At 45.2% G+C, this 230,686-nt stretch carries 186 protein-coding genes, 6 tRNA genes, 3 rRNA genes and 2 other annotated features (2 of these 197 only partly in view); of the genes, 137 read left to right on the forward strand and 58 right to left on the reverse strand.

The window, feature by feature from the left end; genetic code table 11:
- A protein-coding gene (locus ACXAFJ_RS01430) for an AI-2E family transporter (RefSeq protein WP_475320918.1) crosses the window boundary here: on the reverse strand, positions 1-884 show its 5' portion. 190 nt of this gene lie to the left of the window's left edge; the window shows 884 of its 1,074 coding nt (coding positions 1-884); it begins with the start codon at positions 882-884; the stop codon falls past the left edge of the window.
- Between the two features lie 193 nt (positions 885-1,077).
- Positions 1,078-2,373 carry a glutamate-1-semialdehyde 2,1-aminomutase gene (hemL, locus tag ACXAFJ_RS01435; protein WP_475320919.1) on the reverse strand — a complete coding sequence of 432 codons (1,296 nt, stop codon included), beginning with the start codon at positions 2,371-2,373 and terminating at the stop codon, positions 1,078-1,080.
- Between the two features lie 264 nt (positions 2,374-2,637).
- Here hemL and erpA point away from each other — a divergent pair, with 264 nt between their 5' ends.
- From erpA to ACXAFJ_RS01450, 3 genes are all read left to right on the forward strand, one after another.
- A complete protein-coding gene (erpA, locus tag ACXAFJ_RS01440) occupies positions 2,638-2,979 on the forward strand; it encodes an iron-sulfur cluster insertion protein ErpA (protein ID WP_475320920.1) in 342 nt (113 codons plus the stop codon).
- 170 nt (positions 2,980-3,149) lie between these two features.
- A complete protein-coding gene (locus tag ACXAFJ_RS01445; RefSeq protein WP_475320922.1) occupies positions 3,150-4,247 on the forward strand; it encodes an efflux RND transporter periplasmic adaptor subunit in 1,098 nt (365 codons plus the stop codon).
- An 8-nt stretch (positions 4,248-4,255) separates the two neighbouring features.
- Positions 4,256-7,408 carry an efflux RND transporter permease subunit gene (locus ACXAFJ_RS01450; protein ID WP_475320923.1) on the forward strand — a complete coding sequence of 1,051 codons (3,153 nt, stop codon included), beginning with the start codon at positions 4,256-4,258 and terminating at the stop codon, positions 7,406-7,408.
- Between the two features lie 338 nt (positions 7,409-7,746).
- Here the strand turns inward: ACXAFJ_RS01450 and ACXAFJ_RS01455 are convergent, their stop codons facing one another.
- Positions 7,747-9,042 (reverse strand): peptidoglycan DD-metalloendopeptidase family protein, encoded by a 1,296-nt coding sequence (locus tag ACXAFJ_RS01455; protein ID WP_475324037.1) that lies wholly within the window; start codon positions 9,040-9,042, stop codon positions 7,747-7,749.
- Positions 9,043-9,168: 126 nt separating this feature from the next.
- Between ACXAFJ_RS01455 and tyrS the strand changes: the two genes are divergently transcribed.
- Positions 9,169-10,356: a tyrosine--tRNA ligase gene (gene tyrS, locus ACXAFJ_RS01460; protein WP_475320924.1), complete on the forward strand. Its 1,188-nt coding sequence runs from the start codon at positions 9,169-9,171 to the stop codon at positions 10,354-10,356.
- 60 nt (positions 10,357-10,416) lie between these two features.
- On the opposite strand, the gene ACXAFJ_RS01465 is transcribed toward tyrS, so the two are convergent.
- The 3 genes from ACXAFJ_RS01465 to ACXAFJ_RS01475 form a co-directional block, all read right to left on the reverse strand.
- Entirely contained in the window at positions 10,417-10,827 is a 411-nt protein-coding gene (locus ACXAFJ_RS01465; RefSeq protein WP_475320926.1) for a YbaN family protein, read from the reverse strand.
- A 57-nt stretch (positions 10,828-10,884) separates the two neighbouring features.
- The gene (gene dacB, locus ACXAFJ_RS01470; RefSeq protein ID WP_475320927.1) at positions 10,885-12,294 is read right to left on the reverse strand and encodes a D-alanyl-D-alanine carboxypeptidase/D-alanyl-D-alanine endopeptidase; all 1,410 of its coding nucleotides are present in this window, start codon (positions 12,292-12,294) and stop codon (positions 10,885-10,887) included.
- A gap of 189 nt (positions 12,295-12,483) precedes the next feature.
- Positions 12,484-13,491, reverse strand: a complete 1,008-nt coding sequence (locus ACXAFJ_RS01475; RefSeq protein ID WP_475320928.1) for a porin — start codon at positions 13,489-13,491, stop codon at positions 12,484-12,486.
- A gap of 262 nt (positions 13,492-13,753) precedes the next feature.
- Between ACXAFJ_RS01475 and greA the strand changes: the two genes are divergently transcribed.
- A complete protein-coding gene (gene greA, locus ACXAFJ_RS01480; protein WP_475320929.1) occupies positions 13,754-14,227 on the forward strand; it encodes a transcription elongation factor GreA in 474 nt (157 codons plus the stop codon).
- Positions 14,228-14,299: 72 nt separating this feature from the next.
- Here greA and yhbY read toward each other — a convergent pair whose 3' ends face one another.
- On the reverse strand, positions 14,300-14,596 hold the full coding sequence (gene yhbY, locus ACXAFJ_RS01485) for a ribosome assembly RNA-binding protein YhbY (RefSeq protein WP_475320931.1): 297 nt from the start codon (positions 14,594-14,596) through the stop codon (positions 14,300-14,302).
- A gap of 111 nt (positions 14,597-14,707) precedes the next feature.
- Here yhbY and rlmE point away from each other — a divergent pair, with 111 nt between their 5' ends.
- From rlmE to truB, 12 genes are all read left to right on the forward strand, one after another.
- Positions 14,708-15,337, forward strand: coding sequence for a 23S rRNA (uridine(2552)-2'-O)-methyltransferase RlmE (gene rlmE, locus ACXAFJ_RS01490; RefSeq protein ID WP_475320932.1), 630 nt, complete (start codon positions 14,708-14,710; stop codon positions 15,335-15,337).
- Positions 15,338-15,436: 99 nt separating this feature from the next.
- Entirely contained in the window at positions 15,437-17,416 is a 1,980-nt protein-coding gene (gene ftsH / locus ACXAFJ_RS01495; protein ID WP_475320933.1) for an ATP-dependent zinc metalloprotease FtsH, read from the forward strand.
- A gap of 128 nt (positions 17,417-17,544) precedes the next feature.
- Positions 17,545-18,375, forward strand: a complete 831-nt coding sequence (gene folP, locus ACXAFJ_RS01500) for a dihydropteroate synthase (protein WP_475320935.1) — start codon at positions 17,545-17,547, stop codon at positions 18,373-18,375.
- A gap of 73 nt (positions 18,376-18,448) precedes the next feature.
- Positions 18,449-19,789 (forward strand): phosphoglucosamine mutase, encoded by a 1,341-nt coding sequence (gene glmM, locus ACXAFJ_RS01505; RefSeq protein ID WP_475320936.1) that lies wholly within the window; start codon positions 18,449-18,451, stop codon positions 19,787-19,789.
- 221 nt (positions 19,790-20,010) lie between these two features.
- Positions 20,011-20,343 (forward strand): preprotein translocase subunit SecG, encoded by a 333-nt coding sequence (secG, locus tag ACXAFJ_RS01510; protein WP_475320937.1) that lies wholly within the window; start codon positions 20,011-20,013, stop codon positions 20,341-20,343.
- A gap of 9 nt (positions 20,344-20,352) precedes the next feature.
- Positions 20,353-20,436, forward strand: a tRNA-Leu gene (locus tag ACXAFJ_RS01515).
- Positions 20,437-20,491: 55 nt separating this feature from the next.
- Positions 20,492-20,568, forward strand: a tRNA-Met gene (locus tag ACXAFJ_RS01520).
- Between the two features lie 193 nt (positions 20,569-20,761).
- Complete coding sequence (rimP, locus tag ACXAFJ_RS01525; protein ID WP_475320939.1) at positions 20,762-21,217, forward strand: ribosome maturation factor RimP; 456 nt, start codon at positions 20,762-20,764, stop codon at positions 21,215-21,217.
- Between the two features lie 19 nt (positions 21,218-21,236).
- A complete protein-coding gene (gene nusA, locus ACXAFJ_RS01530) occupies positions 21,237-22,724 on the forward strand; it encodes a transcription termination factor NusA (protein WP_475320940.1) in 1,488 nt (495 codons plus the stop codon).
- Positions 22,725-22,743: 19 nt separating this feature from the next.
- The gene (infB, locus tag ACXAFJ_RS01535; protein WP_475320942.1) at positions 22,744-25,437 is read left to right on the forward strand and encodes a translation initiation factor IF-2; all 2,694 of its coding nucleotides are present in this window, start codon (positions 22,744-22,746) and stop codon (positions 25,435-25,437) included.
- A 137-nt stretch (positions 25,438-25,574) separates the two neighbouring features.
- On the forward strand, positions 25,575-25,970 hold the full coding sequence (rbfA, locus tag ACXAFJ_RS01540) for a 30S ribosome-binding factor RbfA (protein ID WP_475320944.1): 396 nt from the start codon (positions 25,575-25,577) through the stop codon (positions 25,968-25,970).
- The gene (gene truB / locus ACXAFJ_RS01545) at positions 25,970-26,917 is read left to right on the forward strand and encodes a tRNA pseudouridine(55) synthase TruB (protein WP_475320946.1); all 948 of its coding nucleotides are present in this window, start codon (positions 25,970-25,972) and stop codon (positions 26,915-26,917) included. Before rbfA ends, truB begins: the two co-directional genes overlap by 1 nt.
- A gap of 66 nt (positions 26,918-26,983) precedes the next feature.
- Here the strand turns inward: truB and ACXAFJ_RS01550 are convergent, their stop codons facing one another.
- From ACXAFJ_RS01550 to gltB, 5 genes are all read right to left on the reverse strand, one after another.
- Positions 26,984-28,750, reverse strand: a complete 1,767-nt coding sequence (locus ACXAFJ_RS01550; RefSeq protein WP_475320948.1) for a diflavin oxidoreductase — start codon at positions 28,748-28,750, stop codon at positions 26,984-26,986.
- 30 nt (positions 28,751-28,780) lie between these two features.
- Entirely contained in the window at positions 28,781-34,243 is a 5,463-nt protein-coding gene (locus tag ACXAFJ_RS01555; RefSeq protein WP_475320949.1) for a glutamate synthase-related protein, read from the reverse strand.
- 578 nt (positions 34,244-34,821) lie between these two features.
- On the reverse strand, positions 34,822-35,253 hold the full coding sequence (locus tag ACXAFJ_RS01560) for a DUF1499 domain-containing protein (protein WP_475320950.1): 432 nt from the start codon (positions 35,251-35,253) through the stop codon (positions 34,822-34,824).
- Positions 35,254-35,413: 160 nt separating this feature from the next.
- Complete coding sequence (locus ACXAFJ_RS01565; RefSeq protein WP_475320951.1) at positions 35,414-36,883, reverse strand: glutamate synthase subunit beta; 1,470 nt, start codon at positions 36,881-36,883, stop codon at positions 35,414-35,416.
- Positions 36,883-41,424 carry a glutamate synthase large subunit gene (gltB, locus tag ACXAFJ_RS01570; RefSeq protein ID WP_475320953.1) on the reverse strand — a complete coding sequence of 1,514 codons (4,542 nt, stop codon included), beginning with the start codon at positions 41,422-41,424 and terminating at the stop codon, positions 36,883-36,885. Before gltB ends, ACXAFJ_RS01565 begins: the two co-directional genes overlap by 1 nt.
- A 516-nt stretch (positions 41,425-41,940) precedes the next feature.
- On the opposite strand from gltB, the gene mnmL reads away from it, so the two are divergent.
- Positions 41,941-42,888, forward strand: a complete 948-nt coding sequence (gene mnmL / locus ACXAFJ_RS01575; RefSeq protein WP_475320954.1) for a tRNA modification radical SAM protein MnmL/YtqA — start codon at positions 41,941-41,943, stop codon at positions 42,886-42,888.
- Here the strand turns inward: mnmL and ACXAFJ_RS01580 are convergent.
- The 3 genes from ACXAFJ_RS01580 to ACXAFJ_RS01590 all read right to left on the reverse strand — a co-directional run bounded on the left by ACXAFJ_RS01580 (position 42,858) and on the right by ACXAFJ_RS01590 (position 46,512).
- Positions 42,858-43,937, reverse strand: coding sequence for a glycoside hydrolase family 18 protein (locus tag ACXAFJ_RS01580; RefSeq protein ID WP_475320955.1), 1,080 nt, complete (start codon positions 43,935-43,937; stop codon positions 42,858-42,860). The genes mnmL and ACXAFJ_RS01580 overlap by 31 nt on opposite strands.
- 136 nt (positions 43,938-44,073) lie before the next feature.
- Positions 44,074-45,159, reverse strand: coding sequence for an acyltransferase (locus ACXAFJ_RS01585; protein ID WP_475320956.1), 1,086 nt, complete (start codon positions 45,157-45,159; stop codon positions 44,074-44,076).
- Positions 45,160-45,168: 9 nt separating this feature from the next.
- The gene (locus ACXAFJ_RS01590) at positions 45,169-46,512 is read right to left on the reverse strand and encodes a glycosyltransferase family 2 protein (RefSeq protein WP_475320958.1); all 1,344 of its coding nucleotides are present in this window, start codon (positions 46,510-46,512) and stop codon (positions 45,169-45,171) included.
- 483 nt (positions 46,513-46,995) lie between these two features.
- Between ACXAFJ_RS01590 and ACXAFJ_RS01595 the strand changes: the two genes are divergently transcribed.
- The 3 genes from ACXAFJ_RS01595 (at position 46,996) to ACXAFJ_RS01605 (ending at position 51,623) form a co-directional block, all read left to right on the forward strand.
- Positions 46,996-48,741 (forward strand): sensor domain-containing diguanylate cyclase, encoded by a 1,746-nt coding sequence (locus ACXAFJ_RS01595; RefSeq protein ID WP_475320959.1) that lies wholly within the window; start codon positions 46,996-46,998, stop codon positions 48,739-48,741.
- Positions 48,742-48,820: 79 nt separating this feature from the next.
- Positions 48,821-51,151 (forward strand): aerobic respiration two-component sensor histidine kinase ArcB, encoded by a 2,331-nt coding sequence (gene arcB / locus ACXAFJ_RS01600; protein ID WP_475320960.1) that lies wholly within the window; start codon positions 48,821-48,823, stop codon positions 51,149-51,151.
- A 1-nt stretch (position 51,152) separates the two neighbouring features.
- Positions 51,153-51,623 carry a hypothetical protein gene (locus ACXAFJ_RS01605; RefSeq protein WP_475320961.1) on the forward strand — a complete coding sequence of 157 codons (471 nt, stop codon included), beginning with the start codon at positions 51,153-51,155 and terminating at the stop codon, positions 51,621-51,623.
- Positions 51,624-51,697: 74 nt separating this feature from the next.
- On the opposite strand, the gene arcA is transcribed toward ACXAFJ_RS01605, so the two are convergent.
- Positions 51,698-52,414 (reverse strand): two-component system response regulator ArcA, encoded by a 717-nt coding sequence (gene arcA, locus ACXAFJ_RS01610; RefSeq protein ID WP_475320963.1) that lies wholly within the window; start codon positions 52,412-52,414, stop codon positions 51,698-51,700.
- A gap of 317 nt (positions 52,415-52,731) precedes the next feature.
- Here arcA and ACXAFJ_RS01615 point away from each other — a divergent pair, with 317 nt between their 5' ends.
- Positions 52,732-53,127 (forward strand): DUF3293 domain-containing protein, encoded by a 396-nt coding sequence (locus ACXAFJ_RS01615; protein WP_475320964.1) that lies wholly within the window; start codon positions 52,732-52,734, stop codon positions 53,125-53,127.
- Between the two features lie 27 nt (positions 53,128-53,154).
- Entirely contained in the window at positions 53,155-53,640 is a 486-nt protein-coding gene (locus tag ACXAFJ_RS01620) for a putative 4-hydroxy-4-methyl-2-oxoglutarate aldolase (protein WP_475320965.1), read from the forward strand.
- A gap of 17 nt (positions 53,641-53,657) precedes the next feature.
- On the opposite strand, the gene ACXAFJ_RS01625 is transcribed toward ACXAFJ_RS01620, so the two are convergent.
- On the reverse strand, positions 53,658-54,152 hold the full coding sequence (locus ACXAFJ_RS01625) for a hypothetical protein (RefSeq protein WP_475320966.1): 495 nt from the start codon (positions 54,150-54,152) through the stop codon (positions 53,658-53,660).
- A 249-nt stretch (positions 54,153-54,401) separates the two neighbouring features.
- Positions 54,402-54,521, forward strand: a sequence feature (Thr leader region).
- 31 nt (positions 54,522-54,552) lie between these two features.
- Here ACXAFJ_RS01625 and thrA point away from each other — a divergent pair.
- Genes thrA through thrC form a run of 3 tightly spaced genes read left to right on the forward strand, consistent with a single transcriptional unit; the run spans position 54,553 to position 59,281 of the window.
- Complete coding sequence (thrA, locus tag ACXAFJ_RS01630; RefSeq protein ID WP_475320968.1) at positions 54,553-57,012, forward strand: bifunctional aspartate kinase/homoserine dehydrogenase I; 2,460 nt, start codon at positions 54,553-54,555, stop codon at positions 57,010-57,012.
- Between the two features lie 2 nt (positions 57,013-57,014).
- Entirely contained in the window at positions 57,015-58,004 is a 990-nt protein-coding gene (thrB, locus tag ACXAFJ_RS01635) for a homoserine kinase (protein ID WP_475320969.1), read from the forward strand.
- Positions 58,001-59,281 carry a threonine synthase gene (thrC, locus tag ACXAFJ_RS01640; RefSeq protein WP_475320970.1) on the forward strand — a complete coding sequence of 427 codons (1,281 nt, stop codon included), beginning with the start codon at positions 58,001-58,003 and terminating at the stop codon, positions 59,279-59,281. The genes thrB and thrC overlap by 4 nt, the downstream gene beginning before the upstream one ends.
- Before the next feature lie 54 nt (positions 59,282-59,335).
- Here thrC and ACXAFJ_RS01645 read toward each other — a convergent pair whose 3' ends face one another.
- The 4 genes from ACXAFJ_RS01645 to mtnN form a co-directional block, all read right to left on the reverse strand.
- Complete coding sequence (locus tag ACXAFJ_RS01645; protein ID WP_475320971.1) at positions 59,336-59,962, reverse strand: TRIC cation channel family protein; 627 nt, start codon at positions 59,960-59,962, stop codon at positions 59,336-59,338.
- A gap of 89 nt (positions 59,963-60,051) precedes the next feature.
- Complete coding sequence (locus ACXAFJ_RS01650) at positions 60,052-60,876, reverse strand: cobalamin-binding protein (RefSeq protein ID WP_475320973.1); 825 nt, start codon at positions 60,874-60,876, stop codon at positions 60,052-60,054.
- A complete protein-coding gene (locus ACXAFJ_RS01655; RefSeq protein WP_475320975.1) occupies positions 60,877-61,839 on the reverse strand; it encodes a cobalamin biosynthesis family protein in 963 nt (320 codons plus the stop codon).
- Between the two features lie 23 nt (positions 61,840-61,862).
- Positions 61,863-62,555, reverse strand: a complete 693-nt coding sequence (gene mtnN, locus ACXAFJ_RS01660) for a 5'-methylthioadenosine/S-adenosylhomocysteine nucleosidase (RefSeq protein WP_475320976.1) — start codon at positions 62,553-62,555, stop codon at positions 61,863-61,865.
- Between the two features lie 193 nt (positions 62,556-62,748).
- Between mtnN and rpsO the strand changes: the two genes are divergently transcribed.
- From rpsO to nlpI, 3 genes are all read left to right on the forward strand, one after another.
- A complete protein-coding gene (gene rpsO / locus ACXAFJ_RS01665) occupies positions 62,749-63,018 on the forward strand; it encodes a 30S ribosomal protein S15 (protein WP_475320977.1) in 270 nt (89 codons plus the stop codon).
- 290 nt (positions 63,019-63,308) lie between these two features.
- The gene (gene pnp, locus ACXAFJ_RS01670) at positions 63,309-65,435 is read left to right on the forward strand and encodes a polyribonucleotide nucleotidyltransferase (RefSeq protein WP_475320979.1); all 2,127 of its coding nucleotides are present in this window, start codon (positions 63,309-63,311) and stop codon (positions 65,433-65,435) included.
- Between the two features lie 107 nt (positions 65,436-65,542).
- Positions 65,543-66,448 carry a lipoprotein NlpI gene (gene nlpI, locus ACXAFJ_RS01675; protein ID WP_475320980.1) on the forward strand — a complete coding sequence of 302 codons (906 nt, stop codon included), beginning with the start codon at positions 65,543-65,545 and terminating at the stop codon, positions 66,446-66,448.
- Positions 66,449-66,558: 110 nt separating this feature from the next.
- Here nlpI and ACXAFJ_RS01680 read toward each other — a convergent pair whose 3' ends face one another.
- From ACXAFJ_RS01680 to ACXAFJ_RS01690, 3 genes are all read right to left on the reverse strand, one after another.
- Positions 66,559-67,446, reverse strand: a complete 888-nt coding sequence (locus tag ACXAFJ_RS01680) for a U32 family peptidase (protein WP_475320981.1) — start codon at positions 67,444-67,446, stop codon at positions 66,559-66,561.
- 9 nt (positions 67,447-67,455) lie between these two features.
- Positions 67,456-68,469, reverse strand: coding sequence for a ubiquinone anaerobic biosynthesis protein UbiU (gene ubiU / locus ACXAFJ_RS01685; RefSeq protein WP_475320982.1), 1,014 nt, complete (start codon positions 68,467-68,469; stop codon positions 67,456-67,458).
- A 125-nt stretch (positions 68,470-68,594) separates the two neighbouring features.
- Complete coding sequence (locus ACXAFJ_RS01690) at positions 68,595-70,631, reverse strand: sensor domain-containing protein (protein ID WP_475320984.1); 2,037 nt, start codon at positions 70,629-70,631, stop codon at positions 68,595-68,597.
- Positions 70,632-70,822: 191 nt separating this feature from the next.
- On the opposite strand from ACXAFJ_RS01690, the gene ubiT reads away from it, so the two are divergent.
- The 4 genes from ubiT to rimI are packed head-to-tail and all read left to right on the forward strand — an operon-like array spanning position 70,823 to position 72,822.
- On the forward strand, positions 70,823-71,320 hold the full coding sequence (ubiT, locus tag ACXAFJ_RS01695) for a ubiquinone anaerobic biosynthesis accessory factor UbiT (protein WP_475320985.1): 498 nt from the start codon (positions 70,823-70,825) through the stop codon (positions 71,318-71,320).
- Between the two features lie 20 nt (positions 71,321-71,340).
- A complete protein-coding gene (locus ACXAFJ_RS01700) occupies positions 71,341-71,841 on the forward strand; it encodes a GNAT family N-acetyltransferase (RefSeq protein WP_475320986.1) in 501 nt (166 codons plus the stop codon).
- A 60-nt stretch (positions 71,842-71,901) separates the two neighbouring features.
- A complete protein-coding gene (locus ACXAFJ_RS01705) occupies positions 71,902-72,372 on the forward strand; it encodes a DNA polymerase III subunit psi (protein WP_475320988.1) in 471 nt (156 codons plus the stop codon).
- Positions 72,373-72,822, forward strand: coding sequence for a ribosomal protein S18-alanine N-acetyltransferase (rimI, locus tag ACXAFJ_RS01710; RefSeq protein WP_475320989.1), 450 nt, complete (start codon positions 72,373-72,375; stop codon positions 72,820-72,822).
- Between the two features lie 72 nt (positions 72,823-72,894).
- Here rimI and prfC read toward each other — a convergent pair whose 3' ends face one another.
- Complete coding sequence (prfC, locus tag ACXAFJ_RS01715; protein WP_475320990.1) at positions 72,895-74,484, reverse strand: peptide chain release factor 3; 1,590 nt, start codon at positions 74,482-74,484, stop codon at positions 72,895-72,897.
- 465 nt (positions 74,485-74,949) lie between these two features.
- Between prfC and ACXAFJ_RS01720 the strand changes: the two genes are divergently transcribed.
- The 7 genes from ACXAFJ_RS01720 (at position 74,950) to ACXAFJ_RS01750 (ending at position 99,245) form a co-directional block, all read left to right on the forward strand.
- Positions 74,950-89,394: an Ig-like domain-containing protein gene (locus tag ACXAFJ_RS01720; RefSeq protein WP_475320992.1), complete on the forward strand. Its 14,445-nt coding sequence runs from the start codon at positions 74,950-74,952 to the stop codon at positions 89,392-89,394.
- Between the two features lie 25 nt (positions 89,395-89,419).
- Complete coding sequence (locus ACXAFJ_RS01725; protein WP_475320993.1) at positions 89,420-91,612, forward strand: type I secretion system permease/ATPase; 2,193 nt, start codon at positions 89,420-89,422, stop codon at positions 91,610-91,612.
- Positions 91,605-92,987, forward strand: a complete 1,383-nt coding sequence (locus ACXAFJ_RS01730) for an HlyD family type I secretion periplasmic adaptor subunit (protein ID WP_475320994.1) — start codon at positions 91,605-91,607, stop codon at positions 92,985-92,987. Before ACXAFJ_RS01725 ends, ACXAFJ_RS01730 begins: the two co-directional genes overlap by 8 nt.
- 23 nt (positions 92,988-93,010) lie before the next feature.
- Complete coding sequence (locus ACXAFJ_RS01735; RefSeq protein ID WP_475320995.1) at positions 93,011-94,414, forward strand: TolC family outer membrane protein; 1,404 nt, start codon at positions 93,011-93,013, stop codon at positions 94,412-94,414.
- On the forward strand, positions 94,411-95,010 hold the full coding sequence (locus tag ACXAFJ_RS01740; protein WP_475320997.1) for an OmpA family protein: 600 nt from the start codon (positions 94,411-94,413) through the stop codon (positions 95,008-95,010). The genes ACXAFJ_RS01735 and ACXAFJ_RS01740 overlap by 4 nt, the downstream gene beginning before the upstream one ends.
- Positions 95,011-95,072: 62 nt before the next feature.
- Complete coding sequence (locus tag ACXAFJ_RS01745; protein ID WP_475320998.1) at positions 95,073-96,971, forward strand: EAL domain-containing protein; 1,899 nt, start codon at positions 95,073-95,075, stop codon at positions 96,969-96,971.
- Positions 96,972-97,178: 207 nt separating this feature from the next.
- A complete protein-coding gene (locus tag ACXAFJ_RS01750; protein WP_475320999.1) occupies positions 97,179-99,245 on the forward strand; it encodes a putative bifunctional diguanylate cyclase/phosphodiesterase in 2,067 nt (688 codons plus the stop codon).
- A 67-nt stretch (positions 99,246-99,312) separates the two neighbouring features.
- Here ACXAFJ_RS01750 and srmB read toward each other — a convergent pair whose 3' ends face one another.
- Positions 99,313-100,578 (reverse strand): ATP-dependent RNA helicase SrmB, encoded by a 1,266-nt coding sequence (gene srmB / locus ACXAFJ_RS01755; RefSeq protein ID WP_475321001.1) that lies wholly within the window; start codon positions 100,576-100,578, stop codon positions 99,313-99,315.
- Between the two features lie 90 nt (positions 100,579-100,668).
- Complete coding sequence (locus tag ACXAFJ_RS01760; RefSeq protein ID WP_475321003.1) at positions 100,669-101,403, reverse strand: tRNA1(Val) (adenine(37)-N6)-methyltransferase; 735 nt, start codon at positions 101,401-101,403, stop codon at positions 100,669-100,671.
- Between the two features lie 298 nt (positions 101,404-101,701).
- Between ACXAFJ_RS01760 and brnQ the strand changes: the two genes are divergently transcribed.
- From brnQ to ACXAFJ_RS01785, 5 genes are all read left to right on the forward strand, one after another.
- Positions 101,702-103,012: a branched-chain amino acid transport system II carrier protein gene (gene brnQ / locus ACXAFJ_RS01765; RefSeq protein ID WP_475321004.1), complete on the forward strand. Its 1,311-nt coding sequence runs from the start codon at positions 101,702-101,704 to the stop codon at positions 103,010-103,012.
- A 153-nt stretch (positions 103,013-103,165) separates the two neighbouring features.
- Positions 103,166-104,264, forward strand: a protein-coding gene (gene prfB / locus ACXAFJ_RS01770; RefSeq protein ID WP_475321005.1) for a peptide chain release factor 2 whose coding sequence is annotated in 2 segments (ribosomal slippage) — positions 103,166-103,240 and positions 103,242-104,264 — 1,098 coding nt in all. Because the reading frame shifts where the segments join, the coding sequence is not laid out codon by codon here.
- Positions 104,265-104,296: 32 nt separating this feature from the next.
- Positions 104,297-105,811 carry a lysine--tRNA ligase gene (gene lysS, locus ACXAFJ_RS01775; RefSeq protein ID WP_475321006.1) on the forward strand — a complete coding sequence of 505 codons (1,515 nt, stop codon included), beginning with the start codon at positions 104,297-104,299 and terminating at the stop codon, positions 105,809-105,811.
- 237 nt (positions 105,812-106,048) lie between these two features.
- Entirely contained in the window at positions 106,049-107,383 is a 1,335-nt protein-coding gene (gene vpsR, locus ACXAFJ_RS01780; protein WP_475321008.1) for a cyclic-di-GMP-binding transcriptional regulator VpsR, read from the forward strand.
- 476 nt (positions 107,384-107,859) lie between these two features.
- The gene (locus ACXAFJ_RS01785; protein WP_475321009.1) at positions 107,860-108,111 is read left to right on the forward strand and encodes a DUF1127 domain-containing protein; all 252 of its coding nucleotides are present in this window, start codon (positions 107,860-107,862) and stop codon (positions 108,109-108,111) included.
- Positions 108,112-108,166: 55 nt separating this feature from the next.
- On the opposite strand, the gene ACXAFJ_RS01790 is transcribed toward ACXAFJ_RS01785, so the two are convergent.
- On the reverse strand, positions 108,167-109,201 hold the full coding sequence (locus tag ACXAFJ_RS01790) for an NADP(H)-dependent aldo-keto reductase (protein ID WP_475321010.1): 1,035 nt from the start codon (positions 109,199-109,201) through the stop codon (positions 108,167-108,169).
- A gap of 183 nt (positions 109,202-109,384) precedes the next feature.
- On the opposite strand from ACXAFJ_RS01790, the gene ACXAFJ_RS01795 reads away from it, so the two are divergent.
- The gene (locus ACXAFJ_RS01795) at positions 109,385-109,693 is read left to right on the forward strand and encodes a DUF6482 family protein (RefSeq protein ID WP_475321012.1); all 309 of its coding nucleotides are present in this window, start codon (positions 109,385-109,387) and stop codon (positions 109,691-109,693) included.
- Positions 109,694-109,740: 47 nt separating this feature from the next.
- Here ACXAFJ_RS01795 and mutH read toward each other — a convergent pair whose 3' ends face one another.
- Entirely contained in the window at positions 109,741-110,406 is a 666-nt protein-coding gene (gene mutH / locus ACXAFJ_RS01800; protein ID WP_475321013.1) for a DNA mismatch repair endonuclease MutH, read from the reverse strand.
- A gap of 637 nt (positions 110,407-111,043) precedes the next feature.
- On the opposite strand from mutH, the gene rppH reads away from it, so the two are divergent.
- From rppH to ACXAFJ_RS01825, 5 genes are read left to right on the forward strand one after another with little or no spacing between them, the layout of a single operon-like run.
- Positions 111,044-111,562: an RNA pyrophosphohydrolase gene (rppH, locus tag ACXAFJ_RS01805; protein ID WP_475321014.1), complete on the forward strand. Its 519-nt coding sequence runs from the start codon at positions 111,044-111,046 to the stop codon at positions 111,560-111,562.
- Positions 111,563-111,564: 2 nt separating this feature from the next.
- Positions 111,565-113,811 carry a phosphoenolpyruvate--protein phosphotransferase gene (gene ptsP, locus ACXAFJ_RS01810; RefSeq protein ID WP_475321016.1) on the forward strand — a complete coding sequence of 749 codons (2,247 nt, stop codon included), beginning with the start codon at positions 111,565-111,567 and terminating at the stop codon, positions 113,809-113,811.
- Between the two features lie 3 nt (positions 113,812-113,814).
- Positions 113,815-114,612, forward strand: coding sequence for a sulfite exporter TauE/SafE family protein (locus tag ACXAFJ_RS01815; protein WP_475321017.1), 798 nt, complete (start codon positions 113,815-113,817; stop codon positions 114,610-114,612).
- A 43-nt stretch (positions 114,613-114,655) separates the two neighbouring features.
- Positions 114,656-115,477 (forward strand): prolipoprotein diacylglyceryl transferase, encoded by an 822-nt coding sequence (lgt, locus tag ACXAFJ_RS01820; RefSeq protein WP_475321018.1) that lies wholly within the window; start codon positions 114,656-114,658, stop codon positions 115,475-115,477.
- Positions 115,478-115,486: 9 nt separating this feature from the next.
- Entirely contained in the window at positions 115,487-116,338 is an 852-nt protein-coding gene (locus ACXAFJ_RS01825; protein WP_475321019.1) for a thymidylate synthase, read from the forward strand.
- Between the two features lie 46 nt (positions 116,339-116,384).
- Here ACXAFJ_RS01825 and ACXAFJ_RS01830 read toward each other — a convergent pair whose 3' ends face one another.
- Entirely contained in the window at positions 116,385-116,906 is a 522-nt protein-coding gene (locus ACXAFJ_RS01830; RefSeq protein WP_475321021.1) for a hypothetical protein, read from the reverse strand.
- Between the two features lie 181 nt (positions 116,907-117,087).
- Positions 117,088-118,233, reverse strand: coding sequence for a Na/Pi symporter (locus ACXAFJ_RS01835; protein WP_475324038.1), 1,146 nt, complete (start codon positions 118,231-118,233; stop codon positions 117,088-117,090).
- Positions 118,234-118,611: 378 nt separating this feature from the next.
- Here ACXAFJ_RS01835 and nhaR point away from each other — a divergent pair, with 378 nt between their 5' ends.
- Positions 118,612-119,508 carry a transcriptional activator NhaR gene (nhaR, locus tag ACXAFJ_RS01840; protein ID WP_475321022.1) on the forward strand — a complete coding sequence of 299 codons (897 nt, stop codon included), beginning with the start codon at positions 118,612-118,614 and terminating at the stop codon, positions 119,506-119,508.
- Between the two features lie 139 nt (positions 119,509-119,647).
- Positions 119,648-119,944 (forward strand): ArsR/SmtB family transcription factor, encoded by a 297-nt coding sequence (locus tag ACXAFJ_RS01845; protein WP_475321023.1) that lies wholly within the window; start codon positions 119,648-119,650, stop codon positions 119,942-119,944.
- A gap of 77 nt (positions 119,945-120,021) precedes the next feature.
- Here ACXAFJ_RS01845 and rpsT read toward each other — a convergent pair whose 3' ends face one another.
- Positions 120,022-120,282 carry a 30S ribosomal protein S20 gene (gene rpsT, locus ACXAFJ_RS01850; protein WP_475321024.1) on the reverse strand — a complete coding sequence of 87 codons (261 nt, stop codon included), beginning with the start codon at positions 120,280-120,282 and terminating at the stop codon, positions 120,022-120,024.
- Positions 120,283-120,581: 299 nt separating this feature from the next.
- On the opposite strand from rpsT, the gene murJ reads away from it, so the two are divergent.
- The 6 genes from murJ to ACXAFJ_RS01880 all read left to right on the forward strand — a co-directional run bounded on the left by murJ (position 120,582) and on the right by ACXAFJ_RS01880 (position 126,105).
- On the forward strand, positions 120,582-122,138 hold the full coding sequence (gene murJ, locus ACXAFJ_RS01855; RefSeq protein WP_475321026.1) for a murein biosynthesis integral membrane protein MurJ: 1,557 nt from the start codon (positions 120,582-120,584) through the stop codon (positions 122,136-122,138).
- 161 nt (positions 122,139-122,299) lie between these two features.
- Positions 122,300-123,232 (forward strand): bifunctional riboflavin kinase/FAD synthetase, encoded by a 933-nt coding sequence (gene ribF, locus ACXAFJ_RS01860; RefSeq protein WP_475321027.1) that lies wholly within the window; start codon positions 122,300-122,302, stop codon positions 123,230-123,232.
- Positions 123,233-123,278: 46 nt separating this feature from the next.
- Positions 123,279-123,779, forward strand: coding sequence for a signal peptidase II (lspA, locus tag ACXAFJ_RS01865; RefSeq protein ID WP_475321028.1), 501 nt, complete (start codon positions 123,279-123,281; stop codon positions 123,777-123,779).
- 144 nt (positions 123,780-123,923) lie between these two features.
- Entirely contained in the window at positions 123,924-124,355 is a 432-nt protein-coding gene (fkpB, locus tag ACXAFJ_RS01870) for an FKBP-type peptidyl-prolyl cis-trans isomerase (protein ID WP_475321030.1), read from the forward strand.
- 21 nt (positions 124,356-124,376) lie between these two features.
- Positions 124,377-125,339: a 4-hydroxy-3-methylbut-2-enyl diphosphate reductase gene (ispH, locus tag ACXAFJ_RS01875; RefSeq protein ID WP_475321031.1), complete on the forward strand. Its 963-nt coding sequence runs from the start codon at positions 124,377-124,379 to the stop codon at positions 125,337-125,339.
- Positions 125,340-125,760: 421 nt separating this feature from the next.
- Positions 125,761-126,105, forward strand: a complete 345-nt coding sequence (locus ACXAFJ_RS01880; RefSeq protein ID WP_475321032.1) for a DUF2799 domain-containing protein — start codon at positions 125,761-125,763, stop codon at positions 126,103-126,105.
- A 55-nt stretch (positions 126,106-126,160) separates the two neighbouring features.
- On the opposite strand, the gene ACXAFJ_RS01885 is transcribed toward ACXAFJ_RS01880, so the two are convergent.
- Positions 126,161-127,267 carry an anhydro-N-acetylmuramic acid kinase gene (locus tag ACXAFJ_RS01885; protein ID WP_475321034.1) on the reverse strand — a complete coding sequence of 369 codons (1,107 nt, stop codon included), beginning with the start codon at positions 127,265-127,267 and terminating at the stop codon, positions 126,161-126,163.
- Positions 127,268-127,364: 97 nt separating this feature from the next.
- Here ACXAFJ_RS01885 and nagZ point away from each other — a divergent pair, with 97 nt between their 5' ends.
- From nagZ to tyrA, 3 genes are all read left to right on the forward strand, one after another.
- Positions 127,365-128,351, forward strand: a complete 987-nt coding sequence (gene nagZ, locus ACXAFJ_RS01890; RefSeq protein WP_475321035.1) for a beta-N-acetylhexosaminidase — start codon at positions 127,365-127,367, stop codon at positions 128,349-128,351.
- 114 nt (positions 128,352-128,465) lie between these two features.
- A complete protein-coding gene (locus ACXAFJ_RS01895) occupies positions 128,466-129,536 on the forward strand; it encodes a 3-deoxy-7-phosphoheptulonate synthase (RefSeq protein ID WP_475321036.1) in 1,071 nt (356 codons plus the stop codon).
- A gap of 11 nt (positions 129,537-129,547) precedes the next feature.
- Positions 129,548-130,675 carry a bifunctional chorismate mutase/prephenate dehydrogenase gene (gene tyrA / locus ACXAFJ_RS01900; protein WP_475321037.1) on the forward strand — a complete coding sequence of 376 codons (1,128 nt, stop codon included), beginning with the start codon at positions 129,548-129,550 and terminating at the stop codon, positions 130,673-130,675.
- 100 nt (positions 130,676-130,775) lie between these two features.
- Here tyrA and ACXAFJ_RS01905 read toward each other — a convergent pair whose 3' ends face one another.
- Both ACXAFJ_RS01905 and ettA read right to left on the reverse strand, forming a co-directional pair.
- Positions 130,776-131,150, reverse strand: coding sequence for a PilZ domain-containing protein (locus ACXAFJ_RS01905; protein WP_475321039.1), 375 nt, complete (start codon positions 131,148-131,150; stop codon positions 130,776-130,778).
- Positions 131,151-131,283: 133 nt separating this feature from the next.
- The gene (ettA, locus tag ACXAFJ_RS01910; RefSeq protein WP_475321040.1) at positions 131,284-132,954 is read right to left on the reverse strand and encodes an energy-dependent translational throttle protein EttA; all 1,671 of its coding nucleotides are present in this window, start codon (positions 132,952-132,954) and stop codon (positions 131,284-131,286) included.
- A 661-nt stretch (positions 132,955-133,615) separates the two neighbouring features.
- Here ettA and sltY point away from each other — a divergent pair.
- The gene (gene sltY / locus ACXAFJ_RS01915; protein ID WP_475321041.1) at positions 133,616-135,550 is read left to right on the forward strand and encodes a murein transglycosylase; all 1,935 of its coding nucleotides are present in this window, start codon (positions 133,616-133,618) and stop codon (positions 135,548-135,550) included.
- 16 nt (positions 135,551-135,566) lie between these two features.
- Entirely contained in the window at positions 135,567-135,869 is a 303-nt protein-coding gene (trpR, locus tag ACXAFJ_RS01920; RefSeq protein WP_475321042.1) for a trp operon repressor, read from the forward strand.
- A gap of 68 nt (positions 135,870-135,937) precedes the next feature.
- Here the strand turns inward: trpR and yjjX are convergent, their stop codons facing one another.
- From yjjX to bamD, 4 genes are all read right to left on the reverse strand, one after another.
- Entirely contained in the window at positions 135,938-136,453 is a 516-nt protein-coding gene (gene yjjX / locus ACXAFJ_RS01925; protein ID WP_475321044.1) for an inosine/xanthosine triphosphatase, read from the reverse strand.
- Positions 136,453-137,634 carry a prephenate dehydratase gene (gene pheA, locus ACXAFJ_RS01930; protein WP_475321045.1) on the reverse strand — a complete coding sequence of 394 codons (1,182 nt, stop codon included), beginning with the start codon at positions 137,632-137,634 and terminating at the stop codon, positions 136,453-136,455. The genes yjjX and pheA overlap by 1 nt, the downstream gene beginning before the upstream one ends.
- Positions 137,635-137,650: 16 nt before the next feature.
- Positions 137,651-137,771: a sequence feature (Phe leader region), on the reverse strand.
- Positions 137,772-137,883: 112 nt separating this feature from the next.
- A complete protein-coding gene (hpf, locus tag ACXAFJ_RS01935; RefSeq protein WP_475321046.1) occupies positions 137,884-138,201 on the reverse strand; it encodes a ribosome hibernation-promoting factor, HPF/YfiA family in 318 nt (105 codons plus the stop codon).
- Positions 138,202-138,560: 359 nt separating this feature from the next.
- Positions 138,561-139,289, reverse strand: coding sequence for an outer membrane protein assembly factor BamD (gene bamD / locus ACXAFJ_RS01940; RefSeq protein WP_475321048.1), 729 nt, complete (start codon positions 139,287-139,289; stop codon positions 138,561-138,563).
- Between the two features lie 134 nt (positions 139,290-139,423).
- Between bamD and rluD the strand changes: the two genes are divergently transcribed.
- The 10 genes from rluD (at position 139,424) to ACXAFJ_RS01990 (ending at position 149,849) form a co-directional block, all read left to right on the forward strand.
- Positions 139,424-140,401, forward strand: a complete 978-nt coding sequence (gene rluD / locus ACXAFJ_RS01945; RefSeq protein ID WP_475321049.1) for a 23S rRNA pseudouridine(1911/1915/1917) synthase RluD — start codon at positions 139,424-139,426, stop codon at positions 140,399-140,401.
- A complete protein-coding gene (gene pgeF, locus ACXAFJ_RS01950) occupies positions 140,402-141,148 on the forward strand; it encodes a peptidoglycan editing factor PgeF (RefSeq protein WP_475321050.1) in 747 nt (248 codons plus the stop codon).
- A gap of 195 nt (positions 141,149-141,343) precedes the next feature.
- Complete coding sequence (gene clpB, locus ACXAFJ_RS01955; protein WP_475321051.1) at positions 141,344-143,917, forward strand: ATP-dependent chaperone ClpB; 2,574 nt, start codon at positions 141,344-141,346, stop codon at positions 143,915-143,917.
- A 436-nt stretch (positions 143,918-144,353) separates the two neighbouring features.
- Positions 144,354-145,905 (forward strand): 16S ribosomal RNA (locus ACXAFJ_RS01960).
- Positions 145,906-145,969: 64 nt separating this feature from the next.
- A tRNA-Ile gene (locus ACXAFJ_RS01965) sits at positions 145,970-146,046 on the forward strand.
- 41 nt (positions 146,047-146,087) lie between these two features.
- Positions 146,088-146,163, forward strand: a tRNA-Ala gene (locus ACXAFJ_RS01970).
- 336 nt (positions 146,164-146,499) lie between these two features.
- Positions 146,500-149,385, forward strand: a 23S ribosomal RNA gene (locus tag ACXAFJ_RS01975).
- A gap of 91 nt (positions 149,386-149,476) precedes the next feature.
- Positions 149,477-149,592 (forward strand): 5S ribosomal RNA (gene rrf / locus ACXAFJ_RS01980).
- The 16S, 23S and 5S rRNA genes sit together here with 4 tRNA genes alongside, the layout of an rRNA operon.
- A 69-nt stretch (positions 149,593-149,661) precedes the next feature.
- Positions 149,662-149,738: transfer RNA gene (locus ACXAFJ_RS01985), tRNA-Asp, on the forward strand.
- 34 nt (positions 149,739-149,772) lie between these two features.
- Positions 149,773-149,849 (forward strand) — tRNA-Trp (locus tag ACXAFJ_RS01990).
- A 669-nt stretch (positions 149,850-150,518) separates the two neighbouring features.
- Here the strand turns inward: ACXAFJ_RS01990 and suhB are convergent.
- Positions 150,519-151,322: an inositol-1-monophosphatase gene (gene suhB / locus ACXAFJ_RS01995; protein WP_475321053.1), complete on the reverse strand. Its 804-nt coding sequence runs from the start codon at positions 151,320-151,322 to the stop codon at positions 150,519-150,521.
- Positions 151,323-151,466: 144 nt separating this feature from the next.
- Here suhB and trmJ point away from each other — a divergent pair, with 144 nt between their 5' ends.
- The 11 genes from trmJ (at position 151,467) to ndk (ending at position 159,808) form a co-directional block, all read left to right on the forward strand.
- Positions 151,467-152,195, forward strand: a complete 729-nt coding sequence (gene trmJ, locus ACXAFJ_RS02000; RefSeq protein WP_475321054.1) for a tRNA (cytosine(32)/uridine(32)-2'-O)-methyltransferase TrmJ — start codon at positions 151,467-151,469, stop codon at positions 152,193-152,195.
- A gap of 104 nt (positions 152,196-152,299) precedes the next feature.
- The gene (gene iscR, locus ACXAFJ_RS02005) at positions 152,300-152,806 is read left to right on the forward strand and encodes a Fe-S cluster assembly transcriptional regulator IscR (RefSeq protein WP_475321055.1); all 507 of its coding nucleotides are present in this window, start codon (positions 152,300-152,302) and stop codon (positions 152,804-152,806) included.
- Positions 152,807-152,837: 31 nt separating this feature from the next.
- Positions 152,838-154,052, forward strand: a complete 1,215-nt coding sequence (locus ACXAFJ_RS02010; protein WP_475321057.1) for an IscS subfamily cysteine desulfurase — start codon at positions 152,838-152,840, stop codon at positions 154,050-154,052.
- A 41-nt stretch (positions 154,053-154,093) separates the two neighbouring features.
- On the forward strand, positions 154,094-154,474 hold the full coding sequence (iscU, locus tag ACXAFJ_RS02015) for a Fe-S cluster assembly scaffold IscU (protein ID WP_475321058.1): 381 nt from the start codon (positions 154,094-154,096) through the stop codon (positions 154,472-154,474).
- A 60-nt stretch (positions 154,475-154,534) separates the two neighbouring features.
- Positions 154,535-154,861, forward strand: a complete 327-nt coding sequence (iscA, locus tag ACXAFJ_RS02020) for an iron-sulfur cluster assembly protein IscA (RefSeq protein WP_475321059.1) — start codon at positions 154,535-154,537, stop codon at positions 154,859-154,861.
- Between the two features lie 49 nt (positions 154,862-154,910).
- On the forward strand, positions 154,911-155,426 hold the full coding sequence (hscB, locus tag ACXAFJ_RS02025) for a co-chaperone HscB (RefSeq protein WP_475321061.1): 516 nt from the start codon (positions 154,911-154,913) through the stop codon (positions 155,424-155,426).
- A 12-nt stretch (positions 155,427-155,438) separates the two neighbouring features.
- Positions 155,439-157,289, forward strand: coding sequence for a Fe-S protein assembly chaperone HscA (gene hscA, locus ACXAFJ_RS02030; RefSeq protein WP_475321062.1), 1,851 nt, complete (start codon positions 155,439-155,441; stop codon positions 157,287-157,289).
- 15 nt (positions 157,290-157,304) lie between these two features.
- The gene (gene fdx / locus ACXAFJ_RS02035) at positions 157,305-157,643 is read left to right on the forward strand and encodes an ISC system 2Fe-2S type ferredoxin (protein ID WP_475321063.1); all 339 of its coding nucleotides are present in this window, start codon (positions 157,305-157,307) and stop codon (positions 157,641-157,643) included.
- A gap of 41 nt (positions 157,644-157,684) precedes the next feature.
- Positions 157,685-157,879, forward strand: coding sequence for a Fe-S cluster assembly protein IscX (iscX, locus tag ACXAFJ_RS02040; protein ID WP_475321064.1), 195 nt, complete (start codon positions 157,685-157,687; stop codon positions 157,877-157,879).
- Positions 157,880-158,037: 158 nt separating this feature from the next.
- Complete coding sequence (pepB, locus tag ACXAFJ_RS02045; protein ID WP_475321066.1) at positions 158,038-159,330, forward strand: aminopeptidase PepB; 1,293 nt, start codon at positions 158,038-158,040, stop codon at positions 159,328-159,330.
- 52 nt (positions 159,331-159,382) lie between these two features.
- Positions 159,383-159,808: a nucleoside-diphosphate kinase gene (gene ndk / locus ACXAFJ_RS02050; RefSeq protein WP_475321067.1), complete on the forward strand. Its 426-nt coding sequence runs from the start codon at positions 159,383-159,385 to the stop codon at positions 159,806-159,808.
- Positions 159,809-159,904: 96 nt separating this feature from the next.
- Here ndk and ACXAFJ_RS02055 read toward each other — a convergent pair whose 3' ends face one another.
- Together ACXAFJ_RS02055 and ACXAFJ_RS02060 are read right to left on the reverse strand one after the other, a co-directional pair.
- Positions 159,905-160,510, reverse strand: coding sequence for a DJ-1 family glyoxalase III (locus ACXAFJ_RS02055; RefSeq protein ID WP_475321068.1), 606 nt, complete (start codon positions 160,508-160,510; stop codon positions 159,905-159,907).
- Positions 160,507-161,403, reverse strand: coding sequence for a 2-dehydropantoate 2-reductase (locus ACXAFJ_RS02060; protein ID WP_475321070.1), 897 nt, complete (start codon positions 161,401-161,403; stop codon positions 160,507-160,509). The genes ACXAFJ_RS02055 and ACXAFJ_RS02060 overlap by 4 nt, the downstream gene beginning before the upstream one ends.
- Before the next feature lie 113 nt (positions 161,404-161,516).
- On the opposite strand from ACXAFJ_RS02060, the gene ACXAFJ_RS02065 reads away from it, so the two are divergent.
- The 3 genes from ACXAFJ_RS02065 to ACXAFJ_RS02075 all read left to right on the forward strand — a co-directional run bounded on the left by ACXAFJ_RS02065 (position 161,517) and on the right by ACXAFJ_RS02075 (position 163,430).
- A complete protein-coding gene (locus ACXAFJ_RS02065) occupies positions 161,517-162,098 on the forward strand; it encodes an LON peptidase substrate-binding domain-containing protein (RefSeq protein ID WP_475321071.1) in 582 nt (193 codons plus the stop codon).
- 67 nt (positions 162,099-162,165) lie between these two features.
- Positions 162,166-162,747 (forward strand): RNA polymerase sigma factor, encoded by a 582-nt coding sequence (locus tag ACXAFJ_RS02070; RefSeq protein WP_475321072.1) that lies wholly within the window; start codon positions 162,166-162,168, stop codon positions 162,745-162,747.
- Positions 162,747-163,430: a ChrR family anti-sigma-E factor gene (locus tag ACXAFJ_RS02075; RefSeq protein ID WP_475324040.1), complete on the forward strand. Its 684-nt coding sequence runs from the start codon at positions 162,747-162,749 to the stop codon at positions 163,428-163,430. The genes ACXAFJ_RS02070 and ACXAFJ_RS02075 overlap by 1 nt, the downstream gene beginning before the upstream one ends.
- An 83-nt stretch (positions 163,431-163,513) precedes the next feature.
- Here ACXAFJ_RS02075 and ACXAFJ_RS02080 read toward each other — a convergent pair whose 3' ends face one another.
- From ACXAFJ_RS02080 to ACXAFJ_RS02095, 4 genes are read right to left on the reverse strand one after another with little or no spacing between them, the layout of a single operon-like run.
- Positions 163,514-164,887, reverse strand: coding sequence for an AmpG family muropeptide MFS transporter (locus ACXAFJ_RS02080; RefSeq protein WP_475321074.1), 1,374 nt, complete (start codon positions 164,885-164,887; stop codon positions 163,514-163,516).
- A 58-nt stretch (positions 164,888-164,945) separates the two neighbouring features.
- Entirely contained in the window at positions 164,946-165,500 is a 555-nt protein-coding gene (locus ACXAFJ_RS02085) for a peptidylprolyl isomerase (protein WP_475321076.1), read from the reverse strand.
- Positions 165,500-166,069 carry a YajG family lipoprotein gene (locus tag ACXAFJ_RS02090; protein ID WP_475321077.1) on the reverse strand — a complete coding sequence of 190 codons (570 nt, stop codon included), beginning with the start codon at positions 166,067-166,069 and terminating at the stop codon, positions 165,500-165,502. The genes ACXAFJ_RS02085 and ACXAFJ_RS02090 overlap by 1 nt, the downstream gene beginning before the upstream one ends.
- Positions 166,070-166,113: 44 nt before the next feature.
- The gene (locus tag ACXAFJ_RS02095; RefSeq protein WP_475321078.1) at positions 166,114-167,244 is read right to left on the reverse strand and encodes a methyltransferase; all 1,131 of its coding nucleotides are present in this window, start codon (positions 167,242-167,244) and stop codon (positions 166,114-166,116) included.
- Positions 167,245-167,494: 250 nt separating this feature from the next.
- Between ACXAFJ_RS02095 and ACXAFJ_RS02100 the strand changes: the two genes are divergently transcribed.
- The 9 genes from ACXAFJ_RS02100 to nqrM all read left to right on the forward strand — a co-directional run bounded on the left by ACXAFJ_RS02100 (position 167,495) and on the right by nqrM (position 175,449).
- Complete coding sequence (locus ACXAFJ_RS02100) at positions 167,495-167,809, forward strand: BolA family protein (RefSeq protein ID WP_475324041.1); 315 nt, start codon at positions 167,495-167,497, stop codon at positions 167,807-167,809.
- 389 nt (positions 167,810-168,198) lie between these two features.
- Positions 168,199-169,539 carry a Na(+)-translocating NADH-quinone reductase subunit A gene (locus ACXAFJ_RS02105; protein WP_475321079.1) on the forward strand — a complete coding sequence of 447 codons (1,341 nt, stop codon included), beginning with the start codon at positions 168,199-168,201 and terminating at the stop codon, positions 169,537-169,539.
- Positions 169,540-169,544: 5 nt separating this feature from the next.
- The gene (locus tag ACXAFJ_RS02110; protein ID WP_475321081.1) at positions 169,545-170,789 is read left to right on the forward strand and encodes an NADH:ubiquinone reductase (Na(+)-transporting) subunit B; all 1,245 of its coding nucleotides are present in this window, start codon (positions 169,545-169,547) and stop codon (positions 170,787-170,789) included.
- On the forward strand, positions 170,779-171,546 hold the full coding sequence (locus ACXAFJ_RS02115; protein WP_475321082.1) for a Na(+)-translocating NADH-quinone reductase subunit C: 768 nt from the start codon (positions 170,779-170,781) through the stop codon (positions 171,544-171,546). Before ACXAFJ_RS02110 ends, ACXAFJ_RS02115 begins: the two co-directional genes overlap by 11 nt.
- Positions 171,546-172,178, forward strand: a complete 633-nt coding sequence (locus ACXAFJ_RS02120; protein WP_475321083.1) for an NADH:ubiquinone reductase (Na(+)-transporting) subunit D — start codon at positions 171,546-171,548, stop codon at positions 172,176-172,178. The genes ACXAFJ_RS02115 and ACXAFJ_RS02120 overlap by 1 nt, the downstream gene beginning before the upstream one ends.
- A gap of 7 nt (positions 172,179-172,185) precedes the next feature.
- Positions 172,186-172,782 (forward strand): NADH:ubiquinone reductase (Na(+)-transporting) subunit E, encoded by a 597-nt coding sequence (nqrE, locus tag ACXAFJ_RS02125; protein WP_475321085.1) that lies wholly within the window; start codon positions 172,186-172,188, stop codon positions 172,780-172,782.
- A gap of 34 nt (positions 172,783-172,816) precedes the next feature.
- A complete protein-coding gene (gene nqrF, locus ACXAFJ_RS02130) occupies positions 172,817-174,040 on the forward strand; it encodes an NADH:ubiquinone reductase (Na(+)-transporting) subunit F (RefSeq protein WP_475321086.1) in 1,224 nt (407 codons plus the stop codon).
- A 153-nt stretch (positions 174,041-174,193) separates the two neighbouring features.
- Positions 174,194-175,195, forward strand: coding sequence for an FAD:protein FMN transferase (locus tag ACXAFJ_RS02135; RefSeq protein ID WP_475321087.1), 1,002 nt, complete (start codon positions 174,194-174,196; stop codon positions 175,193-175,195).
- Positions 175,196-175,215: 20 nt separating this feature from the next.
- Entirely contained in the window at positions 175,216-175,449 is a 234-nt protein-coding gene (nqrM, locus tag ACXAFJ_RS02140) for a (Na+)-NQR maturation NqrM (protein ID WP_475321088.1), read from the forward strand.
- A 46-nt stretch (positions 175,450-175,495) separates the two neighbouring features.
- Here nqrM and ACXAFJ_RS02145 read toward each other — a convergent pair whose 3' ends face one another.
- Positions 175,496-176,707: a GGDEF domain-containing response regulator gene (locus tag ACXAFJ_RS02145; protein WP_475321090.1), complete on the reverse strand. Its 1,212-nt coding sequence runs from the start codon at positions 176,705-176,707 to the stop codon at positions 175,496-175,498.
- A gap of 145 nt (positions 176,708-176,852) precedes the next feature.
- On the opposite strand from ACXAFJ_RS02145, the gene dinB reads away from it, so the two are divergent.
- From dinB to ACXAFJ_RS02160, 3 genes are all read left to right on the forward strand, one after another.
- Positions 176,853-177,905: a DNA polymerase IV gene (gene dinB / locus ACXAFJ_RS02150; RefSeq protein WP_475321091.1), complete on the forward strand. Its 1,053-nt coding sequence runs from the start codon at positions 176,853-176,855 to the stop codon at positions 177,903-177,905.
- Positions 177,906-177,917: 12 nt separating this feature from the next.
- Positions 177,918-178,655: a DUF2884 family protein gene (locus tag ACXAFJ_RS02155; protein WP_475321092.1), complete on the forward strand. Its 738-nt coding sequence runs from the start codon at positions 177,918-177,920 to the stop codon at positions 178,653-178,655.
- Between the two features lie 149 nt (positions 178,656-178,804).
- The gene (locus ACXAFJ_RS02160) at positions 178,805-180,154 is read left to right on the forward strand and encodes a sodium-dependent transporter (RefSeq protein ID WP_475321094.1); all 1,350 of its coding nucleotides are present in this window, start codon (positions 178,805-178,807) and stop codon (positions 180,152-180,154) included.
- 69 nt (positions 180,155-180,223) lie between these two features.
- Here ACXAFJ_RS02160 and ACXAFJ_RS02165 read toward each other — a convergent pair whose 3' ends face one another.
- The 3 genes from ACXAFJ_RS02165 to ACXAFJ_RS02175 form a co-directional block, all read right to left on the reverse strand.
- Positions 180,224-181,696, reverse strand: coding sequence for an aminoacyl-histidine dipeptidase (locus ACXAFJ_RS02165; protein WP_475321095.1), 1,473 nt, complete (start codon positions 181,694-181,696; stop codon positions 180,224-180,226).
- A 632-nt stretch (positions 181,697-182,328) separates the two neighbouring features.
- Positions 182,329-183,021, reverse strand: a complete 693-nt coding sequence (locus tag ACXAFJ_RS02170) for a response regulator (RefSeq protein ID WP_475321096.1) — start codon at positions 183,019-183,021, stop codon at positions 182,329-182,331.
- Complete coding sequence (locus tag ACXAFJ_RS02175) at positions 183,018-184,466, reverse strand: ATP-binding protein (RefSeq protein WP_475321098.1); 1,449 nt, start codon at positions 184,464-184,466, stop codon at positions 183,018-183,020. Before ACXAFJ_RS02175 ends, ACXAFJ_RS02170 begins: the two co-directional genes overlap by 4 nt.
- A 221-nt stretch (positions 184,467-184,687) precedes the next feature.
- Here ACXAFJ_RS02175 and ACXAFJ_RS02180 point away from each other — a divergent pair, with 221 nt between their 5' ends.
- The 13 genes from ACXAFJ_RS02180 to nusB all read left to right on the forward strand — a co-directional run bounded on the left by ACXAFJ_RS02180 (position 184,688) and on the right by nusB (position 197,247).
- Positions 184,688-186,250 carry a cytochrome-c peroxidase gene (locus tag ACXAFJ_RS02180; RefSeq protein ID WP_475321099.1) on the forward strand — a complete coding sequence of 521 codons (1,563 nt, stop codon included), beginning with the start codon at positions 184,688-184,690 and terminating at the stop codon, positions 186,248-186,250.
- Positions 186,251-186,429: 179 nt separating this feature from the next.
- A complete protein-coding gene (locus ACXAFJ_RS02185) occupies positions 186,430-187,719 on the forward strand; it encodes an NCS2 family permease (RefSeq protein ID WP_475321100.1) in 1,290 nt (429 codons plus the stop codon).
- Positions 187,720-187,776: 57 nt separating this feature from the next.
- Entirely contained in the window at positions 187,777-188,241 is a 465-nt protein-coding gene (gpt, locus tag ACXAFJ_RS02190; protein ID WP_475321101.1) for a xanthine phosphoribosyltransferase, read from the forward strand.
- An 87-nt stretch (positions 188,242-188,328) separates the two neighbouring features.
- Positions 188,329-189,576, forward strand: a complete 1,248-nt coding sequence (frsA, locus tag ACXAFJ_RS02195; protein WP_475321103.1) for an esterase FrsA — start codon at positions 188,329-188,331, stop codon at positions 189,574-189,576.
- Between the two features lie 97 nt (positions 189,577-189,673).
- Complete coding sequence (gene crl, locus ACXAFJ_RS02200; RefSeq protein WP_475321104.1) at positions 189,674-190,063, forward strand: sigma factor-binding protein Crl; 390 nt, start codon at positions 189,674-189,676, stop codon at positions 190,061-190,063.
- A gap of 133 nt (positions 190,064-190,196) precedes the next feature.
- Positions 190,197-191,330 (forward strand): glutamate 5-kinase, encoded by a 1,134-nt coding sequence (gene proB, locus ACXAFJ_RS02205; protein ID WP_475321105.1) that lies wholly within the window; start codon positions 190,197-190,199, stop codon positions 191,328-191,330.
- 27 nt (positions 191,331-191,357) lie between these two features.
- Positions 191,358-192,608, forward strand: coding sequence for a glutamate-5-semialdehyde dehydrogenase (locus tag ACXAFJ_RS02210; protein ID WP_475324042.1), 1,251 nt, complete (start codon positions 191,358-191,360; stop codon positions 192,606-192,608).
- 116 nt (positions 192,609-192,724) lie between these two features.
- Positions 192,725-193,174 (forward strand): transcriptional regulator NrdR, encoded by a 450-nt coding sequence (gene nrdR, locus ACXAFJ_RS02215; protein WP_475321106.1) that lies wholly within the window; start codon positions 192,725-192,727, stop codon positions 193,172-193,174.
- Between the two features lie 26 nt (positions 193,175-193,200).
- Positions 193,201-194,298 (forward strand): bifunctional diaminohydroxyphosphoribosylaminopyrimidine deaminase/5-amino-6-(5-phosphoribosylamino)uracil reductase RibD, encoded by a 1,098-nt coding sequence (gene ribD / locus ACXAFJ_RS02220; RefSeq protein WP_475321108.1) that lies wholly within the window; start codon positions 193,201-193,203, stop codon positions 194,296-194,298.
- A 29-nt stretch (positions 194,299-194,327) separates the two neighbouring features.
- Positions 194,328-194,987, forward strand: coding sequence for a riboflavin synthase (locus ACXAFJ_RS02225; RefSeq protein ID WP_475321109.1), 660 nt, complete (start codon positions 194,328-194,330; stop codon positions 194,985-194,987).
- A 30-nt stretch (positions 194,988-195,017) separates the two neighbouring features.
- Positions 195,018-196,130, forward strand: a complete 1,113-nt coding sequence (gene ribBA / locus ACXAFJ_RS02230) for a bifunctional 3,4-dihydroxy-2-butanone-4-phosphate synthase/GTP cyclohydrolase II (RefSeq protein ID WP_475321111.1) — start codon at positions 195,018-195,020, stop codon at positions 196,128-196,130.
- 179 nt (positions 196,131-196,309) lie between these two features.
- Complete coding sequence (gene ribH / locus ACXAFJ_RS02235) at positions 196,310-196,780, forward strand: 6,7-dimethyl-8-ribityllumazine synthase (protein WP_475321113.1); 471 nt, start codon at positions 196,310-196,312, stop codon at positions 196,778-196,780.
- Positions 196,780-197,247, forward strand: a complete 468-nt coding sequence (nusB, locus tag ACXAFJ_RS02240; protein WP_475321115.1) for a transcription antitermination factor NusB — start codon at positions 196,780-196,782, stop codon at positions 197,245-197,247. The genes ribH and nusB overlap by 1 nt, the downstream gene beginning before the upstream one ends.
- 67 nt (positions 197,248-197,314) lie before the next feature.
- Here nusB and ACXAFJ_RS02245 read toward each other — a convergent pair whose 3' ends face one another.
- Positions 197,315-198,028: a hypothetical protein gene (locus ACXAFJ_RS02245; protein WP_475321117.1), complete on the reverse strand. Its 714-nt coding sequence runs from the start codon at positions 198,026-198,028 to the stop codon at positions 197,315-197,317.
- Between the two features lie 244 nt (positions 198,029-198,272).
- On the opposite strand from ACXAFJ_RS02245, the gene ACXAFJ_RS02250 reads away from it, so the two are divergent.
- From ACXAFJ_RS02250 to pgpA, 3 genes are all read left to right on the forward strand, one after another.
- Complete coding sequence (locus ACXAFJ_RS02250; protein ID WP_475321118.1) at positions 198,273-198,827, forward strand: hypothetical protein; 555 nt, start codon at positions 198,273-198,275, stop codon at positions 198,825-198,827.
- Between the two features lie 75 nt (positions 198,828-198,902).
- Positions 198,903-199,877 (forward strand): thiamine-phosphate kinase, encoded by a 975-nt coding sequence (thiL, locus tag ACXAFJ_RS02255; protein WP_475321120.1) that lies wholly within the window; start codon positions 198,903-198,905, stop codon positions 199,875-199,877.
- Entirely contained in the window at positions 199,874-200,386 is a 513-nt protein-coding gene (gene pgpA / locus ACXAFJ_RS02260; protein ID WP_475321122.1) for a phosphatidylglycerophosphatase A, read from the forward strand. Before thiL ends, pgpA begins: the two co-directional genes overlap by 4 nt.
- On the opposite strand, the gene ACXAFJ_RS02265 is transcribed toward pgpA, so the two are convergent.
- The 7 genes from ACXAFJ_RS02265 to map all read right to left on the reverse strand — a co-directional run bounded on the left by ACXAFJ_RS02265 (position 200,381) and on the right by map (position 208,378).
- Positions 200,381-200,761 carry a DUF3461 family protein gene (locus tag ACXAFJ_RS02265; RefSeq protein WP_475321123.1) on the reverse strand — a complete coding sequence of 127 codons (381 nt, stop codon included), beginning with the start codon at positions 200,759-200,761 and terminating at the stop codon, positions 200,381-200,383. The two genes, pgpA and ACXAFJ_RS02265, sit on opposite strands and share 6 nt — an antisense overlap.
- Before the next feature lie 136 nt (positions 200,762-200,897).
- Positions 200,898-203,525, reverse strand: a complete 2,628-nt coding sequence (gene glnD, locus ACXAFJ_RS02270) for a bifunctional uridylyltransferase/uridylyl-removing protein GlnD (RefSeq protein WP_475321125.1) — start codon at positions 203,523-203,525, stop codon at positions 200,898-200,900.
- A gap of 96 nt (positions 203,526-203,621) precedes the next feature.
- On the reverse strand, positions 203,622-204,593 hold the full coding sequence (locus tag ACXAFJ_RS02275; protein WP_475321127.1) for a FecCD family ABC transporter permease: 972 nt from the start codon (positions 204,591-204,593) through the stop codon (positions 203,622-203,624).
- Entirely contained in the window at positions 204,590-205,579 is a 990-nt protein-coding gene (locus tag ACXAFJ_RS02280; RefSeq protein WP_475321129.1) for a FecCD family ABC transporter permease, read from the reverse strand. The genes ACXAFJ_RS02275 and ACXAFJ_RS02280 overlap by 4 nt, the downstream gene beginning before the upstream one ends.
- A 3-nt stretch (positions 205,580-205,582) precedes the next feature.
- Positions 205,583-206,482, reverse strand: coding sequence for an ABC transporter substrate-binding protein (locus ACXAFJ_RS02285; RefSeq protein ID WP_475321130.1), 900 nt, complete (start codon positions 206,480-206,482; stop codon positions 205,583-205,585).
- A gap of 57 nt (positions 206,483-206,539) precedes the next feature.
- A complete protein-coding gene (locus ACXAFJ_RS02290; RefSeq protein ID WP_475321132.1) occupies positions 206,540-207,364 on the reverse strand; it encodes an ABC transporter ATP-binding protein in 825 nt (274 codons plus the stop codon).
- A gap of 135 nt (positions 207,365-207,499) precedes the next feature.
- Positions 207,500-208,378 carry a type I methionyl aminopeptidase gene (gene map, locus ACXAFJ_RS02295; RefSeq protein WP_475321133.1) on the reverse strand — a complete coding sequence of 293 codons (879 nt, stop codon included), beginning with the start codon at positions 208,376-208,378 and terminating at the stop codon, positions 207,500-207,502.
- 353 nt (positions 208,379-208,731) lie between these two features.
- Here map and rpsB point away from each other — a divergent pair, with 353 nt between their 5' ends.
- From rpsB to ACXAFJ_RS02400, 21 genes are all read left to right on the forward strand, one after another.
- Positions 208,732-209,460 (forward strand): 30S ribosomal protein S2, encoded by a 729-nt coding sequence (rpsB, locus tag ACXAFJ_RS02300; protein WP_475321135.1) that lies wholly within the window; start codon positions 208,732-208,734, stop codon positions 209,458-209,460.
- Between the two features lie 133 nt (positions 209,461-209,593).
- A complete protein-coding gene (gene tsf, locus ACXAFJ_RS02305) occupies positions 209,594-210,436 on the forward strand; it encodes a translation elongation factor Ts (protein WP_475321136.1) in 843 nt (280 codons plus the stop codon).
- Positions 210,437-210,595: 159 nt separating this feature from the next.
- The gene (gene pyrH, locus ACXAFJ_RS02310) at positions 210,596-211,318 is read left to right on the forward strand and encodes a UMP kinase (protein ID WP_475321137.1); all 723 of its coding nucleotides are present in this window, start codon (positions 210,596-210,598) and stop codon (positions 211,316-211,318) included.
- A 73-nt stretch (positions 211,319-211,391) separates the two neighbouring features.
- A complete protein-coding gene (gene frr, locus ACXAFJ_RS02315) occupies positions 211,392-211,949 on the forward strand; it encodes a ribosome recycling factor (RefSeq protein WP_475321139.1) in 558 nt (185 codons plus the stop codon).
- A gap of 104 nt (positions 211,950-212,053) precedes the next feature.
- Positions 212,054-212,809, forward strand: a complete 756-nt coding sequence (locus ACXAFJ_RS02320; protein ID WP_475321140.1) for an isoprenyl transferase — start codon at positions 212,054-212,056, stop codon at positions 212,807-212,809.
- Positions 212,810-212,817: 8 nt separating this feature from the next.
- Positions 212,818-213,666 (forward strand): phosphatidate cytidylyltransferase, encoded by an 849-nt coding sequence (locus ACXAFJ_RS02325; protein WP_475321141.1) that lies wholly within the window; start codon positions 212,818-212,820, stop codon positions 213,664-213,666.
- Between the two features lie 23 nt (positions 213,667-213,689).
- Entirely contained in the window at positions 213,690-214,901 is a 1,212-nt protein-coding gene (gene ispC / locus ACXAFJ_RS02330; protein ID WP_475321142.1) for a 1-deoxy-D-xylulose-5-phosphate reductoisomerase, read from the forward strand.
- A complete protein-coding gene (rseP, locus tag ACXAFJ_RS02335; RefSeq protein ID WP_475321144.1) occupies positions 214,898-216,256 on the forward strand; it encodes a sigma E protease regulator RseP in 1,359 nt (452 codons plus the stop codon). Before ispC ends, rseP begins: the two co-directional genes overlap by 4 nt.
- Before the next feature lie 45 nt (positions 216,257-216,301).
- Complete coding sequence (bamA, locus tag ACXAFJ_RS02340; protein ID WP_475321145.1) at positions 216,302-218,686, forward strand: outer membrane protein assembly factor BamA; 2,385 nt, start codon at positions 216,302-216,304, stop codon at positions 218,684-218,686.
- A gap of 15 nt (positions 218,687-218,701) precedes the next feature.
- Entirely contained in the window at positions 218,702-219,211 is a 510-nt protein-coding gene (locus ACXAFJ_RS02345) for an OmpH/Skp family outer membrane protein (protein ID WP_475321146.1), read from the forward strand.
- 7 nt (positions 219,212-219,218) lie between these two features.
- Positions 219,219-220,256, forward strand: coding sequence for a UDP-3-O-(3-hydroxymyristoyl)glucosamine N-acyltransferase (gene lpxD, locus ACXAFJ_RS02350; RefSeq protein ID WP_475321148.1), 1,038 nt, complete (start codon positions 219,219-219,221; stop codon positions 220,254-220,256).
- A gap of 96 nt (positions 220,257-220,352) precedes the next feature.
- The gene (gene fabZ / locus ACXAFJ_RS02355) at positions 220,353-220,805 is read left to right on the forward strand and encodes a 3-hydroxyacyl-ACP dehydratase FabZ (protein WP_475321149.1); all 453 of its coding nucleotides are present in this window, start codon (positions 220,353-220,355) and stop codon (positions 220,803-220,805) included.
- Position 220,806: 1 nt separating this feature from the next.
- The gene (gene lpxA, locus ACXAFJ_RS02360) at positions 220,807-221,595 is read left to right on the forward strand and encodes an acyl-ACP--UDP-N-acetylglucosamine O-acyltransferase (RefSeq protein WP_475321150.1); all 789 of its coding nucleotides are present in this window, start codon (positions 220,807-220,809) and stop codon (positions 221,593-221,595) included.
- Positions 221,596-221,660: 65 nt separating this feature from the next.
- Positions 221,661-222,812: a lipid-A-disaccharide synthase gene (gene lpxB, locus ACXAFJ_RS02365; protein ID WP_475321152.1), complete on the forward strand. Its 1,152-nt coding sequence runs from the start codon at positions 221,661-221,663 to the stop codon at positions 222,810-222,812.
- Between the two features lie 11 nt (positions 222,813-222,823).
- Positions 222,824-223,444 carry a ribonuclease HII gene (gene rnhB, locus ACXAFJ_RS02370; RefSeq protein ID WP_475321153.1) on the forward strand — a complete coding sequence of 207 codons (621 nt, stop codon included), beginning with the start codon at positions 222,824-222,826 and terminating at the stop codon, positions 223,442-223,444.
- A 72-nt stretch (positions 223,445-223,516) separates the two neighbouring features.
- Positions 223,517-226,996 carry a DNA polymerase III subunit alpha gene (dnaE, locus tag ACXAFJ_RS02375; protein WP_475321154.1) on the forward strand — a complete coding sequence of 1,160 codons (3,480 nt, stop codon included), beginning with the start codon at positions 223,517-223,519 and terminating at the stop codon, positions 226,994-226,996.
- A 41-nt stretch (positions 226,997-227,037) separates the two neighbouring features.
- Entirely contained in the window at positions 227,038-227,997 is a 960-nt protein-coding gene (gene accA / locus ACXAFJ_RS02380) for an acetyl-CoA carboxylase carboxyl transferase subunit alpha (protein ID WP_475321156.1), read from the forward strand.
- Between the two features lie 102 nt (positions 227,998-228,099).
- On the forward strand, positions 228,100-229,431 hold the full coding sequence (gene tilS, locus ACXAFJ_RS02385; protein WP_475321157.1) for a tRNA lysidine(34) synthetase TilS: 1,332 nt from the start codon (positions 228,100-228,102) through the stop codon (positions 229,429-229,431).
- Between the two features lie 14 nt (positions 229,432-229,445).
- Positions 229,446-229,760 (forward strand): c-type cytochrome, encoded by a 315-nt coding sequence (locus ACXAFJ_RS02390; RefSeq protein ID WP_475321158.1) that lies wholly within the window; start codon positions 229,446-229,448, stop codon positions 229,758-229,760.
- Positions 229,761-229,875: 115 nt separating this feature from the next.
- On the forward strand, positions 229,876-230,214 hold the full coding sequence (gene glnB / locus ACXAFJ_RS02395) for a nitrogen regulatory protein P-II (protein ID WP_475321160.1): 339 nt from the start codon (positions 229,876-229,878) through the stop codon (positions 230,212-230,214).
- A gap of 43 nt (positions 230,215-230,257) precedes the next feature.
- Positions 230,258-230,686: the start of an endonuclease/exonuclease/phosphatase family protein gene (locus ACXAFJ_RS02400; RefSeq protein WP_475321161.1), read on the forward strand. It continues 471 nt past the right edge of the window; the window shows 429 of its 900 coding nt (coding positions 1-429); it begins with the start codon at positions 230,258-230,260; its stop codon lies off the right edge, out of view.

The raw sequence follows: 230,686 nt of genomic DNA on the forward strand, positions 1-230,686 counted from the left end.
CTCAGCAAATTATCAATAGAACCGACAACAACGACACTCCATATCGCCAGTGCTACTGCCCACATCACATCTCCGACCACTAACAAGTACAAGGTGGCAGGAATCCAAATTAATGCGGTACCAACGACAGGGATAAATGAGGCAAAACCCATCATAGTGCCCCAAAATAAACCTGAAAAGCCGGCCACAGCCATCCCGACACCGCCCGCGACACCTTGCGCTAACGCGGTTAAAAACGATCCCATCACAGCAGACTTAGAAACCGCCTCGATTTCGTCGAGCAGTCGGTCTTCTTGTGTTCTGGACAACGGGACTATGTGTCGAATCGCAGCAATGATTTTGTCGTGATCCCTCAATAAGAAAAACAACACAAACAGCATTAAGAAAAAGTCTAAAACGATGTTTGTAGCGTCACCCAGTACTTTGGTACTCACGCCAACCAAGTTAGAACCATAGCTGGTGACCAATTTCGCTAGGCTCTGTGCAATGCTTTCTGGATTAAGGTCTTCGATAGGCAACAAGTCGTTTGCTAAGCCAATGGCTGATACCACAAGGGGCAACTCAAACAGTTCTTGTACACCACCAGAGCTTACCCACTGATAAAAGTTCTGTGAGAAAGTCACGCCTTGCTGCGCAATTGCCGACAGTACTAGTGTGATCGGCAAGATAATAATAAAGGTTAAGATCAGACAGGATAAAAACGCGACCAGATTTGGAGTTTTGGGCAGCCGCTTTTCAATGGCCTCGTGTATTGGGAACATCAACAGAGACAAGATAAACGCCAATACAATGGAGTTGATATAGGGTTCGACTAACAAGTAGCAAGCAAACGCCGCGATGATTAAAGCGCCAAATAGCACCCAGTGACTTGATGTTAGCTTCATTGTTGTTGGTTACCTAATCCGTTTTGTCGTCGTTTAGCTTTCCATCTTGTCGTGAATATTGTCGATAATCAACGAGTTTGATTGATAGCCACTATTTGGTCGCAAAAAAATCGTCGCAAAAAAGAAAGGACGCCGAAGCGTCCCTTTGAGTTCAATTGGCAATTGCTATTAACTGGCAAAAGGCCTAAGTCAGTTAAGCTGATTCTTGCGCAAGAATAGCAAAACAGCGATCGGCGGCTTCTAGTGTTGCTTCGATTTCTTTGCTGCTATGAGCCAGAGAGGTAAAGCTGGCTTCAAAGGCTGACGGCGCTAGGTAGACACCATGTTCTAGCATTAAGTGGAAGAATCGTTTGAACCTTTCGATGTCGCACTTAGCGACGTCTTCGTAACAACGTACTTGCTGTTGTTCGGTGAAGAAGAAACCGAACATGCCACCTACTTGATGAACCAGTAGTGGAATCCCGTGTTGTTTAGCGAGTTCGCTAAAGCCATCGGCAATTTGTTTGGTTGTCGCATTGAGTTGCGCTTCATTTCCAGCCTCTCGAAGTGTATTCAAGCAAGCTAGGCCAGCTGCCATTGCCACAGGGTTACCGGATAGAGTACCCGCCTGATAAACAGGACCTGTTGGGGCGATGTATTGCATGATTTCTTTCTTACCACCAAATGCGCCCACTGGCATACCGCCACCAATAACTTTACCAAGGGTAGTCAGGTCAGGTTGGACTTGGTAGTAACCCTGAGCGCAGCCTAGTGCGACGCGAAAACCCGTCATCACCTCATCAAAGATAAGTACAGATTTGAACTCGTCACAGATGTCGCGCAGACCTTGTAAAAAACCATCGACTGGAGGAATACAGTTCATATTGCCAGCTACTGGTTCGACAATGATACAAGCGATGTTGCCCTGATGTTCTTCAAACAATTGGCGAACAGAATCTAAATCATTGAAACGCGCGGTGAGCGTGTGTTTGGCAAAATCGGCTGGAACACCTGGAGAACTTGGTTGACCTAGCGTCAGTGCACCTGAGCCTGCTTTGACTAAAAGGCTGTCCGCGTGGCCGTGATAACAACCTTCGAATTTGATGATCTTGTCGTGACCGGTATAACCACGAGCAAGGCGAATCGCACTCATTGTTGCTTCAGTACCAGAGCTGACCATGCGAACTTGTTCCATTGATGGAACCAATTCACTCACTAACTCGGCCATGTTGATTTCAGTTTCAGTTGGCGCGCCAAAGCTTAGTCCACGCTGAGCCGCGCTAATTACAGCATCTCTAACTACTGAGTGATTGTGTCCCAGAATCATAGGCCCCCAAGAGCCTACGTAATCAATATAAGCTTTACCATCCGCGTCAAAGATAAGTGGTCCATCAGCTCGTTCAATAAATAGTGGAGAGCCACCTACACCATTAAAGGCTCGCACGGGAGAGTTCACTCCACCGGGAATTGTATTTTGAGCTTTTTGGTACAGTTCTGATGACTTAGTCATGATGTATGTCCTCTGTGACACATTTTACTTAAGCAATTGGGGCGCATTGTACCCACTCACTTCGTGGATAAAAATGCTTTATTGCTCAGCAGTTGATGATTGTCGAAGTTTGTCTAATGTCGGTGAATACTTGAACGTTTTGGTAGGGTATTACATAATCCTCAACAGATTGGTGCGGTTTGATCGAATGAAGAGTTATCCAAGTACTGTATTTCATGGATATACTGCTGACGAGCCGTTCCCCGAATAATAAGAGAGGTTGTTGTGAGCGAAGTAGCTATTCCCTTAACGTTTTCCGATGCGGCGGCAAGCCGAGTGCAAACGCTAATTGCCGAAGAGGAGAATCCTGAGCTGAAATTGCGTGTCTACATCACGGGAGGTGGATGCAGCGGTTTCCAATACGGCTTCACCTTTGATGAAAGTGTTAATGAGGGTGACACTACGATAGAAAATAGTGGCGTTACGTTGGTTGTTGACCCAATGAGCCTGCAATATCTAATTGGTGGTGTTGTTGACTATACCGAAGGGTTAGAAGGTGCGAGATTCTTTATCAATAACCCCAACGCAACAACGACTTGTGGTTGCGGTGCTTCGTTTAGTGTTTAGAACCAAAAAATAGGACGTTTGTCCAAAACTGTCACAAACTATTTGCGTGATCCAGCGCATACTGGTGTTCCTTTTGTGAGCAAAAACTCTATAATTTGCTTTGCTCACAACCTAAATCGGATTTACACCGTATATAGCAACGTCAAAATTACTGCTAGCGAAGGATCACCATGTCAAAATCTTCCATTTCTGGGTTTTTTGCCCAACGGCCCTACATAGTCTCCATTGTCTTGGCTGGCGCACTTGCGTCTTGGTTGGGAATGGGCTCACCTAACGCGCAAGAAGCTCCTGACAATAAAGTCCAACAAGAAATACCTTTGGCTAAGGTTGTCTTTAAAAACTTCCAAGCGATTGAAACGCACAAAACGGTAGATTTGTACGGACGGACCGCGCCGAATAAAGAAGCGCGTGTTGGCGCTGAGCGCCCGGGACGAATCATCAAGTTGGCAGTAGATAAGGGTGACCGTGTCAAAGCGGGACAATTGATTGCCTCGATTGACCAAGGCGACCTGGCTATGCAGCTAGAGCGCGCGGAAGCAAATCTACGCGTGCGTGAGAAAGAATTCAAAGCAGCAAAATCATTAAAAAACCGCGGTCTGCAAGGCGAAGTGGCATACTCCAGTGCAGAAGCTTCATTGATTGATGCTAAAGCACAAGTCTCCAACGCAAAGCTAGCTATTAAAAATTCATCCGTAGTCGCGCCTTTCTCTGGAATTATCCAAAATCTACACATAGAAAAAGGTGATTACGTTGGTATCGGTGACCCAGTTGCTCAACTAATTGACCTTAGCAAAATTGTGGTGGAAGCCGACGTCAGTGAACGACATATTGGTGATGTGGCTCAAGATCAAATCGCTCACGTACGTCTGTTGTCAGGTGAAGAGCTTCAAGGGCGAGTTCGCTTTATCTCTAGTATTTCTTCAACGACGACCAATACATTTCCAATTGAAGTGGAGCTCACAAACCCGGAGCAACGAATTCCAGCTGGTGTTAGTGCGGAAGTAAAATTGGACCTAAAAGACAAATTGGCGATCAAAGTGACGCCAGCGATGTTGGCGCTAGATGAGAGCGGCAATATGGGTGTGAAAACTCTGGAAGGCGATATGGTTAAGTTTATCCCGATTCAGTTAGTGAAAGCTGAACAAGATGGTGTGTGGTTGTCTGGTCTGGGTCGTTCCGTAGATATCATCACTGTTGGACAGGGTTTTGTTCGTGATGGTGACAAGGTCATCGCAACGGAACAATCGCAAGATTCAATTCTTAACTAGGAGCTGTCATGTACGCACTTATCGAAGCAGCGATGTCTCGTACTCGTACGATGATGACGTTGCTAATCTTGATTCTGATTGCGGGTATGGGAACGTATTTAACGATTCCTAAGGAAGCAAGCCCAGATATCACCATCCCAATTATGTATGTCTCAGTTGGACACCAAGGTATATCTCCAGACGACGCGGAGCGCTTGTTAGTTCGACCAATTGAACAAGAACTTCAGTCTATTGAAGGCGTGAAAGAAATGACTTCAGTAGCGTCTGAAGGCCATGGTTCTGTGACATTGGAATTTACAGTTGGTGTCGACCTTGATGCCGCTATGGCAGATGTTCGAGCGGCGGTTGATCAGGCGGCACCAAAACTGCCAGCTGGAAGCGATGAACCCGTGGTGCACGAGATTACCTTGGCATCTGAAGAGTCTGCCCTTTCTATGGTTCTGTACGGAACGGTTCCTGAAAGAACGGCTATTCAGATTGCACGCAAACTGCAAGATAAGCTGGAGTCGTTTAAACAGGTTCTTGAAGTAGAAATCGCAGGTGATCGAGACGATATCGTTGAAATCATCGTCGATCCACTGTTGATGGAAAGCTACAACCTAGACCAAGCAGATATCTACAACCTGATTGCTCAAAATAACAAGGTTGTCGCGGCGGGTTTCTTGGATACTGGTCACGGACGATTTTCAGTTAAAGTTCCTTCAGTTTTTGACTCTTTAAAGGATCTATTAGAGCTACCCGTTAAAGTCGACGGCAAGCAAGTGATCACATTTGGTGATATTGCGACTGTTCGACGTGCTTTCCGAGATCCAGAATCGTTTGCTCGCCTAGATGGCCGATCGGCAATAGTACTTGATGTTAAAAAGCGTGCCGGTGAAAACATCATTGAAACCGTTGAAATTGTTAAAGCCGTACTTGCCGAAGCTCAAGCGCAGGATGAATGGCCGAACAATTTACTGGTCAAATATACCTGGGATCAGTCTAAAGACGTGAAGATCATGCTTAACGATCTTCAGAACAATATCTTGTCTGCCATTATCCTCGTGGTCATTGTCATAATCGCGATCCTTGGCGTTCGTACCGCGTTGATGGTGGGAATCTCAATTCCGGGCTCATTCCTGACTGGTTTGTTGGTTCTTTCAGTGTTTGGCTTGACCATAAACATCGTTGTCTTGTTTGCACTCATTATGGCCGTTGGCATGCTGGTGGATGGTGCCATTGTTGTCACAGAGTTTGCAGATCGACGTATGCAAGAGGGCATGCATCGTAAACAAGCTTATCTGGATGCGGCAAAACGCATGGCATGGCCGATTACCGCATCTACGGCAACAACGTTGGCGGCGTTTGCACCTCTATTATTTTGGCCTGATATCACTGGCGAGTTCATGAAATACCTGCCATTAACCTTGATTGCAACCTTAACGGCATCTTTGGTTATGGCATTACTGTTTGTACCTGTTCTAGGTGGTATTTTTGGTCGACCTCAGAATGTCTCTCCGCAAAATCGCGCCAAAATGGTTGCGCTGCACGAAGGTGATTTCAGTAAGTCAACCGGGATAACCAAGGTCTACTACCACACCTTAGCCTTGGCCATTAAACGACCGCTAGTCGTGTTACTACTTTCTATCGCGACTGCTTTCGGTGTGGTTTACAGCTATGGTAAAGCTGGGTTGGGCGCTGAGTTTTTCCCTGAAGTTGACCCAGCTATGTTCAATGTAAAAGTTCGTTCTCACGGTGATCTGTCTATCTACGAGAAAGATGAGATCATGAAAGAAATCGAGCAAGTCATGGTTGGACACCCTGAATTAGACAGTGTGTACACCAAGACAGGCGGAAAAGACGAAATCGGTGTTATTCAGATCACTCCGGTAGATTGGCAGTACCGTCGCAAAGTTAAAGAAATTATCGAGGAGCTAAAGCTCTCGACGGATAAATTTTCTGGTGTCGAAATTGAGTACAAATTCCCTGATGCAGGGCCACCAGTTGAAAATGACCTTGTTATCGAGATTTCTTCAAGAATTCCTGAAAACCTAGATCAAGCATCACTCATTATCCGTAAGTGGGCTGATAGCCAAGAAACATTGATGAATGTTAACGATACCTCGAGCAAAGATGGTATTGATTGGCAAATTGATATTCGTCGTGATGATGCATCTCGATTTGGTGCCGACGCAACGACGGTAGGTAATACGGTTCAATTTGTAACTAACGGATTGAAGATTGGTGACTACTTACCTGATGATGCTGACGAAGAAGTTGACATCTTGGTTCGCTATCCTGAATCACATCGCGATATTGGTCGCTTTGACGAGCTAAAAGTCAAAACGCCAGCAGGACAAGTACCTCTTACAAACTTTGCCGAAATTGTCCCTGAGCACAAACAAGACACCATTAACCGCCTTGATGGTCATCGTATCATTAACGTTAAAGCGGATATGGTAGACGGTTACAACTTAGCCGTTGAGTTACCTCGTTTCCAAGCAGAGTTAGCGGATCTTCAATTGCCTAGTGGTGTTGAGTTCATCATCAAGGGTCAAAACGAAGAACAAGCAAACTCGATGGCCTTCTTGATGAATGCCTTCATTATTGCCTTGGCAGTGATGGCGCTGATCTTGATTACTCAGTTCAATAGCTTCTACCAAGCTTTCTTGATTCTGAGTGCGGTATTGTTCTCTACCGTGGGTGTATTCGGTGGCTTGTTGATTGCTCAGAAGCCATTTGGCATCGTCATGTCAGGTATCGGGGTAATTTCGCTTGCAGGTATCGTGGTTAACAACAATATCGTATTGATCGATACGTATAACCAGCTGTTGCGTCGTGGTCTGGATAAGCGAGAAGCTGTTCTAAGAACCGGTGTACAGCGTTTGCGACCTGTCTTGTTGACCACGGTAACAACAATCCTCGGTTTGATGCCAATGGTACTTGAGATGAATATCGACCTTATCAACCAGAAGATTGAATTTGGTGCACCGAGTACTCAGTGGTGGTCTCAATTAGCAACAGCGGTATCTGGTGGTTTGGCATTTGCTACAATTCTTACCTTGGTTCTAACGCCTTGTTTATTGATGATGGGACGCAACCCGTATAAGAAACAAGCCGAAAAATTTGAACAAAAGGCCAAAGCTGAGCAAAGTGAAGAGTTAGTCGAAGAAACCGTATAACTCTGTGCTCAGCTTAAAAAAACAAGCGCCCATAGTTTTATGGGCGCTTTTTCGTTTAGCTGGAAAGAAAACTACCACGAAAGCTTTAAATACAATTATCTCCAGGACAGTTGGTTAGCTTCCAGGTTGTCTGCCCCCAAATCCGATCGCGCTTGCTTGAATACACTTCCTGCCAAGTACTTGGGGATGATTACTTGCTAGATAGTCGCACCTAACAGGGAGTACCTAAAAGAGAGTACCTAAAAGAGAGGCGCTGAAGGATTTTTCTGATTGAATGGGTAAAAAGCGACGAGACAAACGGTGTTGTCTAGTCGCTTTTCCACTTAAGAACAATGACTTTATGACTCATTACTCGCGAAAAGCAGCTTACTATATCTTTCCAGCTGTTTGAGTTGCTTATCAGCGTGAGCAACAAATTTGGTCTTCGCGCTTCCCTGTAATGACTTTGATTGAGGCAATGAAACCGTTCTTGGGTTTTTGTGTACGCCATTCACCAAAAATTCATAGTGCAGATGAGGCCCAGTAACTCGTCCGGTACCGCCCAAAGTACCGACTGTTTGCCCCTGTTTAACTCGTTGCCCTGTTTTCACTTTACGACGCTGCAAATGCAAATACTTAGTGATGTATTTACTACTATGTCTGATGAAAACATAGTGACCATTGAATTGATTGTATGCAGATTTCATGACCACGCCGTCACCAGCAGCCCAGATTGGCGTACCGACCGGCGCAACGTAATCGGTACCTCGGTGCGGTCGAACCCGTCCGGTGACGGGGTGCAAGCGACGCGGATTGAAGTTAGAGCTTACGCGACGGAAATCAAGCGGTGCACGTAAGAATGCCTTCTTCATAGCTCGCCCTGTTTCGTCGTAATAATCACCAGTGACAGGATCTAGAACGGCTGTAAACGTATCCCCTTGGTTTTGGAATATGGCAGCAACAATTTTGCCACGACCGATAATTTCGCCTTCGACAATTTGTTCTTGATAGAGAACTCGAAAGTTATCGCCTTTGCGTATATCTAAAGCAAAGTCGATATCCCAACCAAACATATGAGCGACTTCCATAATCTGGTTGGCGGTGAGTCCTGCAGAAACTGCAGCATTCCAAAAATTCGATTCAATCTGCGCTTCTGCGTAGTTAAACTGGTGATAGACCTCTTTTTTGTCGATGTGAGACAAAAAGCCTTTATCGCTTCGAGATATTACAAAAGTTTCGTAAGCATTGAGTGGTCGGCGAATTTGCAACAACTCGCGCTTTTCATCAAAACCAAATTCAAGTACATCTCCTGGTCTTAAGCGGGTTAATTGCCTCTCAATGTCTTTACTGGTGGTGGTTAGGTTATAGAGAAGACGAGAAGACAAACCTAAACGCTTAAATAGTAATGCTGCACTTTCTCCGGAACCAATAGTGTGCTTTTCCCATTTCATCACTACTTGCGGTTTTTCTAAAACTGGGCTTAACGAATTTTCTAGGTTGAGAGGTAGAGGGTAGCTTTTGCCCACTTCATACAAAGGCTTTTCCGGACGCAATGACTGAGGGTCGGGCAGGAGGAATGCGCCAAAAATTAGCACGCTACTTAACGCGATGAGTGATTTATGTAAAAAGGGTAGGTGAGATAATCTCGACAACATGAACCCAGCACTCTCTTTCTTCAATATTTTCACCAACCAAAGAGTCTAACTGGTTTCAAAATGCATCGCTATTCAAGTAATATGTCGATTCGTTAAATTTTGCCAAAACTGCGGGAGTAAACAAGAATGGCGACAATTGAAGCAGCGTTAGCCGAAATAAAACGCGGTGTTGAAGAACTTATCCCTGAAGACGAGCTGATTGCCAAGTTAAAAGAAGGGCGTCCACTGCGTATCAAGCTAGGTGCTGATCCAACGGCCCCTGATATTCATTTAGGCCACACCGTCATTCTGAACAAGCTTCGCGCATTTCAAGAACTAGGTCATGATGTGACGTTTTTGATTGGTGATTTTACCGGCATGGTTGGTGATCCGACGGGCAAAAACAATACTCGCCCACCACTAACGCGTGATGATGTATTGCGAAATGCTGAAACATACAAAGAGCAAGTATTTAAGATTCTTGATCCAGCGAAAACCAAAATTCAGTTTAACTCTGAATGGTTAGAAGAGTTGGGCGCAGCTGGCGTGATTCGTTTGGCTGCTAATCAAACCGTTGCTCGTATGCTAGAACGTGATGATTTTAAAAAGCGTTACGCGGGTGGTCAGCCAATTGCCATTCACGAGTTCATGTACCCGCTTCTACAAGGTTACGATTCTGTAGCAATGGAAACCGATGTAGAGCTTGGTGGTACCGATCAAAAGTTCAACTTGCTAATGGGACGTGAGCTGCAAAAGGCAAACGGTCAAAAACCGCAAGTAGTACTTATGATGCCATTGTTAGTTGGTTTGGACGGCGAGAAGAAAATGTCTAAATCTGCTAATAACTACATCGGTGTGAGTGAAGCACCAAGTGAGATGTTTGGCAAAATCATGTCTATTTCAGATAACTTGATGTGGGACTACTACAATCTTCTGTCATTCCGCCCTCTAGAAGAAGTTGAAGGCTTTAAAGCTGCGGTAGCCGATGGTAAAAACCCTCGTGACGTTAAGATTCTGCTAGCGAAAGAAATTATTGCCCGTTTCCACACCGAAGCAGATGCTGATGCAGCAGAGCAAGAATTCATCAATCGTTTCCAAAAAGGCGCCATCCCAGATGAGATGCCGGAATTTACGCTGTCAGCTGACTTACCGCTAAGCAATATTCTGAAAGAAGCCGGCTTGTGCTCGTCAACTTCAGATGCTATGCGCATGGTTAAACAAGGCGCGGCGAAAATTGACGGTGAAAAAGCCGCAGATGCACGTGCTAATTTAGATGCTGGAATGTATGTTCTTCAGGTCGGTAAACGCAAGTTTGCTCGAGTAACTATCGCGTAACGTAACTGTCGCGTAATTAGCTCTATCTAAGTAATGCTTGGTTTTTTAAAGCGTCTCTGTCTATGATTGAGGCGCTTTTTTAATGCAGGTTTTCATTCTCATGATAAACCAAGTCTCAAAGATTAAGAGACTGGCAATGGCATATTGCCAGTGTGTCCCATAAGCCACGAAATACCACACCGCCCCCATTGATAGCCAAATAAGAGCTAATGATTGTAGTTTTTCCGTTTTAGTCAGGCCTTGATTGTCTTTTAAACGCCGTGCCAGTGGCCCAAGCTTTGGGTGATTGAGTAGCCAATGTTGGAGTTTAGGCGAGCTTTTGCTGAAGCAATAAAGTGCCAATAACAGAAAAGGAACAGTTGGTAGCAAAGGAACGGTGACGCCAATTGAACCCAAAATGACACAGGTCCAACCCACACAGCTGTAACCTTTGCGTCTAATGTAGTCTTTTCGGTCACTTTGATTATTCATAGTTATCCTTTGTTCAGCTAACTAGTTAATTATGGACATTGTTTGCTTGAACGCCAGTTACTTGTTTCCATCGACGTGCTTCACCATGGAATGATAAAACTGTTTCTCAAATAGCGTGATAGGTGCTGGCTTTGATGCGTCTTCGTTTTTAGCCGGGTGGTAGTCAGCAATGAGTTGAATAAAGGCGAGACGAGGGGTTTGGTTTTTATCTAACACATACCCCACCATGTTGCTTGAGCCAAATACTGAGCCACTTTTCGCCGTGATGCGGCCTTTCAACTTTTCATCACGCATACTGCGACGATATTTCAATGTTCCCGACAGACCTGATTTAGGCAGCATGTCCAGCACCTTAAATTGTCGGTTTGAGCGCCACACAATATGAAGTAACTCAATCAGTTGCGCTGGCCGTACTCGGTTGTTGCGAGAAAGACCTGAACCATCTGCTAGCGGCAGGCTAGTGATGTCGATACTGTGTTTACTGAACATCACTTGTTTCAAGGCCGCGATACCATTTTGGTAGCTACCGGATTGAATAAAAAAGTGGCGCCCAAGTTGTTTCAATACACTGTCTGCAATCAAATTATTGGATTTGACCAGCATGGTCTCAGACAGATCTGCAAGTGGGAGTGAGCGATGACTCGACAAAAGAGTGGCGTCCGCGGTGTACTGGTTTGACACAAGGACATTGCCATTGAAGCTAAGCGAGCTATCTTCAATTAGTTTTTTGATGACCTCAGCTAAATAGAGTTCTGGGCTTTGTATAGCAAATTTTAATGGGAGAGGTTTTTTGCGATTTACCAAGCAACCAGAGAGATGGTAACTATTACTATTGGTTGTGTTGAGTTCGATATCGCAGCGCTGCTGTTTCTGCTGTTCTTTAGACACACTTCTAACTGAACTGGTCACTTCAACGGGCTGATGACGAGGAACAAATACACGTGTAGTGCCATCTTCTAAGGTCGAAATAGACGCTTGCACACAGTTGTTCTCAATTATGACACTTGAGGCGGGGGCACTGTAACAAACCCCAGTAATGTCCCATGGCCAGCCGACACCTTTGTCGTAGCCAGTGAAAATCGAGTTATCGATATAGATGTTCTTGATGGTTTTGTTCTGGCTGCGCTTTGCCGCGAGTGCTAACAGGCTTTTGAGATCGTCGATCATCAAAGTTGGGTCACCGGAGAATTTAATGATCCAACTGTCCTTGTGTTCCAGTATCTGAGTTTCAAACCGAAAATCCTTACCCAGCTCGCTGAGCGAAGCCAATGCAGTAAATACTTTTAATGTACTAGCTGGCGGAATGAGCTCGTTTAGGTTGGCGGACGAATACAGTACTTCACCAGAGCGAAGGTCCTTGACCCAAATCGACTGGCGACTGTCGAGCGGCAGGTGCTTTTTGGCTTGTTCAATACTGTCACTTAGTGAGCCTGACGATTGCGCTAGCGCTAAGGTGGGTACAAACATCAGCAGTGGTATCAGTTGCTTCCATCGCGAGCGGAGAATTGATAATGGATACAGCAGTATTGTTTTTGAGGGAGTTAGCACGAAGGAAGGCTCGCTATCGTTTGTTAAGAAAGAGCTTCAAAGTATAGCGAGCGCAATCATGATTATTCAACCAAGCTCTGTTAACTTGGCTAAGTGGTCTCAAGTTTTCTAAAAGAACAAATGCATACCAACAATCGTTTCACTTTCTGCGTCTAGGGCAGAAATTTGCTTATTTGCATCTTGATCTAACAAATTGTGGTTGTAAGACACATAGCCTCTAAAGTTAGGTTTGAAATAGTAGGCTAAATCCATGGCAACACTGTGAACCTTGTCAATTTCTAAAGTAGCCGTATCGAAAACTAAATGATTGTACGATGCTGAGACTACAGTCTTATCCACTGTGACCTGCGCTGCGACTTCGTAACCTGTCTTGTCCGTTTTCGTTCCGCTGTCGCTTAACTCTCCGCGAACAATAGTCGTGGCGAACTGCCATTGGTCAAATTGATATGCACCCGCGAGGATCGTTTGAAACTCAGACTGGTTGGCACCGTTGTGTTGTTTGGCATAACCTGTCCCCAGCTTTAATCCATAATCACTGAGATTGTATATACCGGAAAAAGAATAGCCATCAACATCGTTGTCGCCAATTCCGGCCGAAGACTCTACTCTGTCTGCAAAGCGATAATTTGCTTGAAAATCAACGTTTACATAGCTGCCTTGGTAGCCGAGCAGATTGTCTACACGTCCAGCAGTGGTCAATCGGTATGCGGCGTTATTGCCGTGATAGGCCATTAGGTCAGTAAATGACGCAATGTTTTCTATCGCCGCATCGTTTTTTCCGTAAGTTACTTTGCCAAAGTTGCCGTCAAGTCCAACAAATACGTACCTGTGGTCTGTGTCATCGTCAGGTTCTCCTGGTGCATGATCGGCTGTCGTGTATTCGCCTTGGTATCGCCCCAAAGCAGTAAGTGATTCTGAAATTTCAACTTGTCCTAACAAGCCCAATCGAGCACGCGACTTGTCTTTGACTTTGCTATTGATGATGGATGCGATGCCTTCAACTCGCCCATCAATATCAACTTGATAACCTTCTTCTTGATAAAGCTCAAATGATAAAACGGGAGTGGCGACAGCGACTATCGCCAGCGCTAACGGGAGTTGAGTGATTTTGAACATGCGACGTCCTATTCAACTGATTGACCAAATATCAGATGTCATTGTATCGACTAAGTTTAGGTTTAAAAAGGCGATTTTGGATCTTCGATGATTTGTAATGAAAACTTAGAACGCGACTCGAGCCTAGGTTTTACCAGTTGACCTACACAAAAGTAAGATTCAATGGTAACTTTATGGCAACTGATAAGTTTGATTTCGCTACCTGGTCTGACGGCCGGGTGGTTTTGTTTTGTCCAAAGAGAACTTTGGCGAGAGGTAATATATGGAAAAGGTTCCAATGACAGTAAGGGGTGAATCCTTACTGCGTGAAGAGTTAGAGCGCCTGTTGAAACTTCGCCCGAAAATTTCAGAAGCCATTGCGGAAGCTCGTGAGCTGGGCGACTTAAAAGAGAATGCTGAATATCACGCGGCTCGAGAAGAGCAAGGCATTTGTGAAGCACAGATTCGCGACATTGAATACAAGTTGTCGGTTGCGCAAGTTATTGATGTAACCAAAATGGATAACAGCGGCAAGATCATCTTTGGCTCAACGGTAACCCTGATCGATATTGATACGGACGAAGAAAAGACGTATCAAATCGTTGGTGATGATGAAGCAGATATCAAAGAAGGCCGTATTTCTGTGAGCTCTCCTATGGCGAGAGGCCTGATTGGTAAAGAAGAGGGTGATGAAGTGAGTATTCAAACCCCTGGTGGCGCCAAAGAGTATGAGATTGACAAGGTTGAGTACGTATAAATTCAGCTTTGTTTAAGGCATACAAAAAAAGGTCGTGATATCACGACCTTTTTTACTATCAGTAACTACCGTTTACTTACGAGGTAGTTCGATTTTTTTGTCTTCCGTTTGGCGGTAAAGCACCAGTGTTTTACCAATCACTTGTACTTTTTCTGCGCCAGTTTCGCGAACAATGGCGTCAACGATAAGGTTCTTTGTTTCGCGATCTTCTGAAGCCACCTTCACTTTAATCAGCTCATGGTGGTTTAAAGCAATTTCGATTTCAGCCAACACCGCTTCAGTCAATCCATTGGCGCCCAGAAGAACGACAGGTTTTAGGGCGTGAGCCAGTCCTTTTAGGTGCTGCTTTTGTTTTGTGCTTAGATTCATTTTGCGGTCAATTTTTTGGTTATGAGGGTTGAAAAGCGGTATTTTACCGCCATCTATTAGCAAAGACTATACTTAATTCTGTGCAAATGCGCAGGTTGATTCAGGAACAGAATGAGTAAAAATAAACACTCTGCCAGTTCAGGCCGTTGGCTTAAAGAACACTTTGACGACAAATACGCAAACGAAGCGAGACGAAAAGGTTATCGCTCCCGCGCTTATTTTAAAATTGATGAAGTTCAGGAAAAAGACAAGTTATTGAAGCCGGGTATGACGGTGGTGGATTTAGGTGCAGCACCGGGTGGCTGGTCTCAATACGCGGCAAAAATTGTCGGTGAGTCAGGGCAAATCATAGCTTGTGATTTGTTACCAATGGACTCGATTGCTGGAGTTTCCTTCTTACAAGGCGATTTCAGAGAAGAGTCGGTACTGAACGCACTGTTAGAAAAAATTCACCCAAATCGAGTTGATGTTGTAATGTCTGACATGGCTCCGAACATGGCTGGAAATTTATCTGTCGATCAACCTCGTGCAATGTATCTTGTTGAACTAGCATTAGATATGTGTAGAGAAGTCTTGGCACCGAATGGAAGCTTCTTCGTGAAAGTTTTTCAGGGCGAAGGTTTTGACCAATACGTGAAAGATGTACGTAGTATGTTTAAAACCGTTAAGATTCGAAAACCAGATTCATCTCGGGCACGCTCTCGAGAAGTTTATATTGTAGCCACTGGTTACAAAGGTTAACTATTTGCGTATTTACGCCAAAGTTAACATTCTAGCTACAGTGTATAATCTGTAGTACCCTACCTTTAAATTACAATTAGTTATCGCGAGGCTGACACCTTGAGTGACATGGCAAAAAATCTAATTCTGTGGCTGGTGATCGCCGTTGTTCTTATGTCGGTTTTCCAGAGCTTTGGCCCTGGAGAAAGTAATGGCAGAGCAGTAGATTACACCACATTTGTTAAGGAAGTTGGTCAAGGCCAAATCCAAGAAGCGACTTTTAACAGCGGCGAAATCACCTTTACTCGTCGTGGCGGTAGTGGCCGTTATGTCACTTACATGCCGGTGTACGATCAAAAGCTTCTAGATGACTTAATCAACCAAAACGTGAAAGTCCAAGGTACGCCACCAGAAGAGCAAAGCTTACTGGGCACTATCTTTATCTCTTGGTTCCCGATGATCCTGCTTATTGGTGTGTGGATATTCTTCATGCGTCAAATGCAAGGTGGCGGCGGCAAAGGCGCGATGTCCTTTGGTAAGAGCAAAGCTCGTATGATGAGCGAAGAGCAGATTAAAACGACTTTTGCTGATGTTGCTGGCTGTGACGAGGCAAAAGAAGATGTGAAAGAGCTGGTTGATTACCTTCGTGATCCAAGTCGCTTCCAAAAACTAGGTGGTAAGATCCCAACTGGTGTCTTGATGGTTGGTCCTCCTGGTACGGGTAAAACACTTCTCGCAAAAGCGATTGCTGGTGAAGCGAAAGTACCTTTCTTCACGATTTCTGGTTCTGACTTCGTTGAAATGTTTGTCGGTGTTGGTGCATCTCGTGTACGTGACATGTTCGAACAAGCCAAGAAGGCAGCACCTTGTATCATCTTCATTGATGAAATCGATGCGGTAGGCCGTCAGCGTGGTGCTGGTGTAGGTGGTGGTCACGATGAACGTGAGCAAACGCTTAACCAAATGCTAGTAGAGATGGATGGCTTCGAAGGTAACGAAGGCATCATCGTTATTGCCGCGACTAACCGTCCAGACGTACTCGACCCTGCATTGTTGCGTCCAGGCCGTTTCGATCGTCAAGTAGTGGTTGGATTGCCTGATGTTCGCGGTCGTGAACAGATCCTGAAAGTACATATGCGCAAAGTACCATTGGCTGGCGACGTAGAGCCATCTTTGATTGCTCGCGGAACACCAGGTTTCTCAGGTGCTGACCTAGCTAACTTAGTCAATGAAGCAGCATTATTTGCTGCACGCGGCAACAAACGCAATGTTTCTATGGTTGAGTTTGAGCTTGCCAAAGACAAAATTATGATGGGTGCGGAACGCCGTTCAATGGTGATGTCAGAAGATGTGAAAGAATCAACTGCTTATCATGAAGCTGGTCATGCGATTGTTGGTCGCTTGGTACCTGAACACGATCCTGTGTACAAGGTATCTATTATCCCACGCGGGCGTGCGCTGGGTGTCACCATGTACTTACCTGAGCAAGACCGTGTCAGCATGTCTAAGCAGCACCTCGAGTCTATGGTTTCAAGCTTATACGGTGGTCGATTGGCGGAAGACATCATTTACGGTGCTGAACACGTTTCAACAGGCGCATCGAATGATATTGAACGTGCAACTGACATCGCTCGTAAGATGGTCACTCAGTGGGGCTTCTCGGAAAAACTAGGTCCTCTTTTGTACGCAGAAGATGAAGGCGAAGTATTCCTAGGCCGTAGCGTGACTCAAACCAAGCACGTGTCTGACGAAACAGCTCGCCTCATTGATGACGAAATTCGTGCCATCATCGACCGTAACTACGCTAGAGCGAAGGAAATCCTGGAAGCAAATATGGATATTCTTCATGCAATGAAAGACGCGTTGATGAAGTATGAAACTATCGACGCGGGTCAGATTGATGATCTAATGGATCGTAAAGAAGTGATTCGCGAGCCAGCTGGTTGGTCTGATAAAGATGGCGGTTCATCTAATTCTTCTTCAAATGACTCTTCTCCTAAGAGCGAGTCGAAGCCTGAAGCAAAAGAGACTAAATCAGAAAACGTATCTGACTCCGATTTACCATCAGGCGATTTGGCGAATAAAAAAGACGCTGAATAATCTTTGAAAAACAAGTCAAACCCCGGCCAATGTCGGGGTTTGTTGTTTTTGTTTTCGACGTTTGTTAATAGACCGCTTTCTCTTAGTATTATTTTTCCAAAAAACCATTTCTTGCTCGGACTGCCAATATGATTTTAATTTCAGGTACTAAAACACTGGACTTATCAAAACCCCACGTTATGGGAATCTTAAACGTTACTCCAGACTCCTTTTCTGATGGCGGGCGTTATACCGAGTTATCGGCAGCGGTCGCGCAAGCACAACAAATGATAGAAGCTGGTGCAACAATTATTGATATTGGTGGTGAATCGACTCGACCGGGGGCCCCTGATGTAGAGTTGCAAGATGAGTTACAACGCGTGATTCCAGTGATTAAAGCGATTCGTGAGCACTCAGACGTGTGGATTTCCATCGACACGAGCAAAGCTGAAGTGATGAAGCAAGCCGTTGAAGCGGGTGCAGACCTAATTAATGACGTTCGAGCATTACGGGAGCCAAATGCACTAGAGACGGCGGCTAAGCTGAATGTGCCTATTTGCTTGATGCACATGCAAGGTCAACCAAGAACCATGCAGGCTGCCCCCCATTACCAAGACGTAATTGAAGATGTGGGTACCTTTTTACAAGAACGTATTGAAGCTTGTGAGAAAGCTGGAATTTCAAAAACTCAGCTGATTTTGGACCCAGGCTTTGGATTCGGTAAAACCATCGAACATAACTATTCCATGCTGAAACACTTGGACAAATTTCACCAATTTGGCTTACCTATCTTGGCAGGAATATCGCGTAAGTCTATGATCTTTAAATTGCTGAATAAAGAACCTAAGCAGTGTGTCGCTGCAAGTGTTGCCTGTGCCACCTTGGCTGCTGATAAAGGTGCACAAATTATTCGTGTTCACGATGTAGCAGAAACCTACGATGCGATTCAAATGGTTGTAGCCACACACGCGGCACCCTAGTTCTTATAGTATTTTACGCTTGTTGAATTTAGCTTCGCATGTATAGACGAAGTGATAATAAAAGGATAACGATATGTCAGTTGAAAGACGCTATTTTGGGACCGATGGTGTTCGTGGCAAAGTGGGTCAATACCCGATCACACCAGACTTTGTGTTAAAGCTCGGTTGGGCTGCAGGGCGAGTGCTTGCAAAACAAGGCACAAAAAAAGTCATCATAGGTAAAGATACTCGTATTTCTGGTTATATGCTGGAATCGGCATTGGAAGCGGGCTTATCGGCTGCTGGTCTTCAGGCTACATTCACAGGGCCAATGCCAACACCCGCTGTTGCCTACCTCACGCAAACGTTCCGCGCAGAAGCTGGTATCGTTATTTCCGCTTCACACAATCCTTATTATGACAACGGTATCAAATTCTTTTCATCGGAAGGGACCAAGTTGCCTGACGATATTGAGCTAGCGATTGAAGCAGAGCTAGATAAAGACATCGAATGTGTTGAATCTTCATTGCTCGGTAAGGCAACACGTCTAGATGATGCTGCCGGACGCTACATTGAATTTTGTAAGGGAACATTCCCTTCTAACCTAAGCCTTGCGGGTCTCAAAATTGTTGTCGATTGTGCACATGGCGCGACCTACCATATCGCGCCAAATGTGTTTTCAGAGCTAGGTGCGACTGTGGTTCCAATGGGGATTGAACCAAATGGAACCAATATAAACGATGAGGTTGGTGCGACAGATGTGAACGCTCTGCAAAAGCGAGTTGTTGATGAGCAAGCTGACTTAGGGCTCGCCTTTGATGGCGATGGCGACCGCATCATCATGGTCGATCACACAGGCGCTAAGATTGACGGAGACCAGATAGCATACATTCTTGCACGGGATGCTTTGCGTCGCGGTGAATTGCAAGGTGGTGTAGTCGGAACACTAATGACTAACCTAGGTATGGAAAATGGGCTTAAGCAGCTTGGTATCCCATTTATACGTGCCAATGTCGGTGACCGTTATGTGATGGAAAAGCTGATCGAAAAAGGTTGGAAAATTGGTGCTGAAAACTCAGGGCACGTTATTCTTTTAGATAAAGTGACAACTGGCGACGCCATTGTTGCTGCCCTTCAAGTTCTCGCTTCTGTGGTAGATAGTCATATGTCTCTACACGATTTGTCGCAAGGTATGACTTTATACCCTCAAGTGTTGATTAATGTTCGTTTTCAAAGTGAGGGTAATCCATTAGAGTCAAGCAGCGTTATTGACGCTGTCAAAAAAGCGGAAAATCAATTAGCAGACAAAGGGCGAGTATTACTCAGAAAGTCGGGCACCGAACCACTTATTCGAGTTATGGTTGAAGGTGAAGACGGCGACTTAGTGCAGCAGTGCGCTAAAGCTATAGCAACTGTTGTAGAAACCGAATGTTAACCCAATAGTCTTTTTCAAATTAAAACGTCTCGCAATGAAGGCTTGGATAACTATCAACTGAGAGTTTTTTGAGCGTTTGACAGTGTAGAGACGTTTTTTTATGATTTTCTCCTTGTCAGCGTAATAGGCATTCGCTAGTATTGCTCCGCCTTCATTGAGGAGGCTGCTAGCCTTGTTATAAAAACCTCGCTGGCTCAACAATTTGGAACATAGGTGGATGTATGACAATTCTACTTGTTGTTTACCTGTTGGCAGCGCTTGCTGTAATTGGTTTGGTGTTGATTCAACAAGGTAAAGGCGCGGACATGGGTGCTTCTTTTGGCGCTGGTGCATCAAATACTGTTTTTGGTGCTAGCGGTGCGGGAAATACTCTGACACGTTTAACTGCATTATTTGCAACAGTATTCTTTGTCATCAGTCTGTTACTAGGCAACCTTTACTCTGGTAAAGAAGAGTCTCAGTGGGTAGATCCTACTCAGGGACAAGTGCTTGAACAAACTGCTGACACACTTAGCGAAATTCCCGCTCCAAAAGGCGACGAAATTCCTAAGTAACAATTTGATGCCGAGATGGTGAAATTGGTAGACACGCTAGCATGAGGTGCTAGTGCCTTAGGTGTGAGGGTTCGAGTCCCTCTCTCGGCACCATAATTTACAAGCTTGTAAATCATTGATGTGAGCGTATAATGCTCAATCAGTCGGACGCGGGGTGGAGCAGCCTGGTAGCTCGTCGGGCTCATAACCCGAAGGTCGTCGGTTCAAATCCGGCCCCCGCAACCAAACTTCCAAGTTTGGCAAGCTTGAAGCATTCATGATGAATGCGAGTTATTGGCTAATATTGTCGATAGCGAATCAGGGTCCAGCAACAAAAAACCCCGACTTTCGGGGTTTTTTGTTATCTGAGTTTTTCTCAGGTTTTGCTTGGAATTTAAATTGGGCTATAAGCCCTTTTTTTGTTTCTGGAGTGGTTGAAATGACTGGTTTAGAAAGACAACTTACTGAAATGCTTGAAGCTCCTGTTGCGGCAGCTGGCTACGAGTTAGTGGGTTTGGAATTTATCCGTGCAGGCGAGCATTCGACACTGCGTATTTTTATTGATCACGAAAACGGCATCAATGTTGATGACTGCGCAGAAGTAAGCCACCAGGTGAGCGCAGTAATGGACGTAGAAGACCCGATTTCTGTGGCTTATAACCTAGAAGTGTCTTCTCCAGGTTTAGAGCGACCACTCTTTAAAGCAGCACATTACGAACAATTTGTTGGTCACGAGGTCAATCTCGTTCTGAAGATGGCCATTGGCAATCGTCGTAAATGGAAAGGTGAAATTCAAGGTGTTGAAGGCGAGACGGTAGCACTTCTCGTTGAAGGTAACACTGAAGAGTTTGTACTGAGCAACATCTCCAAAGCGAATTTGATCCCCAAGTTTTAAGTCTTAGAGGCTAAATAAAATGAGTAAAGAAATTTTAGCAGTAGCAGAGGCGGTATCGAACGAGAAAGCGGTACCTCGTGAGCGAATTTTTGAAGCATTGGAAACAGCGCTAGCTACTTCTACAAAGAAAAAATACGAGATTGAAATTGACGTTCGTGTTGAGATCGACCGTCGTACTGGTGAGTTTGATACTTTCCGCCGCTGGGAAGTGGTAGAAGAAGTTGAAAACCCAACGAAAGAAATTTCATTGGAAGCAGCTAAATTTGATGATGAAAATATCGAGCTAGGTGACTTCGTTGAAGATCAGATCGAATCGGTCAAATTTGACCGCATTACAACTCAAACTGCAAAGCAAGTTATCGTACAGAAAGTACGCGAAGCTGAACGTGCCCAAATTGTTGAACAATTTATCGACAATGAAGGTGAGCTTGTTACTGGTGTGGTTAAGAAAGTTAACCGTGACACTGTGGTTTTAGACCTTGGTAACAACGCTGAATCGGTCATTCTACGTGATGACCAGCTTCCTCGTGAAAACTTCCGTCCAGGTGATCGTGTTCGCGGTCTGTTATACCGAGTTGCTCCTGAAGCACGTGGCTTCCAGTTATTTGTAACTCGTTCTAAGCCAGAAATGTTGGAAGAGCTGTTCCGCGTAGAAGTACCGGAAATTGCTGAAGAGATCATTGAGCTTAAAGGTGCGGCACGCGATCCAGGCTCTCGTGCAAAAATCGCAGTAAAAACCAACGACCGTCGCATTGACCCAGTAGGTGCTTGTGTGGGTATGCGTGGTGCACGTGTTCAAGCGGTTTCTGGCGAGCTAGGCGGCGAGCGTATCGATATTGTTTTGTTTGACGATAACCCAGCGCAATTTGTTATCAATGCGATGGCTCCTGCAGATGTTGCGTCAATCATTGTTGATGAAGATGCTCACGCAATGGATATCGCGGTTGAAGCCGATAACCTAGCGCAGGCGATTGGTCGAAATGGTCAAAACGTTCGTTTGGCTTCTCAGCTAACTGGTTGGGATCTAAACGTTATGACGGTTGAAGACCTTGAGAAGAAACACGCAGAAGAATCTCAAGCTTCTATCGAAAGCTTCATGAAGCACTTAGATATTGAAGAAGATTTTGCAGAGCTATTGGTTGAGGAAGGCTTCTCTACTCTAGAAGAAGTGGCGTATGTACCAGTAGCAGAACTATTAGAAGTTGACGGTCTTGATGAAGACTTAGTCGAAGAGCTACGTAGCCGTGCAAAAGATGCATTGACAACTTTGGCACTCGCGCAAGAAGAGTCATTCGAAGGGCTGGAACCTGCAGAAGATCTTCTAGGACTTGAAGGTCTAGAGCGTGAGATGGCATTCAAGCTTGCTGCGAAAGGCGTAGTAACATTAGAAGATTTAGCTGATCAAGGTATTGATGACCTTGAAGGCATCGAAGGTCTAACTGACGAACGTGCGGGTGAGCTAATTATGGCTGCACGTAACATTTGTTGGTTCAGCGACGAAGAATAATTCAGCAAGGAGGAAGCGGATGACACAACTGACTGTTAAAGCACTAAGTGAAGAGATTGGTACGCCAGTAGATCGCTTGGTGGAGCAACTTGCTGACGCCGGTATGCAAAAAACCAGTAAAGACTTAGTTTCAGATGAAGAAAAGCAAAAGCTATTGACTCACCTGAAAAAAGAACATGGTGACACTACAGGTGATGCTGAACCAACTCGTCTAACACTGCAGCGTAAAAAGCGCAGTACCTTGACGGTAGGTGCCGGTAGCAAAAGTAAAAACGTGCAAGTCGAAGTACGTAAAAAGCGCACTTATGTAAAACGTAGTGCAGTCGAAGAAGATGCAAAGCGCGAAGCTGAAGAAGCCGCAGCACGTGAAGCCGAAGCAAAAGCGGCACGTGAAGCAGAAGAAAAAGCGAAACGTGAAGCAGAAGAAAAGGCAAAACGTGAAGCGGAAGCGAAACGTCAAGCTGAAGAAAAAGCGAAGCGCGAAGCTGAAGCCAAGGCTAGACGTGAGGCGGAAGCGCCAAGCGAAGAAGAGCTGAAGCGTCGTGAAGATGAAAAATTAAAGCAAGAAACCGCGCGAAAAGAAGCCGAAGAATTGAAGCGTCGTCAGGAAGAAGAAGCAAGACGTAAAGCTGAAGAGGAAAGTCAGCGCAAGCTCGAAGAGGCTCGCGAATTGGCTGCAAAAAACCAAGAGCGTTGGTCTGCTGAAGAAAAAAGTGCAAGTAAGATGGAAGAAGCAGATTACCACGTGACGACTTCTAAATATGCGCAAGAGGCTGAAGACGAGGCAGATCGCCGCGAAGAAGCTCCTGCTAAGCGTCGTAAGAAGAAAAAAGCGTCAACTGACGATCGTAATGATCGCAATTCAAACACACGAGGCCGTGGCCGTAAGGGCAAGCTAGCTAAACCAGCTAAACCGACCTCAATGCAGCATGGCTTTGATAAGACGGCTACCGTTGCAAAACAAGATGTCGTCATCGGTGAAACGATTGTGGTTTCTGAACTGGCACAGAAGATGTCAGTGAAGGGCACAGAAGTTATCAAAGTGATGATGAAGATGGGGGCAATGGCAACCATCAACCAAGTTATTGACCAAGAGACCGCACAGCTTGTAGCTGAAGAAATGGGTCATAAAGTTGTTATTCGCAAAGAAAACGAGCTTGAAGAAGCCGTATTGAGCGATCGTGACAACGACTCTGTAGCGGTTCCACGTGCTCCTGTTGTAACTATTATGGGCCACGTTGACCACGGTAAAACGTCAACACTTGACTACATCCGTAAAGCTCACGTTGCTTCTGGCGAAGCTGGTGGTATTACTCAGCATATTGGTGCTTACCACGTTGAGACTGACAACGGTATGATTACTTTCCTTGATACTCCTGGACACGCAGCGTTTACTGCAATGCGTGCTCGTGGTGCTCAAGCGACGGATATCGTTGTACTGGTTGTAGCAGCAGACGATGGCGTTATGCCACAAACTATCGAAGCAATTCAGCACGCAAAAGCGGCGGAAGTACCTTTGATTGTTGCGGTTAACAAGATCGATAAAGAAGATGCGAATCCAGACAACGTTAAGAATGAGCTAGCTCAATACGACGTTATCCCTGAAGAGTGGGGCGGCGAGAACATGTTTGTTCACATCTCTGCGAAGCAGGGTACAAACATTGAAAACTTGCTAGAAACTATCCTTCTTCAGTCTGAAGTACTTGAGCTTACCGCTGTAGAAGAAGGCATGGCTTCAGGCGTGGTTGTTGAATCTCGTCTTGATAAAGGTCGTGGTCCAGTTGCTACTGTTCTAGTTCAGTCTGGTACGCTACGCAAAGGTGATATCGTACTGTGTGGTCAAGAATACGGCCGTGTACGTGCTATGCGTGATGAACTTGGTAAAGAAATTGAATCAGCTGGTCCATCAATCCCAGTTGAGATCTTAGGTCTATCAGGTGTGCCATCTTCAGGTGATGAAGCGACTGTTGTTCGCGACGAGCGTAAAGCACGTGAAGTAGCGAACTACCGTCAAGGTAAATTCCGTGAAGTTAAACTAGCGCGTCAGCAGAAAGCTAAGCTAGAGAATATGTTCTCTAACATGGCTGCAGGTGATGTAGCAGAACTGAACATCGTTCTAAAAGCGGATGTACAAGGTTCGGTTGAAGCAATTTCTGACTCGCTACTGAAACTGTCTACTGACGAAGTAAAAGTGAACATCGTTGGTTCTGGTGTTGGTGGTATTACTGAGACAGATGCAGTTCTTGCTGCAGCTTCAAACGCTATCATTCTTGGCTTTAACGTTCGTGCTGATGCAACTGCGCGTCGTACTGTCGAGAATGAAAACCTAGACCTGCGTTACTACTCAATCATTTACCAATTGATTGATGAAGTTAAGCAAGCGATGAGCGGTATGCTTGCACCAGAATTCAAGCAAGAAATCATTGGTCTTGCTGAAGTACGTGACGTGTTTAAGTCACCAAAACTGGGTGCAATCGCTGGTTGTATGGTTACTGAAGGCCTAATTAAGCGCAATAACCCAATCCGTGTTCTTCGTGAAAACGTAGTTATTTATGAAGGTGAGCTAGAATCTCTACGCCGCTTCAAAGATGACGTTGCCGAAGTTAAGAACGGCTACGAATGTGGTATCGGCGTTAAGAACTACAACGATGTACGTGTAGGCGACCAGATCGAAGTATTCGAGACGGTAGAAATTAAACGTACCATCGATTAATTGACTAACCTTTGTCTTAGCTACCCTAAAGTAAGCAAGGCAAAAATAGGTTGTTGAATACACCATGGGGGGCTGGCTTGACCATCCCCCCATTCTTTCGATTTCAGCTTAGTAAAGTTGAATAAGTGAGCAAAGATATGTCAAAAGAATTTAGTCGCACCCAAAGGGTTGCACAGCAATTACAAAAAGAACTCGCGATGATCCTTCAGCGTGAAGTTCGCGATTCCCGTCTGGGTATGGTTACCATTTCAGACGTGGAAGTGTCCCGTGATCTTGCTTATGCCAAGGTTTTTGTCACTTTCCTATGTGTCGGTGAGCAAACTCCAGAATCAAGTCTTGAGGCATTGCGTGAACACGAAGCTCATATTCGCATGATGTTAGGTAAGCGTATCCGTCTGCGCCTAACACCAGAGGTTCGTTTCTTCTACGACAGTACACTAGTTGAAGGTATGCGAATGTCTAACCTAGTCAGTGAAGTGGTTAGCAAAGACAAGCAAAAGCAAGCCGATTCTGATCGTGAAGGTGAAGAGTAATGGCTCGCCGTCGTAAAGGTCGTCCAATTGACGGAATAGTACTGCTTGATAAGCCAACTGGGATTTCTTCCAACGACGCGCTACAGAAAGTAAAACGTATTTACTTTGCTGAAAAAGCAGGACATACCGGCGCACTTGACCCACTTGCTACGGGTATGTTGCCAATCTGTCTTGGTGAAGCTACCAAGTTCTCTCAGTTTCTTTTGGATTCAGATAAGCGCTACAAAGTTATCGCAAAGCTAGGTGAGCGAACCAACACGTCAGACTCTGATGGTGAAGTCGTAGAGACTAGACCGGTGAATGTCGTACGTGAAGATTTGTTGAAACACATCGAATCATTTCGAGGTGAGACCGACCAAATCCCTTCAATGTTCTCTGCATTGAAGTATCAAGGCCGCCCGTTATACGAGTATGCGCGTGAAGGTATTGAGGTCCCGCGAGAGTCTCGCAAGATTACTGTTTATGACATAGAATTGCTTCGTTTTGAAAACGATGAAGTCGAGATGGAGGTACACTGCTCAAAAGGTACCTACATTCGCACCATTGTGGATGATCTCGGTGAGCTTCTAGGCTGTGGTGCACACGTAATTGATTTGCGACGTACAGAAGTTGCGAATTATCCTTATGAGCGCATGCTGACGCTTGAGCAATTAGAAGAGCTTCTTAACCAAGCAAAACTACAAGACATTGCTCCAAGAGAACTGTTAGATCCACTATTGTTACCAATGGATACCGCAGTTCAGGATCTTATTGAAGTCAATGTCATCCCTGATCTAGCAGATATGATCTTACATGGACAACCCGTACAAGTATTTGGTGCACCTTCTGAAGGTACTGTAAGAATCACTGTTGGTGAAGAAAAACGCTTTATCGGAGTCGGTGAAATCGACAATGACGGTCGAATTGCACCAAAGCGTTTAGTCGTTCAGCGTGAGCCTCAAGAATAAGATTTATCAAAATACCAAAAAGCCACAGCATTTGCTGTGGCTTTTTTATAACAGGTGGAACTCGCTTTAATAAACGTCGCGCACGTAACGCTTCTGTTTCTTCAAGGCGTTGATATAGTCCTTAGCGCCTTGCTCATCTAACCCTCCGTGTTCAGCAACAATGTCGTGTAGCGCTTTGTCTACGTCTTTCGCCATGTAGTAAGCATCTCCACAAACAAAGAAGTAACCGCCGCGTTCTAGCCACGCAAATAGCTCAGCGCCACTTTCACGCATCTTGTCTTGAACGTAGATCTTCTCTTCTTGATCACGAGAGAAGGCGAGGTCGAGCTTATTAATGACGCCTTTACGTTGCAGTTCTTCGATTTCTTCTTGGTAGATGTAATCGGTGCTGCTGTTGCGATCACCAAAGATCAACCAGTTATCACCTTGTGCTGCGATGACTTCACGCTCTTCAAGGAAGGCGCGGAATGGAGCAATTCCGGTACCAGGACCGACCATGATCATCGGAGCGTTGTCGTCTTCTGGAATAGCAAAGCTCTTGTTTGGTGCAAAGTAAACAGGAACCTTTTCACCTTCCGGTACCAAGTCCGCAAGCCAAGTTGAACAAGTACCATTGTATGAACGCTCACCATTTTGATAACGAACGCTACCGATGGTTAGATGCACTTCATCGTTGTGCTTGTTTAAGCTTGATGAAATCGAGTATGCACGTGGAGCGATAGGCTTCATCAGTTGTAATAATTCCGCCAGAGACAAGGTGACATTTGGGTAAGCCTTAAGCAAATCAATGACATCTTTGCCCCAAAGGAAATCACCCAGAGCTTTATGATCTTCATCTGCAATCATGCTTAACAGCTTGTGATCGCTAGCACCTTCCGCCAGTGCTTTAACAAAATCTTTTGATGGTGTACGAATATCTAGGTGCTCAGTGAAAATCTCACGCAAGCTGAAGTTTTCACCATTCCAAGATGGTTTTTCATCACCTGTAAAGTTGAAGTGCGCCAAAAATGCATCCACAAGTTCAGGTTGATTTTGTGGAATAACATTAAGTGCATCACCCGCTTTGTAAAACTCGCCAGAGCCTTCAAGAGAGAATTCATAGTGGACAATCTCTTTACTTGAACCTTCTTTGTTTAGCACTCGTTTATGGGTCAGAGTGGCCATTAAAGGATTCTTGCGATTGAACTTTGACTTAACCTTAGTACTCGAATTTGATGAAGTATTGGCAACCGGAGCAGCCGCATCTTCACCTTTATCGGCAATAACAGGTAACGTGGCGATCATCCACTCTTCAGCAGGCTGTTCAAAATCGATATCACAATCAACTCGAGGTGTTACACGCGATGCGCCTAGCTCTTCAAGTCTGCTATCCCATTCTTTCCCTGCTAAACAAAATTCGTCGTAGCTGGTGTCGCCAAGTGCCAATACGGAGAAGTATGTTCCGTCTAGCTGTGGCGCAGCATCGGAGTTCATGATTTCCCAGAGTGACTCGGCATTGTCTGGGTGTTCACCTTCACCATAGGTACTGGTGACGATAAGAACTCGTGATGACTTCACAAAGATCTGCGGGTCTACGTCATCCATATCGTAAACAGATGCAGTAAGGCCGTATTCTTTAGCTTTCTCAGCGGTGTCATTGGCAACGGCTTCTGCATTACCCGTTTGAGTTCCGTAAAGGATTGTTAGGCCTTTTACTTGTGGAGCGGATTCCGCGTGCACGACAGATTCTTCTTTCACAAGAAGTCTTGAATGCAAGCCAGAGAAAAAACCAGCGAGCCAAGTTTGCTGCTCGTCGTTAAAAGGTAAATCTTGTGGCAAATGAGGTACTTTCATTGTTCTTCCTATCTCAACAATTTCGCCAACTTAGGCTGTTTGGGCTACTGACTCAGCATCATTAGATGCTTGACGTTGTTGTTCGATGTCGGCTCGAATGACATCAGCAAATGCGTAACAGTACACAGTTGCTAAGCGCTGATTTAGCGGTTCGATAGCCTTCATTTGGTCTCGGATATCGGATTCTCGAGCTAAGATCCACACAGTCGTTCCTCGAGAGTGTGTATCCCAAACATCACGTCTAGACAGCGAAGACTTATAGTCTTCTACTCGTTTGTGTGCCAATAGCACAGACAATTCATCGTCTTTGTAGTTGGAGATGGCTTCTTTGACATCTTTTGTAATGGCATCAAGAAGCTTTTTATCTTTCAACTCAAACATTCTTTTCACCAACGCGTCTTGCTCTAGTTCAGAGTTAGCCTGAGCTTTGGCAAGTTGGTGAGCTCTGTGGAGTACACCACTTTGCGTTAATAAATCACAAATTAAAGGAGAGTCCATATCTCCGTATTTTGGACTTTCGCCGCGAGATAGATCTTGTCCATCGCGGTAAGCAAAATGAATATTTTCCATCAGACGGCTTGCTTCGCCATGAATCAGTTCTTCCAGCATTTTCTTTCTTGAATGCGTTTCAAGAATACTTTCTGGATGCTGGCTCTGAGTCAGCGCAAGCGGTAACACTAATGTGAAGAGAGTACGGCTGGTCGCCCAATCAGCTAAAATCGCAGCTGCTTTCTTAGAACCCGTAAATCGTACGTGTTGCTCTAAGTGCCACTTAAGTGCTTCTTCATAGCCGGAATTGTGTTCAATTAGAGGCAGGGCCAACACTGAGTCGCGGCTGCAACTCGAAGCGAACTGACCTTGCTTATCGTATTGATAAGCAACACCGCCAGACATACCATTACCAAAGCCCTTGCCGTAGCCACCAAGGTTGATAACAGAACCATTGGTCATGTACTCACAACAGAAGTCGCCAACGCCTTCTACGACTGCCACCGCGCCAGAGTTACGAACAGCAAATCGGTCACCCGCTTCACCTTGTATAAAGGTTTGGCCACCTGTCGCACCAAATAATGCAAAGTTACCAATAAGTACATTGTTACCTGAAGACAGTTCTTTATCAGACGGAGAACGAACCACAATGTGGCCGCCGCTTGAACCTTTACCAACACCATCATTACAGGTGCCAGTATGTTCCATGATCAAGCCGCTATTGTTAAACGCGGCGTAACTTTGACCAGCACTTCCTCGGCTTTGAACTAGAATGGACTCAGCGTCAACAAAGCGTCTGCCGTTTGAAGATGTCAGTACTGCTGGGTGCTTAAGACCTTTTTCTTGATAGTTAAGCGCGCGCTCTATATCAATAGACAGCTGTCCACCTGTCGACTTGTTTCTGTTGTTTAGTTTGCCAGCATCAAGAACAATGTGACGTTGCTCAGACTCAAAGTAGTCTCCAAGTAAGCTTTCGATAAGCTTATCATCAGGCGTAAAGTCAGCTTCAAGGTAAACTGGCTTAGCAATTTTTACTTCGTCTACGTAGCGGAGTAATCCGGTTACATCTAAGCGGCCAACAATACTGTGGTGATTCGCTAAGTGCAGTAGCTCTGTCTTACCACGAATGTCACGTAAGCTCTTGTAACCTAGTTTAGCTAGGATTTGGCGCACTTCGTGAGCAACGTTCAGGAAGTATTGAGCAAGTGCTCGTGGATCACCTTGGTAGAGTTCAGGGTTAGTCGTTAAGCCCGCTGGACATTTGATGTTACAGTTCTTGGCCATTACACACTTAAGCATCATAAGTGCAGTAGTACCAAACTCGAACGAATCACCACCCATAATGGCTGATTTGATTACATCGACACCAGTTTGGTGAGCGTTGGAACAGCGCAACAATACTTTGTCACGCAGACCATTCTCGCTGAGTGCTTGATGAACTTCAGCAATACCAATCTCAGCAGCTCGACCTGTGTTTTTCAAACTAGTTACAGCTGCGGCACCCGTACCACCAGTGTTACCAGCAACGTTGATTATGTCAGCACCCGCTTTAGCCACGCCAACGGCAATGGTGCCGATACCTTCCGATGATACTAGTTTGACGATCACTCGAACTCGCGCCGCTTTAGCGTCGTGAATAAGTTGTCCCAAGTCTTCTATCGAGTATGTATCGTGGTGAGGTGGTGGGGAAACCAGTTCAACACCAGGTGTACCACCACGTGCTGCGGCAATCTCAACCGTAACTTTAGGTGATGGTAACTGACCACCTTCACCGGGTTTTGCACCTTGGGCAATTTTAATCTCAATTTCTTGGAGCTGAGGATCAGCCAAGTAACCAACCCAGACACCAAATCGACCTGATGCAAACTGCTTAATTTTACTCGACTTAATGCCGTTAAATCGACTCGAGTGCTCACCACCTTCACCTGAGTTACTCATGGCGCCAGCAATGTTGGTACCTTGTGCAACCGCCATATGCGCGTTTGCGTTAAGGGCACCGTGACTCATCGCACCTGATGCAAAAGTAGGTGTGATCAAATGTGCAGCATCGACTTCATCAATTGAGATTGGCTTGCGAGCGGCTTGTACACGAGTTAAGAAGTTAACCAGTGACTCTTTTGCTTGGACTTTTAGTTTATTGTCGTTGATTTGTGCGCTGACAATATGATCTTTCCAAGTTTGCTCTAATGCGGCTGCAAATTCGGATAAGTCACTTTGATTAGCCAAGCTAAATGCAAAAACGTTGCTTTCTACGGTTTCAACATCTAACCCAGCCCACAGGTAATTGACGTTTCCATCAAAGTGGAAACGATCAAGAAGATGACTGAACTCTGATTGTGTACTTGCCTGAGAGAAATCCAATGGAAGCAGTAAGATATCACGCAACGCCGCAGGGCGTGATTCGCGTTCCTGATACAGGTTATCGATAAATGCTTGATAAGCAGGTGTTATCTTAAATGAATCTATTTCTTCAGGAGTTAAACGCTCATAACCACGTTCTTTGTAAGCCACATCTTCAGTCTGTACAACCGTAGCTTCTAATGCTTGTTCCGCTTGATCTTGGTCGACGTATTTCACGTCTTCCTGAGTCATATTTATGTATTCGCGGACCGCGGTATTACCAAAGCTGTGACCAGCACCGTCTTGTCTTTCTTTAAACAAGCCTAGCAGTGGAATTTGGTTTTCTTCGTTGATAGCAAGAGCTTTGAAATGCCACTTTGCAGAACTCCATGCGAGATCTTCGAAGCGAGCACCACCGACCGGTGCGCTGATATTAGGGAAGTAATCCTTTAAGCACTCAGAATCAGAATCTAAGAAGTTTGATTCGAAGAATTCACCACCAATGTAACTTTCTACTGTACAAAGACCAAACTTACCCATGGTCTTCATTAGTGATTTTTCACAAGCTTTCTTAAAGTTTGCTAACCCTTTTTCAACCGTTTGATTGTTAGCAAGAGTTTGAGCTCGGTAGTAAACAGACATCGGACAAACAGCTGATACACCAAAGCCGAGAATACAGGCAATGTCGTGACTACTTGCAACCTGACCCGTTAAGAAAACTAAGCTCGTGTTAAAACGCAATCCTTTTTGGATTAGGCGTTGGTTTACCGCAGCAGAAACTAATATTGCTGGCAAGGCCGCGTGATCGTTGTTGATGTCTTTATCGGACAAGACAACAATTCCTACTCGGCGAGTTGCAGCATCTTCCACTTGATCACACAACGCTGTGAGTGCGTTTCGAACACGTTCAGCGTTATCTGCACGGCTATTTAATGTCGGTGAATAAAGCGTACTAAATGTCTCTACTTCGATCTGAGATTGCGCAAAAATCTGTTCTATTTGGTTTGGCGCCAAAATAGGAGATTCTAGTACTAATTGCTTTGTCCCTGCTGGGCTGAAATTAGGTTTTGCACCAAGTGCCACGCGAAGTGTCATACCATCAGATTCACGTAGTGAATCCAGAGGTGGGTTGGTAACTTGTGCGAAACGTTGGCTGAAGTACTTAGACATTCCGCCTTCTTCATCAGTCAACACGTTCGGTGCCAGACCGTAGCCCATTGCTGAGATTTTCTCTGCCCCAGCTTCGATCATTGGGTCGAGGAAAAACTTAAAACTTTCTTGGTTTAGTGAGTAAGCTACATGGCGACTATAAGGACTGAACGTGTTGTTTTCCGTTGTGTCGTCAAGTGACTTAGACTCTAAATCATCGAGCGTAATACGGGCTTCGTCGAGCAGGGCCTGATAGTCTTTTTCTGCGGCCAGCATTTCAAGAACTTCATTGGTTTCGTAGCTCTTTCCTGTGCCGTGGTCGAAATAAATCATCCCGCCAGCTTGAATACGACCAAGGCGGATTACGTCTTCTGCCGGGAAGTCGATCTGACCAGCTTCACTCATTACTCCAAGGTAACGTTCGGTTTCAACACTGCGAAGTGGACGAAGACCTAGTCGGTCAAGTCTTGCGCCGACCTTGTCACCATCAGAGAAGATCAAAGCAGCCGGGCCATCATTTTTTTCTTCAGATAGACTAAAGTATTCCAGCATGGCACGGACGTCGGGAGATAGAGACTCGTCGTTTTCCCACGCTGGTGGCATCATGGCCAGTACTGCGGTAACGATGTCCATTTCATCTTCAACAACGCGTCTTGCCAAAGTTTGGTCTAGACGAGCAGAATCTGATTGCCCTTTAGGGAAGATCACGCGTTTTTGTTGCTGTCGAGCAATTGCATCTTCGCTAAGACGATTCTTTTTATCCGTGTTTAGCTCACCATTGTGGGCCATGCGACGGAAAGGCTGTGCCATCATCGTTGCTGGCGCAGTATTGGTAGAGAAACGCGTATGGAAAAACAGCGTAGTAATCGCGTGCTCTGGGTGAGTCAAATCTTTGAAGTAAGGGACGACTTCCCAAGAATTCAAACGGCCTTTATAAACCTGAGTTTTTGAACTCATTGAAAGCGGGTAGAAGCCTTCTAGATCATCATTGGTAAAGCCGACAGATTCTATTTCGGCAAGCGCTAAGTTAATGTCTTGCTCAAAGCGTTCCGCACTTTCACAATCCGGTGAACGCAAGAAAACAACCTGTTGAATAGTTTGTTGAACTAGTTGAGATGCATCATTTACTGCTGAAGGATCAACAGGAACTTCTCTCCACTTGGCGATCTCAAGTTTGTATTGAGCCATGGTCTTTTCGATTAAAGACTTGGCATCGCCATGCTGACTAGGATCAAATGGAAAGAAGAAATTTGCCACGCCAAAGTTACCTTTTTCCAAGGTATCTTTATTCACGAGGTGACGATAAAAATTGACTGATAAGTCGATGTTAACGCCTGCACCATCTCCAATGCCTTCTGCATTCATACCACCGCGATGCGGGATGGTACATAGAGCTTGGTGAGCTATTGATAATAGCTTGTGGGTTTGTTCACCCGTTTTATCGGTGATGAACCCCACTCCACAGCTAGAGTGTTCATGCTCGCGATCATACAGCGAGCGAAATTCCTGATTCATTCGATCATTTCCTTGATTGCTAGCAGTGTTAACTGCAAGTTCCTTTGGCATGTATCACTACGGTGCCGCAGCAAAGGTTTATTGCTTATAAATTATGAGCTTAGCTTAGTTGTGTTTTTCTAAAGTATTGTGGTTTTAGCGAGGATAGATCAGAGGGAGATTTACGTTGTGCAAACTCACACAAAACTCGACGTTTTGCTTTGTTATCCATTCACTATTTGCCAAACTCATCATCAAAAACATCCTGTTCTTGATGTATAAATTCGTGAAATTTTCCAATTCATTCACAAAAATAGGCTCAATAATTATCACGACCGTATCCAGTTAGCAAGCATTCTGTGATTGAGATCGCGCTAACCAGTCGAAATGCTAACTCTTTGTGATTGAATTGTTTTTCATTTTTTATGAATTTATTTTCACTTAAACATAGCATAGATTATTCAGCGAAATCTAGCTCTAAGTGATATTGGTTATCAGTTGGCAAGAGTAAAATGAAACCGAGGGCAAATCAACCATTGTGAATAAGAATTATTCACAATGGTTGATGGGAAAGGTAGAAAACAACAGTTTCCCCACGGTTATTTTTGGATAAGTCCTTGTTCAAAAAGTACGCGCCTCAACTGCTCTGTCCGTTCACGGTTTACTCCAAAATCTGAATAACCGGTTCTCGATTGCGATCGAACAATCAATTTTTTCCCGTCTAGGCGAATTTCCAAATCATCGACAAATTTAAAAAAACGGCTAGTGCATTCGATGCGTGCGTAGTTTTCTCGTTGATCCGCAATTTCGGCTCCGGGCAAATTCGCCGCAATCTCGACTATCGCCTCAAAACGCGTGTCTTGGGTGACTAGAAATTCTGGAATCTGGTATTCATCGCGACTTTCCATCGTTGAGACACAGTTGGGTTTTTCGTCACACAGCTCAGTAGAGCTATCTGTAATGGTAGAGGAGGGCTGAGAACATCCAGCTAAAGCCATAACCAATCCAAAAGCAATAAGTTGTTTTGCCATTATTCAGTTTCACTCCCGTGTGGTATTAAAGCTATTATTCGAACTATCAATTGATAAGTGTACGTCAATGAAACAAAAAAAGACCAGCACAAGGCTGGTCAATAAGTAACGGAAGGACCGTTTTTGAGGCACTGAGCATGGCCTCGTTGAAATGGTTGTCTTAGACGGAAAGCATGAGCGAGTCTGCTTTCGCTTCCAAGTTGGTGTTACCCATTAGATATTCATCGATAGATCGAGCACTTTCCCTACCTTCGTTGATACAACGTACAACAAGAGATTGTCCGGTTCTCATATCACCAGCGGCAAAAACACCTGGTTGATTGGTTTGGAAATCTTGAGTTGCCACATTGCCGCGATCATCTAGTGCAATATCCAACTGAGCTAACACACCTGTTGGCTCTGGATGTAAGAAACCCATTGCCAAAAATGCCATATCGCATGGTATTACACGTTCGCTGCCTTCAACTTCATTGAAGGTAGGGCGTTCACCCGGTTTAGCGTCTTGCCAAACGATATCTGCAACTCGCAATCCGGTAACTTGACCTTGTTCGTTGCCAACAAATTCCTTAGTTAGGATATTCCAATGACGATCAACACCTTCTTCGTGAGAGGTGGAAGTACGCAAAATCATTGGGTACTGAGGCCAAGGCATATTAGCTGGGCGCTTTTCAGGTGGAATCGGCATGATTTCGACTTGTGTAACGCTCGCCGCACCATGACGGTTTGACGTTCCCACACAGTCTGACCCAGTATCACCACCACCGATCACAACAACGTGTTTACCAGCAGCGTGGATTTCTTCACCTTTTAAGTCCATGTCATTGGCACGGCGGTTGTTTTGAGATAGAAATTGCATCGCAAAGTAGACACCATCCAGTTCACGACCAGGTACTGGAAGATCACGGGGAACGGTTGAACCGCCGGTTAGCAATACAACATCGTATTCTTGACGAAGCTGCTGTGCGTTGACATCGACACCAATGTGTTGATTGACTTTAAATTCAACACCAGCTTCTGCCATCAAGTTGATTTTACGTTCAATGATATCCATGCCTAGCTTAAAGTCAGGGATACCAAAACGCAGAAGACCACCTACTTTCTCGTCTCGTTCAAATACGGTTACGCTATGACCTGCGCTGTTTAGCTGCTCAGCGGCTGCTAGACCTGCGGGGCCAGAACCGATAATCGCGACCGTTTTACCCGTGCGAGAACGAGGTGTTTTAGGTTTTGCATAACCCTCGCGGTAAGCAGTCTCAACAATCGTCTTTTCAATATTACAGATCGTAATTGGATCTTGGTTGATGCCAAGAACACACGAACTCTCACATGGTGCAGGACAAACGCGCCCAGTGAATTCAGGGAAGTTATTGGTGGAACTTAAGATGTTCCACGCCTCTTCCCAACTGTCGCGGTAAACCGCATCATTAAATTCAGGAATGATGTTACCGATTGGGCAACCGTTGTGACAAAACGGTACGCCACAATCCATACAACGCGATGCTTGAGTATTGATTTTGCTACCAAATTCGTCGTTTAGAACAAACTCTTTGTTGTTCTTGATACGCTCTGCAGGGTCGATCTTCTGTGGAAGTTCACGACCATGTTCTAAAAATCCAGTCGGCTTACCCATTACACTGCCTCCACTTCTTGTTGCTGTGTTGCTTTTGCCTTGCGCTTTTGAAGAACTGCTTTGTAATCGCGAGGCATGACTTTCACCAAGCTTTGCAAGCTAGTTTCAAAATTGTCTAAGAAGGTTTTAGCAACGTCACTTCCTGTGAACTCGACATGTTTGGTCAACATATCCAGTAGTAGATCTTTGTCTTCTTGCTCGATAGGGTCGAGGTCAACCAATTCAGGGTTGAGTTTAGATTCAAAATCGTTGTTTTTGTCCCAAACGTAAGCCACACCACCACTCATACCTGCCGCAAAGTTACGACCTGTCGAGCCAAGGATTAAGGCAACACCACCCGTCATGTATTCACAACCGTGGTCACCCACGCCTTCAACCACGACTTTCGCGCCGGAATTACGAACACAGAAGCGTTCACCAGCCATACCACGAATAAAAGACTCACCAGAAGTTGCACCGTAGAAACACACGTTACCTACTACGATGTTATCTTCCGCAACAATGCTGGATTTTGCATCTGGGTAAAGTACTAGCGTACCGCCAGAAAGGCCTTTACCCCAGTAGTCGTTTGCGTCACCTTCTACTTCGAATTTCACGCCTTTCGCTAGGAAAGCACCGAAAGACTGACCAGCAGAGCCATTGAATTTAACGTTCATTGGCTTAGGTAGACCGGCATCTTTGTAGACTTTTGAGATCTCATTCGACAACATGGTACCTGCAGAGCGGTCCGTATTGATGATAGGGAACACGGCATCCACAGCTTCGCCGTTTTCAAGTGCTGGAATCGCAGCTTGAATCAACTTGCGGTCTAGAACGTCCTCAAGGTTGTGGTTTTGTTGTGTTTGGTTGTAAACGCCATCTTCTTCACGAGCTTGCTCAATGTGCAGTACAGGAGAAAGATCTAGGTTTTTGTATTTCCAGTGTTTGATGACTTCGCGAACTTTTAGTTTGTGCGACTGACCAACCATCTCATCGATAGTGCGGTAGCCTAGTTCTGCCATCACTTCACGCAGACCCTCAGCCATGTACTGGAAGAAGGTTACGACGTCTTCTACGCGGCCATCAAAGCGCTCACGTAGCGTCTTATTCTGAGTTGCGATACCAACAGGACAGGTGTTCTTATGACACTTACGCATCATGATACAACCCTCAACCACTAGAGCTGCTGTTGCAACACCCCATTCCTCAGCTCCGAGTAATGTTGCGACTGCTAGGTCACGCGGTGTTTTCATCTGACCATCAGACTGAACAACGATACGGTTACGTAGGCCGTTCTTTAGAAGCGTTTGGTGCGTTTCCGCTAGACCAAGCTCCCAAGGTAAACCTGTGTGACGGATAGATGACATAGGAGAAGCACCTGTTCCGCCATCAAAACCTGCGATAAGGACAACGTCCGCTTTCGCTTTCGCTACACCAGAGGCGATAGTACCGACGCCCGCTTCCGATACCAGCTTCACGTTGACGCGGCCAGCACGGTTTGCGTTCTTCAAGTCGTAGATTAGCTGAGCCAAATCTTCGATTGAGTAGATATCGTGGTGCGGCGGCGGTGAGATTAGACCCACGCCTGGAGTCGAGTGACGCGTTGCACCGATCCAGTCATCAACCTTATCACCGGGTAGCTGGCCACCTTCACCTGGTTTTGCACCTTGAGCCATCTTTATCTGAAGCTCATCAGCGTTGGTTAGGTAGTAAGACGTTACACCAAAGCGACCTGAAGCGACCTGCTTGATTGCAGAGCGTTCCCAATCACCGTTTTCTTTACGCTCGAAACGAGTTGGGTCTTCACCGCCTTCACCCGAGTTTGATTTCGCGCCGATGCGGTTCATGGCAACAGCTAGCGTTGAGTGGGCTTCGTAAGAGATTGAACCGAATGACATCGCACCTGTAGCGAAACGCTTAAGGATGTTTTCGATTGGTTCAACTTCTTCTAGCGGGATAGAACCTGCAGGGTTCTTAACAAAGTCTAGCTGGCTACGTAGCGTTGCTGCGTTATCGCCTTGGTCATCCACGGCTTTTGCGTACTTCTTAAACTGAGCGTAGTCTTTGTTACGAGTTGACTCTTGTAGAAGTGAGATAGTTTCAGGGTTAAACAGGTGTTTTTCACCACGCTGTTTCCACTGGTAAACACCGCCCACATCTAGAACTTGTACTGGGATTTCACGAGTAGGGAAGCCAATGCGATGACGGACTAACACTTCCTTCGCGATATCGTCGATCGTTAGGCCTTGAATACGTGAAACGGTACCTGTGAAGTACTTATCAACCACAGATTTACTGATACCCAGCGCTTCAAAGATCTGCGCGCCGTGGTAAGACTGTAGTGTTGAAATACCCATCTTAGAGAAGATCTTCAACAGACCACCGTTGATCGACTTGCGGTAGTTCTCAAAGAGATCGCGAATATTGGTTTCAGGATCAAGCTTCTTAGTGCGCTGTAGGTCAACCATAGTTTCGATTACTAGGTATGGGTTGACCGCGTTTGCACCGTAACCGATTAGCGTTGCGAAGTGGTGTGTCTCACGAGCATCACCCGTTTCAACCACAATGTCACATTTCGCACGCAGACCTTTGCGGATTAGGTGATGGTGTACTGCACCTACCGCCAACATTGCTGGAATAGCCGCATGGTTAGAGTTAACCGCTCGGTCAGTAAGAAGAATGATAGAGTAGCCATCGATGACGGCATCTTCTGCATACTGACAGATGCGCTTCAGTGCACGCTCTAGCTTGCCTTCGTCTTCACTCGCTCGGAAAACGATGTCTAGCGTTTTTGCCTGAAGGTGCTCATTATCGATAGCACGTAGTTTCTCAAGCTCAGAGTTAGATAGAACTGGAGATTCAAGCTCAACTTTTTGACAGTGCTCTGGTGACTCAGCAAGAAGGTTCTGATCCTTACCTAAGTAAGTGTTCAGAGACATCACCATACGCTCACGAATCGGGTCGATTGGTGGGTTAGTTACCTGAGCAAACAACTGCTTAAAGTAGTTCGATAGATGTTGCGACTGGTGCGAAAGAATCGCTAAAGGCCAGTCGGCACCCATTGCAGAAAGTGGCTCTTTGCCCTCTTTTGCCATAGGTACGATAATTTCATTCACCTCTTCAGAGCTGACACCGAATGCTTGCTGCTTGTGCAATAGCTTTTCTGGTGAAGGCTGGCTGAATTCGTTGCTCGCATCTGGCAATTTCTTCAGGCTCAGTAGGTTTTCATCCACCCACTTTTCGTAAGGTTGCGCCGAAGCAATGCCATCTTTTACTTCTTCGTCAGAAATAATGCGGCCTTGCTCTAGGTCAGCAACGAAGATACGACCTGGTTGTAGACGACCACGGAACTCAACGTTCTCTGGTTCGATTTCTACAACACCAGACTCTGAAGCCATTACTAGGAAGTCATCTTTGGTTACTGTGTAGCGAGAAGGGCGCAGACCGTTACGGTCAAGGGTTGCACCGACTTGAACACCGTCAGTGAAACATACAGATGCCGGGCCATCCCACGGTTCCATTACATTCGCGTGGTACTGGTAGAACGCACGACGAGTAGGATCCATGTTTTTGTTTTCTTGCCACGCTTCCGGAATCATCATCATCAACGCATGTGGCAGGCTACGACCAGATAGAACTAGGAGCTCAAGTGCCATGTCGAAGTTTGATGAATCTGAGCTGCCTTCCTGACAGATAGGCAGTAGCATATCGATCTCGGCCTGAGTGAACAGGTCAGACTCAATGATGGCTTCACGGGCTTTCATCCAGTTTAGGTTGCCGCGAACGGTATTGATTTCACCGTTGTGTGCAATGTAACGGAAAGGTTGAGCCAGACGCCACTTAGGGAAGGTATTAGTTGAGAATCGAGAGTGAACCAATGCCAAAGCCGTAACCATGGTTGGGTTTTGCAGATCTAAGAAGTACTGAGGTACTTGCTCAGTCGTCAACTGACCCTTGTAAACCAAGGTTTTGTATGACATTGAGTTGATGTAAAAATCATCGCCAATGTTGGACACACTTTCTAGACAAACTCGAACCGTGTAATTACGCAAAACGTACAGTTTACGCTCGAGCTCTTCTGGTGTGGTACTTGGGCCACCAGAGATAAAAACATGTTCAAACTGAGGTTCAGTACTCAATGGATCGTCACCGATCATTGAGTTGTCAGTTGGTAATACTCGATAACCGATGACATTTAGTTCTAAACGTTGGGCATTGCGCTCAAGAATCTCACGGCATTGCTCACGTTTGTGTTCATCTTTTGGAAACAGTACAACGCCAACACCATACTTTTCGAAAGAGGGGAGTTTGATGCCTAGTTTAACGGCTTCTTCTAATAGAAACTCATGTGGCTTTTGCAGCAAGATACCTGCGCCGTCACCACTACATGGATCACAACCTTGACCGCCTCGGTGCTCCATACGAGCTAGCATATCGAGAGCTTGGGTTACGACTTGATGTGATTTGCGATTTTTTAGGTGGGCAACAAAGCCAATACCACAAGCGTCATGTTCTAGCTCTGGTGTATATAAACCTTGTGCGCTCGGTGTATTCTCAACCATAGTACTTCCTTCCAGTGTATAGCAGGCACACAAACCCCGGGTTAAACCCAAGGCAATCTGTCTGCTTTCCTTACCAGTGTTGATCTGAGTTTCCCTGAGCTGGGGAAACTGAGTCCTTTCCGTTTCCTGCAGGAAAAGTAGTGCAGGAAAAACATTCCATGGTGAATATCGCAATTAGTTATAGCTTTAATAGCGTTTTATATTGGTAGAGCGCGATATTACCGAGATTTTGCTCGATTCAATTCCTAACAAAATGACAGCAATTAGAACAAAATCTGTAACTATCCTACATTTTTATCTGCCGCCATGGCAATTAAAAAAATAGTATTGATCTTAGTATTTTGCATTAACAATCGTTTAACATGAATGAAACCTGACTAAAATGCTTGCTTTTGTTGATAAAATGCAAAAAAGCCTTTCTCCAAAGTCAGTATCTTCTTCTGAAATTTTTATTGTCATTATGTAATAAAATTACTTAATTGAGATTGATAGTCATTATCATTTGTGGGGTTTTGGGTGCGATTGAATGAGTTAGTTAACACCTTGGGGTATGATTTAAAAACGCGCTATGGAGAGAAAGTCCACAAGCTAACCTTACATGGTGGATTCAGTTGCCCTAACCGAGATGGCACTCTGGGGCGTTCCGGCTGTACGTTTTGCAATGTCGCGTCGTTTGTCGACGAAACCAACCAGCAACACAGTATTCAACACCAGCTTAACGCTCGTCGATCAGAAGTGGTTAGAGCCAAAAAGTACTTGGCGTATTTTCAGGCGTATACGTCTACCCATGCAGAGGTAGACAAACTGGCTGCTATGTACAAACAAGCCACTCAGTCAGAGGACATTGTTGGTTTATGTGTAGGCACACGTCCCGATTGTGTTCCACCAGCAGTGGTCAAGCTACTTAGCCAATACCGAGAACAAGGTTACGAGGTGTGGTTGGAGTTGGGGTTGCAGTCGGTTCATTCTAAGACTTTACGTAGAATTAATCGCGGCCATGATGCTGAGTGCTATCACCGCTTGGTCAAGCAAGTGCGAGATCTCGGAATCAAGGTTTGTACTCATCTTATTTCGGGATTACCGGGTGAAGATTACGCCATGCAAAAAGCGACACTGGATTCTGTTTTGGAAACTGGGGTTGATGGTATCAAACTTCATAATCTTCATATTGTTGAAGGCAGCACCATGGCAAAATCTTGGCGTGCAGGCAGAATGGAGATCCAATCTTTACAGCAATATGTCGATATTGCGTGCCAACTGATTCAACATACGCCGGGCGATGTGGTTTATCATCGCGTGTCGTCTTCTGCTAGACAACCTGAGTTGTTGGCACCCGATTGGTGTGCTAATCGCTGGCTGGCTATGACCCAGATTTCAAAACAGTTGGAGCGGGAAGGTGGCCAAGGCAGTGCTATTGGCCTTCCTTTTGTGCCTCATTCTGACTTTAATGCTGATGAAAGGTGATTGAGCAGTTCGGAGTCGTGATCTTGGGTTAACTCCCAAACCATTGCACCAGCCAGCTTGTGTTGATGAATGTACTGTGCTTTTTTGCCAATCGCTTGTTGATCTTCATAACTAATTAAAGTCTTCCCATCATAGAGAAAAGCCGATTGTGCCTGTTTGTCCCAGATCCTTTTAAACGCAGGGTTAGACAAATAGCGATCACGAACTTCTTTATACTCAAGAGTTTTGGCCTGACGTGGGATGACGGTTTGATAAGCAGTAGGTTTGGTAGTTTTCGACTTCTCAATACTGTATTCAGTGGACTCCCATATATAGGCATAAAATGGAAGCCCTAGAACCAATTTAGAAGCTGGAGCACCTAGAGATAGATAGCGCGCAACTGCATCGTCAAGGCTAAGGGTTCTGGATATAGGGTTATATTTGCTGGCATATAAATTGGCGTGGTGGCCCGACGTCTCCGACCAGTCGCCGAAGAAGTCATAACCCATCAAATTGATGTAATCGACGTATTCGCTGGCTTTTGGTATGTCGGTATTGGCGTGACTCCATATCATTGCTCCGGCGGCGTAGGAAAGCTCATAATATTGATTGGTTTGAGCACCAAGGGCATCTAATCTCGCCCTGAGTTCGGCAAGTAAGTAGATGAAGTTCGTCTTATCTTCTGGTCTCGCGGTGACCTTTCCCCAACCATCGTGTCCCGGATATTCCCAATCGATATCAACACCATCGAGCTGAAGTTCAGCAATATGCTGGAGAATACTGCTGATAAATATTTCTCTGGTTTCTGGCGATGTAGCCATATCAGAAAATCCGTCGGCTCCACCGCCGCCGATAGATAAAATAATTTTTAAATCTGGATAGCGCTCGCTTAGCTTTTTTGCTTCATTGAGTTGGTTGTTGTATCTAGGGTGGTCTTTTATCTGAATCGTGTGCTGTTTGGATATTGAAGCAAATGAAAGCTTTACATGAGTTAGTTGATCACCTGGAATTGAATCAGCAGTCCAATGTTTCCAAAGCGGTAAGTAGGCACTCAGTATCTTTGTTTGCAAAGGGTTCACCGAATCAGAAGGAGTTTTTTCCATACTGAATGAAATTGGAGCGAAGCTGCAAATACAAATAGCAAAAAAAGCGGCCAAACCATGTTTGGCGCACTTCTTTATCGTCAGAAAGCGAAATTGCACAGAATCACGCTCCGACGAGTTTTGCTAGACGGTCATCAAGGTTGAATAGTTTTATGATGACAAAGCTAACCGCAAGCACGAGCAATCCATTAATCAACAAAAAGCTCAACATAGTTGCTTCTTGTCCGAATTGCATACTTCTCTCCACCCAATCTTGAATGATCATATGGATAAAGTAGATCCCAAATGTTGCCCCGCTGATGGCTGAGATTAACACCCTAAGGCGAGGTGGAACTTTATCCCAAGAAAAACGTTGTGCAAAAACAAACAAGGCATTGGCCATGAAAGCACTGGTTAATGCATAGGGTGAATAGAAGGTTTCGTTTAAAACCGCATGTCCCTGTGTCATGCCAAACACTAACATTGGCGTAACCACGACACTCAATAGCCCTAAACGATAGCTGATGGTTCGCCATTTTTCAGAGATTGGAAAACGCTGTAAGTAATAACCCAATATGACATAGCCGCTATAGTGAGCTGCGAGCGGAATATCCAACTCGGTTACCACTAACGATTGACCTTGGCTGAAGAAACTATAGAGCTTGGTGAGATTGAACCAGCACAAGGTGCCGACAAACCAAATCATTAGCAAGTAACGAATTTCTTTTTCCTGCGCGCCGTGTACTGCTCTATGAATAAATGGTGCAACCAAATAAATCGCGATAATGACGTACATAAACCAGAGGTGTGGGTAGATATTACCGGCTAACAGCTCGGCCCAGCCAATCTTGATAACGCTCCAAATCTCGGCATTGCTCTGATTGATCACGTACTGTTTGTAGAACTCGTATAAAGCAGACCAAAACAAAAACGGGATCACCAATCTAAACAATCTACGCTGAGCCACTTGCCATGGGTTTTGGTCAAGATCGCGGTCAAACAGTAATGCGCCAGTTAACATCAAAAAGATGGGAATACTTACGCGTGATGCTGAATTGAGAATATTTGCAATCCACCAATCCTGTGTTCCCAATTGTTCCAAGTGAATCAAATGACGGCCACTTAGATGAATCGTAATCACACCAAAAATGGCAAGGACTCGCAGAACGTCCAAGTAGAAAATACGTTGAGTAGTATCTTGAAATTTCATAGTTCCTCCTTAAGCAATAGATGCTGAGCCGCTGCGTTTGGGTTTACCCCATTGGCTCTTACCAAAGAAGTAAGAAAGTGTGCCTCCAATGACAAACAAACTACCAACGAGTCGGTAATAGAGTATGTCGATAGGGAAGAATGCGATTATCTTGGCGTAATCTAGCCAACTGTACTTGAATCCTAGCTGGTGGCTTTTGTACAGCGCAATTACGTTCTGTGTTATGGCAAAGAAAATAGTACTGCCCAGCATGAAAAATAATAGGTTTAGTGAATCGGCAGTACCGTTGATGGCTAAATTGGCAATCACAAGTACGTTTACAAACGCGATCAGTGTGCCAAGTAGCAGGGAGTCTAAAAGAAAGTAGGCGGCAACGCGTTTACTAAACGTATTGAGTAAGCCATCCCAGTAAACTAATGCGCAGTCGATAAAGGCTTTTTGCCACCTTAGTCTTTGTGTCAATAGGTTGCTGAAATCTTCAGGGCATTCGGTGTAGCAACACGCCTCTGGGATATAGACCATTCTTGCAGTCTCGCCTTTAGTTTGACGATCTTTGATGTATTGTTGCGCTTTCAGTGTGATATCCATATCTTCGCCAACGGTACTTCTGTAGCCGTTGATTTCGAATAACACACTGCGTTTGAATACACCAAACGCACCGGCAATTACCAGCATTGATCCCAATTTAGACTGCGCGGTTTTTTGTACGAAGAACCCATAAAGGTATTGAAGAATCTGATAACGAATTAGGCCTCGAACCGCAAAGTTCGGCTTTAAACTATCGCCTTGTTTACTCACCCCTTGAACGATGTGAACAGTGCCTCCAGCCGCGATCAAGCTTGGATCTTCAAAACTCTCGTTGATGAAGTTGAGTGAGTTTTTCTCCAACATACTGTCAGCGTCGATGGTGACAACTAATTCATGGCTGGCACAGTCAATTCCAGCATTGAGCGCATCTGCTTTACCACCATTTTCCTTATCTATGACTCGAATGTTGGGGTAAGTCTTGGATTGGTAGACGGCTTTCACTCGATTGTATTGCAGCTTACCTGCGAAATTTACTTCAATAAGTTCAAGATCCAATAAGTCAGTGAGCAATGGAATTGAATTGTCTGTTGAGCCGTCATTGATGATTAAAGTTTCATGGTTTGTATATTCCAAAGCATGAATGGCGGCTAAGCAGTTCTCTAGGACAAGCTCTTCGTTATAAGCGGGAACGAGGATCGTGAACCCTTTCTCTTCAAACAGCTTTGCTGGAGTTGGTCTCATCTTAGGACCAAATAACGACAGGATTATGTATAGCGATTGAAAACCAAAAAATAGAGCGAAAAACACAAGTGTAAAAAACAGCATGGCATTTCCTTATGCGTTGAACACGAGTAATAAGAACAATTTCTAACTAGTGAGTAACGTTTTCTTGCTAGCGAACAACGTATACCCACTCCTCCGAGTTGTTGTAAAAAAACAACAAAAAAGTATGAGTTGAGTGTCTCTATGTGCGACAAGGTTCATACTTATTTATATATTGACCATAAATTTACAGAAAAACAACACTTAAGCCGTAAGTTTTTTTAATTAATTTTTCACTAAACCCTTTTGATATAAAGCTCTATATCTAATTGATAATTTTGACTAAAAAATTACATTTTGGTTGTATATTTTCATTTTTGGCGATGCAGTTGGTCTTAAGTAGCGGCGAAATGAGCAATAACAGAATTTGTTCAAAAAGATTCAATAAATTCTTAGAAAAACGTTTGGTAGCGGAATATAGGTTGGTGGGGCATATCATTTACATGGGTATATACTAAAACTATCAACCTTAAGACTATGTGATTTATGGAGTTATGGCAGGAAACGTTTTGGCGGCTAATATCTGACTATGGCCTACTGTTCTTAGTCGTATTGGTGTGCTTTGCTTGCTGTTTACTCGTTTATTTTTTTAGTCAAAAGCTTATTCACAATACTCTGTCGGATGCGCCAACGGCATTACTCCAAGTCTCATCTAAAACCGGCAAGGTACTTTTCGCCAATTCCCATGCCCAACAAATTTTGGGTATACGCCTCGTAGGCAGTGAATATTACCTACCCAGACACGTCGATAAGAAACTTATTCGTTCATTCTTCGATGGCATAGTTGGATCGGCATTTCACGGGTTAGAGGTCATATGGCCTGTCTCCAGCAATCGGGTGACGTCGCTTATTGTTTCCGGAAGACGTTCGTTTCCACGTGCCCGCGGTCAATGGATTCTTTCGCTAAAAAGCGCAGAGCCTTTAATCAATCAATCCGATTCTCAAGGCTCACTGGAGGTATTGCAAAGTGCGTTCGATAGCCTTTCTGAATTGGTTTACATCAAAAATCAAGACGATGAGCTGTTGTGGTCAAATAGAGCCTACAACCACTTCTGGTTAGGCCGGGCAGAGCAAGGTGTACCAGAGTTTACCGATTTGGCTAAAGGTAGGCAGAGTAAGCGGCGCTGGACAACAAGCCCAGATGGTGATGGCTGTTTAATCGAAACTTTTCAAAGCGAACTCAGAAACTCAGAAGGCAAACGTATTGGTGTATTGGGGATCAGCCACGATGTAACGGACTGGTTCACCACACAGCAAAAACTTAAAGAAGAGATTGATAAACGGAAAAATACCGAAGTCGCTCTAGCCCAGAGAGACTCCATTTTGCAGAACATTTTGCAGTCTAGCCCGGACTGCATCGGAATCTTTGATGAGCACATGGTGTATCTGGCTTGCAATCTACCTTTTGTGAAAGCACTTGGTATTGCCAAAGTTGAGGACCTTGTAGGCAAACGACTACAGGATGTGTTACCGGGGGAAACGTACCAAAGAATGTCTGAGTCTGACCGTCAAGTTTTACACGAGGGCAGATCCTTAAGATTTATAGATCAAGTACAAAACTCAGATGGCCAGTACTCCTGGTTTGATGTAGTGAAGTCACCGTTGAGTGACCCTAGTACGGGAAAAAACGGCGTATTGATTTTGGCAAGAGACGTAACGGAACGATATCGAGCTGCTCAAGACCTACGAGAAGCAAATCAGGAGCTTGAACGACTGAGTTTCATTGACAGCTTGACGCAAATTGCGAATCGAAGACGTTTTGATACACAGCTCTCGACGTTTTGGCGAGCCCATACTCGGGAGGCTAAGCCTTTGTCAGTGATGTTATGTGACATCGACTACTACAAACAGTTTAACGATATTTATGGCCATCAAGCTGGCGACAACGCCCTGAAATTATTGGCTGAAGCATTCGAATCAGCGTTATTTAGGTCAACTGACTTAGTGGCGCGCTATGGAGGTGAAGAGTTTGCTTTCATCATGCCTTACACCCCGCTAGATGGTGGAATATTACTCGCTGAAAAAGTGCACCATGCAGTTAAAAAGCTTGTTATCGAGCATACCGGGTCTTTAGTCTCTAAGCAGGTAACTGTGAGCATTGGACTGGTCTGTATTGTTCCTAAACCGAGTGATGAGCAAGAAATGATACTCGCTCTAGCAGACAGTGCTTTGTATCAAGCCAAATCAAACGGTCGCAATCAAACCTGTGTGCATCACACATCAGAACATTAACCGTTTATAAAACAAGGTCTAGTCTTAAGTGTCTGCGTCAAACGCAGTAAACTGGAGTGGTTCACATTTGGAATCGCACATGAAAACACTTAAGAACCTCGCCCAGTACTACGTGGATTTGCTAGTACGTTTGGGTATTGTGAAATTTTCCTTTCTACTCGCGATGGCGTTGATTGCTTTGGCTGTCGTAGTCCAAGTCAGTATTACTTTGGTGATCAATGGTCGTGTAGACGATATTGATATTGTTCGATCGGTATTTTTTGGTCTGGTGATTACACCCTGGGCGGTGTATTTCCTTTCAGTCGTGGTTGATCAACTTGAAGACTCAAGACAGCGCTTGAGTAAACTGGTTTCAAAGCTAAAAGATATGCGCTCTCGTGACCAAGAGCTAAATTACAAACTTCATCAGAACATCACCAAGCTCAATCTAGAAATTGAAGAGCGCATTAAAGCTGAAGAAGCGCGTGAAAACGCGATGAAAGATTTGGAAAACGAGGTTCGTCAACGAGAAAAAACGCAAGTGGAGCTGGCTGAACGGACCGCTTTACTAAGATCTTTCATCGATGCCTCTCCCGACCTTATCTATTATCGCAATGCAGAGGGAGTCTTCTCAGGCTGTAACCGAGCCATGGAAGAATTGACCGGTAAAAAAGAGAAAGAACTGGTCGGTCTAACACCGTGGGATGTATATTCCAAAGAAGTAGCACAGCCTATTGTTGAAACCGATCAACAAGTATTTGCTAACAATACCGCTTTGACGTATGAACAGTGGTTGGAATATCCCGACGGGCATCGCAATTATTTTGAACTCCGCAAAGTACCCTTCTACAGCAAGGAAGGTCGACATTTAGGTTTGGTGGGTTTTGGTCGAGATATTACTGAAAGAAAACGCCATGAAGAGTCTCTTGAAAAAGCCAGTCGCGACAAAACGACGTTCATTTCCACCATTAGTCACGAATTGAGAACCCCTCTAAACGGTATCGTTGGGTTGAGCCGTATGTTAATGGATTCGCCATTAACCGACGAGCAACGCTCTCACCTGCAAACTATCAATGTTAGTGCGGTGACTCTAGGCAATATATTCAATGACATCATTGATATGGACAAATTTGATCGCCGCAAACTTGAATTGTTCCCAGACACCCTAAATTTTGAAGATTTTGTGGCTGAAATGGAGAGCTTGTCAGCACTGATGGCTCAGCAAAAAGGCCTTCGATTTGATTTAGAACGATTAAGCGAACTGCCTAAGTCGGTCTCGGTAGATGCTACTCGCCTAAGACAGGTACTTTGGAATCTGATTAGCAATGCAATGAAGTTCACCAAAGAAGGTGGTGTGGTTTTAACCGTAGGGTGTGAGATTGAAGAAGATACCGCTCATATCACCATGGAAGTGGAAGACACGGGCGTTGGCATTCCTGAGAAGGAACTAGAAAAGATATTTGCCATGTACTACCAGGTGAAATCAGGAAAAGACAATTTGCATGCTGTGGGAACGGGTATTGGTCTCGCTGTGTCCAAACAGCTGATCAATATGATGAACGGGGATATTCACGTTTCCAGTGAAGAAGGCTTTGGCAGTACTTTTACGGTTGAGATTAGCGTGCCAATCGTTGAGCCTGTGATTCAAGCATCGTCTTTGCCTGATGTGCGTTCACTGAATATTTTTATGGTGGAAGACATCGAATTGAACATAACAGTTGCCCGTTCGCTGTTAGAGAGCCTTGGTCATACCGTTACCGTCGCCATGAGCGGTCAAGAAGCACTAGATAAGTTTGAAGCTGGTGTTTACGATTTGGCCCTGCTGGACATTCAATTGCCTGATATGACAGGTTTTGATGTTGCTCAAACCTTACGCAAGCAATATCAAACTTTACCGCCACTAGTTGCGCTTACAGCTAATGTGTTAAAAAACAAGCGCGATTACTTGTCTCAAGGTATGGATGATGCGGTGAGTAAGCCGTTATCGGTGGCAGCCATACAAGAAGTATTGGTAAATGCTGCTATGCTGCCAAAACAAGATCAGGTTGTTTATGAACCTCAAAGCCAATATACGGAAACCAATACGTCTGTATTGGACTTAGCGATGCTTGATTCTTATGTGGGAATCGTGGGCACTCAACCAGTTTATGAAAGCATAGAGCTGTTTGAAAAAATGATGCCTGACTACCTGCAAGTTTTGGAATCGAACCGTGTCGCTAAACATCAATCTGGTATTGTTTCGGAAGCACACAAAATAAAGGGAGCCGCGGGTTCGATAGGGTTACAGAGAATTCAAGCAGTTGCTCAAAAAGCCCAGTCACCAGATTTGCCCGCTTGGTGGGACAACATTGACGACTGGATTGAAGAGATAAACAAAGAATACGCCAATGACATAACTATATTAAAAGATTGGCTGAGTCAGCGAGATTAAGATGAAAAAACTAATACTATTGTTTCCAGCGCTGCTGTTGTCAGCGTGTGCGACAACTACCAACAGTAATATACAGCCAGATGAAGAGCCATCCTCTCTGGCCTTTCCAGAACTGACGGCCAGCAAACACGCATCCATAGCCTTGCCAGATCTCTACGTCAATTTAATGCCAACTATTGGTGAGTCTAAGACAACAGTGGTAGGAGAAGTTCTAATTGACTTCACTTTATCTGGTGTAGCGATTGAGCAAGCCAGTGTTTACATCCAGCAAAATTCGCAAGTTTGGCTGTTGAACCAAGAAAAAGTCTCTGTAAAGAAAATGGGCTTGAATACTTTGAAAGTGTCGATTGAAGGAACGGAAACAATGGGGTTAGACGTGAACAAGCCAGTAAACCTAGCGATCTCATTGCAAGAAGTAGCGACGACACATTGGGTGTATTCGGACAATTTGGCTTTACAACCTGTCTATTAAGCGCCTAAAGATTAGAGCTTATCTTCAATAAAAAACACGCTGACAAGCAGCGTGTTTTTTTGTGTAAGTCGAGCTTATTCCTCGATATCGCCACAGAAACGGTAGCCTTCACCGTGAATGGTGGCAATGATTTCAGGTGTACCAGACACCGATTCGAAATGTTTACGAATACGACGAATGGTAACGTCAACCGTTCTGTCGTGTGGTTTTAGCTCACGACCTGTCATTTTCTTCAACAAATCTGCGCGAGTTTGGATTTTTCCAGGATTTTCACAGAAGTGGAGCAGGGCTCTAAATTCTGAACGAGGCAACTTATAGCTTTCATCGCTTGGGCTAACCAGTGCACGACTGTTGATATCTAGTACCCAACCATTGAAACGGTATTCTTCAACAGCGCGTTTGTCTGTCGCGACACCACTTTCGTTTAGTGTACGGTTTAGCAGGTTTCGCGCACGAATGGTCAATTCTCTCGGGTTAAACGGTTTAGTGATGTAATCATCGGCCCCGATCTCAAGACCCAAGATTTTATCTACTTCGTTGTCACGACCAGTCAGAAACATCAGTGCAACGTTAGCTTGCTCTCTCAATTCACGAGCGAGCAAAAGGCCATTTTTACCTGGTAGGTTAATGTCCATGATCACCAGGTTAACGGTATTATCGGAAAGGACATGGTGCATTTCATCACCGTCACTAGCTTCGAAAACAGTGTATCCCTCTGCTTCAAAGATGCTTTTCAACGTATTGCGAGTTACTTGCTCATCTTCAACTATGAGGATTTGCGGGGTCTGCATGGGCGGTACCTAAACTTGTGAATAAACTGTACTAAAAATAAAAATTCTGGGCATATAACGTAACATATAGGCAATTCGGCTTTATTCTTTGATCCAAATCCAGTTTTAGGTTTTTGGGATATGCCTTCCAGTGGCGGCTTTACGCCTGAGTCTATTCTTGCCGTGCCTCGACGATATAGGGTTATGAGGCGGATTCTATAATGTTAACAGCATGCTAACAACGGAGGATTTTTAATTCCCCGCACTTTGTTGATTTACATCAAGAGTTAAAATGTAACAACTATTAATAGTATTCAACACCATAGAAACGTAAAGAAATGAAGATTCAGGATGAGTTGTGGCACGCATATCTCGCGCCATTTTTTAGATTTAGATCGGATTGGTTGGCGCAGCAATACTGGATTATTACAGCATACAATCCGTTAAGTCAGCCATTACCAGCTGCCGAAAACAAACTTAGGTTGCAACACTTAATGAATGATTTGGGTGATTTAGACTGTGCGTTGGTAGAGGTTGGCGATAAGACTTTTTCTTGGGTGGAGACCAGTATTGCTACAGTGTGTTCAGAAGCTTTGGTGAAAGAGCTGGCTAACAAATATCAGCAGAACGCTGTTTATTCAGTGCAAGATGGGAGCTTATTTCTTGTTTCATGCGTGGATGACAGACGAGAACAAATAGGAAACATGTCAGACAGACAATTCTCGCCTCAATAAAGATTTAACTCGGTTCAAGGAGGATCTATGAGTGACATAACACCAGACCTATATGACAAGTACGGCGATTCTTTACAATTGTTGAATACACCATTGCAGAATTTTGGTGGACGTCATGCATTCTGGGGGCAGATAGTAACGGTTCGCTGCTATCACGATAATTCTAAGGTAAGAGAAGTATTATCGACACCGGGCCAAGGCAAAGTTTTAGTTGTGGATGGAAATGGAAGCTTAAACCAGGCCTTGCTTGGTGACCAACTTGCAATTTTAGCTATCGAAAATGGTTGGGAAGGTATTCTAGTCTATGGCGCTATTCGAGATGTGTTTGCTATGGCACAGATGGATCTAGGAGTTAAAGCTCTGGGGAGTTCGCCTATAAAAACGTTAAAACGGGATAAGGGGGAAACAGACGTCTCTGTTAGTCTTGCTGGTCAAAGAGTTTACCCGGGAGACTACATCTATAGTGACTGGAATGGTATTTTTATTTCTAAGCAAGAGCTCGAGGTGTCTTGAAGGTGCAAACAAGCACGTTAAAAACTGAAGCCTAAACCAACTTCAATGCCTTGCTGCCATTCTTGGTAATCGTAAGTGGCTTTGATGTCTAGATTGTCGGTAAGCTTGAAACGGCTAGTAACTTCGGCTGAGACCTTTGTAGTCTCTTGTTTCAAGCCCTCCGTGGTTTCTTCAATTTCTGAGTGGGAAGTCAACGCGCTTTGCATGAGAACACGAGGTGTTAATTGATAACTCACCCCACCAATGATGCCACGTTGGGTATTGATTTCGCTTTCATAAACGCGAGTGCCCAGATACAGCTCCATTTTAGTATCGAAAGAGTAGGCGTAACCGCTATCGATTTTCCAACTATCGAAACCGAGATTGTGTGAATCAGAGTTTAGAAAAAAACTGTGGGAAGAAGGCGTTTCCCAAGTGGGCTGATAGTTGAGTTCTAGGTTATCTGAGGCGAGAGTCTGACCACTTATCAACAGGCACATAGTAGCGAGCAGCTTAAAACCGACAGGTCTCATAGATGTCTCCTTGTATGTGCTTGGCCAATTGCATGCATAATTAAAGCACAAATTATCCACAATGAGTTAAATTTTATATAGCGATTGGTTATAAAATGGTAAATAGACCCCAAAAACGCCTTGTTAAAGTTTATTTACACTTAAGAAATATGAGTGAAAAAGAAACTTTTCATTGACTCTAGTGGGGGAAATAGGGTAAATCTTAACTTAAGCAAACACACGAACATCGCTTAGAGAATGTCTTTAGTACGTCTAACAACAGCTACCACAACGATTATTATTACCGACACATCGCATGTTGGGGCAGGCTGCTAAGCGAAAAAAATTCAAAAAAAGGCCTGTAACCCAAGCGGTACAGGCCTTTTTTTATACCGATTTTTAATCTTTCGGGGAGGAAGGGATGCGAGTACTTAAATTTGGTGGTTCCTCATTGGCAGATGCCGAGCGCTTCTTGCGTGCAGCGGACATCATTGCCAATAATGCGCGACAAGAGGATGTTGCCGTGGTGCTATCTGCACCGGGAAAAACCACAAACAAATTAGTTGCGGTGATCGAACACGCACTGCGACACGGAGAGGCCGACCTACAGATCGCGGAGTTGGAAGATTCATTTCGCGATTTGTTTCAAGATATAAAGGTCGTTCTGCCTGAAATCGATGGTACGGGCTACGACCATCAGATCAAAGATTCACTCACTCAACTCAAACAATTTGTACATGGAATCAATCTGCTTGGAATGTGCCCATCGAATGTGAATGCTCGCATTATTAGTAAAGGTGAGCGTATTTCGATTCAACTGATGAAAGCAGTACTTGAAGCTAAAGGTCAGGCCGCGCACCTTATTGACCCGGTTAAGTATTTAGTAGCAACCGGCGATTACCTAGAAGCTATGGTTGATGTGGAGTTGTCGACTGAAAACTTCCGTTGTAATCCTCTTCCGTCAGGTCACGTAAGCATCATGCCTGGTTTCACAGCGGGTAATGAAGATGGCGAGTTAGTGACTTTGGGACGCAATGGTTCGGACTATTCTGCTGCAATATTGGCTGCATGCTTACGAGCTGATTGTTGTGAGATCTGGACTGATGTCGATGGAGTCTACAACTGTGACCCACGCTTAGTGGATGACGCGAGATTGCTTAAGTCATTGAGCTACCAAGAAGCAATGGAATTGTCATATTTTGGTGCCTCAGTACTTCATCCAAAAACGATTGCACCTATTGCTCGTTTCCACATTCCATGCCTGATTAAAAATAGCTTTAATCCCCAAGGCGCAGGCACGTTAATCGGTCAAGATACCGGAGAAGATAATCTTGCCATCAAAGGCATTACCACGCTAAGCAACCTAACCATGGTTAACGTCTCTGGCCCAGGGATGAAAGGTATGGTTGGAATGGCCAGCAGAGTTTTTGGTGCGATGTCCGCATCAGGTGTATCCATAGTATTGATCACACAGTCCTCATCTGAATACAGCATCAGTTTCTGTATTGAATCGGAAGACAAGCAAAAAGCAGAGCTAGCTCTGTCGGAGAGCTTTGAACTTGAGCTAAAAGATGGACTGCTTGAACCTGTTGAGTTCATTGATGACGTTGCTATTGTGACGCTTGTCGGTGACGGTATGCGTACCTCGAAAGGGGTTGCATCCCAATTCTTTGCATCACTGGCAGAAGTGAATGTTAATATTGTTGCGATTGCTCAAGGTTCATCGGAGCGCGCGATTTCAGCTGTGATTCCAGAAAATCGAATTTCAGAAGCAATTAAAGCCTGTCACGAAAATCTGTTCAACTCTAAGCACTTCTTGGATGTGTTTGTTGTCGGTGTTGGTGGCGTTGGTGGTGAACTGGTGGAGCAAATTCGTCGTCAGCAAGCAAAATTGGCCGAAAAAGGTATTGTGATTCGCGTTTGCGGTTTAGCAAATAGCAAGGGTGTTCTGCTCGATAGCCAAGGTCTTCCTCTTGAAAATTGGCGCGACAAAATGGCTAACGCCTCTGAGCCACTGACTCTGGCAAGTTTGATTGCTCTGGTTCAGCGCAACCACATTATCAACCCTGTGCTGGTGGATTGTACGTCCAGCGAAACCATTTCTGAACAATATGCGGACTTCTTAGCTGCAGGCTTCCACGTCGTTACGCCTAACAAGAAGGCGAACACTGCGAGCTCAGCGTATTATCATCAACTGCGAGATGTCGCACGTAGCTCTCGTCGTAAGTTCCTGTATGAGACTACCGTTGGTGCCGGTCTACCTGTGATTGAAAACCTGCAAAACCTAATTTCTGCAGGTGATGAACTAGAACGGTTTACCGGAATTCTGTCGGGCTCATTGTCCTTTATCTTCGGCAAGCTAGATGAAGGTATGACACTGAGTGAAGCAACAAATATTGCTAAGCAAAACGGTTTTACTGAACCAGATCCTCGTGATGATTTGTCTGGTATGGATGTCGCGCGCAAATTGCTAATTCTGGCTCGTGAAGCGGGAATGTCTCTCGAGCTAGAAGACGTTGAAGTTGACCAAGCTTTACCGCCGGGCTTTGATGATTCTGGCAGTATTGATGAGTTTATGGCTCGCTTGCCAGAAGCCGATGCGTACTTTAAACAGCTTGTTGACGATGCGGCGAGCCAAGGCAAAGTGCTCCGTTATGTGGGTGAAATCGTGGATGGCAAGTGCCGAGTAAGTATTGCAGCCGTAGACGAAAATGACCCTATGTTCAAAATCAAAGACGGTGAAAACGCTCTGGCTTTCTACAGTCGTTACTACCAGCCAATCCCACTAGTACTTCGTGGTTACGGTGCAGGAACAGAAGTTACGGCAGCCGGTGTGTTTGCTGACGTGATGCGTACTTTAGGTTGGAAGTTAGGGGTGTAACAATGTCTGATGGATCTCAATCAAGTAATCGGGGTGAACCAGTTGTTGTTTACGCACCAGCTTCTATTGGTAATGTCAGCGTTGGTTTTGATGTCTTGGGTGCAGCGGTATCGCCTGTAGACGGTTCTTTGTTAGGGGATTGTGTACAAGTCAAATTCGGAGAGTCAGATTTTACTCTGAGCAATCGCGGTTCATTTGTTGATAAATTGCCCAGCGACCCAAAAGAAAACATCGTCTACGACTGTTGGCAAGTTTTCTGTCGGGAACTGCTGAAGAAAGGCCAACAACCGTTAGCGGTAGACGTGACATTAGAAAAAAACATGCCAATTGGCTCAGGCCTTGGATCTAGTGCTTGTTCTATTGTCGCGGCGTTAGACGCTTACAACCGCTTTCACGGCCAGCCGCTTGATGAAACTGAACTTCTTGCCCTAATGGGAGAAATGGAAGGTAAAATCTCAGGTGGCGTGCACTACGACAACGTGGCACCTTGTTATCTTGGCGGCGTGCAACTGATGCTGGAAGAGCTTGGAATCATTAGCCAATCGGTACCGAGTTTTGATGACTGGTATTGGGTTATGGCCTATCCGGGCATCAAAGTTTCAACGGCAGAAGCAAGAGAAATTTTACCTTCTCAATATCGAAGACAAGATATTATTGCTCATGGTCGCCATTTGGCCGGGTTTATCCACGCTTGTCATTCTGGTCAACCAGAATTGGCCGCTAAAATGATCAAGGATGTAGTGGCTGAGCCGTACCGCGAGAAGCTATTACCAGGCTTTTCGGATGCTCGCCAATATGCCGCCACTGCAGGAGCGTTGGCCACAGGTATTTCAGGCAGTGGTCCAACATTATTTAGTATTTGCAAAGAAAAAGATGTCGCTGAACGGGTAGCTCGTTGGCTCGAGCAAAATTACGTTCAAAATGAGGAAGGATTTGTCCATGTTTGTCGCTTGGATAAGCAGGGTTCAAAAGTAACAGGAAGTGAGCTATGAAGCTTTACAACATCAAAGAAAATCAAGAACAAGTCGACTTTGGCCAAGCTGTTCGCCAAGGTTTAGGAAAAAATCAGGGGCTATTTTTCCCTGCAGAACTACCAACGTTTGATGATGTCGATGCATTGTTAGAACAAGATTTTGTGTCGCGCAGCGCTAAAATTCTGTCAGCACTTATTGGTGATGAGCTTGCAAAAGAGCAAGTCTCTCAAATGGTTGGTGATGCGTTTCAATTCCCGGCTCCAGTTGCCCAAGTGAAAGACGGCGTATACGCGTTAGAGCTATTCCATGGTCCAACGTTAGCATTTAAGGACTTTGGCGGCCGTTTTATGGCTCAGTCTTTGGCGGCGGTATCTGATGGTGGGAAAATCACTATTCTAACCGCAACCTCTGGTGATACCGGTGCTGCAGTAGCTCATGCCTTTTACGGCATGGAAGATATCAACGTTGTTATCTTGTATCCAAAAGGCAAAATTAGCCCACTGCAGGAAAAGCTATTCTGTACGCTTGGCAACAATATCCACACAGTGGCCATTGAAGGTGATTTTGACGCTTGTCAGGCTTTGGTAAAACAAGCTTTTGACGATCAAGCATTGCGTGAAGAGATTGGTTTGAACTCTGCAAACTCGATCAACATTAGCCGTTTGATGGCGCAGATCTGCTACTACTTTGAAGCCGTTTCACAGTTATCTAAAGAACAGCGTGAGAATTTGGTTATCTCAGTACCAAGCGGTAACTTTGGTAACCTTACAGCGGGTATGTTAGCAAAAGCGATGGGCTTACCTGTTAAGCGCTTTATCGCAGCTACTAATGCCAACGACACGGTTCCTCGTTACTTGGAGACTGGCAAATGGGATCCAAAACCAACCGTCGCCACTACATCCAATGCTATGGATGTAAGTCAGCCTAACAACTGGCCACGAATCGAAGAGCTGTGTCGCGTTAAAGACTGGGGATTGGAAACCTTAGGCAAAGGCGCACTATCGGATCAACAAAGTGCCGAGGCGGTCCAAAAGCTTCACGAGCTTGGTTACCTTTGTGAACCACATGGTGCAATTGCTTACCGCAGCTTAGAACAGCAATTACAAGAAGGCGAAACGGGGTTGTTCTTATGTACCGCTCATCCAGCCAAATTCAAAGAAGTGGTGGATGACATCCTTGATTCAGATATCGAGCTTCCTGGCCCGTTAGCGAAGCATGCGGCAATGGAATTGCTTTCAGAAGATTTGTCTAATGACTTTGAAGCATTAAAAGAAGTATTGAGACGCGTGCAATAGCAGGTGAGAAACTAAAAAGGTCGCAGCAGCGACCTTTTTTAATTGCGTTGATTTTTACTTGGGACTATTAATCGCAAACGTTGGTAGTGACAAATGCCAACGAATTGCACCTAAGCGAATCAACAATGTAGTAAACACCCCTGCCATAAATGCGGTTGAGCTTTCGAAACCCATTGCGAGCGCTGTGGTGTGGAATACGCCGCCAATAATACAAGCTGTGGCGTACACTTCACTTCGCAGTACCATCGGGATTTCTCGCGCTAACACGTCTCGAATAATACCGCCAAAGCAGCCCGTGATAACGCCCATAATGACGGCAACGAGCGCTGAATCTTGATATTGAAGTGCTTTCTCGACGCCTATCCCAACAAATACTGCCAGACCGATGGCATCACACACGGGCAGTACCCACCATGCCAAGCGTTTAGGATGGCGAACAATCAACATGGTCAGCAAGCAGGTGATCAAAATAACCCAAAGGTAATAAGTATCTGTCACCCAAAATACGGGAGTTGCGCCTAATGCCATATCTCTGATGGTGCCACCACCAATGGCTGTGACACTACCCAATACCGCCACTCCGAATGGATCCATTTTTAAGCGACCGGCGAGTAGTACCCCTGAAATGGCAAAAATGGCCGTGCCAAACAGGTCAACGATATAAAGTAAATTCTGATCCACTTTTTTCTCTTAGGCTATGTACCAAAAGGCGCTAGATTGTAGCGCCAATTTTTGAATTTACGAGTGCTATTTTGACCTCAATTTCTGAGCTATTGGTTTTGATTCAGTCTGACCTGCTCGAGGTATTCGCACACTTCTTCAATCGCATATAAGGTTCTTGGCGTTGAACGATTAATCCAATCTGTTGTAAGCGACCAGACATGCTGGTGTTTCACGGCGTCAACTTCATCTTTCCAATTATTCCATTTAACACCATCAGAAACGGCATGGCCGGAATGAAAGATAACTTGTGGGTTCGCCAATACAATTTGTTCTAGACCGACTTGCGGGTAGGGCGCTTCCGCTCCCTCAAAGACGTTTACCCCACCGCAAAAGGCAAATACTTCAGATGGCCAACGATCTTGGCTAACCGTGACAATGGGCTTTTCACTAAGTTGATAAAAATAACGTACCGGTTGCTCAGTGGTGAATTTTTGTTTGAGCTCAGCCAGTGATAGTTCAAACTGGTTGGCTGCTGCTAAACCAACATTAGGGTCATCAGTAAACTGACTAAGGTAGCGAATCGTCTCTGGAATTGCATCCAAGGACATAGCCTTGGATTGATACACATTAATACCAAGATCAATTAGCTGCTGAATTTCTCGTGATGCTTTCCCTGTCGGCCAAGCAATCACCAAATCAGGTTCCAACTCAATAATACGCTCTAACTTGACGCTTCTAAAACTCGCGACTTGTTCTAGCGATTTTGCTTGTTCTGGGTAGTCGCTCCACTTACTGACCGCAATTATTTTGTCTCCCAAACCTGCTGCAAAAGCGAGTTCGGTAGTGTGCGGCGCTAAGCTAATGATGCGCTCGACCGGTTGGGCTAGGGTGGGAGTGGTTAACAACAGACATAGACTGACGAGGTATCTCATTTAAAATCCTTGAGAAATAACAATTTGAATTGCTGAAAAAACAGCAGTCCAGATTATTAATCTTTGCGTCAGTATGCTTTGAATTTGATCAATGTGTATTGCTGAGGGAGCAATTCGCCCACCTAACTTGGTGCGAATTTTCTTACGGCCTTGATAAATAGCAGGTCCACCCAAAGAGAGCGACAGTTTAGAACCTATCGCAATCAAACATTTTGCATGGGTTGGATTGGGCCAGGTTTTGGCTTGTTGCTGAATATTATTGATACTCAAGCTAGCTTGTCTGCCGACAATAACAAACCAAGAAAAAATCGAAGTGGGAATGTAGTCTAAAACAAATAGGATACCCGCGGCGGGTTTACCAAAATGTATATTCTGTTGATGATTGGGCGTCCATGCGCGAGCCAGTTCAGACGCGAGTCGATAAAGCAATGCCAAAGTGGCACCACCAATCACATACCAAAAAATCACAATGGCAATATGTCGTACTGAACCAATAATCAATGTTTCTGCGGCTGCTTTGCCGATACCAACCGCCGACAAAGATTGAGTTTCACGGTTTTGCCATTCGTTCAGATGGAGTCTTGCCTTGGCTCTGTCGTCTTTTGACAAAAGTTCAGTCGCTTGAATAGCAAAGTGACGTAGGTTTTTCCAATCTAGCGCCAGTAATAAAATCGCCAACTCAAACATAAGTGGTTGCCAGATAAGCGGTTTGATCGCCCAAAGTAACAACCAGGTTGGTAATATCATCACAGCCCAAGCCAAGCTGCCAGAAATAGTCGCTTGGCTTACAGAATCTGAAGTATTGACCTTATCGGCTAATTGAGTTGCAAACTTATGCCATAAACGGACTGGGTGGGCATCCCTTGGGATGGGGAGTACAAGGTTGATAGCCAAAGCTAACCACAAAACAATAACTTCTCCCAAGCCAAATGACTCGATCCATTGCCACTCAGTCCATTCCATAGTTTTCTCTTAAGTTGGTAGCTTTATAAAGCTCGAAGTAGATGAGTCACCATTTCCGAGGAACTTTGCGCTGCCAGTGGCAAAAACTCTTCAAAGCTCATTGGCGATTCTTTATCAGCGACATCAGAAATAGCACGAACCACAACAAAAGGTGTTGCGAATTGATGGCAGGTTTGGGCGATGGCAGAGGCTTCCATCTCAACGGCAATCACATTAGGGAAATGTTGACGGATGAAAGCTTGTCTGTCTGCAGAACATACAAAAGCATCACCTGTACAAATCAAACCTTTCACTGCGTGCTTGTCAGTGTTTTCGGTCAAAACCTTTTCTGTCAGTTCAATGAGTTTTTGGTCGGCGGCGAAAGCGGCGGGTTGTCCGGCCATTTGTCCCATCTCGTAACCGAAGGCCGTCACGTCTGCATCGTGGTGGCGAACTTCAGTAGAAATTACCACATCACCAAGGTTGAGGCTGGAATCAAATCCGCCAGCAGAACCTGTGTTGATTACAAAATCTGGCTGATGTTCAGAAAGCAAAATAGTAGTGCCGACCGCTGCGGCCACTTTACCGATACCAGATTGCAGTAACACCACCTCTTTGCCTTCTAATTGCCCTGAGAAGAAGGTACAACCGCCTTTTTGTTCTTCTTTTAAATTTGTCATGGCGGCTTTTAGGATGGCTACTTCTTGCTCCATTGCGCCGATAATTCCGACTTTCATAATGAAATCCTGATGTTATAAAACGTATAGCTTCATTCTATCACTGATTTTTCCATGCGTAGAAATAAGTTATGGGCAAAGCGCTTACGTGTTGCACAGTTTGGAGCTTTCCCCTATAATTCGCGCTCCTCGTGTCGGCTGAATCAGAGATTGGCTGGCACAGTTATTAACCTACTCTTATTAGGAGAGATTTATGTCTCTGAATGCAGAAACTAAAGCAGCAATCGTTGCTGAATACGCACAATCTGAAGGCGACACTGGTTCACCAGAAGTTCAAGTAGCTCTGCTGACTGCTTCTATCAACCACCTACAAGGTCACTTCAAAGCTCACAAAGGCGATCACCACAGCCGTCGTGGTCTACTACGTATGGTATCACGTCGTCGTAAGCTTCTAGATTACCTAAAAGGTAAAGATCTAGGTCGCTACCAAGAGCTAATCAAACGTCTAGGTCTACGTCGCTAATTAGTGACTGTATAGAACAGTTTGTTAAAAAGGGGCTTTTAGCCCCTTTTTTTGTGCCCATTAAGGGATAAATTTAGCGAATATCGCTAATTGCCGTTATACTACGCACGGCAAAGGCCTATGGTCTTAATCAACCGCTCTGTGTATTGCAGTCAACCCGAGTCGGCCATGTGGTCGCGGCTACTCCAAATAGACTTTAAACGTGAACAGTCTGTTTTGAATAGTCGCGATTGGTAATACTCAGAGCATTCATTTACTCATTCTAAGTTTACTTAGAACAAGGATATTCAATGTTCGAAAAACCAGTAGTTAAAACGTTCCAGTACGGTAACCACACGGTTACTCTTGAAACTGGTGTTATTGCACGTCAAGCAACCGCCGCTGTAATGGTTACCATGGACGATACCGCGGTATTCGTTTCTGTTGTTGGTAAAAAAGAAGCGGTACCAGGCCAAGACTTTTTCCCACTAACCGTAAACTACCAAGAGCGTACTTACGCAGCAGGTAAAATCCCAGGTGGTTTCTTTAAGCGCGAAGGCCGTCCTTCTGAAGGCGAAACGCTAACAGCACGTCTAATTGACCGCCCAATTCGTCCGCTTTTCCCAGATGCGTTCAAAAACGAAGTTCAAGTTATCGCAACAGTGGTTTCTGTAAACCCAGACGTTCAACCTGATATCCCAACCATGATTGGTACTTCAGCAGCTCTAGCGATTTCTGGCATCCCATTCAATGGTCCTATCGGTGCAGCGCGTGTTGGTCATGTTGATGGTCAGCTTGTACTGAACCCAAGCAACGCTGAACTTGAAACGTCTAAGCTTGATCTAGTTGTCGCGGGTACAGAAGGCGCGGTTCTTATGGTTGAGTCAGAAGCCGATAACTTAACTGAAGAAGAAATGCTTTCTGCAGTAGTATTCGGTCACGATCAACAGCAAGTTGTTATCTCTGCAATCAATGAGTTTAAAGCTGAAGTTGCTACTCCAGCTTGGGAGTGGGAAGCACCTGCTGAAAACACGGAATTGAAAGCAAAAGTCGCTGAGCTTGCGGAAGCTCGTCTGACAGAAGCGTACCAAATCACTGAAAAAATGGCGCGTTACGAGCAAGTTGGCGCAATCAAATCTGACGTTGTAGCAGCAATTCTTGCTGAAGACGAAGAGCAAGATGATGCTGAAATCAAGAAGATGCTTGGCTCTCTAGAGAAGAACGTAGTTCGCAGCCGAATCATTGCGGGTAACCCACGTATCGACGGTCGTGAAAAAGACATGGTTCGTGCGCTAGACGTACGTACCGGCGTTCTTCCACGTACTCACGGTTCTTCACTATTTACTCGTGGCGAAACTCAGGCTCTAGTTACTGCTACTCTAGGTACGCAGCGCGATGCTCAAATTATTGACGAGCTAACCGGTGAGAAGAAAGATCACTTCCTACTACACTACAACTTCCCTCCGTACTGTGTAGGTGAAACAGGCTTTGTAGGTTCTCCTAAGCGTCGTGAAATTGGCCACGGTAAACTAGCTAAGCGTGGTATTGCAGCAGTAATGCCATCTGTAGATGAGTTCCCATACACAGTACGTGTGGTATCAGAAATCACTGAATCTAATGGTTCTTCTTCAATGGCTTCTGTATGTGGTACTTCTCTTGCTCTTATGGACGCAGGTGTGCCAATCAAGTCTTCTGTTGCAGGTATCGCAATGGGTCTTGTTAAAGAAGGCGACGACTTTGTTGTTCTTTCTGACATCCTTGGCGACGAAGATCACCTAGGTGACATGGACTTTAAAGTAGCAGGTACTAACACGGGTATTACTGCTCTTCAAATGGACATCAAGATCGAAGGTATCACTAAAGAAATCATGCAAATTGCGCTTAACCAAGCTCAAGGTGCACGTAAGCACATCCTATCTGTAATGGATGAAGCGATTTCTGATGCTCGTGAAGATATCTCTGAGTTCGCTCCGCGTATTCACACTATGAAAATCAGCGCAGAGAAGATCAAAGATGTTATCGGTAAAGGTGGCGCGGTTATCCGTCAGCTTACAGAAGAAACCGGTACTACGATTGAAATCGAAGACGACGGTACTATCAAGATTGCATCTGCTGAAGGCGCTGCGGCAAAAGAAGCGATTCGCCGTATTGAAGAAATCACAGCAGAAGTTGAAGTGGGCCGTATCTACACAGGTAAAGTTGCTCGTCTAGCTGACTTCGGTGCTTTCGTTACTGTACTTCCAGGAAAAGATGGCTTGGTACATATTTCTCAAATCGCCAACGAGCGTGTTGAGAAAGTGTCTGATTACCTAAAAGAAGGCCAAGAAGTGCAAGTTAAGGTTCTTGAAATCGACCGTCAAGGTCGTGTTCGTTTGAGCATGAAAGAAGCGGTAGAAAACAAAGAAGCGAACAACGCACCAGCATCAGAAGCAGAGTAAGCCTCTCGCAACTGATATTTAAAGCTGATATAAAGGAGCCTTGTGGCTCCTTTTTCTTTGCCTTGTATTTTGGGGCGAGTTAGCCAATCAATCACAGGAGATAACGAGTGAAGTTGAAAACAGTAGGGATTCTAACTGCGATAGTGTTTGGGGTATCTGGATGTGCCACTACGCAGAATACATCTGGTCAACAATATCACTTCCCTCCCATGGCAATTCCACTCCAGCCTTCATTACAAGATGAAGTGCAGATCGCTCGTTTATCTCAAGTCTTGCAACGCGAAGAATTAGGGAATGAAGTGAAAGCCAAGCTTCATTTTGAGCGCGGCTACGCCTACGACAATGTTGGATTAAGAGAACTGGCCAGATTCGATTACAATCAATCACTTAGCTTTGATCCCGCTCAGCCGGATGTTTATAACATTCTTGGTGTCTCACTAACCGAGGTTGGTGAATATGATGCCGCCTACGACGCGTTTGATTCCGCCATCGAGCTCGATTCTGAACACGACTTTGCCTATCGTAATCGGGCGATTGCACTCTACTACGGCAGTCGTTTCTCCCTAGCTGAAGAGAACATCACTCAACATGTGGACTCTGATCCGCAAGACCCATTCCGTCTATTATGGCGCTACATCATAGTCCACGAACGAGACAGCGAATTGGCTCGTCATCAATTATTGTCTGCCTATGCTGAACGAGACGAAAAATGGAGCTGGGTCTTGGTTGCTGCTATGCTGGATTTAGTGACAGAAGAGCAAGCGTTTGAACTGATTCGCGAAGGTGTGAAAGACAACCGAATGTTGGCACAGCGTCTCACTGAACTGTATTTCTATCTGGGCAAGCGCTATCAATTGACGAGCGACTATGCTTTAGCGACATCCCTCTACAAATTGGCCATCTCGTTTAACGTTTATGAGTACATCGAACATAGATACGCTCAGTTAGAGCTTTCCAACATCTATGTGAAGTTGAAGAAAGAAAGTGAAGAGCAAGTTAGCGCTTCAAACTGAACGTCCAAGTCGCAATTCAAATTTGCACTGAAATAGCCATATTAATTCGTGGCTATTTCATTCGAATTACTTTCCTTTGCTCAATTTTGTTTTTCAAAATTGCTAGTCCACTAACTTGTTTCAAACTTTAGGCCGGGTAGCTGGTGCCAATACCCATTGCATTGATGAAGTCTTGAAGTGCTAGGATCTGGGTTTTTGTCAATAACATCACCGTGCTTACTTGTATTGATTAGATCGAGTGTTTCTATCCCTAATGGACTGAACCGTACAACATCGACTAAACCCTGCATGCTCTCCAAGTCGTTGAGTAGGTTGTAGCAATACCCAGACTGGGTTTGTATCCCATTCAAGTTAAATACTTGCTGACCTTCTTGGCTTTCGACAATCAAACCCTGAGGATACTCAATACAGCATGTTTGGCACTCGTCTTTTGGTTTGTCTTTGGCGCGAGCGGTAAAGCATCGAGCTGAATAAGCAAGTGGTAGATATCCATAGGAAAAAACTTCCACTTCGAATTTGCCATCAATGCTCAGTTCTTGGCATTGCTGGCGAGTGTTTATTAACCAGTCTCGCGACAGTTCAACCGGCATACACCAACGGATCATTCCCTGTTTTAAAAAGAGCTTGAGCGTATGAGCGTTGTAGGCATTGATTGCCGGACCAACCGTAAAAGGAACCTTATTTTGTGAAGCTAAATGAATCGCAGAGACATCGTTGGCCTCAATGCAAAAATCGCCGTTATCAATGTATTTCTTCATAACATTGACTTCGCTTGGAGCTTCTAGCAGCGCCATAGTGGATAACACGACTTGCTTACCGCTATGTGCCAGTTCTTTGGCTAAGTTCAGCCAGTTTGCTGCCTTAAGTTCGCGACGCTTCGAGCACACCGTCTCGCCAAGGTAGATAATCTCTGCTTCACAGCTCTGTGTTTGGCGATAAAAGGCTTCAACTTGCTGTTTGTGCCAAAAGTATAAAATCGGACCTATCGAATATTTCATCTTACTGTTTTACTGCCATTTTCTGTGGTAGGCACCAAGGGTGGTTTGTGTACCTTCTGATACATTGCTCAAGGTTTGATTCCAGTTGTCTGCTACTTGATACCCTTCAGGGTGTTTTAGATAAGCATCAATGGCTTGCCGCCAAGTTCGAGTAACTTGCTCAACATAAGCAGGACTGCGTTGGCGACCTTCAATTTTCACGGATGCCACGTTCGCAGCAAACAGATCAGGTAAAAGGGATAGCGTATTCAAGCTAGTAGGCTCTTCTAGCGCGTGGTACAAGCGTTTTTCACCATCGATATTGGCTTCGAAACGTCCCTTACATAAAGTTGGATATCCGGCATTTTCTCCGGCTTGGTAGCGATCGATCAAAATGTCATTGAGACGAGATTCCAATCCATTTTCAGTTTCTTTCCAACGCACAAACTTAGCGGGTGAACATGCGCCAACTGTATTCGGAGATTCCCCTGTCATGTAGGAAGAGAGGTAACAGCGTCCTTCTGACATGATGCATAAGCTACCAAAAGCAAATACCTCTAAATCAACCGGTTGGGTTAGATTTCTGGAGAGCTGTTTCACTTGGTGTATCGAAAGTACCCGTGGTAGAACCACCCGCTTGATATTGAAATTTTGATGATAAAACTCAATGGCAGGAACATTGGTCGCCGATGCTTGAACGGATAAATGAAGCTCTAGGTTGGGATATTTGTTGGCTGCGTATTCCAAGACGGCAATATCGGCAACAATCAGGGCGTCGATCCCTAACTGAGCGGCGTTATCGACAGCATCAGTCCAGCGAGAAAATCCGTCAGGGTGGGCAAAGGTGTTGAGCGCTACGTGGATCTTTTTTCCTTTGCTATGAACATAGTCCACGGCTTTCTGCAGCTTTTTTCCAGTGAAATTTAGCCCAGCAAAGTGCCGTGCATTAGTGTCATCTTTGAAACCTATGTAAACTGCATCGGCTCCACAATCTATGGCCGTTTTTAGAGCTGGTAGATTTCCAGCCGGGCAAAGTAATTCCATGTTTGCTCTCGGCAAATTAACAAACACACAATGGTAATTTGCAAAAAGCACTTGGCGTTGACCTAAGGCAGGTTTACATCAATATTTCCGCGAGAGAGACGTGTTTTGTGATATTGAAAGTGGGTTTAGTTTTTGTGTCTTCGGTTTTGAGCAAACAGCTCTTCCACTTCTTGTTTAGGCTGCGGGCGGTGGAAATGGAAGCCTTGTATGGCATGACAGTTCAAATTGGAAAGCAGCATAGCCTGTTGCTGAGTTTCTACCCCTTCAGCAACCACACTTAGGTTTAATGATTTACCAAGATTGATGATGTTCTCTATCACAGTGATTTGCTTGGGCAACACATCCATATCCGAGATGAAAGCTCGGTCAATTTTAAGCTCATCAATTGGGAAGCGGGCTAGATAAGCGAGGGAAGAGTAGCCAGTACCAAAGTCATCAATTGAAAGAGTAAATCCAAGTTTTTTAATGGCGTTAAGCATTTGAACCGTGTGTTCACTGTCGCTCATTACTGCGCTTTCTGTTAGCTCAAACGTAATACAGCTTGGGTCGAGCTCAGTGGTCCGCAGCAGTTTTTCCATGTAATCGATTAACTTAGGGTTGCCAAACTGCTCCGGAGAGAGGTTGATGGCAACTCGACCGGGCAAAATACCTTGCTGTTTCCAGCGTTTGACAGTGCCAAACACTTCTCGCATGACCACGCGACCTAAGTGTTCAATCAATCCAGCTCTTTCTGCCACAGGAATGAAAGCGCCTGGACTGATATACCCTTCCACTGGATGCTTCCATCGAATGAGGGCTTCAGCGCCATTAATGCTAAAATCACGAGCATTGACTTTAGGCTGATACCAGACTTCTAGCCCGTTTTGTTGCAGTGCTTTTTGTAACTCAATTTCCAACCAAAGGCGCATACGCGCTTCTTTGTTCATTTGGTCATTGAATTTGATCAGTCGGTTTCGGCCGCGGTCTTTGGCCTCGTACATGGCCGTGTCGGCATTTTGCAACAGAACTCGTGCGTCATTGCCATCGCCGGGGTAGGCGACACTGCCGATAGAACACGCCAGCCGTTTACTAAAATGGTGTAAGTCGAAAGGTTGGTTTATCAAAGAAATAATGCGCTCTGATAACATTTCGGCCATACGATTGTGTTCAGGCTCTGGCAGAATCAAACCAAATTCATCGCCGCCAAGATGACCTAAAACCGCTTGCTGAGGGAGTAGACGCTTTAATCGAGACGAAACTTCGCGGATCACTTTGTCGCCAATATGGTGACCAAGCGAATCATTGATGTTCTTAAAATTATCGATATCGAGATACAGAGCAATCAGCGGGGTTTCATTGGCAATGAACTGTTCGAGTCGTTTAGTGAAGCCAAAACGGTTATACAGTCCAGTCAGGGAGTCAATGTGGCTGTCTTCACCACTGTTTTGTATATCCGACACACTAACATTGTCAGAATCTTGAATCAGAATAAGCTGAGTACGTTGGCCCAGTAATGTAGTTGGTTCACTGGTTAACAGCAGCTTGCGTTCCAGTCCGCAGCGCGGTCCAGACAAACAAGTAATTGGCTCCTTTAACAGCAGTTGGGCTAGATTTTTACCAAAGGCAATTTTGGATTGGCTGTCGATAAATAAGCGTCCGAACTCTTCACCAAGCAGTTCAGATGAAGTGTCGAATCCCAGTAGACGAATAGCGGCAGGGTTGGCCGAGATAATGGTGTCGTCTTCGACTAATAACAAACCATTGGGCAATAGTTTACTTAAGGTTGAAAACTTGCCTTCAGATTCTTCCAGCGAGCGCACTAAGATCTGTTTTTCGGAACTGTCTATCGCATGGAAGGCGATGTGTTTGACTGAATCTCCTGAGTCGATTGGAGAAAGACTAAAATGGAGGCTGGTTTCTATATCTTGCGCAAATGTGATTTCCGCTTCGAGTGTTTCACCCGCAAATGCACGTTGGTAATAAGGCTGCAGCTGTTTGTAGTAGTTTTCGCCCAATACCTGCTGATCAGACATGCCGACCAAATCAGATTGAGATAAGCCAGCAATATCGCTATAGCGTTCGTTTACCATGACGTAGTTGTGGTTTACGTCGAGAATAGCAAAGAAAAACGGGCTATTAGCTGTCAGCTTTGAAAACCAGTGCTGTAATTCGTTCGCAGCCATTAACGCTATTCTAGACCCCCGGAATGCCAACCAAACTATTAAACAGAATACAGGACAACTTTTGCAATTACTGTGACCTTCGCTGATGAAAAGCCCTGGTTTTTTCTCAACGAGTTTTGATAAATCACAGTTTTCTAGGTGCTAAGTTTGAGTAGCATACTGCCACAGTCTAAAACTAACGGATTATTCACGTGATTAACAAGATTCGTTCCCACTTAGTTAGTAACGCAGAATCAATTTTGCGATCTCCAATCCACTTCTTGCCCAAATCTGTTCAAAATAAAACCGTAGTAACCGTGCTGAATAAGGTGTTCGAAGAGTCTATCGAAGACGGCGAGCTCGACTTTCTTGAGGGTAACTGGTTGCATATCAAGGTGTTAGGCCTTGGGGTGACGATACCGGTGAGTTTTGATGGCGCAAAACTGATCACTCAGGAATTCACAACACAAGCCGATGTTACCTTTTCGGCTAATCTAAATGACTTGGTATTAATTGCTGGACGTAAAGAAGATCCCGACACGCTCTTTTTCCAACGCCGATTACTAATTCAAGGTGATACCGAATTAGGTTTAGAACTAAAAAATCTGCTGGATGGCTTTGATTTTGATACATTACCTAAACCCGTTTCGACCCCAGCGCTTTGGTTGGCTGAATTCGTCGAAAAAGGTATGAAAGTGGCACATCCTTAACCCATTTTATTTGGAACTTTATGTATATTCGAACCGAAGTACCGGCTGACATTCTTCCCATTGCTGAGTTGTTGAAGTCTTGTTTTGAAACTGATGCAGAGAGCCGTCTTGTGTCCAAGTTACGGGAAAATGGCAAAATCACTTTATCTCTGGTGGCGTGTGACGACGAAACCGGTGAATTGATCGGCCATGTGTTGTTTTCCCCTATGACGATTCAAGGTCAGGAAACCTTGTGGCAAGGTTTAGCGCCAGTTGCAACCGTCGAGCAGCATCGTGGCAAGGGGGTAGCGTCAGCATTAATTGAAGAAGGTATTCAGACCCTGAAAGAGCTTGGTTACCAAGGTTCAGTAGTACTGGGAGATCCAAAGTTTTATGGCAGATTGGGTTACCTTGATGCAGAATCTTTGGGTATCAAATGTCAGTGGCCTGAGTACCAATCAGCCTTTCAAGCCATGCCATTTTCACAAGAAAATCGCGTGACGGGAGAGGTTTTTTATAGCGACGAGTTCTTAGATTTGTAGCGTTTCTGTTAATATTAAATTCGGAATTCTCACGACAATACTCGATATCAACAGAGCCTAATGACTAACTCACACCTTTCTCACAACGCAGTGTCTTCTGAGTTCGATACGCAAACTGCTTTGCTACAAGAGATGGGAATCGAATCCTATCAACTAACTAAGCCGGATGCCTTGCAAGGAAAGAAGGTCGAGCGTTTATCGCTACCCTCTGATTGCCAATTGTTGATCATTGGCTCTCAGCAAGATATTCAAGATGAAAGTGCGTTGGTGAACAAAATTGTCAGCAGTATGAAGCTGCATTCGAATCTCGTATTTTGTATTAAAGAAGCAGATCTTGCTCGTTTGCACCCCGACGCTGTTGCAGAGTGGGTGTGGTCATGCGGAATTGATGAATCAAAGCTTACCGAAAAATTGCGCCAAGCAAAGTTTCTCAGATCATCGCGGTTAAAAGAACTGAGCGTTAGCCCAGTTGCTAAAAAGCAGTTGTGGTTATCTATCTGTGAACACGCACCTGAATTGAGTAAGCGATAAATGACATACCAATTCGTGCCGTTATCTTTTCATCATTTACCTCAAATTCAACAAATTGAAAACCAAGCTCACCGAAACCCCTGGTCGGAAAAATCACTCACGCCTAGCAGTTCTAAAGGAGCCCTCAATTATGTATTACTGCAAGGCGACCTAGTCGTAGGCTATTTTTACGCGCGTGACGTCGTTAGGGAAATCAGCTTATTAAACATCGCGGTAGAGCCAGCACAACAGGGCAAAGGTTTGGGAAAGCTGCTATTGGATAAATTGGTTGAATTGGCTGAATCGAATAACGTGGAGAGCATTTGGCTAGAAGTAAGACAATCTAATCAAGCCGCAATAAGCCTTTATCAAAAAGTGGGCTTTCAAGAAGTGTGTGTGCGCAAAGACTATTATCCAAATGGTGATCAGCGAGAAGATGCCATTGTGATGTCACTTCCACTGCGATTCTAAACGGATTTCACTGAGAGCAATAAAAAGGGGCGAATGATTCGCCCCTTAGTGTTTTGTTTTTCGAGCTGTTACTTAGTGCTCACGTGTTGCGCGGAACTGAATATCAGGGAAGCGTTCTTGCGCCAAGTTTAGATTCACCATAGTCGGGGCAACGTAGCTGAGGTTGTCACCACCATCTAGCGCGAGGTTAGCTTGGTTCTTACGCTTAAACTCTTCTAACGTTTTTGCATCCTCACACTCAACCCAACGCGCAGTCGCAACATTGACGCTCTCATAGATGGCTTCAACGTTGTATTCTGATTTCAAGCGGGCCACAACCACATCAAACTGCAGGACACCGACTGCGCCAACAATTAGATCATTGTTTTGCAAAGGGCGGAAAACCTGTACCGCACCTTCTTCAGATAACTGGACTAAGCCTTTTAGCAATTGCTTTTGCTTTAGTGGATCTTTTAGTCGAATACGACGGAAAAGTTCAGGAGCAAAGTTTGGAATTCCCGAGAACTTAAGTGCTTCACCTTGAGTAAAGGTATCACCAATTTGAATTGTACCGTGATTGTGTAAGCCGATGATATCACCGGCGTAGGCGTGTTCCGCGCGAGAGCGATCACCGGCCATAAAAGTCACGGCATCTGAAATGTTAATCTGCTTACCCAGTCGAACATGATTCATCTTCATGCCTTGCTTGTATGTACCAGATACAATTCTCATAAATGCAATACGGTCGCGGTGTTTCGGGTCCATATTGGCTTGGATTTTGAAAACGAAACCGGAGAACTTATCTTCATTCGCTTCTACTTCACGCTCGTTAGCTTGGCGAGGCATTGGAGCGGGAGCCCATTTGGTTAAGCCATCAAGCATGTGGTCAACACCAAAGTTACCGAGTGCGGTACCGAAGAATACCGGAGTCAACTCACCGGCCAAGAAAAGCTCTTGATCAAACTCAGGACAGGCGCCAATAACCAATTCCAGCTCTTCACGCAGTTGCTCTGCGAGTTCAGGACCGACTTCTTGATCAAGTTCAGGGTTGTCTAGCCCTTTAATGATTTTCGAATCTTGAATGGTGTGGCCTTGGCCTGTGTTGTAGACAATGGTTTCATCTCTGTGGATGTGATAAACACCTTTGAACTCTTTACCACAACCAATAGGCCAAGAAATTGGTGCACACGAGATGTTTAGTTCACTTTCGACTTCATCAAGTAGCTCCATTGGATCGCGAATGTCACGGTCCAATTTGTTCATGAAGGTAACAATTGGCGTGTCGCGAAGACGAGTAACTTCCATAAGTTTACGAGTTCGGTCTTCGACACCTTTTGCGGCATCAATTACCATCAAGCAGGAGTCGACAGCGGTTAATGTGCGGTAGGTATCTTCAGAAAAGTCTTCGTGTCCTGGAGTATCAAGCAAATTCACCAACGAATCGTTGTAAGGAAACTGCATCACAGAGGTGGTTACCGAAATTCCACGTTCCTTTTCCATCTCCATCCAGTCTGACTTGGCGTGTTGAGCTGAACCACGCCCTTTAACTGTACCAGCTGTTTGAATCGCACGTCCAAACAACAAGACTTTTTCTGTAATGGTGGTTTTACCCGCATCTGGGTGAGAAATGATGGCGAAGGTGCGTCGTTTCGACACCTCTTGCACAAATGGAGACTCTGACATGACTTGTTTCCAGCTGACAAATTTGGTGATAGCGCAAAATGGCTAAAAATTGTCGCGTATTATGTCTGAAGCCGTTGTTTGACTCAATGCTTAAGCTCGAATCGCACACAACAAACTGTACATGACTTACCTAATAACAATAGGCCGTGACCCATACGGCAAAAACCAAACAAGTTAATACTTTCTAATGAAATTCGAATGATCTTTCTACTGATGAGCGTATTATCGGTACATTAAGATAGTTGAACTAAGATCACATTTTGTTGCAGATTTAGATGGTTTTCCGACTTCTCTGAAAAATCATTGATCTAAGGTGACAAATTAATCAGTTAATCAACGAATTATCTAAAAGTCTCAAAAACGACACATATCAAGTTTGTCTGATGATAGTAATGCTCAGACAATGAAACACTACGCACAGTTTTATGCACTATTCATCATCGGACTATTGAAGGGCCTTCGACAATGAACACAATTGGAAACAGCACAGCACAAGTTACCACACAGCTAAATTCCATTAACTTAACGCAACCTGCCACCGTGAGCTTCTTATTCGGTGATGTGTACACCATAGTCAATGGTGTACAAGTCCCAATTACTTCAAGCTCAGAGCTTGCACCTGGGATGCAAATTTTTGCAGGAAACAATAGTGTCGTTGTGTTGTCGCTGTCAGATGGCAGTGTGTCTTCCGTTTTGTCCGAGAACTTTGATGAAGAGGCCCTTCAAACTGCTTCAACAGAGATCTTGTTGACTACAGAACTAGACCCAACCTTAATCTTAGACGCTACAGCCGCTGGTGGTAACTCAGCTGGAGCAGGCTTCTCAACCTTAGACGCGTTAGCCCGTGATGGTAGTGAGACTCTTGCGGAATCAGGTTTTGATACTGAAATCACTGCTCCCGAATCTACAAATAGAGTTTTTGAAGAAACATCTCCTATCTTTCAAGATACCACTCCGCCTAGCGCACCTACTGTAGAAATCCTTGATGACCTAAATAATGACGCAGTACTTAATCAACAAGAACTCGACGGCAAACAAACTGTTCGCGTTCGCGTAACGCCACCAGATGATGCAGTTGTTGGAGATACACTAAACGTAACAGGTCAACCTCCAAGGATTTTAACTCAGGAAGATTTAGATAATGGTGTGATTTATGAGTTTGCGCGTCCGCCAGAAGGTGAAGATTTAGACGTTACAGCAACAGTTACAGATGTTTCAGGTAATACTTCCGCAGAAGGTAGTGATAGTGCAGAAGTTGATACGACAGCTGACAATGATGGTGATGGTTTTACTGTAAGTATCACAGGTATCACCGAAGATACTGGCATTAAGCAAGATGATTTTATAACGAAAGACAATCAATTAATAATATTTGGTGCTATTGATATAGGTGACAATAATACGTTAACCGTTAAGTTCAACGGCAAGACTTACACCACGGCTGACAATGAGCTGAGCATCACCAATGGCGTGTGGACGCTGGACGTGACGGGCACCACTTTGCCTGACGCGACGTACCCAGTAGAAGCGACGGTTACGGACGTGGCGGGCAATACAGAGACCGCGACGCAAGATATCGTGGTTGATACCCAAATTGGTACGGATGACGACGACACCACCCCAGCGGTCACGGTCGACAGCATCACCGAAGATACGGGCGCGAAGAGTGACGACTTCATCACCAAAGACAACACCTTGAGCATCAGTGGTAAGGTTGATTTGGCGGCGACGGACACGTTAACCGTTAAGTTCAACGGCAAGACTTACACCACGGCTGACAATGAGCTGAGCATCACCAACGGCGTGTGGACGCTGGACGTGACGGGCACCACTTTGCCTGACGCGACGTACCCAGTAGAAGCGACGGTTACGGACGTGGCGGGCAATACAGAGACCGCGACGCAAGATATCGTGGTTGATACCCAAATTGGTACGGATGACGACGACACCACCCCAGCGGTCACGGTCGACAGCATCACCGAAGATACGGGCGCGAAGAGTGACGACTTCATCACCAAAGACAACACCTTGAGCATCAGTGGTAAGGTTGATTTGGCGGCGACGGACACGTTAACCGTTAAGTTCAACGGCAAGACTTACACCACGGCTGACAATGAGCTGAGCATCACCAATGGCGTGTGGACGCTGGACGTGACGGGCACCACTTTGCCTGACGCGACGTACCCAGTAGAAGCGACGGTTACGGACGTGGCGGGCAATACAGAGACCGCGACGCAAGATATCGTGGTTGATACCCAAATTGGTACGGATGACGACGACACCACCCCAGCGGTCACGGTCGACAGCATCACCGAAGATACGGGCGCGAAGAGTGACGACTTCATCACCAAAGACAACACCTTGAGCATCAGTGGTAAGGTTGATTTGGCGGCGACGGACACGTTAACCGTTAAGTTCAACGGCAAGACTTACACCACGGCTGACAATGAGCTGAGCATCACCAACGGCGTGTGGACGCTGGACGTGACGGGCACCACTTTGCCTGACGCGACGTACCCAGTAGAAGCGACGGTTACGGACGTGGCGGGCAATACAGAGACCGCGACGCAAGATATCGTGGTTGATACCCAAATTGGTACGGATGACGACGACACCACCCCAGCGGTCACGGTCGACAGCATCACCGAAGATACGGGCGCGAAGAGTGACGACTTCATCACCAAAGACAACACCTTGAGCATCAGTGGTAAGGTTGATTTGGCGGCGACGGACACGTTAACCGTTAAGTTCAACGGCAAGACTTACACCACGGCTGACAATGAGCTGAGCATCACCAACGGCGTGTGGACGCTGGACGTGACGGGCACCACTTTGCCTGACGCGACGTACCCAGTAGAAGCGACGGTTACGGACGTGGCGGGCAATACAGAGACCGCGACGCAAGATATCGTGGTTGATACCCAAATTGGTACGGATGACGACGACACCACCCCAGCGGTCACGGTCGACAGCATCACCGAAGACACGGGCGCGAAGAGCGACGACTTCATCACCAAAGACAACACCTTGAGCATCAGTGGTAAGGTTGATTTGGCGGCGACGGACACGTTAACCGTTAAGTTCAACGGCAAGACTTACACCACGGCTGACAATGAGCTGAGCATCACCAATGGCGTGTGGACGCTGGACGTGACGGGCACCACTTTGCCTGACGCGACGTACCCAGTAGAAGCGACGGTTACGGACGTGGCGGGCAATACAGAGACCGCGACGCAAGATATCGTGGTTGATACCCAAATTGGTACGGATGACGACGACACCACCCCAGCGGTCACGGTCGACAGCATCACCGAAGATACGGGCGCGAAGAGTGACGACTTCATCACCAAAGACAACACCTTGAGCATCAGTGGTAAGGTTGATTTGGCGGCGACGGACACGTTAACCGTTAAGTTCAACGGCAAGACTTACACCACGGCTGACAATGAGCTGAGCATCACCAACGGCGTGTGGACGCTGGACGTGACGGGCACCACTTTGCCTGACGCGACGTACCCAGTAGAAGCGACGGTTACGGACGTGGCGGGCAATACAGAGACCGCGACGCAAGATATCGTGGTTGATACCCAAATTGGTACGGATGACGACGACACCACCCCAGCGGTCACGGTCGACAGCATCACCGAAGATACGGGCGCGAAGAGCGACGACTTCATCACCAAAGACAACACCTTGAGCATCAGTGGTAAGGTTGATTTGGCGGCGACGGACACGTTAACCGTTAAGTTCAACGGCAAGACTTACACCACGGCTGACAATGAGCTGAGCATCACCAATGGCGTGTGGACGCTGGACGTGACGGGCACCACTTTGCCTGACGCGACGTACCCAGTAGAAGCGACGGTTACGGACGTGGCGGGCAATACAGAGACCGCGACGCAAGATATCGTGGTTGATACCCAAATTGGTACGGATGACGACGACACCACCCCAGCGGTCACGGTCGACAGCATCACCGAAGACACGGGCGCGAAGAGTGACGACTTCATCACCAAAGACAACACCTTGAGCATCAGTGGTAAGGTTGATTTGGCGGCGACGGACACGTTAACCGTTAAGTTCAACGGCAAGACTTACACCACGGCTGACAATGAGCTGAGCATCACCAACGGCGTGTGGACGCTGGACGTGACGGGCACCACTTTGCCTGACGCGACGTACCCAGTAGAAGCGACGGTTACGGACGTGGCGGGCAATACAGAGACCGCGACGCAAGATATCGTGGTTGATACCCAAATTGGTACGGATGACGACGACACCACCCCAGCGGTCACGGTCGACAGCATCACCGAAGATACGGGCGCGAAGAGTGACGACTTCATCACCAAAGACAACACCTTGAGCATCAGTGGTAAGGTTGATTTGGCGGCGACGGACACGTTAACCGTTAAGTTCAACGGCAAGACTTACACCACGGCTGACAATGAGCTGAGCATCACCAATGGCGTGTGGACGCTGGACGTGACGGGCACCACTTTGCCTGACGCGACGTACCCAGTAGAAGCGACGGTTACGGACGTGGCGGGCAATACAGAGACCGCGACGCAAGATATCGTGGTTGATACCCAAATTGGTACGGATGACGACGACACCACCCCAGCGGTCACGGTCGACAGCATCACCGAAGATACGGGCGCGAAGAGTGACGACTTCATCACCAAAGACAACACCTTGAGCATCAGTGGTAAGGTTGATTTGGCGGCGACGGACACGTTAACCGTTAAGTTCAACGGCAAGACTTACACCACGGCTGACAATGAGCTGAGCATCACCAACGGCGTGTGGACGCTGGACGTGACGGGCACCACTTTGCCTGACGCGACGTACCCAGTAGAAGCGACGGTTACGGACGTGGCGGGCAATACAGAGACCGCGACGCAAGATATCGTGGTTGATACCCAAATTGGTACGGATGACGACGACACCACCCCAGCGGTCACGGTCGACAGCATCACCGAAGATACGGGCGCGAAGAGTGACGACTTCATCACCAAAGACAACACCTTGAGCATCAGTGGTAAGGTTGATTTGGCGGCGACGGACACGTTAACCGTTAAGTTCAACGGCAAGACTTACACCACGGCTGACAATGAGCTGAGCATCACCAACGGCGTGTGGACGCTGGACGTGACGGGCACCACTTTGCCTGACGCGACGTACCCAGTAGAAGCGACGGTTACGGACGTGGCGGGCAATACAGAGACCGCGACGCAAGATATCGTGGTTGATACCCAAATTGGTACGGATGACGACGACACCACCCCAGCGGTCACGGTCGACAGCATCACCGAAGACACGGGCGCGAAGAGCGACGACTTCATCACCAAAGACAACACCTTGAGCATCAGTGGTAAGGTTGATTTGGCGGCGACGGACACGTTAACCGTTAAGTTCAACGGCAAGACTTACACCACGGCTGACAATGAGCTGAGCATCACCAACGGCGTGTGGACGCTGGACGTGACGGGCACCACTTTGCCTGACGCGACGTACCCAGTAGAAGCGACGGTTACGGACGTGGCGGGCAATACAGAGACCGCGACGCAAGATATCGTGGTTGATACCCAAATTGGTACGGATGACGACGACACCACCCCAGCGGTCACGGTCGACAGCATCACCGAAGATACGGGCGCGAAGAGCGACGACTTCATCACCAAAGACAACACCTTGAGCATCAGTGGTAAGGTTGATTTGGCGGCGACGGACACGTTAACCGTTAAGTTCAACGGCAAGACTTACACCACGGCTGACAATGAGCTGAGCATCACCAATGGCGTGTGGACGCTGGACGTGACGGGCACCACTTTGCCTGACGCGACGTACCCAGTAGAAGCGACGGTTACGGACGTGGCGGGCAATACAGAGACCGCGACGCAAGATATCGTGGTTGATACTACTTACGGTTCTGATGAGAATTCGCTTCCTGCTATTGTTATCTATGATGATAATGAAAGAAGTCCAGAACGAGATGTTATTACTGGTCAAGAAAAGGCTGATATTGGCCTGACACTTGGCACAGGAACTACAAATGGGCTATCTGGTGTCGGTATCATTAAAATTGAAGATGTGAAAGGTGGCTCTGTTACCTTAGAAATCCGTCAAAAGAACGGTAACTGGGTAGCTGTTTCAGGTGATGGGCAAGAATATCAAATCACTCAGCCTGATCTTAGTGATAATCACTTTTACAAAATTCAGAGCGTGGATGTAGCAACTCTCGAAGATGGTAAGTTGACAGCCAGTACGACCTTTACAGACCAGGATGGGAACAAAGCGACCAATGGTAATAAAGGTAATGTATTTGACGATGATGTAACCAAAGAAACCACTCCTCCAACGCTTGATATCGACATTACCGGTACCACCGTCACCTTCACGTTCAGTGAAAAAGTGAAAGGATTTGAAGCGGGCGACGTTGGCGTGACCAACGGCAGCATCAGCAACCTGACGCAAGATTCAAACGACCCAACCAAGTGGACGGCAACACTGACGCCAAACGATGACCATGAAGGCAGTGTGACCGTGACCGTGGCGGACAACACTTACACCGACGAAGCGGGTAACGATGGTAAAGGCGATACAGCCAGCACCACGGTGGACACCAAAGCGCCAACGCTTGATATCGACATTACCGGTACCACCGTCACCTTCACGTTCAGTGAAAAAGTGAAAGGATTTGAAGCGAGCGATGTTGGCGTGACCAACGGCAGCATCAGCAACCTGACGCAAGATTCAAACGACCCAACCAAGTGGACGGCAACACTGACGCCAAACGATGACCATGAAGGCAGTGTGACCGTGACCGTGGCGGACAACACTTACACCGACGAAGCGGGTAACGATGGTAAAGGCGATACAGCCAGCACCACGGTGGACACCAAAGCGCCAACGCTTGATATCGACATTACCGGTACCACCGTCACCTTCACGTTCAGTGAAAAAGTGAAAGGATTTGAAGCGGGCGATGTTGGCGTGACCAACGGCAGCATCAGCAACCTGACGCAAGATTCAAACGACCCAACCAAGTGGACGGCAACACTGACGCCAAACGATGACCATGAAGGCAGTGTGACCGTGACCGTGGCGGACAACACTTACACCGACGAAGCGGGTAACGATGGTAAAGGCGATACAGCCAGCACCACGGTGGACACCAAAGCGCCAACGCTTGATATCGACATTACCGGTACCACCGTCACCTTCACGTTCAGTGAAAAAGTGAAAGGATTTGAAGCGGGCGATGTTGGCGTGACCAACGGCAGCATCAGCAACCTGACGCAAGATTCAAACGACCCAACCAAGTGGACGGCAACACTGACGCCAAACGATGACCATGAAGGCAGTGTGACCGTGACCGTGGCGGACAACACTTACACCGACGAAGCGGGTAACGATGGTAAAGGCGATACAGCCAGCACCACGGTGGACACCAAAGCGCCAACGCTTGATATCGACATTACCGGTACCACCGTCACCTTCACGTTCAGTGAAAAAGTGAAAGGATTTGAAGCGGGCGACGTTGGCGTGACCAACGGCAGCATCAGCAACCTGACGCAAGATCCAAGTGACCCAACCAAGTGGACGGCAACACTGACGCCAAACGATGACCATGAAGGCAGTGTGACCGTGACCGTGGCGGACAACACTTACACCGACGAAGCGGGTAACGATGGTAAAGGCGATACAGCCAGCACCACGGTGGACACCAAAGCGCCAACGCTTGATATCGACATTACCGGTACCACCGTCACCTTCACGTTCAGTGAAAAAGTGAAAGGATTTGAAGCGGGCGACGTTGGCGTGACCAACGGCAGCATCAGCAACCTGACGCAAGATTCAAACGACCCAACCAAGTGGACGGCAACACTGACGCCAAACGATGGTCATGAAGGCAGTGTGACGGTGACCGTGGCGGACAACACTTACACCGATGAAGCGGGTAACGATGGTAAAGGCGATTCAGCCAGCACCACGGTGGACACCAAAGCGCCAACGCTTGATATCGACATTACCGGTACCACCGTCACCTTCACGTTCAGTGAAAAAGTGAAAGGATTTGAAGCGAGCGATGTTGGCGTGACCAACGGCAGCATCAGCAACCTGACGCAAGATTCAAACGACCCAACCAAGTGGACGGCAACACTGACGCCAAACGATGACCATGAAGGCAGTGTGACCGTGACCGTGGCGGACAACACTTACACCGACGAAGCGGGTAACGATGGTAAAGGCGATACAGCCAGCACCACGGTGGACACCAAAGCGCCAACGCTTGATATCGACATTACCGGTACCACCGTCACCTTCACGTTCAGTGAAAAAGTGAAAGGATTTGAAGCGGGCGATGTTGGCGTGACCAACGGCAGCATCAGCAACCTGACGCAAGATTCAAACGACCCAACCAAGTGGACGGCAACACTGACGCCAAACGATGACCATGAAGGCAGTGTGACCGTGACCGTGGCGGACAACACTTACACCGACGAAGCGGGTAACGATGGTAAAGGCGATACAGCCAGCACCACGGTGGACACCAAAGCGCCAACGCTTGATATCGACATTACCGGTACCACCGTCACCTTCACGTTCAGTGAAAAAGTGAAAGGATTTGAAGCGGGCGACGTTGGCGTGACCAACGGCAGCATCAGCAACCTGACGCAAGATCCAAGTGACCCAACCAAGTGGACGGCAACACTGACGCCAAACGATGACCATGAAGGCAGTGTGACCGTGACCGTGGCGGACAACACTTACACCGACGAAGCGGGTAACGATGGTAAAGGCGATACAGCCAGCACCACGGTGGACACCAAAGCGCCAACGCTTGATATCGACATTACCGGTACCACCGTCACCTTCACGTTCAGTGAAAAAGTGAAAGGATTTGAAGCGGGCGACGTTGGCGTGACCAACGGCAGCATCAGCAACCTGACGCAAGATTCAAACGACCCAACCAAGTGGACGGCAACACTGACGCCAAACGATGGTCATGAAGGCAGTGTGACGGTGACCGTGGCGGACAACACTTACACCGATGAAGCGGGTAACGATGGTAAAGGCGATTCAGCCAGCACCACGGTGGACACCAAAGCGCCAACGCTTGATATCGACATTACCGGTACCACCGTCACCTTCACGTTCAGTGAAAAAGTGAAAGGATTTGAAGCGGGCGACGTTGGCGTGACCAACGGCAGCATCAGCAACCTGACGCAAGATTCAAACGACCCAACCAAGTGGACGGCAACACTGACGCCAAACGATGACCATGAAGGCAGTGTGACCGTGACCGTGGCGGACAACACTTACACCGACGAAGCGGGTAACGATGGTAAAGGCGATACAGCCAGCACCACGGTGGACACCAAAGCGCCAACGCTTGATATCGACATTACCGGTACCACCGTCACCTTCACGTTCAGTGAAAAAGTGAAAGGATTTGAAGCGAGCGATGTTGGCGTGACCAACGGCAGCATCAGCAACCTGACGCAAGATTCAAACGACCCAACCAAGTGGACGGCAACACTGACGCCAAACGATGACCATGAAGGCAGTGTGACCGTGACCGTGGCGGACAACACTTACACCGACGAAGCGGGTAACGATGGTAAAGGCGATACAGCCAGCACCACGGTGGACACCAAAGCGCCAACGCTTGATATCGACATTACCGGTACCACCGTCACCTTCACGTTCAGTGAAAAAGTGAAAGGATTTGAAGCGGGCGATGTTGGCGTGACCAACGGCAGCATCAGCAACCTGACGCAAGATTCAAACGACCCAACCAAGTGGACGGCAACACTGACGCCAAACGATGGTCATGAAGGCAGTGTGACGGTGACCGTGGCGGACAACACTTACACCGATGAAGCGGGTAACGATGGTAAAGGCGATTCAGCCAGCACCACGGTGGACACCAAAGCGCCAACGCTTGATATCGACATTACCGGTACCACCGTCACCTTCACGTTCAGTGAAAAAGTGAAAGGATTTGAAGCGAGCGATGTTGGCGTGACCAACGGCAGCATCAGCAACCTGACGCAAGATTCAAACGACCCAACCAAGTGGACGGCAACACTGACGCCAAACGATGACCATGAAGGCAGTGTGACCGTGACCGTGGCGGACAACACTTACACCGACGAAGCGGGTAACGATGGTAAAGGCGATACAGCCAGCACCACGGTGGACACCAAAGCGCCAACGCTTGATATCGACATTACCGGTACCACCGTCACCTTCACGTTCAGTGAAAAAGTGAAAGGATTTGAAGCGGGCGATGTTGGCGTGACCAACGGCAGCATCAGCAACCTGACGCAAGATTCAAACGACCCAACCAAGTGGACGGCAACACTGACGCCAAACGATGACCATGAAGGCAGTGTGACCGTGACCGTGGCGGACAACACTTACACCGACGAAGCGGGTAACGATGGTAAAGGCGATACAGCCAGCACCACGGTGGACACCAAAGCGCCAACGCTTGATATCGACATTACCGGTACCACCGTCACCTTCACGTTCAGTGAAAAAGTGAAAGGATTTGAAGCGGGCGATGTTGGCGTGACCAACGGCAGCATCAGCAACCTGACGCAAGATTCAAACGACCCAACCAAGTGGACGGCAACACTGACGCCAAACGATGGTCATGAAGGCAGTGTGACGGTGACCGTGGCGGACAACACTTACACCGATGAAGCGGGTAACGATGGTAAAGGCGATTCAGCCAGCACCACGGTGGACACCAAAGCGCCAACGCTTGATATCGACATTACCGGTACCACCGTCACCTTCACGTTCAGTGAAAAAGTGAAAGGATTTGAAGCGAGCGATGTTGGCGTGACCAACGGCAGCATCAGCAACCTGACGCAAGATTCAAACGACCCAACCAAGTGGACGGCAACACTGACGCCAAACGATGACCATGAAGGCAGTGTGACCGTGACCGTGGCGGACAACACTTACACCGACGAAGCGGGTAACGATGGTAAAGGCGATACAGCCAGCACCACGGTGGACACCAAAGCGCCAACGCTTGATATCGACATTACCGGCACCACCGTCACCTTCACGTTCAGTGAAAAAGTGAAAGGATTTGAAGCGGGCGACGTTGGCGTGACCAACGGCAGCATCAGCAACCTGACGCAAGATCCAAGTGACCCAACCAAGTGGACGGCAACACTGACGCCAAACGATGGTCATGAAGGCAGTGTGACGGTGACCGTGGCGGACAACACTTACACCGATGAAGCGGGTAACGATGGTAAAGGCGATTCAGCCAGCACCACGGTGGACACCAAAGCGCCAACGCTTGATATCGACATTACCGGCACCACCGTCACCTTCACATTCAGTGAAAAAGTGAAAGGATTTGAAGCGGGCGACGTTGGCGTGACCAACGGCAGCATCAGCAACCTGACGCAAGATTCAAACGACCCAACCAAGTGGACGGCAACACTGACGCCAAACGATGACCATGAAGGCAGTGTGACGGTGACCGTGGCGGACAACACTTACACCGATGAAGCGGGTAACGATGGTAAAGGCGATTCAGCCAGCACCACGGTGGACACCAAAGCGCCAACGCTTGATATCGACATTACCGGCACCACCGTCACCTTCACGTTCAGTGAAAAAGTGAAAGGATTTGAAGCGGGCGACGTTGGCGTGACCAACGGCAGCATCAGCAACCTGACGCAAGATCCAAGTGACCCAACCAAGTGGACGGCAACACTGACGCCAAACGATGGTCATGAAGGCAGTGTGACGGTGACCGTGGCGGACAACACTTACACCGATGAAGCGGGTAACGATGGTAAAGGCGATTCAGCCAGCACCACGGTGGACACCAAAGCGCCAACGCTTGATATCGACATTACCGGCACCACCGTCACCTTCACATTCAGTGAAAAAGTGAAAGGATTTGAAGCGGGCGACGTTGGCGTGACCAACGGCAGCATCAGCAACCTGACGCAAGATCCAAGTGACCCAACCAAGTGGACGGCAACACTGACGCCAAACGATGGTCATGAAGGCAGTGTGACGGTGACCGTGGCGGACAACACTTACACCGATGAAGCGGGTAACGATGGTAAAGGCGATACAGCCAGCACCACGGTGGACACCAAAGCGCCAGACACACCAATTGTCACTATTGTAGATGACAACACCCCTGACGATGGCACCTTAACTAAAGCTGAGATTGGCAACGATAATGTGCAGTTAGAAGTGAATGTTAATCACGATGATCTAGTTGTAGGTGGTACAGTAAATCTAACCATTAATAATGGTGGTGTAGTGTCTAATATTGAACTGACACTACAAAATGGTACTTTGAACAACAATAACTTCAACTACGACAACGGCAAAATCACTTGGACGGAGACAACCCCTGAAAACGGTAAGAGCATTTCGGTTTCAGCCACACAAACGGACAAGGCGGGTAACACCTCTCAGTCTGGTTCTGATACTGCAAAAGTAGATTTGTCAGTTGCCCCTGTTTTTGGAGGAGTAACTCAAGTTGCAACTGTATCTGATGAGGGTTTGGCGAACGCGAACAAAGAAGTCGATTCAAAAGACTCTATAGGTTCAGGCAAGTTCGTTGTCACAGATGAAAATACTTCAGATACGATTACTGCTACTTTCGAAGTAGACAGCAGTGGTAAACCTGTATTTGAAGGCGGAACGCCTGCATTTACTTCAGAAGGTTCTCCGATTGAATGGTCGTTGGTAAACAATTTACTTGTCGGTAAAGCAGGCGGTGAAACTGTACTAGAAGTATCAATCGGATCGTCTACCCAAGTAGATGACTCGAGGGAGTTCACGTATACAGTTAAACAGTTGAAACCAATCGATCACCCGGATAAAACCACTGAGGATTCTGTTTCCTTTAAACCTAAGTTGAAAATCTCTGATGGTAATAGCTCTATATCTGGAGCTATAGATGTAGCTGTTGAAGATGACAGTCCTTCAGCAGACAAACAATCAAATGATGGTTCTGTAATTAAGACCTCAACTAATCTACAGTTTATTATCGATACATCAGGATCGATCGATAATGACAAAGAGCTTACAGCTATAAAGGATGCTGCATACGCGTTGATTGATTCGCTAGATGCTTCTAACGAAGCGCTTAAGATCCAAATAGTTTCATTTGGTGGTAGCGCAAGTAAAACTCAATGGTTTGATTCTGTAGACGCAGCTAAAGCTCATATTAATAGTCTGCAAGCGTCTGGTTCAACACACTACGGGAATGCAATAGATGAAGCCACAAATGGATGGGATGATTCAGCACTGTTAACCAATGCAAATAATGTATCTTACTTCTTAAGTGATGGTCGTCCGTCAAGTAGTGACAACCTCGATACGTATATATCAGATTGGCACAATACGTTAGATTCAAAAGATGTTGTAGCGCACGCTGTTGCTGTAGATGGTGATACAGATAACGATGATAACCCTACCAATGAAGGGTTAGAAGCAATAAACAAAATTGCGTATGACGGTCTAACAGGTAAAAACCTTGATGGGAGAGTAATTAACTTTGATGAAGACAAATACAGTAAAACAAACAACCCGGTAGAACTCTTCTTTAAAGATTCAGTAACACAGTACCAAATTATTTCTGGTCAACTAACACTGGCTGCGGGTGCTGATGGACTTAAGTCGTTTAGTGTCACTATAGGTAGCGATACGTTCACTTATGATGTGAGTAAAGAGTATTTCTATAAAGGAACAGACGATACCACGTCATTAGGTAAGACTATTACTGCTTTAACTAGCGATGGGAAAATACTCACAATAGATAAGGATGGTAATTACAGTCTGAAATTCAGGTCGCAAACCGAAACGGATCAAAATGTATCTATTGACTATACGATAACAGATAAAGATGGTGACAATGCGTCGAATTCTTTAGAAGTGACTATACCCAAAATTGAATTCGGTACGAAGATCATTTCTAAACCTTCTGATGGTGAAGGCATAGATGCTGTTTATATGCTGCGCGGTAGCGGTACAGTTAGCTATGGAGATAATTCAGTGTACCCATATGTCACTGTTTATGATGGGACAGACCAAAATGGAGTGAAATATGGATTTGGTGGCTACAAAGTTACTGATGGAAACAATTACATAGATGTCGGGTTACACAATGATCATGTAGACGCTGGAGCCGGACACGACGTCGTATATCTAGGAGACTCTGGTAACAACAATCCAGCTGAAGGATTTGATTTTGTAAATGCTTCAACAGAGCAAGAACTTAAGAAATTTTTCACCGCTGGAGAAGATTCAGGGTTAAATGGGAGGATAGCTAGTCGAGCAGGTGCTGATGTGGCTAGTGCTGGTTCAGGAAATGACACTGTATATGGTCAATCTGGTACTGATATTATTGCCGGCGGCTCTGGTAATGACACGCTCGATGGCGGTATAGGAATTGACTTCATTCGTGGTGGAAGTGGCTCAGACGCTATAATTGGTGGTGCAGGTAATGATTACTTAAGAGGTGGTTCTGGATCCGATAATTTCATTTGGGGTAGCTCTGCATTAAGTCAGGCACATCAGAAAGACGCAATTGTCGATTTTAACCTTGATGACGATACATTAACTTTTAACTCATTAATTAAAACGACTAATGACAATATCATTGCTAACCGGTTCTCGGAAGATGTTGGTGGTGAACAGCTGTCCGGTGTAAAACTAACTATCACTGATAGTTCAAATCAGCAACAAGAGATTTTGTTAAACAATATTGATGTAGTTGGAAGTAACGGGGTCATTATAAACACTTTAATTGATGGGAAAATGAAACAAATCGTAGTTTCAGACACAACAGCTGGCACACAGGCTGATGAATCTTTGAAAATTGAAATCAAAGATATCGATGTGTAATCCTGAATTAAGCTAAGGAAATGTAGTGACTAACCCCGCTGTAGCTAAAGCGAGTCCACCGCAGTGGAGCATATCTGCTTCCACTTCTGCGGTGGAAGATCCGCTTTTAGATTGTTTGGTGCTCCTCACGGAGCACTATGGTTCTCCTTGTTCTGGTGATGCATTAACTGCCGGTCTTCCGATGACCAATGCGTTACTGACACCAGATATGTTTCCTCAAGCCGCCGCACGAGCTGGTTTATCGGCAAAGCTTTCACGCAAGCAACTAACGTCAATTCCAAAGCTGTTGTTGCCTTGTGTGTTGTTATTGGCGGATAAGCGCTCTTGTATTCTTCGCGAATTGGATGAGAGCAGTGGCACGGCTCTGATTCAATTGCCAGAATCGGGTGGTGAGGAGGAAATCGCACTTGCAGAGCTCGAATCTTTGTATGTGGGCTATGCGTTTTTGGTCAAACGACAGTATCGCGGTGATACCAGTGTTGACCTGCACCTACACGATTCAAAGATTCATTGGTTCTGGCAAACAGTAAAAGATTCTGCACCTATTTATCGAGATGCAATTATTGCTTCGATTCTGATAAACCTTTTTGTCATTGTGTCCCCACTATTTGTAATGAACGTTTATGACAAAGTGGTGCCGAATCTTGCCTTTGAATCGCTTTGGGTTCTCGCCTCTGGTGCGTTGATCGCTTATACGTTCGATTTCATTATGAAGAAGATGCGATCCTATTTGATCGATGTGGCAGGCAAGAAGGTCGATATTATTGTGTCGTCGCGCCTGTTTGCACGTTTGATGGGGATTCCGCTCGAGAAGCGTTCAAAAAGCGTCGGGGGTATGGCCAAACAACTCGGTGAGTTTGATGGTATTCGCGATATGCTAACCTCAGCAACGCTAACCACTTTGGTAGACCTGCCGTTTGCGATCTTCTTTGTATTCATTATCTATCTGGTAGCTGGCGATTTAGCGGTAATACCAGTTGTTTCTGGCGTTTTGATTTTGGGGTACGCACTATTAGTGCAGGGTAAGCTCAAAGCCGCGATCGAAGAGAGTAATAAGTACGCCAGCGAAAAACACGGCCACTTAATTGAAACGCTTTCAGCACTGGAAGGCATCAAGGCCAATGTCGCTGAAGGGATTGTGCAAAAAAGCTGGCAGCAAATGACGGCGCATACCGCTAACTGGAACCTCAAGGTTAAGCAAATTACCAATAGCATCTCGTATTTTGCTGCATTTATTGTGCAACTTACGTCGGTGGCTGTAGTAATAATGGGCGTGTACCGAGTCTCTGATGCTGCCATTACGATGGGCGGAATCATTGCTGCGGTCATGCTTTCTGGCCGAGCTGTCTCACCAATGGCGCAACTTGCTGGCTTAATGAGCCGCTGGAATCAAACTCAATCTGGTATGCGTCAGCTAAATTCCATGATGGATCAAGAAGATGAATTTGCAGACAAAGGGCACTTAGTGAGTCGTAAACGTCTGCGTGGCGAACTGAATGCCGACAACATTACTTTCTCGTTCCCAGAATCTGAAAAGCCAACCTTGTACCCATTGAACTTCCAAATCCGTGAAGGTGAAAAAGTCGCGATTCTGGGAAAAAATGGCACAGGCAAAAGTACGCTGATTCGTTTGATGGCGGGTTTATATCAGCCCACTCAGGGAAGCTTACGCTTCGATGGTGTAGACAGCAAACAGATTCACCCAGCTGACTTACGACGCAATATTGGTTATCTCGCTCAAGATGTCACATTGTTCCACGGCACAATTCGCGAGAATATAATGTTTGGTACTCGACAGGTTACCGAGCATCAGCTAATTCGCGCCACTCAGTTGTCAGGTGTTGGTTTGTTTACCTCGCAAGATAGTGAAGGATTAGACAAGCAAGTTGGTGAGCGTGGCGAGGCTTTGTCACGTGGTCAACGTCAGTCGGTAGCTCTGGCAAGAGCACTATTGAACGATCCGCCAATTTTGATAATGGATGAACCCACCGCTAGTCTCGATGCAAATGCTGAAAATCAGTTCATCAAAACTATGCAGTTTGCTGCTAAAGAGCGAACCCTAGTGATGATCACACACAACATGTCTCTATTGACCTTAGTTGATCGAATCATTGTGATGGATAAGGGCCGAATTGTTATGGACGGTCCAAAAGAGAAAGTACTGGCACGGTTAGGTGGAAATGGTGGTCAAACGCAAGGGGGCGGTCAACATGGCTAAGAACCTCAAGCGTGAAGACATCGAAATGACCGATGATCTGTATGGCGCGATGCTCACCGATGCACCCGCAAAGTATAGACTGGTGATTTATGGCATTTTTGCGTTTATCGCCTCTATGTTGGTTTGGGCGCACTATGCATCACTTGATCGTATGACTCGTGGTGAAGGCAAAGTCATCCCTTCTTCTCAAGTTCAGCTCATTCAGAGCTTAGATGGCGGTATTTTACAAGCGCTGTATGTCAAAGAAGGTCAGTTGGTAAAACAGGGTGAGCCGTTGGCGCGTATCGATGACACTCGTTTTCGTTCCGATCTTGCCCAGCAAGAGGAAGAAGAAGCGAGTTTATTGGCTAATATTTTGCGAATGCGTCATGAACTTGACAGTATCAATATCAATACAGACCAGAAGCTGTGGTCCAAGCAAATTGCGATTGATTTGACCAGCATTGATTTTCCAGAAAGCTTGACAAATGATGCACCAGAGCTGGTTCAGCGCCAAGAGCAAGAATACACCGGGCGTCTACAAGACTTACGAAATAAACTCGAAATTTTCGCGCGTCAGATTTTGCAAAAGCAACAAGAAAGTCGCGAAATTGAGTCTAAGATAAAAAACTTGTCAGAAAGCTATGCATTGATTTCTCGCGAGCTCAAAATAACAGTTCCTTTAGCCAAACGCGGCATCGTTTCAGAAATTGATTTGTTGAAACTGGAACGTCAAGTTAATGAGGTTAAAGGACAAATTGAATCGCTGAAACTCAGTCAACCAAAGATAAAAGCGTCGGTTGATGAGGCGATTTTGAAGCGTCGAGAAGCAGTTTTGAGTTTCACAAATGAGACTCGAGCTAAATTAAGTGAGTTGGAAACTCGCTTGTCTCGTCTTACTCAAGCGCAGGTTGGGGCACAAGATAAAGTCGATAAGGCTGTGATCGTCTCCCCAGTTTCGGGAACCATTAAAACTATACATGTCAATACCTTAGGTGGGGTTGTTCAACCTGGTGTGGACTTGGTAGAAATTGTTCCAGCAGAAGATCAACTGCTCATTGAGGCGAAAATTGCGCCCAAAGACATCGCATTTCTTCATCCCGGATTAAGTGCAGTCGTCAAAATTACGGCGTATGATTTTACTCGCTATGGTGGGCTTGAAGGGATTGTCGAGCACATCGGTGCTGATACTACTCAGGATGAAGAAGGCAACAGCTACTATTTGGTCCGCATTCGAACGGAAAAGTCTCACCTTTCGAAGAAAGACGGAACAGAAATGCCAATTATACCAGGCATGTTGACCTCGGTTGATATCATCACTGGAAAAAGGACTGTGTTGGAGTATCTGCTCAACCCTATTCTAAGAGCTCGAGAATCCGCATTGCGCGAGCGATAATAATTCCAATTAAGGAGAATACAATGAAACGCATGTTCAGCCTGTCGCTGAGAAAAAGTGTGGCCGCGTTGTCAGTGGCAGCTGCATTGATACCAACGACAACTTATGCTCAAACACTAGAGCAAGCTGTTGCCGCTGCATTAGATACTAACCCACAAATTCGCACCGCCTTTAATCGTTTCAAGGCGAAAGAAGAGCAAGTGAATCAGGCTTCATCTGGATATTTGCCAACCATTGATTTCAATGCAGGCATTGGTCAAGAATGGACAGATAGCCCTTCAACTCGTCGTGATAATCTAAATTACACTGATGTTACGGATGACACTGTTGATTTAACTCGTCGCGAAATTGGAATTAGTTTGCGTCAAATGCTTTTCGACGGTTTCCGTACCAGTAACGAGGTTGACCGCACCGAATTTGAAGCCAGTGCTGAGCAATGGGCACTGTATGCCTCAGCGCAAGATACTGCGCTGGAAGTTTCACAAGTTTACTTGGCTTATTTACGTGCGAAACAAGTGACCGAGCTGGCAGAAAGCAACTTGGAAAGTCACCAAACTATCTACGACGCAATTAAAGAAAAAACCGACTCTGGTTTTGGCACGTCAGCGGATTTGGCGCAAATTTCTGGCCGTTTGGCTCGAGCGCAATCAAACCTTATTTCTGCCCGCAATAATTTAGCGGATACAATCAGTACTTATCGAAAGCTAGTAAACGTCGCGCCGCAAGATACTCGTTTGCCTGTACCTGATGCGGATATGCTACCAACTAGTATTGAACAAGCATTGCAATTGGCGTTGGATAGCCATCCAACTCTGAAAGCCGCTGCGAATGATATTGAAGCCGCTGATGCGCAAATTGACTCGAGCAATGCTAACTATTTCCCACAAGTCACTTTTGAATTGTCGGCTAACTGGAACGATAACTTGGATGGTTCTGACGGTAAACGTCCGACCGATGTCGGTGGTAATGTCGATGACATTCTTGCCATGGTTCGTGTTAACTACAATCTGTTTAATGGTGGCGCGGATAACGCGCGTAAACGCGAAGCCGCATACAGCTATAACGAAGCCAAAAGCATTCAGCAGGTCGCTTACCGCGATGTGGTTGAAGGCACAACGTTGGCTTGGAACGCGAATGATTACTTGCAACAGCAGCTTGAGTTTTTAAAGCAACATGTTGAAGCTGCTGCACAAACACGTGACGCTTATGCAGAGCAATTTCAAGTCGGTGGCCGTACGCTAATTGATATGCTGGACTCAGAAAATGAATTGTTCCAAGCGCGTCGTGAATACGTTACTGCTGAGTTTGATCATATTGCCGCTCAATACCGCTTACTAAATGCGACTGGCCAGTTACTTGCTTCGTTGCGAGTGACGACGCCTTCTGTTTGGCAGGGTGAAGAAAATTATCCTGGAGGTGTTCGATGAAGCTACCACTAATTGGCTTAATTACGATCATTGCACTCACAGGTTGTGCGAGTAAAAACGATGCTATTGTGATGAGTGATTCATCACCGCAACAATATGATTTGCGTGATTATGACTACGATGGTGTTATCGAAGCTCGTGAACAGTGCGCTGAAACAACACTAGGTGCTCAAATCAACAACTACGGTTGTCCTTCTGAAGAAACTGAATATCGTTCGGTTCGTTTGGATGTGAAGTTTGCTAACGATTCGGCAGACATCCTTCCCAGCGCTTACTCTCGAATTGAACGTTTGGCTGACTTTATGGAAGAGTTTTCTGATATCTCAGTCACCATTGAAGGGCATGCGAGTCGAACGGGGACGTCTGAGCGTAACCTAGAGTTATCACAACTTCGTTCCCAAGCAATTGTTGATGCGTTGGTTGGAATCTATGGAATCGAAGCTTCTCGTTTGCAAGCAATAGGTTATGGTGATACACAACCACTTGTCGATGGCGATACGGAAGATGCACACCAGCAAAATCGCCGTGTTATGGCAACCATGTCACGAAGTTTCACACAAACTCAGATGAAGTGGACCATATTTAACTTCTACTAATTGAAACAATAAGAGAGGCTGTTAGCCTCTCTTCTATTTGAAGGTCAAATGGCAGTCTTATCATGTCTTCAAACCGCTCCTACATACTTTTACTCGGTGTAATACTGCTCTCGCTATTGTTGGCTTGGTTTTATGCCGTCAAGCAGATTGTTCCTTATCACCAACAGCAACTTGAACTGCAAAGTGAACACTTGGTTTCAAAGTTATCGACTGTTTTACCACCAGCCCTAGAAATTAATGATAAACAGGCGCTGGGCTACCTGATTGATTCAGAACTCACATCAGTAATGGCCAGTGTCACTTTACAAGATTCAATTGCTGGCACTCGTGAACAGTGGCAAAGTGCTCAACAATCTACTCAGTCCAAGAGTTTACTGGGAATGGAGCTGACTTCCATCGAGCAGTCGGTGCTCTTGAGCAGAAATGGTATTGAATTAGCGACCTTAACTGTCAATACAGATGCTAACGATCAGCAACAGCGATTAAATCAAGAAATCCAGCGCCTACTTGTTATTTTGCAGACCAGTATGGCGCTACTTACGCTCTTGGTTGTCTGGTTGATTCGACAAAACAGCAAAACGCAGCGCTTGCTGATTGATGAGATTGGTGCAATTAGAGCACAGACTCGCACTACAGATAAATCAGATGTCCCAGGACAATTTGAAGAAGTTTTTGCCGCACTTTCCGCATTGCGGGAAACATTTAATAAAATTGTCGATGGACGTGATAAAGAATTAAACAGCTTGCGCAGAAACATGATGTATGACGATGTTTCTGGCCTGCCTAATCGACAGTTTTTTAATCACCAATTGAAGAGTTGGTTTCATAAAGACGAGTCATCGGTTGGTGCAATTTTATTGGTTAGACTGGAATGGCTTAATCATTTGCACGCGAGTTTGGGTTATGAAGTTCGCGATCAAACCTGGAAGATCTTAGCTTCCCGTTTGACCTCTGACGATGAAGAAATATGTATTGCTCGCATGAGTCATGACGAGATTGCTATCTTACTTCCCGAAGTGAGTGAGGAATCTGCGCGTCACTATTTACATGGATTGCTTCGTTTATTGAACCAAGAAATGACGCAAGCGGGATTCCAGCCCAATGAGAATATACATATAGGCGCCGCTTACGGTTATGGTGGAGACACGCAAGACCTTTTGTCATGTGCTGATCAAGCGTTACAAACCGCAATCAAAACTCACGCTGTTTTCATTTTTGAATCAATGCAGCAAGACCAGTTAGACCAGAGCTGGAATGATACATTGCAAGATGCGTTGAATTCGCCTGAATTCAACATTCTTCAGCAACCTGTTGTTAAGCTTAATGCGCAAACCTCAACGCCTTACCACAGCGAAATTTACTCTCAGTTGAGAGTTAACGGCGAATGGCTGTCTGCTGGTAAGATCATGCCCTATTTAGCTGCGTTTGGGTTGGGAGCGGACTTTGACAAAGCGTCGATCAAGTCATTGTTTACTCATCTGCGAACAAATCCGCTTAAAGAGAATGAATCATTAGCCATCAATTTGACAGAACAGAGTATTGCTGATGAGAGTTTTGTACAATGGCTTTCTAGCGAGATCAAGGGTATCAACTACGCGAGCCAAATAACTTTTGAGCTGAGTGAAGCTGCGGTCAGAAGCCAATTAGCTTCTTGCTTGTACCTAGCCGAAAAAGTGCGCTCAACAGGTGCAAGTATCGGTGTGGATCACTTTGGTCGTTACTTACAAAGTGTCGATTACTTAACTAAGTTGAGACCTTGCTATGTCAAACTTGACCAAGCCTTTGGTCAAAATGATGGTCTTAACAGAATATTCATCGAAACTTTGGCGAGCAATGCTGAATCATTGGATGTGTTTGTTATTGCAACGGGTATCGAAGACGCTTATGCCATCGAAAAACTAGACAGTTCGTATATCTTTGCGTTCCAAGGATTTATCAATCCGCCTAAAGCGCTGAATTGAAAAGCCTTTAATTGTCAAAATTGACAGAAAACTCAAGCCGAATGAAGTATGATCCTCATTCGGCTTTTTTCGTTGCATTTTTGTCTTTCAACATCGAATTTGTAGATTTGAACCAAGATAAACTTTTGAACTATTCCTGCATCTTTTAATAAAAATATCATTAGAAATGTTCTATAAATACTAAAGGAAATTCCAACTATCGCATTTATGTCAGCAACCAAACAAACACAATCATTGGCCTTTAGACAAGCACGCACCGTGTTTGTTATTTCAGTGACACTAGGGCTACTATTCAGTGCGTATATCATGCTGACGGATATACATACCGAAAAGCAGCGCCTGTTAGAGCTCTACGAATACAAACTTCAGCAGCATTATCCTAACGCCAGTCAGGCGGCGTATCATCTCAATCAGTTGCAAGCACAGCAAATAGCAGCAGGTCTGCTCAAAGATCCCGCAATTTATCAAGTCACCATAATCGATGATTTTGGTGATGTTTTAGCTTTTGACGAAAAACCCATCGCTTTACAAAGCGAATTGGCCTTGGCATTAGCAGACGTTCTAATTCCTCGATCACCGGTTTTTGAGACGGTGTTACATCAGCCCAATTCAGATACTGTGGTGGGTTCTTTCTCGTTCAAAGTTGATAACACTAAACTAACGGCTGATTTTCTGAAGAGGATAAGCCAATTTTTCATCTTCGAGGTGTTCCGCGATGCTCTGATGGCGGTTATCCTCCTGGTGGTCTTTTACTACAAATTATCTAAACCACTCGATTCGTTAATCAGCTGGGTTCGTTCGCTTCAAGACAACAATCAATTGACTGAGCCACCTGAAATTAAGCAGGAAGATGAAATAGGTAAGCTTGCCAAAACCTTCCACACCTTATGGCGTGAACGTGAAGAAGCGGAAGAAAAGCTTCAACAGTTAGCTTATTACGATACGTTAACCGGTTTGGCTAATCGCAGTAAGCTGCTCAATGAGTTGGGCAAACACATTAATGAAGCTCAGTTCAGTGATGAACACGGCGCGTTGTTTTATCTGGATTTGGACCGTTTTAAAACCATTAATGATTCACTTGGTCACACCATCGGCGACAGAATGTTGAGTGCAGTAAGTAAACGCTTACTTAATTGGTCAGAAGGAAAACATTTAGTTGCGAGAGTAGGAGGGGATGAATTTGCACTCTTGATGAAGGTGACCGCACACGCTCAAGTCAATGAATGGGCCAAGCAAATCAACATGCTTTTCAACAAGCCGTTTTTTATCGACGGGCATCAGCTGTTTTGCACAGTTAGTATTGGTATTGCTGAGTTTCCGAATTCAGGTGACAACCATATCGATGTTTTGCGGCAGGCTGACACCGCACTTTACCGAGCTAAGTCGGTGGGTAAAAACAACTTCAAGCTGTATAAGCCAGAGATGCAAGCGCAAATTGAATCCTTCCTAGAGGTAGAAAAGGGTCTGCACCGTGCGCTTAAAAATGGTGAATTCGAGCTTTACTTCCAGCCACAGGTTAATCAATCGAACCGTATAGTAGGAGCTGAAGCGCTGATTCGCTGGAACCACCCAGAGAAAGGGGTGATGCCACCGGGCTACTTTATGCCAATAGCGGAAGAGACCGGACAGATTTTGGCAATTGGTAACTGGGTGCTTGAGCAGTCGTGCTATCACGTTGCTAAGTGGAAAGCTCAGGGGATGTTGCCCAGTACTTTTAAACGCTTGGCACTCAATATCAGTCCGCTACAATTCTCGCAGAAAAACTTTGTTGATCAGGTTAAATCGGCTCTCGACAATGCCAGTGTTCACGGTGAGTTACTTGAGCTTGAATTGACAGAAAGCTTACTGCTAGAGAACGTAGAGAATGCCATTGATACGATGCATCAATTGAAGGAGCTTGGGTTGAGATTGTCCATTGATGACTTTGGCACTGGGTATTCCTCTCTCAAATATTTAAAACACTTGAATGTGGATGAGCTCAAGATCGACCGGTCTTTTGTCACTGAACTACACCTTGACCAGAATGATCAAGCTATTGTTGATACGATAATCATGATCGCCAAGCGCTTGAACTTAGATGTAATTGCAGAAGGGGTCGAGGATCAAAGCGAACTGAGAACCTTGCTTGATCTCGGCTGTCATCGTTTTCAAGGCTACTTGTTTGATATGCCACTGAAAGAAGCCACCTTACTGAAGCGGTTTTCAAAGAACTTGTATCAGCTCGACAATGTGATTGCATTGCAGCAAGAGCGAAGCTCAAGTAGCACCGATTAAACTTGAGCACTAAAAAAGAGCACCTAGGTGCTCTTTTTTGAGGTAACTGTGAAGGAAACTAAGCTCACTATTTTTTAGTGTTAGACTTAACTTTCTTATTCGGCTTTGAAGGCTTGGCACTTTTGGCGGCTTTTTTCTTATCGCCTTTTTTCTTTTCCGTCTTCTTCTTTTTCTTGAACGTCGGCTTTTTGTGTTTCGGACGAAGCTCTTTGACGTAGCGCTCTTTGATCTCTTCTTTAGTGTAGCGCTCAATGCGCTCCATCATAGATTGATCGTGGGCTTCGACAATAGAAAGCGCAGAACCCTTTTTACCAGCGCGAGCTGTACGACCAATGCGGTGTAAGTAAACATCAGCGGTACGCGGTAAATCGTAATTGATCACGTGAGTGACATCAGGCAGATCGATACCACGAGCGGCAACATCGGTTGCTAACAACACATTCACTTCACCATTTTTGAATTTATTTATGGCGTTGTTGCGCCTGTCTTGCGGCATTTCACCTTGAATCCATGCACAAGAGATAGAGACGCTATCCATGTAATCTCTTAGTTCGGCTAAACGCTCCCGAGTTTTAATAAACACAATACTGCGCTCGGCTTGCTCTTTTAAGATGTGAGTAAGCAACTGGCGTTTGTGATCGAGTGAATCTGCTCTGTGATACCACTGGGTGATTTTCTTACGCTCGCGGCGTGAAGGCTCAGCATCTACTTTAGCGGGATCTTTTAATAGTCCTTCACTGAAACCTTCAACTCCTTTGCCTTCGAGTGTTGCTGAAAAGAGCAGAGTTTGCTTTCTCCAACGACACTCATTGGATAGGCGATCAACGACAGGACCAAAGCCCATATCAAGCATACGGTCGGCTTCATCTAGGACAAGCCATTCAATAGCACGACAATCAAAACGTTCAGCTTCAATGTACTCCATCAAACGTCCTGGCGTAGCAATAACAATATCTTGCGTTGCCGCAAGCATGTCCGCATGTTCTTGGTACTGTACCCCACCTGTAATACTGGCAACGTTCAAGTTGGTGTGCTTTGCAAGCGCTTTAGCTTGCTCAGTAATTTGTAAAGCAAGCTCTCGGGTCGGAGTTAACACCAAAATTCTGGCAGGTCCCGGCTTTCGACGCGGAAAATCCAACAGATATTGAAAACTCGGCAGCAGAAAAGCGGCCGTTTTGCCAGTACCTGTTGGTGCTGAAGCCATCACATCTCGACCATCCAAAGCCTCGGGTATTGCTAAACTTTGTACATGGGTTGGTCGCTCATAACCTTGTTCTTTAATGGCTTCCAGTAAAGGGAAGTCCAAATCAAGTTCTTCGAAAGTACGGATCACTAGTGATGGTCTCAAAATACATATAGGGAGTTGGCAAGGATTATAGACCTAAGCGGCATGATACCCAAGCCAATTGACAACTGGGACGAACTACATCTTCAAATAGAAAGTCTGTGTTAAGGCGACAAAACCAGCACTATAACGGCCATGTTCTCTTATCGTTAACACACCAGAGTCTAGCTCATCAGGCTGATTGTTAGCATTTTTTCGGATTTCAAATAGTAGACGATTCACAGGTTTGTTCTCAGTGGGTTTGACTTGCCAACATCGGGTCAGCTGCCAGCCAGAATTTTGCGCTAGGTTGAGAAAAGTTTGTCCCTCAACTACCGGCATTACCAAACTTGCCGCTCCGTTTTCTGACAGGAGCATACACAGCGCGTCAAGAAGCTCTTGCTGATTGAGGTCAACAGTATGGCGAGCTCGCGCTCGACATGCCTCTTGAGCAGACTGACCCGAAACAAAGTAGGGTGGGTTACAGATGATATGGTCAAAGGACAAGTCATCGAATTGCTGTTTCACTAATTCATTGTCGCGTACATCACCCGCGACGACAGTGATTCGGTCAGGCCAAGGGGAGCTGTTGATGTTGCTCTGCGCCGTCTCTATTGCAGACGGAGCAATATCCATAGCTCTAATTCGACAGCTTGTATTTCGTTGTGCGCACATTAACGCCAACAAGCCAGTACCCGTTCCTAAATCCAAGATATCTTGACTTCTTTCAACCGCAGCCCAAGCCCCTAACAAAACACCATCGGTACTGACTGCCATACCAGCATCGCCATTGCGAATTTTAAATTGTTTGAATTCAAAATATTTGTCTGACATATACCGCTTACCTATTGATGTTTGGTCTCGAAGAACGCCAGTGTTGGTTATAGCTTTCTTTCGTTTTTATGGCGACTCATTCTTTGTGTGGTGAAGTTTAGGGTTTATTGAAATTATAAACTGACAAAGTGGCTGATTTTTAGATTTACTGATAACAAAATTAACTAATTATTGATAAATAATTTGGATTTGTTCATTATTTGCCACCTTATTGTCTGGGGCGTTATTTGTTGTAGGACAAACAATCTCAGCGAATAAGAACACAACATCGTAAAATCAATAACATAAGGGTTTGGCTGTGAAGCAAACTTTAAAAAAATCAGACATTATTGCACTGGGCTTTATGCTCTTTGCTTTTTTCTTGGGTGCTGGAAACATCATTTTTCCGCCTATTGCAGGACAAGCAGCAGGTGAAAACTTACTACCCGCGATGAGTGGATTCTTGTTGACGGCGGTCGGTCTTCCACTGGCGACAATTGTTGCCATCGCAATTGCAGGTGGTAGCTGGCAGCATTTGTCTAAAGACATGCCAAAAGCCGTTGCAACATTAATGGCGGTACTGATTTTCATCATTATTGGCCCAGCATTTGCGGCGCCGAGAACGGGACTCGTAGCGTATGAAATGGCAGTCAGCCCATTTCTATCTGAACCCGGTCAGCTGCAACTTACCATTTTTTCAATCCTTTTCTTTGTGGTAGCTATTGGTTTCTCTTTATCACAAGGCAACTTAGTGGATGTAATAGGCAAAATACTAACCCCTGTTTTATTTATAGGTTTAGTTGTTCTGTCTTTGGCCGTTTTTATCAATCCACAAGATGGTTTGCAGGTGGCATCTGAAAACTATCAAACTCAGCCATTAGTAACGGGTTTCCTAGAAGGTTATAACACCATGGACACGTTCGGCGCGTTGATGTTTGGTATCTTGATGGTGGATGCGCTTAAGAACAAAGGGATTACCGAATCTAAAGCGACAACTAAATATTTGATCATTGCAGCTTGTATCGCAGCTTTGGGTTTGGCCTTTGTTTATGTGTCGCTGTTTGTTTTAGGCGCGACCAGTTCTTCAGTTGCACCAAATGCCGACAACGGCGGCGTTGTGTTGAGTTTATATGTTCAAGCGTTATTTGGTAGCAAAGGCCAGTTTGTGTTGTCGACGATTGTCTTGCTAGCTTGTTTGACAACCGCGATCGGCCTCATCTCCGCGTGTTCAGATTTCTTTAGTTCATTGACCAAAATTTCTTACCGATCTTGGGTAGTTATCAATGGTATTGCTTGCGCAGTTGTCGCTAATGTTGGACTTGCTCAACTGATCGCGTTGTCGGTTCCAGTATTGTTCGCCTTGTATCCCATTGCGATTGCTCTAGTGGTCTTGAACTTTGTTCGACACAAATTCCATAACCCAGCATTTATGGTTCGTGTCATCTTACTGGTTGCCTTGGTATTCTCGCTATTAGATGCCGCAAAAGTCATAGGCCTAGATGTCTCTGCGTTTAGTGGTTTACCGTTATTTAGTGTTGGAATGAGTTGGTTACCACCAACATTGGCGCTAACTTTGCTGGCGGTAATCATTGGTAAAATTCGCAAGCCTGTTACCGCGATTCAGTCGTAACATAACACGCTTCGATATTACTCGCAGCCCGACTTGATAAAGTTGGGCTGTGTTGTTTTTACGCTCAAAATTACTCTGATAATTTTCTGTATATTGGTCACATTTTTGAGTAGAATTCCTCGGTTAAATTCTACGCGAACGCAATGAGTAAAAATGTTTGAAATCAACCCGATTAAAAATCGCCTGCAGGACGTGACTGAGCGCACGAATGTCCTGAGGGGGTACCTTTGACTACGACGCTAAGAAAGAGCGTTTAGAAGAAGTTAATGCAGAATTAGAGCAGCCTGACGTTTGGAATGAACCAGAACGTGCACAAGCCCTCGGTAAAGAGCGGGCATCATTAGAAGCGATTGTTGAAACTATCGACTTGCTTGAGCAAGGTGTCGACGATGTGGATGGCCTGCTAGAGTTGGCGGTTGAAGCAGAAGACCAAGAGACGTTTGATGAAATTGAACCTGAGCTAAAAGACTTAGAAGAGAAATTGGCTAAGTTAGAGTTCCGTCGTATGTTCTCTGGTGATCACGATGAGTCCGATTGCTACATCGACTTGCAAGCGGGATCTGGTGGTACCGAAGCTCAAGACTGGACCAATATGATGCTTCGCATGTATTTGCGTTGGGCAGAATCTAAAGGTTTCAAAGCCGAGGTCATCGAAGTTTCAGAAGGTGAAGTAGCAGGATTAAAGTCTGCAACGGTTCGTATCTCAGGTGAATACGCTTATGGTTGGTTGAGAACGGAAACTGGCGTTCACCGTCTGGTGCGTAAATCTCCATTTGATTCTGGCGGTCGTCGCCATACGTCGTTTGCTTCAGCTTTTGTGTATCCGGAAATTGACGAAAATATCGACATCGATATCAATCCGGCCGATTTGCGTATTGATGTTTACCGCGCTTCTGGTGCTGGTGGTCAGCACGTAAACACAACTGAATCAGCGGTGCGTATCACGCACATTCCAACCAACACGGTTGTACAGTGTCAAAATGACCGCTCGCAGCACAAGAACAAAGATCAGGCGATGAAGCAGTTACGTGCTAAGTTGTTTGAGTTAGAGCTGCAAAAGCAAAATGCTGAAAAGCAAGCCAATGAAGACGCAAAATCGGATATTGGTTGGGGAAGTCAGATCCGCTCCTACGTACTGGACGACTCTCGAATCAAAGATTTGCGCACTGGCGTAGAAAATCGCAATACACAAGCTGTGTTGGACGGCGATTTAGACAAATTCATCGAAGCCAGCTTAAAGTCTGGTTTATAACGCTTTCACCGATAGGACAGGGTACTTCAATAATGACGGATGAAACTCAACAGAATATCCAAGAAGAAAACAAACTCATTGCTGAGCGTCGTGCAAAATTAGACGCAATTCGTGAAGGTTGTAAAGCGAACGGTCATCCAAATGATTTTCGTCGCGACAGCCTAGCGGGAGATTTACAGGCAGAATTCGGTGAAAAGACCAAAGAAGAACTCGCAGAGCTAAACCATGTGGTCGCCATTGCTGGTCGAATCATGGCGAAACGTGGTCCATTTTTGGTTGTTCAAGAAACATCAGGTCGAATCCAAGCGTATGCTGCGAAAGACGTGCAGAAAGATCTGAAAGAAAAATACCAAGGTTTGGATATTGGCGACATTGTTGGCGTTAAGGGAGCTTTGCAAAAATCGGGTAAAGGCGACCTTTATGTCAACATGGAAGAGTACGAATTGCTGACAAAAGCGCTTCGTCCATTACCTGAAAAATTCCATGGCTTAACAGATCAAGAAATGCGCTACCGCCAACGTTATGTTGATTTGATCGTGAACGAAGATTCTCGCCGTGCGTTTATTATTCGTTCAAAGCTGGTTTCATCAATTCGCAACTTCATGATTGCCAAGGGTTACCTTGAAGTTGAGACTCCAATGATGCACGTGATTCCAGGTGGTGCAACGGCTCGCCCGTTCATCACTCACCATAATGCGTTAGACATTGATATGTACTTGCGTGTTGCACCTGAGCTTTACTTGAAGCGTCTAGTTGTGGGTGGTTTTGATCGTGTGTTTGAGATTAACCGAAACTTCCGGAATGAAGGTTTGTCTCCACGTCATAACCCAGAATTCACCATGATGGAATTCTACCAAGCGTATTCTGATTACAAAGATCTTATGGATCTCACCGAGGAAATGTTAAGTACGGTTGCTTTTGAAGTGTTGGGCTCGACATCTATGCCTTATGGTGATGAAACGGTAGAGTTTGGTGGCAGCTACGCTCGAATGAGTATGTTTGAAGCGATTAAACATTACAACCCAGATCATGATGCAATCCAAAAGCTGACAGAAACGGATTTGCAAGATCGTGAGTTGATGGTGTCAATTGCCAAATCTGTTCACGTAGAAGTAGAAGACTTCTGGACATGTGGCCAGTTGTTAGAAGAGATCTTTGGCGAGACGGCTGAACCTAAACTGATTCAACCTACCTTCATCACAGGTTATCCAGCGGATATTTCTCCATTGGCTCGTCGTAGCGATGACAATCCATTCTTCACAGACCGATTTGAATTCTTCATCGGTGGCCGTGAGGTCGCAAATGGGTTCTCTGAGCTTAATGACGCAGAAGACCAAGATGCGCGCTTCAAAGCGCAAGTTGATGCTAAAGATGCCGGTGATGATGAAGCTATGTATTACGATGCGGACTACATTAACGCATTGGAACACGGTCTACCACCAACGGCTGGACAAGGCATTGGTATTGATCGCTTAGCAATGCTGTTTACTAATACTCATACGATTCGCGACGTGATTTTGTTCCCAGCAATGAGACCACAAAACTAATTATTTGGTTTTAGGTAAAAAAAGCTGCCTTTTGGCAGCTTTTTTTATTTATGCATCGTGTATCTTATTGTGGCATGTGAAAAAAGTGACATCTGTAGATAGAATTTGTTCTATTTGCAGTCTAGTCTAATTAATGAGACAGACGAAGTTGATTAGAACAGATACTGTATCGACTTGATTTAGCAAGATAATCCACCGCCTAAGTGGTCAAATTATAACTAAAAGGAAACTCGTGGAATGAGATCTCAATTTCGTATGGATTCTGCGCCAGGTTCTTTAATCGTGGTCGGGGGTACTTATGAACCTTGGCTATCCGTATTAGAGAACGCAGGTTGGCGTTGTAGTCTGTGTGCGGATCTTCGCAAAGCCGATAGCATGTTCGCTGATACTGGACCGTGTATTGGAATTGTAGACTTGAGCCATGATGAATTCAGTTTAAATGGGATTGCTAACTTGGTTAGTAATCATAAACAAGTCCGTTGGCTGGCATTTATACGCGAATCTCAACTCGCCTCAGATACAATCTGTCAGTTTATCGTTAACTTCTGTATTGATTTCTTTACTGCTCCGATTCCTGATGCGCAATTGATGAGCACAATCGGCCATCAACTTGGCATGTTGAAGTTAGAAAAGAAAGTGTGGCCTCACTACGGCAACCAAAATGATATGGGGCTCATCGGTGAATCGGTACCGATGAAACGACTGCGCGATCAGATAAAACGCATTGGTCCAACGGATGTCAGTATCTTGATATACGGTGAAAGTGGCACTGGTAAGGAAACCGTTGCAAAAGCGGTACACAAAACGTCATCGCGTGCGCAGAAAGAGTTTATTTCGGTTAATTGTCGCGCTATGTCAGAGCGTCGTTTGGAATGCGATTTGTTTGGTATTAACCGTGAAGATGACAGCCAGATTTCAATGTTGGAACGAGCAGACGGCGGTACTATTCTGCTCAATGACATCCTTACACTACCCAAAAGCCAACAACTTAATTTGTTGAGGTTCTTGCAAGAGGGCACCGTCGATACTCCAAGTGGCCGTAAAGAAGTGGATGTACGTATCTTGGCCGCCAATACGGGTGATATCGAGAAAGCCCTGATTGATGGCAATTTCAACGAAGAGCTTTACCACTATATCAATGTGCTACGAATTAATGTGCCAAGCCTAAAAGAGCGCGCCGGTGATATTCCAATTTTGGCCAGACACTTCCTTCAGGTGTACTCAAAAGAGTTCAACGCTCAAGCTCGCAGTTTTACCGAAGACGCGCAAAAAGCGATGACTCGATATCACTGGCCCGGTAATGTACGAGAATTGATGAATCAGCTTAAACGAGTTGTGTTGATGTCGGATACCGTCATGCTCGATGAGCAGAATATGGATTTGCCTCAATTGGCAGATGGCAAAAGAAGTTTAAAGAGTATTCGCGAGCGCAGTGAACGAGATGCTTTACTGTTAGTGCTGGAATCACATGGTGGTCAGGTTTCAATGGCTGCCAAAGAGCTGGGTGTTTCACGAGCCACTATGTATAGATTGCTGAATAAGCACAATCTGATCAGTGGTGAACTAGTTTAGCGCTTGAATGGAATCCTAAAAAATCTGAGCCACGTTTATTGCGTGGCTTTTTTGTATTCAAATTACATATTTCACAGTGGAATATTTTATTTCTTTTGGTTATTTATTGTTCTAGCTAGACGAATCGTATTTATTTATGCGCGAGATCAATAACCTATTGATGTTTGTTCTTATTGATATAAACTTTTCGTGTGAAATCAATTTCACTTCCACTTCTTTTACGGATTTTATGCAGGAGGCACACAAGATGACCGTACTCAACGCCAATCAAATCAATCGTGTGTCTCGTATTGTTACTGCGTCTGCTTTTAAGCTCGATGGTGATATGCATAAGCTTTCTAAGCCTGCATAACTAGTAGTCCGTACCTGACACACTGGCTGCTACTCTAGCGGCTAGTAGATGTAAAGCACATTTCTCTAGTACGTTAGATTCCAGCCAGACTCTATTAATTTTTCATATAGTTTGGAGAATCATTGTGAATCAATCACTACTTTTAAAATTAGCCACTGTTCTTGTATTAGCCGATTTAAAACGCGAAGAGCGAGAATGGAAACGTCGTGTTAAACGCAGTCAAACTAATATTCCGTGGACAAATAACCACATGCTACGCGATATCGGTTTGGATTTTGACCGTCGTGCAATAGAAAGTGACGTTCCTGATGCTGTTAAAGCAGAACGCAGAGTTCGTCACATTCGTCGAGTGTTAAATGCGCGAATACCGACGTAATAAAATGGGCTAGGGAAGCTCTCTAGCCCGACAATTCTTTATGTTCTAACCGTAATTATGGACAGGGGTTGGAGTAAGTTTTCGAGATAGCTTCAATCCCCGTCAATACTTCTTGACCCAAAGTCACATCGACTGAATCGATATTTTCTTTTAATTGTTCTAGCGTTGTTGCACCAATAATATTGGAGGCAACAAAGGGTTGTTGATTAATAAAGGCAAGTGCCATCTGTGTAGGTGACAGCCCATGTTCTCTTGCCAGTTCGACATAAGCTTTGGTTGCTAATTCTCCGTTTGGTGTAAAGTAGCGCACAAAACGTTCAAACAGTGTACACCGTGCATTTTGGGGTCTGGTTCCACCCAAATATTTACCTGATAGTACTCCAAATGCTAGTGGTGAATAGGCTAGTAATTGCGTGCCCTCAAAATGTGCGATCTCAGATAATCCAACTTCAAAACTTCGATTTAGTAAACTGTATGGGTTTTGGATGGATACAATCCTCGGCAGATTATGTTTTTCTGCCAATTTCAAAAGAGTCATTAAACCCCAAGGTGTTTCGTTAGAGACGCCAATGTACCGAACTTTGCCTTGATTCACTAAATCACCCAGTGCTTCTAGAGTTTCGACTAGGTTAACTTCAGCTTCAGAATCTGGTTTGGTGTAGTTGAGTTGGCCAAAACAATTGGTTTGACGTTGTGGCCAGTGTATCTGATACAAATCGATGTAATCGGTGTTGAGTCGTTCCAAGCTATCATGCAAAGCCTGATGCACATTACGCCAATCAAGGCTCATGTTTTCGCGAATATAGGGAACATTTCTAGGCCCCGCGACTTTGGTCGCAATGATTGCTTTGTCACGAGAGCCTGTCTTTTTTAGCCAATTGCCTATGATGGTTTCGGTAGCGCCTTGAGTGCCTTGTTTTGGTGGAACCGGATACATTTCTGCCGTATCAATAAAATTGACACCACGTTCTTTAGCATAATCCAACTGTTCAAATGCTTGTGGTTGAGTGTTTTGTTCACCAAAGGTCATGGTACCCAAACAAATCTTACTGATCTCAAGTTGAGAATGAGGAAGTAAATGGTATTGCACTCTAATTTCCTTTTGTTGAATTTCCCTGTTACAGTTAAGTTAACAACTTTATAACATTTCAGTGTGCCACCTATTAGAATCGAGGGCACGCTTGTGTGACTACACACTTATTGGCAGTAACATTGAGCAATGTAACGCTAACTAACCAGCGTTTTCAATAGGTAAGGGGTGAAGGAGAGAGCGATGCAGAAATACCAGTTAGATAAATGGATTCATGGACCGCACAAAGAGTCGTATCAACCGCCTAAAGTGTTTGTTATTGGTTGCTCTGATCTATCTCAGTACTTGCTGGCCGTAGAATACAAGCACAAACTCGAACCAATTAAAGAAGACAATGAGCCTGTTCATTACGGCTCGCTGGAATTGGTAAAAGAAGAATTGACGCGTTTGGGTGTTGAACGCGCTTACTTGCGTTTACACAATGCCTATGATGAATGTGGTTCTGAAGGGCCGGGTTATTGCGACATTGAGCTGTCGTTGGCTCACCACTGAGTTTGACCATCAAGCCCCATCATTACGAATAGCTTATGGTCGGAAACTTAAGCGTAGTGAGACCGTAAAATATTCCCAGTGAACTGTGTTCGTAAGTAAAAGCCACGAGGTTTGGTTTTGATTGGCTTTCCCGATGCTCCATAGGCATCCGTTAGAACTTTGCTGTTCGCCGCCTTTGGACGCAACTGCATGACTTCGCCTTGTTTAGCCGTTATTTGTTCAACCTGACCAAGAACGATAAGCTCCATCAGCTCTTCCCAATCCTGCTGCAATTGCGTTTCTTGCTCTTGACTCGGCGCCCAAATCAATGGCGAGCTGACCAAGCGATCGGCAAGCGGAATTTCGCGTTCGCCTTGAACTGGTACCCAAAGAACCTTAGACAATTTGTTGCGAACATGGCTCGTTTCCCACTTTAGGCCATGCACTCCGGTCAAAGGCGCGACACAGACAAATGTGGTTTCGAGTGGTTGCCCTGTGTAACTAATGGGAATGGTTTTTAACTCGATACCTAAGGATTCAAAGTCTTGTTGTGGACGACTTCCTGCTTGCGCTCCAAGGTGCCATTCGATGAGTTGACCTACCCAGCCTTTGTCTCGTCGCAGATCTTTTGGGACGGAAATAGAAGCGATCTCTGCCAATTCACCAAAGCTCATTCCTGCCATTGCGGAAGCTCGTTGAAGTAGCTCTTGCTCGGTTTTAGGTTCTGGTCGCATTAGGTGTATTTAGGTTATCAAACGAAGAATCAATCTTAACAAAGATCTATGATTATTTTTATCCACATGCCGCATGATAAATCCGAAATACGGTCGAACTGTATTAATAAACAGTACTTTAAGTGTGTTGGCTGGATGGGTTTTTTCCAGTTTGTATCTCTCGGTGGCTTCTTATTGTGGATAAAGACGGTTTTGGTGGATCTTTAAACAATTGCGGTGAGTCAGTGATCTTCTTTGAAATCCCCTCTAAGTGAAATAGGACTAAATGATTAAGTTATTGTTTTTATGAGGCTAAATTTTTTCTCCTTACGAGCGGTTTGGATTGGAAACCAAGAGGAAATTCGTTTTACTTGGCTTTTATTGGGCTTCTTCACAAACTTATACACAGAAAACGTGAATAAATGTGACCTTGGTCGAGCTGTTGTGTTGATAAGTGCTTAGTGAACGCATTTTTATACACTGAATGTGATTCACAAGCAGCAGCGTTTGATCGAAAAGAAACCAGAAGGAGTGCGGTGGGTGCTAGGAGTTAACACTTTACTTCAAACTTCGACTCCTTAATTAAAGAGCGAGTTTGCTACCGTAGAGGATCTGTGGAAAAATCAATTCAAATAAAGATTTTAGTTGAGGTTAGCCAGTGATAGATGGCGATGGTTACCGACTGAATGTTGGTATCGTTATTTGTAACAACCATGGTCAGGTCTTCTGGGCTAAACGATACGGTCAACACTCTTGGCAATTTCCCCAAGGCGGAATGGACGACGGGGAAAATCCAGAGCAAGCCATGTATCGAGAATTATACGAAGAGGTAGGGCTTACCAAGAAAGACGTCAAAATTGTGGCAACAAGCCGTCATTGGCTGAGATATAAGTTGCCCAAACGTTTAGTAAGGTGGGACTCAAAACCGGTTTGTATTGGCCAAAAACAGAAATGGTTTCTTCTTAAATTGGTTTGTGATGAATCACGAATTGATATGAATAAGGGAAGCTCTCCTGAATTTGATGGTTGGCGTTGGGTCAGCTATTGGTACCCGGTAAGACAAGTAGTTTCGTTTAAGCGTGACGTTTATCGTCGTGCAATGAAAGAATTTGCATCAGCGGCCATGCCTTTTAAAGAAAAGCGGCAAAAAGGAAAACGCAAACACCGCAGAGGATAATTATGCTTTCTCAGTTGCGAGAGATAGTAGAACACGTAGCGCGCGTAGAAGATGTTCATCAAGCCTTGGAAGTTCTGGTTTCTCAGACATGCCGGGCAATGGATACTGAGTGCTGTTCGGTCTATCTGGCAAATGAAGAAAGCAATCGTTTGGAGTTAATGGCCACCCAAGGGCTCACCTTCAAGGGCGATAAAATTCACATTGGTTTCAATGAAGGTTTGGTTGGGTTGGTAAAGCGCTCAGCTGAACCTCTTAATCTCGCTAATGCTTCAGCTCACCCCAATTTTAAGTACTTCTCTCAACTGGGAGAAGATGTCTACCACAGCTTTCTCGGCACGCCTATTATCTATCGAAAAGAAGTGTTGGGGGTGCTGGTAGTCCAAGAAAAAACGTCTCGTTTGTTCAATGAAATGGAAGAGTCGTTTTTGGTCACACTTGCCGCTCAGCTAGCGGTGATTATTGCTCATGCCAGAACTCAAGGTCACTGGCAGTTAAACCAACATCAGTCGGCAATTGTCGGTGTTCCTGCCTCTTCTGGCGTCGCGATTGGAGAGTTTTGGTGGGATAACACCCAGCCCGAACTTTCTGATATTCATCCAGCCTCAAGTTTAGATACGCAACGTGAACAAGAGTTAATGCTATTGGCCATTGAACAGGCATTGGCAGACTTCAAACGTATGCGTCGTAAACTCGATGGTGAGATCAGTAAAGATACTTTGGCCATATTCGATCTCTTTACCCACTTGCTCAATGACCCAATGTTACGCAAAGACTTACGGACTCAGATTGAGCAAGGGGACCGCGCTGACTGGGCATTGCGACAAGTGGTCGAGTCTTATTCAAATCGATTTGCCAAAATGACTGATGTCTACATGCGTGAACGAGCACAAGACATCAAAGAGCTGGGACAGCGTTTACTATTCTTTTTGCACAACAGCGAAATACAGCATCAAGAGTTTGAAACCCCAATTATCTTGGTGGTGAATGAGTTAACGGCATCGGTATTGGCCTCAATTCCTAAAGAGAAACTGCTTGCCGTGGTATCAATTGGCGGTGCGGCCAACTCCCACGCGGCAATTTTGTCTAGGGCGCTTGGTATACCAGCAGTTATGGGGGTACCGATTACCCCCGCTTTATTGAATGGTAAGTTAGGGGTGGTAGACGGCTATAGTGGGAAGATCCTACCAGAACCCACTAAGACCATACTTAAAGAATACGAAAAGCTGGTTCGTGAGGAGCAAGAACTGGCCACTATGGTCAGTGAACGAATTGATAAACGGGCACAAACGCAAGATGGCGTTGAGATTGAAATACTGCTTAACGCGGGTCTAAGTGCCGATGCCAGTATTGCCATTAACCAAGGTGTAGATGGGGTCGGTCTATACCGAACGGAAATATCTTTTTTATTGCAACATCGCTTTCCTTCAGAAGAAGAGCAAACTCAACAATACCAAGCGGTGATGGAGGCTTACCCAAATAAAACCGTGGTAATGAGGACACTGGATGTTGGTGGTGATAAGGCACTTCCTTATTTACCCATTGAGGAAGAAAATCCGTTTTTGGGTTGGCGAGGAATACGTTTCACCCTTGATCATCCCGACATTTTCTTAATGCAGTTACGAGCTATGATGCGAGCAAGTCTGAAGCATCAGAATTTAAGTATTTTGTTACCTATGGTTTCGGGCGCACAAGAGCTTGATGATGCAATTGCGTTAATAGAGAGAGCGTATCAAGAAATTAAGCTGATAGATCCAAGTTTGGTGAAACCAGAAATAGGGGTCATGATTGAAGTACCTTCAATGTTGTATTTGTTACCCCATTTTGCTGAAAAAATTGATTTTGTTTCAGTGGGGACGAATGACCTGACGCAGTATCTACTCGCTGTGGATCGCAACAATGCGCGAGTCTCCGACGTTTATGAGTCTATGCACCCGTCGGTTATATTGGCGCTTGCCCATATCCAAAAGACGTGTGAATCACACAACTTACCTGTGTGTATATGCGGTGAATTGGCTGGTGACCCAATTGGTGCACTGTTACTGGTGGGCCTTGGGTACCGTACTTTGAGTATGAACACGTCGAATGTGGCTAAGGTCAAATATTTGCTTCGCCATAGTCACTTACAAGATTTAAACCAACTGGCACTGGCTGCTCTATCCCAGCCATATGGCAAAGAAATCTATGCTATGATGCGCGACTTCTTTATCAAAAAAGGATTTGCCGGCTTTATTCGAGCAGGTAAAGCGTAGACTGTGGCAATCGAACTTTTCTTATTGTTGGCGGGGCTTGGAGCCTTAGTTGGTATTTTGGCTGGTATGCTCGGCATCGGTGGCGGCTTGGTTATCGTCCCGAGTTTATTACTTATTCTTCCATACGCAGGTGTTCAGCCAGAGCTTGTAATGTATGTGGCCTTGGCAACCAGTCTTGCCACTATCATTATCACTTCAGCGTCATCCTCACTCAATCACTTCAAGCTCGGTAATGTGAATTTTTTTGTGGTGAAATGGCTAATGCCTGGCGTGATTGTCGGTGCTTATGCTGGGGCGAATATTGCCGAGTGGCTTCCAGCGGAGTGGTTACCGAGTTTGTTTGCAGTCATCATGGTCGGATTGTCTTTGCAAATGCTGCTTTCGATTAAGTCTGCATCAAATAAGCCGCTACCCGTGTACTGGATGATGTCGCTGTACGGAGTCCTCATCGGTATTGTGTCTAGCTTGGCAGGTATCGCTGGCGGTTCGCTTTCCGTTCCATTTTTGAGTAAACATGGTGTAGAGATGAAACGCGCTGTTGGCTCTTCTTCAGTGTGTGGCTTTTTTATTGCTATTTCCGGTATGCTCGGATTCATCATTAACGGTGTCGAACAAACCAATCTTCCCGATTACAGTCTTGGCTATGTGTATATTCCCGCATTGATTGCGATTTCGATGACCTCGATGTTCACAACTCGAATTGGTGCTAAGTTGGCAACAAGCCTTCCTACCGCTCAGCTCAAGAAAATCTTTGCCGTTTTCTTATTTTGCGTCGCTGGAACCATGATTATTAGCCAGTAAACCCGATGGGTTTTCACGCCCATGATTAGCGAGATAGTTTTTTATGTCACAAGGTTATTTAGATTTTCCCAATATAGACCCGGTTTTGTTCTCATTAGGGCCGATATCCGTGCGTTGGTACGGTTTAATGTATCTGGTTGGTTTTGTGTTTGCGCTTTGGCTCGCTAACCGACGTGCCGACCGGAAGAATAGTGGTTGGAACAGAGACCAAGTTTCCGATTTACTGTTTGCGGGTTTTGTTGGCGTGATTGCTGGTGGCCGAATTGGCTACGTACTTTTCTACAATTTTGGCGAATTCATTAATAATCCTTTGTATCTTTTCCAGATCTGGACTGGAGGCATGTCTTTCCACGGTGGATTGTTAGGTGTTATCACCGCGATGTTCTGGTATGCAAAGCGCAATCAGCGCACCTTCTTTTCAGTCGCTGACTTTATCGCTCCACTCGTGCCATTTGGTCTTGGGGTGGGTCGCTTGGGTAACTTTATGAACAGTGAGCTTTGGGGACGTGTCACGGATGTACCTTGGGCGTTCGTATTCCCTAATGGTGGTCCATTGCCTAGACACCCGTCCCAACTCTATGAAATGGTGTTGGAAGGCATCATATTGTTCTTCATTCTGAACTGGTTTATTAAGAAGCCTCGTCCACTGGGCGCTGTATCAGGTTTATTCTTGGCAGGATATGGAACATTTCGATTTATCGTTGAATACTTCCGTGAACCAGACGCGCATCTAGGACTATTTGCCGAGTTTATCTCGATGGGACAAATTCTCTCTTTACCTATGATCATTGTCGGAATCGCCATGGTGGTTTGGGCGTACAAGCGCGGTCTATACCAAGATACGAAACAAGACGCCAAAGCTTAAGGAGTTCACATGAATCAATATTTGCAATTATGTCAGCGCATTGTGGACCAAGGTCATTGGATTGAAAATGAACGCACTGGAAAGCGTTGTTTAACGGTGATTAATGCAGACTTAACTTACGATGTCGAAAACAACCAGTTTCCATTGGTGACGACTCGTAAAAGTTTCTGGAAGGCAGCGGTTGCTGAGTTAATTGGCTATATCCGCGGCTATGACAATGCTGAAGACTTTCGAAAGTTGGGTACAAAAACTTGGGATGCCAATGCAAACGAGAACCTTGCTTGGCTAAACAACCCTCATCGTAAAGGTGACGATGACATGGGGCGAGTCTATGGGGTTCAGGGTAGAGCTTGGTCTAAACCTGATGGCGGACACATCGATCAGTTGCGCAAGATTGTTGATGATTTAAGCCGAGGTGTTGATGACCGCGGTGAGATTTTGAGCTTTTACAATCCGGGCGAATTTCATATGGGATGTTTAAGGCCCTGTATGTATAGTCATCACTTTTCGCTACTGGGAGATACCTTGTATTTGAACAGTACGCAGCGATCGTGTGATGTTCCCCTTGGTTTGAATTTCAATATGGTGCAAGTTTATGTTTTCTTGGCGTTAATGGCTCAGATTACCGGCAAGAAACCAGGACAGGCGTATCACAAGATAGTGAATGCTCACATTTATGAAGACCAGCTGGAGTTGATGCGAGATGTTCAATTGAAACGAACGCCGTTCCCGGCGCCAACATTTAGTATTAATCCAGATATCAAAACGCTTCAAGATTTGGAAACTTGGGTCACGTTAGACGACTTTGAAGTCAACGGTTATCAGTTTCATGACCCGATTCAATATCCATTTTCGGTGTAATAAAAAACGCGCTTCGGCGCGTTTTTTATTACGTTCTGGTATTAGTTTACTGAATTTGCTCAAATGAACCACTTTGGATTGTATCTGCGTCATAGATAGAGCTAGCGAAAAACGCACCACTTTGCTCACTATTAAACACCAAATAAAAGCTACCTTGACTCATCACAGAATCGTGTACCGAGATAATCGCCTGCTTGTCATTATGACGATAGGTATAGGTACCTTCTGAATCCACCACATGGCGACCGTCACCAATCACATGATACTTTTTCGCCAGATAATCAAAGCTAACTGTGAACTCCCCTTGGCGCGCGAAGGCACCTGTGGCTGATTCAACAGTCATTCTAAACGTTTTACCTCTTATTGTTGAAGGAGGTGCTACAAGTCGAAAACCATTATCGATAGCTTCAATCGTATTAGTCTCTTTATCTTGCGTGACATAGGTATCTTCAGATTTCTCATTCGCTAGCTGTTCAACGGCTCGCGATTCAGAAAGACTGATATGCAGAGTGTACCCAGTAAACAAAACAGCGTAGAGAATCACTAAAGTAATTAAAATTCGATTCATTTAGTCACTCAATTCAATTTGGTAGAAATATAACTTAGGTAGATTTGAGTATTGTGGCATAAGGGTGGTTGTGATTATTGAAAAAAATCAAAGAATAGAGTGAGTTGGTTAATTAGAACGAAAAAGACCGCGCAGATGCGCGGCCTTGAAATAGGTTTGCTTTAATCCAGTAGTTGCTAGATTAAGTGGTCATGTAAAGAATAGACCCTGGCATGATGATGAAGATTAGTAGTAGGTAACCTATTACCGTACCTTTGTTTTTCACTGCCATATCGGAGATTAAGTCGGCACCCTTAACTGGTAGTTCACGTAGGAATGGAATACCAAAGATAAACGCTGTCGCCATCACATTAAACACTAAGTGAACCAGCGCAATCTGTAAGGCGAATACTGCAAACTCACCAGATACTGCGGTTGCTGCCAATAGCGCAGTGATACAAGTACCGATGTTAGCACCCAATGTGAATGGATAAATATCACGAACCTTTAGCACACCTGAGCCAACTAGTGGAACCATCAAGCTAGTCGTAGTTGACGATGATTGAACAAGGATCGTCACAATTGAGCCTGAGAAAATACCGTGTAGCGGTCCACGACCAATTGCATTTTTCAAGATTTCACGAGCACGACCAACCATCAATTTCTTCATCAGCTTACCCATTACAGTGATAGCCACAAAGATAGTTGCGATACCTAGAACAATCAGAGCTACACCGCCCATAGTGTCACCGAGCGTTGACAAAGGTTCTTTGACTGCACTTACCACGGGTTTAGTGATTGGCTTGATAAAGTTGAGGCCTTTAATGCTCATGTCACCAGTTGCAAGGAAAGGAGACACTAACCAATGAGAGATCTTTTCAAGAATGCCAAACATCATTTCCAATGGTAGGAAAATGACAACGGCAAGTAAGTTGAAAAAGTCGTGAATGGTCGCGCTAGCAAAAGCTCGTTTGAACTCTTCTTTACAACGAACGTGGCCCAAACTCACTAGTGTATTGGTTACTGTTGTGCCGATGTTGGCACCCATAACCATAGGAATTGCAGTTTCGACCGGAAGACCGCCAGCTACCAAGCCAACGATAATTGAAGTTACGGTACTGGATGATTGAATTAACGCCGTGGCGGTTAAACCAATCATTAGGCCGGCAATAGGGTGCGCGGCGAACTCAAACAGAACTTTGGCTTGATCACCTGTCGCCCATTTAAAACCACTACCTACCATAGAGACAGCAAGAAGTAGCAAATACAACATGAACGCCAAGTTAATCCAGCGCAGCATTCGACTTCTATTTGAGGTCGTTACTGCTGAAGTAGCGGCTTGGTTCATCATAGTTTTTCTCCGTTGACCCGAACAGCATATATAGGGGGTCGATTGTTGAAACTGAGGGCGATGTTAGAGAGGAAATATTTCACTAATATTACAGTTGTGTGTAATTGACTGTAATATTAGTGACATTGCCAAATTGGACTTGATATTGATTCTCAATAAGAGGTTAAGCTTTTGATTTTAAATGCTTAATTTCAATATTTTTAGCCAAGTAGATTCTGTGCGTTGTATCGAAAAATTGTCGATTTTTTTCGTTTCAAGTGAAGTAATGTCACATTCAAAAGTGAAATATTACACCTATGAAACTCGATTGATTTTGTGTTTTTTGTGGTTTATATTCGGAATTTCCGAAGTGTTGTGCAGTTCTAGGCTATTGGTATGTCACATCTAAACTACAACCACCTTTATTATTTTTGGATGATTTGCAAACAAGGTTCGGTGACTAAAGCTGCTGATGCGCTTTTTTTAACACCACAAACCGTGACCGGACAGATTCGTGCACTAGAAGAGAGGTTGGAGGGGAAGCTGACTAAGCGCAATGGTCGCAGTATCGAACCAACTGAGCTAGGCCAGTTGGTATTCAAATATGCGGACCGAATGTTTGGCCTCAGTTACGAAATGCTGGATATCGTGAATTACAGCCAGCGCTCCAATATTTTGTTCGATGTGGGAGTTGCCGATGCGCTATCAAAACGTTTGGTGAGCAAAATTCTGCTGACAACGGTGCCTGACGATAACAGTATCCACTTGCGATGTTTTGAATCGACTCACGAAATGCTGCTCGAACGACTGGCTCAGCATAAGCTGGACATGATTTTGTCTGATTGCCCAGTAGATTCAAGTCAAAGCCCGGGTTTGTACAGTAAAAAGCTGGGTGAGAGTGGTATGAGCTTCTACAGTTCAGGCGTGATTGAAAACTTCAATTTCCCTGAGATCCTTGAGAAGCGAAAGTTGTTAATTCCCGGTAGCCGAACCTCCATGGGAAGAAAAGTGTTTCAGTGGTTTGATGAGCAGGGTATCAAACCCAACATATTAGGCGAGTTTGATGATGTCGCGCTAATGAAAGCTTTTGCTCGCTATCACGATGATGTGATTTTTTTAGCGCCTTCTATGTATATCACCGAAGCTCCCGAAGATCGCCCATTACAATTGCTGGGTGAAGTTGAAGCGCTCAAAGAAGAGTACTACGTCATTTTTGCTGAGAGAATGATCCAGCACCCTGCGGTAAAAAATGTATGCGATGCAAACTTTAGAAGTTTATTTTCGAACTATTAAGTAGAACTGACCACAAAGCGATTACTTAGCACATTTTTATCTTTATAATGTATAGGATTGTTTAGTAAGCGTTAATCGTTGTGAAACTGAAGTGTTTTCACTGTGTTTTACTATGATTACAGTAATGAGGTATGCGCTGATGAATTTACAGGATATGGAGAAAAACTCTGCTCAAGCCGTTGTGTTGCTAAAAGCGATGGCTAATGAAAGACGACTTCAGATACTGTGCATACTTCACGGTAAAGAACTGTCTGTCGGTGAACTGGGTAAGCAGCTTGGTTTGAGTCAATCGGCATTATCCCAACACCTCGCTTGGTTGAGACGCGATGGGCTGGTACATACGAGAAAAGAAGCACAAACTGTTTACTACACATTGAGTAGTGAAGAAGTACAGCAAATGATCAAGCTGCTGTATTCCATGTATTGCGAGAGCTAAATCGGCTAAACGCCGTTTTTCAGATATAAAAAAACCGGCCTGAGCCGGTTTTTCTTTTCTCATGAAATCAGAGTCTATTAAAGAGCTTTGATTTGTGCAGAGAAACGAGACTTATGACGCGCTGCTTTATTCTTGTGAATAAGGCCTTTAGTTGCCATACGGTCTAGTAGTGGTGTAACTGCAGCAAACGCAGCAGTTGCAGCTTCTTTGTCGCCAGCTTCGATAGCAGCAACAGTTTTCTTCATGTAAGTGCGCATCATAGAACGACGGCTAGCGTTGTGCTGACGACGTTTTTCAGCTTGGATAGCGCGCTTCTTAGCAGATTTACTATTTGCCAAGGGTCTAACTCCCAAAAACTTTAGTTCGGTGACAATTTAAGGGCGAGGAATATCCCTCATTTGAGCCCCAATGTCAAATGGTTTGTGCAAAAACTCATCTAAACCAAACTTAGTTTGGATTGAATTTGTCTTCACGGTTAAGATGGCGGGGATTCTAACAGTATTTTTTTTGCATTGCTAATACTTATACTCGTTGTCGACGCTTTATCCTCGTTAATCTTACCGTTTTCTTTAAGTTTGATGACGTTAGCGTTGAATGTGACACTATATTGTAGCTTTGCGTTTACTCAGAGGTTGGTGTGAGCCGTCGATTATTAAAATCGGGGATGATTGTCAGTAGCATGACGCTAGTTTCCCGAGTCTTAGGGTTAGTCCGCGATATTGTGGTAGCAAATTTGATGGGTGCAGGCGCTAATGCGGATGTCTTTTTCTTTGCCAACAAAATTCCCAATTTTCTGCGCAGATTATTTGCTGAAGGGGCTTTTTCTCAAGCCTTTGTACCTGTACTAACAGAAGTCCAAGCTGAAAATGATCCGAACAAAACGCGAGATTTGATTGCCAAGACCTCGGGCACACTTGGTGTTATTGTGAGTATTGTTACCTTACTCGGTGTGATTGGATCGGGTGTTGTCACTGCGATGTTTGGCTTTGGTTGGTTTTTAGATTGGCTAAATGATGGACCTTCCTCTTCCAAGTTTGAGCTTGCGAGCTTCCTTCTCAAAATCACATTTCCTTATCTCTGGTTTATTACTTTTGTCGCTCTTTCTGGTGCAGTACTTAACACGTTAGGACAATTTGCCGTCTCTTCGTTCACACCCGTGTTTCTCAACGTGATGATCATACTGTCGGCGTCTTTGATTGCTCCAAACTTATCTCAACCAGAAATAGGGCTTGCCATAGGGGTGTTCTTAGGCGGGCTGGTTCAGTTCTTATTTCAACTGCCATTTCTCTATAAAGCCGGGGTGTTAGTCAGACCTAAATGGGGCTGGAAAGATCCGGGCGTTGTTAAAATTCGAACTTTAATGATTCCTGCCTTATTCGGCGTATCTGTTAGTCAAATCAACTTATTGTTGGATACCTTTATCGCCAGTTTTTTACAAACCGGCTCGATAAGTTGGCTGTATTACTCCGATAGACTTTTGGAGTTTCCTTTAGGGCTTTTTGGTATCGCCATTGCCACGGTTATTCTACCAGCGTTGTCTAGAAAACATGTTGATTCTCAACCTGAGGCCTTTGCTCAGACTATGGATTGGGGCGTCAAAATGGTGTTGGTGTTAGGGATACCCGCCATGTTGGGATTGATCGTGTTGGCTGAACCTATGTTAATGGTGCTGTTTATGCGTGGCGAGTTTTCACCAGCAGATGTACAAGCGGCGGGATTATCTCTAATTGCTTATGCGGCTGGCTTGGTCAATTTTATGCTTATTAAAGTTTTGGCTCCCGGTTATTACTCGCGACAAGACACAAAAACCCCCGTTAAGTATGGAATTATTGCCATGGTCTCCAATATGATGTTTAACGGGATCTTTGCCTGGTTTTACGGCTACGTGGGATTGGCTATCGCTACCGCTTTGTCGGCATTCGTTAATATGGCATTGCTTTATAGAGGCTTACACCTTGCTGAGGTTTACCAGCTTTCGCGTTCAACCATTGGTTTTGCATTAAAGGTTATGCTTTCAGGCGTCGCGATGGCGACAGTGATAACGTGGCAAATACCCGATTTTAATGCGTGGTTAGAAAAGGACTTGTTAGAACGAAGTGCTTGGCTATTTGGAATGATCGCATTAGGGGGGATCTCATATTTGGCGAGCTTATTGGTGACGGGTATTCGTGTTAAAGATTTCAAGGCAGTGTGATAAATCGCCCATGGCTATTCAGTTTGTTATGACTAAAGATGAATCGGCTGTGGAGTAATGCTGAAGTCGCCTTTCATCTTAGGTTGACTTGGGTATAATTCCTGACCTTAACGTTTGCTAATCGCAATGTTGTCTTAAATCTCAGAAGTGTATTCAAAACTATGGAATTAGTCCGAGGCATCCACAATCTCAAAGCGCATCATCAAGGATGCGTGTTAACCATCGGCAATTTCGACGGTGTTCACTTGGGGCACCAGAACGTTCTTGAAAAGCTTCTGATTCAGGCCAAATCCATGAACCTACCTGCGGTAGTGATGATTTTTGAGCCTCAACCTCTTGAGTTGTTTGCTGGCGAAAATGCACCAGCTCGTCTCACTCGCTTACGAGATAAGTATCAGTATTTACGTAACCTGGGTATCGATCGCTTGGTCTGTGTCAACTTCAACAAAAGCTTTGCCAGTTTGGAAGCGAAGACCTTTATTGAGTCTCTGTTAGTCGAAAAGCTAGATGTAAAATATCTAGTGGTAGGCGACGACTTTTGTTTTGGTAAAAAGCGCTTGGGTAACTTTTCTATGTTGCAACAAGCCGGCGAACAGTTTGGTTTTGATGTTGTCAGTACTGAAAGTTTTTGTGTAGAAAAACACCGAGTAAGCAGTACCGCGATACGACAAGCCTTAGCCACGGATGATTTGTCCAGTGCAAAACGCATGTTGGGGCGCCCTTATAGCATAACTGGACGAGTCTCTCATGGTCGAAAGCTAGGGCGTACCATAGGATTTCCTACCGCAAATCTGCCTTTAAAGCGTTGTGTTTCTCCAGTTTCTGGAGTTTATGTAGTGGAGGTCCTTGGTTTAGGGAATACACCAGCTGGTGGCGTGGCCAATATCGGCAACCGGCCCACGGTTAACGGCGTCAGACAGCAACTGGAAGTGCATTTGTTTGATTTTGTCGGCAATCTCTACGGCAAGCAGCTGGAAGTAAGGCTGCTTGAAAAACTGAGAGATGAAAAAAAGTTTGAGTCTTTTGATGCTCTAAAAACTCAGATAGACCGCGATGCTACCGAAGCCCGTGAATACCTAGCCAATAGATGCTAGAGAGTTAACGGATAGCGAATAAGAATAATCTAAATTAGAGGTTTTAATGTCAGTCCCTTCTATTAAACAAAGCGGTGTACGTTGGCTGTGGTTAGCGATTGTGGTGTTCTTAGCGGATATTGCAATTAAACATCTAGTGGTTGCCAACATGGGCTACGGCTGGGAACATCGCATTGAAGTCACTTCGTTTTTCAATTTGCTGTACGTGCATAATTACGGAGCCGCATTCAGTTTTTTGAGTGATCAATCTGGTTGGCAACGTTGGTTTTTTGTCTCAATCGCCGTGGCGGTATGTGGCACACTTATCTATTGGATGAGTAAATTGCCTTACACTGAGAAATGGAACAATCTAGCCTATGCTCTGATTATTGGCGGGGCAATCGGCAACAATATGTATGACAGATTGTTGTATGGCTACGTGGTCGACTATTTGGATTTTTATTGGGGTGATTACCATTGGCCAGCCTTTAACCTCGCTGATGCGGCTATAGTGATTGGCGCCGCTATGATCATTCTCGATGGGTTCAGAAGTCAAAAAAAAAGCTAGTCACTGATAAATAACCACAAGCGTCGTCCGTTGATCGAGATGGCGCTTTTTAGTATATGAATAGTCGTGTCGCGAGTTTCTCGCGTTCAAACCGCGTTAACTTAAAACAAAACGATAATCGTCGCTTCAACAAAGGAATTACTCGTGACTGTAATCAGCAATAACTCTGCCGTAACGTTACACTTCACTATTAAGCTCTCCGATGGTTCGGTAGCAGACAGTACTGAAAATATGGGCAAACCCGCTAAGTTCGTAATGGGTGATGGTAGCCTTAGCGAAAATTTCGAAAAATGTTTGTTGGGTTTAACCGCGGGTGAATCACGAGCGATCGAATTAAAAGCGGAAGATGCGTTTGGATTGCCGAACCCAGACAACATTCATCATATGGATCGCACCCGTTTTATGGGACAAGACAATGTTGAAGTTGGAACGATCATGTCATTCAGTGGGCAGGGCGGTATGGAAATTCCAGGTATCATTACCGATATAGCCGGAGATTCCGTGACCGTTGATTTTAACCACCCACTAGCCGGTCAAGATGTCACTTTTGATGTGCAAATCTTGTCAGTAGAATAACGATAAAACACGATTACAATCATGAGCAATGAGATGAAAATTCTAATGGCAAACCCCAGAGGGTTTTGCGCTGGTGTGGATCGAGCGATCAGCATCGTTGAGCGAGCGCTTGAAATGTACCAGCCGCCTATCTACGTTCGACATGAAGTGGTTCACAATCGCTTTGTTGTTGAAGGTTTAAAGCAGCGCGGTGCGATCTTTGTTGAAGAACTCAATGAAGTGCCCGATGACAACATCGTGATTTTTTCCGCTCATGGCGTATCTCAAGCTGTCCGTCAGGAAGCCAAAGCACGTGATCTAACCGTGTTTGATGCAACTTGTCCTTTGGTGACCAAAGTACATATGGAAGTGGCCAGAGCGAGCCGCAGAAACATGGAAGTTGTTTTGATCGGCCATGCCGGACACCCAGAAGTAGAAGGTACCATGGGTCAGTATGCTAGCGAGACTGGTGGTATGTATTTGGTTGAAACACCAAGTGATGTTGAAGGTCTAAAAAGCATTGTTAAAGACACCTCTCACTTACACTATGTCAGTCAAACCACATTATCTGTCGATGAAACGGCGGATGTGATTGAAGAGCTGCGCCGAGTGTTTCCTGATATTCAAGGACCTCGCAAGGACGACATCTGCTACGCGACTCAGAACCGTCAAGATGCGGTTAGAGAGCTCGCGACCATGGTTGATGTTATGGTTGTGGTAGGTTCAAAAAATTCATCTAACTCTACGCGCCTGAAAGAGCTGGCTGAAAAGTTGGGCACACCAGGCCATTTAATCGACTGCCCTGAAGACATTGTTTCAGACTGGTTTACCGACAAAAAGCTCGTTGGCGTGACGGCTGGTGCATCCGCTCCTGAAGAGTTGGTGAATCAGATCGTGGATCGCATCAAAGAGTTAGGCGCGACTTCTGTTGAGAATGTGTTGGGTCGAGAAGAAAACATGTTTTTTGAAGTCCCGAAAGAGCTGCAGATAAAGCAAGTTGAGTAGGGCGTGTAGACCTTTCGAGGTTAAATTTTGTTCGAGATAAAAGCGTTTTAATCGCGGCGAGAGGTTTGTAGCTTAGTATTCTAAGCAAAACACCTCTCAACAAAGAGTAAAACGCTTTTAGTCGAACCCTGCGGGCAGCGTTTGTGGCTCCTTTCTACAGCGTTATCGGCTTATTGAGTAGAAACACTACACTTCAAAGCCTCTGTCTTGTATAAAAAATCCACAAACTGCTGCAAAAATTAGCTCGAAAGGTCAACACGTCCTAATTGTTCTAAAGCCGACAAATGTCGGCTTTTTTGATCTTAAACGCGGTCAGGCTCAATATTTTGTGGCTTTTTAAAGCAAGTACATAGCGAACTTTTGTTTGATGTTGCATAGTGAGATTGCTTAGGTATGAGTAACTAATTGATTGGAATAAATAATGCGTAGTTTCTTGCTAATGGTTGTTGTGTTCACTTTATCGGGCTGTGTCGCTTCAGTGGAGGACCTCGCTGAAGAGGGCAACTGGTATCAAATTGGCTATCAAGATGGAGTAGCAGGGCATCGACAGCGCTCTCAACGAGATTTAGCTGAACTGGGTAAGCCAAGAGTTCATGATTACGATGAAGGTTATCTGGTCGGTATTGATGAATTCTGTAACCCCAATTTTGCTTATCAAATAGGGGTATCGGGACAGTACTATGAAGGCGTATGTGAGAATACACCGGATGGTCAACGTTTCCGCATGGAATGGCAACGTGGCTGGGACGAGTACAAGAACCAGTAAGTATCTCTACAGCAAATTGTTTAATTTTAAGGCCTCTACTCAGAGGCCTTTGTCGTTAGACAACTTTAGGGTATAAAACACCAAGCGGAACACTTCTACTCGCGCCGGTAACTTCAGGTAGATTACTCGGCATATTATGCACAAATCGTTCTGCTAACCATGCAAAGGCGAGGGCTTCCATGTAATCGGTATTGATGCCTTTTTCTGAGGTAGGAGCAACATGCCAATCCGGAAGCTTATCTTGTAGCCCTTTCATCAACATAGCGTTGTGAACGCCGCCACCACATACCAGTAGCTCTGGTTTAGAGCCTTGCTTATAGCGTGTAACTTGATCGGTAATGGTGATGATGGTGAGTTCATTGAGTGTTCGCAAAACATCAACTGCGCTATATTCTGGCCTTATAAATTGAGCCAACCATTGTTGGTTGAACAATTCTCTTCCCGTACTCTTTGGATACGCTTTGGCAAAGTAACTATCGTTTAACATGGCATCCAACATTTTAGGGATAATATTCCCTTGAGATGCCAGTTTGCCATTCGAGTCGTATTTTTGGTCAAACTGCTCTGCTACCCAAATATCCATCAAGGTATTACCCGGTCCAGTATCGTAACCAATAACAGGTGAATCCAAGCTCAATACCGAAATATTAGCGATACCACCGATGTTTAATACCACAACACTGGAGTCTTGAGGTGCAAAAATGGTGTTGTGAAAAGCAGGTACTAAGGGAGCACCTTGCCCACCTAACGCCACGTCTTTGCGTCTAAAATCGGCAATAGTATCAATGCCCGTTCGTGCAGCAATGATATTGGCATCACCAATTTGCATGGTAAAGGGATTGGGTTGTTCAGGACTGTGAAAGACGGTTTGACCATGGTTGCCAATGGCTCGTATATCTGACGGTGCAAGATTTTGTTTCGCCAAAAATGCGTTAATAGCATTCGCATACAAGTGCCCGAGTAAATGATCAAGTTCGCCGACTTCTGCAAGGCTGGTGGGTTGACCTAAGCAAATAGCCTGAAGGCGATCTTTGAGCGCGAAGGGCATTGGGTGTGCGTAAAACTCGAGTAGTTTGGGATAGTGGTGAGTAAACTCTACTAACGCACAGTCGACGCCATCCATACTAGTACCAGACATTACTCCAATATACAGCTCTCGCATCGGTCATCCCCTCAGATATTTGGATATTCATTGTATTTAATATCAAATGCCCCTAACCTCGACCAGCAAGTAGGTTTAGTTTTGGAGAGTAGGGCACATGGGACCACTTTGGGTTGATGTTCAAGGGTATGAGTTAGACGCAGAAGACAGAGAGATTTTGCAGCACCCAACAGTTGGTGGGTTGATCTTATTTGCGCGTAACTTCCATGATTCTATGCAGTTACGCGAGTTGACTCGAACTATTCGCAGCGCGGCAAAGCGCCCCATTTTGATTGGTGTTGACCAAGAGGGGGGTAGAGTGCAGCGCTTTAGACAAGAGTTTAGCTTACTGCCTCCTGCTAAGCACTATCTCAATGCCAAGCAGCCAGAATTCGCCGCTAAGCAGGGGGGCTGGCTGATGGCTTCGGAACTGCTCGCACATGGTATTGACTTGAGCTTTGCTCCCGTTCTGGATGTTGGACACCAAAGTAAAGCCATCGGCGACCGCGCTTTTTCTGATCAAGTTGATCAGGTTTACCAACAAGCGAAAGCCTTTATTCACGGTATGAAAGCTGCTGGAATGAAAGTGACGGGAAAACATTTTCCCGGTCATGGCGCAGTAGAAGCCGACTCTCACCTCGAAACCCCTATCGACCCAAGAGACGAGGTTCATAGTAAAGACATATCAGTGTTTAAGAGATTGATCGATGACAATTTGTTAGATGCCATGATGCCAGCGCACATTATCTATTCTCATTACGACGACCAACCTGCCAGCGGCTCTAAATACTGGTTACAGTCGGTACTAAGAGAGCAATTAGGTTTCGATGGATTGGTTTTCTCAGACGATCTAAGTATGGAGGGCGCCAGCGTAATGGGCGGAGCGGCAGAACGGGCCCAACAAGCATTAGAAGCCGGCTGCGATATGTTACTCATGTGCAATAAGCGTGCATCTCAGGTTCAAGTACTCGATAACTTGCCTATTACTGTCTGTCAAAAGGCAAGTTTGATGCAAGCAGGTCAGCACTACGATTGGAAAACACTTCGCGCATCAACTCGTTGGTCAGAGGCAAAATCCGAGTTAGATAAAATTCTCAACATGTAAAAATAATTTTACATATGTGTTTTTTATAATTTACGGTTGACTGTTTTTTGGCTTTTGATAAATTGAATCTAAAGGTTTCTTATTTTGTAAAATATTTTGTACGGGTTGGTCGCCATGAAAAAAAGTGAACTGAGTAATGTCAACATTAGTGAAGAGCAGGTTCTGATAACTCCGGAAGAACTAAAAGCCAAACTACCGCTGAGTGAAAAAGCACGCAGAAGTATTCAAGAGTCTCGCCAGACTATTGCCAATATCATTCATAAAAAGGATCACCGCCTTTTGGTGGTGTGTGGTCCTTGTTCAATTCACGATGTCGATGCTGCAAAAGAGTACGCTAGAAAGCTAAAAGCGTTATCGGCCGAGCTATCGGATCAACTGTACATCGTGATGCGTGTTTACTTTGAAAAGCCAAGAACAACGGTAGGCTGGAAAGGTTTGATTAATGATCCAAATCTGGATGGTTCGTTTGATATTGAACACGGGTTACATGTAGGGCGCCAGTTGCTAACGGATCTGGCCGAGATGGACATCCCACTTGCGACAGAAGCGTTAGACCCAATTAGCCCACAATATTTAGCGGATACATTTAGCTGGGCTGCGATTGGTGCTCGTACAACCGAATCGCAAACCCACCGCGAGATGGCCAGTGGTTTGTCTATGCCAATTGGCTTCAAAAATGGTACTGATGGCAGTCTCGCAACGGCAATCAATGCTATGCAGGCTGCAGCCTCTGGTCACCGTTTCATGGGTATTAACCGCGAAGGTCAAGTTGCGTTACTTACCACGCAAGGCAACCCAGATGGCCATGTCATTTTACGTGGCGGTAAGCAGACGAATTATGATTCAGTGTCAGTGACCGAATGTGAACAAGAAATGGACAAGGCGGGATTGGAAGCTTCGCTAATGGTCGACTGCAGTCACGCTAACTCTCGCAAAGACTTCCGCAGACAGCCTTTAGTTGCAGAAGATGTGATCCATCAAATTCGTGAAGGCAATCGCTCGATCACCGGATTGATGATTGAGAGTCATATCAATGAAGGTAATCAGTCCTCGGATTTGTCTCCTTCAGAAATGAAGTATGGTGTATCTATCACTGATGCGTGTATCAGTTGGGAAAGCACTGAGACGCTACTGCGTCATGCGCACAAAGAACTGGTTCCTTTTCTAGAGAACAGAATTAAGTAGTTGAGGTAAATATGGCCGCTGAGTTGGCAGATCTTCGCGATGATATCGATGCCGTCGATAAGCAAATACTATCGTTGCTTAAGCAGCGTTTGTCTTTGGTAGAAAAAGTAGGTCAGGTTAAGAGTCAGCACGGTTTACCTATTTATGCGCCAGATCGAGAGGCAGCTATGTTGGCATCTCGACGCGAAGAAGCGGAAAAAATGGGCGTGCCGCCTCAACTTATTGAAGATATTTTGCGTCGTACCATGCGTGAATCCTATGCCAGCGAGAAAGATTCGGGCTTTAAATGTTTAAAACCTGAATTAGGCAAAGTTGTCGTTATCGGTGGTCGTGGACAGCTAGGTAGGTTGTTTGCCAAGATGTTCACGTTGTCTGGTTATGACGTTGAAATTGTGGGGCGCGATGACTGGGAAAAAGCAAACGACGTATTCGACCAAGCAGGTCTAGTTGTGGTCACGGTACCGATTCATTTAACCGAAGCCGTCATTGATAAACTAACCAACCTCTCTGAAAACTGTATTCTCTGCGATTTAACTTCGATTAAGAATAAGCCACTGCAGGCAATGATGAAGGTACACGCTGGACCAGTAGTAGGATTGCACCCAATGTTTGGTCCGGATGTTCCTAGCTTAGCAAAACAAGTCATTGTTCATTGTGAAGGACGTGGTGCTGAAAATTATCAGTGGCTGTTAGAGCAGTTCAAGATTTGGGGAGCGAGTCTTTGTGCTATGGATGCTGAAAAGCACGACAATGGCATGACATTGATCCAAGCATTACGTCACTTCACGTCTTTTGCGTATGGATTACACTTGAGTCAGGAAAACCCGGATATTGATGATCTTCTGGCTTTGAGCTCACCGATCTATCGTCTTGAGCTAGCCATGGTAGGCCGCTTATTTGCACAAGATTCGTCATTGTACGGAGACATCATTTTGTCTTCAGACGATAACATTGCGATGATTCGCCGCTTTCATCAGTGCTTCGGGGATGCACTTGAAATTCTCGATGCAAAAGACAAAGGCAGATTTGTCGAGGAGTTTTCTAAAGTATCAGATTGGTTTGGTGACTATTCGCAGTCCTTTATGGCAGAAAGCCAGAAGTTGTTGAAGCAAGCCAATGACTCGATTCACAGACAGTAACCACGGAAGACGAGTGGAAAGTCGAGTTACACTTTAAACCAATGAAACCAAAAAAGTGGCATTTTAAAGCCACTTTTCGTTTTTTAACCATGCCATTTATTTAGTGTTCTTCGCCTAAGTCTGACAGGTGTTCGATTTCTCGATGCAGTAAATCATCATTACCCACATTGAGCTCAACCAATCTTTTTAAATGACCAATGCTGTCAATATCGATATTGACAATACTCAGCCTTAACTGGGAAATATGGTTTTCCAATACTTCGGCTGTTGCTTCAATACAAACATCACTGTCTGGTAGCGTAAATGATATTGCTACATTTTGAGTCGCATCGATCCAATCGGTATCTTCAGCACTAATCAATAACAATCCGTGCAGTGATAAATCACGAATTTGAACAGTAACCACTCTCCCGGCTTGGGTTAACTCAGCGGGGGCATGATAGATAATTCTGGAAAAACGACGTCGTTCTGTCATGTGAAGTTCCTAAGTACACCTGCAGTAAGCCTAGCAGAGAATTTGGTTATTCTATAGTCATATGAACAAAGATACCTAGGGCGTGTCGACAAAAAAGCCGCTCTTGAGAGCGGCTAGTAAAGTATGAGTTAACTTATTGCTTGGCAATACGTTTGTATTTAATACGATGAGGTTCAGCTGCTTCAGGACCCAGTGTCTTCTTCAACCACTCCATGTACTCGGTGTAGTTACCCTCGTAGAAGTTAACCTGTCCTTCATCGCGGTAGTCGATAATATGGGTTGCGATGCGGTCTAAGAACCAACGGTCGTGCGAGATCACCATGGCACAGCCTGGGAATTCAAGTAAGGCTTCTTCCAGTGCTCGTAGCGTTTCAACGTCGAGATCGTTGGTTGGCTCATCGAGCAGTAGTACGTTACCGCCGGCTTTCAACAGCTTGGCCAAGTGCACGCGGTTACGTTCACCCCCAGACAGTTCACCAATTATCTTTTGTTGATCAGAGCCCTTGAAGTTAAAACGTGAACAATAAGCGCGAGCAGGGATCTCAAAATTATTGATTTTGATGATGTCAGCACCTTCCGAGATTTCTTGGAATACGGTTTTGCTGTCGTCCATGGAATCGCGGAACTGGTCAACCGAAGCCAGTTGAACCGTGTCACCCATGTCAATCGTACCGCTATCAGGTTGTTCGGTACCACTTAGCATTTTAAATAGGGTCGATTTACCAGCGCCATTCGCACCAATAATGCCGACAATTGCCCCTTTTGGCATACTGAACGACAAGTCGTCAATTAGAACTCGGCCGTCGAATGACTTGGTTAAGTTCGAGACTTCAATAACCTTGTCACCTAAACGCTCACCAGGAGGGATAAATAGCTCATTGGTTTCATTACGCTTTTGATGATCTGTATTTTGCAGTTCTTCAAAGCGTGCCATACGAGCTTTTGATTTAGCTTGACGACCCTTCGGATTTTGACGAACCCACTCAAGCTCTTTCTCGATTGTCTTTTGACGCGCTTTTTCTTGAGACGCTTCTTGTTGCAGTCTCGCGTCTTTTTGCTCTAGCCAAGATGTATAGTTACCTTCCCATGGAATACCTTCACCACGGTCAAGTTCAAGAATCCAGCCTGCCGCATTGTCGAGGAAGTAACGGTCGTGCGTAATGGCGACCACAGTACCCGTGTAATCCACAAGGAATCGTTCTAACCAAGCCACAGATTCAGCATCTAAGTGGTTGGTTGGCTCATCGAGTAGCAGCATGTCTGGCTTTTCAAGAAGCAAACGACAAATGGCAACACGGCGGCGCTCACCACCAGACAGATGTTCAATTTTTTGGTCCCATTCAGGAAGACGCAATGCATCCGCAGCACGTTCCAATGAGTTTTCTAGGTTGTGACCATCTTTGGCTTGAATCAGTGCTTCTAGCTCACCTTGCTCTTTAGCAAGAGCGTCAAAGTCAGCGTCTTCTAAAGCATACTCAGCGTACACCTCATCCAGTCTCTTTAAAGCACCAGCCACGTCTGAAACGGCTTCTTCAACAATTTCGCGAACGGTTTTAGTTTCATCGAGAACCGGTTCCTGAGGAAGGTAGCCAACATTTAGACCAGGTTGAGGACGAGCCTCACCATCAATGTCGGTATCGATGCCTGCCATAATACGCAGTAAGGTAGATTTACCCGCACCGTTCAGACCTAGAACACCAATTTTGGCGCCAGGAAAAAAGCTTAGAGAAATATCTTTAAGTATTTGACGCTTAGGTGGCACAATTTTGCTCACCCGCGACATGGTATAAACGTATTCAGCCATCGACCGACTTTCCCAATTAAGTATTTATTTCGCTGGGCATTCTATCCAAATTCTCTGAATCTGTCATACCCCAGTCATTGAGACTGAGTATAGTTTTTCCATGATAAATCGCTCAGGTTTTGGTGGTGGTTATTAGGGCGTGTTGACCTTTCGAGCTGATTTTTGCAGCCGTTTGTGGGTTCTTTATACAAGGCAGAGGCTTTGATGCGTAGTTATTCTACTCGATAAGCCGATAACGCCGTAGAAAGGAGCCACAAACGCTGCCCGTAGGGTTCGGCTGCGCGCCCCGGGCTAAAAGCGTTTTACTCTTTGTTGAGAGATGTTTTGCTTAGAATGACTAGGCTACAAACCTCTCGCCGCGATTAAAACGCTTTTTTCTGGGGACGCCTAGTCCGAACAAAATTTAATCGCGAAAGGTCAACACGCCCTAGTGTTTTACGTAGTAATGTCTCAAGATTTCGGGCCAAAGATGTGGCACAAGGCGCACAAAGGCCTATTGACAGAGAGTTTCCGTAAACTTGATAGAAACTTTTCTAGGTAAGTCGCTTCTATAATTAAACTCATTGGTGCCACATCTTCTATAAGTTTTCATGTGAACCAGTAACTATTCAGACGCACTGGACTATGAATTAGTGCGCGGCGCTTCAAAAGGACTAGGTAAATGTATTTCTCTTCAAAAGCCAAAGTGAGTTGGCTTTTAACCTCTATGGGGGTGATGCTTGCACCAAGCAGTGCGTTTGCATTATCGCTCAACGAGCAAAGAAACTTGTATGACCAAGTACAAGAGGCATTGGATAAGAAGGATCTGGCTTTTTACCAATCATCGATCAACCAACTGACTGGCTACCCACTTGCACCTTACTTAGATTACCGAGCATTTTTGGTTGATTTACAAAATAAGTCCCCGAGGCAAGCAACTCAATTTGAAGACAACCACAAAGCCTATCCTTTCTCTGCTTGGCTTAGCGCAGAATATTTAGATGCAAAGTTTGAAACTCAAAAGTGGCAAGACATTCTAGATTACAAAGCAACCGAACCCAAAGGGCAGAAATATCAGTGTATTTATTACACGGCAAAGTGGAAAGTCGGTGAGCTTGAAGGGGCGTGGAAGGGAGCTGAAAAGCTCTATTTAAATGGTCACAGTGTTGATGACAGTTGTGATGATCTGTTTGCCGCGTGGAAAAAAGCAGGGCTTCAGACAGATGCACTGATTTTGGAAAGAATGCTATTGGCTTTCGACAAGCGAAACCTGAGCTTGATGAAATACCTAAGTAAAAAATTAAATAGCCCTCATAGTAAACGACAAGCGCAGCATGTAATTGAACTTTACCAAAAGCCGGAGCGCGTAGTTCGGTTTGTTCAGCAAAATAGCATGTCAGAGTTTAATCAAGAGTTAGTGGCCAGTGCAGCAAAAAAATGGGGCCGCAGCCAACCAGATGTTGTCCAGTCACAAATTGATTTTGTCGCAAAGCGTGCCAATTGGGATTCAAACACCAGGCAAAAAGTGTTCGACTCAATCGGTTGGCGTTTGATGAATACTGATGAGATGGCAGCCAAAAAATGGCGTGATAGCGCCATAAAATCTAGCAGCAGCACTCGGTTAATTGAACGTAGAATACGATTAGCTATTCAAGAACAAGATTGGAGTAATGTTGAAAGCTGGATTCATATACTTCCTAACGAAACACAGCAATCGATGCGTTGGCAATACTGGTTGGGTCGAGCTGAAGTAGAGCAGGGAATTGTCACCAATGGAATGAAGCGGTTGGAGCAGCTTCTGGGTCAAAGGAATTTTTACAGTGTGGCGGCAGCAACGTCATTACAGCAAAGTTATGACTTTTCATACATGTGGCTGGATTATGATTTTCAGACCATCGCAAAGTTCACTTCTGATTTAGAACGGATTGATGAACTGATTGTCCGCGATAAAATCGGCGCGGCAAAACTTGAGTGGCGTTGGTTGTTGAGTCGAGCTTCGGTCAATCAACGCAAAATGTTAGCGGGTTATGCGGCGAAGCAGCGTTGGCATCATTTAACCGTAGAAGCAAGTATTCAAGCCAGAGCATGGGACCATTTGGAAATTCGTTTTCCGGTTGCGCACCAATGGTGGTTTAATTTTTACGGAGACAAATTGGATATTGACCCACTCACCTTGATGTCTGTGGCTAGACAAGAAAGTGCTTTCGATTCGCAGGCGCGTTCAGGAGCCGGGGCAAAAGGTATTATGCAAATCTTGCCGTCAACCGCGAAGTACACAGCACGAAAGTACAAGTTGTCATATCAAGGTAGCTCGGATTTGTTTGAAGTTGGCAAAAACATCGAAATCGGTAGCCGTTATCTGAAGAGCTTACTCAGCCGATACAATAACAATCGAATTTTTGCTTTTGCAGCGTATAATGCCGGACCACACAGAGTCTCGGTGTGGCGAGAGCGCAGCGCGGAAACTTTAGATGTATTCTCGTTTATTGAAACCATACCGTTTACTGAGACTCGTGGCTATGTTCAAAATATTCTAATGTTTGAGAGTTATTACCGCGACTTACTGGAAGTCGATGGCGTATTCTTAAAATCACACGAGTTGAACGCTAAGTATTAGTGACAAAAGGGCAACGATGACTTCACAAAAACCGGATTATCAAAGCTGGCAACAATTATTAGACCTTATTGAAACCAGCGTTGAACGTGAGCAGTTTCAGAGTTTATTAACTATGCTACTGACCCCGGATGAGCGTGATGCTCTGATTTCTCGAGTAAATATCATCAATGAACTGTTGAAAGGTGAGCTCTCTCAAAGACAAATCAGTCAGATGTTGGGAGTAGGTGTCGCGACCATTACCCGAGGATCGAATGAGCTGAAGTCGGTCGATGAAGAAACTAAGCGACAATTAGTCGAGTTACTGTCCAGTTCTAACTGATTCCCTATTATAAAAATGGCCGCTAATTACAGCGGCCGTTTTATTCTTATCTAAAGAGCTATCAAACATTAAAAATGGTTGGGATTGAGAAAAGGAATGAGTGCGAGTATAAGCGCTTGATGGTATACCGAACTGCGCGTCAAAAGGTCGTTAGTGAGTAATGCTATTGCACCACCTTTCTGTTTGATGTTATCGGTTGCGAACGCTTTGTCCATGGCGTCACCGAGCTCAATTCCCCGATAGAGTTCCTCACAAATGGCTGAAGGCAATTGCAAGCTGGCAGAACGTGATTCACCCCTTTGACCATTTGATTCAATCACCATCCACGCGAACGTAGCTCCACCTTCAAATCCTGCTTCTAAACCAACGTAAAATAGGGCATCCGGTTCGAGTGTTTGCGCATTTTTGACTCGATTAACCGCGCCTAGTTTAGTCTCATCGTTTGACATAGGTTGATCCGGTACTTCACTGGGCACGGATACACCCTTGATATTAAACACCTGATCCGGAAACGCTGCTGCAAATGCCGTTTCTACGGCTTTGATTTTTGCAGGGTTTAGAGATGCGACGACAACTTTATTCATTAGTTTGGTAACTGTACTTGTGTTGGTTTGACATTCTCGCTGGGGTAGCAACCGAGCACTTTGACGTGACGGGTAATACTAGTGAGTTCTTGGAGAACGTGTTGCATTGCCTCTGATTCAACGTGGGAATCTAAATCAACATAAAACATTTCTTCCCAAGGGTTACCCATAATTGGGCGCGATTCCAGCTTGGTCATATTGATGTGGTAACGTTTCAAAACGAGCAAGGTATCTACCAGCGCTCCCGCTTCTTGGGACGTCGACATAATCAAAGTAGTTTTGGCCGGGATTTGATGGGAGACATCGACTGGTTTTCTAGCGACAACGATGAAGCGAGTATGGTTTTCTGTTTGATTAGCGATTTGGCTTTGCATTGGCTGAAGCCCGTAAAGCTTTCCACTGCTGGCATTGCCTATCGCTGCAACATCCGGACGATTTAAATCTTTCACTTTCTGCATAGCGTCAGCCGTGCTTGCGCAAGATTCTAACGTCACGTTTTTCAGTCTGCTTAAAAACTCACTGCATTGCTGGTGGGGTTGCGGGTGAGAGTACAAGACTCTGATATCTTCAAGGTGAATGTCTTGTGTAGTCAGCAGGCAGTGTTCGATCGGGAGTGTAATTTCCCCAACAATGTGAAGAGTAGTGTGTTGTAACAAGTCATACACTTCGTTGATCGAACCAGAACTCGTATTCTCAATCGGCAACACCCCAAAGTCGGCGTGACCGGATTCAACGGTTTTTGCGACGTCTTTAAAGCTCGGACAGTTTAGCTCAACCAGTTCGTTGTTTTTTCGACTGAAATATTCATTGCTGGCCAGATGTGAATAAGAGCCTTTGGAACCAAGAAACGCAACGCGCGCTAATGGTTTTCTGCTCAACTCTGGGTTTGCCAAGTTTTGAAGGTATGCTTGTTGCAGCAACACAGAATCTTCAATGATGGTGTGGAACAGTTTGGTAATGTATTCCGCGTCTAGATCGTATTTCTGCTGACCATTGGTAATGAGTTTAACTAATAGCTGCTGCTCTCGACCGGCATCGCGAACGGGTTTAGAGGTTTTTACTTTGCTCTTGGCGACCTGCAGACTCAGTTGTCTGCGCTCGGAAAGCAGAGACAGTAGTTGGTCATCAAGTTGATTTAAGCGTTGTCGAATATCTTCCAACGAACTGGCGGTTTCACTCATGTTTATGTCCTTAATAATGAAAAAGGCCTCCTTTCGGAGGCCTTGTGTTCGTTTTTGACTTTTTCTTTCGAAAACGAATTAGCCCCCAAATCTAGTGGCTAAAGAAAAACTCAAAAAAGAACACGGAAAACTGCATAAAAAACTCGTATTAATGAATGCAAAAACACAATAAGCAAGCATGCTTAAGAGGTCAAGAAAAAAAGTGGTGCTCTAGGCACCACGTTTAGAAATTGATTATCTGGTATTCGACTATTCTGCCACAGCAACTCTTTCGTTTCTTCTCGCTTCTGGCTTATGTCTCGCCTTGTTTAGCTGTCTTTCCAGTTTTTGTTCTACATCGTTAATAGCGATATACAGGTCGTTATGGGTCGAAGATGCGATTAATTGACCATTTGGAATGGTAAGCACCGCTTCAAATTTCTTTTGCTTATTTGGTTGTTCGCTGAAGCTTGCCTGACATCCAATAATATCCGCTTGCCATTTTTCTAACTTACCCAGTTTCTTCTCGATGTGGTTGCGGATTGCAGAGGTGATTTCGATGTTTTTGCCAGTTAAATTTACTTTCATAAGTGACTCCTCTGTGTCTCTTTTCATTCGGCTCACTTTCAGATTACTCATTCAGGCCAAATTAAATGTGATCTAAGTCATTTTATATTGTCGTGAACACAAGGTTTTCAGGGAGTGTGACTAACTGCGAATAGTACTTAATTAATTGTACGGTTTTGCTTGAAAGTTACGTTCAATGACGTACATTGGATTAAGTTTGTTACTAAGAATCTCCGTTTTTAGTGGCTTTGTTCGAGCTAAATATTTTGAATGCTACACTTCAATTCGTTCGCAGGCTTGAACACTTACAAAGAATCTTAAAAAAAACGCCTAGAATACGAATTCTAGGCGTTTTTTAATTTCATCTTAATTTTTGGTTATCAGTAGCTCGGGTTTAAGCGAATGAGCTCTTTAGTACGTTCAACCGACTCTTCCAAGCCTAACTGTTTGTATGCTTCAAGTTGAATCCACAATGACTTTCGCGCCGCAATGGTATCTGGGTACGAGCGTTGGATCTCTTGGCTGCGTTTTACTGCTGCTATCCAAGCTTCACGTCGCAAGTAAAAATCGGCAGTAGCGAGGTCATAGTTGGCAAGACGATTTTTCAACGCCTCAAGACGCTTTTGCGCGTCTTGCGCATATTGGCTATTCGGGAAGCGCAGTAGTAGCTTTTTGAAATCTGCAAAAGCGGCTTTTGCCGGCTCAGGATCGCGGTCGCTACGTTCAATATTAAGTATTTCATGCATGATGCTGGTGTCTTGAGCCATATTACTCAAACCGCGCATGTAGATTACCCAGTCTAACTTTTCATGAGTTGGGTTTAAGCGAGAAAATCGCTCTATTGTTGCAAGAGCTAACGCAAGGTCACCATTTTTGTAGTAGGCGTAAATCAAATCAAGTTGCACCTGCTCCGAATACGCGCCGAACGGATAGCGTGAATCTAACGCCTCCAATTTTTCTATTGACGAGTTCCAAGCACCTTCTTGCAAAGCCGTTTGAGCCTCTGAATACAAAATAGAGGGCGGAACATCAGGTACTACAGCGGGTGTGTTTTCACACCCAGCTAACAAGGTTATAGCCAATAATCCAGAGAGAGTTTGCAATTTCATTTCAGGCGTCGTGTCCTTCAGTATTTATTTCTAGTGTGTTCGTTACATTCACTGGCGTAACAGATACAATGAAGAAATCACACATTTTTCCACAGTCGTGACAATTAGTCTCACTGTTTTTAAAAAAGTTCGATATGGCTCAGCAGATTGAATTAACAGATACTGTTAAAGACACACAACTTGGTCAACGATTAGACCAAGCCCTAGCCGAATTGTTTGGCGATTTTTCCCGTTCGCGTATTAAAGAATGGTTGCTTGATGGCAAGGTCACGATTGATGGCGTAACAGTGACCAAACCAAGAACTCGGGTCATGGGTGGTGAAACTATCACTTTGATTGCAGAGCTTGAAGACGAAGAACGTTGGCTACCACAAGATATCCCGTTGAACATTGTCTACGAAGATGACGATATCTTGGTGATTAATAAGCCTCGAGATTTTGTAGTACATCCGGGAGCGGGTACTCCAGATGGAACTGTGCTCAATGCATTGCTTCATCACTTCCCTGCAATAGCAGAAGTACCTCGTGCAGGTATCGTTCATCGTCTAGATAAAGATACGACAGGCCTGATGGTTGTAGCAAAAACAGTCCCAGCTCAGACCCGTCTAGTTCGAGCACTTCAAAAGCGCAATATTACTCGAGAATATGAAGCGATAGCGATTGGCCGAATGACGGCTGGTGGCAAAGTCGATCAGCCCATCGGGCGTCATTCTACAAAACGTACTTTGATGGCCGTTGCGCCTATGGGAAAGCAAGCCGTGACACATTATCGTGTGGCCGAGCATTTCCGAGAGCATACTCGTATTCGATTAAGACTGGAAACCGGTCGTACTCACCAGATTCGAGTGCATATGGCTTATCTTCAACATCCGCTATTAGGTGATACACCATACGGTGGGCGAGCGAGAATCCCGACTGGTGCCAACCAAGAGTTGACCGATCGAATTCGGAACTTTGATCGTCAAGCACTTCATGCCGCCATGTTGCGATTTGACCACCCAGTTACGGGTGAAGAGTTGGAGTTTCACGCTCCAATCCCTGACGACATGGTCGAAATGACAGAAATGTTGCGCGAAGATACTAAACAACACGGAATGCCGGACGAGTACTAAATGAATTGGCTAACAGCAAACTGGCCTGCGCCTCAACATGTGAAAACCGTTTCAACAACTCGTCACGACGGACAATCGGCTGGCGGGTATTCAAGTTTAAATTTGGGACAACATGTCGGCGACGATCCAGATCTTGTTAGCCAAAATAGACGCTTGCTTCAATCGGAATCTGAAATGCCCAGTGCACCATATTGGCTAGATCAGATCCACTCAACGCGAGTTGTTGAAGCTAGTAAAACGCCAAAAACATTGCCAGTCAAAGCTGATGCAAGTTTTTCAACAGAACCTGGTGTGGTTTGCACTGTGATGACAGCAGACTGCTTGCCGCTGCTAGTAACTAATTCGAAGGGTACTCAAGTTGCCTCAATTCATGCAGGTTGGCGCGGGTTGGTAGACGGAATAATCGAAAATACACTCAACAAATTTTCCGATGATGTTCTAGTTTGGCTTGGTCCTGCAATAGGACCCAATGCGTTTGAAGTAGGACCGGAAGTCCGGCAAGCGTTTATCGACAAACAGGCAATATCCGAGCAGGCTTTTGTTGCAAGACAAACCTTAGAAAAAGGCAGCTCAGAAACAAAGTATTTGGCTGATATCTATCAGCTTGCTCGTTTTCGTTTGAGAGAGCTAGGTGCCGATCGTATCTACGGTGGTGAGTATTGCACCTTTAGCAATCCCGATTTCTTTTCTTATCGAAGAGATGGACAAACTGGGCGACAAGCCTCCTCTATTTGGATTGCTGATTAATCCCTCTAAAACTCAGTTAACATAAAGCATTCATATTCCTTCTCAGGTCTTGAAATAGGGCGGTGCTATGACCATGTTATAGATAACACCGCTCGTCTGTTTTCAACGACCTTAAAACAATCTCTTAAGTCATATTACGGTCGCTAGGCGAGAGCATTTTTCATGTTCACGTTAACTAGGGTAGGAGATTTACCAATGCGTCTCGATCGTTTCACCAGCAAATTTCAAATAGCGATCTCAGATGCCCAGTCTTTAGCACTTGGGCGTGATCATCAGTATATTGAACCAGTCCATTTAATGGTGTCTTTACTCGATCAAAATGGCAGTCCAGTGCGTCCATTGTTTACGTTATTGAATGTAGACATGACCCAACTTCGCTCAAAGTTGAGTGAAATTTTGGACAAGTTACCCAAAGTCAGTGGCATTGGAGGAGATGTTCAACTCTCGGCAGCAATGGGCACCATTTTTAATCTGTGCGACAAAATTGCCCAAAAGCGCCAAGACGCTTACATTTCGTCAGAGATTTTTTTGTTAGCCGCTCTACAAGATAAAGGTCCGCTGGGAGAACTATTAAAATCCCTCGGTATTACCGAAGGTAAGTTATCTGAAGCAATAGAAAAAATTCGCGGTGGTCAGAAGGTAAAAGACCAAAATGCTGAGGATTTGCGCCAAGCGTTGGAGAAATTCACGGTGGATCTCACCGAGCGAGCTGAACAAGGCAAACTTGATCCGGTTATTGGTCGTGATGATGAAATTCGACGCACGATCCAAGTGTTGCAGCGTCGTACCAAAAACAACCCCGTTATTATTGGTGAACCGGGGGTTGGTAAAACGGCCATTGTTGAAGGTTTGGCCCAGCGAATAGTTAATGGTGAAGTGCCGGAAGGTCTGAGAAGCAAGCGAGTATTGTCTCTCGACATGGGAGCTCTGGTTGCAGGCGCCAAATATCGTGGTGAGTTTGAAGAGCGTTTAAAGTCGGTCCTCAACGAGTTAGCTAAAGAGGAAGGCAATGTCATTCTCTTTATCGACGAAATACATACCATGGTTGGAGCTGGTAAAGGTGAAGGCTCAATGGATGCGGGTAATATGCTCAAACCGGCACTTGCTCGAGGCGAGTTGCATTGTGTTGGTGCTACAACACTGGATGAATACCGCAAGTACATTGAAAAAGATCCAGCGTTAGAACGACGTTTCCAAAAAGTAATCGTCGATGAACCGTCAGTGGAAGATACGGTCGCGATACTCCGCGGTCTTAAAGAGCGTTACGAGCTCCATCATCATGTAGAAATTACCGATCCTGCGATTGTTGCTGCGGCCAGTCTTTCCCATCGTTATATCTCTGATAGGCAGTTACCGGATAAAGCCATTGACCTGATCGATGAGGCCGCATCCAGTATTCGAATGCAGATTGACTCCAAACCAGAAGCGCTAGACCGTTTAGAGCGAAAAATCATCCAGCTAAAAATAGAGCAGCAAGCATTAAGTAAAGAAACTGACGAAGTGAGCGAACGACGATTGGGAATGCTCAATGAAGAGCTGTCCGATAAAGAACGTCAACTTGCTGAACTGATGGAAGTTTGGAATACCGAAAAAGCGGCGTTGTCCGGCACTCAACATATTAAATCTGCACTAGAGCAAGCTCGTATGGATATGGAGTTTGCACGAAGAGCGGGCGATTTAAGTCGAATGTCTGAACTTCAATACGGAAAAATTCCAGAACTGGAAAAACAGTTAGATTTAGCAACACAAGCTGAAATGCAAGAAATGACACTATTGCGCAATAAAGTCAGTGACGCTGAAATAGCAGAGGTACTTTCCAAGCAAACAGGAATTCCGGTTTCCAAAATGCTTGAAGCTGAAAAAGAAAAGCTTCTGCGCATGGAGGAAGTCCTGCATTCGAGAGTGATAGGACAGGAAGAAGCTGTGGCTGTGGTATCAGATGCTATTCGCCGCAGTCGAGCTGGTTTATCCGATCCCAATAAACCAATTGGATCGTTTCTATTTTTAGGTCCTACAGGTGTCGGCAAAACAGAGCTTTGTAAAACGCTCGCTAGCTTTATGTTCGATAGCGAAGATGCGATGGTCCGTATAGATATGTCCGAGTTTATGGAAAAGCACTCAGTCGCAAGACTCGTTGGCGCACCTCCTGGGTATGTGGGGTATGAAGAGGGCGGCTATTTAACAGAAGCAGTTCGACGCAAACCGTATTCGGTAATCCTATTAGATGAGGTCGAAAAAGCTCATCCGGATGTATTTAACTTGTTGCTTCAGGTTTTGGACGACGGACGTTTGACTGATGGCCAAGGTCGAACTGTTGATTTTCGAAACAGTGTGGTAATCATGACTTCCAATCTAGGGTCGACGAGAATACAGGAAAATTTTGCATCGTTAGACTATCAAGGTATTAAAGATGCAGTAATGGAAGTAGTGGGCCAGCACTTTAGACCTGAGTTTTTGAATCGTGTCGATGAGAATGTAGTGTTCCATCCATTGGGAGAAGCACACATCAAGTCAATAGCCGCTATTCAACTACAAAGGTTGGCAAACCGAATGGAAGAGCGGGGTTATGAACTGGAAGTGTCAGATAAAGCGTTGGAGTTTTTAGCCGCTGCTGGGTTTGATCCTGTCTATGGTGCACGGCCACTTAAACGGGCGATTCAGCAATCGGTGGAGAATCCACTAGCGAAGTCGATATTGTCTGGAAGCATCGTACCGGACAAAAAAGTACAATTAATTGTGAGCGGTGAACAAATCATTGCTCATCAATAATTGTCTTAAATAAGCGTCAAAATAGCGGGTTTGGTTGAATCTTGTTCAAACGAACCCATTTTCTATTTTAATTGCGATTTGGCTATTGCCTTCGTCAAACTCTTCCCTATAATGCGCCTCCGTTGTCCAGCGAAACCTGACAAAATCAAATGTAAAAAGTATTTGACACATAAAAGGATATCGCTAGAATGGCAATCCGCTTCGAAGGGTAACCAGACAAGCAAATAGGCTGAGAAGCCTCTCTTTTATAGAGAAACGCTCTTTAACAATATAAACCTATCAATCTGTGTGGGCACTCGTTGATGATAATCCAATTAGAAGCTTAGGCTTCAAATTCGGTTTCAATGAACGAAGTGACCATTGAATCTTCGGATTCAGCACAGTCAATTCAACATTACATATGTAATGTCAGTATTCATTGAGCCAACCAAAACTTAAATTGAAGAGTTTGATCATGGCTCAGATTGAACGCTGGCGGCAGGCCTAACACATGCAAGTCGAGCGGAAACGGCAACATTGACTCTTCGGATGATTTGTTGGACGTCGAGCGGCGGACGGGTGAGTAATGCCTGGGAAATTGCCCTGATGTGGGGGATAACCATTGGAAACGATGGCTAATACCGCATAATAGCTTCGGCTCAAAGAGGGGGACCTTCGGGCCTCTCGCGTCAGGATATGCCCAGGTGGGATTAGCTAGTTGGTGAGGTAAAGGCTCACCAAGGCGACGATCCCTAGCTGGTCTGAGAGGATGATCAGCCACACTGGAACTGAGACACGGTCCAGACTCCTACGGGAGGCAGCAGTGGGGAATATTGCACAATGGGCGCAAGCCTGATGCAGCCATGCCGCGTGTATGAAGAAGGCCTTCGGGTTGTAAAGTACTTTCAGTTGTGAGGAAGGTGGTGCCGTTAATAGCGGTATCATTTGACGTTAGCAACAGAAGAAGCACCGGCTAACTCCGTGCCAGCAGCCGCGGTAATACGGAGGGTGCGAGCGTTAATCGGAATTACTGGGCGTAAAGCGCATGCAGGTGGATGACTAAGTCAGATGTGAAAGCCCCGGGCTCAACCTGGGAACTGCATTTGAAACTGGTCGTCTAGAGTACTGTAGAGGGGGGTAGAATTTCAGGTGTAGCGGTGAAATGCGTAGAGATCTGAAGGAATACCGGTGGCGAAGGCGGCCCCCTGGACAGATACTGACACTCAGATGCGAAAGCGTGGGGAGCAAACAGGATTAGATACCCTGGTAGTCCACGCCGTAAACGATGTCTACTTGGAGGTTGTGGCCTTGAGCCGTGGCTTTCGGAGCTAACGCGTTAAGTAGACCGCCTGGGGAGTACGGTCGCAAGATTAAAACTCAAATGAATTGACGGGGGCCCGCACAAGCGGTGGAGCATGTGGTTTAATTCGATGCAACGCGAAGAACCTTACCTACTCTTGACATCCTCAGAAGAGACTGGAGACAGTCTTGTGCCTTCGGGAACTGAGAGACAGGTGCTGCATGGCTGTCGTCAGCTCGTGTTGTGAAATGTTGGGTTAAGTCCCGCAACGAGCGCAACCCTTATCCTTGTTTGCCAGCACTTCGGGTGGGAACTCCAGGGAGACTGCCGGTGATAAACCGGAGGAAGGTGGGGACGACGTCAAGTCATCATGGCCCTTACGAGTAGGGCTACACACGTGCTACAATGGCGCATACAGAGGGTAGCCAACTTGCGAGAGTGAGCGAATCCCAAAAAGTGCGTCGTAGTCCGGATTGGAGTCTGCAACTCGACTCCATGAAGTCGGAATCGCTAGTAATCGTAGATCAGAATGCTACGGTGAATACGTTCCCGGGCCTTGTACACACCGCCCGTCACACCATGGGAGTGGGCTGCAAAAGAAGTGGGTAGTTTAACCTTCGGGAGGACGCTCACCACTTTGTGGTTCATGACTGGGGTGAAGTCGTAACAAGGTAGCGCTAGGGGAACCTGGCGCTGGATCACCTCCTTACGAAAAGATTATTGCGATGAGTGTTCACACAGATTGATGGTTTATACGTTTAAGAGACGATACTGGGTCTGTAGCTCAGGTGGTTAGAGCGTTCGCCTGATAAGCGAGAGGTCGGTGGTTCAAGTCCACTCAGACCCACCAATTTTCCTCCCAGGAGATTGGAGTACAGTATCACACCTGATGGGGCTATAGCTCAGCTGGGAGAGCGCCTGCCTTGCACGCAGGAGGTCAGCAGTTCGATCCTGCTTAGCTCCACCATCTTTAAATATTCTCTCTTGAGAGTCTTTAAAAATGGTTTCATTAGAAACTAGCTCTTTAACAATTTGGAAAGCTGACGAATAACAACAATCCCCATATCTTCGGATATGCGTTGTTATTCATTTAAAAGTTCTCAAATCCTAACTTACTTTGAAATATAAGTGATTTAGGTACCAACACACATTCAAGTGTTCTTGGCTTTTGTTTTCGCTTTTAGAAAGCAAAAGAAATTATTTGAGTCCGGCAAAATCAGTCTCTCACTCATGTAAATAACTGAGAGACAACTTTGGTTGTTTAACCTTACTTTTTGTTAAGTAAGACCCTTTGGGGTTGTATGGTTAAGTGACTAAGCGTACACGGTGGATGCCTTGGCAGTCAGAGGCGATGAAGGACGTAGTAACTTGCGATAAGCGTAGATTAGGCAGTAACAGCCACTTGAGTCTACGATTTCCGAATGGGGAAACCCAATTGCATAAGCAATTATCTTGCACTGAATACATAGGTGTAAGGGGCGAACCGGGGGAACTGAAACATCTAAGTACCTCGAGGAAAAGAAATCAACCGAGATTCCGAAAGTAGCGGCGAGCGAAATTGGATTAGCCCTTAAGCTTTTAATGAGACAGGTGAAGGCTCTGGAAAGTGCCGCAATAAAGGGTGATAGCCCCGTAACCGACATCTCATCATCAGTGAAATCGAGTAGGGCGGGACACGTGATATCCTGTCTGAACATGGGGGGACCATCCTCCAAGGCTAAATACTCCTGACTGACCGATAGTGAACCAGTACCGTGAGGGAAAGGCGAAAAGAACCCCTGTGAGGGGAGTGAAATAGAACCTGAAACCGTGTACGTACAAGCAGTAGGAGCCCTTCGGGGTGACTGCGTACCTTTTGTATAATGGGTCAGCGACTTATATTCAGTAGCAAGGTTAACCGACTAGGGGAGCCGTAGAGAAATCGAGTCTTAACTGGGCGCTCAGTTGCTGGATATAGACCCGAAACCAGGTGATCTAGCCATGGGCAGGTTGAAGGTTGAGTAACATCAACTGGAGGACCGAACCGACTAATGTTGAAAAATTAGCGGATGACTTGTGGCTAGGGGTGAAAGGCCAATCAAACCTGGAGATAGCTGGTTCTCCCCGAAAGCTATTTAGGTAGCGCCTCGGACGAATACTACTGGGGGTAGAGCACTGTTAAGGCTAGGGGGTCATCCCGACTTACCAACCCTTTGCAAACTCCGAATACCAGTAAGTACTATCCGGGAGACACACAGCGGGTGCTAACGTCCGTTGTGGAGAGGGAAACAACCCAGACCGCCAGCTAAGGTCCCAAATTATAGCTAAGTGGGAAACGATGTGGGAAGGCTTAGACAGCTAGGATGTTGGCTTAGAAGCAGCCATCATTTAAAGAAAGCGTAATAGCTCACTAGTCGAGTCGGCCTGCGCGGAAGATGTAACGGGGCTAAGCTATAAACCGAAGCTGCGGCTGCAATCTTTGATTGCGGGGTAGGGGAGCGTTCTGTAAGCCGTTGAAGGTGGTCTGTAAAGGCTGCTGGAGGTATCAGAAGTGCGAATGCTGACATGAGTAACGATAAAGGGGGTGAAAAACCTCCTCGCCGGAAGACCAAGGGTTCCTGTCCAACGTTAATCGGGGCAGGGTAAGTCGACCCCTAAGGCGAGGCCGAAAGGCGTAGTCGATGGGAAACGGGTTAATATTCCCGTACTTCTTACAATTGCGATGGGGGGACGGAGAAGGCTAGGTGGGCCTGGCGACGGTTGTCCAGGTTCAAGTGCGTAGGCTTGAGGTTTAGGTAAATCCGGACCTCTCTAAGGCTGAGACACGATGTCGAGTCACTACGGTGATGAAGTCATTGATGCCATGCTTCCAGGAAAAGCCTCTAAGCTTCAGATTGTAAGGAATCGTACCCCAAACCGACACAGGTGGTCGGGTAGAGAATACCAAGGCGCTTGAGAGAACTCGGGTGAAGGAACTAGGCAAAATGGTACCGTAACTTCGGGAGAAGGTACGCTCTTGATGGTGAAGTCCCTTGCGGATGGAGCTGACGAGAGTCGCAGATACCAGGTGGCTGCAACTGTTTATTAAAAACACAGCACTGTGCAAAATCGTAAGATGACGTATACGGTGTGACGCCTGCCCGGTGCCGGAAGGTTAATTGATGGGGTTAGCGCTTGCGCGAAGCTCTTGATCGAAGCCCCGGTAAACGGCGGCCGTAACTATAACGGTCCTAAGGTAGCGAAATTCCTTGTCGGGTAAGTTCCGACCTGCACGAATGGCGTAATGATGGCCACGCTGTCTCCACCCGAGACTCAGTGAAATTGAAATCGCTGTGAAGATGCAGTGTACCCGCGGCTAGACGGAAAGACCCCGTGAACCTTTACTACAGCTTGGCACTGAACATTGACCCTACATGTGTAGGATAGGTGGGAGGCTTTGAAACGTTGTCGCCAGATAGCGTGGAGCCGTCCTTGAAATACCACCCTTGTAGTGTTGATGTTCTAACTTAGGCCCCTTATCGGGGTTGAGGACAGTGCCTGGTGGGTAGTTTGACTGGGGCGGTCTCCTCCCAAAGAGTAACGGAGGAGCACGAAGGTGGGCTAATCACGGTTGGACATCGTGAGGTTAGTGCAATGGCATAAGCCCGCTTAACTGCGAGAGTGACGGCTCGAGCAGGTGCGAAAGCAGGTCATAGTGATCCGGTGGCTCTGAATGGAAGGGCCATCGCTCAACGGATAAAAGGTACTCCGGGGATAACAGGCTGATACCGCCCAAGAGTTCATATCGACGGCGGTGTTTGGCACCTCGATGTCGGCTCATCACATCCTGGGGCTGAAGTCGGTCCCAAGGGTATGGCTGTTCGCCATTTAAAGTGGTACGCGAGCTGGGTTTAGAACGTCGTGAGACAGTTCGGTCCCTATCTGCCGTGGGCGTTGGAGAATTGAAGGGGGCTGCTCCTAGTACGAGAGGACCGGAGTGGACGAACCTCTGGTGTTCGGGTTGTGATGCCAATCGCATTGCCCGGTAGCTAAGTTCGGAATCGATAACCGCTGAAAGCATCTAAGCGGGAAGCGAGCCCTGAGATGAGTTCTCCCTGGCGCTTTAAGCGTCCTAAAGGGTTGTCGTAGACTACGACGTTGATAGGCAGGGTGTGTAAGCGTTGTGAGGCGTTGAGCTAACCTGTACTAATTGCCCGTGAGGCTTAACCATACAACACCCAAAGGGTTTTGATGGACTCAAAGCAAGAACGTTGAATGTGTAAATACAGAACCTTAAACAGCTTTCCGAATTAAAGAATTTGCTTGGCGACCATAGCGATGTGGACCCACCTGATTCCTTGCCGAACTCAGAAGTGAAACGCATTAGCGCCGATGGTAGTGTGGGGCTTCCCCATGTGAGAGTAGGACATCGCCAGGCTTTATTTTCGTTTTTAGATTTTAGAAAAATCTAAAGGCAAAAACTTAGACTCAAGAGTCTAACCAGTGCGGAGCGGTAGTTCAGTTGGTTAGAATACCGGCCTGTCACGCCGGGGGTCGCGGGTTCGAGTCCCGTCCGCTCCGCCACTTATTCGAGAGTCGTCTCAATAAACACGAAGATAGGGGTGTAGCTCCAATTGGCAGAGCAGCGGATTCCAAATCCGCGTGTTGGGAGTTCGAATCTCTCCACCCCTGCCATATTATGAAGCCTCAGCAGAAATGCTGAGGCTTTTTTATATGAGTGATGAACCAAAGCATCGAATTCCGCTAATACCCAAACATGCGCGTGTTGGGATTTTGAGTTTGTCCACCCTGCTGTAATCTAGAGGCTCTAGTCGAAAGACTGGAGCCTTTTTGCTTTTGGATGTTTAAGCAATCAATTCGCTGAATAGAGGGTTTCCGGACTTACCAACAGTAGTGCGTATTTGGGGCCGGAATACCAGCCTAGTCGAATCCCCGGTGTACCGCCGCATCCCACCTCTGCCATATTTAAGGCTCTAATCGAAGGATCGGAGCCTTTTTACTATTAGATATTTGAAGTAATCAACCATTAGAGTTGCGGATCCACCGACTTACCAAAATAGTGCGTGTCGGGAACTTGATAACAATCTCAGTCGAATATCTCCACCTGTACATATTTAAAGCCTGAGTTGGAAGACTAGTTTTTTAGTCTTTTGCTTCTGTTAAGCAAAACTGGAACGCCAGCTTGGGCAAGTGTCATTGTCGTCAGCTCAGTAACCGCCTTATCGTAAAGTCTCGTTGAAAATATTGAGGTTCAAGCTATAGAGTATTTCCCTTGATTGGAACTGCTGGCAATAAAAAAGCCGAGCAATAGCTCGGCTTTCATCAATACAAGGACAACGAAGATTACTTTAAGATTGCTTCATTTGCATTGTCACGGATGTGTTTTAGTAGAGACTTAACACCGCGTGCGCTAGACGCTACAACGTTGCCTGATTTGATGTACTCAGTGCCACCAGCAAAATCGGTAACTATCGCACCAGCTTCACGCGCTATTAATTCACCTGCCGCAATATCCCACGGCTTTAGGCCAAGTTCAAAGTAACCATCAACACGGCCAGACGCTAGATAACATAGATCTAACGCAGCTGAGCCTGTACGTCTGAAGTCTGAACACTCGGTAAACAGTGAGGAGACAATTTTTAAGTAGCTTTCAGAGTGGTGCTTTTGCTTGAACGGAAACCCGGTTGCCAAAACAGAGCCTGATAGATCTTTTAGTTGAGGTACACGAATACGAGCGTTGTTTAACTGAGCACCGGCACCACGTTGGGCAGTAAACAGTTCATTAAGCATTGGATCGTAAACACAGGCAACTTCAGTTTTACCTTTAATTTTGACTGCGATTGAGACTGAGAAATGTGGCAAACCTTTAACAAAGTTTGTGGTGCCATCTAACGGGTCAATGATCCATTGAACATCTTTGTCTTTACCTTCGGAAAGGCCAGACTCTTCTGCAACTATGCAATGGTCAGGATAAGACTGCTTGATTGTGTCGATAATTAAAGCTTCTGCTTCTTTATCCACGTTAGTCACAAAGTCGTTGATTCCTTTTTGCGACGACTCAATTTTATCCTTGTTTTCTAGTGATTTTGCAATGTGATTGCCTGCTTTACGCGCAGCACGAATCGCAATGTTTAGCATTGGATGCATAGTTATAACCCGAAAGATGTTAAAGAACGAAAATCGGCGCGAGTATATCAGAGTGCGGTTAAAAATAAAGCCATTTGTTTCCGTGTCGAAATGCGGTTGAACTATGGTAGTATTCACCGCTGATTTATTTAGTCGCGAATTATTATGTTGGATCAGATTAAAGTAGTGCTCGTAGGAACCTCTCACTCAGGTAATATCGGCTCAGCTGCACGAGCAATGAAAGTGATGGGATTAACGGACATGGTATTGGTCGATCCTCAATGTGAAGTCGATGCTCAAACTATTGCGTTGGCGGCAGGTGCCAGTGAAATTGCTCTCGAAGCAACGGTAGTTTCTAACTTAGATGAAGCGGTTAAAGATTGTTCGCTTGTCGTGGGAACCAGTGCCCGTTCTCGAACGCTCCCATGGCCAATGTTGGATGCGCGCGAATGTGGTGAGAAGTTGGTCGAGCGTGCGCAAATTTCAAAAGTAGCGGTTGTGTTTGGTCGAGAGCGAACTGGGCTGACCAATGATGAGTTACAACAATGCCACTATCACGTGGCTATTCCTGCCAATCCCGAATACAGCTCGTTGAACCTTGCAATGGCAGTTCAAACGCTTTGTTACGAAATTCGTATGGCAATGCTCAACAGTAAAAAAAGTGAAAAAGTTGAGGGTAACGTACAAGAATACCCGCGACATGAAGCATTAAACGGCTTCTTTACTCACTTACAAGAAGTATTGATAGAAACAGAATTTCTCGGTTCTGAACAGCCAGGCAAAGTGATGGACAAACTGAAAAGAATGTTTTTAAGAGCACAACCAGAAACTCAGGAACTCAATATCTTACGTGGCGTCTTAACAGCTTTCAGCAAAGCATTGAAACAGAAATAAGCAATTTGAAAATAATACCTGACTATTTTGGTCAAATTTAAAGTTGACCAAAATAGTCAGGTATGACACCATTCATACCACAGTAACAAAGTGGATATGGTGTTATGAGACTTACTTCAAAAGGACGATACGCTGTGACAGCAATGCTTGACGTAGCGTTGCATTCACAACAGAACCCAGTACCGCTGGCGGATATCTCAGAAAGGCAGGGCATTTCATTGTCTTACCTAGAGCAATTGTTTTCTAAGCTACGTAAAGCGGGTTTGGTTGCTAGCGTTAGAGGTCCAGGTGGCGGTTATCGACTTGGTGCAGAAGCAGACACCATAGCCGTTGGTACAGTTATCGCTGCAGTCGATGAATCGGTCGATGCGACCAAATGTAGTGGTAAAGGTAACTGCCAAGGTGGCACGCGATGCTTAACACATACCTTATGGTATGACTTAAGTGCTCGTATTAGCGACTTTTTGAATAATATTACTTTAGGTCAGTTAATGACTGACAACGATGTTCTAGAAGTATCCAACCGTCAAGATTTGAAGATGGTTGTAAGTAATGGCTTTAACAATAATAAAATACAGCCAAGTCAATCAGGTCTTACTTTAGGAAGCTAATTGACGAACCCTTTTTACACTGGAGTATAAAATGAAACTGCCCATTTATTTGGATTATTCAGCGACTTGTCCGGTTGACCCGCGAGTAGCTGAAAAAATGGTTCAGTACATGACTATGGACGGGACGTTTGGTAACCCAGCATCGCGTTCACATCGTTACGGCTGGCAGGCAGAAGAAGCGGTTGATACAGCACGTGAGCAAATTGCTGATCTAATCAACGCTGACCCAAGAGAAATTGTATTTACCTCAGGCGCAACTGAGTCCAATAACCTTGCCATCAAAGGCGCAGCTAACTTCTATTCAAAGAAGGGTAAGCACGTAATTACGGTAAAAACCGAGCATAAAGCGGTTCTTGATCCTTGCCGTCAATTAGAGCGTGATGGTTTTGAAGTGACGTATCTTGCGCCAGAATCTAACGGTCTTATTGATCTCGCCAAACTCAAAGATGCAATTCGCGAAGACACGGTTCTTGTGTCTGTGATGCACGCCAATAATGAAATTGGTGTTATTCAAGATGTGCAAGCGATTGGCGAACTGTGCCGTGAAAACAAAATTGTTTTCCACATGGACGCCGCACAATCAGCAGGCAAAATTGAAATCGACGTGCAGTCTTTGAAAGTTGACTTGATTTCTATGACAGCACACAAGATTTACGGACCAAAAGGTATTGGCGCACTTTACGTTCGCCGTAAGCCTCGTATTCGTCTTGAGTCGCAAATGCACGGTGGTGGCCATGAGCGCGGTTTCCGCTCAGGTACTTTAGCAACGCATCAAATTGTTGGCATGGGTGAAGCTTTCCGCATCGCCAAAGAAGACATGCAGAAAGATGCTGAGCATGCGAAGCAATTACGTGATCGACTGTTAGCGGGTGTTCAAGATATGGAAGCCGTTACAATTAACGGTGACTTAGAGCAGCGCGTTCCTCAAAACTTAAACATTAGCTTTGCCTTTGTTGAAGGCGAATCATTACTGATGTCACTAAAAGATCTGGCGGTTTCTTCCGGTAGTGCGTGTACATCAGCCAGCCTAGAACCATCTTACGTGTTAAGAGCACTGGGCCTGGACGATGAATTGGCTCACAGCTCAATTCGATTCTCGTTTGGTCGTTTCACTACTGAAGAAGAGATTGATTACGCAATCAAACAGATTCGCACAGCAGTAGACAAGCTACGAGAAATGTCTCCACTTTGGGATATGTACAAAGAGGGGATCGATTTAAGCACAGTGGAATGGGCACATCACTAATCCTTTACAAGGATAGATGAATAGGATTTGAGGTAAATATCATGGCATACAGCGAAAAAGTCATAGATCATTACGAGAACCCACGCAACGTTGGTTCATTCGACAAAGAAGACCCTTCAGTGGGTAGCGGCATGGTGGGAGCACCAGCATGTGGCGATGTGATGAAGTTACAAATTAAGGTTACTGAAGAAGGCATCATCGAAGATGCAAAATTCAAAACCTATGGTTGTGGCAGTGCGATCGCATCAAGCTCATTGGTAACTGAATGGGTTAAAGGCAAGAGTATTGACGAAGCAGCAGCAATCAAAAATGCAGAGATTGCTGAAGAATTAGAGCTTCCTCCTGTAAAAGTTCACTGTTCAATTTTGGCAGAAGATGCCATCAAAGCAGCAGTGGCTGATTACAAGAAAAAGAATCACTAATCCATGTATAATGGAGGGATTGTCTCCCTCCATTAATCGCTCAATTTAGATAGGTGCAGTATGGCCGTAACTCTTTCTGAAGCCGCCTCCGATCGCGTGAAGGCATTTTTACACAACCGAGGAAAAGGCTTGGGCCTCAGACTTGGCGTAAAGACAACAGGTTGTTCAGGTATGGCATACGTCCTTGAGTTTGTTGATGAGCTAAATGCCGAAGAAGACGAAGTGTTTGAGCACTCCGGCGTTACCGTAATCATCGACAAAAAAAGCCTAGTGTACTTAGACGGTACACAATTGGATTACGTGAAGGAAGGTCTAAACGAGGGCTTTGAATTCATCAACCCAAACGCGAAAAGCGAATGTGGTTGTGGTGAAAGCTTCAACGTCTAAGTTCAGATAGCTTTACGTGCTGGACGTTTTTCGTCAAGGAACGTTGTAAATGAACCACTTCGAATTATTTGGGCTACCAAGCCAGTTTCAACTGGATGGTGGCCTTCTTTCTTCGCAGTTTAGAGAACTGCAAAAACAATTCCATCCAGATAAGTTTGCGGCGGCGTCGGAAAGAGACAAGCTAATGTCTGTACAAAAGACCGCGCAAATCAATGAAGCGTATCAAACGCTAAAAGACCCGATCAGTCGCGCAGAGTACATGCTTCTTCTTGAAGGTATTGAACTCAAAGGAGAGCAACAAACGCTCCAAGATCCTGAGTTTCTTATGGAACAAATGGCTTTTCGCGAGGAGTTAGAAGACATCCCTAACAGCTCAGACCCTGAAACTAAGCTTTTTGACTTCGATGAAAAAGTGACCAAGCTATACAAGCAGAGTGTTATTAATCTGGAAAGCTTGTTGTCGACTCAAGATTGGGAAAGCGCAGCAAACTCCGTTCGAAAGCTAAAGTTCATTGCGAAATTGCGCGTTGAAGTTGAGCGTATTGAAGACAAACTGCTCGGATAGATAGGAAAGCAAATGGCATTACTACAAATTGCTGAGCCGGGTCAGAGCTCAGCTCCCCACGAACACAAGTTAGCTGTCGGTATTGACCTAGGCACAACAAATTCCTTAGTTGCCACGGTGCGCAGTGGTGAGGCAACAACGCTATTAGATTCCAATGGTACAGCCATTACACCATCAGTAGTTTACTACTCGAATGACGCTGTTGTCGTTGGTGCAGAGGCTATGCAGCACTCCGAAACTGAGCCCGAAAACACCATTATCTCTGTTAAGCGCATGATGGGACGTTCGCTAGATGACATTAAGCAGCGTTACCCTCAGTTACCTTATCAACTGTCTTCTTCAGAATCTGGGGTTCCTGTCGTTGGCACCGCACAGGGCGCTAAAAATCCGATTCAAATCTCCGCAGATATTTTAAAAAGTCTCAAAATTCGAGGCGAAGAAGCATTAGGTGGAGAGCTTTCTGGAGCCGTTATTACAGTGCCGGCTTACTTCGATGACGCGCAAAGAGCGGGTACCAAAGATGCGGCAAAGCTCGCGGGTCTGCATGTATTACGCTTGCTCAATGAGCCTACTGCGGCAGCGATTGCGTATGGATTGGATTCTGGGCAAGAAGGTGTAATCGCGGTTTATGACCTCGGTGGTGGCACTTTTGATATTTCGATTCTAAGACTGAACAAAGGCGTCTTCGAAGTCTTATCTACTGGTGGTGATTCTGCACTGGGTGGCGATGACTTTGACCATCTAATCGTAGAACATCTGGAATCGCAAATCGGTAAAGTAACCTATACCGCTCAGGAACGCAGAAAACTTCTCAATTCCGCAACCGCTGCCAAGATTGCGTTGAGTGATGCAGAGCAAGTCGAGATAGATGTGCTCGGTTGGCAAGGTGTATTGACGTTTGAACAGATGAACGACTTGATTCAACCATTGGTAAAGAAAACACTAATGGCATGTCGTCGTGCTCTGAAAGATGCGGAAGTGGACCGCGATGAAGTGCTTGAAGTCGTCATGGTCGGTGGCTCTACTCGTACTTTATTAGTGCGCGAGATGGTCGGGGAGTTCTTTGGTCGTACTCCATTGACGAGTATTAATCCGGATGAAGTTGTCGCCATTGGCGCTGGCATTCAAGCGGATATCTTAGTCGGGAACAAACCCGATTCCGATATGCTGCTATTGGACGTAACCCCGTTATCTCTGGGCATTGAGACGATGGGCGGGTTGGTTGAGAAGATCATTCCTCGCAATACCGCTATTCCTGTTGCTAAAGCCCAAGAATTTACCACCTTTAAAGATGGTCAGACGGCAATGAGTGTCCATGTAGTGCAGGGCGAGCGAGAACTGGTTGATGACTGTCGTTCTCTAGCGCGTTTTTCACTAAAGGGCATTCCGCCAATGGCAGCAGGTGCAGCGCATATTCGTGTTACTTACCAAGTGGATGCTGATGGTTTGCTAAGCGTAACCGCGATGGAAAAGAGCACTGGTGTGCAGTCAGAGATCCAAGTCAAACCATCTTATGGCCTTTCTGACAATGAAGTCGCGACCATGCTCAAAGACTCAATGTCTTTCGCGAAAGACGATATGTTGGCTCGCGCATTGGCAGAACAACGCGTCGAAGCAGACCGAGTCATAGAAGGTTTGTTATCTGCTTTACAAGCGGATGGTGACGATTTGCTATCAGACCAAGAAAAACAAGACTTAGTTAAAGCGGTAGAAAGCTTAATTGCCGTTCGTAACCAAGACGATGCGGATGCGATTGAGCAAGGAATTAAAGATACAGATAAAGCGAGTCAAGACTTCGCATCGCGTCGAATGGACAAATCGATTCGCGCGGCGTTATCTGGTCAATCTGTAGATGATATATAAACGAGGTAGAGAGATATGCCTAAAATAGTTGTATTGCCGCATGATGAGCTGTGTCCGGAAGGCGCAGTGTTGGACGCGAATACCGGTGATAGTGTACTGGATGTTGCACTTAAAAATGGCATCGCTATCGAGCATGCTTGTGAAAAGTCGTGTGCATGTACTACGTGTCATATTGTTGTTCGAGAAGGTTTTGATTCTCTAGATGAGAGTGATGAGCTGGAAGACGACATGTTGGATAAAGCATGGGGATTGGAGCCAGAATCAAGATTGGGCTGCCAAGCTTTTGTGACTGACGAAGACTTGGTGGTTGAAATTCCGCGCTATACCTTAAATCACGCTAAAGAAGACCATTAATAATATATAACTACCTTTGGTCAAAAACTGGGAGCAAAAAAATGAAATGGACTGACTCAAGAGATATCGCAATTGAGCTTTGCGATGCTTATCCGGATACCGATCCAAAGACAGTTCGCTTTACGGATCTTCATCGTTGGATCTGTGAGCTTGAGGATTTTGAAGATGATCCTAACCGCTCAAACGAAAAGATCTTAGAAGCAGTCATTCTTTGTTGGATGGATGAAATGGACTAGGTTGTCGATCTAGCTCTCATTCAGACAGATTGATTTAAAAAAGCGGGCCATACGGCCCGTTTTTTGTTGGAACTGACACTTTTTAACGACAAAATGCTAACATTCCGAAATTTTGTAACGCTATGCTCGATTTGAGCCAATACGGGTAAGGAGAACTCATGTCTAACCCAATGTCGGTCTTTTTAACGCAAACAGACGCCGCGCCTCAATGGGGCAAAAATGCTCTACTTTCCTACGATGCGAATGGTACTACTATTCACGCTGGCTCCGAGTTGTCACTAGACAAAATACAGCAAGCTGCTCGTCGCCTTGATTCTCAGGGTATTCACCAAATCGAACTGTCCGGAGCAGAATGGCAGCTAGAAAGCATTTGGGCTTTTTATCAAGGCTACCGAAACACCAAGAAAAAAGGTTCGGTTGTTTGGACTGAGCTCGGTGGTGCGGATGAATCTGAACTTCAAGCTCGTATCAAAGCTACTGAGTTCACTCGTGACTTGATTAATAAACCTGCCGAAGAAGTAGCGCCAAGACAATTGGCTACAATGGCGAAAGAGTTTATCAAATCAGTTGCGCCAGAAGGTACGGTCACCGCTCGCATTGTTAAAGATAAAGATCTGTTAGCCGAAGGTTGGGAAGGCATTTATGCCGTGGGTCGAGGCTCGGCGCGCACTTCCGCTATGCTGCAATTGGACTTCAACCCAACGGGTGACGAAAATGCTCCGGTTTTTGCGTGTATCGTTGGTAAAGGTATTACGTTTGATTCTGGTGGTTATAGTATCAAACCTTCAGACGGTATGACGGCAATGAAAGCGGACATGGGTGGTTCGGCAATGGCTACCGGTGCACTAGGTCTTGCTATCTTGCGTGGTCTAAACAAGCGTGTGAAGTTGATCTTGTGCTGTGCTGAAAACATGATTTCTGGTCGTGCATTGAAGCTAGGCGATGTGATTACCTATAAAAACGGCAAAACAGTAGAAATCCTAAATACAGATGCTGAAGGTCGACTTGTATTGGCGGATGGTCTGATTTACGCCTCTGAGCAAAATCCAGAGTTGATCGTTGACTGTGCCACTTTGACAGGTTCTGCCAAAATGGCACTGGGTAATGATTACCACGCGCTATTTAGTTTTGATCAAGAGCTGGCCGATCTCGCTCTTAATGCGGCCGATGCGGAAAATGAAGGTCTGTGGCCGTTGCCATTAGCGGAGTTCCATCGCGATCTGTTGCCATCAAACTTTGCTGATCTTGCTAACATCAGTGGTGGTGGTTTTATTCCGGGTGCCAGCACAGCCGCCGCGTTCTTGTCACACTTTGTTGATGACTACAAACAAGGTTGGTTGCACTTAGATTGTGCGGCTACGTTCAGAAAAACACCATCGGATAAATGGTCTGCTGGTGCAACTGGCGTAGGGGTACGCACCTTGGCTCGCCTATTACTAGAGAAAGATTAATTCTCAACCACAACATTAAAAATCTAACTACGAGAAACTAAAGGGAAGAATCATGGCCTTAGAAAGAACATTTTCAATCATTAAGCCAGATGCAGTAGAACGCAACTTGGTTGGCGAAATTTACACCCGAATCGAAAAAGCAGGCTTAAAAATCATTGCAGCAAAAATGGTATTTCTGAATGATGAGCAAGCCAGCGGCTTCTACGCTGAACATGAAGGCAAAGAATTTTTTGAACCACTAAAAGAGTTCATGACTTCTGGGCCTATCATGGTACAAGTTCTGGAAGGCGAAAACGCGATTGCTCGATACCGAGAGCTTATGGGTAAGACTAACCCAGAAGAAGCGGCTTGCGGCACGATTCGCTCTGATTACGCTCTTAGCATGCGCCATAACTCAGTACACGGTTCAGACAGTCCTGAGTCTGCGGCTCGTGAAATTGAGTTCTTCTTCCCTGCTGCTGAAGTGTTTGGTAGCTAGAATTAGGAACCTGTGTGGTTCTCGATTTGAAGTTGCTTTTTATTTAAACCGGCTTCTCACGTGTAAGAGAAAGGCTCTGATTTTCAGAGCCTTTTTTTATTGTTCTGTTTCCTCACCCCATTTATGGTATTGCAAGGTTGGGTTGGGTACTAATGGTTCGGCTACCTGCCATGCGTGGCTTTTATCAGTAAGCGTGTGAATGACTTCAATAGCAAACTCTAATGTGGTACCCGGTGCTTGACTGGTGATCAGGTTGTGATTGACGTCAGTGGTAACACGCCTAACGCGCAAACGTTCTTCTGGGATCTGGTCATGAAAACTTGGATGACAAGTCATGATTGCGTTCGGGTAAAGGTCATGATGGTGCAAGACAAGTGCTGGCGAGGCACAAATCGCACCCATCAATCTGCCTTCATAGAGATGTTGTTTTAACATTTCGATAAGCAGGGTACTGTCTCGGAAGGTTTCGGCACCTTTAACACCACCAGGTAGGAGAATGGCATCAAACTGTTCATCTGCAACATCAACAAGCTTTGTCTTCGCGACCAGTGGAATACCACGTGAACCGACGAGTTGCATCTCTCCTTCAAAATCAGCTGAAGCAACGGTCACTTCAAAACCCGCTCGTATCATAATATCTATGATACTGATGGCTTCCATCTCTTCGGTACCATGGGCAATGGGAACCAGTATTTTCTTCATGTAGTGTAACCTCTCTCGATGTCTTTCATTGTTTGATAAAGACGGGTGTTTTCTTTTAACTGAATATTGTGGTGTTGAGCTCTTTCTAACAGATAGCCGGTTATCGAGTCGATCTCGGATTGCCGTTGAAAGTGCCTATCTTGATGCATGGAAGAAAAGTTATTGCTGGTGGCGGTGATGACATCTTGCACTTGGCCTGTGGCGGTATTCAAATCCCAAGATAAACCATCCAAGGTTAAAACTGACCACGCTTCCTCAACAACGGCATCAACTGTATCTCGATATTGTATGAGCTCCCCATTGGAGCATTGCTGTATCGCGGTTATAGGATTAATCGCACAGTTAATAATTAGCTTTTGCATCAACGCATCTTTGATGCTGCTTTGCCATTTCACTTCAGGTAAGGCGTGGTTTAGTACGGCTTCTAAAAACTGGCACTTTTCGCCCATTAAATTAGCGGGTCCAATTTTGGTAATACCAAGACCAGTGTGTTGTACCTTCCAGCTTTGAGGTTCTGTGGTGGCAGACCTAAGTGCACCATGAGTGGTTGTGGCGAGTAAAAGAGGTAATTGTGAAAGTCTTTCTGGCAGGGTATTAAGATCCAGCATGCCGTTGTGCAGAAGAACGACAATCGTATCTGAATGGATGTCGTCAATGAGATTATTTAGAGCATCGTTCACCTGAAAAGCTTTCACTGTGACTAATAACAGGTCACAGTTAATAATCTCTTCTGGTCGATTGTTGTAAAACCGTTCTATGTGATTGTCGCTACTGCTAATCAACACGCTTGGCGCTGATAATCGTGTCATAACTGACACATTGTGCCCGGCTTGTCGTAACTTGATTGCCCAAAGAGAACCGACCGCTCCTGCACCCAACACAACAATATTCATTTTAGTAAATTCCAATATTCAAGGTAATCGGGTAAGTGAGATACCGAGAAAAGTTGATCGTTTGTGAAGAGTACTGCGTACATTCACACATAACAATAAGCAAGGTGAAAGTAATGTCTAAAGTCATGTTGTTTCCTCTGGGATCGGTGATTTTGCCTGAGGGAAAAATGAGACTCAGAATATTTGAACCCAGGTACAAGCGCTTAGTAGCAGAGGCAACAAAAGCAGACGGTACTTTCGGGATCTGTTTGTTCGAAAAAAACAGTAATGGTGAAAACGAGCTGTCGGAGCATGGGACTTTGGTGCAGATTGTCGATTTTGATTCGTTGGAAGACGGGATGTTAGGCATCACGGTCGTTGGGATAAAACGTTTCAAGATAGAGAAAGTAAGAACCGAATTTGATGGCTTGAGAACCGCTCAAGTGAATTGGTCACCAAGTTGGCCAATCGCCGAGTTTGAACCTAAAGAGCGCTACATAAGCAACCAACTACAAAATCTATACATACAGTTTCCAGAGTTGGGGGATTTGTATAACGAACGCTTTTTCGATGATGCAAGCTGGGTGTGCCAGCGTTGGTTGGAGATCCTGCCGCTACATAAGCAACAGTTTGACCAAATTTATGGACAAGATGATTGCGAGTTGGCGCTCCATTTTCTGAGTACCGCAATTGAAAGTGAAAAAAGTCAGCACTAAAGTGATCTTTCCAGTACGACTGGCGTACACTAACAATACGCTCAGAAGTGTTAGCTAAGGAAAGGGTATGACGACTCTCGAGGCAACAAAGTTCAAACGTCAGGATTGGGCTGACTGTATGGAAAAGGTCAAACTGCAAGACGCCAGTGCGTTTTCTGTGGTATTTAGCCATTTTTCACCTCGACTTAAGCAGTTCGTAATGAAGCACGTTGGCAACGACGGGGTAGCGATCGAGCTGGTTCAAGAAACCATGGCAACGGTGTGGCAAAAAGCACATTTGTTTGACGGACAAAAAAGCTCTTTGTCGACTTGGATTTATACTATCGCTAGAAACCTTTGTTTCGATATGCTTCGTAAACAAAAAGGTAGAGAGCCGCACTTACTCGCAGATGATCTATGGCCTTCTGACTATTGTCCGCCTGATTTGGTTGAGCACTACTCACCTGAGCAAGACAGACTTAAGCAACAAGTCGTAAAATTTCTAGATACTCTGCCTGAAGCACAGCGCAAGGTAGTGCAAGCAGTGTATTTGGAAGAACTGCCTCATCAACAAGTGGCAGACATGTTCGATATACCATTAGGAACCGTGAAATCCAGATTGAGGTTGGCGGTTGAAAAACTGAAAATCTCGATGGAGGGGGAAGCATGATGAAACACCACCCCAATGAAGAACTCTTGATGAGTTACGCTGCCGGCACGTTGAGTACCGCAGACACCTTGGCCGTTGCTACGCACCTTGAAATGTGTCCAATGACTAAACGCAAAGTTGCGAGATACGAAGAGCAAGCAGGAACGGCGTTAGAGCAATCAGAGCCAGAGCAAATAGCAAAGAGCGACATGGACGAAATGCTGAGTAGTATTCTCGCGCTCAAGCAGCATACGCCAGACGAAATCCGCGTGCAGCTCAAGCCCGAAACAGCGTCAGCAAAAGTGACGGTTAACGGTAAACAGTTTGCTTTGCCAAAAGCGCTGACAAAACTTAAGCCTCATCTTGGTGAATGGCGGAGCTACGGTGGTAAGGTATTTAGTGCGAACATAGACATCGATGGCGAAGCTCGAGTGAATCTGATGTACATCAGTGAAGACGTTAAGATTCCTCAACACACGCACAAAGGCCTTGAATCTACATTAGTGCTCCACGGTGGGTTTAGCGATGAAGACGGGCATTACGAAGCTGGCGACTACTTAGTCAGAGACGCTTCAGTTAAACACAGTCCACAAACCAAAGCTGGTGAAGATTGTCTGTGTTTAACCGTGTTAACAGAACCTATGTTGTTCACACAAGGCGTTGCGCGAGTCTTCAATATGTTCGGCAAGGGAATGTACCCTTAATAAGGTTTTTATCTTTACGAAAAAGGCAGCTTACTTCGCTGCCTTTTTTATTGTCTTGTACCAAATTTAAACATCCAATTTGTTTACTGAATTTGTTTTTCTGGTTTAGGGGCTGGTTGTTCAGATTTTTTCCTGTCTAGGATTTGCGTGAAATAGCCTCGCAAGCTATACAGCATAGCAAGGCTTGGGATTACCATTAACGAGGTGATGATAAAGAACATCGACCAATCATTGAGGTAGTCAACTAACTCGCCACTGAATGACGCCAATGTCGTTCTGCCGAAGTTACCCAACGAAGCCAACAGCGCATACTGTGTTGCTGAAAACGCCTGTCCAGTCACCATAGTTAAGAACGAAACAAAAGCCACGGTAGAAAATGCGGTGGTGAAGTTATCAATCACCAAGGTCGCTAAGAATAAGTTCTCAACTGGCCCTGCTTTTGCCATCCAAGCAAACATTAGGTTACTAGCCGCCATGGCAATACCACCCACCATTAACCCGCGAACAATGCCAAATTTCACATTTACCATACTGCCGAGAATAGTGAATAAGATGGTCAGTCCCCAACCAATCAATTTCGAGTAGTAACCGATCTGCTCGTTACTAAAACCAACTTCTTTGTAAAAAGTGATCGACATCCTTCCGAGGAATGCCTCACCAATTTTAAACAAGAACACAAAAAGTAGTAGGGTAATGGCGACCCGGAAACCATTACTCTTAAAGAAATCGGCGAATGGTTCAATCACGGTGACACTAAACCAAGCGACGACTTTTGAACCCACCACTTTTTTGTGACGATCTTCTGCCTGAGCTTGAAGTGCTTCACGATCAGTTTTTGGCTCGCCAACCAGTAAGGTAAACAGTATGAGTACCCCAACGATGGCAGCCATACCATAGTAAACCCCATTCCAACCGATCGAATCGGCGTTAATAAATGCCAGATAACCGGGTAGTGAGTACCCTGTCCACCAACCAACAACCGCCATGGCAGATGCTTGCGGTAATTTTGAACCTTCTTTTTTAGGGAAAGTGTCGATACGGTATGCATCAATTGAAATGTCTTGGGTCGCTGAGGCTATGGCGATGCCCAATGCAATTGCTGACGTGAGAATTAAGTTTTGTGCCGGGTCGACACCCGCAATGGCGAGTGTGCACAACAAGATGACCGACTGGCACAACAGTATCCAACTGCGTCGATGCCCAAGAAGCGGATTCAGAACAGGAAGCTTAACGCGGTCTACTAAAGGGGCCCATAAAAAGTTAATAGCGTAGACGGCAAAAATACTCCCAAAATAACCAATGGCGGCGCGAGTCATTCCCGCATCTTTTAGCCAGCCTGACATATTGGAACCAATCAAAACCCACGGAAAGCCACTAGAGCAACCCATTAGGAAAACCCAAAGCAGCTTTTTATCGGCATAGCTGCGAACCGTCTCGGTCCAAGACATTGATGTCATCGCGGTATCCTTACTTTATGAGAATAAAAAAGCTCCTCAAATTGGGAGCTTTTTTTATTTATTTCACAATACTAACTTGCTGAATGATGATGGCGTTGGTCGGTACATCCTGCATACGACCACGTGAGCCAGTCGGTTGTTTACCGATTTTTTCAATGACCTCCAGTCCTTCAGTGACTTGGCCAAATACGGCATAACCGGGTGGTCGCTGGTCATAATCTAGAAAGGCATTATCGACTAAGTTAATAAAAAATTGGCGAGTCGCTGAGTTGGGATCTTGGGTTCTTGCCATGGCGATAGACCCTTTAGTGTTTTTTAAGCCGTTTTTCGACTCTAAAACAATAGGTGCCTCAGTCGGTAAACGCTGCATGTTTTCGTTAAACCCACCACCTTGCACCATAAAGTTTTCGATGACTCGATGGAAAATACTGCCTTGATAGCTACCATCTTCAACATACTTTAGAAAGTTAGCCGAACTAATTGGCGCATCTTCTTCGTTAAGTTCGACAGTAAAACTGCCCAAGTTGGTTTGAAATTTGACTAAAGTGTCAGCCAGAAGGTGAGGCGACACAAACAGCGCAGCTACTAAGGTAAAAGCGGTAAAACGTTTCATTAAAAACGCTCCTGCATGTATTGGATGAGTTCTTGATCGTTCGCCACTTCTTTCAGCACAAGGTTGACGACATCGTTAAGAACAAGTTCAACTTCTCGATTTGAGGCACTCATTGCTCCAGCGCGCTCCGCAACACCATTAAAGGTTTTTACCAGCTTTCCTTGTGGTGTCTCTGCTGTGATTTCGATAACCACGGCCGCTTCCATTTCATTTTCCATAATGGAATGCTGAACCTTGACCAAGGCTTCTTTTACATTAATGGCAATGGAGTTTTCACTATTTACTGCACTGGAGAAACCTTGAGATTGAAATTGAGCCATTAATGCATTTTCAATTTCAATACGGACATTTTGTTTGGAATGCAGAGGCTCTAGGTTATTTCTACCGCTATCAACCAGAGCTACATATTGCGCGGAACGAGAATCCGAACTGGTCAATGAGAAGGTTTTACCGCTCACTAACGCATTACTACTGAGTACTGGCTGTGGCATAAGAGTAAGCTGTTGAGGTTGTGGCGCAGAACATGCGGCCAGCAAGGCTACAGATGCAGCAATAACGAGTTTTTTCATAGTGTGACCTATCACTTTAGAATGTGTAGTTTCTGATTTAAGCTCTATTTAGTGGCTTGTAAAATAACAAACTTTTTATTTTGAGCGACGCGCTTTACGTTGGCGTGGCCAAACAGTCTAGATAATTTATCATCGTAGCCGAGGTGACGGTTGCCGATAACTAATAATTGGCCAGCAGATCTCAGAACATGCTTTGCATCACAGAACATTTGCCAAGCTATGTGGTCCGTCACAGTTAGGTTTTGGTGAAAAGGGGGATTGCACACCACTAAATCCGCCGTATTTTCAGCCACGCCTTCAAGACAGTTGTTGGTTAGTACTTGATGTTTGCTATAGCTAGGAAGGTTGTCGGCGACGTTCATCTGACAAGAACGCGTTGCCATGTAACTTTCGTCAACACTCAATATTTGCGCATTAGGGTTTAGCTGCGCGAGTTTGACTGAAAGAACACCGTTACCACACCCAAGGTCAATGATGTTATTAAGGCGCTCGCTTTGTGGAAGATGCTCAAGAAAAAATCGCGCACCCAAATCAAGCTTTTCTCCACTGTAGACGTTTGCTAAGTTGGACAGACTGATATTGTGTTCGGTTACTTGCCATTGGGTGACTTCGTCAATATTCCCAGTGAAATTACCGGTGCGGTTAAAAACTAAGCGGTGTTTTTTCCAAGCCAAAGATGTCGTGGTATCCCCTAGCGCCTGCTCGAAAATGTTAAGTGTTGAGCTGTGAATTTCTTTCGCCTTGTTGACTGAAATTACTGGCACGTTTTCAGGTATGTTGTGAGCGATAGATTGCAGTAACCATTTCAAATATCGGTTACTTTTGGGGATAACCATCAAAACCAAGTCTATGTCTGTGGGCCATTCATCAGTTGTCGTTCGCCAGTCGATATCTGGTAGCTGGTTCTGTTTAAGATTGTGTTGGCAAGCCAAGTAGCTGACATGCGAATCACTTATTGTAGTGGTGTTGTAGTCTGCAGATAATGCGCAAGACAGAGCGCCAAATGCGTCATTGAGAATTAGAACACGCTTACCCAAAGGAAGGTCCATCTCTTCAAGGTGTTGAATGAGATACTCATCACCCGCGCTCCAAGCTTGCAGCTGTTCATTTTTTTTAACTGGGTAACGATTTAAGGCGAAGGGCTTACCGCGCAGCGATACTTGATTAGGTTGCATTATTTTGAAATTGGAAGTTGTCGTCTTCGGTAAAGGTAACGCAATTTCCCGACTAAGTCTTAGTTATTGAGTGACTGCTGGAGCGCGAAATTAATATCTCGTGTTAATCGAGTATCTCAAATTGAGCATTCGCTATTCATTTTGGCTACTTTTGTTGCTTTCCAAGTATAATCAAACAAAAGCGCTTAATTGTGCTATCTAAGTAGCTTAATAAAAATAAATCAAAGAGAGTAAAGTTATGAGTGAGCCCATCGTCCAGCCCGCCATTGAGGCTAAATTAGCAAAAGCATTTGAACCGGAATTTCTAGCGGTCGAAAATGAGAGCTTTAAACACAATGTTCCAGCAGGCTCAGAGAGTCATTTCAAAGTGGTTATCGTTAGTGATGAGTTTGCAGGAAAACGTTTGATCGCAAGACACAGAGCCGTAAATAGTGCACTGGCTCATGAGCTTGCAGAGCAGATACATGCTCTGTCAATTCACACCTACACCCCAGAAGAGTGGCAAGAACAAGGCGTCGCACCTTCTACACCGATGTGTTTGGGTGGCGATAAGCAAGGCCGCTAACACCATTAACACACTGAGTTCTCATTTTGACCGTTTGCTAACAAAATGAAACATAATTGGGGTAAACGCTCAATAGAGACTAAAATTAATCAAACAAGAGTTTATGTTGTGCTTTGTGCACTGGCTCAAAGTTATGAAGATTAGCCAGCTTATTGACCTATAAAGCACAGAAATAATGTCAGTAATGACAATTTTGGTCATGGTCAGCAAATCGTAAAAGATGATAGAATGCTGCCCCTAAGAAATCTCGATAAATTTTTGTGACGAGATAATTAAAAGGATGTTGCGATTCTGGTGTGAGCTCAAGTGCCAGAACCGGACACTAATGTCGTGTCTAACAATTACGCAATTAAAAGAATCTTTTTCCCGATAAAGTAGTGCAAGTGCGTATGATTACAATAAAGAAGGGTTTGGACATTCCTATTGCGGGAACTCCTACCCAGGTGATTAATGATGGTAATTCCATCACAAAAGTCGCCTTGCTTGGCGAAGAATACGTTGGCATGCGTCCTACCATGCATGTCCGCGTAGGAGATGAAGTAAAGAAAGCTCAAATTCTTTTTGAAGATAAAAAGAATCCTGGTGTGAAATTTACTTCACCAGCAAGTGGTAAAGTCATCGAAGTTAACCGTGGCGCTAAGCGTGTCCTTCAATCTGTTGTGATTGAAGTGGCAGGTGAAGAGCAAGTTACTTTTGATAGCTTTGACGCCAGTGCTCTGAGCGGTCTAGATCGTCAAACGATCGTTGATCAGCTTGTTGAGTCTGGTGCGTGGACCGCTTTGCGTACTCGTCCATTCAGCAAGGTCCCTGCTATTGATTCAAACACTCAGGCAATTTTTGTTACTGCATTGGATACTAATCCTTTAGCGGCTCAGCCTGACCTAATCATCAACGAACAGCAAGATGCGTTTGTTGCTGGATTAGATTTGCTTTCAAAGCTAACTGACGGCAAGGTTTACGTTTGTAAATCTGCAGCCAGCTTACCTAAGTCTTCACAATCCAATGTTGAAGAGCATGTATTTGACGGTCCTCACCCAGCGGGTTTGCCAGGCACACACATGCATTTCCTTTACCCAGTGAATGCGGAAACGACGGCTTGGCATATTAACTACCAAGACGTAATTGCATACGGTAAGTTATTCCTAACAGGTGAAGTTTTCTCTGACCGCGTTGTTTCTCTCGCGGGTCCGGTAGTGAATAACCCTCGTTTGGTGCGTACTCTAGCTGGTGCAAGCCTTGAAGACCTAACCAACAACGAAGTTATGCCAGGTGACGTGCGCGTTATTTCTGGTTCTGTGCTTTCTGGCACGGCAGCATCTGGCCCACACGCTTTCCTTGGCCGTTACCATAACCAAGTTTCTGTGTTGCGCGAAGGTCGTGACAAAGAATTCTTTGGCTGGGTAATGCCAGGTAAAAACAAGTTCTCTGTGACTCGAGCTTACCTAGGTCACTTGTTCAAAGGTCAACTGTTTAACATGACAACCACTACCAATGGTAGTGATCGTTCTATGGTTCCAATCGGTAACTATGAACGTGTCATGCCGTTAGATATGGAACCAACACTTCTTCTGCGCGACTTGTGTGCAGGTGATACTGACAGCGCGGCACGTTTAGGTGCGCTGGAGTTGGATGAAGAAGATCTAGCGTTATGTACCTTTGTATGTCCAGGCAAATACGAATACGGTCATCTTCTTCGTAACTGTCTAGACACGATAGTGAAAGAAGGGTAATTCTCATGGGTCTTAAAAAGTTTCTTGAAGATATCGAGCCTCATTTTGAGCCTGGTGGTAAACATGAGAAATGGTTTGCCTTGTATGAAGCTGTAGCGACAGTTTTTTACACTCCAGGTCTAATTACGAAAAAGAGCTCACACGTTCGTGACAGCATTGACTTGAAACGCATCATGATCATGGTGTGGTTTGCAACATTCCCTGCAATCTTCTGGGGTATGTACAATGCTGGTGGCCAAGCTATTTTGGCTCTAAACCACTTATACTCTGGCGATCAGTTTGCCGCTGTTATCGCTGGTGATTGGCGTTACTCTCTTACGCAAGCACTCGGCGGTACGCTAGGTCCTGATGCGGCATGGGGCAGTAAAACCTTACTAGGTGCAATGTATTTCCTACCAATCTACGCCACGGTATTTATTGTGGGTGCATTCTGGGAAATTTTGTTCTGTATGGTGCGTAAGCACGAAGTAAACGAAGGCTTCTTTGTTACCTCTATCTTGTTTGCGTTGATTGTTCCGCCTACGCTTCCTTTGTGGCAAGCGGCGTTGGGTATCACTTTCGGTGTTGTTGTTGCCAAAGAAATCTTTGGTGGTACAGGCCGTAACTTCCTTAACCCAGCTCTTGCCGGTCGTGCATTCCTATTCTTTGCTTACCCAGCGCAAATCTCAGGCGATCTAGTTTGGACTGCTGCAGATGGTTTCTCTGGTGCTACCGCACTTAGCCAGTGGGCGCAAGGTGGTGAAGGTTCATTGGTTCACAACGTAACTGGTGAAGCGATCACTTGGATGGACGCGTTCCTAGGTAACATCCCAGGTTCTATCGGTGAAGTTTCAGTGTTAGCACTCATGATTGGTGCGGCTTTCATTGTTTACTTGCGAATTGCCTCTTGGCGCATCATTGCCGGTGTAATGATCGGTATGGTTGCTACGGCAACGCTGTTCAATGTGATTGGTTCTGATACTAACCCACTATTTAGTATGCCTTGGCACTGGCACTTAGTTTTAGGTGGCTTTGCATTCGGTATGTTCTTTATGGCGACAGACCCTGTTTCAGCGTCTTTCACTAATAAAGGTAAGTGGTGGTACGGCATCTTGATCGGTGCGATGTGTGTAATGATTCGTGTAGTTAACCCTGCATACCCAGAAGGTATGATGTTGGCAATTCTATTCGCGAACTTGTTTGCACCTCTATTCGACCACGTTGTGATTGAAAAGAACATCAAGCGGAGACTAGCGCGCTATGGCAAGTAATAACGATAGCATCAAAAAAACGCTGTTCGTCGTTATCGCGTTGAGCTTAGTGTGCTCTATCGTGGTATCTGGCGCGGCGGTAGGTCTTCGCGACCTACAAAAATCGAACGCGGTTTTAGATAAACAAAGCAAAATCGTTGAAGTAGCAGGTGTATCCGGCTCAGGCTCTATTCCTGAAGTCTATGCGGAGTTTATTGAGCCTCGTATCGTTAACTTAGATACGGGTGAGTTCGTTGAAAAAGATGCGGCAACATTTGATCAGCGCGCGTCTGCAAAGAACCCTGAAACTTCAATCGCACTGACATCAGACGAAGATGTTGCAAACATTCGTCGTCGTTCTAATGAAGCCATCGTTTACCTTGTGAAAGACGGTGATGACGTGTCACGCGTCATTATCCCTGTTCACGGTAAAGGCCTATGGTCTATGATGTACGCATTGGTTGCCGTTGAACCAGACGGTAATACCGTTGCAGGTATCAGCTACTACGAGCAAGGTGAAACAGCCGGTCTAGGTGGAGAAGTTGAAAACCCAGCTTGGCGCGCTCAGTTCGAAGGCAAAAAGCTTTTCGACGAAAACTTCAAACCTGCTCTTAAAGTGGTAAAAGGTGGAGCTCCTGCTGGCTCTCAACACGGCGTTGACGGTCTGTCTGGTGCGACTTTGACCAGTAATGGTGTTCAGTACACTTTTGACTTCTGGTTAGGTGAGCAAGGCTTTGGTCCTTTCCTAGCGAACGTCCGTAACGGAGGTCTAAACTAATGTCTAGCGCTCAAAATGTTAGAAAGAGCTTGTTTGCTCCTGTTATCGACAATAACCCAATTGCGCTTCAAGTACTTGGTGTATGTTCGGCACTGGCAGTAACGACTAAGCTTGAAACTGCGTTTGTAATGACGATTGCGGTAATTTTCGTAACGGCATTCTCAAACTTGTTCGTTTCTTTGATTCGTCATCACATCCCAAACAGCGTGCGTATCATTGTCCAAATGGCAATCATTGCATCATTGGTAATCGTTGTTGACCAAATCCTTAAAGCTTTCCTTTACGACATCTCTAAACAGTTGTCGGTATTCGTTGGCCTGATCATTACTAACTGTATTGTAATGGGGCGTGCAGAAGCATTTGCGATGAAATCTGCACCGGGTCCATCTTTCATTGATGGTATTGGCAACGGTTTGGGTTATGGCTTCGTACTTATTACTGTAGGCTTCTTCCGCGAGCTATTTGGTTCGGGCAAACTGTTCGGTATGGAAGTGCTTCCACTCGTTAACAACGGTGGTTGGTACCAGCCAAACGGTATGATGTTGTTGGCACCTTCAGCGTTCTTCTTGATCGGTTTCCTAATTTGGATAATCCGTGAGCTGAAGCCAGAGCAAGTCGAAGCGAAGGAGTAAGGGTGTCATGGAACATTATCTAAGCTTATTAGTTAAATCGATTTTTATCGAAAACCTAGCCCTGTCTTTCTTCTTGGGTATGTGTACTTTCCTGGCGGTATCTAAGAAAGTTAAGACGGCATTTGGTCTAGGTGTTGCGGTTGTATTTGTTCTAACGGTCGCAGTACCAGTGAACAACGTGTTGTACACCCTAGTACTTAAAGAAAACGCATTAGTTGAGGGAGTGAATCTAAGCTTCCTAAACTTCATCACTTTCATCGGTGTAATCGCGGCGCTGGTACAGATTCTAGAAATGGTTTTGGACCGTTTCTTCCCACCTCTGTACAACGCACTTGGCATCTTCTTGCCGTTGATCACAGTAAACTGTGCAATCTTCGGTGGCGTATCGTTCATGGTACAGCGCGACTATAACTTTGCGGAATCGGTAGTGTACGGATTCGGTTCAGGTATTGGTTGGATGCTAGCTATCGTCGCTCTTGCGGGTCTACGTGAGAAGATGAAGTACTCTGATGTTCCTCCAGGTCTGCGTGGTCTAGGCATCACGTTTATCTCTGTAGGTTTGATGGCGTTAGGCTTTATGTCTTTCTCTGGTGTTCAACTGTAAGTCGGGTAAACCGCAACAATAAAGGAATAGTCTAATGGACATTATTCTTGGCGTAGTGATGTTTACTTTGATTGTACTGGCATTAGTACTAGTGATTCTATTCGCTAAGTCAAAGCTGGTACCAACAGGTGACATTACGATTTCTGTCAATGGCGATCCAGAAAAAGCGATCGTAACTCAACCAGGTAGCAAACTACTTGGTGCACTAGCGGGTGCGGGTGTATTCGTATCTTCTGCTTGTGGTGGCGGTGGCTCTTGTGGTCAGTGTCGCGTGAAAATCAAATCAGGTGGTGGTGAAATCCTACCGACCGAGCTTGACCATATTACTAAAGGTGAAGCGCGTGAAGGCGAGCGTCTAGCGTGTCAGGTAGCAATGAAAACCGACATGGATATCGAACTGCCTGAAGAGATCTTTGGTGTTAAAAAATGGGAATGTACGGTTATCTCTAATGATAACAAAGCAACCTTCATCAAAGAGCTTAAGCTGCAGATTCCTGATGGTGAATCAGTGCCATTCCGTGCTGGTGGTTATATCCAGATTGAAGCGCCCGTCCACCATGTGAAGTACGCAGACTTCGATGTACCTGAAGAGTATCGTGAAGATTGGGACAAGTTTAACCTGTTCCGTTACGAGTCTAAGGTTGACGAAGAAACTATTCGTGCTTACTCAATGGCAAACTACCCAGAAGAAGAAGGCATTATTATGTTGAACGTGCGTATTGCTACGCCGCCACCTAATAATCCTGATGTACCACCTGGTATCATGTCTTCGTACATCTGGTCACTGAAAGAAGGTGACAAATGTACGATTTCTGGTCCGTTTGGTGAGTTCTTCGCGAAAGACACTGATGCTGAAATGGTATTCGTTGGTGGTGGTGCAGGTATGGCTCCTATGCGCTCGCACATCTTCGACCAGCTTAAGCGTCTAAAATCTTCTCGTAAGATGTCGTTCTGGTACGGTGCTCGTTCTAAGCGTGAGATGTTCTACGTTGAGGATTTTGATGGCCTGCAAGCAGAAAACGATAACTTCGTGTGGCACTGTGCTCTTTCTGATCCAATGCCTGAAGATAACTGGGATGGCTACACTGGCTTCATCCACAATGTCTTGTACGAAAACTACCTGAAGGATCATGAAGCGCCTGAAGATTGTGAGTACTACATGTGTGGTCCACCAATGATGAACGCGGCTGTAATAGGCATGCTTAAAGATCTTGGTGTAGAGGATGAGAACATCCTACTTGATGACTTCGGTGGCTAATCGCTGACTTGGTCATAAATATACAAATGGCTGACTCCTAGAGTCAGCCATTCTTTTACTCATACTTCTAACTCAACAGTAAGCACTGCAATAAATTGGTTAGGTACAGTTTATTTCCGTGTTTATTAATTTACTCTTGATAGGAGAGAGCAAGTGAAACTATGGCTTGTTGTATTAGCTTCGTTTCTTGTATTAGTTGGCTGTGATAAGCCAGCGGAGCAAATTCATCTGAATGGCCCAACTATGGGTACTCAGTACAACGTGAAATATTTGAAGGTTGATGGCGTTGCTGCGCCAGAAGCTATTCAAACCGAGATCAATAACCGTCTAGAACTGGTTAACGACCAGATGTCTACTTACCGCAAAACATCCGAACTGAGCCGCTTTAATCAATCTGAATCTACAGAACCGTTTAGTGTTTCAGCTGATACTGCTCTGGTAACCAGAGAAGCAATTCGACTAAACCAAGTTACGTTGGGTGCGCTAGACGTGACAGTTGGGCCTCTAGTCAACCTTTGGGGTTTTGGTCCAGAAGCAAGACCTGAGAAAGTACCAAGTGAAGAGCAGCTGGCTGAGCGTCGCGCGCGTATTGGTATTGAGCATCTAACCGTTGAAGGCAATACTCTACAGAAGACGATTCCAGATTTGTACGTTGACCTTTCTACTATTGCGAAAGGTTGGGGTGTTGACGTCATTGCTGATTATCTGGAAGAGTTAGGTATTGCTAACTATATGGTTGAAATTGGTGGCGAAATCCGTCTTAAGGGTCACAACCGTGAAGAAGTTCAATGGCGTATTGCCATTGAAAAGCCGTCTACCGATGAGCGTAGTGTTCAGGAAATAATTCAGCCTGGTGATATGGCAATGGCTACTTCAGGTGACTATCGTAATTACTTCGAAGATGAGGGGATTCGTTACTCTCATATCATTAACCCGGAGACCGGTAAGCCGATCACTCACCGCGTTGCTTCAGTGACGGTACTAGATAAGTCGTCGATGACAGCCGATGGTTTATCTACAGGATTAATGGTGTTGGGAGATGAGCTTGGATTGAAAGTTGCCAACGAACATGGTATCCCTGCATTAATGATTATAAAAACGGACGATGGCTTCAAAGAAGTAGCTTCAGAAGCGTTCAAACCGTTCCTAAAATAATATTGAGTGAGTAGGTCGTTATGAGTACGTTTTTAATTACATTTGCACTGTTTACCGGATTCATCGCTCTTATGGCGGTGGGATTCATTTTTGCACGAAAAGAAGTAAAAGGCAGTTGTGGTGGACTTGGTCCATTGGGCATTGAAAAAGTGTGTAATTGCCCGGAACCTTGTGATGCAAGAATGAAGCGTGAAGCTCGTGAAGCTGCGCGTGCTGAGAAGCTGAATCAGTGGGAAAAAGACCGTATTGCTTAACGAAAAACGCATTGCCAAAGAGAGCCGAACGGCTCTCTTTTTTGTCTTACCCTAAACCAACTATTTGGTTGCGACCGGATTCTTTAGCCAAGTACAAACGTTGGTCGGCAATATGAATTTGTTCTTCTAGGCTAGCACTAGGCTCTGATGCTCCGACACTAACAGTAATAGGGAATTGCTGGTCAGCAAATTGAATCGGCGTGACTTGTATTTTGACACGCATGAGTTCGAGCTCTTGTAAAAAGCGGCTGTACCCAAAGCGGCTAATGATGCAAAACTCCTCCCCACCAAACCTCACCACAATATCTTTGCTGAAGTGCTGTTTCATCAAGTGTGCAACCTGCACCAACGCCGTATCGCCACCATCGTGGCCATAGGTGTCGTTAACGTTTTTGAAATGGTCAATATCCACCATCGCCAAGTTGTACTCAGAATTTCGCTTAAACTTAGAAAACAGGTAGCGTCGATTCCAAAGTGAGGTCAAAGCATCTTGATTAGCTAACCGGTACAGGGTGTCGGTTGCCTCTTTCATATTCAGTATCTGATGGATACGACAGTTAAACTCTTCTTGGTTGAGTGGTTTATGAAGGAAATCATTAGCGCCAGCTTTAAGAAAGCGTGCTGTAATTGCGGGGTTATCACTACCGGATAGCCCTAATACGGCAACTTGGTTGCGATCTAAGGTTCGACGAATTTCACGAGTCATGGAAATACCATCCATGTTCGGCATGGCTTGGTCGGATATTATCACTGTGATGTCTGGGTTTTGTTTTAGCACTTCTAATGCATGAGCACCGTCATCTGCTTCTAACGTCTCAATATATTGGCGTTCTAACATCATTCGTACGTGGCAACGAATAGACAATGAATCATCCACCACTAGTGCTTTGTGATTGTGATTGTTCATTAGTCGAGTGCATAAAGGTACCAGATACGCGACTGCACTCATGCTTTCTTTGACAATGTAATCCAATACCCCTCTAGCTATAAACTGATCTCTCGAGTCATCGTCAAAATGACCCGTCAGCACAATAACTTTCAGTTTTTGCTCTAATGCGTAATCGATAACCTCTCCGTTTGGGCCATCGGGCAAACAATAATCCAAAACCGCAAATAAGTAATCATCATTGCTATCGATCAGAGCTTTTGCTTCTGCCAAAGATTCCGCAGAGTCAACGGTTAACCCAATTTCAGTGAGTTTGCTTTCAACATAAGTTCGAAAAGCGCGACTGTCTTCTACAACAAGAACTTTATACATGGGGTGAGTGCTTACCTTAACGTGTTGAGCTAACGGGATTTCAATCGATACTTTTAATGATAAGACATGATGAAAATTTTGCTGATTACTTGAGCTAATAAGTAAAAAAGATATACTGTTTTTATATACAGTTCTGGTTTTCGCTATGAGAAAAATAATACACGTAGACATGGATTGCTTTTTTGCAGCGGTCGAGATGCGCGATAACCCCGATTATCGGAATAGAGCACTTGCAGTGGGTGGCTCAGAAAAGCAGCGGGGTGTTATAAGTACCTGTAACTATCAGGCTCGCGAGTTCGGCGTAAGAAGTGCTATGGCTACCGCCAAAGCATTGAAGCTGTGTCCAGGCCTATTGGTGGTGCCAGGACGTATGCAAGTCTACAAGGATGTATCAAAACACATCCGAGAAATTTTTTCTCGCTACACTCCTCTTATCGAACCGCTTTCTTTAGACGAAGCATATTTAGATGTAACAGAGTCCACTCAGTGCTCCGGGTCAGCAACGTTAATGGCGGAGGCGATTCGCCGTGACATATACAATGAGCTCGAATTGACCGCTTCAGCAGGTGTTGCGCCAATCAAGTTCATGGCAAAAGTCGCGTCTGATCTCAATAAACCGAACGGGCAATATGTAATAACGCCAGATACGCTGCAAAGTGAGATTGATAAGTTGTCTCTTGGCAAAATTCCTGGAGTGGGGAAGGTGACATTAGAAAAGCTAAATAAAGCAGGCCTATTTACCTGTAGTGATATCAAACAACAAGATCATTTAGCCCTTATCAGACGCTATGGCCGACTCGGAGAGTCTTTGTGGAAGCGCAGCCATGGCATCGACAACCGAGAAGTCGTGACCGAACGAGAACGCAAATCTGTTGGTGTAGAGAGAACATTTAGCGAAAATATTTCGAGTTATCAGGAATGCTGGCAAATCATTGAAAACAAGTTGTTCCCCGAATTGGAGTTACGCCTAGCAAATGCTTCCGAGTCGAAAAGCATCACCAAACAAGGCATCAAAATGAAGTTTGCTGATTTCCAGCAGACAACCATTGAGCACGGGCAGCTGAGTCTAAATCTCGAGGATTTTAAAGGGCTACTAAGCGATATACTCAAACGTCAGCAAGGACGAGAAATTCGTTTATTAGGATTGAACGTTATGCTAAAACCAGAGCAAGCTCAAAAACAACTCAGCTTTTTTTAGGTGTCTATCAATATGAACAAAGCCACTGTACTTGGCCTTTTTGCTCTATTACCCCAAATAACGAACGCTGAATGTAGTGTTCAGTTAAGCAGTGATCTTTCTGTCAAAGATGAACAAATACAGATCGAAAACAATGGAACAACGGCAGAGCTCGACGCAGACCAATTGCGCCTTCACGGTGATTCGATATCTTTAACCGCAGAACAAAAAGCCGCCCTGCAACACTATCAGAATTTGATACGAGACTTTATGCCCAAGCTTGAAGGGTTCGCTGACACGAGTTTTTTACTCGCGACTGATATCGTAAACGAAGTTGCGAGGAAGTTAGATAATCCTGAAGCGTTGAATGAGACCAAGCAAAAAATAAATCAGGCAATAGGCCAAATTAAGCAGGAGTATTATAAAGATGGCGAGTGGACACTGCCGTCTGGCAGTTATCAGGATTATGCATCCACATTATCTCAACAGATTGAACAATTAAAAGCTGTTATGGATCTTGAGGTGATTTCCAGTGCCTTCAATGTCATGAGTGAGAGAATGAAACAAGAAGGTGGCGTAAACCTAACAGAACTCGGTGAGCAAATCAGATCACTGAAATCGAATTTGGCAGAGCGCTTCCAGCAACATGAAAAACAGATTGAAGCCCAGTCTGAGGACATGTGCCAATCTCTTGAACAGTTGTCAGAACAAGAACAAAAGCTTCATAAGCTCATTCCACAATTGAAAGACTACCCCTTAGTTACCATCTAACTTCGATTGGATGATGGTCCTGATGTATTGTCATTTGTACACCCATAAAACCAGATAACTTGTGTTATCTGGTTTTTTTATCTGATTTAGATTGGTACGCTAGCAATATTGTACTAGCTAACTAGTTTGTGAGTGTGTTTATGGGTGGAATGACGACTCAACGAGAAGCTTTTGGCTCTCGTATGGGATTTATTTTGGCTGCGGCAGGGGCGGCAGTTGGATTAGGAAATATTTGGGGTTTCCCTACACAAGCGGCATCAAATGGTGGTGGAGCATTTTTGTTGGTCTATCTGGTCATGATCTTGTTGGTGGCGTTTCCAATGCTGGTGGTGGAGATGGCGATAGGTCGTCACGGTCAAGCTAACCCTGTCGATAGCATGCGCTCACTTACCGATTCTCAGGCCAAAAAAAGCGTAGGCGCTTTGGTCGGTTGGATAGGCTTGAGCGTGCCCAGCGCGGTATTGGCGTTTTACAGTATTGTTGGCGGCTGGCTGATCTGTTTTCTTCTGGGCGCAATCACTGAGTTAATCGGGATGCAGGCAGCAACAGCTTGGTTTAAAGGGTTTAGCGTTGAGCGCAACTTGTTTGGCACTTTAGTCTTTTATGTTTTAACCATTCTAATTGTTCAAGGCGGTGTTAAAAAAGGTATTGAAAGATGGTCGACACGTTTGATGCCTGCACTATTTGCATTGTTCGCCATTTTGTTTGTCTACATCATGTCGCAAGATGGTGCGATGGAAGGGTTAAAACACTATTTAGTTCCTGACTTTGACAAGATTTGGGACCGTCAGTTGATCTTAGCTGCGATGGGGCAGGGTTTCTTTTCTCTTACCATTGGTGGCTGCTCAATGTTGATTTACGGCTCTTACCTGAGTAAAAAAGAAAACCTACCGAAAATGGCTATGAACGTGTCACTGGTTGATACCGGTGTTGCATTTCTCGCGGGTCTTGTGGTGTTGCCAGCTATGTTTGTTGCGATGCAAAAAGGCGTGCAAATCTACTCTGAATCAGGCGCTTTACTAAGTAGCGATACGCTTGTGTTTACTGTACTGCCACTAATGTTCGACAGCCTTGGATTACTTGGCCAACTCTTTGCTGTGGTTTTCTTTTTACTTCTGACTATTGCAGCGCTGACCTCATCCATTTCCATGTTGGAATGTCCTGTTGCTCTGGTGGGTGAACGATTCGGTACTTCTAGAAAGGGCACTAGTTGGATCATTGGTGGTGTGATCGCCGTTGTGAGCATTGTAATCGTATTTAATTTTGGTGCGTTGTTCGGTTTAGTTGCCAAAGTGGCTACCCAGTATTTACAACCTACTGCTGCACTTATGTTCTGTTTATTTGGCGGTTGGGTTTGGAATCGTCATAAAAAGGTTAAGGAACTTGAACAAGGTTACCCTGAGTTCACACAAGGGTGGTTTGGTAAAGTCTGGCCTTGGTATGTGAAGTTTGTATGCCCAATTTTGGTTACTACGGTTATTTGGGCCTCTTTTGGCTAAGTATACAAGCGACTAAGCAAACAAAAACGGCCATCGCGAAGATGGCCGTTTTGTTAAATCGCAGAGCGATTACGCTTTTTCTGGAATGCGCTCTAGCAGTGCAACCATTTGTTCCCAGTAAAGGGCAACGGTATCAATTTTCACTTTTTCATCTGGAGAGTGCGGGAACTTGATCGTTGGACCAAATGAAACCATATCCATGTTTGGATAAGGTTCTTTGAACAAACCACACTCTAGGCCAGCGTGAATAACCATGATATTTGGTTTGTGGCCGTAGATTTTCTCATACATATCGCGGAAGATAGCCATGATCTCAGAGTCAGGATCTGGCTTCCAGCCAGGGTAGGCACCTGAAAACTCGATTTGTGCATTGGCTAATGTTGCAACCGAAGACAACTGATCTTGCACTTGCTGGCGACCTTCATCAATCAGTGAGCGAATCAAACACATTACGCGGATTTCAGTCTCCGACGTACTAATCACACCAACGTTGAGTGAGGTCTCAACTACGCCTTCAATATCATCGCTCATACGAATCACGCCATTTGGCGCAGCATTGAGAGCATGCGCAAAACGCTGATTATCCGCTGACGTCAGCATTGCCAGTTCGGTTTCCGTTGATTCAACAGAAATGATGATATCCGTTTCAACGGAACCCAGAATTTGCTGTTGAACTTTTAGGTGTTCAGCGACGGCGCTTTCGAGTTTGGTCAGATTGGACTCAGGAAGCGCGATCGTAACAAATGCTTCTCGTGGGATGGCGTTGCGCAGACTACCACCAGTAAACTCAACAAGGTGAGCGTCCAGATCAAGTCCATAACTTACCAAGAAATCGGCAACAATTTTGTTAGCATTGCCACGGCCGGTGTGGATGTCACAACCTGAGTGACCGCCTTTAAGACCCTTTACGGTTAGCTTCTTGACTGTGAAATCACTTGGAATTGTTTGACGTTCAACAGTAAACACCATTTCACCGTCTACACCGCCAGCACAGCCCATGTAGACTTCGCCTTCTTGCTCAGAGTCTGTGTTAAGAAGGATTTCACCTTCAAGCCACCCTTCTTCCAAGCCAAAAGCGCCGGTCATACCAGCTTCTTCGTCAATGGTTAGCAAAACCTCAATTGGACCGTGTTTGATGTCTTCTGCATCAAGGACCGCCAAGCAAGATGCCATTCCGATGCCGTTGTCTGAGCCTAATGTTGTGCCTTTAGCAGTTACCCACTCACCATCAACATAAGGTTGGATTGGGTCAGTAACAAAGTCATGTTCTGTGTCCGCGTTTTTCTGAGGCACCATATCAATATGAGCCTGAAGAACTACTGGCTTACGGTTTTCCATACCAGGAGTCGCCGGCTTTTTGATAAATACGTTGCCAGTCTTGTCTCGTTTTACTTCTAGGCCCTTTTCTTGAGCCCAAGAAATGATGTATTGAGCAAGCGCTTCTTCGTGCTTTGATGGATGAGGAATTGAACAAATTTTGTCAAAAAACTGCCACAAAGATTGTGGTGATAATTGGCTAATTTCAGAGTGAAATTCAGACACAACTGACTCCTTAAGCGAAGTTAATCCAAAGATGATTCAATAAATCTGCGAAGAAATAGAAGGAACCACCGAAATGCTGCCAAGAATATCACTCACAGCCTTTTGAGAGTAGTGCTTTGGAAGTACGCTGTGATTGACATATTTTTAACTCGAATTTTTATAAGAAAGACATGTGCAGTTGGTTTTTTATTCGAGCTAACTTTCTTTCACGCAAATTAATAAAATTGTAATTTAATTACGATAAGGGAAGTGGATATCGGCCAATTTCTAGATTTTTGTGATGCGAGTCAGTTTTTGTTTGTAATTATATTACCGTGTGGTATATTGCACAGGCTCTTGAGAAACAGAGCACAGTATGCTCATTGGACGAGCCCGATTTATCGCCTCCACGGAACCGAGTTTGTTTAAATCGACTTCAATCTAAGGTGATAATATGAAAGGTTTACCGAGTGCAGAGTATTGGTTGTTTGACTCTGTTTACACGACTAATTTTGCATACCCAGTAAGTTTTGGATACTAATCAGATTGCTATCTGGTTGGTTTAACAACTTGCTTTTCGAACTGTTAAGTTCACCCCCTATTTATTTGAAATCCGAGTTGATTCAGACGCCACTTTTTTAAGTGGCGTTTTTTTATGCTTCTAGCTCCATCACCGAAAACCGATACCCAACGCCATAAACTGAATGTAGCCAGTTGGCATCATCTCCAATTGCGGATTGGATTTTCTGGCGTAGCTTTTTGATGTGGCTATCTATTGTCCTCTCGCTCACGATTCGGTTATCTACATAAATTTTATTCATCAGCTGTTGGCGAGAAAAAACTCGTTCGGGCTCCGCTGAGAATAGAGAAAACAGTTCGAACTCAATTGCGGTTAGCTCAACTCTAGCGCCCTTAATTTTGACTTGCATTCGAGCTCGGTCGATTTCGTAGCGATCTGGTTCCCCTCGATTGCTATGTGAAGTCATGTCGAGACGCCGGATTTGGGCTTTAACTCTTGCAACGACCTCTCTGGGAGAAAATGGCTTACATACATAATCGTCCGCACCAAGTTCTAGACCGAGGATTCGATCTAACTCTTCAACTTTTGCCGTGAGCATGATGATTGGGGTTGTTGAAATCTCTCTTATCTCCTTACAGATCTCTAAACCATCTTTGTTCGGCAGCATCAGATCTAGTAGGACACAAGATGGCGAGTTGGCGTTAAACGCGTTCATGGCTAGGTCTCCATCGTCAACAATCACCGGATCTAGACCGCTAGCTGAGAGATAATCGGCCAAAAGATCTGCGATTTTTTGTTCGTCTTCGATTATCAGCACTGTGTTCATTTTATTGCCTCAAGCGGAAAAGCCAGTCGTATCGCCAATCCACCGTATTTAGAATGGTCGGCTGAGATAGAACCTTCATGGGCCAACATGATGCTCTTACATATAGATAACCCTAATCCAGAACCACCTGATTTGCGATTTCGTGAATTTTCAGTTCGATACATAACCTCAAAGAGTTTATCTAGTGAAGCATCCGGCACACTGGGAGAGGTGTCTTCAAAGTCGATATAGACCCAGAGTTTACTAACTTGAACTGAAACATAGATAGAACCGGGCGTGTCTGTATATTTGATGGAATTTGCAAGCAAATTGCTTAACACTTGAGATACTCGAGTTTGGTCTATTTTCGCCAATGCTTTTGAATAAGAGCTGTCTAAGGTGAGATTGAACCCTCGCACTGACGCCTGACCTTTGTGGGACTCGACAAATTGCGAGACGAATTTAACCAAATCCGTACTGGTGAACTCAAAGGTTAACGCGCCCAAATCCGCGTGTGTCAGAGTATTGAGATCTTCAATAAGTTTCATGAGTTGATTGGCTTCTTCTTGCAAAGATCTCAAACTTTTTTCGTCAACACGACGAACCCCATCAAGCAGCGCATCAAGCTCTCCAATAATGATGGTTAATGGCGTTCTGAGCTCGTGTGCAATGTTTGCCAACCATTCTCTTCTGTTGTTTTCTTGTTTTTGTAACGAAGTACCAAGCGCATGTATTGTTTGTTCCAATTGCCCGATTTCATCGCCATTAAACTGAGATTTCAAATTAGAATACTGACCACGCTCTATCTCATTTGCTTGTTTAGCAAGACCTTGCAATCTGTGACTTAGGTATCGGGCAATGAACAAAGCACTGAAGCTATATATAAAGATTCCAAACACAAAAACATAGGTAAACACCTGAGTTTGTTGATTAGAAAATGCCACATCATAGTCGTTAAGTAAGTTCTCTTCATCGAGTGTTCCAACGTAGGCTATTAACACTCCATCCGGATTGTGAATAGGAAGAATCCTATGCACCTCTTCAGGCTGTCCTACAATCGGTTGTTTTTGCTTGTTCAAGAGAACTTTGCTTATTGTATGTGGTATTGGGGGAGGGGGGCGCCTGTCTTCCTTGCGTTTAGGAGGACGCTTGGGCAAAGGCTTTGGCTTACTGCGCGATAAAAACCATTCATCAAGGTATTCTGATGACAAGCTTTCTCCTCGATTTGCTGCCAAGGTCATCTTCTGCCATAGGTCCGGATGATGTCGAAGTGAGCGAAGCTTGTAACCAAGTTGAGTCCAGTTTTCCAAACTCTGGCCTAGAGTTTTATGCTCTTCTCGTTCTCGTTCTGAAATTTGTTGAGCCAACCCTTGGGTGAAACTATAAGAGGTGAGTAGATAGGTCGCCGTTAACAGGATAACGACAGGGATAGTAATGATAAGCCAAAGCTTGAAGCTAAGTTTCAACGCAAGACCTCAGATAACTAATAACTGTCGCGTTTGTCAGGGGCATGGGCTGTGCCAATTAGTTAATTTATAGATATCAATAGTATAGGTGACCTTGTCGAGGCAGGTTCAATAACAGCGTCATTTGCACAATATTTCCTTATTTCTTGCGCTATTCCTGCATTTTCTTTTTCTAAATTGTTATAGCACCACCTGTTTCGGTGCGGCATTGGAGGAAGAAAATGTTGGTTGTAGGTAGCTATTTGTTCAAGTTGAGAAAATTTAAAGTCTCAATACTGACCGTGATATTGCTGTTAACTGGGTGTAGCCCAGAGCAACAAGCCGCTCTGCAAGAGTTTTTGGATGCACTTGACGCAGACCAAGCAACCGCAAGAGACGATGAACTCGAAGCATTGATTAATCGGTTTGGATTGCGGATTGATCCTGTGGCCAACCGAACGATTCCGGCAGTAAACTCTCCTTTATCGCAGTTGGGTAAAAAGCTTTTTTACAGCAAAAGCTTGAGTGGTGATCAAGATGTCGCTTGTGTCACTTGCCATCATCCCTCATTGGGTGGTGCTGACAACTTATCGCTGTCAGTCGGAGTTGCTGCTATATCAGACGATCTGTTAGGTGAAGGCCGGCAGGACAATGACGCGTTACCCAATGTGCCCAGAAATGCACCGACGGTTTTCAATATGGCGTTGTGGGATAGCGGGCTATTTTGGGATTCCCGAGTTGAAAGTTTAGGCAAAGAAGCAAATCAAAATGGTGCACTTTCTAACATCAGTACGCCTGACAGCGGTCATGGAAATGCCGATTTTTCTGCCGGACCGAATCTGGTCACCGCACAAGCCCGATTTCCCGTCACATCAGTTGAAGAAATGAAAGGGTCAACGTTCGAATCAGGTAATTCTAATCAAGATGTGCGAGATCATCTTGCAGCACGAATCGGCGATTTTGGTGAGGGCATGGGAGAACTGGCGTTGAATCAATGGCTGGTGGAGTTTCAAACCGCGTTTTCAAGTAGTGCTGACGCTGCAACGTTAATTACCTTTGACAACATTGCACTGGCGCTAGGAGAGTTTCAGCGTTCAATGGTATTTACCGATAATCCATGGCAAAACTATATTGATGGTTCGCTATCTGCGATGACGGATCAGCAAAAGCAAGGTGCGATTTTATTTTTTACACCAACTTCTGAAGGGGGAGCGGGTTGTGGAGCTTGCCATAACGGCGCTTTGTTCAGTGATGAGGGGCATCATGCGTTAGGCTTTCCACAAATCGGTCCGGGTAAAGGCGTTGGTAATGATGATGATTTTGGCAGGGAGTTGGTAACTTCGAATAGCCAGGACAGATACCGGTTTAGAACACCGTCACTTTTAAATGTCGCGGTAACCGGGCCATATGGTCACTCGGGGACTTATCAAACGCTGAGTCAGGTCATCAGTCATTACAACAACCCTCGCAGAGAGGCTGTAGACTTTTTTGACGATAATGACCTTTGTGATTTGCCACAATTTACTCCAGTTGCCAATTGTTCGAGCTTGTATCCAAATGGTGAAGCCAATACTCGTTTGGCTTTAGATAAGCTAGAACAAGATCAAAGGGACGGAGTTTCACGATTAGGAGATGTAAGAATAAACCGAACAGAACGCGAGCAAATCGAGGCCTTTCTTAATGCTTTAACCGATCCCTGTGTGGAAAGTCGATCTTGCTTAGCACCCTGGATAGCGGATCAAGTTCTTGATAACCCAGATGGAAACGTCTTAATTGCCATTGACCAATTTGGCAACCCTTTGTGAATTCACTCGAACAAACCTATATCTGTTGTAATCGGTTACAAACGTGAAGCGAACATGCCTTGTTCGCTTTTTTCTTGATTTGCGTCAGAGTTCATACTGGCAATCCCATTTTGATAACTTTATAATCCCCGGCCAATCGATTACGCAACCGTTTACTTTTACCCTTATAGGATTCGATTATGCTCGAAAATCTGTTCAAGCTTCGTGAACATGGCACGAACGTAAAGACTGAGGTGATAGCAGGTTTAACCACCTTCTTGACCATGGCCTACATCATTTTTGTTAACCCAATGATTCTTGCTGATGCAGGCATGGACCGTGGCGCCGTATTTGTCGCGACCTGTCTAGCGGCCGCTATTGGCTGTTTCATTATGGGTTTTGTAGCTAACTTCCCAATTGCTCAAGCACCAGGTATGGGGCTCAATGCGTTCTTCACCTATGGTGTGGTATTGGGTATGGGACACACATGGCAGGTTGCACTAGCTGCTGTATTTGTGTCTGGTATCTTGTTTATCCTTTTGAGCCTATTCAAAATCAGAGAGTGGATCATTCACTCCATTCCAATGTCACTGCGCACAGGTATTGCTGCGGGTATTGGTTTATTTTTGGCGTTTATCGGTCTAAAAAATGCTGGAATTGTCGTCGATAGTCCTGCTACCTTCGTTCAAATGGGCGATATCACTTCTGTGAACGCTGTCCTTGCTGGTCTCGGTTTCTTCATTACGGTAGCGCTGGTACATCGCGGCGTGAAAGGCGCGGTAATGCTAGCCATTCTGATTGTGACTGGCCTTGGTATGATTTTCGGTGACGTTCAATGGGGCGGTTTAGTGTCGGCTCCGCCAAGTATCGCACCAACATTTATGCAGCTAGATTTCTCTGCCGTGTTTGAAATTGGCATGATTTCAGTTGTGTTTGCTTTGCTTTTTGTCGATCTATTCGACACGGCAGGCACTTTGGTTGGCGTGGCTCAAAAAGCAGATTTAGTAGACAAAGACGGCCGTATCCCGCGTCTGAATCGCGCTCTACTATCTGACTCAACAGCAACATCTGTTGGCGCACTATTAGGTACTTCGAATACCACATCTTATATTGAGAGTGCAGCGGGCGTATCTGAAGGCGGTCGCACTGGTCTTACAGCTGTCGTGGTTGGCGCACTTTTCTTGTTAGCACTGTTTTTCTCGCCACTTGCTGGTATGATCCCGGCCTACGCAACCGCAGGCGCATTGTTCTATGTTGCGATCTTGATGATGTCTAGCTTAGTTAGCATCGACTGGAAAGATCTGACGGAAGCAGCCCCTGTCGCGGTAACATGTTTACTAATGCCTCTGACATTTTCTATTGCAGAAGGTATTTATCTTGGATTTATCGCTTACGCGGCGATCAAGCTACTTAGTGGCAAAGCCAAAGACGTTTCCATCGCAGTTTGGGTGATGTCTGCGATTTTTGTTGCTAAATTTATCTTTGCTTAATCCTTAAAATTAGGAGTGCCTTGTGCACTCCTTTATAACAATTATTAGGTTATAACCATGAGCAACAAATTCATCATTACGTGGGACAATATGCAAACTTACTGCCGTCAATTGGCAGAGTTGCAAATGCCAGCAGACCAATGGAAGGGTATCATTGCTGTGAGCCGTGGCGGTTTAGTACCAGCTGCTATTTTGGCTAGAGAATTGGGTATTCGCTATGTCGATACCGTGTGCATTTCTAGTTATGACCACGATCATCAGCGTGACATGTCTGTGTTAAAGGCACCTGATCACGATGGAGAAGGATTTCTTGTGGTAGACGATTTGTCGGACAGCGGCGATACCGCGAAGAAAATTCGTGAAATGTATCCGAAAGCAAAACTGATCACAGTATGTGCCAAGCCAGCCGGCAAAGATCTCGTTGACCAATATGTAGTGGATATTCCACAAGATACATGGATTGAACAACCTTGGGACATGACAGTTCAGTACGCTGAACCCATTAATCGCAAGATTAAATAACCAAGAGTTAGATAATGTATAAATGGCCCTTTCAAGGGCCATTTTTTCTATTACTATTAAAACGTTGACCTAATTCGAATTGAAACAATGACCGAGCAAGCTAGCAAAAATCTGTCTGAAACCCTGTTTGAGAACAAAAAACAAACCAAAGAAACGTCGTCGCTAACGCCTTATATGCCAAGCAGCCAAGAATGGTTGGATCAAAAAATGATTCACGGACGTTCCGCGTGGTATCGAAACCTCAGAAAAATTCAATGGCTTTGGCAAGGTATTGACCCGATTGAATTGGAAATGGTATTGGCCAAGATTGCCAGCTCAGAAAATTCAAGAACTCACGATAAATGGTTAGATACAGTCACGGGGTATCGTTCAGGAAACTGGACGTTCGAATGGTCTGCACTAGGGATGGAGCATCAAAAAAACAGTGTGAATCTTGAAGGTGAAGCGAGAGCTGATGAACTGTTTAACGCTTCACTTTGTTACAGTATTGCAGGCTATCCTCACCTCAATTCCGATAATTTGGCGTCGCAAGCTCAGCTTCTGGCACACAAAGCTTATGAAGAGGCTGCGACTCATACCTCCCACAAAATTATCGAAGTAAAAATTCCCTATAAAAATAAGCATATAAAAGCGCTGCTTCACTTACCTCATACAGAGCGACCTTTGCCAACCGTCATTGTGAGTGCTGGGTTAGATAGCCTACAAACGGATATGTGGCGTTTGTATCGTGACCACTTTGCGCCACGTGAAATCGCGATGATTACCGTTGACATGCCATCGGTGGGGTACAGCAAACGTTGGTCTATGACCGAAGAAACGTCTCTTATTCACCAAGCTGTGTTGAACCATTTGCCAACATTGGCGTTTGTGAACCACCAAAGAGTTGGCGTAATGGGTTTTCGATTTGGTGGTAATGCATTAGCGCGTTTGTCATTTTTGGAACAATCAAAAGTGAGGGCCTGTGTTTCTATTGGAGCACCTATTCACGATGTGCTTTCAAGTCCTCAAAAAGTCAAACAAATGTCGAAAATGTATTTAGATGTTTTGTCAAATCGAATTGGTAAGAGTCCGGTAGATATCAATAGTCTGTCGGCTCAATTGGGTGTTTGGTCATTGAAAAAACAAGGGTTTTTCTCAGGAAGAAAAACAGCCGTTCCCATACTGGCACTGAGTATGGATGGCGATTTTGTGTCTCCAGAATCGGATAATCGATCTTTGGCCTTTTTCAGCCAAGGTGGCAAAGTAAAGCAAATTAGTTCCAAGTCGATTACACAGGGATATGAGCAATCCCTCGATTTAGCAATAAAATGGTTTGAAGAACAACTATTAGCATGACAAAACTCCAAAACTAGTTAACAGTTATATAAGCAGTCTCTTATTAAGGGGCTGATAAATAAAAATATAATTTGTTAACGAGAACTGGAGATTCAATATGTCAGAAATGACGAGAACCCCAACTCATCACCGTTTGCTGTCTGCGCTAAAAGCTATCGGTCCTTACTTGAGAGAACCTCAAAGTCAAGAGGGCTTCTATTTGTTCGATTGTTTGTCGGTTTGTATTGACGACAAAAAGTCCCCCGAAAAACGTGAGTTTTGGGGCTGGTGGATGGAGCTAAGAGCTACGGATGATGGTTTTCAAGCCAGATATCATGTCGGCCGATATGATGTCGCGGGTGATTGGCAACCACAGGCATTGCCTAAAAAGAGTGTTGAAGAAGTGAACCGCACTCAGGCTGCCTTTCATGAAAAGCTTGTATCGACTTTACAGGAAAAGTTCGAGCTAAGTGTCGAACTTCACAAAGAATCTCAGGAATTCGTCTAAGAATAACTGAATAACCACAATTCAGTTCTGAACTCTTGAATTACAAAAGGTGCTTTTATGCACCTTTTCTTCTTGTTTATTCGCTTTTGGGTTGATAAAACAGATAGCCTGAATAGTAAGAAGACCAATTCATATGAATCAAAAAACGCAGACGTCCTCTCGTCTCGATACCATAGTAGTGAAATTGGGAACCAGTGTATTGACTGGTGGCTCCACTGCTTTGGATCGCGCGCACATGGTTGAACTTGTGCGTCAATGTGCCGAACTACACAAAAAAGGCCACCCCATAGTTATGGTTTCTTCAGGAGCCATTGCTGCGGGAAGAGAACATCTGCAATACCCCGAACTTCCCAACGCCATGTCCAGTAAGCAACTGCTTGCCGCGGTTGGGCAGAGTCAATTGATTCAAACTTGGGAATCACTGTTTGCTATTTACGGTATCAAGATTGGTCAAATGCTATTGACCCGAGCTGATTTGGAAAACCGCGAACGCTTTTTAAATGCACGAGACACCATTCATGCACTGATTAGCCACGGCATTGTGCCAATCGTGAATGAAAATGATGCGGTGGCGACCAACGAAATAAAGGTCGGTGATAACGACAATCTATCCGCGCTAGTGGGTATTTTATGTGGCGCGGACAAGTTATTGCTCCTTACGGACCAAAAAGGTCTGTTTACCGCTGATCCAAGAAGTAATCCAGATGCGGAATTGATCAAAGAAGTTAAAACGATAGACGATACCTTAAGAGAGATCGCCGGTGGCAGTGGCACCACATTAGGTACAGGCGGAATGGCGACCAAATTGCAAGCAGCCGATATTGCACGCCGGGCAGGTATCGAAGTGATCATAGCTGCAGGCAGTGCACCTAATGTGATCACAGACTGTGTGAGCGACACCCCGCATGGAACTCGCTTCGTAGCCTCAGAAGAGTCTCTTGAAAACCGCAAACGTTGGATTCTTGCCGGGCCTTCTTCAAGCGGTAACATTGTTATCGATGAAGGCGCATGCAAAGCTGTGATAGAACGAGGCAGTAGTCTGCTATCAAAAGGTGTGACCTCTGTAGATGGTGTCTTTGCCCGAGGTGAAGTGGTGAATGTGATCTCCCAATCAGGGGCTTTAATAGCAAAAGGTATTTCAAGTTACTCAAGCCTAGATTTGGATAAAATTCGCGGTAAGCACAGTAAAGATTTTATCGACATTCTGGGGTACGACTACGGCTCAGAAACCATTCACAGGGATGATTTGGTTGTCATACAAGAATAAATAATCGAATTAGTGAGAAATGAAATGATGGATTTAAAGGTTATGGGACAAGCTGCGAAAGACGCAGCATTTCAATTGGCCACCTCCAGCACTGCACAAAAGAATCGCGCTTTAGCTATTATTGCCGATGAGCTTGAAGCGAACGAGGCCAATATTCTGGCCGCCAACGCCAAAGATATAGAAGCGGGTAGAGCTAATGGTTTAACGGAAGCACTGCTAGATAGGCTTCTACTCACGTCCGAGCGACTTGCCGGGATTGCTTCAGACGTGCGTCAGGTGATTCAATTGGATGATCCGGTGGGTAAAGAGCTGGATCATAAAGTACTCGAGAATGGCATGTCACTCTGTAAGCGCCGCGTGCCGCTGGGTGTGGTTGGGGTGATTTACGAAGCGAGGCCGAACGTTACGATTGATATTGCCGCACTTTGCTTGAAAACAGGTAACGCGAGCATTCTTCGCGGTGGCAAGGAAACCTTCCATTCCAATATGGAGTTGGTTTCGGTTATTCAATCGGCATTGACTAAAGCCAACTTGCCATTGGCGTCGGTGCAATATATCGAAAAACCAGACCGTGAATTGGTCTCGCAATTACTCAAATTGGATGATTACGTCGATATGATCATCCCTCGCGGTGGCGCGGGCTTGCATAAAATGTGTAAAGAAAATTCGAGTATTCCGGTCATTATTGGCGGCTTTGGGATTAGCCACGTTTATGTCGATGAATCGGCCGATCTGCAACGCTCTGTCGATGTCGTAGTGAACTCTAAAGTTCAGCGACCTTCTGCTTGTAACGCACTCGATACGCTTCTTGTTAGTGAAAAAGTGGCGAGCGAGTTTATCCCTATGTTAAAAGCCAAGATGGATGAACGAGTGTGTTACGTGATAGACGGCAATGCCGCTCACTTATTTAGTGACTCTGACAATACTAAGGGTTTTGAATCAGGGGATTACGATACCGAATGGTTGAGCTACACAATGGGTGTCAAGCTAGTGTCTGGCGTGGATGAAGCGATAGACCATATGCGAGAGCACAACGCCAGCCACTCTGACGCCATTATGACCAATGACTTAACCAGCGCCGAGCGCTTCATCAATGCAGCGGGTTCTGCGGCGGTTTATGTAAATGCTTCGACTCGTTTTACCGATGGTGCGCAATTTGGACTAGGAGCAGAAGTGGCCGTGTCAACGCAAAAGCTTCATGCACGAGGTCCAATGGGACTGGAAGAGTTGACCAGTTACAAATGGGTTGGAAAAGCGGATTATCTGCCGCGTCCATAGCCAAACTAGTGCACAGTAATGTGTTCATCTCCAGAGTTTAAAGGGTCGAATCGACCCTTTTCGTTTTTTTGATTAGGGATTTCCGATACACTTGAGCCAATTGTTTAGGAGGGTTTATGCACTGTCCATTTTGCTCAGAAAACGATACAAAAGTTATAGATTCTCGATTGGTCGCCGATGGTCATCAAGTTCGCCGTCGCAGACAATGTTTGGCATGTCATGAACGCTTCACCACGTTTGAAAGCGCTGAATTGGTGATGCCAAAAGTGATTAAGTCTAATGGCAATCGAGAACCTTTTGATGAAGACAAAATGGTTGGTGGCATTCAACGAGCGTTGGAAAAACGCCCGGTTAGTGCTGATGCAATTGAACTAGGTATTTCGGTAATTAAATCTAAACTGAGAGCCACAGGTGAACGCGAAGTTCCGAGTGAGATGATCGGTAATTTGGTTATGGATCAACTAAAAGAACTAGATAAAGTCGCCTATATCCGTTTTGCTTCCGTATATAGAAGTTTTGAAGATATACGAGAGTTCGGCGAAGAAATTGCCAAACTCGAAGACTAGCTGCCAATAACGGACAAATTCTTTCTATGAGCACCATTTTTTCTCAGTTTGATCATCTGATGATGTCGCAAGCATTAAAGCTGGCGAAACGAGGTATATACACCACAGCACCAAACCCAAGGGTTGGCTGTGTAATCACTCAAGGCAACGATATTATTGGCCAAGGGTTTCACTTTCGCGCCGGTGAGCCACACGCTGAAGTTCATGCTTTGCGAGAAGCAGGCACCAAGGCAAAAGGTGCGACAGCTTACGTCACACTCGAGCCTTGTTCTCATTACGGCCGAACACCGCCTTGCGCCAAAGCGCTCACCGAAGCAGGTGTCTCTCGCGTAGTTTGCGCGATGACCGATCCTAACCCGCAAGTTGCTGGAAATGGTTTTCGAATGCTTCGCGATGCTGGCATTCAAGTGGATGTCGGTTTGCTTGAATCAGAAGCCTTGGCTTTGAATCCAGGTTTCATTAGCGCTATGAAGCACAAGCGTCCATTTGTTCAACTGAAATTGGCGGCGAGCCTCGATGGACAAACCGCGTTGAGTAACGGTGAAAGCAAATGGATTACCGGCAGTGAAGCGCGTCGCGACGTGCAGCGGTTTCGAGCCATGTCGGGTGCTATATTGTCGACTAGCCAAACCGTTATCACAGACGATGCTTCATTGAACGTACGTTGGGATGAATTGCCTAACTCTGTTCAACAGATTTACTCGCAAGAAGCGTTAAGACAACCAACGCGAGTTATTTTGGACAGACAAAGTAAACTTAGCTCCGAACTCAAGTTATTCGCAACTGACGGTGAAACCATTGTTATTTCTGGTCAGGGCGAACAAGATCATTTACTTGATGGCGACAAAATTGCTCTATCTCACTTGCTCACTCACCTCACATCAGAGCACGGAATCAATCATCTTTGGGTTGAGGCCGGTGCGACACTTGCGACGTCAATGATTCAAGAAAAATTGGTGGATGAGCTGATTCTGTATGTTGCGCCTAAACTTATGGGGCAGGGAAGAAGCTTGATAGAATCATTGGGGTTAGACGCCATGGATCAGGTTATCGACCTTGAGTTTTTGGATGTTCGTATGATTGGTAAAGACATTCGTATTATTGCCAAACCCGTTTGGCAATAATGATTTAAATTGGTTACACAAGGTTCAAGATGTTTACAGGTATCGTAGAAACAACAGGCACACTTATGTCAATTACCCCAGTTGGTGACGACATTACGGTTCATGTGAATGTTGGTAACTTAGACATGTCAGATGTCAAACTAGGCGACAGTATTGCGACTAATGGCGTGTGCCTGACTGTGGTTGATTATGACCAGCAAAGTTTTAAAGCCGATTTGTCCGTTGAAACGCTTAATAAAACCGGTTTTGCGTACTACCAGGTTGGACAGCAAGTAAACCTAGAAAAAGCGATGTTACCGACAACTCGATTTGGTGGTCATATCGTGTCTGGTCACGTTGACGCGGTTGCTGAAATTTTGGAAAAACATCCAGTTGGTAGAGCCTTTGAATACTGGGTATCGATGTCTCCAGAGATTAGTCGGTACATTGCGGAAAAAGGCTCGGTGACTATCGATGGAATCAGCCTGACAGTAAACGCTTTGCGAGATGATGCGTTCAAACTCACTATCGTTCCTCATACCACACAAGAGACGACAATTTCTGAGTTTGCTGTTGGTCGCAGAGTGAATTTAGAAGTCGACGTATTGGCAAGATATATGGAGCGGTTGATGACGGCTTCAACAGAACAACAAGAACATCCGAGCAGCTCTATCACTATGGATATGCTGCAAAAAAACGGATTTGCATAACCCTTTAATTCCCTATTTAGGAAGCACAAGATGGCATTTAGTACTCCTCAAGAAATTATCGAAGATATCCGCTTAGGCAAAATGGTTATCCTAATGGATGACGAAGATCGAGAGAACGAAGGCGATCTGATTATGGCTGCCGAGCACGTGACCCCTGAAGCCATCAACTTTATGGCTAAATATGGGCGTGGATTGATTTGTCTAACCATGACCAAAGAGCGCTGTGAAAAACTCGGTCTACCACCTATGGTGCAAGACAACAATGCGCAGTACACCACGAACTTTACGGTTTCGATTGAGGCGGCTGAGGGCGTAACAACGGGCATTTCGGCGGCGGACCGTGCGCTGACTGTACAAGCTGCTGTGGCGAAAGATGCCAAAGCGGCGGACTTAGTACAACCGGGTCACATTTTCCCGTTGGCAGCACAAGATGGTGGCGTGCTGACTCGCGCTGGTCACACCGAAGCGGGTTGTGATTTGGCAAGATTGGCAGGCTGTGAGCCCGCAGGTGTTATTGTGGAAATTCTCAATGATGACGGAACCATGGCTCGCCGCGCGGATCTTGAAGTGTTTGCCCAAGAGCACGGGTTAAAGCTGGGTACCATTGCTGATCTGATTGAATATCGCAACAATACAGAAACTACCATTGAGCGCGTTGCTCAGTGCCATTTGCCGACTGAATTTGGTGATTTCGAATTGGTCACTTACCGCGATGTGATCGACAATCAAATCCATTATGCACTACAAAAAGGTGATGTATCTGCAGAGCCAGCGCCACTTGTTCGTGTGCATTTGCAAGATACTTTTACTGATTTACTTCGTAGTGATCGCAGCTCAGAGCGCAGTTGGTCGCTGGACAAAGCAATGTCGAGAATAGGTAAAGAAGGCGGTGTGCTTGTGATATTGGGTAACGAAGAGTCGACCGACTTACTTGTACATCGCGTCAAGATGTTTGAAGCGCAAGACAAAGGCGAAGCACCAACACTGGCGAAGAAACAGGGCACCTCAAGACGAGTTGGGGTAGGCTCTCAAATCCTTGCCGATTTGGGTATCTCCGACATGCGTTTATTGTCATCGACGACCAAAAAGTATCATGCACTTGGTGGCTTTGGTCTCAACGTTGTTGAGTACGTGGTCGATTAATTTTTCCAGTAAGCCACATCAAAGAGACAAAGGGAGCTTCGGCTCCTTTTGTGTTTTACGGAGAGGTGAAATACCACGGATATCCGGTGATTCTAGAGCTAAATATCAGTAGGAAATGGCTTTCAAACTGTGCTAGAATCCGGCGATTCTCACTAGGTGAACAGAGTTAAGGATAGTGTATGCAAGTTATCGAGGGTGGTTTCCCAGCACCAAATGCAAAAGTAGCGATTGTTATTTCTCGCTTCAACAGCTTTATCAACGAAAGCCTATTGTCAGGTGCAATCGATACTCTAAAACGTCATGGACAAATCACTGAAGACAACATCACCGTTGTTCGTTGTCCTGGTGCAGTTGAGCTACCACTTGTTGCTCAGCGCGTTGCAAAAACTGAGAAGTTTGATGCGATCATTGCACTTGGTTCAGTAATTCGTGGCGGTACACCACATTTTGACTATGTTTGTAGTGAGTGTAATAAAGGTTTGGCGCAGGTGGCATTGGAGTTCAGTCTTCCAGTGTCGTTTGGTGTGCTGACCGTTGATACTATTGATCAAGCAATTGAGCGCGCAGGAACCAAGGCTGGTAATAAAGGTGAGGAAGCTGCACTGAGCGCGCTAGAAATGATCAACGTTCTGACTGAAATCGATTCCTAATGGGGGCCCGCGTGAAACCAGCCGCACGTCGCAACGCACGTCGTTTTGCTTTACAAGCAATCTACTCTTGGCAAATTACCAAAGAAAATGTTGCCACGATTGAAAACCAATTCTTGTCTAACGGCAAGTACGATGAAGAAGAGCACCACGCTTCAGAACCGGCGTTGTCTGCTCCTGAAACTGACGTAGATTACTTTAAAGATCTGCTGGCCGGTGTTGTTATCGCGCATACTGAACTTGATGGAAGAATTCGTCCATACACGTCACGCCCTATGCAAGACCTGGATATGATGGAATTGGCTTTATTGCGTTTGGCGATGTATGAAATGACCAAACGCGATGATGTCCCATACAAAGTCGTGATCAATGAAGCGATAGAGCTTGCGAAAGTATTCGCTGCTGAAGATAGCCATAAGTTTATTAATGGCGTATTGGACAAAGCTGCCCCGCACGTTCGTAAAAAGTAATGTGATAAGCATAAATTGCAAAAACCAGCCTCGGCTGGTTTTTTACATTCAAGTCGTACAGTTTTACTTATGAATTTACGACTTCTTTTAGTTTGTCTTCAACTTGTTTGAATATATTTTTAAGGTTAATAGTATTATCACCATTTTTATCTTTTGTCGTAATTTTGGCTTTTACTATAGATTTAGAACCATTTTTATATGGAAAAACTTTAACCGAAATTTCCACATCAGCTTCTTCAACATTAAATCTGTTAGATTCTAGCATTCTAGTGAAGTTTGCACGTATAGAGTCAACTCCATATTCGGAGTTCAATTCAACCTCTTTGAGATGAACTGTAGATGTCAGATATTTGTAGATATCGAAATCAGGGACAGGAAATGGGAGTATTAACCCTTCTTGGTAGGTGTGTTGCTCTAAGGGTACAAATTTAAACTGATCATCTTTCTTTAGAAGTTGCACTTTATAAAAATTACCAGAACCAGCAGTCCCGTTGTCATCCCGCTTTTCGATCTTATAAATATCACCTTTTCGAGTGATCTTAATTCTTTCGTAGTGACCTGTTTCTATAAAATCATCATAAGTTATGAAATGAAAGTTATCAGATTGGTAGTGTTTCGGTGCAATATACGATATCGGATTGCTATCTTCTAGGATTACGGTGTTATCTTCGCTAGGAGTTAATTCTAGTTTTAATGAGCTTAGATCTTGTTGAATACCTGAGGAACAGCCTGAGAATAATACAATTAATGGTATCAATATAAGTTTTTGTTTTATTCTCATACCTAATCAGCCCACGTAGATGTTGTACTAAAAGAACTATTGCATGACGATTTCGTGGTTGAAAGCTCAAAATACTTGTTTATTTGTTTTTTCGACATCTGTCTAAAGTATAGCTGACTTGAAGTGACTGAATTCACAATAAAACTACTGATTAGTTTGTATAGATCTTGGTTAGTAATGATTATCATTATCGTAGATTTTGGTGTATGGTTAATTAGTTTTAACAACCAAATTGGAGCATGCAATGAGCCACACCGAGATCAACGAATTCCTTATTCCTAAGCCAGATTGGGTAGCTCCTGAACTTTCCCTTTATGAAGGTGATGACCAAATCAAACTTAGTTTAGAAGGCGCAATTCAATATTCAGGTTTGAAGAGTATTGGAGGTGTCGTGCTCGGATTTCGATTATTACAACACGCCGTTGCTCTGACTTCGGGTGAGTTACCCGTTCAGAGAAATGGGATCAGTGTTTACACTGCGTTCCCAGGTAATGGTGTCAAAGACGCCTTTGAGTACACCTGCCGAGCGATTCGCGATCATCGCTATTGCTGTGATAATACACTTCATCATCCCGCCGCACAGTCAGGTGTCCGTGGTCAATTTTTGTTTGTGATTCGCTTAAATGAACAAACGGTAACGCTGTCTCCAGCCACTCATTTACCTGAAAACAGCTACTTTGAAGCAGACCGGAATTCTAACCGTGATATGCAGTCGGCATTGGCATGGCGTGATGCAAAAATTAATTTTGCCAACACCTTGTTGAAGTCGACTCCTGAAGAGTGTTTACGCGTTCTTTAATCGCGTCATAGATACTTTTTAATTGCTCTACCATCTATGGTAAGGTTCGCTCAAAGACCTTGAGCTAACCTTGCTATGCCCGGTGAATTTGACTTAATTAACCAATATTTTTCCAATACTTCCGTCGATAGAGATGATGTCATTCTCGCGGGAGGAGACGACTGCGCGATTGTTGATGGCGGCGCTATTCACGACATTGCGATCAGTACCGATAGCTTGGTTTGCGGTACCCATTTTCTCGAAGATGCCAAGCCAGAGTGGGTGGCGCATAAAGCGTTAGTCTCTAATTTGAGTGACTTAGCAGCAATGGGGGCTTCGCCAGCTTGGGTGTCTTTGGCATTAACACTGCCTGATTTTGATTCTCATTGGTTAGAACGGTTCTCACAAGCATTCCATCAAGTTGCCAAGCAATACAATCTACAGCTCATTGGTGGCGATACTACTAAGGGGCCGTTAGCGATAACTCTGACCATTCAAGGTCTTCTTCCCAAAGGCAGTGCATTAAAGCGCACTGGTGCAAAACCGGGAGACAAGATCTTCGTTTCCGGATGTTTGGGCGATAGCAAAGCTGGCTTGGATATTGTACTTGATAGCAGCAAACGAGTGCTTGAATTTGCCCCCGTGCTGCTAGAGCGTCATTTTGTCAGAGTGCCGCAAATAGATCTGGGACAGCAATTACTCAGCTTTGCCAGCTCGGCCATTGATATCTCAGATGGTTTGATATCCGATTTGGCGCACATTACTAAATTTTCCCAATGTGGCGCTCGTCTGAGTTTAGAAGCCTTGCCGACCAGTAATGAACTTAAGCAGTTTTTGGCGAATGACGAGCGTGAACAACAGTACGCTTTGACCAGCGGTGAAGAATATCAGCTCTGTTTTACCGTGCCAGAAAACCAAGTCTCTGATATGCTGACCACTATTGAAAATGTGCCGGTCAAGGTTACCGAAATTGGTGAAATTATTGATGGCACAGATCTTCAATTATTCAGGAATGGTCAAGAAGTAGACTTGGCTTTACAAGGTTTTGACCACTTTCGAGTTGTATCATGATAGAACCCATTCAACGCATATCTCTTGCAAATATTTGGCACCTTTTAGCGACCGGTTTTGGTAGCGGACTTTCACCAATCATTCCCGGAACCATGGGTACTCTTGCGGCGGTTCCGTTTTATTTGTTGCTAGCTTCCTACTTATCCCCTGCCGGCTTCATTGCGGTTACATTTATTGCGGCATTAGTGGGGATAAAAATCTGTCAGCAAACTTCCGCAGACATGCAAGTACACGACCACGGTGCAATCGTTTGGGATGAGTTTGTCGGTTTTTGGATAACTATGAGCGTGATTCCATTGATGGGGTTAGCGGTACTTCAATGGCAATGGTTGGTGTTGGGCTTTGTATTGTTCCGCTTTTTTGACATGGTAAAGCCATGGCCAATTAGCTGGTTGGATAAGCAAGTCCATGGCGGCGTGGGAATTATGCTTGACGATATTGTGGCAGGAGTCATGGCTGCTCTCTGTCTTTATGGTCTCATTGTTTGGAGCAGCCAATCGGCGTTATAGCTTTTCTAGGTCCGATTCAATTTCAGCGATCTTTGAGGCAACGACTTTCTCTAGGTGTCTTAGGTCGCTCAAGATTTTCTTCTTCACGTCTTTTTCTTCGGATTTCACCGGCTTAGTAATTGAGTCCAGTTCATCAATTACCAACATCAAATTGCGATTTATCTCGGTCACATCACGGTATTGATGGCTGCCACTATCAACAATGACACTTTTTTTCTGTCTCGGGTATTTGTACTTAGCACTTTTGGCAAACAGCTCGCCCGATTGCTTGTAAAAGTAGATTTTTAGAACGTCTTTGTGCGCCTCTTGTCTTAGGCTATAACGCTCGATCTGAGTTGGATCTTGAACTCCAAGAGCTTGAAGGTTGGGGTACATAGGCTGCTCCAAATGTTATTACACATTTACACTCTAGCAGCCTAAGTTAAAGTAAAGGTTAAAAAAACATCACTGTTGTGCAGTGGATCATTGTTAATCGCGACAATCAACTTGGTTGTGATACTGAGGTTTAACGTTATTCAGGCACCAAGTCTTTAATCTTCTCAATCAATTGCTTGCGAAGCACTTCTTGCAGATCGAGTTCCAGTTTTTGGCCCTGTTGATCGGTAACAATAAACAAGTCTTCCGCTCTTTCGCCAATAGTCGTGATTTTCGCTGCGTGTAAGTTAACGCCCAGATCCGCAAATACGGCACCCACAGTGGCCAATAGACTCGGAGTATCTAGGGCGACTAACTCAACTAAAGTACGCTTTTTACTCTTTGTTGGTAAGAAGTCAATTTGCGTTCTCACCTTAAAGTGTTTTAGCTGTCTTGGTGCGCGCCTCGATTTGATCTTGGTTGGACGACCATCTTGTAACACGTGAGATAGATGTCGTTGTATCGCTTTATGGCGGTTCTCTTCCAGTGCTTGGCCGTTTTGATCCAAAACCATAAAGGTATCAAGTACAAACCCGTCTTTGCTGGTCATGATCTGCGCATCATGGACGTTGAGATTTCGCCTATCGAGCTCAGCGACCACGGTTGCAAACAGCGCATGTTGGTCTTTGCAATAGACAAACACTTCAGTGCCACCACGTGTGGCTTTTTTACTGATGAGTATCAGTGGCAAGTTGTGATCGTCATGACGTAGGATGTGGCTGCAATGCCAAGCGATTTGTTTGTGTGTGTGACGTAAAAAATAGTCGGCTTTGAATCGTTGCCAGAGCCGTTCAAATTCACTGGCGGTGAAACCTTCTTTTCGCAGTAAGGCAGAGGCGAGCTGTTGGTTGTGTCGAATTCGATCTCTCACATCAACTGGGTTTTCTAAACCGCGACGCAATGCCCGCTGTGTGGAGTAAAACAATTCAGCAAGCAAGGTGCGTTTCCAACTATTCCATAACTCTGGGTTAGTGGCGCAGATATCCGCCACGGTCAAACACACCAGATACTCGAGATATTCTTCATCTCTAACTTGCTTGGCAAACTCAGTAATAACATCGGGATCATAAATATCGCGGCGTTGCGCGGTAACCGACATCAACAAATGATGACGTACTAACCAAGAAACCAGCCGCGCTTCTGGTTTAGAGAGCCCGTGTTCCATACAAAATTCATAGGCATCTAGCGCACCTAGCTCAGAATGGTCGCCACCACGACCTTTGGCAATGTCGTGGAAAATTGCCGCCAGGATCAGTAATTCCTTTTTCTGGATACGAGGAAAAACTTCACAGCAGATAGGGTGCTTTTCTCTATTGCTCACATCAGCAAAACTGTGAATGTGCTTTAGTAGTCGAACACTGTGCTCATCCACGGTGTAGACATGAAATAAGTCAAACTGCATTTGACCTACGATCTGATTCCATTGGGGAAGATAAGAAGCCAATACTCCCAGTTTGTGCATTAATGGGAAAGCGGTGTGCAGTGAATTCGGGTGACGACACAATTCCATGAAACGCTCTCGAGCCCCGGGAATGGTGTGTAAAAATCGGTTAAAACGGCGTCGAGCAGTGCGAAGTTGGCGCAGGGTTGCGGGCGAGACACCCTCAATGGATGAATCGTTGGCAATATGGATAAACATATCCAAAATAGTTTCGGGCCTAGCTTGGAACAAGGCTGGTTTTCGCGCTTCGATTAAGTTGGCGCGCACTTGAAAATCGTTGTTTAACACAATCGCCTGACTATTCGATTCATTGTCGAGAATTGCGTGGTCAAACAGCTTGAGGAGCATTTTGTTGAGTTCTGCAACGCGGCGAAGCGTTCTGAAGAACTCCTTCATCATTTTTTCAACACCTTGATTGCCTTTTCCTTCAAACCCAAGGGTGTCGGCAACCGAGGCTTGATGGGCAAAGGTCAGTCGGTTGTCATAGCGTTTTAACTCGCTGTGTAGAGCAAAGCGCACGCGCCACAAGAAGTTTTGACATTCTACTAACTCTCGATATTCCGCATCAGTTAGAAAGCCATATTTACTCATTTCCAAAAGTGAGGTTGCACCAAAATGACGACGCGCTATCCAACTTAAGGTATGGATGTCTCTCAAACCGCCGGGTGTGGACTTGATATCAGGTTCAAGATTGTAAGTGGTGTCGTGATAGCGCGCGTGACGCTCTTTCTGTTCTTTCAGTTTTGCTTTGTAAAACTCGGCACTTGGCCAAAAGGATTCAGAATGAATAGCAAGTTGTAGTCGTTGAAATGTGTCCTGACAACCACACAATAATCGCGCTTCTTGCAAATTGGTCGCTACAGTCAAATCGTTTTGGCCAATTTCAATGCACTGCTCGACCGTTCTCACCGCGTGACCAACTTCTAGCTTTAAATCCCACAACCAGGTGATGAACTCACTGATTTTTGCACCGGTTTGCTCAGATAGCGGATTACGCGAAACCACCAGAATATCTATGTCAGACAGTGGATGAAGTTCGCTGCGACCGTAGCCGCCCACAGCGACTAAAGAGAGATAGGGACGTTTATCAAATTCGAAATGCTGCCAAATTTGCTTCAGCACGGAGTCCATAAAATTCGCGCGCCCGTACACCAAACTATCTATTGCCACATTATCGACAAACTGCTGCTTTTGGCTTTCACCAAAATCTTCCAAAGTTTGCTTGAGCGTTTCTAGATCTAGGTTTTCTGGCAAGCTTACGTTTGGGGTTTGAATCTCTGACATACTGCATTGTCCATTGCAAAAATCTGTTTCTACTTTAGCAAGCTAGTGGACAATGCGGTAGTTGAAAGCTCGTGACTTGAGCACTTTGATATCAGATTACTGATGCTCGCCTTGGTGTTTCGTTTTCCAAAGTAGCCAAAGTAAAATTGGCGCGCCAGCTAAGGCGACAAATATTCCAGCTGGCAGGTCTTTTGGAAGGAAAAGTGTGCGTCCAGCTAAATCGGCTAGAACCAACACCGTGGCTCCGATAATTGGGCATAGGATAAATTGCAGTGCGAGGTTGTGCTTTTCGATGATTCTGGCAATTTGCGGCACGATTAAGCCGACAAATCCAATCGCACCTGCAAATGCTATCGCAATCGAAGCCATTGCAACTGAGACAAGAATCAACGTCCAAGTGATCCACTTCAGCGGCAAGCCCAATGCGATAAGGAGTTCATCACTCATGGGTAAGACTTTAAGTGGGCGCAACAACAAAAACGGCAACGGCAGCAGCGCCATCCACCATGGCAAGATATAGCTGACATTGTCCCAGTTAGCGCCATACAAAGTTCCGGTGAGCCAGGTGTAGACGACGGCTGCGGTGGCCGTGTCATTCATCACTAAAAACATGGTTACTAGCGAACCACAAGCACTGGTAATACAGATACCAATCAACACAACTGACGAAATTGAACGGCTGGCATTACGAGTAAAATACAATAAAATGCTGGCCGCGATCAGGCCACCAGACAAAGCCCATAGAGGCAACCAAACAATGGAAATGGATGTTACCGAGATAAACAGCACCGCGGCAACTGACGCGCCACCCGTGACTCCAACGATATCTGGAGAGGCTAGCGGGTTTTTTAACAGAGTTTGCAGAACCAAACCGCTCACTGCTAAAAGCGATCCCACCATGATCGCCAATACAACTCTTGGCATTCTCAATACATGAATCGTGAAGTCAGAACCGGGATTGAATATAGCATTTATTGCATCAGTGGCCGGTAGCCAATAACTGCCAGCCATAAGGGAAACGACGACTGCTGCAAAAAAGCAGAGCAGAGCTACAAATACTTTAATCACAAGTTGAACCGCTTTTTACTGATGAGATAGGCCAATATTGGAACGCCGACCATAGAGGTCATGACACCGGTTGGAATCTCTTGGGGAGGAGCAATAAATCGAGATAGCGTATCGGCAACTAATAAAAGTGATGCTCCCACTAACGCCGAGGTGGGAAGAAGAATTCTGTGGTCAGTATTGACCCATTTACGAGCGATGTGAGGCACCGCCAAGCCGATAAAGGCAATTACACCAGCGATAGCGACAGCGCCACCTGCCATCGCGACAATGGTAATTGCCACAAAAACTCGGGTTCGGGTGATGGATTGTCCTAAGCCTTTGGCCAAATCGTCCGGCAATAAAAGTAAATTTAGGTTATTGGAATTGAGTAACGCGTAGGTAAAGCCGACAATAACGATAGGTGCGTAATACACGACGGCGATGGTATCGCGCCCTGCAACACTGCCGCCCAACCAGTATACGATCCCAGCAAGGTTTCTCTGATCAAAAATCAGTAAACCTTGGGTAAGTGAAATCAATAGTGCAGAGATAACAGTACCGGACAAAATTAATCTTATGGGAGAAATCACAGAGTTGGTTGCTGCTAGACCATAGACCGCTACGACCGCTAGCGCTGCTCCGGTAAAGCCTAACATCATAAGGGCAAATAAACTGTCGTAGTCCACAAAGGCCAGTCCGAGTGCAATAGCAAAAAGCGCCCCAGAATTTAATCCTAATGTTGTAGGCGAGGCGAGTGCGTTGCGAGTCAGAGTTTGCGAAAGCACACCCGCCGTGCCCAAAGCGGCGCCAACCACTAAAGCAACGATGGCTCGACTCAATCTATTGGTGCGAATAATGGTTTGCTCAACAGACTCAGCTTCAAAAGCAAAAAATGCTGACCAAACATCATTCCAGGTTACTGTTGTTTGTCCAAAACGCACGCTGGCAATAAATGCCAGCGTGGTGCTCGCAAACAAGGCAAATAATTTAACCGTGTTTGACTGCATGTTTTAAAGACCGTAATGCTCTTCAATTGACTCAAGCATCATACTTGCGCCTAGCGGACCACCTGAAAGGTTCCACGCCACTTCATCCACCTTGTAGGTAGCGTTGTTTTTAACTGAATCCAGTGTTTTCCAAAGCGGGTGGTTGCTCCAATCTTGGAATGTTTGTTCTACTGCTGCATCACCTTCGTACATGAAAATGAACGCAGAGTCGGCATTCATTGAAGGAATCGCTTCTTTACTTGTCAGTCTCACGCCCCATTTTTCTTCTTTGTGTGCTTCTGGACGATCAAAGCCTAGGTCTTTAAGTACTAGACCAGCAAAGCTTTGGTAGTAGATACGTGCGTGATCTGCTCGGAAGTTAAGTAGCGTCACTTGAAGTGGCCACTGGTCACCAAATTTGGCTTTTGCTTTTTGTTGGAAAGCGTCTGATTTAGCTTGCCAATCTGCTAACCATTTTTCTGCTTCTTGCTCTTTACCCGTAGCAGCCGCAACCAATTCTAGTGATTCTTTGTAGATGTAGACTGTTTCATGGGCAACTACAGGAGCAATCATCTTTAGTTGCGGGTAGATTTTTTCATGACGTGTTTTAGACGCAATGATCACATCTGGCTTAAGTCGAGCAATTTGCTCTAGGTTTGGCTGATTCTCAGTACCAAGAATTTGGATGTCAGTGAGATGAGGACGCAAGTAGTGATAGAAAGGCTTCTGAGTCCAAGATTCCACGGCCCCAACTGGCTTGATGCCAAGTGCTACAGCAGCGTCTGTTGCACCTTGATATAGGGTAACGACGCGCTTTGCCGGAGCATCAAGCGTTGTAGTACCCATAGCATGTTCAATGGTGATGTCGGCCTGAGCTGACCATGCAGCTAAGAAAGTCGCTGCAAATCCTATTAATTTTTTCATTGTGTCCTCAATTGGTGTTTTAGTTATTTAGTTTGAAGGCTATTGTTGAAATAGCTTTTATTGGTTAACCACAGCAGCAAACTGTGGTTGAGTCGCAGCCATCCCCTGCGACGGTGACTTAGGCACACACATTAGGCGGTCACTGTTGGGATCTCGCAAAATATTGGCATCTAAGTCGAAAACGTGTTTTAGGTTAGTGGAAGTGAAAATGCTGTCCGGTGTACCCTGAGCGTGCAGTTTTCCACTTTTCATCATGACGAGATGGTCAGCGTAACTAGCGGCAAGATTGAGTTCATGCAGTACAACAACAAGGGTTCGGTTTTGTTCACTGCAAAGCCGAGACAAAAGCTCAAGCAGGTCAACTTGTACTTTCAAGTCAAGAAAAGTCGTGGGCTCGTCGAGCAAAATTATCGGCGTGCTTTGCGCCAATACCATCGCAATCCAACAGCGTTGCCTTTGACCTCCTGATAAGGCAGACAATGGTCTATCTGCCAATTCGGTGGTATTTGTCCACTCTAGCGCCTCTTCGACGGCAATCTCGTCTTCATCTTTCCATCGCCTCAATAAACTCTGATAGGGATAGCGACCTTGTTTGACCAAGTCTCGAACGGTCAAGCCATCAGAAGCGACTGGACTTTGTGGCAGTAACGAAAGCTGTTGAGCGACTAATTTGGTTTGAGTGGTGTGAATACTCTGCCCGTTCAGCAATACCTGCCCTGACATTGGCGGTAAAACGCGAGCCATACACTTGAGTAGGGTGGATTTACCACATCCATTGGGACCAATGAGTGCGGTGAGCTTGCCTTCTGGAATGGAGAGGTCGATCTCGTTGACGATGGGCGATTGGTAGCCCGTCGTTAAATTGCGTATTTCAAAATCCATTTTTTGAAGTCAGTATCCAAAAACTGCCGGAATGATACCTGTTATTAAATGTAAATAGAAATGATAAATATTATCATGCGTTCGGTAAAAAAATGGCGTCTTATAACCAAGACGCCAGTCGCTGTGATAGACAGATTATACGTTGACCATCTGACGAGGGATGCTTTCGTCGCTACGGAGAGTCAGGACTTCACAGCCTTTTTCTGTGACTAATAGAGTATGCTCATACTGCGCTGATTTTTTGCCGTCGCCTGTGTACACCGTCCAATCATCTTCGGCGTCAACAGTGACCCCGAATTTACCTGCATTGATCATAGGTTCGATGGTGAAACACATACCCGGTTTCAACACGCGGCGGTCTTTATTTTTGTAGTGAACGATTTGTGGCTCTTCGTGAAACTCACTACCAATGCCATGACCGCAAAAGTCTTTTACGATTGAAAATTTGTTACGTGGGTTCTTCTTGTTGTTTTCTTTGATGTACTTTTCAATGGCTACACCAATATCCCCAACCGTTGCACCTGGCTTAACTTGACGCATACCTACGTAGAGTGATTCCTGTGTGACCATTAATAGACGTTTGTCTGCTGGCGAAACCTCGCCAACGGTAAACATCTTCGATGAATCGCCGTGATAGCCCGATGGACGAGTAGACAGGTCCGCACCCTCTTCATTAGGGACAATTACGGTAATATCAACGTTGATAATATCGCCGTTTTTCAATACCGCAGGTTTGGCTTGTCCATTGCTACCAACTTCATCTTCTGACGCAGGAATACCGTGACAAACAATGTGATTGATTGAAGTACAAATAGATTTTGGAAAACCGTGATAATCGAGAGGAGCTGAATAGGCTCCTTTTTCAGTCGCATAGTTGTGACAGATATCGTTAAGCTCATTTGTCGTCACACCTTCTTTAATATGAGGCTCAATCATTTCCAAAATTTCAGCTGCCAACTTACCGGCAATGCGCATACGTTCAATTTCGTCTGTGCTTTTAATCTTAATCGACATTACTCTACTCTCTGTCACTATCTTTCGCGGCTGCTTAGCCAATTGGCCGCATTTTAACAGGATGTCTAAATAAAGTGTACGTCGATGACCGCCGATTAGATTTCGGAAGAACTGAGTTAATTATGAAGTCTGGCTCGACGAATAGTTTTTACTAGCCAATCTTGGTGTAAATATGGTATAAAGCGCGCCGGAAACCTCCCTGAACTCTCCGAACACAAGTTTGGCGAATCAGTAGAGATTTCTAAACAATACTTTAAATCACACACATTTCGTCACGTACCCCGGGGTGCTCCTTGATAAGTGAGTCGGTGGTATGGGGAATGTGGAGGCCTAACCCCATAGAGGATTTTATAATGGCAACTGTATCAATGCGCGACATGCTTAAAGCTGGTGTTCACTTCGGTCACCAAACTCGTTACTGGAACCCAAAAATGAAGCCATTCATCTTTGGCGCTCGTAACAAGGTTCATATCATCAACCTAGAGAAAACTGTACCTCTATTTAACGAAGCTCTAGCTGAGCTAGCTAAAGTTGGTGAGAAGAAAGGCAAAGTACTTTTTGTTGGTACTAAGCGCGCTGCATCTGAAGCTGTTAAAGAAGCTGCAATCGCAAGCAACCAGTACTACGTAAACAACCGTTGGTTGGGTGGTATGCTAACGAACTACAAAACAGTTCGTCAGTCAATCAAGCGTCTAAAAGATCTAGAAGCACAGTCTCAAGACGGTACTTTTGATAAGCTAACTAAGAAAGAAGCTCTAATGCGTACTCGTGAAATGGAGAAGCTAGAGAAATCTCTTGGCGGTATCAAAGACATGGGCGGTCTTCCAGATGTATTGTTCGTAATCGATGCTGATCACGAGCACATTGCAGTTAAAGAAGCTAACAATCTAGGTATTCCAGTCATCTCTGTAGTTGATACTAACTCTAACCCAGACGGTGTTGACCACATCATCCCTGGTAACGACGACGCTATCCGCGCTGTTCAACTATACCTAAACGCAGCTGCTCAAGCGGTTAACGAAGGCCGTAACAAAGACGCTGCTGTTGTAGCTGAGAAAGACGGTTTCGTAGAAGCTGAGTAATTACGGCTCTGTGTCACACTTGGTTTATGAGTCAACTTGTTGACTGTTAAACTAAGTTATAGTTAGTAACAGGGGCCAACCATATGTAGGCCCCTGTTTTTTACCAAGTTCAGATTAAACTGAGGAATAGAGAATGGCTGTAACTGCTGCTCTAGTTAAAGAACTGCGCGAACGTACTGGCGCAGGCATGATGGAATGTAAAAAAGCGCTTGTTGAAGCAAACGCTGACATCGAACTAGCAATTGAAAACATGCGTAAGTCTGGTGCTGCAAAAGCTGCTAAGAAAGCAGGTAACGTAGCAGCTGAAGGCGCAATCATCATCAAAGAAGAAAACGGCGTCGCTGTTCTTCTTGAAGTTAACTGCCAAACTGACTTCGTTGCTAAAGACGGTAACTTCACTGCATTTGCAGAGAAAGTTGCGGCTGACGCTTTAGCATCTAAAGCTTCTGTTGAAGAGCTAGTAGCTAAATTCGAAGAAGAGCGTGTTGCTCTAGTTGCCAAGATCGGTGAGAACATCAATATCCGTCGTGTTCAATACGTTGAAGGCACTGCAATCGCTTCTTACCGTCACGGCGAGAAAATTGGTGTTGTTGTTGCAGGTGAAGGCGATGCTGAAACGCTTAAGCACATTGCAATGCACGTTGCGGCTTCTAAGCCAGAGTACGTTAACCCTGAAGATGTACCTGCTGACGTAGTAGCGAAAGAAAAAGAAGTTCAAGTTGAAATCGCAATGAACGAAGGCAAGCCAGCTGAAATCGCTGAAAAGATGGTTGTTGGCCGCATGAAGAAGTTCACTGGCGAAATCTCTCTAACAGGTCAAGCGTTCATCATGGAACCTAAGAAATCTGTTGGCGACATTCTTAAAGAGCGCAGCGCTTCTGTTTCTACTTTCGTTCGCCTAGAAGTGGGTGAAGGTATCGAAAAAGCAGAAGAAATGAGCTTTGCTGAAGAAGTAGCAGCGGCGCAAAAAGGTTAATCCTTAGCGAATTGCTTACTTACTAGACCGTAGCCAAGGCTGCGGTCTTTTTGTGAGAAAAGCGCAGACTTAATTCTGTATAGCTGTACTCAATACGCTTTAACTAATAAAGCATATTGACCACTGTTAAATAGACAACTTGTTTGGAAGGTAAAATCCATGACTACAAACCCTAAACCAGCGTACCAACGTATTTTGCTTAAACTCAGCGGTGAAGCTCTGCAAGGCGAAGAAGGTTTTGGTATTGATCCAACTATCCTCGATCGTATGGCTCAAGAAGTAAAAGAATTGGTTGAGCTTGGTGTACAAGTAGGCGTGGTTATCGGTGGCGGTAACTTGTTCCGTGGAGCAGGTCTTGCGGAAGCGGGTATGAACCGAGTTGTTGGCGACCACATGGGTATGTTGGCGACCGTTATGAACGGTTTGGCAATGCGTGATGCACTACACCGCGCTTACGTTAACGCTCGCGTAATGTCAGCAATTCCACTACAAGGTGTTTGTGACGACTACAACTGGGCGGATGCAATTCGCGAATTGCGCCAAGGTCGTGTCGTAATTTTCTCAGCCGGTACTGGTAATCCGTTCTTCACTACCGATTCAGCAGCGTGTTTGCGTGGTATCGAGATTGAAGCTGACCTAGTATTGAAAGCGACAAAAGTTGACGGCGTATTTAGCGCTGACCCAGTTGCTAACCCAGAAGCTGAACTTTACTCTGAGCTAAGTTTTAGTGATGTTCTTGATCGCGAACTAAAAGTTATGGACTTAGCGGCCTTTACCTTGGCTCGCGATCACAAAATGCCAATCCGCGTTTTCAACATGAATAAGCCAGGTGCGCTGCGTCGTGTGGTAATGGGTGAGCGAGAAGGTACTTTAATTAGCTAAACGCTTTGTACAACCAGTATTTATGGTATTCTGCGTTGTGTTTCTAAGATAACGAATTCATTAAGGTGACATTGTGATTGAGGATATTAAGAAGAGTGCGCGTGAGCGTATGGACAAAAGCGTTGAAGCGCTGAAAAACAATCTTTCAAAAGTTCGTACTGGTCGTGCTCATCCGAGTCTACTGTCTGGTATTAACGTTGAGTACTACGGTGCGCCAACGCCTTTGAACCAAGTTGCGAACGTAGTTGCTGAAGATGCACGTACTCTTGCAATTACAGTCTTCGACAAAGAGCTAACTCCTAAAGTTGAGAAAGCGATTCTACAATCTGATCTAGGTTTGAACCCTATGTCTGCGGGGACAATTATTCGTGTGCCACTTCCACCATTGACGGAAGAGCGTCGTAAAGATCTTGTGAAAATTGTTCGTGGTGAAGCGGAAGGTGGACGTGTTGCTATCCGTAACGTACGTCGTGATTCTAATAGCGAACTAAAAGCACTTCTGAAAGACAAAGAAATTTCTGAAGACGAAGATCGCAAAGCACAAGACGAAATTCAGAAAATCACTGACGAAGCAGTGAAAAAAGTCGATGAAGCTCTAGCGGCGAAAGAAAAAGAGTTGATGGAAGTTTAAGACATCTTACACTTCATAGCTGAAAAGCGCTGTGCGCAGCTGTACAGCGCTTTTTTATTGCACTTTTTCTACTGATATTATCAGTTGGCCAAATACAGATCTTTATGAACAATCCTCAGTTTTCTCCAGAACAGATTCCCCAGCACATTGCGATTATCATGGACGGTAATGGGCGATGGGCAAAAGAACGTGGTAAGCCTCGTGTCTTCGGACACAAAAATGGGGTGGAATCCGTTCGCTCGACCATTTCTGCGTCCGCAAAATTGGGCGTAAAAGCTATCACCTTATTTGCCTTCAGCAGTGAAAACTGGCGCCGACCCAAAGACGAAGTCAGTGTGCTGATGGACTTGTTCATTAGTGCATTGTCAACCGAAGTAAAAAAGCTTCATAAGAACAATTTACGGTTGCGAGTGATTGGAGATAAAACGCAGTTTTCTCAGCGTTTACAAGACAAAATAGCCAAAGCAGAAACGCTAACGAGTGGCAATACAGGCATGGTCGTCAACATAGCAGCGAACTATGGTGGCAAGTGGGATATTGCACAGGCTGCCAAACGTATCGCTGAGCTTGTCGAGTCTGGTGAGCTACGTAGCGACGATGTTGATGAGTCATTATTTGCTAAGTTTGTTCAATGCTCAGATTTACCGCAGGTTGATTTGATGATCAGAACCAGTGGCGAGTCGCGCATCAGCAACTTCTTGTTGTGGCAAGTTGCGTACGCTGAGCTTTATTTCACACCTGTGTTTTGGCCAGAGTTTAAAGAAGACCAGTTGATGGCGGCGATTACTTGGTATTGCGATCGCGAAAGACGATTTGGTTGTACCGGCGAGCAAATAAAAGCCGTCGCGGAAAATGGGTAGGAGTTAGTTTGAAACAAAGAATCATCACGGCTCTATTCCTTGCTCCACTTGTGATACTCGGGATTTTTGAGTTACCACAGCCTATTTTTGTTATAGCCATTGCCGCCATTACCTTGCTTGGGGCCTGGGAGTGGACCCAGTTTACTCAACCTGATCGTCGTATCGCAGCGCTTTTGCCATTTGCGGTGGTTATGGTCTCCGCCTTCTTGCTGATTCCCACAAGCATTGAAACCGATCAAAGCCTTAACTACTTGCAAACAGCTGTTCTCACTGTAGGTTGTGTCTGGTGGTTGCTTGCCAGTGTCATGGCGGTCACCTACCCAAAGCGCAGTGATAAATGGGCCACATCATTGATACCTAAACAACTGTTTGGCATCTTGACTTTAGTACCCTTCTTTTACAGTGTGGTTTTACTGCGCTCTGAATCCGTAGCCATCGATGCCTATCACGGCGCCAAAATTGTGTTATTTGTTTGCTGCCTGGTTTGGGCGGCAGATAGCGGTGCTTATTTTGTTGGTAAGTCGATTGGCAAACGGAAAATGGCGCCTAGAGTCAGCCCTAACAAGACCATCGAAGGCTTACTCGGTGGCGTAGCGACGGCGCTGTTGCTCAGTTACTTTACCGCCGACTGGTTTGAAATTCGATTTGCTTCTTTTACTGAATTGGCATTGACCGTTATCGCAACTGTATTGATATCCGTATTGGGCGATTTGGTCGAGAGTATGTTCAAGCGCGCTTGTGGCATCAAAGACAGTGGTCGTATTCTTCCTGGTCACGGTGGTATTCTAGATAGGATTGATAGCCTGACGGCGGCTTTCCCTGTGTTTGCACTGTTGTATTTTTCATTGTCAGCGTAGTTCACTAGGTTATGATTGCGACGATGAAAAAACTAACAATACTTGGTGCAACCGGCTCAATCGGTGCGAGTACTTTTAAGGTGTTGGCGAAAAACACCGACGCTTATCAGGTCTATGCTCTGGTTGCAGGGACCAATGTTTCCAAAATGGCAGAGCTCTGTATTCAATGGCGACCTCGTTATGCCGTTATGGCGAATGAATCATCTGCCCAAGCACTCAAACAAGCCCTTGCAAGTCAAAGCCAATCTCCAACTGAAGTGCTGTTTGGTGTACAAGCAATGGAAATGGTTGCCAGCAATAGCGAGGTCGATATTGTCATGGCCGCGATTGTTGGTGCTGCAGGTTTGTTGCCAACATTAGCTGCGGTGAAAGCTGGAAAACGGATATTACTCGCTAATAAAGAAGCACTCGTAATGAGTGGGCAATTGTTTATGGACCAAGTCCGAAGCAATGGCGCGCAGCTATTACCCGTTGACAGCGAGCACAACGCAATTTTTCAATGTTTACCATCGGATATTCAGACCAGTTTGGGTCATTGCCAACTAGAAGAGGTTGGTGTTCAGCATATTTTGCTGACCGGTTCCGGTGGTCCATTCCGCTACAGAGATATAGAGACTTTTCCGCAGATCACTGTGGAAGAAGCCGTTGCCCATCCTAATTGGTCAATGGGACCCAAAATTTCAGTGGATTCGGCAACCATGATGAACAAAGGCCTTGAATATATTGAGGCTAAGTGGCTGTTTAATTGCCGACAAGATCAACTGAAGGTTTTGATTCATCCTCAGTCAGTGATTCATTCAATGGTGCAGTACCGAGACGGTTCAGTGATCGCGCAGATGGGGCAACCGGATATGGCTACGCCCATTGCCAATTCACTGTCTTACCCAAACCGAATAGATGCCGATGTTCCCGCTCTGGATTTTACCCAGCTAAGTGAACTGACGTTCAACGCGGTCGAACCAGAACGCTACCCTTGTTTGAGCTTGGCGATAGACGCTTGTTTCCAGGGGCAACATGCCACTACGTCATTAAATGCAGCCAATGAGATTGCGGTTCACGCATTTTTAAACAAAACGCTACCGTTTGTTGCAATCGCAGAGGTGGATCGCAGGGTTTTGAACAAGGTTTGTGGGCTATATCGTCAAAGCGATTGCAACAGCTTGGAAAGCATATTGGAGCTAGATAGAATAGCGCGACGTTACGCTGAGGATGCGGTAAGAGAGATAACAAAGTGATAGATATAGTTTGGAACTTTTTGTTTTTTGTTATTGCGCTAGGCATTCTTGTTGCGGTTCATGAGTTTGGTCATTTTTGGGTGGCGAGAAAATGTGGCATCAAAGTGCATACATTCTCAATTGGTTTTGGCAAATCCATTTGGTCAAAAATCGGTAAAGATGGAACAGAATATACCATCGCGATGATTCCTCTGGGCGGTTACGTCAAGATGCTAGATGGTCGAGTTGACGAACTGTCAGACAACAATCGTCATCAAGCATTTGACCTGAAACCCATCTGGCAAAGAACGGCGGTTATCGCAGCCGGCCCAGTCTTCAACTTCCTATTCGCCATTCTTGCTTACTGGCTGGTATTTATGGTTGGCGTGCCAGCGGTTAAGCCGGTGATTGGTGAGGTCAATCCAACATCTATTTCTGCTCAAGCGGGGATTGAGCCGGGAATGGAACTTAAATCTATTTCTGGCGTCCAAACCCCGGATTGGGAATCGGTTAACATGCAAATCATCGCCCACATCGGCGAAGACAGCATGGAGCTAAAGCTCGCAGACAAACAAACCATTGGAAGCGAACAAAGCGTCATTTTGGATCTCACTCAATGGCAATTTGATCCTGAGCAGCAATCCTCGATGGATTCACTTGGATTTCAGCCATATCGGCCAAAAATCTTGCCAGTGATTAGCCACATTTCGCAAGGTGGCGCAGGTGAACGAGCGGGTTTGTTGGTGGATGACCATGTGGTTGCCATAGACGGTGAAAGTTTCGAAAGTTGGGAGCAGCTTGTTGCTGCGATAAAAGCACACCCAAATCAAGAACTATCGGTCACCGTACGCCGCAATGGTGAGTTGCGCGACATCGTTTTGGTTCCTGAGGCCAAAGAACAAGCCAATGGCAGTTCGTTTGGATTTGCTGGGATTGCGCCAAAAATGGAGCCGTGGCCCGACGAATATCAATTCGAATTAAAGTTTGGTGTATTTGAGTCAGTCGTTAAAGCCGTTGAAAAAACCGGGCAGCTCGTTGAACTCACTGCGAGCATGTTGAAGAAACTGGTTGTAGGCGATATTGGACTGAACAACTTAAGTGGCCCCATCTCTATCGCTCAGGGAGCGGGAACCACAGCGGATTACGGCTTTGTGTACTTCTTTGGGTTCTTGGCATTAATCAGCGTCAATTTAGGGCTGATTAACCTTGTGCCGTTGCCCATGTTAGATGGCGGACATTTACTGTTTCTCGCCATAGAAAGTGTGACCGGAAAACCGGTACCAGAAAAAATTCAAGATATCGGATATCGCATAGGGGGAGCGGTCATCTTATCCATGATGCTCATCGCGGTATTCAATGATTTTGCGCGCCTTTAAAGGTAGGCCTGCGCCAAATAGCAGTAAGGACTAAAAAGAACAATTATGGCAATGAAGAAAACACTGTTGGCTGTTCTCTTGGCATCCAGTTTTGGTGCAAACGCCGCCGATGCGTTTGTGGTTGATGATATTCAAATTGATGGTTTACAAAGAGTGGCGCTGGGTGCTGCTCTGCTTAACATGCCAGTTCGCGTTGGTGACACCGTGGACGACCGAGATGTGGCAAAAGTCATCAAGTCACTTTACGCATCGGGCAACTTTGAAGATATTCAAGTCGGGCGAGATGGTAACACGCTAGTCGTTCAAGTTATTGAAAGACCAACGATTGCCAATATCTCCTTCGCAGGTAACGATGCGATTAAAGATGAACAGCTTACGCAGAACCTAGAAGCGTCTGGAATTCGTGTCGGCGAAGGGCTCGACAGAACGACGCTGGCAAATATTGAAAAAGGCCTAGAAGACTTTTACTACTCAGTGGGCAAGTATAACGCCACGGTTAAAGCTGTCGTCACGCCACTTCCTCGTAATCGTACCGATTTAAAATTTGTCTTTACGGAAGGTGTCTCGGCGACGATTAAGCAGATTAATGTTGTTGGTAACTCGGTATTTAGCGATGAAGAGTTGACGGACCGTTTCGATTTGAATGCTGATGTCGCTTGGTGGAACTTTATCTCTAGTGATAAATACCAAAAGCAAGTTCTTGCTGGTGATATTGAATCGCTACGCTCTTTCTATTTGGATCGTGGCTATCTTCAATTTCAGGTAGAGTCGACGCAAGTCTCAATTTCTCCCGATAAAAAAGGTGTGTACATCACCCTTAATGTGGATGAAGGCGAGCAGTTCAGAGTCAAAGACGTGAAACTGCGCGGTGACTTAGTTGGACAAGCTGATGAGTTTACTCGTTTGATTCCGTTGTCTGCTGACGATGTCTACAACGGCTCTTCGATTACGCGTTTTGAGGAAGAAATCAAAAACGTTCTTGGTGAATCGGGCTATGCGTACCCGCAGATTCGAACTTTCCCAGAATTTGAAGACGGTTCAAACCAAGTTTCGTTGACCGTTAATATTGACCCGGGTAAGCGATTCTATGTTCGCGATATTCGCTTCGTCGGTAATACGGTAACTAAAGATGAAGTTTTACGTCGCGAAATGCGACAAATGGAAGGCTCGTGGTTAAATGCCAAAGCTCTTGAAACCAGTAAAGCTAGATTGAGCCGTTTGGGTTTCTTTGAAACGGTCGATGTTGAAACCGTTCGTGTCCCGGGCGCTGATGATCAAGTGGATATTGTTTACAGCGTCAAAGAAGCAAACTCTGGTAGCGTGAACTTTGGTTTTGGTTACGGTACACAATCTGGGTTTAGTGTTCAGCTTGGCCTACAGCAAAATAACTTTGCTGGTACCGGTAACCGTGTCGGTATTACTGCTACGGTTAATGACTCCACCGAAAACCTGCGTTTAGATTACAACGATCCATACTGGACGTTAGACGGTCTTAGTCTTGGTGGCAGCGTCTTTTTTAATAGGTTTGACTCTAAAAAAGCTGGCATTGTTGAATACACCAACCAGAGCTACGGTGGTAACCTTCAGTGGGGCTTCCCATTTAACGAATTGAACCGTTTGACCTTTGGCTTTGGCTACATTCACAACAAATTAGGTAACATTCCCGATCACGATCAGGCTCAGAAGTTTGCGAAAACTTTGGGACAGAACGGCGATGATACTATGGTTGTTCAGGATTTTGATTTTAGTTTGACCTGGACCCGAAATAACCTGAATCGCGGTTACTTCCCGACCGCCGGTAACTACCAACGCATGTCAGCAAAGGCGACCATTCCAGGCTCTGACGCTCAGTACTACAAACTCAACTACGATTTGCGTCAATATTTCCCTTTAAATAAAGGACATGACTTCTCGTTACTGTTTAGAAGTAGGTTGGGTTACGGTAATGGTTACGGCGAGCAAAATGGTATGGATAACCTTTTGCCGTTTTATGAGAACTATTATGCGGGTGGTTTCTCCTCCTTACGTGGTTTTAGTTCAAACAGCGTGGGACCACGATCGGTGGAAACCCCCGCTAGTGGCGACCCTGTGACCAAAACAGATTCTGTAGGCGGCAATGCTCTTGCAACTGCAAGTATGGAATTGATTTTCCCTACCCCGTTTGTTTCTGAGGAAGCAAGATCACAAATTCGTACTAGTGTGTTTGTTGATTCAGCATCGGTTTGGGATACAGAGTTTGTATTCAATGGTACGGCGAATGGTCTTTACCAAGACTTCTCTGATCCTAGTCGTGTACGCGCATCTTATGGTGCGACGCTTCAGTGGGTATCACCACTAGCACCACTAGTCTTTACATTAGCTAAACCAATTGAAAAATACGAAGGTGACAGCGAAGAGTTCTTCTCGTTCACCATCGGTAGAACCTTCTAAAATGAGGAAAGTATTTTGAATAAGTTCGTAAAAGCTGCGTCACTTACTCTAGCACTAGCGGTATCGAGTGCTTGGTCATTCTCTGCTAGCGCTGCGCAAAAAATTGGCTACATCAACACTGTTGAGATTTTTCAAAGCTTACCTCAACGCGAACAAGTTTCACAAAAGCTGAAAGCTGAATTTAAAGACCGCGAAGGTGAGATCAAGTCGATTGAAGCTACAGCGAAAAAGAAAATTGAGCAGCTAAACCGCGATAAAGAGCTTTTGACCGAAGAACAATCTCAAAAACTGCAGATCGAAATTGGTCAACTAGATAGCGAATACAAGATTAAAGTAAAATCGTTCGAAGCGGCGTACAAAAAGCGTGAAAACGAAGAACGTCAAAAATTGTTTGTCTTGATCCAAGGCGCGGTTAAAGACGTCGCTGAAAAAGAAGGTTTTGATATCGTCGTTGATATTCAAACGCTGCACTTTGGAAAAGACGCGTATGACTTGTCTGATGAAGTCGTCGCTGCACTAAAGTAGAGAACTTATGGCAAAACTAACTCTGTCTCAATTGGCTGAACTTACTGGCGGTGAACTTGTCGGCAATCCAGCCGAGCAAGTGACGACGGTAGCTCCTATGGATCGCGCGACAACAGGGGAAGTGACATTTTTGTCTAACCCTAAGTATGCCAAACATTTGGCTTCGTGTAATGCGACCTTGGTTATGTTGAAGGAAGCGCAACGTGATGCGTTTTCCGGCAATAGACTAGTCGTAGCGGATCCCTATGTCGCATTTGCTAAGGTGGCGCAAGCGTTTGACACTACTCCCCAACCGGCGAATGGAATCCATGGTTCTGCCCAGATTGCTGAAGATGTTCACTTAGGCAGCAACGTTTCTATAGGCGCGAATGCGGTGATTGAATCCGGTGTGACGTTGGGTGACGACGTTGTGATTGGTGCTGGCTGTTTTGTCGGAAAAAATGCCAAGATAGGAAGTTCAAGCCGTTTGTGGGCCAACGTGGCGGTATATCACGATGTAGTAATTGGTGAGCATTGTTTGGTGCAATCAAATACCACAATCGGCTCCGACGGATTTGGCTATGCCAACGAGGCGGGGCAGTGGATTAAAATCCCGCAACTGGGTTCAGTACGTATTGGAAACAGAGTTGAAATTGGTGCAAACACTTCCATTGATCGTGGGGCTTTGGACGACACTATTATCGAGGACAATGTGATTCTCGATAACCAAATTCAAATTGCTCACAACGTGGTTATTGGCTCTGGAACTGCGATTGCCGGTGCGACTAACATTGCAGGCAGTACGACCATTGGTAAGTACTGCATCATCGGCGGAGCCTGCGGTATTAACGGCCACATTACCATTGCCGATGGCGTGACCATCACGGGAATGGCGATGGTGGCACAGAGCATTGAACAAAAAGGCATATATTCATCGGGCCTTCCATTGCAAACCAATCGCGACTGGCGCAAGACGGCGTTGCGAGTACATCGAATTGATGAAATGAATAAGCGCCTCAAGCATGTTGAGTCGTTTGTTGATAAACTAAATAAAGACCAAGAATAGTGATAAAGCTCGTCTAGGCGAGCTTTTGTATTTATGTTTGAAAATAACTAGTTGTTTCTAAAATTAGTTTGATTATTACTTGATAGGATGAACATTTTGACAAGCGAAAAGAAAACAATGGACATCAGTGAAATCCAAGAGCTGCTGCCACACCGTTACCCATTTCTTCTGATTGATCGAGTAACGGATTATCAAGAGCAAGATTATCTTATCGCGATAAAAAATGTTTCCTTTAACGAACCACAATTTACAGGTCACTTCCCTCAAGCTCCAGTTTTCCCTGGGGTAATGATTCTGGAAGCCATGGCTCAGGCAACTGGTCTGCTGGGCTTTAAGTCCTTTGGCGCGGCTGCGGAAAACGAGCTTTACTACTTTGCAAGTGCTGACAACGTGAAATTCCGCAAGCCAGTCGTTCCTGGTGATCAGTTGGTGATTGAAGTTAAATTTGTAAAAGAGCGCCGAGGAATCGCCGCATTTACTGGTGAGGCGAAAGTCGACGGTGAAGTCGTTTGTTCGGCGGAGTTAAAGTGTGCCCGCAGAGAGATGTAATATGATTCATGAATCTGCTCAAATCCACCCATCTGCAGTTATCGAAGGTGATGTGTCGATTGCTGCCAATGTATCGGTGGGGCCATTTACCTATATCTCAGGTGATATTGAAATTGGTGAGAATACCGAAATCATGTCTCATGTTGTGATCAAAGGTAAAACCACAATTGGCAAAGACAATCGTGTTTTTCCGCACGCGATCATTGGTGAAGAAAACCAAGACAAAAAGTACGGTGGGGAAGACACCAGTGTCGTAATCGGCGATCGCAATGTGATCCGTGAAGCAGCTCAGATTCATCGTGGAACCGTACAAGACAAAGCCACTACGGTTATTGGTGACGATAATTTATTGTGCGTTAACGCTCACATCGCACATGACGTGATAGTGGGTGACAATACGCATATTGGTAACAATGCCATTCTGGGTGGGCATGTTACAGTTGATGACTATGCAGGTGTTATGGCGCTCTCGGCTATTCACCCATTTTGTAAAGTGGGTGCCTTTAGTTACGTCGGCGGTTGTTCAGCAGTGGTTAAAGACATTCCCCCTTATGTGCTTGCGCAGGGTAACCATGCCTCACCATTTGGGTTGAACTTGGTTGGCTTACAGCGCAATGGGTTTGAGAAACCTGAACTGAAAGCATTGAGAACCGTTTATAAAGAGTTTTATCGCTCTGGCAAGACTCAAGTCGAAGCCAAAGAGGCACTGCGAGAACTTGCAGACCAATGGCCTTCCGTTAAACGGTTTATCGACTTTGTTGAAACCTCAGAGCGTGGCATTATTCGTTAACGCAATACAGGTCTAAAAGCCGCTGCCTTTGGTGGCGGCTTTTTTTTACGGGAAATAAAATCACTATGGCAAAACCTCTATTGATCGGTATTGTCGCGGGAGAGCTCTCTGGCGATGTGTTAGGTGAAGGTTTGATTAGAGAAATCAAAACCCGATACCCCAATGCAAAATTTGTTGGTATTGGCGGGCCCAAAATGCAAGCTCAGGGTTGTGAGAGTTTGTTTGATATGGAAGAGCTTGCGGTGATGGGCATCTCTGAAGTGTTGGGGCGAATCTTCCGACTGCTAAAAATTAAGCGCGAGTTGGTGAAACATTTCACTCGCGTCAAACCCGATGTGTTTATTGGTATTGATGCTCCAGATTTTAACCTTAGACTTGAAAAAGACTTAAAAAACGCTGGTATTAAAACCGTTCATTATGTCAGCCCATCAGTGTGGGCATGGCGTCAAAAACGCATTTATGGCATTGCGGAAGCGACTAATTTGGTTTTGGCTTTTTTACCTTTTGAGAAAGCATTTTATGACAAATTTGATGTGCCTTGTGAGTTCGTCGGGCATACCTTGGCGGATGCCATTCCGCTGCACTCTGACAAAACCCAAGCTCGCGAGCTATTGGGCTTAGGGGCAGAAGACCAAGATCAATGTAAGTGGTTGGCGGTTTTGCCCGGTAGTCGCGCCGCTGAGTTAAATATGTTGGCCGAACCTTTCATTGAGACCTGTAAACAACTGCAAAATAAAGTGGAAAATATTCGCTTTGTGGTCGCGGTTGTAAATAAAAAACGCAGAGCGCAGTTTGAGGAAGTGTGGCAACGCGTAGCACCAGAGGTTAATTTCCATTTGGTTGAAGATACCGCGCGAAACGTCATTGCCGCTTCGGATGTGGTGTTGTTGGCATCTGGCACCGTGGCACTGGAATGTATGTTAGTCAATCGACCTATGGTGGTTGCCTACAAAGTGAAACCTTTTACCGCTTACATCTTCCGAAAAATGGTGAAAACACCTTATGTTTCACTGCCCAATATTTTGGCGGATGAGCAATTGGTGCCTGAGTTATTGCAAGAAGACTGTACACCAGAAAAACTTCTACCAGAGGTGCTGAATTTCTTAGAGAACAATACCTCCGAGTTGGAAAACAGATTCAGTGAACTTCACCAGTTGATTCGCAAAAACGCGGATAAGCAAGCCGCGCGTGCGGTACTCAATCTAGTTGCAGAATAGATCAAAATACGATGTCAAAAGTAAATCAAGAATTTCCTCCATTTGAATATCCGACAGGTTATCAAGTTTTTGCCGGCGTTGATGAAGTCGGCCGTGGACCTTTGGTTGGTGATGTAGTGACTGCTGCGGTTATCTTGGATCCAAATAACCCAATTGAAGGATTGTCAGATTCGAAAAAACTGAGCGAGAAAAAGCGCATTGCCTTGTTTCCTGAAATTCAAGAAAAAGCCCTAGCGTGGAGTGTTGGACGTTGCAGTCCTGAAGAAATCGATCAACTTAATATCCTGCAAGCCACCATGCTGGCGATGACTCGCGCCGTCGAATTACTGACGATTAAACCCGATTTTGCTCTGATAGATGGAAATCGAATGCCAGATCTTGTGATGCCGAGTCAAGCTATTGTAAAGGGCGATTTACGGGTTCAAGAAATCAGTGCGGCGTCGATCATTGCCAAAGTCACCAGAGATCGCGAGATGGAAGAGCTTGACCGCCAATACCCGCAATTTGGTTTTGCCAATCATAAGGGGTACCCAACCAAGGCCCATTTTGAGGCCATCGAAAAACACGGCGTGATTGACGCTCATCGCAAGAGCTTTAAACCAGTTAAACGCGCATTGGGTTTACTCGACTAGCGGCTTTATTCTTGGAGTTATTGACGTACAATGAGGCCAGATTTCTGTCCCAATCTTATCCGAGTTATTTGAATGTCTGATCCTAAATTTGTCCACTTAAGAGTTCACAGTGACTTTTCTATGGTTGATGGATTATCCAAAGTCCCACCATTAGTTAAAAAAGTGGCGGAGTTGGGAATGCCTGCTGTCGCCATGACAGATTTCACTAACCTGTGTGGTCTAGTGAAGTTTTATGGAACCGCTCACGGATGTGGTGTTAAACCCATTATCGGCGCTGACTTTGCAATGCAGTCACCAGAATTTGGCGATGAACTGACTCGAATCACCGCCTTGGCGATGGATAATGACGGTTATAAAAACCTCACATTATTAATATCGGAAGCCTACCTCAGAGGACATGTTCAACACCAACCAGTGATTGATAAGTCATGGTTAGTTCAATACTCACAAGGATTGATTGTGTTGTCAGGGGCAAAAGACGGCGAAATAGGTAAGGCCCTGTTAAAAGGGAACCAACCTTTGGTCCAGCAGTGTGTTGAGTTCTATCAGCAACACTTTCCAGACCGTTTTTATTTAGAGCTGGTGCGAACAGGTCGCTCCGATGAAGAAAGCTACTTACACTTTGCTGTAGAACTGGCGGAGCGCAGCGAGCTGCCAGTAGTGGCTACCAATGAAGTGGTCTTTTTGTCTGCAGACTCATTTGATGCCCACGAAATCCGAGTCGCGATTCACGATGGCTACACTTTAGAGGACCCACGCAGACCCAAACGTTACAGCCCAGAGCAATACCTACGCACAGAACAAGAAATGTGCGAGCTTTTTGCTGATATTCCTGAAGCGCTCGAAAACAGTGTTGAGATAGCCAAGCGCTGTAATGTCACTGTTAGGCTGGGTGAATACTTCCTACCTGCCTTCCCAACGGAAGGCATGGAAGAAACCGAATTTTTGGTTAAAAAATCGCAAGAGGGATTGGAAGAGCGACTTGAGTTCCTGTTTCCTGATCCCGAAGTTCGCGCGCAGCGTCGACCTGAATATGATGATCGCTTGCAAGTCGAGCTGGAAGTGATCAACAACATGGGCTTCCCGGGTTACTTCTTGATCGTAATGGAGTTCATCCAGTGGTCGAAAGATAATGACATTCCTGTTGGACCAGGCCGAGGCTCAGGTGCGGGTTCTCTGGTGGCCTATGCACTAAAAATTACCGACCTAGATCCACTTGAATACGACTTACTATTCGAACGATTCCTCAACCCTGAGCGTGTATCCATGCCCGACTTTGATGTCGATTTCTGTATGGATAAGCGAGACCAAGTGATTGATCACGTGGCTGAAATGTACGGTCGAGATGCGGTATCGCAGATCATCACATTCGGTACCATGGCGGCCAAAGCGGTAATCCGTGATGTTGGTCGAGTACTAGGCCACCCGTTTGGCTTTGTCGACCGAATTTCAAAACTCGTTCCCCCCGATCCAGGCATGACACTGGAGAAAGCATTTAAAGCCGAACCTGCATTAGAAGAGCTTTATCAAGCCGATGAGGAAGTAAAAGAGCTCATCGACATGTGTCGGATTTTGGAAGGGTGTACCCGAAATGCGGGTAAGCACGCTGGTGGCGTGGTTATTTCTCCAACTACGATTACCGACTTTGCACCTATCTACGCCGATGCGGAAGGCAAATTCCCCGTTACTCAGTTCGATAAAAACGACGTAGAAACGGCAGGCCTTGTAAAGTTTGACTTTTTGGGTTTGCGAACACTTACAATCATTGATTGGGCGCTTGGCTTAATTAACCCAAGACTAGAGCGTGATGGTAAAGCGCCAGTCCGAATTGAATCGATTCCACTTGATGACGGCGCTTCGTTTCGATTGCTGCAAAACTCTGAAACTACGGCCGTGTTCCAGCTCGAATCACGAGGTATGAAAGACCTGATCAAGCGACTACAGCCAGACTGTTTTGAAGACATCATCGCCTTGGTAGCGCTATTTCGACCTGGACCTCTACAGTCGGGGATGGTAGATAACTTTATCGACCGTAAACACGGTCGAGAGGCTATTTCCTACCCGGATGAAACTTGGCAGCACGAGTCATTAAAGGAAACACTAGACCCAACTTACGGCATCATTCTCTATCAAGAGCAGGTGATGCAAATCGCGCAGATTTTAGCCGGCTATACCCTAGGTGGCGCTGACATGCTGCGTCGTGCTATGGGTAAAAAGAAGCCAGAGGAAATGGCCAAACAGCGTGCCATCTTCGAAGAAGGTTCTATTAAAAATGGAGTCGATGGCGAGCTGGCGATGAAAATCTTCGACCTAGTGGAGAAGTTCGCTGGTTACGGATTTAACAAATCGCACTCTGCTGCCTATGCCTTGGTTTCTTACCAGACTCTATGGTTGAAAACGCATTACCCAGCAGAATTTATGGCGGCGGTAATGACTGCCGATATGGATAACACAGAAAAAGTTGTTGGCTTGGTCGATGAGTGTTTCCGTATGGGGCTTAAAGTACTACCACCTGATATCAACGCTGGATTGTATCGCTTTAATGTTGATGAAGAGGGTGCCATCGTTTATGGCATTGGCGCCATTAAAGGCGTGGGTGAAGGCCCGATAGATGCCATCTTGGAAGCGAGACAAAAAGACGGGCACTTTAAAGACTTGTTTGATTTCTGCGCTCGCATCGATTTGAAACGTGTAAACAAACGCGTGATCGAAAAACTGATTTACGCAGGCGCGTTAGATCGATTAGGTCCTCACCGCGCCGCGCTGATGGCGTCTTTGGGCGATGCGGTTAAAGCTGCCAGTCAACATCATCAAGCGGAAGCGTTCGGCCAAGCAGATCTGTTTGGTGTACTTACCGAAGCACCTGAAGAGGTGGAAAATAAATACACTAAAGTAGCCCCTTGGCCTGAAAAAGTATGGCTGGAAGGTGAGCGCGATACACTTGGCTTGTACCTGACTGGACATCCCATTAATGCTTATCGCAAGGAACTATCCAAGTACACCAGTTGTCGATTAACTGATGCAACTCCGACCCGACGCGATCAGTCATTAACGGTAGCTGGATTGGTTATTGCGGCGAGAGTGATGACAACTAAGCGCGGCAATCGAATTGGTTTGATGACCTTAGATGATCGCAGTGGTCGTATGGAAGTGATGCTGTTCTCTGATGCATTAGATAAATATGCGGAACTTCTAGAAAAAGACAATATTCTCGTGGTTTCCGGACAGGTCAGCTTTGATGATTTTAATGGTGGCCTTAAAATGTCAGCCCGCGAAGTGATGGATCTCGGCAGCGCGCGAGAAAAATACGCACGGGGATTGTCCGTATCCATCCACAAAAAACAGGTAGATGACGAATTTTTTGCCAAATTTAGCCGGATCATAGAACCCTACAAAGCGGGATGCGTTCCAGTAAACGTGTATTATCAACGCGAAGATGCACGGGCTAAGTTAACATTAGGCACAGAGTGGCGAGTCACGCCCAACGACACCCTGTTAGACGAATTGAAACAGTTGCTTGGTAACGACCAAGTAGAACTCGAATTTAACTAATTCGGTGAATGTTGTAATCACCGATAAATAAGGATCTATTAATGAGCCTGAACTTTTTAGAATTTGAAAAGCCAATTGCGGATTTAGAAGCCAAGATCGAGGCATTGCGTGATGTATCTCGCCGCGGTGGTGAAGCTGCTGTTGATTTGGAAAAAGAAATTGAGCAGTTAGAAAATAAAAACTTAGAGCTCAAAAACAAAATTTTTAGTGACTTAGGTGCTTGGCAAATCGCCCAGTTAGCCCGCCATCCATTGCGTCCATACACAACGGATTATTTGGGTTTTGCCTTTACTGAGTTTGAAGAGCTAGCTGGTGATCGCGCTTACGCAGATGACAAAGCAATTATCGGCGGTATTGCTCGTTTAGAAGGCCGTCCTGTAATGGTGATTGGTCACCAAAAAGGCCGTGATACCAAAGAAAAAATCATGCGTAACTTTGGCTCTCCACGCCCTGAAGCGTACCGCAAAGCGCTGCGTTTAATGGAGATGGCTGAGCGTTTCAAAATGCCTATCATTACTTTCATCGACACTGCTGGTGCATATCCTGGTGTTGGCGCGGAAGAGCGTGGTCAATCAGAAGCGATTGCAAAAAACCTAAAAGTGATGTCTAGCCTGAAAGTGCCAGTGATTTGTAACGTTGTTGGTGAAGGCGGTTCAGGAGGTGCGTTGGCAATCGGTGTGGGCGATTACGTTAACATGCTTCAATACTCGACGTACTCAGTAATTTCGCCGGAAGGTTGTGCGTCTATCCTATGGCGTGATTCAGACAAAGCTCCACAAGCTGCTGAGGCGATGGGCCTGACGGCTGATCGTTTGCACGAGCTTAAATTGATTGATGAAGTGATTGAAGAGCCGTTAGGTGGCGCACACCAAGACCCCGCTAAGATGGCAGAAAGCATGAAAGCGGTATTGCTGCGCCAGTTAGAGGAGTTGGACCAAATGGAAACGGATACTTTGATTGAACGCCGTTACCAACGTTTGATGAGTTACGGTTACAGCTAAGCAGTTGCTTTGAATGCAAAGGCTAGACAAGTGTCTAGCCTTTTTTGTTTTTGTAAACTGATGGTAGTATCAAGCTTAACCCAATCATTGTCCTGATATCGAATGTCTAACCTCTTGTTGCAACACACCTTTGAACAGCTCGAACGCGAAATTACACCAAATAGTCGTTTGGTTGTTGCATTGAGCGGTGGTGTAGACTCACGTGTGTTGTTGGATTTAGTGGCCCAGTGGCGCGACATTCATAATCACGATTGTCTCGCTATTCACGTTAATCACGGATTAAGTCCTCATGCCGAGCAATGGGCGCGTCATTGTCAGGATATCTGCTCGTCCTATCAAATTGACTGTATTGTTGAACGAGTTCAACTAGACACTGGTAATGGTGAGAGTTTGGAAGCGCAAGCGCGGACAAAACGCTACCAAGTATTTGAAAAGCACATGACGTCGAATTCAGTCTTGCTGCTCGCACAGCATTTGGATGATCAAACGGAAACCGTATTACTGGCACTAAAGCGAGGTAGTGGCCCTAAAGGACTTTCTGGTATGGCTCGTACAGCCCCATTTGCGAATGGACTGTTGTTTAGACCCTTTATCGAGGAAACTCGTGAGCAGGTTGAACACTATGCCCAAGATCGAAAACTGGATTGGGTCAATGATGAAAGCAATTTAGATACGCGATTTGACCGTAATTTTTTGCGTCATCAGATAACCCCAGCATTGCAATCTCGCTGGCCGGGTTTTCAACAAGCTATCGCGCGAAGTGCTCAGTTATGCGCAGAGCAGGAGCTTCTGATAGAAGAGCTTTTGGAAGATAAACTCAATCTGGCGCTAACCCCAGATTCAGCCTTGCTCATTCCGGTTCTACAGTCTTGTTTAGAGCGAGTTCGCCAACAGTTGATCCGTCTCTGGCTTGGTCGGCTCAACGAGTTGATGCCGAGTCGCACTCAGTTGCAGCAGATTTGGGATGAAGTTGCTAACGCAAGACAAGATGCATCGCCAGTGTTGCAAATTGCTGACTATCAAATCCGCCGTTTTGAACAGTGCCTTTACGTGGTTAACCAGTGGCAGAGCCTTGAATCTTGGTCTCAACCGATCAAACTAGACAAGCCACTTGAGTTACCTGATCAACTTGGTCAGTTGATTGTCGAGAGCAGTAATCAAGGCAATCTTGATATAGATAAACTCAACCAAGCGCCTCTTTCGGTAATCTTTGAGCCTATGGGGCTACAAGCTCACCCTGTTGGTCGTAATGGTAGCCGAAAACTCAAAAAGTTATTCCAAGAGTATAAGGTACCCAGTTGGCTGAGAAGGCGAACCCCAATTATTATTCAAAACCAAAATGTCGTGGCGGTTGCCGATCTTTTTGTCGACGTTGAATATCAAGGCACCAATTGTCAGCTAGTTTGGCATCGAGACAGAGCAACGCATTCCTAACTGGAGAGCAATATATGAAGTGGTTATTAGTACTCGGTGGCTTATTAAGTACATATGCATTTTCTGCAAATGCGGTTGCTGGAGATATTGAGGCAGGAAGAGAAAAATCGAAAATGTGCATGGCCTGTCATGGCGTAGATGGCATTGCAAAAATCCCCGGTTACCCACACCTAAAAGGGCAGGATGAAAGGTATTTGGTGTCTTCAATGAATGCCTATAAAAACGGCGAACGAACAGGTACTTTCGCCGCTATTATGGCCTCACAAGTGAATCAACTGAGTGACGAAGACATAAAAAACCTTGCCGCTTTTTACGCCAGTCTTAAGTAATTAGATTCAGTGTGGCTCGACCCACCAATTTATAAACGCAAACCAAGCTGTGTATTGAATGTTATTTGCAGCTATCCGATAATGAAACTAACTATCTGACATTTAAGGGATGAGCATGAAGAAGATCGAAGCCATCATTAAGCCGTTTAAGCTTGATGATGTGAGAGAAGCGTTAGCGGAAGTTGGGATTACGGGGATGACCGTATCGGAAGTCAAAGGTTTTGGTCGTCAGAAGGGACATACCGAGCTTTACCGCGGCGCAGAGTACATGGTCGATTTCTTGCCAAAGGTAAAACTGGAGATAGTGGTTACTGAAGATGTGGCAGACCAGTGTGTAGAGACTATTATTGAAACAGCGCAGACTGGAAAAATCGGTGATGGAAAGATCTTCGTAACTGACGTCGACAGAGTAGTTCGGATACGAACTGGCGAAGAAGATGAAGAAGCCATCTAATAATAAATACTACTAGGAGCGACAACGCTCCTTTTTTGACTCTATGACCAAGAAAAAACGTTCCCGTATAAGACAATGGCTACTGGCTGTTGGAATACTGTTTATTGCTTTGTCGGCTGCCATTTACTGGTTAGTGGATGTGCCGCGCCAAGCTGCAATTTACTCAATTGCTCCTCTTGCGGCTGCTGAAGAAAATACTGACGACAGTCGGCCATCTCAAACTCAACAATGCATTCAAAACGAAAAAGTTGCCTCCATCGATACTAACGGCACGCTCAATGTATTGGTGTGGAATGTTTATAAAGAGCAAGAGTCGTCTTGGCAGTCGGTGTTTGAGTATCTCACCGATGGGCGACAATTAGTATTACTGCAAGAAGCGCTCGACCGACCGGTTTTACGCGAATCTGTTGCGAAATCTCAATTTTTTGGTAACTACAGCCAAGCTTTTCAGATTATGGGTAAAAGTAGTGGT

The sequence above is a fragment of the Vibrio sp. ABH4_348 genome, from assembly GCF_056159765.1.

What these genes read in the sequence shown, in the direction of transcription:
- hemL (WP_475320919.1), bottom strand. Translation starts at nt 2,373, where the DNA reads ATGACTAAGTCATCAGAACTGTACCAAAAAGCTCAAAATACAATTCCC.
- ACXAFJ_RS01445 (WP_475320922.1), top strand. Translation starts at nt 3,150, where the DNA reads ATGTCAAAATCTTCCATTTCTGGGTTTTTTGCCCAACGGCCCTACATA.
- ACXAFJ_RS01450 (WP_475320923.1), top strand. Translation starts at nt 4,256, where the DNA reads ATGTACGCACTTATCGAAGCAGCGATGTCTCGTACTCGTACGATGATG.
- ACXAFJ_RS01455 (WP_475324037.1), bottom strand. Translation starts at nt 9,042, where the DNA reads ATGTTGTCGAGATTATCTCACCTACCCTTTTTACATAAATCACTCATC.
- tyrS (WP_475320924.1), top strand. Translation starts at nt 9,169, where the DNA reads ATGGCGACAATTGAAGCAGCGTTAGCCGAAATAAAACGCGGTGTTGAA.
- ACXAFJ_RS01465 (WP_475320926.1), bottom strand. Translation starts at nt 10,827, where the DNA reads ATGAATAATCAAAGTGACCGAAAAGACTACATTAGACGCAAAGGTTAC.
- dacB (WP_475320927.1), bottom strand. Translation starts at nt 12,294, where the DNA reads ATGTTTGTACCCACCTTAGCGCTAGCGCAATCGTCAGGCTCACTAAGT.
- ACXAFJ_RS01475 (WP_475320928.1), bottom strand. Translation starts at nt 13,491, where the DNA reads ATGTTCAAAATCACTCAACTCCCGTTAGCGCTGGCGATAGTCGCTGTC.
- greA (WP_475320929.1), top strand. Translation starts at nt 13,754, where the DNA reads ATGGAAAAGGTTCCAATGACAGTAAGGGGTGAATCCTTACTGCGTGAA.
- yhbY (WP_475320931.1), bottom strand. Translation starts at nt 14,596, where the DNA reads ATGAATCTAAGCACAAAACAAAAGCAGCACCTAAAAGGACTGGCTCAC.
- rlmE (WP_475320932.1), top strand. Translation starts at nt 14,708, where the DNA reads ATGAGTAAAAATAAACACTCTGCCAGTTCAGGCCGTTGGCTTAAAGAA.
- folP (WP_475320935.1), top strand. Translation starts at nt 17,545, where the DNA reads ATGATTTTAATTTCAGGTACTAAAACACTGGACTTATCAAAACCCCAC.
- glmM (WP_475320936.1), top strand. Translation starts at nt 18,449, where the DNA reads ATGTCAGTTGAAAGACGCTATTTTGGGACCGATGGTGTTCGTGGCAAA.
- secG (WP_475320937.1), top strand. Translation starts at nt 20,011, where the DNA reads ATGACAATTCTACTTGTTGTTTACCTGTTGGCAGCGCTTGCTGTAATT.
- rimP (WP_475320939.1), top strand. Translation starts at nt 20,762, where the DNA reads ATGACTGGTTTAGAAAGACAACTTACTGAAATGCTTGAAGCTCCTGTT.
- nusA (WP_475320940.1), top strand. Translation starts at nt 21,237, where the DNA reads ATGAGTAAAGAAATTTTAGCAGTAGCAGAGGCGGTATCGAACGAGAAA.
- infB (WP_475320942.1), top strand. Translation starts at nt 22,744, where the DNA reads ATGACACAACTGACTGTTAAAGCACTAAGTGAAGAGATTGGTACGCCA.
- rbfA (WP_475320944.1), top strand. Translation starts at nt 25,575, where the DNA reads ATGTCAAAAGAATTTAGTCGCACCCAAAGGGTTGCACAGCAATTACAA.
- truB (WP_475320946.1), top strand. Translation starts at nt 25,970, where the DNA reads ATGGCTCGCCGTCGTAAAGGTCGTCCAATTGACGGAATAGTACTGCTT.
- ACXAFJ_RS01550 (WP_475320948.1), bottom strand. Translation starts at nt 28,750, where the DNA reads ATGAAAGTACCTCATTTGCCACAAGATTTACCTTTTAACGACGAGCAG.
- ACXAFJ_RS01555 (WP_475320949.1), bottom strand. Translation starts at nt 34,243, where the DNA reads ATGAATCAGGAATTTCGCTCGCTGTATGATCGCGAGCATGAACACTCT.
- ACXAFJ_RS01560 (WP_475320950.1), bottom strand. Translation starts at nt 35,253, where the DNA reads ATGGCAAAACAACTTATTGCTTTTGGATTGGTTATGGCTTTAGCTGGA.
- ACXAFJ_RS01565 (WP_475320951.1), bottom strand. Translation starts at nt 36,883, where the DNA reads ATGGGTAAGCCGACTGGATTTTTAGAACATGGTCGTGAACTTCCACAG.
- gltB (WP_475320953.1), bottom strand. Translation starts at nt 41,424, where the DNA reads ATGGTTGAGAATACACCGAGCGCACAAGGTTTATATACACCAGAGCTA.
- ACXAFJ_RS01585 (WP_475320956.1), bottom strand. Translation starts at nt 45,159, where the DNA reads ATGAAATTTCAAGATACTACTCAACGTATTTTCTACTTGGACGTTCTG.
- ACXAFJ_RS01590 (WP_475320958.1), bottom strand. Translation starts at nt 46,512, where the DNA reads ATGCTGTTTTTTACACTTGTGTTTTTCGCTCTATTTTTTGGTTTTCAA.
- ACXAFJ_RS01595 (WP_475320959.1), top strand. Translation starts at nt 46,996, where the DNA reads ATGGAGTTATGGCAGGAAACGTTTTGGCGGCTAATATCTGACTATGGC.
- arcB (WP_475320960.1), top strand. Translation starts at nt 48,821, where the DNA reads ATGAAAACACTTAAGAACCTCGCCCAGTACTACGTGGATTTGCTAGTA.
- ACXAFJ_RS01605 (WP_475320961.1), top strand. Translation starts at nt 51,153, where the DNA reads ATGAAAAAACTAATACTATTGTTTCCAGCGCTGCTGTTGTCAGCGTGT.
- arcA (WP_475320963.1), bottom strand. Translation starts at nt 52,414, where the DNA reads ATGCAGACCCCGCAAATCCTCATAGTTGAAGATGAGCAAGTAACTCGC.
- ACXAFJ_RS01615 (WP_475320964.1), top strand. Translation starts at nt 52,732, where the DNA reads ATGAAGATTCAGGATGAGTTGTGGCACGCATATCTCGCGCCATTTTTT.
- ACXAFJ_RS01620 (WP_475320965.1), top strand. Translation starts at nt 53,155, where the DNA reads ATGAGTGACATAACACCAGACCTATATGACAAGTACGGCGATTCTTTA.
- ACXAFJ_RS01625 (WP_475320966.1), bottom strand. Translation starts at nt 54,152, where the DNA reads ATGAGACCTGTCGGTTTTAAGCTGCTCGCTACTATGTGCCTGTTGATA.
- thrA (WP_475320968.1), top strand. Translation starts at nt 54,553, where the DNA reads ATGCGAGTACTTAAATTTGGTGGTTCCTCATTGGCAGATGCCGAGCGC.
- thrB (WP_475320969.1), top strand. Translation starts at nt 57,015, where the DNA reads ATGTCTGATGGATCTCAATCAAGTAATCGGGGTGAACCAGTTGTTGTT.
- thrC (WP_475320970.1), top strand. Translation starts at nt 58,001, where the DNA reads ATGAAGCTTTACAACATCAAAGAAAATCAAGAACAAGTCGACTTTGGC.
- ACXAFJ_RS01650 (WP_475320973.1), bottom strand. Translation starts at nt 60,876, where the DNA reads ATGAGATACCTCGTCAGTCTATGTCTGTTGTTAACCACTCCCACCCTA.
- ACXAFJ_RS01655 (WP_475320975.1), bottom strand. Translation starts at nt 61,839, where the DNA reads ATGGAATGGACTGAGTGGCAATGGATCGAGTCATTTGGCTTGGGAGAA.
- mtnN (WP_475320976.1), bottom strand. Translation starts at nt 62,555, where the DNA reads ATGAAAGTCGGAATTATCGGCGCAATGGAGCAAGAAGTAGCCATCCTA.
- rpsO (WP_475320977.1), top strand. Translation starts at nt 62,749, where the DNA reads ATGTCTCTGAATGCAGAAACTAAAGCAGCAATCGTTGCTGAATACGCA.
- pnp (WP_475320979.1), top strand. Translation starts at nt 63,309, where the DNA reads ATGTTCGAAAAACCAGTAGTTAAAACGTTCCAGTACGGTAACCACACG.
- ACXAFJ_RS01680 (WP_475320981.1), bottom strand. Translation starts at nt 67,446, where the DNA reads ATGAAATATTCGATAGGTCCGATTTTATACTTTTGGCACAAACAGCAA.
- ubiU (WP_475320982.1), bottom strand. Translation starts at nt 68,469, where the DNA reads ATGGAATTACTTTGCCCGGCTGGAAATCTACCAGCTCTAAAAACGGCC.
- ACXAFJ_RS01690 (WP_475320984.1), bottom strand. Translation starts at nt 70,631, where the DNA reads ATGGCTGCGAACGAATTACAGCACTGGTTTTCAAAGCTGACAGCTAAT.
- ACXAFJ_RS01700 (WP_475320986.1), top strand. Translation starts at nt 71,341, where the DNA reads ATGTATATTCGAACCGAAGTACCGGCTGACATTCTTCCCATTGCTGAG.
- ACXAFJ_RS01705 (WP_475320988.1), top strand. Translation starts at nt 71,902, where the DNA reads ATGACTAACTCACACCTTTCTCACAACGCAGTGTCTTCTGAGTTCGAT.
- rimI (WP_475320989.1), top strand. Translation starts at nt 72,373, where the DNA reads ATGACATACCAATTCGTGCCGTTATCTTTTCATCATTTACCTCAAATT.
- prfC (WP_475320990.1), bottom strand. Translation starts at nt 74,484, where the DNA reads ATGTCAGAGTCTCCATTTGTGCAAGAGGTGTCGAAACGACGCACCTTC.
- ACXAFJ_RS01720 (WP_475320992.1), top strand. Translation starts at nt 74,950, where the DNA reads ATGAACACAATTGGAAACAGCACAGCACAAGTTACCACACAGCTAAAT.
- ACXAFJ_RS01730 (WP_475320994.1), top strand. Translation starts at nt 91,605, where the DNA reads ATGGCTAAGAACCTCAAGCGTGAAGACATCGAAATGACCGATGATCTG.
- ACXAFJ_RS01735 (WP_475320995.1), top strand. Translation starts at nt 93,011, where the DNA reads ATGAAACGCATGTTCAGCCTGTCGCTGAGAAAAAGTGTGGCCGCGTTG.
- ACXAFJ_RS01740 (WP_475320997.1), top strand. Translation starts at nt 94,411, where the DNA reads ATGAAGCTACCACTAATTGGCTTAATTACGATCATTGCACTCACAGGT.
- ACXAFJ_RS01745 (WP_475320998.1), top strand. Translation starts at nt 95,073, where the DNA reads ATGTCTTCAAACCGCTCCTACATACTTTTACTCGGTGTAATACTGCTC.
- ACXAFJ_RS01750 (WP_475320999.1), top strand. Translation starts at nt 97,179, where the DNA reads ATGTCAGCAACCAAACAAACACAATCATTGGCCTTTAGACAAGCACGC.
- ACXAFJ_RS01760 (WP_475321003.1), bottom strand. Translation starts at nt 101,403, where the DNA reads ATGTCAGACAAATATTTTGAATTCAAACAATTTAAAATTCGCAATGGC.
- lysS (WP_475321006.1), top strand. Translation starts at nt 104,297, where the DNA reads ATGACGGATGAAACTCAACAGAATATCCAAGAAGAAAACAAACTCATT.
- vpsR (WP_475321008.1), top strand. Translation starts at nt 106,049, where the DNA reads ATGAGATCTCAATTTCGTATGGATTCTGCGCCAGGTTCTTTAATCGTG.
- ACXAFJ_RS01795 (WP_475321012.1), top strand. Translation starts at nt 109,385, where the DNA reads ATGCAGAAATACCAGTTAGATAAATGGATTCATGGACCGCACAAAGAG.
- mutH (WP_475321013.1), bottom strand. Translation starts at nt 110,406, where the DNA reads ATGCGACCAGAACCTAAAACCGAGCAAGAGCTACTTCAACGAGCTTCC.
- ptsP (WP_475321016.1), top strand. Translation starts at nt 111,565, where the DNA reads ATGCTTTCTCAGTTGCGAGAGATAGTAGAACACGTAGCGCGCGTAGAA.
- lgt (WP_475321018.1), top strand. Translation starts at nt 114,656, where the DNA reads ATGTCACAAGGTTATTTAGATTTTCCCAATATAGACCCGGTTTTGTTC.
- ACXAFJ_RS01825 (WP_475321019.1), top strand. Translation starts at nt 115,487, where the DNA reads ATGAATCAATATTTGCAATTATGTCAGCGCATTGTGGACCAAGGTCAT.
- ACXAFJ_RS01830 (WP_475321021.1), bottom strand. Translation starts at nt 116,906, where the DNA reads ATGAATCGAATTTTAATTACTTTAGTGATTCTCTACGCTGTTTTGTTT.
- ACXAFJ_RS01835 (WP_475324038.1), bottom strand. Translation starts at nt 118,233, where the DNA reads ATGAACCAAGCCGCTACTTCAGCAGTAACGACCTCAAATAGAAGTCGA.
- nhaR (WP_475321022.1), top strand. Translation starts at nt 118,612, where the DNA reads ATGTCACATCTAAACTACAACCACCTTTATTATTTTTGGATGATTTGC.
- ACXAFJ_RS01845 (WP_475321023.1), top strand. Translation starts at nt 119,648, where the DNA reads ATGAATTTACAGGATATGGAGAAAAACTCTGCTCAAGCCGTTGTGTTG.
- ribF (WP_475321027.1), top strand. Translation starts at nt 122,300, where the DNA reads ATGGAATTAGTCCGAGGCATCCACAATCTCAAAGCGCATCATCAAGGA.
- lspA (WP_475321028.1), top strand. Translation starts at nt 123,279, where the DNA reads ATGTCAGTCCCTTCTATTAAACAAAGCGGTGTACGTTGGCTGTGGTTA.
- ispH (WP_475321031.1), top strand. Translation starts at nt 124,377, where the DNA reads ATGAGCAATGAGATGAAAATTCTAATGGCAAACCCCAGAGGGTTTTGC.
- ACXAFJ_RS01880 (WP_475321032.1), top strand. Translation starts at nt 125,761, where the DNA reads ATGCGTAGTTTCTTGCTAATGGTTGTTGTGTTCACTTTATCGGGCTGT.
- ACXAFJ_RS01885 (WP_475321034.1), bottom strand. Translation starts at nt 127,267, where the DNA reads ATGCGAGAGCTGTATATTGGAGTAATGTCTGGTACTAGTATGGATGGC.
- nagZ (WP_475321035.1), top strand. Translation starts at nt 127,365, where the DNA reads ATGGGACCACTTTGGGTTGATGTTCAAGGGTATGAGTTAGACGCAGAA.
- ACXAFJ_RS01895 (WP_475321036.1), top strand. Translation starts at nt 128,466, where the DNA reads ATGAAAAAAAGTGAACTGAGTAATGTCAACATTAGTGAAGAGCAGGTT.
- tyrA (WP_475321037.1), top strand. Translation starts at nt 129,548, where the DNA reads ATGGCCGCTGAGTTGGCAGATCTTCGCGATGATATCGATGCCGTCGAT.
- ACXAFJ_RS01905 (WP_475321039.1), bottom strand. Translation starts at nt 131,150, where the DNA reads ATGACAGAACGACGTCGTTTTTCCAGAATTATCTATCATGCCCCCGCT.
- ettA (WP_475321040.1), bottom strand. Translation starts at nt 132,954, where the DNA reads ATGGCTGAATACGTTTATACCATGTCGCGGGTGAGCAAAATTGTGCCA.
- sltY (WP_475321041.1), top strand. Translation starts at nt 133,616, where the DNA reads ATGTATTTCTCTTCAAAAGCCAAAGTGAGTTGGCTTTTAACCTCTATG.
- trpR (WP_475321042.1), top strand. Translation starts at nt 135,567, where the DNA reads ATGACTTCACAAAAACCGGATTATCAAAGCTGGCAACAATTATTAGAC.
- yjjX (WP_475321044.1), bottom strand. Translation starts at nt 136,453, where the DNA reads ATGAATAAAGTTGTCGTCGCATCTCTAAACCCTGCAAAAATCAAAGCC.
- pheA (WP_475321045.1), bottom strand. Translation starts at nt 137,634, where the DNA reads ATGAGTGAAACCGCCAGTTCGTTGGAAGATATTCGACAACGCTTAAAT.
- hpf (WP_475321046.1), bottom strand. Translation starts at nt 138,201, where the DNA reads ATGAAAGTAAATTTAACTGGCAAAAACATCGAAATCACCTCTGCAATC.
- bamD (WP_475321048.1), bottom strand. Translation starts at nt 139,289, where the DNA reads ATGAAATTGCAAACTCTCTCTGGATTATTGGCTATAACCTTGTTAGCT.
- rluD (WP_475321049.1), top strand. Translation starts at nt 139,424, where the DNA reads ATGGCTCAGCAGATTGAATTAACAGATACTGTTAAAGACACACAACTT.
- pgeF (WP_475321050.1), top strand. Translation starts at nt 140,402, where the DNA reads ATGAATTGGCTAACAGCAAACTGGCCTGCGCCTCAACATGTGAAAACC.
- clpB (WP_475321051.1), top strand. Translation starts at nt 141,344, where the DNA reads ATGCGTCTCGATCGTTTCACCAGCAAATTTCAAATAGCGATCTCAGAT.
- suhB (WP_475321053.1), bottom strand. Translation starts at nt 151,322, where the DNA reads ATGCATCCAATGCTAAACATTGCGATTCGTGCTGCGCGTAAAGCAGGC.
- trmJ (WP_475321054.1), top strand. Translation starts at nt 151,467, where the DNA reads ATGTTGGATCAGATTAAAGTAGTGCTCGTAGGAACCTCTCACTCAGGT.
- iscR (WP_475321055.1), top strand. Translation starts at nt 152,300, where the DNA reads ATGAGACTTACTTCAAAAGGACGATACGCTGTGACAGCAATGCTTGAC.
- ACXAFJ_RS02010 (WP_475321057.1), top strand. Translation starts at nt 152,838, where the DNA reads ATGAAACTGCCCATTTATTTGGATTATTCAGCGACTTGTCCGGTTGAC.
- iscU (WP_475321058.1), top strand. Translation starts at nt 154,094, where the DNA reads ATGGCATACAGCGAAAAAGTCATAGATCATTACGAGAACCCACGCAAC.
- iscA (WP_475321059.1), top strand. Translation starts at nt 154,535, where the DNA reads ATGGCCGTAACTCTTTCTGAAGCCGCCTCCGATCGCGTGAAGGCATTT.
- hscB (WP_475321061.1), top strand. Translation starts at nt 154,911, where the DNA reads ATGAACCACTTCGAATTATTTGGGCTACCAAGCCAGTTTCAACTGGAT.
- hscA (WP_475321062.1), top strand. Translation starts at nt 155,439, where the DNA reads ATGGCATTACTACAAATTGCTGAGCCGGGTCAGAGCTCAGCTCCCCAC.
- fdx (WP_475321063.1), top strand. Translation starts at nt 157,305, where the DNA reads ATGCCTAAAATAGTTGTATTGCCGCATGATGAGCTGTGTCCGGAAGGC.
- iscX (WP_475321064.1), top strand. Translation starts at nt 157,685, where the DNA reads ATGAAATGGACTGACTCAAGAGATATCGCAATTGAGCTTTGCGATGCT.
- pepB (WP_475321066.1), top strand. Translation starts at nt 158,038, where the DNA reads ATGTCTAACCCAATGTCGGTCTTTTTAACGCAAACAGACGCCGCGCCT.
- ndk (WP_475321067.1), top strand. Translation starts at nt 159,383, where the DNA reads ATGGCCTTAGAAAGAACATTTTCAATCATTAAGCCAGATGCAGTAGAA.
- ACXAFJ_RS02055 (WP_475321068.1), bottom strand. Translation starts at nt 160,510, where the DNA reads ATGAAGAAAATACTGGTTCCCATTGCCCATGGTACCGAAGAGATGGAA.
- ACXAFJ_RS02060 (WP_475321070.1), bottom strand. Translation starts at nt 161,403, where the DNA reads ATGAATATTGTTGTGTTGGGTGCAGGAGCGGTCGGTTCTCTTTGGGCA.
- ACXAFJ_RS02065 (WP_475321071.1), top strand. Translation starts at nt 161,517, where the DNA reads ATGTCTAAAGTCATGTTGTTTCCTCTGGGATCGGTGATTTTGCCTGAG.
- ACXAFJ_RS02070 (WP_475321072.1), top strand. Translation starts at nt 162,166, where the DNA reads ATGACGACTCTCGAGGCAACAAAGTTCAAACGTCAGGATTGGGCTGAC.
- ACXAFJ_RS02075 (WP_475324040.1), top strand. Translation starts at nt 162,747, where the DNA reads ATGAAACACCACCCCAATGAAGAACTCTTGATGAGTTACGCTGCCGGC.
- ACXAFJ_RS02080 (WP_475321074.1), bottom strand. Translation starts at nt 164,887, where the DNA reads ATGACATCAATGTCTTGGACCGAGACGGTTCGCAGCTATGCCGATAAA.
- ACXAFJ_RS02085 (WP_475321076.1), bottom strand. Translation starts at nt 165,500, where the DNA reads ATGAAACGTTTTACCGCTTTTACCTTAGTAGCTGCGCTGTTTGTGTCG.
- ACXAFJ_RS02090 (WP_475321077.1), bottom strand. Translation starts at nt 166,069, where the DNA reads ATGAAAAAACTCGTTATTGCTGCATCTGTAGCCTTGCTGGCCGCATGT.
- ACXAFJ_RS02095 (WP_475321078.1), bottom strand. Translation starts at nt 167,244, where the DNA reads ATGCAACCTAATCAAGTATCGCTGCGCGGTAAGCCCTTCGCCTTAAAT.
- ACXAFJ_RS02105 (WP_475321079.1), top strand. Translation starts at nt 168,199, where the DNA reads ATGATTACAATAAAGAAGGGTTTGGACATTCCTATTGCGGGAACTCCT.
- ACXAFJ_RS02110 (WP_475321081.1), top strand. Translation starts at nt 169,545, where the DNA reads ATGGGTCTTAAAAAGTTTCTTGAAGATATCGAGCCTCATTTTGAGCCT.
- ACXAFJ_RS02115 (WP_475321082.1), top strand. Translation starts at nt 170,779, where the DNA reads ATGGCAAGTAATAACGATAGCATCAAAAAAACGCTGTTCGTCGTTATC.
- ACXAFJ_RS02120 (WP_475321083.1), top strand. Translation starts at nt 171,546, where the DNA reads ATGTCTAGCGCTCAAAATGTTAGAAAGAGCTTGTTTGCTCCTGTTATC.
- nqrE (WP_475321085.1), top strand. Translation starts at nt 172,186, where the DNA reads ATGGAACATTATCTAAGCTTATTAGTTAAATCGATTTTTATCGAAAAC.
- nqrF (WP_475321086.1), top strand. Translation starts at nt 172,817, where the DNA reads ATGGACATTATTCTTGGCGTAGTGATGTTTACTTTGATTGTACTGGCA.
- nqrM (WP_475321088.1), top strand. Translation starts at nt 175,216, where the DNA reads ATGAGTACGTTTTTAATTACATTTGCACTGTTTACCGGATTCATCGCT.
- ACXAFJ_RS02145 (WP_475321090.1), bottom strand. Translation starts at nt 176,707, where the DNA reads ATGTATAAAGTTCTTGTTGTAGAAGACAGTCGCGCTTTTCGAACTTAT.
- dinB (WP_475321091.1), top strand. Translation starts at nt 176,853, where the DNA reads ATGAGAAAAATAATACACGTAGACATGGATTGCTTTTTTGCAGCGGTC.
- ACXAFJ_RS02155 (WP_475321092.1), top strand. Translation starts at nt 177,918, where the DNA reads ATGAACAAAGCCACTGTACTTGGCCTTTTTGCTCTATTACCCCAAATA.
- ACXAFJ_RS02160 (WP_475321094.1), top strand. Translation starts at nt 178,805, where the DNA reads ATGACGACTCAACGAGAAGCTTTTGGCTCTCGTATGGGATTTATTTTG.
- ACXAFJ_RS02170 (WP_475321096.1), bottom strand. Translation starts at nt 183,021, where the DNA reads ATGAACACAGTGCTGATAATCGAAGACGAACAAAAAATCGCAGATCTT.
- ACXAFJ_RS02180 (WP_475321099.1), top strand. Translation starts at nt 184,688, where the DNA reads ATGTTGGTTGTAGGTAGCTATTTGTTCAAGTTGAGAAAATTTAAAGTC.
- ACXAFJ_RS02185 (WP_475321100.1), top strand. Translation starts at nt 186,430, where the DNA reads ATGCTCGAAAATCTGTTCAAGCTTCGTGAACATGGCACGAACGTAAAG.
- gpt (WP_475321101.1), top strand. Translation starts at nt 187,777, where the DNA reads ATGAGCAACAAATTCATCATTACGTGGGACAATATGCAAACTTACTGC.
- frsA (WP_475321103.1), top strand. Translation starts at nt 188,329, where the DNA reads ATGACCGAGCAAGCTAGCAAAAATCTGTCTGAAACCCTGTTTGAGAAC.
- crl (WP_475321104.1), top strand. Translation starts at nt 189,674, where the DNA reads ATGTCAGAAATGACGAGAACCCCAACTCATCACCGTTTGCTGTCTGCG.
- proB (WP_475321105.1), top strand. Translation starts at nt 190,197, where the DNA reads ATGAATCAAAAAACGCAGACGTCCTCTCGTCTCGATACCATAGTAGTG.
- ACXAFJ_RS02210 (WP_475324042.1), top strand. Translation starts at nt 191,358, where the DNA reads ATGGATTTAAAGGTTATGGGACAAGCTGCGAAAGACGCAGCATTTCAA.
- nrdR (WP_475321106.1), top strand. Translation starts at nt 192,725, where the DNA reads ATGCACTGTCCATTTTGCTCAGAAAACGATACAAAAGTTATAGATTCT.
- ribD (WP_475321108.1), top strand. Translation starts at nt 193,201, where the DNA reads ATGAGCACCATTTTTTCTCAGTTTGATCATCTGATGATGTCGCAAGCA.
- ACXAFJ_RS02225 (WP_475321109.1), top strand. Translation starts at nt 194,328, where the DNA reads ATGTTTACAGGTATCGTAGAAACAACAGGCACACTTATGTCAATTACC.
- ribBA (WP_475321111.1), top strand. Translation starts at nt 195,018, where the DNA reads ATGGCATTTAGTACTCCTCAAGAAATTATCGAAGATATCCGCTTAGGC.
- ribH (WP_475321113.1), top strand. Translation starts at nt 196,310, where the DNA reads ATGCAAGTTATCGAGGGTGGTTTCCCAGCACCAAATGCAAAAGTAGCG.
- nusB (WP_475321115.1), top strand. Translation starts at nt 196,780, where the DNA reads ATGGGGGCCCGCGTGAAACCAGCCGCACGTCGCAACGCACGTCGTTTT.
- ACXAFJ_RS02245 (WP_475321117.1), bottom strand. Translation starts at nt 198,028, where the DNA reads ATGAGAATAAAACAAAAACTTATATTGATACCATTAATTGTATTATTC.
- ACXAFJ_RS02250 (WP_475321118.1), top strand. Translation starts at nt 198,273, where the DNA reads ATGAGCCACACCGAGATCAACGAATTCCTTATTCCTAAGCCAGATTGG.
- thiL (WP_475321120.1), top strand. Translation starts at nt 198,903, where the DNA reads ATGCCCGGTGAATTTGACTTAATTAACCAATATTTTTCCAATACTTCC.
- pgpA (WP_475321122.1), top strand. Translation starts at nt 199,874, where the DNA reads ATGATAGAACCCATTCAACGCATATCTCTTGCAAATATTTGGCACCTT.
- ACXAFJ_RS02265 (WP_475321123.1), bottom strand. Translation starts at nt 200,761, where the DNA reads ATGTACCCCAACCTTCAAGCTCTTGGAGTTCAAGATCCAACTCAGATC.
- glnD (WP_475321125.1), bottom strand. Translation starts at nt 203,525, where the DNA reads ATGTCAGAGATTCAAACCCCAAACGTAAGCTTGCCAGAAAACCTAGAT.
- ACXAFJ_RS02280 (WP_475321129.1), bottom strand. Translation starts at nt 205,579, where the DNA reads ATGCAGTCAAACACGGTTAAATTATTTGCCTTGTTTGCGAGCACCACG.
- ACXAFJ_RS02285 (WP_475321130.1), bottom strand. Translation starts at nt 206,482, where the DNA reads ATGAAAAAATTAATAGGATTTGCAGCGACTTTCTTAGCTGCATGGTCA.
- ACXAFJ_RS02290 (WP_475321132.1), bottom strand. Translation starts at nt 207,364, where the DNA reads ATGGATTTTGAAATACGCAATTTAACGACGGGCTACCAATCGCCCATC.
- map (WP_475321133.1), bottom strand. Translation starts at nt 208,378, where the DNA reads ATGTCGATTAAGATTAAAAGCACAGACGAAATTGAACGTATGCGCATT.
- rpsB (WP_475321135.1), top strand. Translation starts at nt 208,732, where the DNA reads ATGGCAACTGTATCAATGCGCGACATGCTTAAAGCTGGTGTTCACTTC.
- tsf (WP_475321136.1), top strand. Translation starts at nt 209,594, where the DNA reads ATGGCTGTAACTGCTGCTCTAGTTAAAGAACTGCGCGAACGTACTGGC.
- pyrH (WP_475321137.1), top strand. Translation starts at nt 210,596, where the DNA reads ATGACTACAAACCCTAAACCAGCGTACCAACGTATTTTGCTTAAACTC.
- ACXAFJ_RS02320 (WP_475321140.1), top strand. Translation starts at nt 212,054, where the DNA reads ATGAACAATCCTCAGTTTTCTCCAGAACAGATTCCCCAGCACATTGCG.
- ispC (WP_475321142.1), top strand. Translation starts at nt 213,690, where the DNA reads ATGAAAAAACTAACAATACTTGGTGCAACCGGCTCAATCGGTGCGAGT.
- bamA (WP_475321145.1), top strand. Translation starts at nt 216,302, where the DNA reads ATGGCAATGAAGAAAACACTGTTGGCTGTTCTCTTGGCATCCAGTTTT.
- lpxD (WP_475321148.1), top strand. Translation starts at nt 219,219, where the DNA reads ATGGCAAAACTAACTCTGTCTCAATTGGCTGAACTTACTGGCGGTGAA.
- lpxA (WP_475321150.1), top strand. Translation starts at nt 220,807, where the DNA reads ATGATTCATGAATCTGCTCAAATCCACCCATCTGCAGTTATCGAAGGT.
- lpxB (WP_475321152.1), top strand. Translation starts at nt 221,661, where the DNA reads ATGGCAAAACCTCTATTGATCGGTATTGTCGCGGGAGAGCTCTCTGGC.
- rnhB (WP_475321153.1), top strand. Translation starts at nt 222,824, where the DNA reads ATGTCAAAAGTAAATCAAGAATTTCCTCCATTTGAATATCCGACAGGT.
- dnaE (WP_475321154.1), top strand. Translation starts at nt 223,517, where the DNA reads ATGTCTGATCCTAAATTTGTCCACTTAAGAGTTCACAGTGACTTTTCT.
- accA (WP_475321156.1), top strand. Translation starts at nt 227,038, where the DNA reads ATGAGCCTGAACTTTTTAGAATTTGAAAAGCCAATTGCGGATTTAGAA.
- tilS (WP_475321157.1), top strand. Translation starts at nt 228,100, where the DNA reads ATGTCTAACCTCTTGTTGCAACACACCTTTGAACAGCTCGAACGCGAA.
- ACXAFJ_RS02390 (WP_475321158.1), top strand. Translation starts at nt 229,446, where the DNA reads ATGAAGTGGTTATTAGTACTCGGTGGCTTATTAAGTACATATGCATTT.
- glnB (WP_475321160.1), top strand. Translation starts at nt 229,876, where the DNA reads ATGAAGAAGATCGAAGCCATCATTAAGCCGTTTAAGCTTGATGATGTG.